General features: G+C 67.1%; 211 protein-coding genes, 13 tRNA genes and 1 pseudogene (2 of these 225 only partly in view). 88 read left to right on the top strand and 137 right to left on the bottom strand.

Annotation, left to right across the window (positions count from 1 at the left end; genetic code table 11):
* A protein-coding gene (locus ACVCL3_RS01730) for a DUF885 domain-containing protein (protein ID WP_447100291.1) crosses the window boundary here: on the top strand, positions 1-662 show its 3' end. Its footprint begins 1,150 nt before the window's first position; 662 of the gene's 1,812 nt are visible here — the last part of the coding sequence; the start codon falls outside the window, past its left edge; its stop codon occupies positions 660-662.
* Between the two features lie 13 nt (positions 663-675).
* On the top strand, positions 676-879 hold the full coding sequence (locus ACVCL3_RS01725) for a hypothetical protein (RefSeq protein WP_395118700.1): 204 nt from the start codon (positions 676-678) through the stop codon (positions 877-879).
* On the opposite strand, the gene ACVCL3_RS01720 is transcribed toward ACVCL3_RS01725, so the two are convergent.
* From ACVCL3_RS01720 to ACVCL3_RS01710, 3 genes are all read right to left on the bottom strand, one after another.
* Positions 855-2,222, bottom strand: coding sequence for an amidohydrolase family protein (locus tag ACVCL3_RS01720; protein WP_447100290.1), 1,368 nt, complete (start codon positions 2,220-2,222; stop codon positions 855-857). The two genes, ACVCL3_RS01725 and ACVCL3_RS01720, sit on opposite strands and share 25 nt — an antisense overlap.
* Positions 2,219-3,658, bottom strand: a complete 1,440-nt coding sequence (locus ACVCL3_RS01715) for an amidohydrolase (RefSeq protein WP_447100289.1) — start codon at positions 3,656-3,658, stop codon at positions 2,219-2,221. Before ACVCL3_RS01715 ends, ACVCL3_RS01720 begins: the two co-directional genes overlap by 4 nt.
* A gap of 227 nt (positions 3,659-3,885) precedes the next feature.
* Positions 3,886-6,549, bottom strand: a complete 2,664-nt coding sequence (locus ACVCL3_RS01710; protein ID WP_447100288.1) for a TonB-dependent receptor plug domain-containing protein — start codon at positions 6,547-6,549, stop codon at positions 3,886-3,888.
* Between the two features lie 378 nt (positions 6,550-6,927).
* Here ACVCL3_RS01710 and ACVCL3_RS01705 point away from each other — a divergent pair, with 378 nt between their 5' ends.
* A complete protein-coding gene (locus tag ACVCL3_RS01705) occupies positions 6,928-7,275 on the top strand; it encodes a hypothetical protein (RefSeq protein WP_447100287.1) in 348 nt (115 codons plus the stop codon).
* Positions 7,276-7,334: 59 nt separating this feature from the next.
* On the opposite strand, the gene ACVCL3_RS01700 is transcribed toward ACVCL3_RS01705, so the two are convergent.
* The 3 genes from ACVCL3_RS01700 to ACVCL3_RS01690 form a co-directional block, all read right to left on the bottom strand.
* On the bottom strand, positions 7,335-7,829 hold the full coding sequence (locus ACVCL3_RS01700) for a hypothetical protein (protein ID WP_447100286.1): 495 nt from the start codon (positions 7,827-7,829) through the stop codon (positions 7,335-7,337).
* 133 nt (positions 7,830-7,962) lie between these two features.
* Complete coding sequence (locus ACVCL3_RS01695) at positions 7,963-8,832, bottom strand: nucleotidyl transferase AbiEii/AbiGii toxin family protein (RefSeq protein WP_447100285.1); 870 nt, start codon at positions 8,830-8,832, stop codon at positions 7,963-7,965.
* Complete coding sequence (locus ACVCL3_RS01690; protein ID WP_447100284.1) at positions 8,804-9,826, bottom strand: type IV toxin-antitoxin system AbiEi family antitoxin; 1,023 nt, start codon at positions 9,824-9,826, stop codon at positions 8,804-8,806. The genes ACVCL3_RS01695 and ACVCL3_RS01690 overlap by 29 nt, the downstream gene beginning before the upstream one ends.
* Positions 9,827-9,841: 15 nt before the next feature.
* On the opposite strand from ACVCL3_RS01690, the gene ACVCL3_RS01685 reads away from it, so the two are divergent.
* Positions 9,842-10,108: a hypothetical protein gene (locus ACVCL3_RS01685; RefSeq protein ID WP_447107242.1), complete on the top strand. Its 267-nt coding sequence runs from the start codon at positions 9,842-9,844 to the stop codon at positions 10,106-10,108.
* A gap of 138 nt (positions 10,109-10,246) precedes the next feature.
* Here ACVCL3_RS01685 and ACVCL3_RS01680 read toward each other — a convergent pair whose 3' ends face one another.
* The 3 genes and pseudogenes from ACVCL3_RS01680 to ACVCL3_RS01670 all read right to left on the bottom strand — a co-directional run bounded on the left by ACVCL3_RS01680 (position 10,247) and on the right by ACVCL3_RS01670 (position 11,484).
* Positions 10,247-10,501 (bottom strand): Txe/YoeB family addiction module toxin, encoded by a 255-nt coding sequence (locus ACVCL3_RS01680; protein WP_447100283.1) that lies wholly within the window; start codon positions 10,499-10,501, stop codon positions 10,247-10,249.
* Positions 10,502-10,526: 25 nt separating this feature from the next.
* A pseudogene (locus tag ACVCL3_RS01675) lies at positions 10,527-10,771 on the bottom strand (type II toxin-antitoxin system Phd/YefM family antitoxin).
* An 86-nt stretch (positions 10,772-10,857) separates the two neighbouring features.
* The gene (locus tag ACVCL3_RS01670) at positions 10,858-11,484 is read right to left on the bottom strand and encodes an HD domain-containing protein (RefSeq protein ID WP_447099453.1); all 627 of its coding nucleotides are present in this window, start codon (positions 11,482-11,484) and stop codon (positions 10,858-10,860) included.
* 708 nt (positions 11,485-12,192) lie between these two features.
* Between ACVCL3_RS01670 and ACVCL3_RS01665 the strand changes: the two genes are divergently transcribed.
* The 11 genes from ACVCL3_RS01665 to ACVCL3_RS01615 all read left to right on the top strand — a co-directional run bounded on the left by ACVCL3_RS01665 (position 12,193) and on the right by ACVCL3_RS01615 (position 20,473).
* Positions 12,193-13,368 (top strand): tyrosine-type recombinase/integrase, encoded by a 1,176-nt coding sequence (locus tag ACVCL3_RS01665; protein ID WP_447100282.1) that lies wholly within the window; start codon positions 12,193-12,195, stop codon positions 13,366-13,368.
* Complete coding sequence (locus ACVCL3_RS01660; protein ID WP_447100281.1) at positions 13,365-13,751, top strand: hypothetical protein; 387 nt, start codon at positions 13,365-13,367, stop codon at positions 13,749-13,751. Before ACVCL3_RS01665 ends, ACVCL3_RS01660 begins: the two co-directional genes overlap by 4 nt.
* 78 nt (positions 13,752-13,829) lie before the next feature.
* Positions 13,830-14,039 (top strand): helix-turn-helix transcriptional regulator, encoded by a 210-nt coding sequence (locus ACVCL3_RS01655; protein ID WP_447100280.1) that lies wholly within the window; start codon positions 13,830-13,832, stop codon positions 14,037-14,039.
* The gene (locus ACVCL3_RS01650) at positions 14,036-14,302 is read left to right on the top strand and encodes a hypothetical protein (RefSeq protein WP_447100279.1); all 267 of its coding nucleotides are present in this window, start codon (positions 14,036-14,038) and stop codon (positions 14,300-14,302) included. Before ACVCL3_RS01655 ends, ACVCL3_RS01650 begins: the two co-directional genes overlap by 4 nt.
* Positions 14,303-14,575, top strand: coding sequence for a hypothetical protein (locus ACVCL3_RS01645; protein ID WP_447100278.1), 273 nt, complete (start codon positions 14,303-14,305; stop codon positions 14,573-14,575).
* Between the two features lie 7 nt (positions 14,576-14,582).
* Complete coding sequence (locus ACVCL3_RS01640; RefSeq protein WP_447100277.1) at positions 14,583-14,831, top strand: hypothetical protein; 249 nt, start codon at positions 14,583-14,585, stop codon at positions 14,829-14,831.
* A gap of 11 nt (positions 14,832-14,842) precedes the next feature.
* Positions 14,843-16,729 (top strand): phage NrS-1 polymerase family protein, encoded by a 1,887-nt coding sequence (locus tag ACVCL3_RS01635; protein WP_447100276.1) that lies wholly within the window; start codon positions 14,843-14,845, stop codon positions 16,727-16,729.
* A gap of 247 nt (positions 16,730-16,976) precedes the next feature.
* Positions 16,977-18,215 carry a phage major capsid protein gene (locus tag ACVCL3_RS01630; protein ID WP_447100275.1) on the top strand — a complete coding sequence of 413 codons (1,239 nt, stop codon included), beginning with the start codon at positions 16,977-16,979 and terminating at the stop codon, positions 18,213-18,215.
* A 58-nt stretch (positions 18,216-18,273) separates the two neighbouring features.
* A complete protein-coding gene (locus ACVCL3_RS01625; protein ID WP_447100274.1) occupies positions 18,274-18,792 on the top strand; it encodes an HK97 family phage prohead protease in 519 nt (172 codons plus the stop codon).
* Positions 18,793-18,797: 5 nt separating this feature from the next.
* Positions 18,798-19,964, top strand: a complete 1,167-nt coding sequence (locus ACVCL3_RS01620) for a phage portal protein (RefSeq protein WP_447100273.1) — start codon at positions 18,798-18,800, stop codon at positions 19,962-19,964.
* Between the two features lie 62 nt (positions 19,965-20,026).
* The gene (locus tag ACVCL3_RS01615; RefSeq protein ID WP_447100272.1) at positions 20,027-20,473 is read left to right on the top strand and encodes a terminase small subunit; all 447 of its coding nucleotides are present in this window, start codon (positions 20,027-20,029) and stop codon (positions 20,471-20,473) included.
* 110 nt (positions 20,474-20,583) lie between these two features.
* On the opposite strand, the gene ACVCL3_RS01610 is transcribed toward ACVCL3_RS01615, so the two are convergent.
* From ACVCL3_RS01610 to ACVCL3_RS01585, 6 genes are all read right to left on the bottom strand, one after another.
* Positions 20,584-21,735 carry a hypothetical protein gene (locus ACVCL3_RS01610; RefSeq protein WP_447100271.1) on the bottom strand — a complete coding sequence of 384 codons (1,152 nt, stop codon included), beginning with the start codon at positions 21,733-21,735 and terminating at the stop codon, positions 20,584-20,586.
* Between the two features lie 208 nt (positions 21,736-21,943).
* A tRNA-Ser gene (locus tag ACVCL3_RS01605) sits at positions 21,944-22,033 on the bottom strand.
* Positions 22,034-22,250: 217 nt separating this feature from the next.
* The gene (locus ACVCL3_RS01600; RefSeq protein ID WP_447098803.1) at positions 22,251-22,619 is read right to left on the bottom strand and encodes an LrgA; all 369 of its coding nucleotides are present in this window, start codon (positions 22,617-22,619) and stop codon (positions 22,251-22,253) included.
* A complete protein-coding gene (gene serS, locus ACVCL3_RS01595; RefSeq protein WP_395118714.1) occupies positions 22,616-23,896 on the bottom strand; it encodes a serine--tRNA ligase in 1,281 nt (426 codons plus the stop codon). Before serS ends, ACVCL3_RS01600 begins: the two co-directional genes overlap by 4 nt.
* Before the next feature lie 91 nt (positions 23,897-23,987).
* Complete coding sequence (locus ACVCL3_RS01590) at positions 23,988-24,572, bottom strand: hypothetical protein (protein WP_447100270.1); 585 nt, start codon at positions 24,570-24,572, stop codon at positions 23,988-23,990.
* 156 nt (positions 24,573-24,728) lie between these two features.
* Positions 24,729-26,066 carry a replication-associated recombination protein A gene (locus ACVCL3_RS01585; protein WP_447098800.1) on the bottom strand — a complete coding sequence of 446 codons (1,338 nt, stop codon included), beginning with the start codon at positions 26,064-26,066 and terminating at the stop codon, positions 24,729-24,731.
* Between the two features lie 211 nt (positions 26,067-26,277).
* Here ACVCL3_RS01585 and ACVCL3_RS01580 point away from each other — a divergent pair, with 211 nt between their 5' ends.
* Positions 26,278-29,319, top strand: a complete 3,042-nt coding sequence (locus ACVCL3_RS01580; protein WP_447100269.1) for a ligand-binding sensor domain-containing diguanylate cyclase — start codon at positions 26,278-26,280, stop codon at positions 29,317-29,319.
* Positions 29,320-29,328: 9 nt separating this feature from the next.
* Here ACVCL3_RS01580 and ACVCL3_RS01575 read toward each other — a convergent pair whose 3' ends face one another.
* The 5 genes from ACVCL3_RS01575 to ald form a co-directional block, all read right to left on the bottom strand.
* Positions 29,329-30,018 carry a YoaK family protein gene (locus ACVCL3_RS01575; RefSeq protein WP_447098798.1) on the bottom strand — a complete coding sequence of 230 codons (690 nt, stop codon included), beginning with the start codon at positions 30,016-30,018 and terminating at the stop codon, positions 29,329-29,331.
* A gap of 7 nt (positions 30,019-30,025) precedes the next feature.
* Complete coding sequence (gene lolA / locus ACVCL3_RS01570) at positions 30,026-30,694, bottom strand: outer membrane lipoprotein chaperone LolA (protein WP_447100268.1); 669 nt, start codon at positions 30,692-30,694, stop codon at positions 30,026-30,028.
* A gap of 62 nt (positions 30,695-30,756) precedes the next feature.
* Positions 30,757-32,295, bottom strand: a complete 1,539-nt coding sequence (locus tag ACVCL3_RS01565) for a 2OG-Fe(II) oxygenase family protein (protein WP_447100267.1) — start codon at positions 32,293-32,295, stop codon at positions 30,757-30,759.
* 116 nt (positions 32,296-32,411) lie between these two features.
* Positions 32,412-34,736: a DNA translocase FtsK gene (locus ACVCL3_RS01560; RefSeq protein WP_447100266.1), complete on the bottom strand. Its 2,325-nt coding sequence runs from the start codon at positions 34,734-34,736 to the stop codon at positions 32,412-32,414.
* A 29-nt stretch (positions 34,737-34,765) separates the two neighbouring features.
* Entirely contained in the window at positions 34,766-35,830 is a 1,065-nt protein-coding gene (gene ald / locus ACVCL3_RS01555; RefSeq protein WP_447098794.1) for an alanine dehydrogenase, read from the bottom strand.
* Between the two features lie 219 nt (positions 35,831-36,049).
* On the opposite strand from ald, the gene trxB reads away from it, so the two are divergent.
* From trxB to aat, 3 genes are all read left to right on the top strand, one after another.
* On the top strand, positions 36,050-37,012 hold the full coding sequence (gene trxB / locus ACVCL3_RS01550; protein WP_395118732.1) for a thioredoxin-disulfide reductase: 963 nt from the start codon (positions 36,050-36,052) through the stop codon (positions 37,010-37,012).
* Between the two features lie 99 nt (positions 37,013-37,111).
* Positions 37,112-38,242: a GNAT family N-acetyltransferase gene (locus ACVCL3_RS01545; RefSeq protein ID WP_447100265.1), complete on the top strand. Its 1,131-nt coding sequence runs from the start codon at positions 37,112-37,114 to the stop codon at positions 38,240-38,242.
* On the top strand, positions 38,239-38,970 hold the full coding sequence (gene aat, locus ACVCL3_RS01540; RefSeq protein WP_447100264.1) for a leucyl/phenylalanyl-tRNA--protein transferase: 732 nt from the start codon (positions 38,239-38,241) through the stop codon (positions 38,968-38,970). The genes ACVCL3_RS01545 and aat overlap by 4 nt, the downstream gene beginning before the upstream one ends.
* Here the strand turns inward: aat and ispG are convergent.
* Entirely contained in the window at positions 38,963-40,222 is a 1,260-nt protein-coding gene (gene ispG, locus ACVCL3_RS01535; RefSeq protein ID WP_447100263.1) for a flavodoxin-dependent (E)-4-hydroxy-3-methylbut-2-enyl-diphosphate synthase, read from the bottom strand. The genes aat and ispG overlap by 8 nt on opposite strands.
* A gap of 183 nt (positions 40,223-40,405) precedes the next feature.
* Here ispG and ccoN point away from each other — a divergent pair, with 183 nt between their 5' ends.
* From ccoN to ccoS, 7 genes are all read left to right on the top strand, one after another.
* Complete coding sequence (gene ccoN / locus ACVCL3_RS01530) at positions 40,406-41,875, top strand: cytochrome-c oxidase, cbb3-type subunit I (RefSeq protein ID WP_395118740.1); 1,470 nt, start codon at positions 40,406-40,408, stop codon at positions 41,873-41,875.
* 13 nt (positions 41,876-41,888) lie between these two features.
* Complete coding sequence (gene ccoO, locus ACVCL3_RS01525; protein ID WP_447100262.1) at positions 41,889-42,554, top strand: cytochrome-c oxidase, cbb3-type subunit II; 666 nt, start codon at positions 41,889-41,891, stop codon at positions 42,552-42,554.
* Positions 42,551-42,745, top strand: a complete 195-nt coding sequence (locus ACVCL3_RS01520) for a cbb3-type cytochrome oxidase subunit 3 (protein WP_447100261.1) — start codon at positions 42,551-42,553, stop codon at positions 42,743-42,745. Before ccoO ends, ACVCL3_RS01520 begins: the two co-directional genes overlap by 4 nt.
* Positions 42,742-43,650: a cytochrome-c oxidase, cbb3-type subunit III gene (ccoP, locus tag ACVCL3_RS01515; RefSeq protein ID WP_447100260.1), complete on the top strand. Its 909-nt coding sequence runs from the start codon at positions 42,742-42,744 to the stop codon at positions 43,648-43,650. The genes ACVCL3_RS01520 and ccoP overlap by 4 nt, the downstream gene beginning before the upstream one ends.
* Entirely contained in the window at positions 43,634-43,873 is a 240-nt protein-coding gene (locus tag ACVCL3_RS01510; protein ID WP_447100259.1) for a hypothetical protein, read from the top strand. Before ccoP ends, ACVCL3_RS01510 begins: the two co-directional genes overlap by 17 nt.
* A 65-nt stretch (positions 43,874-43,938) precedes the next feature.
* Positions 43,939-46,122 carry a heavy metal translocating P-type ATPase gene (locus tag ACVCL3_RS01505; protein ID WP_447100258.1) on the top strand — a complete coding sequence of 728 codons (2,184 nt, stop codon included), beginning with the start codon at positions 43,939-43,941 and terminating at the stop codon, positions 46,120-46,122.
* Positions 46,119-46,301, top strand: a complete 183-nt coding sequence (ccoS, locus tag ACVCL3_RS01500) for a cbb3-type cytochrome oxidase assembly protein CcoS (protein WP_447100257.1) — start codon at positions 46,119-46,121, stop codon at positions 46,299-46,301. Before ACVCL3_RS01505 ends, ccoS begins: the two co-directional genes overlap by 4 nt.
* Before the next feature lie 126 nt (positions 46,302-46,427).
* On the opposite strand, the gene ACVCL3_RS01495 is transcribed toward ccoS, so the two are convergent.
* Positions 46,428-48,374 carry an acetyl-CoA hydrolase/transferase C-terminal domain-containing protein gene (locus ACVCL3_RS01495; RefSeq protein ID WP_447100256.1) on the bottom strand — a complete coding sequence of 649 codons (1,947 nt, stop codon included), beginning with the start codon at positions 48,372-48,374 and terminating at the stop codon, positions 46,428-46,430.
* 64 nt (positions 48,375-48,438) lie between these two features.
* Here ACVCL3_RS01495 and ACVCL3_RS01490 point away from each other — a divergent pair, with 64 nt between their 5' ends.
* Positions 48,439-49,914 carry a phospholipase D-like domain-containing protein gene (locus ACVCL3_RS01490; RefSeq protein WP_447098783.1) on the top strand — a complete coding sequence of 492 codons (1,476 nt, stop codon included), beginning with the start codon at positions 48,439-48,441 and terminating at the stop codon, positions 49,912-49,914.
* Between the two features lie 78 nt (positions 49,915-49,992).
* Entirely contained in the window at positions 49,993-51,354 is a 1,362-nt protein-coding gene (gene xseA, locus ACVCL3_RS01485) for an exodeoxyribonuclease VII large subunit (protein ID WP_447100255.1), read from the top strand.
* A gap of 30 nt (positions 51,355-51,384) precedes the next feature.
* Here xseA and ACVCL3_RS01480 read toward each other — a convergent pair whose 3' ends face one another.
* The 3 genes from ACVCL3_RS01480 to ACVCL3_RS01470 form a co-directional block, all read right to left on the bottom strand.
* Positions 51,385-52,305 carry a histone deacetylase family protein gene (locus ACVCL3_RS01480; RefSeq protein WP_447098781.1) on the bottom strand — a complete coding sequence of 307 codons (921 nt, stop codon included), beginning with the start codon at positions 52,303-52,305 and terminating at the stop codon, positions 51,385-51,387.
* A complete protein-coding gene (locus ACVCL3_RS01475) occupies positions 52,302-52,793 on the bottom strand; it encodes a hypothetical protein (RefSeq protein ID WP_447100254.1) in 492 nt (163 codons plus the stop codon). Before ACVCL3_RS01475 ends, ACVCL3_RS01480 begins: the two co-directional genes overlap by 4 nt.
* Positions 52,794-52,911: 118 nt before the next feature.
* Positions 52,912-54,123 carry a glycosyltransferase gene (locus ACVCL3_RS01470; protein WP_447100253.1) on the bottom strand — a complete coding sequence of 404 codons (1,212 nt, stop codon included), beginning with the start codon at positions 54,121-54,123 and terminating at the stop codon, positions 52,912-52,914.
* Positions 54,124-54,239: 116 nt separating this feature from the next.
* On the opposite strand from ACVCL3_RS01470, the gene ACVCL3_RS01465 reads away from it, so the two are divergent.
* Together ACVCL3_RS01465 and ACVCL3_RS01460 are read left to right on the top strand one after the other, a co-directional pair.
* On the top strand, positions 54,240-54,791 hold the full coding sequence (locus ACVCL3_RS01465; protein ID WP_447100252.1) for a TetR/AcrR family transcriptional regulator: 552 nt from the start codon (positions 54,240-54,242) through the stop codon (positions 54,789-54,791).
* A 186-nt stretch (positions 54,792-54,977) separates the two neighbouring features.
* Positions 54,978-56,408, top strand: a complete 1,431-nt coding sequence (locus ACVCL3_RS01460; protein ID WP_447100251.1) for an aldehyde dehydrogenase family protein — start codon at positions 54,978-54,980, stop codon at positions 56,406-56,408.
* A 78-nt stretch (positions 56,409-56,486) separates the two neighbouring features.
* Here the strand turns inward: ACVCL3_RS01460 and ACVCL3_RS01455 are convergent, their stop codons facing one another.
* Positions 56,487-57,242, bottom strand: a complete 756-nt coding sequence (locus ACVCL3_RS01455; protein ID WP_447100250.1) for a YdcF family protein — start codon at positions 57,240-57,242, stop codon at positions 56,487-56,489.
* 132 nt (positions 57,243-57,374) lie between these two features.
* Between ACVCL3_RS01455 and ACVCL3_RS01450 the strand changes: the two genes are divergently transcribed.
* Positions 57,375-58,817, top strand: coding sequence for a phospholipase (locus ACVCL3_RS01450; RefSeq protein ID WP_447098775.1), 1,443 nt, complete (start codon positions 57,375-57,377; stop codon positions 58,815-58,817).
* 180 nt (positions 58,818-58,997) lie between these two features.
* On the top strand, positions 58,998-59,495 hold the full coding sequence (locus ACVCL3_RS01445) for a hypothetical protein (protein WP_447098774.1): 498 nt from the start codon (positions 58,998-59,000) through the stop codon (positions 59,493-59,495).
* On the opposite strand, the gene ACVCL3_RS01440 is transcribed toward ACVCL3_RS01445, so the two are convergent.
* The 4 genes from ACVCL3_RS01440 to ACVCL3_RS01425 form a co-directional block, all read right to left on the bottom strand.
* The gene (locus ACVCL3_RS01440; protein ID WP_447100249.1) at positions 59,455-60,048 is read right to left on the bottom strand and encodes a GNAT family N-acetyltransferase; all 594 of its coding nucleotides are present in this window, start codon (positions 60,046-60,048) and stop codon (positions 59,455-59,457) included. The two genes, ACVCL3_RS01445 and ACVCL3_RS01440, sit on opposite strands and share 41 nt — an antisense overlap.
* Positions 60,049-60,130: 82 nt before the next feature.
* Complete coding sequence (locus tag ACVCL3_RS01435) at positions 60,131-60,937, bottom strand: AraC family transcriptional regulator (RefSeq protein WP_395118771.1); 807 nt, start codon at positions 60,935-60,937, stop codon at positions 60,131-60,133.
* A gap of 67 nt (positions 60,938-61,004) precedes the next feature.
* Positions 61,005-61,478, bottom strand: a complete 474-nt coding sequence (locus ACVCL3_RS01430; protein ID WP_395118773.1) for a YehS family protein — start codon at positions 61,476-61,478, stop codon at positions 61,005-61,007.
* Complete coding sequence (locus tag ACVCL3_RS01425) at positions 61,475-61,972, bottom strand: hypothetical protein (RefSeq protein ID WP_395118775.1); 498 nt, start codon at positions 61,970-61,972, stop codon at positions 61,475-61,477. The genes ACVCL3_RS01430 and ACVCL3_RS01425 overlap by 4 nt, the downstream gene beginning before the upstream one ends.
* Between ACVCL3_RS01425 and ACVCL3_RS01420 the strand changes: the two genes are divergently transcribed.
* The 6 genes from ACVCL3_RS01420 to ACVCL3_RS01395 all read left to right on the top strand — a co-directional run bounded on the left by ACVCL3_RS01420 (position 61,971) and on the right by ACVCL3_RS01395 (position 68,355).
* Positions 61,971-63,437 carry a vWA domain-containing protein gene (locus ACVCL3_RS01420; RefSeq protein ID WP_447100248.1) on the top strand — a complete coding sequence of 489 codons (1,467 nt, stop codon included), beginning with the start codon at positions 61,971-61,973 and terminating at the stop codon, positions 63,435-63,437. The two genes, ACVCL3_RS01425 and ACVCL3_RS01420, sit on opposite strands and share 2 nt — an antisense overlap.
* 160 nt (positions 63,438-63,597) lie before the next feature.
* On the top strand, positions 63,598-64,152 hold the full coding sequence (locus ACVCL3_RS01415; RefSeq protein ID WP_447100247.1) for an RNA polymerase sigma factor: 555 nt from the start codon (positions 63,598-63,600) through the stop codon (positions 64,150-64,152).
* Entirely contained in the window at positions 64,149-65,042 is an 894-nt protein-coding gene (locus tag ACVCL3_RS01410; RefSeq protein ID WP_447100246.1) for a hypothetical protein, read from the top strand. Before ACVCL3_RS01415 ends, ACVCL3_RS01410 begins: the two co-directional genes overlap by 4 nt.
* A complete protein-coding gene (locus ACVCL3_RS01405; RefSeq protein WP_447100245.1) occupies positions 65,039-65,635 on the top strand; it encodes an IMPACT family protein in 597 nt (198 codons plus the stop codon). The genes ACVCL3_RS01410 and ACVCL3_RS01405 overlap by 4 nt, the downstream gene beginning before the upstream one ends.
* A gap of 359 nt (positions 65,636-65,994) precedes the next feature.
* Positions 65,995-67,767, top strand: a complete 1,773-nt coding sequence (locus tag ACVCL3_RS01400) for an ABC transporter transmembrane domain-containing protein (RefSeq protein ID WP_447100244.1) — start codon at positions 65,995-65,997, stop codon at positions 67,765-67,767.
* Between the two features lie 33 nt (positions 67,768-67,800).
* Positions 67,801-68,355, top strand: a complete 555-nt coding sequence (locus tag ACVCL3_RS01395) for a DUF3228 family protein (protein WP_395118787.1) — start codon at positions 67,801-67,803, stop codon at positions 68,353-68,355.
* A gap of 72 nt (positions 68,356-68,427) precedes the next feature.
* Here ACVCL3_RS01395 and ACVCL3_RS01390 read toward each other — a convergent pair whose 3' ends face one another.
* A complete protein-coding gene (locus ACVCL3_RS01390; protein WP_447098765.1) occupies positions 68,428-69,480 on the bottom strand; it encodes an NAD(P)-dependent alcohol dehydrogenase in 1,053 nt (350 codons plus the stop codon).
* A 215-nt stretch (positions 69,481-69,695) separates the two neighbouring features.
* Here ACVCL3_RS01390 and ACVCL3_RS01385 point away from each other — a divergent pair, with 215 nt between their 5' ends.
* From ACVCL3_RS01385 to ACVCL3_RS01375, 3 genes are all read left to right on the top strand, one after another.
* Positions 69,696-71,195: a catalase gene (locus ACVCL3_RS01385; RefSeq protein ID WP_447100243.1), complete on the top strand. Its 1,500-nt coding sequence runs from the start codon at positions 69,696-69,698 to the stop codon at positions 71,193-71,195.
* A gap of 277 nt (positions 71,196-71,472) precedes the next feature.
* Positions 71,473-71,973: a PepSY domain-containing protein gene (locus ACVCL3_RS01380; protein ID WP_447100242.1), complete on the top strand. Its 501-nt coding sequence runs from the start codon at positions 71,473-71,475 to the stop codon at positions 71,971-71,973.
* 210 nt (positions 71,974-72,183) lie between these two features.
* Positions 72,184-72,372: a hypothetical protein gene (locus ACVCL3_RS01375; protein ID WP_447100241.1), complete on the top strand. Its 189-nt coding sequence runs from the start codon at positions 72,184-72,186 to the stop codon at positions 72,370-72,372.
* 6 nt (positions 72,373-72,378) lie between these two features.
* On the opposite strand, the gene ACVCL3_RS01370 is transcribed toward ACVCL3_RS01375, so the two are convergent.
* The 10 genes from ACVCL3_RS01370 to ACVCL3_RS01325 form a co-directional block, all read right to left on the bottom strand.
* The gene (locus ACVCL3_RS01370; RefSeq protein ID WP_447100240.1) at positions 72,379-72,996 is read right to left on the bottom strand and encodes a Fic/DOC family protein; all 618 of its coding nucleotides are present in this window, start codon (positions 72,994-72,996) and stop codon (positions 72,379-72,381) included.
* A 26-nt stretch (positions 72,997-73,022) separates the two neighbouring features.
* Complete coding sequence (fabV, locus tag ACVCL3_RS01365; RefSeq protein ID WP_447100239.1) at positions 73,023-74,225, bottom strand: enoyl-ACP reductase FabV; 1,203 nt, start codon at positions 74,223-74,225, stop codon at positions 73,023-73,025.
* 222 nt (positions 74,226-74,447) lie between these two features.
* The gene (locus tag ACVCL3_RS01360) at positions 74,448-74,651 is read right to left on the bottom strand and encodes a cold-shock protein (RefSeq protein WP_136259031.1); all 204 of its coding nucleotides are present in this window, start codon (positions 74,649-74,651) and stop codon (positions 74,448-74,450) included.
* Positions 74,652-74,802: 151 nt separating this feature from the next.
* A complete protein-coding gene (locus ACVCL3_RS01355) occupies positions 74,803-75,564 on the bottom strand; it encodes an S-methyl-5'-thioinosine phosphorylase (protein WP_447100238.1) in 762 nt (253 codons plus the stop codon).
* 143 nt (positions 75,565-75,707) lie between these two features.
* Positions 75,708-76,271: a hypoxanthine-guanine phosphoribosyltransferase gene (locus tag ACVCL3_RS01350; RefSeq protein ID WP_447100237.1), complete on the bottom strand. Its 564-nt coding sequence runs from the start codon at positions 76,269-76,271 to the stop codon at positions 75,708-75,710.
* The gene (gene nagZ, locus ACVCL3_RS01345) at positions 76,268-77,281 is read right to left on the bottom strand and encodes a beta-N-acetylhexosaminidase (protein ID WP_447098760.1); all 1,014 of its coding nucleotides are present in this window, start codon (positions 77,279-77,281) and stop codon (positions 76,268-76,270) included. Before nagZ ends, ACVCL3_RS01350 begins: the two co-directional genes overlap by 4 nt.
* Positions 77,275-77,796 carry a CYTH domain-containing protein gene (locus ACVCL3_RS01340; RefSeq protein ID WP_447098759.1) on the bottom strand — a complete coding sequence of 174 codons (522 nt, stop codon included), beginning with the start codon at positions 77,794-77,796 and terminating at the stop codon, positions 77,275-77,277. Before ACVCL3_RS01340 ends, nagZ begins: the two co-directional genes overlap by 7 nt.
* Before the next feature lie 114 nt (positions 77,797-77,910).
* Positions 77,911-79,248: a 23S rRNA (uracil(1939)-C(5))-methyltransferase RlmD gene (gene rlmD / locus ACVCL3_RS01335; protein WP_395118811.1), complete on the bottom strand. Its 1,338-nt coding sequence runs from the start codon at positions 79,246-79,248 to the stop codon at positions 77,911-77,913.
* A gap of 148 nt (positions 79,249-79,396) precedes the next feature.
* Positions 79,397-80,005 carry a YdbL family protein gene (locus ACVCL3_RS01330; RefSeq protein WP_395118813.1) on the bottom strand — a complete coding sequence of 203 codons (609 nt, stop codon included), beginning with the start codon at positions 80,003-80,005 and terminating at the stop codon, positions 79,397-79,399.
* Positions 80,006-80,102: 97 nt separating this feature from the next.
* Entirely contained in the window at positions 80,103-82,136 is a 2,034-nt protein-coding gene (locus ACVCL3_RS01325) for a hypothetical protein (RefSeq protein ID WP_447100236.1), read from the bottom strand.
* 24 nt (positions 82,137-82,160) lie between these two features.
* Here ACVCL3_RS01325 and ACVCL3_RS01320 point away from each other — a divergent pair, with 24 nt between their 5' ends.
* On the top strand, positions 82,161-82,913 hold the full coding sequence (locus tag ACVCL3_RS01320; protein ID WP_447100235.1) for a response regulator: 753 nt from the start codon (positions 82,161-82,163) through the stop codon (positions 82,911-82,913).
* Between the two features lie 170 nt (positions 82,914-83,083).
* Here the strand turns inward: ACVCL3_RS01320 and recO are convergent, their stop codons facing one another.
* The 11 genes from recO to ACVCL3_RS01265 all read right to left on the bottom strand — a co-directional run bounded on the left by recO (position 83,084) and on the right by ACVCL3_RS01265 (position 95,310).
* The gene (recO, locus tag ACVCL3_RS01315) at positions 83,084-83,833 is read right to left on the bottom strand and encodes a DNA repair protein RecO (RefSeq protein WP_447100234.1); all 750 of its coding nucleotides are present in this window, start codon (positions 83,831-83,833) and stop codon (positions 83,084-83,086) included.
* Positions 83,834-84,009: 176 nt separating this feature from the next.
* Complete coding sequence (era, locus tag ACVCL3_RS01310) at positions 84,010-84,942, bottom strand: GTPase Era (RefSeq protein ID WP_395118821.1); 933 nt, start codon at positions 84,940-84,942, stop codon at positions 84,010-84,012.
* Between the two features lie 78 nt (positions 84,943-85,020).
* On the bottom strand, positions 85,021-85,680 hold the full coding sequence (gene rnc, locus ACVCL3_RS01305; protein WP_447100233.1) for a ribonuclease III: 660 nt from the start codon (positions 85,678-85,680) through the stop codon (positions 85,021-85,023).
* Positions 85,681-85,683: 3 nt separating this feature from the next.
* Entirely contained in the window at positions 85,684-86,067 is a 384-nt protein-coding gene (locus ACVCL3_RS01300) for a DUF4845 domain-containing protein (RefSeq protein WP_395118825.1), read from the bottom strand.
* Positions 86,068-86,255: 188 nt separating this feature from the next.
* Positions 86,256-87,146 carry a signal peptidase I gene (lepB, locus tag ACVCL3_RS01295; RefSeq protein ID WP_395118827.1) on the bottom strand — a complete coding sequence of 297 codons (891 nt, stop codon included), beginning with the start codon at positions 87,144-87,146 and terminating at the stop codon, positions 86,256-86,258.
* 101 nt (positions 87,147-87,247) lie between these two features.
* Positions 87,248-89,041: a translation elongation factor 4 gene (lepA, locus tag ACVCL3_RS01290; protein WP_395118829.1), complete on the bottom strand. Its 1,794-nt coding sequence runs from the start codon at positions 89,039-89,041 to the stop codon at positions 87,248-87,250.
* A gap of 176 nt (positions 89,042-89,217) precedes the next feature.
* Positions 89,218-90,687 carry a Do family serine endopeptidase gene (locus ACVCL3_RS01285; protein ID WP_395118831.1) on the bottom strand — a complete coding sequence of 490 codons (1,470 nt, stop codon included), beginning with the start codon at positions 90,685-90,687 and terminating at the stop codon, positions 89,218-89,220.
* Positions 90,688-90,854: 167 nt separating this feature from the next.
* Positions 90,855-91,514, bottom strand: a complete 660-nt coding sequence (locus tag ACVCL3_RS01280) for a sigma-E factor negative regulatory protein (RefSeq protein WP_395118833.1) — start codon at positions 91,512-91,514, stop codon at positions 90,855-90,857.
* The gene (rpoE, locus tag ACVCL3_RS01275) at positions 91,511-92,104 is read right to left on the bottom strand and encodes an RNA polymerase sigma factor RpoE (RefSeq protein ID WP_395121396.1); all 594 of its coding nucleotides are present in this window, start codon (positions 92,102-92,104) and stop codon (positions 91,511-91,513) included. Before rpoE ends, ACVCL3_RS01280 begins: the two co-directional genes overlap by 4 nt.
* Before the next feature lie 145 nt (positions 92,105-92,249).
* On the bottom strand, positions 92,250-94,805 hold the full coding sequence (locus ACVCL3_RS01270) for a putative bifunctional diguanylate cyclase/phosphodiesterase (RefSeq protein WP_447100232.1): 2,556 nt from the start codon (positions 94,803-94,805) through the stop codon (positions 92,250-92,252).
* 10 nt (positions 94,806-94,815) lie between these two features.
* Positions 94,816-95,310 (bottom strand): hypothetical protein, encoded by a 495-nt coding sequence (locus ACVCL3_RS01265; RefSeq protein ID WP_395118837.1) that lies wholly within the window; start codon positions 95,308-95,310, stop codon positions 94,816-94,818.
* Positions 95,311-95,595: 285 nt separating this feature from the next.
* Between ACVCL3_RS01265 and ACVCL3_RS01260 the strand changes: the two genes are divergently transcribed.
* Complete coding sequence (locus ACVCL3_RS01260) at positions 95,596-97,653, top strand: 3-hydroxyacyl-CoA dehydrogenase NAD-binding domain-containing protein (RefSeq protein ID WP_447100231.1); 2,058 nt, start codon at positions 95,596-95,598, stop codon at positions 97,651-97,653.
* 66 nt (positions 97,654-97,719) lie between these two features.
* Here ACVCL3_RS01260 and ACVCL3_RS01255 read toward each other — a convergent pair whose 3' ends face one another.
* From ACVCL3_RS01255 to ACVCL3_RS01235, 5 genes are all read right to left on the bottom strand, one after another.
* Complete coding sequence (locus tag ACVCL3_RS01255) at positions 97,720-98,289, bottom strand: DUF2058 domain-containing protein (RefSeq protein ID WP_395118841.1); 570 nt, start codon at positions 98,287-98,289, stop codon at positions 97,720-97,722.
* A 38-nt stretch (positions 98,290-98,327) separates the two neighbouring features.
* Positions 98,328-98,552 carry a SlyX family protein gene (locus ACVCL3_RS01250; RefSeq protein ID WP_395118843.1) on the bottom strand — a complete coding sequence of 75 codons (225 nt, stop codon included), beginning with the start codon at positions 98,550-98,552 and terminating at the stop codon, positions 98,328-98,330.
* A complete protein-coding gene (locus tag ACVCL3_RS01245) occupies positions 98,552-99,892 on the bottom strand; it encodes a UDP-glucose dehydrogenase family protein (protein ID WP_447101553.1) in 1,341 nt (446 codons plus the stop codon). Before ACVCL3_RS01245 ends, ACVCL3_RS01250 begins: the two co-directional genes overlap by 1 nt.
* A 131-nt stretch (positions 99,893-100,023) precedes the next feature.
* Entirely contained in the window at positions 100,024-100,782 is a 759-nt protein-coding gene (locus ACVCL3_RS01240; RefSeq protein WP_395118845.1) for an FKBP-type peptidyl-prolyl cis-trans isomerase, read from the bottom strand.
* Positions 100,783-100,977: 195 nt separating this feature from the next.
* Positions 100,978-102,744 carry a cation:proton antiporter gene (locus ACVCL3_RS01235; protein ID WP_447100230.1) on the bottom strand — a complete coding sequence of 589 codons (1,767 nt, stop codon included), beginning with the start codon at positions 102,742-102,744 and terminating at the stop codon, positions 100,978-100,980.
* A 170-nt stretch (positions 102,745-102,914) separates the two neighbouring features.
* On the opposite strand from ACVCL3_RS01235, the gene ACVCL3_RS01230 reads away from it, so the two are divergent.
* The 3 genes from ACVCL3_RS01230 (at position 102,915) to ACVCL3_RS01220 (ending at position 103,248) form a co-directional block, all read left to right on the top strand.
* Positions 102,915-102,990 (top strand) — tRNA-Ala (locus ACVCL3_RS01230).
* A gap of 69 nt (positions 102,991-103,059) precedes the next feature.
* Positions 103,060-103,135, top strand: a tRNA-Glu gene (locus ACVCL3_RS01225).
* Positions 103,136-103,171: 36 nt separating this feature from the next.
* Positions 103,172-103,248 (top strand) — tRNA-Asp (locus ACVCL3_RS01220).
* 111 nt (positions 103,249-103,359) lie between these two features.
* Here the strand turns inward: ACVCL3_RS01220 and ACVCL3_RS01215 are convergent.
* Positions 103,360-103,788, bottom strand: coding sequence for a DUF1249 domain-containing protein (locus ACVCL3_RS01215; RefSeq protein WP_395121398.1), 429 nt, complete (start codon positions 103,786-103,788; stop codon positions 103,360-103,362).
* An 84-nt stretch (positions 103,789-103,872) separates the two neighbouring features.
* Entirely contained in the window at positions 103,873-104,688 is an 816-nt protein-coding gene (gene ppsR, locus ACVCL3_RS01210; RefSeq protein ID WP_395118849.1) for a posphoenolpyruvate synthetase regulatory kinase/phosphorylase PpsR, read from the bottom strand.
* Positions 104,689-104,912: 224 nt separating this feature from the next.
* Here ppsR and ppsA point away from each other — a divergent pair, with 224 nt between their 5' ends.
* Positions 104,913-107,285 (top strand): phosphoenolpyruvate synthase, encoded by a 2,373-nt coding sequence (gene ppsA, locus ACVCL3_RS01205; protein ID WP_447100229.1) that lies wholly within the window; start codon positions 104,913-104,915, stop codon positions 107,283-107,285.
* A 256-nt stretch (positions 107,286-107,541) separates the two neighbouring features.
* Here ppsA and ACVCL3_RS01200 read toward each other — a convergent pair.
* Positions 107,542-107,631 (bottom strand) — tRNA-Ser (locus ACVCL3_RS01200).
* A gap of 108 nt (positions 107,632-107,739) precedes the next feature.
* Here ACVCL3_RS01200 and ACVCL3_RS01195 point away from each other — a divergent pair.
* Positions 107,740-108,441, top strand: a complete 702-nt coding sequence (locus tag ACVCL3_RS01195) for a PP2C family protein-serine/threonine phosphatase (RefSeq protein WP_395118853.1) — start codon at positions 107,740-107,742, stop codon at positions 108,439-108,441.
* Between the two features lie 18 nt (positions 108,442-108,459).
* On the opposite strand, the gene dnaQ is transcribed toward ACVCL3_RS01195, so the two are convergent.
* Genes dnaQ through ACVCL3_RS01180 form a run of 3 tightly spaced genes read right to left on the bottom strand, consistent with a single transcriptional unit; the run spans position 108,460 to position 110,312 of the window.
* Positions 108,460-109,164 carry a DNA polymerase III subunit epsilon gene (gene dnaQ / locus ACVCL3_RS01190; protein ID WP_447100228.1) on the bottom strand — a complete coding sequence of 235 codons (705 nt, stop codon included), beginning with the start codon at positions 109,162-109,164 and terminating at the stop codon, positions 108,460-108,462.
* Entirely contained in the window at positions 109,161-109,604 is a 444-nt protein-coding gene (rnhA, locus tag ACVCL3_RS01185) for a ribonuclease HI (protein ID WP_395118857.1), read from the bottom strand. The genes dnaQ and rnhA overlap by 4 nt, the downstream gene beginning before the upstream one ends.
* A gap of 6 nt (positions 109,605-109,610) precedes the next feature.
* Positions 109,611-110,312, bottom strand: a complete 702-nt coding sequence (locus tag ACVCL3_RS01180; protein ID WP_395118859.1) for a class I SAM-dependent methyltransferase — start codon at positions 110,310-110,312, stop codon at positions 109,611-109,613.
* 238 nt (positions 110,313-110,550) lie between these two features.
* Between ACVCL3_RS01180 and gloB the strand changes: the two genes are divergently transcribed.
* Together gloB and ACVCL3_RS01170 are read left to right on the top strand one after the other, a co-directional pair.
* A complete protein-coding gene (gloB, locus tag ACVCL3_RS01175; RefSeq protein ID WP_447101552.1) occupies positions 110,551-111,315 on the top strand; it encodes a hydroxyacylglutathione hydrolase in 765 nt (254 codons plus the stop codon).
* Positions 111,312-112,481: a transglycosylase SLT domain-containing protein gene (locus ACVCL3_RS01170; protein ID WP_447100227.1), complete on the top strand. Its 1,170-nt coding sequence runs from the start codon at positions 111,312-111,314 to the stop codon at positions 112,479-112,481. Before gloB ends, ACVCL3_RS01170 begins: the two co-directional genes overlap by 4 nt.
* Before the next feature lie 112 nt (positions 112,482-112,593).
* Here ACVCL3_RS01170 and ACVCL3_RS01165 read toward each other — a convergent pair whose 3' ends face one another.
* The 16 genes from ACVCL3_RS01165 to rlmE form a co-directional block, all read right to left on the bottom strand.
* Complete coding sequence (locus tag ACVCL3_RS01165; protein ID WP_447098748.1) at positions 112,594-114,504, bottom strand: SurA N-terminal domain-containing protein; 1,911 nt, start codon at positions 114,502-114,504, stop codon at positions 112,594-112,596.
* A gap of 155 nt (positions 114,505-114,659) precedes the next feature.
* Positions 114,660-114,736, bottom strand: a tRNA-Asp gene (locus ACVCL3_RS01160).
* Between the two features lie 8 nt (positions 114,737-114,744).
* Positions 114,745-114,819 (bottom strand) — tRNA-Val (locus ACVCL3_RS01155).
* 20 nt (positions 114,820-114,839) lie between these two features.
* Complete coding sequence (locus ACVCL3_RS01150) at positions 114,840-115,112, bottom strand: HU family DNA-binding protein (protein ID WP_136258998.1); 273 nt, start codon at positions 115,110-115,112, stop codon at positions 114,840-114,842.
* Between the two features lie 333 nt (positions 115,113-115,445).
* On the bottom strand, positions 115,446-117,926 hold the full coding sequence (gene lon / locus ACVCL3_RS01145) for an endopeptidase La (RefSeq protein ID WP_447098747.1): 2,481 nt from the start codon (positions 117,924-117,926) through the stop codon (positions 115,446-115,448).
* A 169-nt stretch (positions 117,927-118,095) separates the two neighbouring features.
* The gene (gene clpX / locus ACVCL3_RS01140; RefSeq protein WP_136258996.1) at positions 118,096-119,391 is read right to left on the bottom strand and encodes an ATP-dependent Clp protease ATP-binding subunit ClpX; all 1,296 of its coding nucleotides are present in this window, start codon (positions 119,389-119,391) and stop codon (positions 118,096-118,098) included.
* Between the two features lie 109 nt (positions 119,392-119,500).
* A complete protein-coding gene (clpP, locus tag ACVCL3_RS01135) occupies positions 119,501-120,130 on the bottom strand; it encodes an ATP-dependent Clp endopeptidase proteolytic subunit ClpP (RefSeq protein WP_395118867.1) in 630 nt (209 codons plus the stop codon).
* 35 nt (positions 120,131-120,165) lie between these two features.
* Entirely contained in the window at positions 120,166-121,458 is a 1,293-nt protein-coding gene (tig, locus tag ACVCL3_RS01130) for a trigger factor (protein ID WP_447100226.1), read from the bottom strand.
* A gap of 85 nt (positions 121,459-121,543) precedes the next feature.
* Positions 121,544-121,629: transfer RNA gene (locus ACVCL3_RS01125), tRNA-Leu, on the bottom strand.
* Positions 121,630-121,856: 227 nt separating this feature from the next.
* Positions 121,857-121,932, bottom strand: a tRNA-Lys gene (locus tag ACVCL3_RS01120).
* Between the two features lie 35 nt (positions 121,933-121,967).
* A tRNA-His gene (locus tag ACVCL3_RS01115) sits at positions 121,968-122,044 on the bottom strand.
* Between the two features lie 13 nt (positions 122,045-122,057).
* A tRNA-Arg gene (locus ACVCL3_RS01110) sits at positions 122,058-122,134 on the bottom strand.
* A 25-nt stretch (positions 122,135-122,159) separates the two neighbouring features.
* Positions 122,160-122,236, bottom strand: a tRNA-Pro gene (locus tag ACVCL3_RS01105).
* Positions 122,237-122,413: 177 nt separating this feature from the next.
* A tRNA-Arg gene (locus tag ACVCL3_RS01100) sits at positions 122,414-122,490 on the bottom strand.
* Between the two features lie 198 nt (positions 122,491-122,688).
* Positions 122,689-124,647, bottom strand: coding sequence for an ATP-dependent zinc metalloprotease FtsH (gene ftsH / locus ACVCL3_RS01095; RefSeq protein ID WP_395118869.1), 1,959 nt, complete (start codon positions 124,645-124,647; stop codon positions 122,689-122,691).
* The gene (gene rlmE / locus ACVCL3_RS01090; protein WP_447100225.1) at positions 124,640-125,293 is read right to left on the bottom strand and encodes a 23S rRNA (uridine(2552)-2'-O)-methyltransferase RlmE; all 654 of its coding nucleotides are present in this window, start codon (positions 125,291-125,293) and stop codon (positions 124,640-124,642) included. Before rlmE ends, ftsH begins: the two co-directional genes overlap by 8 nt.
* Positions 125,294-125,374: 81 nt before the next feature.
* On the opposite strand from rlmE, the gene yhbY reads away from it, so the two are divergent.
* Positions 125,375-125,671 carry a ribosome assembly RNA-binding protein YhbY gene (gene yhbY / locus ACVCL3_RS01085; RefSeq protein ID WP_447100224.1) on the top strand — a complete coding sequence of 99 codons (297 nt, stop codon included), beginning with the start codon at positions 125,375-125,377 and terminating at the stop codon, positions 125,669-125,671.
* Positions 125,671-126,048, top strand: a complete 378-nt coding sequence (locus ACVCL3_RS01080; protein WP_447098744.1) for an Mth938-like domain-containing protein — start codon at positions 125,671-125,673, stop codon at positions 126,046-126,048. The genes yhbY and ACVCL3_RS01080 overlap by 1 nt, the downstream gene beginning before the upstream one ends.
* 25 nt (positions 126,049-126,073) lie before the next feature.
* Here the strand turns inward: ACVCL3_RS01080 and ACVCL3_RS01075 are convergent, their stop codons facing one another.
* The 4 genes from ACVCL3_RS01075 to surE are packed head-to-tail and all read right to left on the bottom strand — an operon-like array spanning position 126,074 to position 129,188.
* A complete protein-coding gene (locus tag ACVCL3_RS01075) occupies positions 126,074-127,048 on the bottom strand; it encodes a peptidoglycan DD-metalloendopeptidase family protein (RefSeq protein ID WP_447101551.1) in 975 nt (324 codons plus the stop codon).
* 41 nt (positions 127,049-127,089) lie between these two features.
* On the bottom strand, positions 127,090-127,695 hold the full coding sequence (locus ACVCL3_RS01070; RefSeq protein WP_395118875.1) for a YqaA family protein: 606 nt from the start codon (positions 127,693-127,695) through the stop codon (positions 127,090-127,092).
* Positions 127,695-128,390: a protein-L-isoaspartate(D-aspartate) O-methyltransferase gene (locus ACVCL3_RS01065; protein WP_395118877.1), complete on the bottom strand. Its 696-nt coding sequence runs from the start codon at positions 128,388-128,390 to the stop codon at positions 127,695-127,697. Before ACVCL3_RS01065 ends, ACVCL3_RS01070 begins: the two co-directional genes overlap by 1 nt.
* 3 nt (positions 128,391-128,393) lie before the next feature.
* Entirely contained in the window at positions 128,394-129,188 is a 795-nt protein-coding gene (surE, locus tag ACVCL3_RS01060; RefSeq protein ID WP_447100223.1) for a 5'/3'-nucleotidase SurE, read from the bottom strand.
* 141 nt (positions 129,189-129,329) lie between these two features.
* Between surE and ACVCL3_RS01055 the strand changes: the two genes are divergently transcribed.
* Entirely contained in the window at positions 129,330-129,881 is a 552-nt protein-coding gene (locus ACVCL3_RS01055) for a Smr/MutS family protein (protein ID WP_395118881.1), read from the top strand.
* A 78-nt stretch (positions 129,882-129,959) separates the two neighbouring features.
* On the opposite strand, the gene truD is transcribed toward ACVCL3_RS01055, so the two are convergent.
* From truD to ACVCL3_RS01015, 8 genes are all read right to left on the bottom strand, one after another.
* The gene (gene truD, locus ACVCL3_RS01050; protein WP_447100222.1) at positions 129,960-130,970 is read right to left on the bottom strand and encodes a tRNA pseudouridine(13) synthase TruD; all 1,011 of its coding nucleotides are present in this window, start codon (positions 130,968-130,970) and stop codon (positions 129,960-129,962) included.
* Between the two features lie 161 nt (positions 130,971-131,131).
* Positions 131,132-132,526 carry a magnesium transporter gene (gene mgtE / locus ACVCL3_RS01045; RefSeq protein ID WP_447100221.1) on the bottom strand — a complete coding sequence of 465 codons (1,395 nt, stop codon included), beginning with the start codon at positions 132,524-132,526 and terminating at the stop codon, positions 131,132-131,134.
* Positions 132,523-132,996: a 2-C-methyl-D-erythritol 2,4-cyclodiphosphate synthase gene (gene ispF / locus ACVCL3_RS01040; RefSeq protein WP_447098743.1), complete on the bottom strand. Its 474-nt coding sequence runs from the start codon at positions 132,994-132,996 to the stop codon at positions 132,523-132,525. The genes mgtE and ispF overlap by 4 nt, the downstream gene beginning before the upstream one ends.
* On the bottom strand, positions 132,993-133,691 hold the full coding sequence (gene ispD, locus ACVCL3_RS01035) for a 2-C-methyl-D-erythritol 4-phosphate cytidylyltransferase (RefSeq protein WP_447100220.1): 699 nt from the start codon (positions 133,689-133,691) through the stop codon (positions 132,993-132,995). Before ispD ends, ispF begins: the two co-directional genes overlap by 4 nt.
* Positions 133,688-134,017 carry a cell division protein FtsB gene (gene ftsB, locus ACVCL3_RS01030; protein WP_395118890.1) on the bottom strand — a complete coding sequence of 110 codons (330 nt, stop codon included), beginning with the start codon at positions 134,015-134,017 and terminating at the stop codon, positions 133,688-133,690. Before ftsB ends, ispD begins: the two co-directional genes overlap by 4 nt.
* Before the next feature lie 15 nt (positions 134,018-134,032).
* The gene (gene eno, locus ACVCL3_RS01025) at positions 134,033-135,331 is read right to left on the bottom strand and encodes a phosphopyruvate hydratase (RefSeq protein ID WP_447100219.1); all 1,299 of its coding nucleotides are present in this window, start codon (positions 135,329-135,331) and stop codon (positions 134,033-134,035) included.
* Positions 135,332-135,474: 143 nt separating this feature from the next.
* Complete coding sequence (gene kdsA / locus ACVCL3_RS01020; protein ID WP_395118894.1) at positions 135,475-136,308, bottom strand: 3-deoxy-8-phosphooctulonate synthase; 834 nt, start codon at positions 136,306-136,308, stop codon at positions 135,475-135,477.
* A gap of 84 nt (positions 136,309-136,392) precedes the next feature.
* Positions 136,393-138,066, bottom strand: a complete 1,674-nt coding sequence (locus ACVCL3_RS01015) for a CTP synthase (RefSeq protein ID WP_395118896.1) — start codon at positions 138,064-138,066, stop codon at positions 136,393-136,395.
* A 143-nt stretch (positions 138,067-138,209) separates the two neighbouring features.
* Between ACVCL3_RS01015 and ACVCL3_RS01010 the strand changes: the two genes are divergently transcribed.
* On the top strand, positions 138,210-140,009 hold the full coding sequence (locus ACVCL3_RS01010) for a M24 family metallopeptidase (protein WP_447098739.1): 1,800 nt from the start codon (positions 138,210-138,212) through the stop codon (positions 140,007-140,009).
* A gap of 46 nt (positions 140,010-140,055) precedes the next feature.
* Here ACVCL3_RS01010 and lipA read toward each other — a convergent pair whose 3' ends face one another.
* The 4 genes from lipA to ACVCL3_RS00990 all read right to left on the bottom strand — a co-directional run bounded on the left by lipA (position 140,056) and on the right by ACVCL3_RS00990 (position 147,756).
* On the bottom strand, positions 140,056-141,033 hold the full coding sequence (lipA, locus tag ACVCL3_RS01005) for a lipoyl synthase (RefSeq protein ID WP_447098738.1): 978 nt from the start codon (positions 141,031-141,033) through the stop codon (positions 140,056-140,058).
* 104 nt (positions 141,034-141,137) lie between these two features.
* Complete coding sequence (locus tag ACVCL3_RS01000) at positions 141,138-143,894, bottom strand: putative bifunctional diguanylate cyclase/phosphodiesterase (RefSeq protein ID WP_447100218.1); 2,757 nt, start codon at positions 143,892-143,894, stop codon at positions 141,138-141,140.
* A 70-nt stretch (positions 143,895-143,964) separates the two neighbouring features.
* Positions 143,965-144,741 carry a TenA family transcriptional regulator gene (locus ACVCL3_RS00995; RefSeq protein WP_395118904.1) on the bottom strand — a complete coding sequence of 259 codons (777 nt, stop codon included), beginning with the start codon at positions 144,739-144,741 and terminating at the stop codon, positions 143,965-143,967.
* A gap of 264 nt (positions 144,742-145,005) precedes the next feature.
* Entirely contained in the window at positions 145,006-147,756 is a 2,751-nt protein-coding gene (locus tag ACVCL3_RS00990; RefSeq protein WP_447100217.1) for a protein kinase domain-containing protein, read from the bottom strand.
* Positions 147,757-147,908: 152 nt separating this feature from the next.
* Between ACVCL3_RS00990 and ACVCL3_RS00985 the strand changes: the two genes are divergently transcribed.
* From ACVCL3_RS00985 to ACVCL3_RS00965, 5 genes are read left to right on the top strand one after another with little or no spacing between them, the layout of a single operon-like run.
* Positions 147,909-148,160 carry a hypothetical protein gene (locus tag ACVCL3_RS00985; protein WP_447100216.1) on the top strand — a complete coding sequence of 84 codons (252 nt, stop codon included), beginning with the start codon at positions 147,909-147,911 and terminating at the stop codon, positions 148,158-148,160.
* 46 nt (positions 148,161-148,206) lie between these two features.
* Positions 148,207-149,262, top strand: coding sequence for a hypothetical protein (locus tag ACVCL3_RS00980; protein ID WP_447100215.1), 1,056 nt, complete (start codon positions 148,207-148,209; stop codon positions 149,260-149,262).
* A gap of 56 nt (positions 149,263-149,318) precedes the next feature.
* Positions 149,319-150,296, top strand: a complete 978-nt coding sequence (locus ACVCL3_RS00975; protein WP_447100214.1) for a hypothetical protein — start codon at positions 149,319-149,321, stop codon at positions 150,294-150,296.
* A gap of 11 nt (positions 150,297-150,307) precedes the next feature.
* A complete protein-coding gene (locus ACVCL3_RS00970; protein ID WP_447100213.1) occupies positions 150,308-151,057 on the top strand; it encodes a hypothetical protein in 750 nt (249 codons plus the stop codon).
* Positions 151,058-151,099: 42 nt separating this feature from the next.
* Positions 151,100-151,753: a hypothetical protein gene (locus ACVCL3_RS00965; protein ID WP_447100212.1), complete on the top strand. Its 654-nt coding sequence runs from the start codon at positions 151,100-151,102 to the stop codon at positions 151,751-151,753.
* A gap of 19 nt (positions 151,754-151,772) precedes the next feature.
* On the opposite strand, the gene ACVCL3_RS00960 is transcribed toward ACVCL3_RS00965, so the two are convergent.
* From ACVCL3_RS00960 to pdxR, 4 genes are all read right to left on the bottom strand, one after another.
* Positions 151,773-152,531 (bottom strand): hypothetical protein, encoded by a 759-nt coding sequence (locus ACVCL3_RS00960; protein WP_447100211.1) that lies wholly within the window; start codon positions 152,529-152,531, stop codon positions 151,773-151,775.
* Between the two features lie 76 nt (positions 152,532-152,607).
* Positions 152,608-153,060 (bottom strand): hypothetical protein, encoded by a 453-nt coding sequence (locus ACVCL3_RS00955; protein ID WP_447100210.1) that lies wholly within the window; start codon positions 153,058-153,060, stop codon positions 152,608-152,610.
* Positions 153,057-153,470: a CC0125/CC1285 family lipoprotein gene (locus ACVCL3_RS00950; RefSeq protein WP_447100209.1), complete on the bottom strand. Its 414-nt coding sequence runs from the start codon at positions 153,468-153,470 to the stop codon at positions 153,057-153,059. Before ACVCL3_RS00950 ends, ACVCL3_RS00955 begins: the two co-directional genes overlap by 4 nt.
* A 132-nt stretch (positions 153,471-153,602) precedes the next feature.
* Positions 153,603-155,036 (bottom strand): MocR-like pyridoxine biosynthesis transcription factor PdxR, encoded by a 1,434-nt coding sequence (gene pdxR, locus ACVCL3_RS00945; protein ID WP_447098735.1) that lies wholly within the window; start codon positions 155,034-155,036, stop codon positions 153,603-153,605.
* A 129-nt stretch (positions 155,037-155,165) separates the two neighbouring features.
* On the opposite strand from pdxR, the gene ACVCL3_RS00940 reads away from it, so the two are divergent.
* The 7 genes from ACVCL3_RS00940 to ACVCL3_RS00910 all read left to right on the top strand — a co-directional run bounded on the left by ACVCL3_RS00940 (position 155,166) and on the right by ACVCL3_RS00910 (position 164,720).
* A complete protein-coding gene (locus ACVCL3_RS00940; RefSeq protein WP_447098734.1) occupies positions 155,166-155,963 on the top strand; it encodes an MBL fold metallo-hydrolase in 798 nt (265 codons plus the stop codon).
* A gap of 9 nt (positions 155,964-155,972) precedes the next feature.
* Positions 155,973-156,443, top strand: a complete 471-nt coding sequence (locus ACVCL3_RS00935) for a cupin domain-containing protein (protein WP_395118927.1) — start codon at positions 155,973-155,975, stop codon at positions 156,441-156,443.
* A 136-nt stretch (positions 156,444-156,579) separates the two neighbouring features.
* Positions 156,580-156,987 carry a VOC family protein gene (locus ACVCL3_RS00930; RefSeq protein ID WP_447100208.1) on the top strand — a complete coding sequence of 136 codons (408 nt, stop codon included), beginning with the start codon at positions 156,580-156,582 and terminating at the stop codon, positions 156,985-156,987.
* Between the two features lie 196 nt (positions 156,988-157,183).
* Positions 157,184-159,961: a type I restriction endonuclease subunit R gene (locus ACVCL3_RS00925; protein ID WP_447100207.1), complete on the top strand. Its 2,778-nt coding sequence runs from the start codon at positions 157,184-157,186 to the stop codon at positions 159,959-159,961.
* Positions 159,958-161,574, top strand: a complete 1,617-nt coding sequence (locus ACVCL3_RS00920; RefSeq protein ID WP_447100206.1) for a hypothetical protein — start codon at positions 159,958-159,960, stop codon at positions 161,572-161,574. The genes ACVCL3_RS00925 and ACVCL3_RS00920 overlap by 4 nt, the downstream gene beginning before the upstream one ends.
* A gap of 12 nt (positions 161,575-161,586) precedes the next feature.
* Positions 161,587-163,095, top strand: coding sequence for an ATP-binding protein (locus tag ACVCL3_RS00915; RefSeq protein ID WP_447100205.1), 1,509 nt, complete (start codon positions 161,587-161,589; stop codon positions 163,093-163,095).
* A 158-nt stretch (positions 163,096-163,253) separates the two neighbouring features.
* Positions 163,254-164,720, top strand: coding sequence for an N-6 DNA methylase (locus tag ACVCL3_RS00910; protein ID WP_447100204.1), 1,467 nt, complete (start codon positions 163,254-163,256; stop codon positions 164,718-164,720).
* A gap of 124 nt (positions 164,721-164,844) precedes the next feature.
* Here ACVCL3_RS00910 and ACVCL3_RS00905 read toward each other — a convergent pair whose 3' ends face one another.
* From ACVCL3_RS00905 to ACVCL3_RS00895, 3 genes are read right to left on the bottom strand one after another with little or no spacing between them, the layout of a single operon-like run.
* Entirely contained in the window at positions 164,845-165,216 is a 372-nt protein-coding gene (locus ACVCL3_RS00905; RefSeq protein WP_447100203.1) for an ArsR/SmtB family transcription factor, read from the bottom strand.
* 4 nt (positions 165,217-165,220) lie between these two features.
* On the bottom strand, positions 165,221-166,306 hold the full coding sequence (gene arsB / locus ACVCL3_RS00900; protein WP_447100202.1) for an ACR3 family arsenite efflux transporter: 1,086 nt from the start codon (positions 166,304-166,306) through the stop codon (positions 165,221-165,223).
* Entirely contained in the window at positions 166,303-166,806 is a 504-nt protein-coding gene (locus ACVCL3_RS00895; RefSeq protein WP_447100201.1) for an arsenate reductase ArsC, read from the bottom strand. The genes arsB and ACVCL3_RS00895 overlap by 4 nt, the downstream gene beginning before the upstream one ends.
* A 73-nt stretch (positions 166,807-166,879) precedes the next feature.
* On the opposite strand from ACVCL3_RS00895, the gene arsH reads away from it, so the two are divergent.
* Positions 166,880-167,641, top strand: a complete 762-nt coding sequence (arsH, locus tag ACVCL3_RS00890; RefSeq protein ID WP_447100200.1) for an arsenical resistance protein ArsH — start codon at positions 166,880-166,882, stop codon at positions 167,639-167,641.
* A gap of 31 nt (positions 167,642-167,672) precedes the next feature.
* Here the strand turns inward: arsH and ACVCL3_RS00885 are convergent, their stop codons facing one another.
* Complete coding sequence (locus tag ACVCL3_RS00885) at positions 167,673-169,511, bottom strand: ABC transporter ATP-binding protein (protein ID WP_447101550.1); 1,839 nt, start codon at positions 169,509-169,511, stop codon at positions 167,673-167,675.
* A 214-nt stretch (positions 169,512-169,725) separates the two neighbouring features.
* Between ACVCL3_RS00885 and ACVCL3_RS00880 the strand changes: the two genes are divergently transcribed.
* From ACVCL3_RS00880 to ACVCL3_RS00870, 3 genes are all read left to right on the top strand, one after another.
* A complete protein-coding gene (locus ACVCL3_RS00880; RefSeq protein ID WP_447100199.1) occupies positions 169,726-172,125 on the top strand; it encodes a DUF3772 domain-containing protein in 2,400 nt (799 codons plus the stop codon).
* Positions 172,126-172,166: 41 nt separating this feature from the next.
* Positions 172,167-172,982 (top strand): helix-turn-helix domain-containing protein, encoded by an 816-nt coding sequence (locus ACVCL3_RS00875; protein WP_447100198.1) that lies wholly within the window; start codon positions 172,167-172,169, stop codon positions 172,980-172,982.
* Between the two features lie 134 nt (positions 172,983-173,116).
* On the top strand, positions 173,117-173,539 hold the full coding sequence (locus ACVCL3_RS00870) for a VOC family protein (RefSeq protein WP_447098727.1): 423 nt from the start codon (positions 173,117-173,119) through the stop codon (positions 173,537-173,539).
* A gap of 51 nt (positions 173,540-173,590) precedes the next feature.
* Here the strand turns inward: ACVCL3_RS00870 and ACVCL3_RS00865 are convergent, their stop codons facing one another.
* Together ACVCL3_RS00865 and ACVCL3_RS00860 are read right to left on the bottom strand one after the other, a co-directional pair.
* Positions 173,591-175,237: an alpha/beta hydrolase gene (locus tag ACVCL3_RS00865; protein ID WP_447100197.1), complete on the bottom strand. Its 1,647-nt coding sequence runs from the start codon at positions 175,235-175,237 to the stop codon at positions 173,591-173,593.
* 46 nt (positions 175,238-175,283) lie between these two features.
* Positions 175,284-176,984, bottom strand: coding sequence for a serine hydrolase (locus ACVCL3_RS00860; protein WP_447100196.1), 1,701 nt, complete (start codon positions 176,982-176,984; stop codon positions 175,284-175,286).
* Between the two features lie 134 nt (positions 176,985-177,118).
* On the opposite strand from ACVCL3_RS00860, the gene ACVCL3_RS00855 reads away from it, so the two are divergent.
* Both ACVCL3_RS00855 and ACVCL3_RS00850 read left to right on the top strand, forming a co-directional pair.
* A complete protein-coding gene (locus ACVCL3_RS00855) occupies positions 177,119-177,910 on the top strand; it encodes a phosphatase PAP2 family protein (protein ID WP_447100195.1) in 792 nt (263 codons plus the stop codon).
* On the top strand, positions 177,907-178,716 hold the full coding sequence (locus ACVCL3_RS00850) for a DUF72 domain-containing protein (protein WP_447098723.1): 810 nt from the start codon (positions 177,907-177,909) through the stop codon (positions 178,714-178,716). Before ACVCL3_RS00855 ends, ACVCL3_RS00850 begins: the two co-directional genes overlap by 4 nt.
* A gap of 58 nt (positions 178,717-178,774) precedes the next feature.
* Here the strand turns inward: ACVCL3_RS00850 and ACVCL3_RS00845 are convergent, their stop codons facing one another.
* Positions 178,775-180,328 carry a POT-type proton-dependent oligopeptide transporter gene (locus ACVCL3_RS00845; RefSeq protein ID WP_447100194.1) on the bottom strand — a complete coding sequence of 518 codons (1,554 nt, stop codon included), beginning with the start codon at positions 180,326-180,328 and terminating at the stop codon, positions 178,775-178,777.
* Positions 180,329-180,632: 304 nt separating this feature from the next.
* On the opposite strand from ACVCL3_RS00845, the gene ACVCL3_RS00840 reads away from it, so the two are divergent.
* The 3 genes from ACVCL3_RS00840 to ACVCL3_RS00830 are packed head-to-tail and all read left to right on the top strand — an operon-like array spanning position 180,633 to position 181,783.
* Complete coding sequence (locus ACVCL3_RS00840; protein WP_447100193.1) at positions 180,633-181,049, top strand: ribonuclease domain-containing protein; 417 nt, start codon at positions 180,633-180,635, stop codon at positions 181,047-181,049.
* On the top strand, positions 181,046-181,489 hold the full coding sequence (locus ACVCL3_RS00835; protein WP_395118961.1) for a barstar family protein: 444 nt from the start codon (positions 181,046-181,048) through the stop codon (positions 181,487-181,489). The genes ACVCL3_RS00840 and ACVCL3_RS00835 overlap by 4 nt, the downstream gene beginning before the upstream one ends.
* Before the next feature lie 30 nt (positions 181,490-181,519).
* Positions 181,520-181,783 (top strand): RNA-binding S4 domain-containing protein, encoded by a 264-nt coding sequence (locus ACVCL3_RS00830; RefSeq protein ID WP_447098720.1) that lies wholly within the window; start codon positions 181,520-181,522, stop codon positions 181,781-181,783.
* Between the two features lies 1 nt (position 181,784).
* Here ACVCL3_RS00830 and ACVCL3_RS00825 read toward each other — a convergent pair whose 3' ends face one another.
* A complete protein-coding gene (locus tag ACVCL3_RS00825) occupies positions 181,785-182,603 on the bottom strand; it encodes an arylamine N-acetyltransferase family protein (RefSeq protein WP_447100192.1) in 819 nt (272 codons plus the stop codon).
* A 97-nt stretch (positions 182,604-182,700) separates the two neighbouring features.
* On the opposite strand from ACVCL3_RS00825, the gene msrA reads away from it, so the two are divergent.
* Entirely contained in the window at positions 182,701-183,405 is a 705-nt protein-coding gene (msrA, locus tag ACVCL3_RS00820; protein WP_447100191.1) for a peptide-methionine (S)-S-oxide reductase MsrA, read from the top strand.
* Positions 183,406-183,555: 150 nt separating this feature from the next.
* A complete protein-coding gene (locus tag ACVCL3_RS00815) occupies positions 183,556-185,400 on the top strand; it encodes an ABC transporter ATP-binding protein (RefSeq protein WP_447100190.1) in 1,845 nt (614 codons plus the stop codon).
* 24 nt (positions 185,401-185,424) lie between these two features.
* On the opposite strand, the gene ACVCL3_RS00810 is transcribed toward ACVCL3_RS00815, so the two are convergent.
* Both ACVCL3_RS00810 and ACVCL3_RS00805 read right to left on the bottom strand, forming a co-directional pair.
* Positions 185,425-185,847 carry a hypothetical protein gene (locus ACVCL3_RS00810; RefSeq protein WP_447098716.1) on the bottom strand — a complete coding sequence of 141 codons (423 nt, stop codon included), beginning with the start codon at positions 185,845-185,847 and terminating at the stop codon, positions 185,425-185,427.
* Between the two features lies 1 nt (position 185,848).
* Positions 185,849-187,033 (bottom strand): DUF6861 domain-containing protein, encoded by a 1,185-nt coding sequence (locus ACVCL3_RS00805; protein ID WP_447100189.1) that lies wholly within the window; start codon positions 187,031-187,033, stop codon positions 185,849-185,851.
* A 267-nt stretch (positions 187,034-187,300) separates the two neighbouring features.
* On the opposite strand from ACVCL3_RS00805, the gene parE reads away from it, so the two are divergent.
* From parE to ACVCL3_RS00790, 3 genes are all read left to right on the top strand, one after another.
* Positions 187,301-189,190 carry a DNA topoisomerase IV subunit B gene (parE, locus tag ACVCL3_RS00800; RefSeq protein WP_447100188.1) on the top strand — a complete coding sequence of 630 codons (1,890 nt, stop codon included), beginning with the start codon at positions 187,301-187,303 and terminating at the stop codon, positions 189,188-189,190.
* A 142-nt stretch (positions 189,191-189,332) separates the two neighbouring features.
* Positions 189,333-189,926: a fasciclin domain-containing protein gene (locus ACVCL3_RS00795; RefSeq protein ID WP_447098713.1), complete on the top strand. Its 594-nt coding sequence runs from the start codon at positions 189,333-189,335 to the stop codon at positions 189,924-189,926.
* Positions 189,927-190,035: 109 nt separating this feature from the next.
* Positions 190,036-190,557, top strand: a complete 522-nt coding sequence (locus ACVCL3_RS00790) for a 3-hydroxyanthranilate 3,4-dioxygenase (protein WP_447098712.1) — start codon at positions 190,036-190,038, stop codon at positions 190,555-190,557.
* Positions 190,558-190,617: 60 nt separating this feature from the next.
* Here the strand turns inward: ACVCL3_RS00790 and ACVCL3_RS00785 are convergent, their stop codons facing one another.
* The gene (locus ACVCL3_RS00785) at positions 190,618-191,160 is read right to left on the bottom strand and encodes an NUDIX hydrolase (protein ID WP_447098711.1); all 543 of its coding nucleotides are present in this window, start codon (positions 191,158-191,160) and stop codon (positions 190,618-190,620) included.
* A 168-nt stretch (positions 191,161-191,328) separates the two neighbouring features.
* On the opposite strand from ACVCL3_RS00785, the gene ACVCL3_RS00780 reads away from it, so the two are divergent.
* Together ACVCL3_RS00780 and ACVCL3_RS00775 are read left to right on the top strand one after the other, a co-directional pair.
* On the top strand, positions 191,329-192,858 hold the full coding sequence (locus tag ACVCL3_RS00780) for an amino acid permease (protein WP_395118979.1): 1,530 nt from the start codon (positions 191,329-191,331) through the stop codon (positions 192,856-192,858).
* Positions 192,859-192,934: 76 nt separating this feature from the next.
* Positions 192,935-194,401, top strand: a complete 1,467-nt coding sequence (locus tag ACVCL3_RS00775; protein WP_395118981.1) for an amino acid permease — start codon at positions 192,935-192,937, stop codon at positions 194,399-194,401.
* 398 nt (positions 194,402-194,799) lie between these two features.
* On the opposite strand, the gene ACVCL3_RS00770 is transcribed toward ACVCL3_RS00775, so the two are convergent.
* A complete protein-coding gene (locus ACVCL3_RS00770; RefSeq protein ID WP_395118983.1) occupies positions 194,800-195,132 on the bottom strand; it encodes a high-potential iron-sulfur protein in 333 nt (110 codons plus the stop codon).
* Between the two features lie 167 nt (positions 195,133-195,299).
* Here ACVCL3_RS00770 and ACVCL3_RS00765 point away from each other — a divergent pair, with 167 nt between their 5' ends.
* The 5 genes from ACVCL3_RS00765 (at position 195,300) to ACVCL3_RS00745 (ending at position 199,277) form a co-directional block, all read left to right on the top strand.
* Positions 195,300-195,950 (top strand): methylthioribulose 1-phosphate dehydratase, encoded by a 651-nt coding sequence (locus tag ACVCL3_RS00765; protein ID WP_447100187.1) that lies wholly within the window; start codon positions 195,300-195,302, stop codon positions 195,948-195,950.
* Positions 195,947-196,498 carry a 1,2-dihydroxy-3-keto-5-methylthiopentene dioxygenase gene (locus ACVCL3_RS00760; protein ID WP_447100186.1) on the top strand — a complete coding sequence of 184 codons (552 nt, stop codon included), beginning with the start codon at positions 195,947-195,949 and terminating at the stop codon, positions 196,496-196,498. The genes ACVCL3_RS00765 and ACVCL3_RS00760 overlap by 4 nt, the downstream gene beginning before the upstream one ends.
* 79 nt (positions 196,499-196,577) lie before the next feature.
* Positions 196,578-197,270, top strand: a complete 693-nt coding sequence (gene mtnC, locus ACVCL3_RS00755; protein WP_447100185.1) for an acireductone synthase — start codon at positions 196,578-196,580, stop codon at positions 197,268-197,270.
* 13 nt (positions 197,271-197,283) lie between these two features.
* The gene (locus tag ACVCL3_RS00750; protein ID WP_447098708.1) at positions 197,284-198,279 is read left to right on the top strand and encodes a C13 family peptidase; all 996 of its coding nucleotides are present in this window, start codon (positions 197,284-197,286) and stop codon (positions 198,277-198,279) included.
* A gap of 149 nt (positions 198,280-198,428) precedes the next feature.
* A complete protein-coding gene (locus ACVCL3_RS00745; RefSeq protein WP_447100184.1) occupies positions 198,429-199,277 on the top strand; it encodes an MliC family protein in 849 nt (282 codons plus the stop codon).
* Between the two features lie 22 nt (positions 199,278-199,299).
* On the opposite strand, the gene hisIE is transcribed toward ACVCL3_RS00745, so the two are convergent.
* From hisIE to gltX, 14 genes are all read right to left on the bottom strand, one after another.
* The gene (gene hisIE, locus ACVCL3_RS00740; RefSeq protein ID WP_395118995.1) at positions 199,300-199,932 is read right to left on the bottom strand and encodes a bifunctional phosphoribosyl-AMP cyclohydrolase/phosphoribosyl-ATP diphosphatase HisIE; all 633 of its coding nucleotides are present in this window, start codon (positions 199,930-199,932) and stop codon (positions 199,300-199,302) included.
* 111 nt (positions 199,933-200,043) lie between these two features.
* Positions 200,044-200,817: an imidazole glycerol phosphate synthase subunit HisF gene (gene hisF / locus ACVCL3_RS00735; protein ID WP_395118997.1), complete on the bottom strand. Its 774-nt coding sequence runs from the start codon at positions 200,815-200,817 to the stop codon at positions 200,044-200,046.
* Positions 200,811-201,539 (bottom strand): 1-(5-phosphoribosyl)-5-[(5-phosphoribosylamino)methylideneamino]imidazole-4-carboxamide isomerase, encoded by a 729-nt coding sequence (hisA, locus tag ACVCL3_RS00730; protein WP_447100183.1) that lies wholly within the window; start codon positions 201,537-201,539, stop codon positions 200,811-200,813. Before hisA ends, hisF begins: the two co-directional genes overlap by 7 nt.
* On the bottom strand, positions 201,536-202,126 hold the full coding sequence (gene hisH, locus ACVCL3_RS00725; protein WP_447100182.1) for an imidazole glycerol phosphate synthase subunit HisH: 591 nt from the start codon (positions 202,124-202,126) through the stop codon (positions 201,536-201,538). Before hisH ends, hisA begins: the two co-directional genes overlap by 4 nt.
* Positions 202,126-203,193, bottom strand: coding sequence for a bifunctional histidinol-phosphatase/imidazoleglycerol-phosphate dehydratase HisB (gene hisB / locus ACVCL3_RS00720; RefSeq protein ID WP_447100181.1), 1,068 nt, complete (start codon positions 203,191-203,193; stop codon positions 202,126-202,128). Before hisB ends, hisH begins: the two co-directional genes overlap by 1 nt.
* Complete coding sequence (gene hisC / locus ACVCL3_RS00715; RefSeq protein WP_447100180.1) at positions 203,190-204,257, bottom strand: histidinol-phosphate transaminase; 1,068 nt, start codon at positions 204,255-204,257, stop codon at positions 203,190-203,192. Before hisC ends, hisB begins: the two co-directional genes overlap by 4 nt.
* Positions 204,254-205,552, bottom strand: a complete 1,299-nt coding sequence (gene hisD / locus ACVCL3_RS00710; RefSeq protein ID WP_447100179.1) for a histidinol dehydrogenase — start codon at positions 205,550-205,552, stop codon at positions 204,254-204,256. The genes hisC and hisD overlap by 4 nt, the downstream gene beginning before the upstream one ends.
* Before the next feature lie 28 nt (positions 205,553-205,580).
* Positions 205,581-206,474 (bottom strand): ATP phosphoribosyltransferase, encoded by an 894-nt coding sequence (hisG, locus tag ACVCL3_RS00705; RefSeq protein WP_395119009.1) that lies wholly within the window; start codon positions 206,472-206,474, stop codon positions 205,581-205,583.
* Entirely contained in the window at positions 206,471-206,806 is a 336-nt protein-coding gene (locus tag ACVCL3_RS00700) for a YerC/YecD family TrpR-related protein (protein ID WP_395119011.1), read from the bottom strand. Before ACVCL3_RS00700 ends, hisG begins: the two co-directional genes overlap by 4 nt.
* A gap of 218 nt (positions 206,807-207,024) precedes the next feature.
* A complete protein-coding gene (locus ACVCL3_RS00695; RefSeq protein WP_395119013.1) occupies positions 207,025-207,186 on the bottom strand; it encodes a 30S ribosomal protein THX in 162 nt (53 codons plus the stop codon).
* A 93-nt stretch (positions 207,187-207,279) separates the two neighbouring features.
* Entirely contained in the window at positions 207,280-207,711 is a 432-nt protein-coding gene (locus ACVCL3_RS00690) for a MerC domain-containing protein (protein WP_395119015.1), read from the bottom strand.
* A gap of 95 nt (positions 207,712-207,806) precedes the next feature.
* Positions 207,807-208,322, bottom strand: coding sequence for a transcriptional repressor (locus ACVCL3_RS00685; protein ID WP_395119017.1), 516 nt, complete (start codon positions 208,320-208,322; stop codon positions 207,807-207,809).
* A gap of 15 nt (positions 208,323-208,337) precedes the next feature.
* Complete coding sequence (locus tag ACVCL3_RS00680; protein ID WP_447098700.1) at positions 208,338-208,616, bottom strand: hypothetical protein; 279 nt, start codon at positions 208,614-208,616, stop codon at positions 208,338-208,340.
* A gap of 35 nt (positions 208,617-208,651) precedes the next feature.
* A complete protein-coding gene (gene gltX, locus ACVCL3_RS00675; protein WP_447100178.1) occupies positions 208,652-210,052 on the bottom strand; it encodes a glutamate--tRNA ligase in 1,401 nt (466 codons plus the stop codon).
* 26 nt (positions 210,053-210,078) lie between these two features.
* Here gltX and ACVCL3_RS00670 point away from each other — a divergent pair, with 26 nt between their 5' ends.
* Positions 210,079-210,882 carry a transporter gene (locus ACVCL3_RS00670; protein ID WP_447100177.1) on the top strand — a complete coding sequence of 268 codons (804 nt, stop codon included), beginning with the start codon at positions 210,079-210,081 and terminating at the stop codon, positions 210,880-210,882.
* A 21-nt stretch (positions 210,883-210,903) separates the two neighbouring features.
* Here the strand turns inward: ACVCL3_RS00670 and ACVCL3_RS00665 are convergent, their stop codons facing one another.
* The 12 genes from ACVCL3_RS00665 to aroC all read right to left on the bottom strand — a co-directional run.
* Positions 210,904-211,338 (bottom strand): DUF4399 domain-containing protein, encoded by a 435-nt coding sequence (locus tag ACVCL3_RS00665; protein ID WP_447100176.1) that lies wholly within the window; start codon positions 211,336-211,338, stop codon positions 210,904-210,906.
* A 341-nt stretch (positions 211,339-211,679) separates the two neighbouring features.
* Complete coding sequence (accD, locus tag ACVCL3_RS00660) at positions 211,680-212,549, bottom strand: acetyl-CoA carboxylase, carboxyltransferase subunit beta (protein ID WP_395119027.1); 870 nt, start codon at positions 212,547-212,549, stop codon at positions 211,680-211,682.
* A gap of 40 nt (positions 212,550-212,589) precedes the next feature.
* Entirely contained in the window at positions 212,590-213,390 is an 801-nt protein-coding gene (gene trpA, locus ACVCL3_RS00655) for a tryptophan synthase subunit alpha (protein WP_447100175.1), read from the bottom strand.
* A gap of 113 nt (positions 213,391-213,503) precedes the next feature.
* Entirely contained in the window at positions 213,504-214,715 is a 1,212-nt protein-coding gene (trpB, locus tag ACVCL3_RS00650; protein ID WP_395119031.1) for a tryptophan synthase subunit beta, read from the bottom strand.
* Positions 214,716-214,773: 58 nt separating this feature from the next.
* Positions 214,774-215,778, bottom strand: a complete 1,005-nt coding sequence (locus ACVCL3_RS00645) for a cupin-like domain-containing protein (protein WP_447098694.1) — start codon at positions 215,776-215,778, stop codon at positions 214,774-214,776.
* Complete coding sequence (locus tag ACVCL3_RS00640; protein WP_447098693.1) at positions 215,766-216,407, bottom strand: phosphoribosylanthranilate isomerase; 642 nt, start codon at positions 216,405-216,407, stop codon at positions 215,766-215,768. Before ACVCL3_RS00640 ends, ACVCL3_RS00645 begins: the two co-directional genes overlap by 13 nt.
* Positions 216,404-217,186: a tRNA pseudouridine(38-40) synthase TruA gene (gene truA, locus ACVCL3_RS00635; protein WP_447098692.1), complete on the bottom strand. Its 783-nt coding sequence runs from the start codon at positions 217,184-217,186 to the stop codon at positions 216,404-216,406. The genes ACVCL3_RS00640 and truA overlap by 4 nt, the downstream gene beginning before the upstream one ends.
* Positions 217,187-217,306: 120 nt before the next feature.
* The gene (locus ACVCL3_RS00630; RefSeq protein ID WP_447100174.1) at positions 217,307-219,616 is read right to left on the bottom strand and encodes a FimV/HubP family polar landmark protein; all 2,310 of its coding nucleotides are present in this window, start codon (positions 219,614-219,616) and stop codon (positions 217,307-217,309) included.
* A 170-nt stretch (positions 219,617-219,786) separates the two neighbouring features.
* Positions 219,787-220,083, bottom strand: a complete 297-nt coding sequence (locus ACVCL3_RS00625; protein ID WP_447098690.1) for a hypothetical protein — start codon at positions 220,081-220,083, stop codon at positions 219,787-219,789.
* Between the two features lie 2 nt (positions 220,084-220,085).
* Entirely contained in the window at positions 220,086-221,117 is a 1,032-nt protein-coding gene (locus tag ACVCL3_RS00620) for an aspartate-semialdehyde dehydrogenase (RefSeq protein ID WP_395119043.1), read from the bottom strand.
* A gap of 34 nt (positions 221,118-221,151) precedes the next feature.
* Positions 221,152-222,141, bottom strand: a complete 990-nt coding sequence (locus tag ACVCL3_RS00615) for a 2-hydroxyacid dehydrogenase (RefSeq protein ID WP_447100173.1) — start codon at positions 222,139-222,141, stop codon at positions 221,152-221,154.
* 30 nt (positions 222,142-222,171) lie between these two features.
* On the bottom strand, positions 222,172-222,741 hold the 3' portion of the coding sequence (gene aroC, locus ACVCL3_RS00610; protein WP_395119047.1) for a chorismate synthase. 519 nt of this gene lie beyond the right edge of the window; 570 of the gene's 1,089 nt are visible here — the last part of the coding sequence; the start codon falls outside the window, past its right edge — the gene reads right to left on this strand; it ends in the stop codon at positions 222,172-222,174.

Below are 222,741 nucleotides of genomic sequence, written 5' to 3'. Positions count from 1 at the left end.
CGTCGGTGTACTACATCGCCCCGCCGGACCCGACCTGGAGCAAGGCTGACCAGGCCGCCTATGTGCCGGGCAAGGCCGCGCTGCTGTTCGTCTCCGCCCACGAAGTGTGGCCGGGCCACTTCCTGCAGTTCCTGCACGCCAATCGCGCGCACTGGAAGTTCGGCCAGTTGTTCGTCGGCTACGCCTTCGCCGAAGGCTGGGCGCACTACGCCGAGGAAATGATGTTCGACGCCGGCCTCGACGGCGCCACGCCGGAAGTCCACATCGGCCAGCTCACCAACGCCCTGCTGCGTGACGTGCGCTATCTCTCGGCAATCGGCCTGCACACCGGCGGCATGAGCATGGCCCAGTCCGAGCAGATGTTCCGCGACAAGGCCTTCCAGGACCCCGGCAACGCCCGCCAGCAGGCCGCCCGCGGCACCTACGACCCGGCCTATCTCAACTACACCATGGGCAAGCTGATGATCATGCAGCTGCGCAAGGACTGGATCGCGGCGCACCCCGGCCCGAATGCGCTGAAAGCCTTCCACGACCAGTTCCTCAGCTACGGCGGCCCGCCGATTCCGCTGGTGCGCCAGCAGATGCTGGGCGGCAAGGTGGAGGCGAAGCTGTGGACGGTGGATGAGGTGACGGACGCCAAGGCGACTGCGGCGGCCGAGTAGCCTGGAACACGGCATGTCGAAGGAGTCGACCCGTGCCACCGGCTACTGGAACAGCACCGCCATCCAGGTTGCCGGAGCAGCGGCAGATGCACTCGCCACGCGCATGGCGATATGGGGAAGAGCCGGCGGACAGTGCCTGGCCTGCGACGACCGGCTCCTTCGCCTGCAGGCGAAGGAGCACGCGGCACATGCCTACGGCGCCGTCGGCATGATGTAACCCGGCGGCAAGGCGTGCTTCTCCCGCATCGCCTGCATGTAGCGGTCGCGCAGCATCGTCTGGCGGCTGACCATGGGAATCTTGCGGCCGGCGATGAATACCTGGTCGGCGAAGCTGGACAGTTCCAGCGGGTCGCCGCTCCAGATCACCACGTCGGCCAGCTTGCCCTGCTCCAGCGTGCCCACATCCTGGTCCATGCCGTAGATCCGCGCCGGGTTCAGCATCAGCGCCTTCAACGCGTCGAGCCACGGCAGGCCGTTGGCCACCGCATTGCCGGCAGCCTGGGTGACATTGCGCGCGTTGTGGGTGTCGCCGGTGGCGAAGGCGATCATCACGCCGGCTTTCTGCAGGCGCGCGGCGTTTTCCAGGGTCGAGCCCAGCGTCTCGAAATGTGCCGGCAGGTCTTCCAGCGGATTGAGCAGCACCGGCACGTGGGCGGCGGCGAGTTCGTCGGCGACCATCCAGGCTTCGGCGCCGCCGGAGACGATCAGCTTCAGCTTGAAGTCGCCGGCCAGCCGCAACGCCGCCTCGATGTCGCTGGCACGCTCGACGTGGAGCACCAGCGGCTCCTTGCCCGCCAGCACCGGGCCCAGCGCCTCCAGGTCCAGCCGCGTCAGCGCGTACGTGCGGCGCTGGTTGCTGGCATAGGCGCTGGTGTTGTCGGCGTAGTCCTTCGCATCCTGCAGCGCCTCGCGCAGGGCCAGCATGGCGGCCGCGCGCGAGCCGCCGGCCTGGGCGGCACCGGTCTCGCCCAGCGCGGCGAACATCGCTGCCGCATCGCGATGGATGAAGCCTTCGGTGGAACCCAGGTCGATGATGGCGCCACGGCCGGCGATGATGTGCTTGTCGCCGTTGGTGGGCGACACCATCGCGCGGGTGACGCCGGCGATCCGGTTGACCGGGATCAGCATCGAGCGCGGGTTGATCGCGTCGGCCACGTCGAACGCGGCGCTGAAACGCGAGTCGCCGGCCGAGGCGTCGCGGGTTTCCTTCACCGCGCCCACCTCGACGATGCCGAACTGGCTTTGCGGGTCGAAGATGCCGGGCGTGACGATCTTGCCGGTGGCGTCGATGCGCTCGGCATCGGCGGGAATCTCGACGTTGGCGCCCACCGCGGCGATCCTGCCGTTCTTGACCAGCACCGTGCCGTGCTCGATCTTGCCGGCGGCGCCCAGCGTGTACACGGTGCCGCCGGTGATGGCGTAGGTCTTGCCATCGCCGGCAGCGTTGCCATTCGCAGGCGCCGCGGAACTGGCCGCCGCGGTATCGGCATGGCCGTCCGAATGGTCGGCCGGGCTGCAGGCGACGCAGAGCATCGCCAGGATCATGGCCAGGTATTTCATCGTGCGCCCTCCCCTGCGGCGGCATCGGTGGCATGCGGGTCGATGAAGCTGCCCAGCATGAAATCGGAGGTCGATTGCCGCTGCGGTTCGTCGCGCTCGTAGACCACGGCGCCGTCGAGGAACACCTTCTCGGTGCGCGCGTAGACGCTGAACGGGTCGGCGCTCCAGATCACCACGTCGGCATCCTTGCCCGGTTCCAGCGAGCCGATGCGGTCGGCCAGGCCCAGCGCCTTGGCCGGGTTGAGCGTCATCCACATCACCGCGTGCTCCTTGCTGATGTCGAGCCCGGCACGCCGCCCTGCGGCCAGCGCCTTGGCTACTTCCTGGTTGAGGCGCTGGATGCCGTTCTCGTCGTCCGAGTGGATCATCGCGCAGGCACCGCCGGCATCGACCATCGCGATGTTGGCGCGGATGCCGTCCCACGCTTCCATCTTGAAGCCCCACCAGTCGGCCCACATCGCCGCGCAGGTGTCCGTCTTCGCCAGCAGGTGCGGAATCTTGTACGCCTCGACGGCATGGTGAAACGCCGCGATCTTGAAGCCGAACTCGTTTGCCACGTCGAGCAAGGCGGCCATCTCGTCGGCGCGGTAGCAATGCATCTGTACGCGGATCTTGCCGCCGAGCACTTCGGCCAGAGTCTCCTTGCCCAGATCGCGCTTGGGCGGCGGGCCGGCCTCCGTGGCGCCCTTGGCCTTGACCTTCGCCTCCCACGCCTTCCACTCGCGGTCGTAGGCCTGCGCGTCGGCGAACGCCTGCCGGTAGCCGGCGACGTCGCCCATCAGCGTCGACGGAAACTGGTGACGGCTTCCGTAGACCCGCATCGGATTCTCGCCGCAGGCCATCTTCAGGCCATACGGCGCATCCGGAAACTTCATCGCCTGCACGGTGGTGGCCGGCACGTTCTTCAACACCACGCTGCGCCCGCCGATCAGGTTGCCGGAACCGGGCAGGATCTCCAGCGTGGTCACGCCACCGGCGCGCGCGGTGTTGAAGCCCGGGTCCTGCGGCCACACCGAATGCTCGGCCATCACCTGCGGCGTGGTCGGGTTGGTCATCTCGTTGCCGTTGGCGGTGGCATCCACCGATGGCGACGGATAGACGCCCAGATGCGAATGCACGTCGATCAGTCCGGGCGTGACGAACTTGCCCTTGGCATCGATCACCACCGCACCGGCCGGCGCCTCGACCTGCTTGCCGATCGCCGCGACCTTGCCGTCACGCAACAGCACCGACCCATCGTCAATGCGCTCGCCGGTACCGGTGTAGATCGTCGCGTGCTCGATCAGCGTGACTTGCGAAGGCAGCGGCTGGTAGGTGGACGGGAAGGCGTCCGGCGGAAATTCGGTGGGCTGCGGCGTTGCAGCCTGGGCGACCACCCCGGCGGACACCACCAGCAAAACCGCGAGCACCGCCGCGCGCAAGTGTGACGATTTCATCTTCGCTCCCAAGTTGGCCCCAATGCCACGCCAGCCCTGGCTGCGATGTGCGGCGCATCCGTTGCCGCCGTCCGCAAACCGTACATGGAAGTGGCGGCAAAGTCTTGCTTGCAATGGCGCGGGGCGGCGTGAGGCTACTGGGTCAGCGGAGAGCGCGCTCGTCGGCTGAGCCATCAACTATCGTCCCCCCGGGCACACCCGGGGAGACGGTCCATGGCGACGACCGGTCAGAAGCTTGCTGTCACGCGCGCGTACCAGAACGCACCGTTGAAACCGAACGGCGAGGTCAGCGCGTACTTGACGCCAAGGAACTGCAGCGTGGCGTTCTGCTCCTTGCCGGGGTAGGTATCGAAGACGTTGTTGCCGCCGATGGCCACCGTGAAGGTGTCGTTGAACTTGTAGCTGGCCTCCAGATCGAGCAGCGTCTTGCCGCTGTAGTGATTGACGTCGTCCGGCGGGTTGTTGCTGCCGAACAGGCCGACCGTGGTGCTCCAGCTGCCGTATTGGTTGATCCGCGCGATGGCATCGAACCCGTGCAGCGCGTAGTCGAAGCTGAGCACCGACCGGCTCCTGGGCACCTGGTGCTCGAGGTCGTACACGAAATCGTCGTTGAGCGTGTCCGGCTGCACCTTGACCACGTTCTGCTTGTTGCGGTTGTAGCGGAAGTCGATGTTGAGCCTGCCATTGCCCAGCTGATGCCGCGTATCGAGCACGAAGTCGATGCCGCGGATGTCAGACCCGAACGCATTGCCGAAATAACTGGCGTCGCTGCCGAGCAGCAGCTGCGCGTTCGGATAGCCGCCGGCGGCGAGCTGGTCGACGGTGGCCTGGCTCACGCGGTTGCTGACCAGGCCAATGCGGTCGTCGATCCTGATCCGGTAGTAGTCCAGGGTGGTCGTGACGCTATCGAGCGGCGTCCACACGGCGCCGACGGACAGGCTCCTGGAGGTTTCGGTCTTCAGCGGTTTGGAACCGAGCGCGCGCGCCACCGGGTTGTCGACCGGATAGGTGCCGGCGGGTATCAGGCCACCCTGGGCGTTAGCCGTGGTGGTGACATTGAGTGTGTTCGCCTGGCCCGGGGTCGGTGTGCGGAAGCCGGTGTTGTACGTACCGCGCAGCGCGAACGCGTCGGTGAACGCGTAACGGCTGGAAAGCTTGTACACGACCTTGGAGCCGTAGTTTTCCGCACGCTCGTAACGCACCGCCGCCGCGCCGGACCACTGGTCGGTGAAGTTCGTCTCGGCGTCGACGTAGGCGGCCTCGCTGTTCTGCGTGAAGCGCCCGGCCGCGTTGGCCGGAAAGCCCTGGAAGGCATCCGAGCCCACCCCGAACACCGACGCGGTCGGCCCCACCTCGATCGAACCGGCGTCGCCCTGGTGGATGATGTAGGTCTCCTGGCGCCAGTTCGCGCCGAAGGCGAGCGTGAGCGGCGAATCGTCGAACGAACGGACGAAATCCGCACCGGCGCCCTGCTCGCGCTGGGTCAGCTTGCCGGGATGGAAGTTGGTGGGCGACAGGCTGCCCAGGCTCGGGTTGATCGAGCCCTTCAACTGGTAGTCGACCTCGTTGCTGCCGGTGCGGTAGTGCAGGTCCCACTGCAGGTTGCTCTGCCCGCCGCCACGCACGCCGCCGACCAGCTGGTGATCGCTGATGTCCGCACCGAACAGCGGGCTGTAGCCGCCCGGGAACTTCGTGTAGATCGGGTTCAGCAGCACCCAGCCGCTCGGACTCGCCGCGTTGGCCGTCAGGTAATTCGCCGGGTCGCCACCACCGGCCACGATGTTGTCCACCAGCGACTGCGGCGCGTTCGCCGGGGTCAGGGTGCCATCGGCGTAGCTGACCAGGGTGGAGCGGCCGCCGATGCCGTACTGGGCCGGCAAGACCGGGTTGCGGTAGAAGAAGCTGGACAGGACCTTCTTGTCCATGAAGCTGCCCGTGGCGTAGAGCTGCACGTCGCCGGACAGCGGCAGGCCGGCGTTGACGAACAGCTTGTTGGTCTTGGTCTGCGGGTCGCCCCAGCGCTGGCCGAAGCCGTCATACGGCACCTGGTCCGCACCGACCACGGCCGCGACGGCCGCCGCGTCCGCTTGCGGCATCCCGCGCGAGGTGGGGTCGGTGGTTTCGCGCTCGGCACTCACATGCACGAAGCCATCGGCACCGAGCGGGAATCCCGCATCGACGTCGTAGCGCCGCAGGTTGCCATCGCCCTTGCCGTACTGGCCCACCTGCGCGCTGACCGTCACGCCCGAGGAAGCCTTCTTCAGGATGACGTTGACCACGCCGGCGATCGCGTCCGATCCATACAGCACCGAGGCGCCATCGCGCAGCACTTCGACGCGCTCGATGGCGTTGGACGGAAACACCGAGAAATCCACCGCCTGCGCGCCCTGGTTGAAGGTGCCCAGCGGATCGAGCTGCAAGTTGACCAGCGCCGAACGATGGAAGCGCACGCCGTCGACCAGAACCAGGGTCTGATCGGGCGACAGGTTGCGCAGCGACACCGGCCGCACGAACGACGTGCCGTCAGCGATGGGAAAACGCTGGGTAGTCAGCGACGGCACGATGTTGGTCAGCGCGTCGGTGAGGTCCGCCGAAGACTGCTTCGCGATCTGGCTGCCGCTGAACGCGTCGATCGGCGAAATGGATTCGGTCGGCGACAGGCCGGCCCGGTGCGTACCGGTCACCACCACTTCCTGCAGGGTGGTGGTCGACTTGGCCTTCGCCGCATCGTTGCTTCCTTGTGCCGCGATCGCCTGGCTGGCCTGGGCCTGTCCGCTGTCCGACGCGCCCGTGTCCTGCGCCTGCACCGAGCACGCGACCAGCGCCGCAGCGGCAAGCGCCGCGCGAATGGCGCGCAAAAGAACCACGTTGATCCCTGCATGGTTATGCATGTTGTCTCCCTCCCGATGGCCGCTGCATTCCCCCCTCAACGCAAACTACTCCGACCCCTGGCGTCCCAAAAGGCCTCCATTGGTAGTACGTGCGCGAGATCACTTTCGTGGCGACAGCCTTGCCGATGGGTGCACTCATCAAGCGACTCGCCGGCATTTGTCCACCGGGGCAACAGAAATGATTGGGCGGCGGGAGCGGCGTAGCGAAACCGCTCGAAACGAGGCAGGTTCGGGAAAGTGGACCTGACCCCGTTGGTGCCGTTGGTGACGCCGTCAACCGGTGACCCCGAGCGGCGTTCTCCTTCCGGCATGCCGCCATTCGTCCGGCACGACATGGCAGTACCCAACCGCCGGCCTCCCACACTGAAGGACACCGTCATGAACCACGCTTCGATGATCCGTCTCGGTCTGCTCAGCCTGATCGCCTGCACCGCGTTCGCCAGCGCCAGCGCGATGGCCGCCGACACCACCGTCCCCGGTCACCCCCGCGTCAACGAGGTCAACCAGCGCATCGACAACCAGCAGGCGCGCATCGCGAAAGGCGTCGCCAACGGCACCATCACGCCGAAGCAGGCAGCCAACGACCAGCGCCGCGCCGCCAACATCGCCCAGCGCGAAAGCGCCGCCGAAGCAAAGCACAACGGCCACCTGACCAAGGGCGAAACCCGCCGCCTCAACCGCGCGGAAAACCGCAACAGCCGCCACATCCACCGCCAGCGCCACTGAGCGCCAGAAAAAAAAGAGGCCCCGCTTGCGGGGCCTCTTCCACTTCAGGAAATGACGAATCAGGCCGGCAGCGGCTCGCTCGGCGCCGGCTCACTGGCCGGTGCGGGATTGCGCGGACCGCGGGCAAAGCGGGCGGCCAGCGCCTTGCGCGCCTCGTCCAGCCCCTGCCCCTTGCCCGCCACCTTCAGCACCGCGTAACCCTCCAGCGCATTGGTCATCAGGTCGCTGCCCACCGCCATCTCGGTATCGACGCCGCGCTGGTGCAGCTTGCCCAACCGCACCAGGCGCGGGCGCAACGCATCCAGCGTGGCGATGTCGCGCTGGCAACCCGCCAGGTCGAAATTGCGCGGCAGCACCCCGGGGTTGTCGCTGAACACGTGACCGGCCTGCCGGCAGAACGCCTCGGACTTGTCGCCCATCTTGGTCAGCCCGTGGCGCTGCTCGAGCGTCAGCGCGATCAGCGAGGCAAAGCCCGTCTCCAGTGCAGCCAGGGCATCGTCAATGGCCGCCAGCACTTCGGCATTCAGGTCGATATCGATCAGGTTCTGAGGCATGTTCACTGCATTGATTGAGTTGCAGACAAGCCGGTCCGTTGGCCGACGCCGCAGCGTAGCGCGCCACCTGCCCGCTACCAGCCAATCAGCCGGAACCAAGATTGTCCCCGACACATTTTCTGGACTGATTCGCTCAAGGGGTCGCGGCGCCCCGCAATCCCGCATGAAAGGCGCCCAGCAGGTCGAGGTCGATCTGCACGTCGCCGGACCGCATGTCGCCTATCAGCAGCAGCCGGCCATCCGGGTCGATCTCCGTCGCCAGCAGATCCAGCACCGCGTCCAATGCGACTGTGACACCGGCGTTCGCCAACGGGTGCAGCAACTTTCTGGCGTCGTGGCCCAGCAACCATGCGCCGGCACGGGCATGGTCGTAATCGCTCGCTTCGAGCAGTTGGCTCGCGTCCGCATACAGGCGTTCCATGTTGCCCGCCTCTAGATAACTGCGCAGCAGCAGGCGCAGGTCACCGGCATCGACGCCCGGCCGTTCGTGGCGTCGGTCACGCCAGGCGAGCAGCTTCAGGACGGCTTGCGCCGGCAAGGAGGCGAGAGCCACCACCACGTCATCCGGCAGCCGTACCGCGACTGCCTGCGCCGCCGCCTCGCGGTAGCCGAGCATGGTCATCTCGACGACATGCGGCGACGGCCAGGCGATGCTGCGATCGGCCCGCTCCACGCCGCCTAAGGGAAGCAGATCCACCCGATGGCACTGCTCGAACACCAACCGATGCAGCACGCCGGGCACTTCGGCGAAAGATCCGTCGGCGAGCAGGGCGTTCCTCAAACCGGCGAAGCTGTTCCATCCATCCAACCCAAACGCGAAATCCATGTCGGTCGTGGCGCGCGCCACGCGTATGCCATGCGCGAACGACAGCAGCACGTCGCGCGCCATCGCGCCCACCAGCAAGGGCTTGGCATCCGGCCAGGCCCGGTGCATCGTCGCCACCAGCCTGGCCAACACCGCCAGCCCGGGCTGCTCACGCAAATCCAGCGGCGATCCCTGCATGCATTTCCCCTGCGATTTCCACACAGCGCGTATCGCCGATCGCCAGCAGGTCCGCGTACACCAGCAAGTGCGGCACCATGCCGGGGGTCTCGCCCTCGAAATTCCAAAAGCGTCGCAGCACTTCCACGTTGCCGTTACGATCCGGCTGCAGACGCTGATCGGTCAGCAGATTCGGTTCGACCTTGTTGCCGTAGAAGGTGGCTGTGCCGGGCCGCAGGTGTTGCGTCAGACGCGCCGCTGCCGGCTCGCCGCCCAGCAGCAAGCCGTAGCGCGTTGCGTCGATGGCCTCGACCCAGTCGAGCTTGCGCGTGTCGTAGCGGCCCAGCAGCAGCTTGGGCCGCAGCCGCTGCGGATACGCATCCACCCAGCGCTTGAGCAGCCGTTCCGCATCGATCAGCCGGCGCCGCTTGCGCAACGTGGCGACGAAGCCGAGCTGCGGCAGTTCGGCCATCACCCAGCCCACCGTGCCGTGCGCCACGCCCGCCAGGGCGGCGATCTCCCGATACGGCAGGTCCACCGCCGCCGGCCGGCACAACAGGGCGAACAGCACCTGCAGCCCGGTGGCCTGAAACGCACGGCCGCCCTGCGTCGGCGGCGCGAGGGCTTCCCTCGGCCGCTCACCCTTCACCCAGACATGCAGCGGCGGCTGCGTCAGCCAGGCGTTGCCCGCGGCATCAATGAACTGCACGCCGCGCCGGCGCAGCTCGTCGGCCATCGGCGGCGTAACGTAGTCGGCCACCAGCAGCCCCTGCTCGCCGTGGTTCGCCAGCTGATGCAGCGCCGCGCCGAGCGTGGCACGGCGCAGGCCGCGCTTCAGCTCGGCGACGTAGCGCAGCTCGCGGCCATCGAAACGCAGGCACAGCACGGCATCGCCGCGCGTCGCCTGGCCGCCAGGCTCCCGTTCGACGACTTCCCATTGCAGGCCTGGCAGCTGCACCGCGGTCAAGGCAGCCTGCAGCAGATCCGGTTCGTGTTGACGGCGGTGTTTGTCCATGATTGGGATTTGTCCATGTTTTGTGGACAGAAGTCAATTGTGGACAAGATGCGGCCTCGAACCCGTGCGAGCATCGCGATGCAAGATCAGGTAGTCGGCGCGGCGGATGCTGGACTTGTCGCGCGCGGCACGATGGCCCCGCACCACCATGCGGCCGGCCTTGAGCGTGAACTCCTGAAACACCTGCTCATTCACGTTTCAACCGCTGGCGACCAGGGCGGGTGTGATGAACTTCAGGCAGATGTCCGCTTCGGACAGTTTTCTCTTATCCATGAAGCATGACTCTGGCGACTCCCCCGACTCGAACACGCCAGAGCATAGGGCGTTGGATCGACCCCGACCAGTCGACGGCGCATGTCGATGTCTTTACACCGCCGCGTGGGTGGTTTTTCAAAGCCAGCCGCGACCGTTGCCTGTTGCTCAATAGTGATACCGCAACTGCGCAATCAGCAGCGCGTCGGCAACGGGCTTGTACACCATGCGGTGCTCGCCGTTGATGCGGCGCGACCAATAATCGGCCAGCCCGTGTCGCAAGGGTTCGGGTTTGCCGATGCCTTCGAGGGGGTGGCGCATGGTGGCGTCGGTCAGCTTGTTGATGCGCGCCACCAGCTTGCGGTCGTGGGCCTGCCAGTGGAGGTAATCCTCCCAGGCCGCGTCAGAGAAGATCAGCTGCATGCCGGCCAAGCTCAGCGAGTTAGGTTCAGCGGGCCAGCCTGAGTGGTTTGCCGCCACCGGATTCCAGTTGCGCCATCGATTCCAGCAGGCGGCGCGCGTTCCTGGGGCTACGCAGCAGGTACGCGGTCTCATCCAACGACTGGCAATCGGCCAGCGACATCATCACCACTCGTCCTTCTTGGTAATGATCACCGGCGCATGATCCTCGCAGACGCGCTCCATCGTCTCGGCGAGACTGGAACGGGCCTTGGTGTAGGTGATGGTGTCCATGGGCTATCGCGATATGTACATTATTCTGTACATGATCTAGCCGACGGCCCGCAGCCGGTCAAATGCCGCGGGTCCAAGCCGGCGAATCAGCCAGCAAGCGCCTTGCGTTCCCCCGCGCCTGCCAGCGCATGCATCAGGTCCACCGTGCTGTCGAGCACCCTGGCGACCTTCGTGCCACGACTCGAGAAGATTTCTACCAGCGCCTGGTAGTAGCCCAAGGTCCCGTCGCGTCCGCCGGTGAACCGATCGAATACGCGCGTGGCAACTTCGGGATCTTCCAGGTCCTGGACGATGGCGCGGGCGTTATGCAGCTTGTCGCAGGCGGAGACAAGCAGCGTGGCGTCCGGGGCTTGTTTCAGGTGTGCGAGGTAGGCGAGTTTGCGCTCGATCCAGTCGCGGCGTCTGGCTTCCGGATCGGTGTGGCTGGCCTTGCCTTCGGCGGTGCCATCGGTGCAGTCCACCACGATGTTGGCGACGGCATCACCGAATTGCTTGCGGATCGCCGCCTCATGCCCGGTACCGCAATCCTCGATGGTGTCGTGCAGCAGGCCGGCGATGGCCTGGTCTTCGTTACCGCCGAACTCGATCACCAGGCTGGCCACGCCGAGCAGGTGATAGAGGTACGGGATGTTCGAGCCCTTGCGCACCTGCGCGGCGTGGGCGATGCGGGCGTAGTCAACGGCCTGGCTGAAGCGATCGGATAGCGTGGTCATGCTGCCCCCTGTGACGGTTTCATCGTAGCCAATGATGATGGCGGCGCGGCGCAAGGGCTGAGAGCGTAGCGGACGCCGTTCAACGCTTGATCTCTTCTTCCATCACTTGGCTCATCGTGCTCTCCGTAAAAAGTTGGCACCTGAGCAGAAAATCACTGGGTCATTACATTGCGCTGTTGCGTGCCGTCCGCGGGGATTGTTGGGCCCATCCATGGGCCAAACCCCTTCGCGCTGCGCACTGCGGGGCCTGCCTGCGGCTGCCCGAATTCGCTCCCGGCGAATTCGCCGACTGCGGAGGCAGGATGCCAGAGCGAACGTCGGCGAAGCCGACGGACCGAAGGGTGAGGTGCAGGATGCGCCGAATAACCAGTGGGTTCTCATTCCTGCCATCACCGCCAGAAAAGGAAAACGCCCCACTCGGGGCGTTTTGCTTTTCTGGCGGAGAGAGTGCCTGCATCCGCCATGTTTCATGCCGTTTCATGCCGCATCGCACGCAACATAAACGACTGAATTTTCGCTATTTGCTTGTCTCATCTAGTCGCCTTCGATACCATCCAATCGCACCCTTTAGTGTTGGCTTGGATGTTGGGAAAGATGAGTTCGGCGGAGGATTTAAACGGTACTCCGCCGAATTCGAAATCTTCCCATCATCCCGCCCGACATCCCGCCCAACATCGGGGCGAAATTTGGCGAAGTGGGATTCGAACTGTGGCGAAGCAAACCAAGGAACTGGCGGCGGTGCAATTGCCGCGTTTACCTGTTGGCCTGCATGCGGCTGGCGGTGCAACAGGTCTTTATCTACGCGTTGCACCGACCGGCGCGCGCAACTGGATTCTGCGCGTGGTCATCGGTGCACGTCGCAGAGATATGGGCCTGGGCGGTTGGCCGGATGTGCCGCTGGGCGAAGCACGCGACCGTGCAAGGCAGGCGCGCCGGAAGATCGAGGAAGGCATAGACCCCATTGAATCGCGCAAGGCGAACATGACCACGCTGCGCGAAACGCCATCATTCGCTGAGTGTGCCAAGCGCACCATTGAAGCGAAACGGCCGGAATGGAAATCAGCGAAACACGCCGACCAATGGACTAGTACGCTCGACACTTACGCCAAGCCCGCCATTGGAAAAATGCCGGTGGATCAAATCGAGTTGTCGCACGTGGTGGACATACTGGCTCCGCTCTGGACAACCAAAACCGAAACCGCGTCACGGCTGCGCATGCGTATTGAAGCGGTGCTCGCATGGGCGACGGCGAGCGGCTTCCGCAAAGGTGATAACCCTGCCCGCTGGCGTGGCAATCTGGACGCGGTACTGGCAAAGCCTGGCAAGGTTGCCAAGGTCAAGCACCATCGGGCGCTAAGCATAGACGCCTTGCCCGGCTTCATGACGGCATTGCGCGGCCGCGAAGGCATCACACCACGTGCGCTGGAATTCCTCGTCCTGACCGCTGCGCGCAGCGGCGAAGTACGCGGTGCAACGTGGGAAGAAATAGACGGCAACGTGTGGACCATCCCCGCCGAGCGCATGAAGGCCGGCAAAGAACACCGCGTGCCACTGTCACCGCGTGCCGTGAAGCTACTGGAAGGATTGCCACGCATGGCTGGCACCGATCTTGTGTTCCCCGCTGCGCGTGGCGATCAATTGTCAGATATGGCGCTGTCTGCAGTCATGCGGCGCATGGAAGTGGACGCGGTGCCGCACGGCTTTCGCAGCACGTTCCGCGATTGGGCGAGCGAACGCACCAACTATCCGCGCGACGTTGCGGAAATGGCCTTGGCGCACACCATCGGCGACAAGGTAGAAGCAGCGTACCGGCGCGGCGACCTGTTCGCCAAGCGAACTAAAATGATGAGCGATTGGGCGAAGTTCGCAGGAAGTGCGAAGTGAACAACTATCACCTTTCATTCAAGCTCACCGACAAAGAACGGCGTGAGCATGTCGAACGCCTGCAGGCTTTCGCGCGACAAATTTCGGGCAAGGTTGCAAACGGTGAACCGTTGACAGAACCGGAGCGCGACTTTACTGCCGTGGCGTTGCGTGAATGGGCGGACGCATACAACCCAAAGCGTCCGCGTGGTCAATCGCCAGAATTTTCCCATGCGGATGCCGCATTGTCTTACGTGCTACTTCGTGATCGGAAAAAGTCACACGCGCAAGCTTTGGGCGAAGTGTCGGACGATCTGGATAAGTCAGAAGCTGCGGTTTGGAAGGCAATCAAACCGTTGTTACCGGACGCCTACGCGCATCTTGGAATCAATCCAATAACCTAATCCCGAATAGGTTTTCGACGCAGCGGAGAGCTGCCCATACCGTGTCACCTCGCCACTACACGACGAGGTAAGACGGCAATGAGTAACACCACAAAAATCGACTATGCCGGCCTGCCCGATGCGGCAAGGCTGCGCGAGAAACATGTTATCCCTCTGATCGGCCGCAGCCGCGCGACGCTCTGGCGTGGTGTTCGGAAAGGCACCTTTCCCAAGCCAAAGAAAGACGGCGCTATCACGTCATGGCGTTATGGCGACGTGCGCAAGTGGTTGGAGGGTCAAGAAGCATGAGCATTTGGCCCGCTGAAATCGCCGCCTGGCGCAATGAACACCTGCGCAGCAGTGAACACATTGCAATCCTGCGTATAGCCGCAACGGAAGCGTTCGTCTTGGAGCATTTCTGCATTGAACCGGACGCCCGCGACGTGCCCGCTGAAATCCGCGCGTTTGCATTTTTGTCCCTGATAAGACCAGACGCCACTCCCGCACAAGCCGCCAAGATCGACGCAGAGATAGAACGTCAACTGGCCGCGCTTCGGAAAGGAGCGCACTAGATGACGTTCATCACTGACCATGAATTGAAGTGGTTTCGCGCCCGCTATCGCCATGTCAACCCGGAAGCCACCCTGCAATACGCGTTGAATTGTGCGGACGAGTACGCCGAACGCTACGCGTCCCATGCGCCGCCGACCATCAAGAGCGCCGTTGCACAGCTGCACTTCCGGTATACGTTGCAGAGTGATCCCGGCGATAAACAACTGATCCGTATTGCCATTGATCGGTTGATAGAAATGGGAGAAGCGATCAATGCGAACGCTAAGCCCTGACTTGGGGATGTACTTCCTTGAACGTTTCCCCGGCGTGCGGCGCGAAGGGTTGTCGGTCATGTGGGCGATGGCGTGCGCCTGGGTCGAAGATCAAGTGAAGCCGCAGCACCTGACCCCCGGCAACATCCCCGCAGCTTTTGAGTCTGCCGCACTGTTGCGCGTTCAAGCCATCTGCACGGTAGACAACCCGCAAGCGAAGCAAGCGCTGATGTTCGCCGCCGTGGAATTGCTGTCGCCTTACGCGGCGGCGAATTAAGGAGTATCCCCATGCCCAATGCAATGCTTCCTGCTATGGGCAGGATGGGTGAGTGTTGCCGGTTCTTTGTGTACTTGTTGACTTGGAATGCTACGCGCGGCAAATACGATAAGAAGCCGGTCGGGTCACCTGCCACCGCAAGCATGACCTACGCGCAGGCGCATGCGGAAACGATGCGCCTGCGCGAAACTGGTCAGCTGTCAACTGTGGGGATGTGGATTACTCCCGATAGCGGGCTGTTCTTTTTGGACATTGACGCTTTGCCAGCGGACTACACGCCGGACGCACGCGCGCAGCAGTTGTTGGTGATGTTTCCCGGTGCATTTGTGGAATGGTCAACCGGAAAGCGCGGCCTGCACATCGTGGGAAAGATGACCACGCCAGTGGCGCACAGCCGCCGCAATGATCCGTTGCACCTTGAGTTCTACACAGCCGAGCGTGGCATTGCGCTAAACATCGACGCCACCCCTACGGGCAGCATGGACAGCGTGCACGATGTAAGCGCACTGGTGGCGCAATACTTCCCGCCGCGTGATGTTCCTACCGGTAGTGGCGAGCGCCGGCCGGAGTGGCGCGGCCCTGCCGATGATGACGCACTGATTGAACGGATGCTGGCCGCGCGTGTGAGTGCCGCGGCGGCATTTGGTGGCAAGGCTTCACTGCCGCAGTTATGGCGTGGTGAGGCCGAATGTAACAGCGAATCAGACATGGCCCTGGCATCGCACCTGGCGTTCTGGACGGGCTGCGATGGCGAGCGCATGAGGCGGCTGATGCTGCGTAGTGGACTGGTGCGCGACAAGTGGCGCACCCATCGCACCTATCTGCAGACAACCATCAATGCCGCGTGTGTAGCGTGTACGAACGTGTATGTTGAGCGGGAACCGTTGCCGTTGCCATTGCCGGCCGTAGAACCGAACGTGCGCAGCGGCGCGGCACTGATGCAACAGAAATTTGCACCAGTCCAATGGGCGCTGCGCGGTCTAATCCCGCAAGGAACTGAAATTCTGTCGGCGCCACCGAAGGCCGGCAAAAGCTGGCTTGTGTTGCAGGCGTGCATCGCTGTTGCTGCCGGCGTTCCGTTGTGGCCCGGACGCGAGCCGGAGGCGCAAGGCGACACGCTCTATCTTGACCTTGAGGGCAATGACCGCCGATTGCAGGAGCGCATTGCAGGCCTGCTTAAATCCTTTCCACGCGGCATATCGTTGGACCAATTTTTTTACGAGACCGAATGGCCGCGTGCCGAAGCTGGCGCAGCAAAGTTGCGCGAATGGCTGGCGGAACACCCCAAGGCGCGTCTTGTCATTATTGACACGCTGGCGAGTTGGCGCGATCCCGATCCCGGCCGCATGTCCGCCTATCAAAATGATTATCGCGTTGGCGAAATGCTCAAGCCGTTGACGCGTGAATTTCCGGTGGCAATTGTCATTGTTACGCACACGCGCAAGATGGGCGCCACCGATGTAATGGATAAAATTAGCGGAACGCAGGGACTTGTCGGCGGCGTGGACAATTACATGATCCTGTCCCGCGCCGCTGGGAACATGGACGCCGAGCTGGTTGTTAACGGCCGCGACATCCGCGAACCGCAGGAATTGGCGCTGCGCACGTTGAAAGATGGCGGCTGGGTGTGCGTGGGAAATATCGCCGACGTTAAACGCACCGATGAGCGCGGAGACGTTCTGAGGGCGTTGGCGAGCCTGGGCGGCGTTGGCACGTCAAGGGAGATACATGGCGAACTTGAGAACCCCGTGACGCACCCAACGCTTTACAAGCGGTTACAGCGCATGGCGAAAGCTGGGGAGATCATGAAGTCTGGAAAAATGTTCACGCTGCTGTCAATTAAGGAAAACAACCTTAAACTTCCGCCGTTACCTAGCAGCGTGAAATTGCCCCTGTGATACACACACGATTGTCCTGTCCAAGCTGTCCAAGTTGTCCAACTTTTAAATTAACGGTGGACAGGTTGGACAGGTTGGACAGCTTGGACAGGGTATAAGAGGAAACACACGTTCGATGTCTGTAACTTCATGATTTAAAGAGTGGCGTTTGTCTCATTTTGAATCATGCCGTTTAAGGATTTACTTCACATCCCGCAACCGTAATTGTTCGAACCGGGAACGTTCCCCAACACCCGGAGAAAGCACTATGACGTTGCAGGAAATCCGCGAACGCCGCGCGGCAAAAACGGCCGAAGCACGCGCCATCATCAACAAGGCTGAGAGCGAGAAACGTTCGTTGACCACCGACGAAACGGCCAAGTTCGACACGCTCAAGGCTGAAATTACCGGACTGGAAACGCAGGAAGCGCGCCAGCAGTTTTTGGATGACGCCGAACGCCGGCAGGCTGGCACTGTCATTTCCGGCAGCGGTGAGCATGGTTTAGGCGAACTGGAAAGCCGCGTGTCATTGCTGCGCGTTCTGCAGGCCGGCGTGGAAGGCCGCAGCCTGGACGGCGCGGAAGCCGAGTACAACGCCGAAATGGAGCGCCGCAATGGCCGCAAGGCGCAGGGCGTGTTCATGCCGCTGCGCACGATTGAACAACGTGTCAACACGGCCGCCAACTCCGGCGCGATCATCCCGACTGACCACCGCGCGGACCAGTACATTGGAGCGCTGCGTAACAGCCTGCTGACGCGTCGCCTTGGCGTGCGCGTGCTGTCGGGCCTGAGCGGCAATGTGTCGATTCCGAAATACGGTTCCGGCGTCACCACGGGATGGGTTGCCGACAATTCCAGCTTGAACGCCAGCGACATGACGCACGGGAGCGTGACGCTTTCGCCGAAGCACGCCGGTTCGCTGTCGGAAATGTCGCGTTCGCTCATCATGCAAAGCAGCCCTGACATCGAACAGCTTTTGCGCGATGACATGGCTGCCGGACTTGCGACCGCGCTGGACCGCGTGACTATCGGCGGCGGCGGCGCGAATGAACCGAGCGGCATCATTGCCACCCTTGGCGTCGCTAACGCCACGTTGGCAACGCCGACATGGGCGCAGGTGCTGGAAATCGTCAAAGACGTGGAGGTTGCCAATGCATTGGGCGTGCATTCGTGGCTGTTGAATCCGGCTGCAAAAGCGAAGCTTGCCGGCACGTTGAAGGTAACTGGCGATGCTGGCGCAGGCTTTCTGTTGGAAGGCGGCAAGATCGGCGACCACGCGGCTTATTCGACCAATCAAGTCCCTGCCGCAACTGCAGCCGGTGCCATCTTCGGCGATTGGTCGCAGGTGCTACTTGGCATCTGGTCGGAACTGGATGTTCTGGTGAACCCGTACGAGTCCACGGCGTACGCACGCGGCGGCGTGATGGTGCGGGCAATGGCAACGTGTGACATCGCCATGCGCCATATCGAAGCGTTCCAGTATGCGGATGATGTTCCGCTCGTCTGATCGTCCGCAACAGCACACCCCGCATAAGTGGCGGGGTGTGTCTTTTGGAGTAATCGCCATGATCGAAAAACGCGCAACTGCCGGCGTGACCGCCAACGGCCGCAAGCTGACCGGCTACATCGCCAAATATGACAACGCCACGCGCATCGGTGGATTCTCCGAAGTGATCCGGCGCGGTGCATTTGCCGCGTCGCTGGCATCGGGCCGCGACGTTCTGGCGCTGGCTGACCATGATCCATCGCGCGTTCTAGGCCGCACACGTAGCGGCACGCTGGAACTGCACGAGGATACCGAAGGCTTGGCGTTCACCCTGCAGATGCCCGACACGCAAGCCGGCCGCGACCTGGTTGCCCTGGCCGAGCGTGGCGACCTTGGCGGCTGTTCGTTTGCGTTCACGGTGCCGGAAGGTGGCGACCAGTGGAGCGGCGACACGCGAGAACTGCGCAGCGTGGAATTGCAAGAAGTGTCAATCGTCCAAAGCTGGCCGGCGTATTCCGACACTGAAGTTCATTTGCGCTCATTGCAGCCACAAAGTCAGTTGACCGTTTTGCGGTACTGGCTTGATACCGTGAGGTAATCCCAATGAAAATTTTTGACATGCTGCGCGGACGTACCGAACGGCGCGACGCTGATCCGTCATGGTCAGCACTGGCCGGTAGCTCGCTGAGTAAGGCAGGTGCTTACGTTGACGCCAAATCGGCCGAGTCCATTTCGGCCGTGTATGCCTGCGTGCAAGCCCTGAGCGAATCGACGGCATGCCTTCCGTTGCATGTCTACCGGCGCACCGACACGGGCGACCGCGAACGGGCTGATGGTCATTGGCTGTCCCGCCTGCTGGATCGGCCGAACGCTTGGCAGTCCGGGATGGAGTTCCGCGAGTCGCAGACCGCCGCCATCCTGTTGCACGGCAATGCGTATGCCCGCAAGGAGTTCAACAGCGCCGGCGAAGTTATCGCGTTGCATCCGCTGCACCCGCTGCGCGTGGCTATCGTGCGCCTGGACGGTGGACGCTACCGCTACGATCACACGAACGACGATGGGCAGATGGTGCGCCTGTTGCCGCATGAAGTCCTGCATCTGCGCGACCGCACCGAACCCGGCAACATTGTCGGCAAGTCCCGCATTGCCATTGCGCGCGAAACGCTGGGCCTTAGCCTGTCACTACGCGCGCACGGCGCTGGCGTGTTTGGCCGTGGCGCGCGTCCGGCATCCGTTATCACCAATGAGGGAACGCGCGACCTAAACACTGAGCAGATGAACGCGATGCGTGACCGCTTGGAGCAATACGCGACGCCGCAGAATGCAGGCAAGACGCTCATCATGCCGCGCGGCATGAAGTATCAGACCGTTGGCCTGTCCAATGAGGACGCCGAGTGGTTGCAGGCCATGCAGTTCGGCGTGACAGAAATTTGCAGGTTGTTCCGTGTTCCGCCAACGCTTGTTGCGGAGCTTACGCACGCGACGTTTAGCAACATCACCGAGCTGGGTTTGCAGTTCGCACGTTTCAGTCTGCAACGTTGGCTGACCTGTTGGGAGGAAGCTGTCACTCACCAGCTGCTAGGCCCGATCGCGCGCGGACGTTACTACGCGGAGCACAGCTTGGAAGGGCTGCTGCGTGCGCAGCCGAACGAACGCGCCGAGTTCTACAAATCCGGCATTGACGCTGGCTGGCTTGACGTTGCCGAAGTGCGCCGGCTTGAGAACTTGCCGCAACGTGAGGTTGACGGGAAATCGCTGGGAACTGGTTGACACCTAGACCGCCCATTCCCTCATCGAGCGATTATTTTCACCTGTGAAGGCTACTTACCGCCATGACAAAATTCACTGAAAAACAGCAAGCGTTCATTGACAACAAAGCCGCAGGCGTGACGAATCGTGAGGCCGCGACGGCTGCCGGTTATTCGATGGCGTCCGCTGATGTTCGCGCCGCCGAACTGATGCGCCGCCCTGAAATTAAAGCAGCAATCAAGGCCGCAGCAAAGCCCGGCAGCGTGACCATCACGCCGGACAAGCACGCGATGCCGAAAAAGCATTACGCCGACTCGCTGCAATTCATGGTTGACACCATGAACCATCCGCAACTTCCGGTGGCGATGCGATTTGAAGCGGCTAAGGCATTGCTTCCGTATCAGCACGCGCGCCTGGGCGAGCAAGGCAAAAAGGAATCGGCGAAAGAGCGTGCGCGTTCTGCCATCAATGGTCGGCGCGGCAAGTTCACGCCGAAGGCTGCGCCGCCACAATTGCGGATCGTCGATTAGCGAGGGCGGATTAGGTGTGAGTGCCGCCGAAGGAAAAACCGCACCAGCAGAGGCGGCGTTGCGAGCTGCGAAACTGCACCAAGCCCCTGGCAGTCGTCGGGGGCTTTTTTCTATCCCATGTTTTGAATAAACCTAAGAAATTGCCCAAGTTCTGTATTCATGAAATCATCGTCCTGCCACCACGCCCACTGATGGTCATTCAAGAATTCGCCTAGGGCAACCGCAATACCCATTTTTTTAGCATTAAGATCAACTCCAAAGTTCTCCTGTAAAACTCTTATGATAGACCTTGGCTTTTCAGCAAGTGATTTCTTGAGCAAATCGCGATCAAAGTTTATTTGCACTCCAATCCGATCAATAATTTCAATAAAAATATCTAAAGGTATGGATGTTTCGAAATCATGGGCGAAAATAAATGTATTTTCACGCTTTAATTTACCGGCATCTACCAGACCTTTGAATATCTCCTCGGGCTTCCCGTCGGCATCTCCTTGAATAAATATCGTGTAGCCAAGATCAATGTATTTACCTAACAACATTGCAATGCGTTTAGACCTACGATTACCGCTGCCGTCATAGCATTCGACCATAAGATCTGAAAACCAGGTTGAATGTGATTCACGCAGCTTGTCAAGGAATGCCTTTTCAGCCCAACCCTCCACGAGAAATAGGCTTCTTTCGCTGCTTAATTCCGGCACGCCTTTGAGATTCTGTGCAACGCTATTCAGCGTATCGCGAATTTCAGTTAGATTTCCAAACAGCCTAGGTGCGTAAGCCCCCCACCAATCCAATACATCTGGATTCATTACCATCCCTATCCGCTGTTCGGCCTCTTGAGTGAACTTTGTTAGATAATACGCGCCATCAAGATAAGCTTGCAAAGCGTTGGGCTCAAGGCCTTGCGCAATGGACTCCGTTTGTTTGAGAAAATTTCTGATTACTGCCTCTGCGACCCCGCATCTGATTTCCAACTTCTTCAGTGGATTGACGGGATGCGGCTGAGCAAATTTACAGTAGTCTGATCTTCCACATTTATGGCACTCCAAGTATGGAATCCAGTTTTCCACCATCATTTGGGCCAAATCGTTGATAGAAATATTTCCGGAAAGTTCAATACCCTTGTTACCGTAGATATCGAGAAGAGTTTTATTGTCAACGTTCAGCATTTTTTGCGACGCTCTTTGATTGACTGCTGGTCCGATGTGAACAATAGCAGCGAAATTGAGGTGTGCGCCTACACACCAGTACGGCGTTCGCTTCATGACTACAGACCGCGCTTAGGGCACCCTGTCCATGCCCGCGAGTCTGGCGTGATCCGATGGCTGTCAGGCATATGCCGACAACGGAAGTCAGGTGGAACCGATGACCGGGTGCTTTTTCCGACCCCTGAAACAGAACATCCCGCCACTGTGGGCGGGATGTTGGGAAAATCAGATTTACTTTCGTAAGTTACTGATTTTATTACTACATTGGCGGAGAGAGTGGGATTCGAACCCACGGTAGTGTTGCCACTACGGCAGTTTTCAAGACTGCTGCCTTAAACCGCTCGGCCATCTCTCCGAAAAATTTTCCCGCCAACTGTCGCTCTGGGAACTCTGGCCCTTCGACTTCGCTTCGCTACGCTCAGGGTGAACGGTGGGAAGTTGTGCGGGGTGCACATGCTATCAGGAACGTTGCAATGGATGCCGCGGAAGGCGCGCCGGGACTTTGTAGCAGCGCACTCTGCGCGCGATGTTTTTCGGTGGCGTGACGAAGGGCATCGCGCACGAGTACGCTCCTACAGCGGCTTGGGCTTTTTTCTCGACAGCGCCACCAGGCAGCCGACCAGGATCGCCACCGGGATCAGGGCGCCGAGCAGCGGCAGCAGCAGCACTGGTTCGCGCACGACCATCGGCACCAGTTGGGTGGCGCTGGCGAAGGCGATGATGGCGAGGCGCCGGCGGCGGCTGTGGCGGGCGAACCAGAAGCTGGCGAGGACGAGCGCCAGCGCGACCATCGAGAGATCGAGGTCCACGGTGGGCAGGTGCCAGACGCCGTCGAAGCCGAGGCGGGTGGCGATCACGCCGGCCAGCACCAGCAGCAGGAAGAAGCTGGTGTAGAACTCCACCCTGCCCCAGTTGCCGCGTGCGGGCGCCGGCGTGTTCATGCGATGCGGTCGAGCCCAGCCATGTACGGGCGCAGTGCTTCGGGGATGGTGATCGAGCCGTCGTCGTTCTGGTTGTTTTCCATCACGGCGATCAGGGTGCGGCCGATGGCGAGGCCGGAACCGTTGAGCGTGTGCACCAGTTCGGGCTTGCCGGTTTCGGGGTTGCGCACGCGGGCCTGCAGGCGGCGGGCCTGGAAGTCCACGCAGTTGGAGCAGCTGGAGATTTCGCGGTAGGTCTGCTGGCTGGGCAGCCACACTTCCAGGTCGTAGGTCTTGGCCGCGCCGAAGCCCATGTCGCCGGTGCACAACAGCATCTTGCGGTATGGCAGGCCGAGCTTCTGCAGCACGGTCTCGGCGTGGCCGACCATCTCCTCCAGCTGCGCGCGGGACTGGTCGGCGCGGGCGATGTGCACCATTTCCACTTTCTCGAACTGGTGCTGGCGGATCATGCCGCGGGTGTCGCGGCCGTAGCTGCCGGCTTCGGCGCGGAAGCACAGCGTGTGCGCGGTCATGCGCAGCGGCAGCGCGTCGGCGTCCTGGATGGTGTCGCGCACCAGGTTGGTCAGCGAGACCTCGGCGGTGGGGATCAGGTAACGCTTGGTCTCGCCGACTTCGGTGGCGAACAGGTCTTCCTCGAACTTCGGCAGTTGGCCGGTGCCCTGCATGGTGTCGGCGTTGACGATCACCGGCACGTTGCATTCCAGATAGCCGTGCTCGCCGGTGTGCAGGTCGAGCATGAACTGGCCGAGCGCGCGGTGCAGATGCGCGAGCTGGCCGCGCAGCACGGTGAAGCGCGCGCCGGAGAGCTTGGCGCCGGCGTCACCGTCGAGCCAGCCGTGGCGCTCGCCCAGTTCGACGTGGTCCTTCACCGCGAACGCGAACTCGCGTGGCGTGCCCCAGCGGCTGACTTCGACGTTGTCCTTTTCGTCCTTGCCCAGCGGTACTGAGGCATCCGGAATGTTGGGGATGCCCAGCGCGATCTCGGCAAGTTTCGCCTGCACGTCGCCGAGGGCCTGCTCGTTGGCCTTGAGCTTGTCGCCGATGCCGGCGACCTCGGCCATCAGCGGTGCCACGTCCTCGCCTTTCGCCTTGGCCTGGCCGATCGCCCTGGAGCGGGTGTTGCGCAGGTTCTGCAGCTCCTGCGTCTCCATCGCCAACTGCTTGCGCGAACTCTCCAGCGCCTCGACGGCGGCCACGTCCAGCATGTAGCCGCGGGTTTCGGCGAGGCGTGCGGCGGTTTCGGCCAGATGCGAACGCAGCAGGGCGGGATCGAGCATGAGCGAGGTCCAGGTAACGGCTTGAACCGCGAATTATCGCTGCGCGTGGCCGGTGGCCGCAATGAAGCGGCCATCCGGCATGCCCGTCGACTTACTCGGCGGCGACGCGCGGGTGCTCGCCGCGACCCAGCCACCACGCCATCGCGGCACCGGCGAGCAGCCAGCCGATCAGTTGCTCGGCCAGGGCGGCGAGCGTGAAATCGAGCGGGAAGCGGTACCAGTTCCAGTACGGGAGCATGCTGCTGAGCCAGGCAAACACGGCCGCCGCAGCGGCAATCGCCACGCGCCGGCGGAAGCCCACCACGGCCAGCCCCATGACGAAGGCCAGCGCCAGCGACGCCAGCGTGTCGGATGCCCACTGCCGCCCGATCTGCGGGCCCATCTGCATCATGTCGGTGCCGCGCGGCTGGTACACCACCCAGGCGTACGGCGAGCGCACAGCCTTGATCGAATAGGCGCGCACCACGGCCGCGTCGCCCATCTGCTTGGGATCGAGCGAGGGCAGCAGGTATACGCCCGGCTGATCGCCCAGCCCTTCCTGCAGCCCGCTCAGCGCCGCGTTCTCGTTGAGCGGCTGGTGGATGCCGACGCTGCCCAGCCCCAGCGCCATGTGCGCGACCACGCCCCAGATGAACATCACGATGCCGCCGATCAAACCCGCCACCAGTACGCGCATGGTTCATCCCTCCCCGGTTGGTTGAGCCAATCTAGGTCGGGAAAGCGCGTGCGGCAAGGGCGTACGCGGCAGGAGCCCGCTCGCGGGCGATGCTCTTGCGAATCCCGTATCCCGTATCCCGAACCCGAAAGAAAAGCATCGCCCGCGAGCGGGCTCCTACGGATTGCGGGCCTTTTCGCGGGCGGCACGCAGGGCCAGCAGTTTTTCGCGCAGTTGCAGTTCCAGGCCGCGTTCGACCGGTTCGTAGAACACCGTGCCGACGAGCGCGTCGGGCAGGCACTGCTGGTCCAGCGCGATGCCGCCTTCGGCGTCGTGGTCGTACTGGTAGCCCTTGCCGTAGCCGAGGCCCTTCATCAGTTTGGTGGGCGCGTTGCGCAAGTGCATCGGCACTTCCAGCGTGCCGCCCTTGCGTACCGCGTCGCGGGCCTTGTTGTAGGCCATGTAGGCGGCGTTGCTCTTGGGCGAGATGGCCAGCCAGATCGCCAGCTGGGCCAGGCCCAGTTCGCCTTCGGGGCTGCCCAGGCGCTCGTAGGTGTCCCACGCGTCCAGCGCCATGCGCCAGGCGCGCGGCTCGGCCAGGCCGACATCCTCCACCGCCATGCGGGTCATGCGGCGGGCGAGATACAGCGGATCGACGCCGCCATCGAGCATGCGGCACAGCCAGTACACGGCGGCGTCGGGGTCGGACGAGCGCACGGATTTGTGCAGCGCCGAGATCTGGTCGTAGAACTGCTCGCCCTGCTTGTCGAAGCGACGGGTGCGGTCGGCCAGCACCTGGCTCAGCGTGGCCTCGTCGATGGTGCGCTCGTGCGCCAGTTCGGCGGCGATTTCCAGCAGGGTCAGCGCGCGGCGCACGTCGCCATCGGCGGCCTGGGCGATCGAATCGAGCGATTCGTCGGACACCTGCAATTGCAGTTCGCCGAGGCCGCGCTCGCTGTCGGCCAGCGCGCGTTTCAGCGCGGCGATGATGTCGGCGGTGGAAACCGGCTCCAGCACATGCACGCGGCAGCGCGACAGCAGCGCGGAGTTAAGTTCGAACGAGGGGTTCTCGGTGGTGGCACCGATGAAGATGATCACGCCACGCTCGATGTGCGGCAGGAACGCATCCTGCTGGGTCTTGTTGAAGCGGTGCACCTCGTCCACGAACAACACGGTGCGGCGGCCCTGCGCGAAGTTCACCTCGGCCTCGGCCAGCGCCTTGCGCACGTCAGGCAGGCCGGACAGCACGGCGGAGATCGCACGGAAATCCGCCTCGGCGTAACGCGCCACCAGCAGCGCCAGCGTGGTCTTGCCGCAGCCGGGCGGGCCCCACAGCACCATCGAATGGATCTTGCCGGCCTCCAGCGCGCGGCGCAGCGCCTGGTCCGGGCCGACCAGACGCTGCTGGCCGACGATTTCGTCGAGGCTGCGCGGGCGCATGCGCTCGGCCAGGGGCTTGAGCGCGTCGGGCTCGGCGAACAGGCCGGAGCCGGCCGGGGCAACGGGAGGATTCATGCGCCGATGATAAAGCATGCACTCGCGGCACCCGCCTGCCGAAACGCAGTGCATGCCGGTATCATGGCGTCGCCCGCGTTGTCTAGCCGATTCGACCGGGCGTGGCGGGGGACAACCAGAACGTGATCGTGCACGGAATCATTGACCACACCACGAAAACCGGACGCGCGCAGCGGCCCGGCGCCTTGCCGTGCCGGCATGGATGGCCGGGGTGAAGCGGCAGCCCTTGCGCTGCCCGTTGCTGGGCCTGCTGGGAGCGCTGCTGCTGTTGCTCCGGGCTGGCGCGGGCATGGCTGCTCCGGCTTCTCCGGTCGATCCGTGGGCGCCGTTCGAGTCGCCGTGGTTCGACAAGGTATCCAGTGCGGAAGGATTCCCGCCGGCCATCGTCACCGCGCTGGCGCAGGATCGCGAAGGCCTGCTGTGGGTGGGCACGATGGTCGGGCTGGCCCGCTACGACGGCTACCGCACCCAGCTGTTCGACGTCCGCGGCGAACCTGTCAAGGGCCTGCCCGACGCCTACGTGCGCTGCCTGCTGGCCCTGCCCGACGGCGGCATGCTGATCGGCACCAACGCCGGCGGCCTGGTGCGCTTCGATCCGGCGACCAACACCTTCCGCGTCTATCCCGGCGGCCCGGACGGCATCTCCGACCGCAAGATTTTCGCCCTCGCCGACGACCACGCCGGCGGCGTGTGGGTGGCCACCGAACAGGGCCTGGACCATCTCGACCTGCGCAGCAACGCGATCCGCCACGTCGACACCGGCAGCGACACCGCGCCGCGCAACTTCAGCGTGATGCAGGACCGTGCGGGCAACCTGTGGCTGGGCAACAACGAGGGCCTGTTCGTGCGGCACGCAGGCAGCGATCGCTTCGAGCGCCCCGCGCCGCCCGGCGACGCCGTGGTGGCCACCGTGCTGGAGAACCAGATCTGGGCCATCGACGAGGACAGCGCCGGGCGCCTGTGGATCGGCAGCGGCCAGGCCGGCGCGGTGTACCGCGGCCCGCACGGAAACTGGCATCCGGTGCCGCAGTTCAGCGGCTATCGCAAGGGCGCCCAGCACGCCACCGTGCGCGACTTCCAGGAGGCCGCGCCGGGCACCATGTGGATCGCCACCGACGGCAGCGGCGTGCTGGCCTACCGCCCCGGCGACGCCTCGCTGCAGCGGATCGAGCACGATCCGGCGGTGCCCTCCTCGCTGCCCGGCGACGCCGTGCGCGCATTGCTGCACGACCGCGCCGGCAACCTGTGGGCGGCCACCGACCTGGGCCTGGCCCGCGCCTATCTGGGCGACCGCGGCGCGTTCTCGGTGCTGCCATCGCCGCTGGAATCGAACATGCTCAGCGACACCAGCGTGCGCGGCGTCTACGTGGACAGTCGCGGGCTGGTCTGGATCGGCCTGAGCGCCGGCCGCATCGACGTGATCGATCTGCGCGCCGGGCAGATGCGCCACCTGCGGCTCGGCGGCACGCAGACGCTGCGCGACGTGCAGTCCTTTGCCGAGGCGGCAGACGGCTCGATCTGGGTCGGCACCCAGGGCCTGGCGAAGGTGGACCCGCACACGTTCGAGATCAGCTCGTCGGTGCTGCCCGCACTGGAGAATACGCCGGTGCTGTGCCTGCGCATGGATGGCAACCGCCTGCTGATCGGCACCTACGACGGACTGTTCCGCTACGACACCGGCACCGGCGTGCTGGACCACATCCGGCACGACCCGGACGACCCGACCAGCCTGGTCAGCAACACGGTGCGGCAGATCCTCAAGGTCGGCGACGAATGGTGGTACAGCACCTCGCGCGGCATCAGCATCGCCCCCGACAGCGGCGCCAGCCGCGGCTTCCGCACGCTCACCCATCGCGAGGGCGATCCGGCCAGCCTGCCCGGCGATTCGGTGAGCGCGGCAACGCCCGGCCCGCGAGGGCACCTGTGGGTGAGCACCTCCGGCGGGCTGGCCGAAAGCATCGGCAAGAACCCCTGGCGCTTTTCCAGCATCGGCGTCGCCGAAGGCCTGCTCAGCGACAAGGTCACCAGCGCGCTCAGCGATGGCCTGGGCCACATCTGGGCCAGCACCTCCAGCGGCGTCGCGCGCGTCGATGCCGGCAGCCACGCGGTGCGCAACCTGAGCTCGCGCGACGGCCTGCACATCCGCAGCTACCACTATGCCGACGCCGCCGCCCACGCGCCCGACGGTTCGCTGCTGTTCGGTGGCCTGGGTGGCCTGACGGTGATCCGCCCGGCCATCCAGATCGACGACAACGACGACGCCCCGCTGGCGATCACCCACGCGGTGCTCGGCGCGGTGGCACTGCCGTTCGGCAAGCTGCCGCATGACGGCGACACGATCACGCTGGACCAGCGCAACCGCAACCTGCGCGTGGACTTTTCCCTGCTGGATTACCGCTCCCCCGGCGAAACCTCGTACAGCTATCGCATGACCGGCCTGGACGACGGCTGGGTCGACATCCCGGCCGGCGCCAAACCCGGCGCGAACTACACCAACCTCGCGCACGGCGACTACGTGCTGTATCTGCGCGCCAGCACGCAGGGCATGTACCCGCGCACGGTCGAAAGCCGCCTGCTCGTGAAGGTCGCCCCCCGCTGGTACGAGACCTGGTACAGCAAGCTGGCAGCGGTCGCGCTGCTGATCGGCCTGGTGGTGCTGCTGGTGCATCTGCGCACGCTCTACCTGCGCCGACAGGCGCTGCAGCTGCAGCGACAGATCAACGAGCACACGCGCGACCTGCGCGCCGCCAACCGGCGCCTGGACGAGCTGGCCAGCACCGACGGGCTCACCGGCATCTACAACCGGCGCCGCTTCCTGGAGCTGGCCCAGGCGGAATGCGAACGGTCGCGCGAGCAATCCATCTGCATCGCGCTGTTCGACCTGGACCGCTTCAAGCAGGTCAACGACATCCACGGCCACCTCGCCGGCGACGCCGTGATCCGCGGCGCGGTGGCGGTGATCCAGCGCCATTGCCGGCAGGGTGACCTGCTCGGACGCTACGGCGGCGAGGAGTTCGTGCTGTGCCTGCCCGACACCAGCGTGGCGCAGGCCAGCGAGATCGCCGAGCGCATCTGCGCGGCCATGGCCGGCACGGCCGTCAGCTATCAGGATCGGCCGATCCAGGTCACGGTGAGCATCGGCGTCACCGCGCTGCGTCAGGGTGAATCCATCGAGCAGTGGCTGTCGCGCGCGGACAAGGCGCTGTACGAGGCCAAGCGCAACGGCCGCAACCGCTACGCGGTAGCCAGCTGACATGCCCGCTCAATCGGCGCCCGCGGTGCCCCGACTCAAGGTGTATTGCCGGTAGATGCCGTAGCCCATACCGCACAGGCCGGTCAGCGCGGCCGGCACCAGCAGCGCGCGCTCGCCCATGGCGCGGAACAACAGCGCGCCGGCCGTGCCGCCCAGGGTGAAACAGGTCACCACCAGCAGGCACACGCCCACGCGCAGCGCATCCACCGGCAGGCCGCGCATCCGCTGGCCGATGTAGATTCCCAGGTCGGTGAACATGCCGGAGACGTGGGTGGTGCGGAACACCATGCCGCTGTACGTGCTGGCCATCCCGTTCTGCAAACCGATGCCGATCGAGGCCAGGTAGATGCCGGCCGAATCATTGGCATGCAGCAGCGGCACTGCCGCAAACAGCAGCAGCGACTCCAGCACCAGCGCCACGCCGTAGCGGCGGCCGAGTTTCAGCGTCTGCTGCTGCACGATCAATCCGCTGAGCAGCGCACCGAACACGAACGCCGCCACCGACAGGCCCCAATGCACCGCTTCGGGCCCGTCCGCCAGGCCCAGCGATGCACCGAGCAAGGTGGTCGATCCGGTCAGGTTGGTGATTGCCTGGTGGCGAAAGCCCAGGTAACCGGCCGCGTTGACGATGCCGGCGATGAACGCCAGCACGCCGCCACCGATCCACGCCCAGCGCGGCAACTGCCGCAGTACGGCCATCGCCGGCTCAGTCCCGGATCGGCTGGATGCTGATCTGCGGCACGTCGCCCATCACGTCGGCGCCCTCCGGCGGCACGAAGTTGAACGTGCCCGGCGGCAGCACCGGGTTGCGCTGCCACTGCGAGAAGCGGATCTCGGTGGTCGCGCCGAGCTGGTCGCGGAAGGTCATCCGGGCCAGGCCGTTCGCGTCGAAGCCGAGGTCGACCCAGGCGAACTGCGCGTCCTTGCTGGTGGAGGTCAGTCGCAACCAGACGAGCCCGTCCTTTTCGCCGCGTTCGCTGGCGTTGAACTCCTTGTCCAGCTGCTTGAGGTCCGTCAGCACGGTCAAGGGACTGTGCGCCTCCTCGGTGCTCTGCCTGCGCACGGTGACCTGCTCCAGCTCCGGGTCGTACATCCAGACCCGGCCGCCGTCGGCGACGATGGTCTGCTTGTACGGCGTGGTGGTGTCCCAGCGGAACTCCCGCGGCGCCTCCAGGGCCAGCGTGCCGGAACTGGTCTTGCTGCCCTGGCCGTTGACGTTGGTCAGCGTCTGGCTGAAATGCCCGGTCAGCGAATGCAGGCCGGTGGCGAATGCATCCAGCCGCGCCCGCGCCGGGCCGGTGGCCGCCTGCGCGAGGCCAGCCACGCCCAGGGCAGACAGGGCGACGATGCAGAGAATGATGCGATTGCGGGTCATGGCCATTTCCGAATGGGTAAAGACAAGTGTGTCATCCACTGGCTTAATCAAAGGCTTCCGCGTCAATCGGGAACCACGTCGAAGGCGACCGACAGGCGGTAGTCGCCGGGAGCGGCCACGAATGGCACCGTGCCATGCCACATCCACGAAGGGAACAGGGTAAGCACGCCCGGCACCGGCTTGACGCAGTGCCCGGGGGGCGATCCGGACGGCAGTTCGTGGCCGAACTTCAACCATCCGCCGCGGTCGTCATCGGACAGCGACGCCGGCACCTCGATGTGACAGGCCGAGGATATCCAGCCCTTGCCGTGGAAATGGCTCGCATGGTGCCCCTGTGACTTCAGCCGCACCGACCACATGCCGCTGAAACGATAGCGGCCGGTGCCGCGCCGCGAAAAGGCGTCGGCACCCGTGGCCATCACCGTCTCCATGTAGCGGCGGATGGCGCCATCGACCGCCGTCGGAAACGCCCGCACCGCCCGATCCGCCGAGGGGCTGCCGGGCCGCAACTCGACCTGCGTGCCGGTGCGCGCCGACTGCGTGGGCGGGTGCGCCTGCAACGGGTCGTGCCGTGCGTGCAGGCTGGCCGCGAGGTCGTGCAGATAATGGTCGAGACTGGCCCAGCCCGGTGGCACGTCGATGCGACAGGAGCGCACCAGCCGCGGGTAGTCGTACAACGCCGGATAGCGCGGATCGCCCAGCGCATGCCACGCCGCGGCCTGCAGTGCGAAGGCGGACACGTCGTTGCGGTCCAGCGCCAGCAGTCGCCCGGCCAGGCTGGCCGCCGCTTCCGGCAGCCCGGCCGCGAGCAGGATGTCGCCGTGCAAGCGGTGCGCCTCCCGGCTGCGCGGCTCCAGTTGCAGCGCGTGGGTGATGAGCGCCAGCGCCCGGGGCGGGTCCAGTTGCAGCGCGCATTCCGCCGCCAGTACGTGCAGCGCGGCGTGCTGCGGGTGCGCTTCGAGCAGCGGCGCAAGCTCGGCGTACGCCCGTTCGGCCGCGCCGGTCTGACGCCACAGCCGGGCCTTGATCATGCGCAGCTCGACGCGCGAGCGGGCGTCGCTGCCCGCATCGAGCGCGATGGCGACCGCATCCATGTCGCCGCTGCGCATCCACACCAGTTCGGCCAGCGTGGTATGCGCCGCAAGGTGCTGCGGCGCCGTCGCCACGACCTGACGAAGCTCCGCTTCGGCCTCGACGAACCGATCCTGTTCGAACAGGGCGCGAGCCAGCACGTAATGCACGTGCGGATGGTCGAGCGACTGCGCGAGTGCGCCGCGCGCCGCCACCTCGGCTGCCTCGGGCTGGCCGCTTTCGCCGTGCGCCACGGCAAGCCCCAGCAGCATGCGCCCGTCCCCGGGCGCGGCGGCCATCGCGACTTCGAACGCCGGCACGGCCTGCCGCGGACGCCCCAGCGCCAGCAACAGCTGCGCGCGCAACCGCAGCGGCTCGACGACCCGGCAATCCGGCGTCGAGCCGAGGAATCGCTCGACGATCGCCAGCGCGTCCTGCGCGCGGTTTTGCTGGACCAGGCGATGGACGTCGCCGGCCAGCGACGCCCACGCGGCATCGTTCCCATCGTGTTGCGGCAAGTTCGACACCATGACCGACGTACGCGTCCAAGAGCAATCATGAAGGCCGTCGCGCGTCCGATCCACGGACCCGGCGCGCGCGGCAGGAGCGCATCATGCCGGTTTTGTGCCGGCAGCGGGATACCGGATCAATCCTTGGGCGGCGGCGGCGCCAGCACCTCGCGGTTGCCGTTGTGCTGCGGCGCGCTGACCACGCCGTCGGCCTCCATCTGCTCGACCAGTCGCGCGGCGCGGTTGTAGCCGATGCGCAGATGCCTTTGCACGCCCGAGATCGAGGCGCGGCGCGTCTGCGTGACCACCGCCACGGCCTTGTCGTAGAGCTGGGTGTCGGCGTCGCCGCCTTCCTCGCCGTCCTGCGGCAGGCCGGAGTCGTTGATGAACTTGCCGTCGCCGGTGGCCTGCACTTCCTCCAGCACGCCTTCGATGTAGTCGGGCCCGCCCTGCGACTTCAGCCAGGCGACCACGCCGTGCACCTCGTGGTCGTCGACGAAGGCGCCGTGCACGCGCTCGGGCGTGGCGGTGCCCGGCGGCAGGTAGAGCATGTCGCCGTGACCCAGCAGCGCCTCGGCGCCGGACTGGTCCAGGATCGTGCGCGAGTCGATCTTGGAGGACACCTGGAACGCGATGCGGGTGGGGATGTTGGCCTTGATCAGGCCGGTGATCACGTCCACCGACGGGCGCTGGGTGGCCAGGATCAGGTGCACGCCGGCGGCACGCGCCTTCTGCGCCAGGCGCGCGATCAGCTCCTCGACCTTCTTGCCGACGATCATCATCATGTCGGCGAATTCGTCGATGAACACCACGATGTTCGGCAGCGGCTCCAGCGGGTCGGCCGCCAGGCCCGGCATGTCCGGGTTGGGCCGGAACAGCGGGTCGAGCAACGGCTGGCCGGCGTTCTCGGCGTCCTTCACCTTCTTGTTGAAACCGGACAGGTTGCGCACGCCCACGGCGGCCATCAGCTTGTAGCGGCGCTCCATCTCGGCCACGCACCAGCGCAGCGCGTTGGCGGCCTCCTTCATGTCGGTGACCACCGGCGCCAGCAGGTGCGGGATGCCCTCATACACCGAGAGCTCCAGCATCTTCGGGTCGATCATGATCATGCGCACGTCTTTGGGACTGGCCTTGTACAGCAGGCTCAGCACCATCGCGTTGACCGCCACCGACTTGCCCGAACCGGTGGTGCCGGCCACCAGCAGGTGCGGCATCTTGGCCAGGTCCACCACCACCGGCTTGCCGCCGATGTCCTTGCCCAGCGCGAGCGCCAGCGGCGAGCGCGCCTGGTCGTACTTGTCCGAACGCAGGATCTCGGACAGGTAGACGATCTGCTTGCGCGTATTGGGGATCTCCAGCCCGATCACGTTCTTGCCGGGGATCACGTCGACCACGCGCACGCTCACCACCGACAGGCCGCGGGCGATGTCCTTGTCCAGGCTCGACACCTGCGAACCGCGCACGCCGGGCGCCGGCTCCATCTCGAAACGGGTGATCACCGGCCCCGGATAGGCGCCGACCACCTTCACGTCGATCTTGAAATCCTTCAGCTTGAATTCGACCTGGCGCGAGAGGACTTCCAGCGTTTCCTCGGTATAGCCAGGCCCCTGCTCCGGCGCCTCGTCGAGCAGCGACAGCGGCGGCAGTTCACCCGGCGCGGCGGCGCCGGCGAACAGCGGGATCTGCGTCTCCAGCCGCGCGCGCTCGCTCTTGGTCACCGGCGCGGGCGCCGCCTCGATGCGCACCGGTTCGCGCCGGGCCTGCTTCACCGCGTCGGCCTTCTTGATCACCTCGCGCTCGCTGCGCGCCTGGCGCGCGGCCAGCAGTTGCGGTGCCTCGCGCAGCTTGCCGCGCAGCCAGCCGGCCAGCTGCAGCACGGCCTGGCCGGTCCAGTCCATCACGCCGAACCAGGACAGCCCGGTGGCCAGCGTCACCGCAATCAGGAACAGCGCCAGCAGCAGCAACGGCGCGCCGGTGGACCCGAACGCCGACAGCACCGCATGGCCCACCCACACGCCGATGATGCCGCCCACGCCCTGCGGCTGCACCGGCTCCTGCGCGAAGTTCAGATACAGCAGCGCCGGCCCGGTGATGAAGAAGAACACGAAGCCGACCAGCCGCAATGCCGGTTCCCACGGATGCTGCGGTTGCTGTCCGCGCTGGCGCAACACCTGCACGCCGAGCAGCAACAGCAGCAACGGGAAGCAGTACGCCACCAGGCCGAAGATCCAGCGCAGCAGATCGGCCACGTAGGCACCGACGGTGCCGCCGAAGTTGCGCGCATGCTCCAGCTGGCCGGCATTGGTCCAGCTGGGGTCATGCGGGTCGTAGCTGAACAGGCATACCAGGAGGTACACCGCCAGCGGCAGCAGCAGCAGGGCGCCGGCTTCGCGCAGCCGGCGTTTCAACTCATCGCTGAGGCCTGCCTTGGGTTGTTGCCTTGCGTTCGCGCCGCGCGCCACCCGGGGTGCCCCTTTCTTCGTGACCAGGGTCAGAGCATACCTTGCAGCGCCGGATGTACCAGCTTGCCGCCGTCGATGTTGATGCCGACCTTGAGCGGCTCGAACTCGCGCCACGCGTTGCCGCCGGCCAGGCGCTGCACGTACGGCAGGATCGCCGCGGAGATCGCCACCGACGAGGTCTGCGGCACCGCGCCGGGCATGTTGGTGACGCAGAAGTGGGTAACGCCGTGCACGTCGTAGGTGGGGTGCTCCCAGGTGGTCGGCCGGGAAGTCTCGAAGCAGCCGCCCTGATCGATCGCGATGTCCACCAGCACGCTGCCCGGCTCCATCGACTTGACCATCGCCTCGGTCACCACGTGCGGCGCCTTGGCGCTGGGGATCAGCACGGCGCCGACGACCAGGTCGGCGTCGCGCACTTCCTCGGCCACCGAGGATTCATAGGCGTACAGCGCGGTGACGTTCGGGCCCAGCGCCATCATCTCGGCCAGGCGATCCTGACGCTTGTCGAACACCACCACGTTGGCGCCGGCCTGCGCCGCCAGCGCCGCGGCATTGCCGCCGGCCGCGCCGGCACCGAGCACCACCACCTTGCCGCGCGGGGTCGAGGCCATGCCGCCGAGCAGCTTGCCCTTGCCGCCCTGCGGACGATGCAGCAGCGTGGTGCCGCACTGGGTGGCGATACGCCCGGCGATCACCGACATCGGGTGCAGCAGCGGCAGGCCGCCGTGATCTTCCACCGACTCGAACGCCACGCCGGTCAGGCCGATGTCGAGCAGGCTGCGGGTCAGCGCCGGCTCCGCCGCCAGGTGCAGATAGCAGAACAGCAGGTGGTGCTTCTTCAGCAGGGCCAGGTCGCCGGCGATCGGCTCCTTCACCTTGACGATCAGTTCGCCCGCCTCGTACAGCGCGGCGGCATCGGCCACGATCTTGATGCCGGCGTTGACGTACGCCTCGTCCGAAAAACCGCTCTTCAGGCCGGCCCCGGCCTGGATGAACACCTCATGGCCGCGACGCACCAGGTCGGCAGCAGCGGCGGGAACAAGGGCGACACGACCTTCGAGGGTCTTGGTTTCGGAGGGGATACCGATACGCATGGCAAAAGAATCCTGTGGGAACACGTGGAAAGTCCATCGCGCAACTGCCGCGGTGGTGTCGTTGATCTGCCGGCGACTTGAATCAGCCACGCGGATTCCCCATTCTCCGGGGGTCGCATTCGTTGTTGCCACCTGCAGGCCCGGTTTCGGTGAAACCCCGGCTGCAGCTGCAGCGAATAGCCGCTCAAGCCACCAGCAAACCCAAGGATTATACCTGCCATGCCCACCCCCAAGCACAGCCGCCTGCTGATCCTCGGCTCCGGTCCTGCCGGCTACACCGCCGCGGTGTACGCTGCCCGCGCCAATCTCAAGCCGACCATGATCACCGGCCTGCAGCAGGGCGGCCAGCTGATGACCACCACCGACGTGGACAACTGGCCGGGCGACGTCGAGGGGCTGCAGGGTCCGGCGCTGATGCAGCGCATGGCCGAGCACGCCGAGCGCTTCCACACCGAGATGATCTTCGACCACATCCACACCGCCGACCTCAAGCAGCGCCCGTTCCGGCTGGTCGGCGACTCCGGCGAGTACACCGCCGATGCGCTGATCATCAGCACCGGCGCCACCGCGAAGTACCTGGGCATCGCCAGCGAGGAGAAGTTCAAGGGCAAGGGCGTGTCGGCCTGCGCGACCTGCGACGGCTTCTTCTTCCGCGACCAGGACGTGGTGGTGATCGGCGGCGGCAACACCGCGGTGGAGGAAGCGCTGTACCTGGCCAACATCGGCCGCAAGGTGTACCTGGTGCACCGCCGCGACAAGTTGCGCGCGGAGAAGATCATGCAGGACAAGCTGTTCGAGAAGGAGGCCGCGGGCAAGATCGAGCTGGTCTGGAACCACACCATCGACGAGGTGCTCGGCGACGACACCGGCGTCACCGGCGTGCGCGTGAAGGACGTCAACTCCGGCGCCACCCGCGACATCGCGGCCACCGGCTTCTTCGTGGCGATCGGCCACACCCCGAACACCGGCATCTTTGCCGGCCAGCTGGACATGCACGACGGCTACATCCGCATCCACAGCGGCCAGAACGGCATGGCCACGATGACCTCGATCCCCGGCGTGTTTGCCGCCGGCGACGTCGCCGACCACGTCTATCGCCAGGCGATCACCTCCGCCGGCTTCGGCTGCATGGCCGCGCTGGACGCCGAACGCTGGCTCGACCAGCAGACGCCGGCGGGCTGACCTGCCCGCAGGAGCCCGCTCGCGGGCGATGCTTCTGGCCGGGATTGAAAAAAACAGAAGCATCGCCCGCAAGCGGGCTCCTGCGGCACCTGCCGAGTCATGCACATCCGCTTCCACGACGCGATCGCCGAACTGCCTGCCGCGGCGTGGGACGATTTGCGCGGCGGGGCGAATCCGTTCGTGTCGCACGCGTTCCTGCATGCGCTGGAAGACACCGGCTGCATCCGTCCCGACTGGGGCTGGCAGGCACACCACCTGGGCCTGTACGACCACGATCGCCTGGTGGCCGCCGCGCCGCTGTACCTGAAAGGCAACTCGCACGGCGAGTTCGTGTTCGACTGGAGCTGGGCCAGCGCGTGGGAGCGCGCCGGCGGCGAGTACTACCCGAAGCTGCTCTGCGGCGTGCCCTACTCGCCGGTGCCCGGCCCGCGCCTGCTGGCCGACACGCCAGCGCTGCGGCAGGCGCTGGTCGAGGCGATGCGCGCCGAGGCGAAGCGGCTGGGGCTGTCCTCGGTGCACGCGAATTTCCTGCTCGCCACGGAGGCGCCGGCGTTCGGCGACGACTGGCTGGCCCGCTCGGACGTGCAGTTCCACTGGCACAACCGCGACTACCGCCACTTCCCGGATTTCCTCGCCGCGCTGACCCACAAGAAGCGCAAGAACATCCTGCGCGAACGCACCCAGGTCGCCGCCAGCGGGTTGGCGGTCGAATGGCGCAGCGGCGACACGCTCGACGAGCACGAGTGGGAGCGCGTGCACGCGCTGTACGAAGCCACCTTCGACGACAAGGGCAACCACGCGGTGCTGACCGTCGCCTTCTTCCGGCAGCTCGGCGAACTCGGTCCGCTGGCACAGCTCGCGCTGGCCCGCGCGGGCGGCGAGATCGTGGCGATGGCGTTGTTCGTGCAGGGCGACGGCGTGCTCTACGGTCGTTACTGGGGCAGCATGGTCGACGTGCCCGGGCTGCATTTCGAACTCTGCTATTACCGCGGCATCGAGTACGCCATTGCGCAACGACTGCACCGCTTCGAGCCCGGGGCGCAGGGCGAGCACAAGCTGGCACGCGGCTTCCTGCCCGCGCGCACGCAGTCGCGCCACTGGCTCGCCCACCCGGGCTTCCGCGCGGCGGTGGCCAGCGCGCTGGCGCGCGAGGCACCGGCGGTGGATGCCTACGCGGAAGAATTGCGGCAACACAGCCCGTACGCGCAGCACGACGAGGCTGCGCCATGATCCGCCTGCCCCTGCTCGATGCCGACGCGCCGGAGCGCTTTCCCGATCCGTCCCGCGCACTGGCCGAACCGAACGGCCTGCTTGCCTTCGGCGGCGACCTGTCGCCAGGCCGGCTGCTGGCCGCCTACCGGCAAGGCATCTTCCCCTGGTTCGGCGATGGCGAACCGATCCTGTGGTGGTCGCCGGACCCGCGCTGCGTGTTTCGCACCGACGCGTTGCGGCCGAACCGCAGCCTGCGTCGCCAGCTCGCCGGCAAGCGCTGGCGGGTGACGATCGACCGGGCGTTCGAGGCGGTGATCCGCGGTTGCGCGGCGCCGCGCGACAACAGCTCGGGCAGTTGGATCGTACCGGCCATGATCGACGCCTACCTCCACCTGCACCAGCTCGGTTACGCGCACAGCGTGGAGACCTGGGACGGCGAGCGCCTGGTCGGCGGCGTCTACGGCCTGTCTGTCGGCAAGCTGTTTTGCGGCGAGTCGATGTTCAGCGCCGAGAGCGGTGGTTCGCGGGTGGCACTGATCGCGCTGGCGCGGCTGCTGCACGAACAGGGCTGCCCGCTGCTCGATGCGCAGGTAGCCAACGCCCACACGCTGAGCCTGGGTGCGTTCGAGATGGCGCGCGCGGACTACCTGGCGCAGGCCGGCACGCTGGCCGCGCAGCCTGGGCGGGTCGGCAGCTGGACCGATCTCGGCCCGCGGCTGTGGCAGCCCGGCACGACTTTCAGCTAGCGCGCGCGGCGTACTTGCGCGCCACGTAGTCGTCGAGGATGTCGACGAACTCGTTGGCGATGTTGTCGCCGCGCAGCGTCATCGCCTTCTCGCCGTCGATGAACACCGGCGCGGCCGGCGCCTCGCCGTTGCCCGGCAACGAGATGCCGATGTTGGCGTGCTTGGATTCGCCCGGCCCGTTGACGATGCAGCCCATCACCGCCAGGGTGAGGTTCTCCACGCCGTCGTATTTCACCCGCCACAGCGGCATCTGCTCGCGCACGTGTTCCTGCACGGTCTTGGCCAGTTCCTGGAAGAACTCGCTGGTGGTGCGCCCGCAACCCGGGCAGGCGGTGACCAGCGGCGTGAACGAGCGCAGACCCATCGTCTGCAACAGCTCCTGCGCCACGATCACCTCGCCGGTGCGCGAGGCACCGGGTTCGGGCGTGAGCGAGATGCGGATGGTGTCGCCGATGCCCTCCTGCAGCAGCACCGCCAGCGCAGCGGCCGAGGCGGTGATGCCCTTGGAACCCATGCCGGCCTCGGTCAGGCCCAGGTGCAGCGCGTAGTCGCCGCGCGCGGCGATGTCGCGGTACACGGCGATCAGCTCCTGCACGCCGGAAACCTTGCATGAAAGGATGATGCGCTCGCGCGGCAGGCCGAGCTCCTCGGCACGCGCGGCCGAATCCAGGGCGGAACGGATCAAGGCTTCGCGCGCCACGTGCGCGGCATCCCACGGCTCGGCGCGCCGCGCGTTCTCGTCCATCAGCGCGGCCACCATGGACTGGTCCAGCGAACCCCAGTTGGCGCCGATGCGCACCGGCTTGCCGTAGCGCAGCGCCTTCTCGATGATCGAGGCGAACTGGCTTTCGTGCTTCTTGCCGAAACCGACGTTGCCGGGGTTGATGCGGTACTTCGCCAGCACCTCGGCGCAGGCCGGTTCGCGCTCCAGCAACTGGTGGCCGTTGTAGTGGAAGTCGCCGATGATGGGCACGTCCACGCCCATCATCGCCAGCCGCTCGGCGATGCGCGGCACCGCGGCCGCGGCGGCCGGCGTGTTCACCGTGATGCGCACCAGCTCGGAGCCGGCGCGGGCCAGCTCGGCGATCTGTTTCGCGGTGCTGGCCGGGTCCTCGGTGTCGGTATTGGTCATCGACTGCACCACGATCGGGGCGCCGCCGCCTACCTTGACCTTGCCGACCTGCACGCCCACGCTGGCGCGGCGCGGCGCGGGCGCCGCCGGACGGGGTTGTTGCGAAACGATCTCACTCATGGATTCAACCGGAATGTCTGGTCGCGGCAGGCCGCGACTGAAGATGCCAAGGATACTCGCCCGACCGGTAGCGCCGGCCTCCACCGCGATGACGTGGACGGAATGCCGCAGTTGCTTGATCGAGGTCAGCACTTCGCCGCATGCTTGCCGCCAAAATGCCCCGCTGTCCAGCCGGAAAAGCCGATGCCGAACACCGAATACTACAACGACAAGGTCGTCCGCCAGTTCCTGCTCGCGGCCGCCGTATGGGGCATCATCGGCATGTCCGTCGGCGTCTATGCCGCCGCCGAACTGATGTGGCCGGTGCTCAATTTCAACGTGCCGTGGCTGACCTTCAGCCGCATCCGGCCCGACCACACCTTCGGCGTGATCTTCGCGTTCGGCGGCTCGGCGCTGATGGGCACCTGCTATTACGTGGTGCAGCGCACCGGCCACGCGCGGCTGGCTTTCAGGAAGCTCGCCGCATTCACCTTCTGGGGCTGGCAACTGGTCTGCGTGCTGGCGATGACCACGATGCCGCTGGGGCTGACCCAGAGCAAGGAATACGCCGAGCCTGAATGGTTCATCGACATCCTGATCGCGGTGGTCTGGGTGAGCTTCGGCGTGGTGTTCTTCGGCTCGCTGGCGCGCCGGCGGATCAAGCACATCTACGTGGCGAACTGGTACTACGGCGCCTTCATCATCGCGGTGGGCCTGCTGCACATCGTCAACAACCTGGCCATCCCGGTCTCGCTGACCAAGTCGTACTCGATCTACTCCGGCGTGGTCGATGCGATGGTGCAGTGGTGGTACGGCCACAACGCGGTGGCGTTCTTCCTCACCGCCGGCTTCCTCGGCATGATGTACTACTTCGTGCCGCGGCAGGCCAAGCAGCCGCTGTGGAGCTACCGCTTCTCGATCGTCAATTTCTGGGCGCTGATCTCGGTCTACATGTGGGCCGGCGCGCACCACCTGATGTATACCGCCCTGCCCGACTGGGTGCAGTCGGTGGGCATGGCGTTCTCGCTGGTGCTGCTGATGCCGAGCCTGGGCTCGGCGGCGAACGGCCTGCTCACCTTCAACGGCGTGTGGCATCGCCTGCGCACCGATCCGGCGGCCAAGTTCATGGTGCTGTCGCTGGTGTTCTACGGCGCCTCCACCTTCGAAGGCTCGATGATGGCGATCAAGACGGTGAACTCGCTGTCGCACTACACCGACTGGACCATCGCCCACGTGCACTCCGGCTCGCTGGGCTGGGTGGCGATGATCACCATCGGTTCGCTCTACGCGATGGCGCCGCGTGCGCTGGGCCGGCCGGAGATGCACTCGCGCCAGGGCATGGAGCTGCACTTCTGGCTGCACATCATCGGCACCCTGCTGTACGTGGGCTCGATGTGGACCGCCGGCGTCACCGAGGGCCTGATGTGGCGCGCCACCAACCCGGACGGCGCGCTGACCTACGGCTTCCTCGACAGCCTGCTCGCGATCAAGCCGATGTACCTGATCCGCTGGGCCGGCGGCGTGTTCATCCTGTCCGGCATGTGGGTGATGGCGTGGAACCTGTGGCACACCGCCGCCGATGCCCGCGCGCGCCTGATCAAGCCGATCCCGGTGCCGATTCCCGAGCCGGCGCCCCACCAGGTGCCCGCTCCCCTGCCGGCAAGTGCCGGCTGAGGAAGAGATCAACATGGCCTACAAACATTTCGAAGCGATCGAGAAGCACGCCGGCCTGCTCGGCATCGGCATCGCGATCATGGTCTCGCTGGGCGGACTGGCGGAGATCACCCCGCTGTTCATGGAGGCGCACTCGGTGAAGGCGCCGCCGGGCGTGCATCCGTACGAGCCGCTGCGCCTGATCGGCAAGGACGTCTACGTGCGCGAAGGCTGCTACCTGTGCCACTCGCAGATGATCCGCGCGCTGCGTTTCGAGACCGAGCGCTACGGCCACTTCTCCACCGCGGCCGAGTCGGTCTACGACCGTCCGTTCCAGTGGGGCTCCAAGCGCACCGGCCCGGACCTGGCGCGCGTGGGCGGCAAGTATTCCGATGCATGGCAGCGCCTGCACCTGATGGACCCGCGCCAGGTGGTGCCGCAGTCGAACATGCCCGGTTATCCGTGGCTGGCGCACAACACGATCAGCGCCGAGGACGTGCAGGCACGCATGCGCACGCTGCGCAAGCTGGGCGACCCGTATACCGACGCGCAGATCGCCGCCGCGCCCGAGGCCGTCAAGGGCAAGACCGAGATGGACGCGCTGATCGCCTACCTGCAGGGCCTGGGCATCGCCAATGAGCCGGCCCCGCCGGCAGCCAAGCCGGCGACCACCGACGGCGTCGCGGGAGCCACGCCATGACGCCGATGAGCCCGGTCTGGGGCCACGTTGCAGGGGTATTCATCATCCTGATGCTGGTGACCTTCATCGGTATATGGATCTGGGCCTGGCGCAAGCGCCACCAGGCCACGTTCGACCGCATGGCACGCCTGCCGCTCGAACAAGACGAACTACCCGACAGCGATGTCGACGCCAAGGAGGATCGCCCATGAGCAGCGGCTGGTCGTTGTGGGTCATGTTCCTGGTGGTGCTCAACCTGGGCATCACCTTCGGGCTGTTCCTGTGGGCGCCGCGGGCCAAGATCCCGACCCGCCCCGATGGCACCACCGGGCACGTGTGGGCGCACGGCACCATCCTGGAAGGCCTCAAGAACCTGCCCACGTGGTGGATCGTGTTCTCCGGCTCGATGTTCGCCGCGGCGTTCATCTACCTGTTCCTGTTCCCCGGCTTCGGCAACCACAAGGGTGCGCTGGGTTGGACCTCGCACGGCCAGCTGGCGCGTGAAGTGGCTGCCAACGAGGCCAGGCTGGACCCGCTGCTGGACCGCTTCCGCCTGTACACGGTGGAGCAGCTGGCCGGCGACCCGCAGGCGCAGCAGATGGGCAAGGTGCTGTTCGAGGACAACTGCGCCGCCTGCCACCAGCGCAGCGGCAAGGGCAACATCCTGGTCGGCGCACCCAACCTCACCGACGGCGACTGGCTGTACGGCGGCACCGGCAAGGACATCACCACCTCGATCCACGACGGTCGCAGCGGCGTGATGCCGCCATGGGCGAGCCTGGGCGCGGACAACGTGAAAAACCTCGCCCAGTACGTGCTGAGCCTGTCCGGCGCCCCGCACGACGCGGCCAAGGCGGCAGCCGCCAAGCCGCTGTTCTCCACCTGCGCCGCCTGCCACGGCGCCGAGGGCAAGGGCAACCCGGCGCTGGGTGCGCCGAACCTCACCGACGACATCTGGCTCTACGGCGGCACGCCGGCCGAGATCGAGCACACCATCGCCAACGGTCGCCAGGGTCACATGCCGCCGTGGAGCACGCGCCTTTCCGAGGACCAGATCCACGTGATCGCGGCCTACGTCTACCACCTCTCGCACCAGGCCGATGAAAGCCCGCAATGACAACGGCAACCGCGCGGCATCGGCCTGGTATCGCCAGCCGGTGCTGTGGCTGGGAGCGTTGGTTTTCGTAGCCTCGCTGGCCGGTTGCGTGTGGCTCATCGTGGTCAGCGTGCAATACGCCGACACGCCGCTGCGCCCCGGCTCGCACGCGGTACTCGGCGTGCCGGTGACGGCACACAGCACGCCGCCTCCCCCTGCTGATCCCCCCGCGCCGCGGCCATGAGCGGCGCGGCGACATGGGCCGATCCCCGGCTCGCCGCCCAGGTATTGCGCGGGCGACGTGACGGCTTGAGCGAGATCGCGTTGCACGTCGAGGCGCTGGACGATCCGCGCCAGTTGCTCTGGCTGGAACAGCGCATCAACGCGCTGGCCGGCGTGCGCCGGGTCAGCGTCGACCGCGCCGCGCGTCGCATGCGGGTGGTCTGGGATACCCGGCGCACCACCCTGCCCACCCTGCTGGAGAACTTCGCCGCCGCCGGCTGTCCGGCACGCCCGCTGCGCCTGGACGAGGTGGAGGATGCCCGCGCCGCCGAGATGCACGATGCGCTCAAACGCATCCTGGTGGCCGGCATGTGCGCGATGCAGGTGATGAGCTACGCCCTGGTGATCTACCTCGGCGTGGTCGACTTCGTCGATTTCAGCACGCGCAACCTGTTCCGCTGGCTGGGCCTGCTCACCACCCTTCCGCTGGTGTTCTACTCGGCGCGGACCTTCTTCCGCGGTGCCGCCGACGAGCTGCGCGGCCGGCGCCTGGGCATCAACCTGCCGGTGGCGCTGGCGGTGTCGCTGGTGTTCGCCGCCAGCGTGATCAACACCCTGCGCGGCAGCGGCGAGGTGTATTTCGATTCGGTCAGCATGTTCGTGTTCCTGCTGCTGGTCGGGCGCTACGTCGAACTGCGCACGCGCCACCGCGGCGACGCGCGCGGCGATGCCCTGCTCGACGCGACGCCGCTGCTGGCGCAGCGCCGCCGTGCCGATGGCGAACTGGAAACCGTGCCGGCGATGACGCTGGCCAGCGGCGACTGCGTGCACATCGACGACGGCGGCACGGTGCCCGCCGACGGCGTGCTGGAAAGCGCCTCGGTGGAGGTGGACGAAGCGCTGCTGTCCGGCGAGTCGCGCCCGCAGCGGCGCCAGCGCGGCGAGCGGCTGGTGGCCGGCAGCGTGCTGCTGACCGGGCCGGCGCAGCTGCGCGTGGAGCATGGCGGCGCGGATACCAGCGTGGCCCGGCTGGGCGCGCTGGCCACGCGTGCGCGCCAGGCCCGCACGCGCATCGCCGGCAGCGATCGCGAGGTCACCCGCTTCGTGCGCCGGGTACTGGTGCTCACCGTGCTGACCGCGCTGGGCTGGTTGCTGATTGACCCTTCGCGCGCGTTCGACGCGGCCATCGCGGTGCTGGTGGTGGCCTGTCCGTGCGCTTTCGCGCTGACCGTGCCGGTCACGCTGACCCGGGCGCTGGGCCGGCTCGCCCGCCGCCACGTGCTGGTCACCGACGGCAGCGCCCTGCTCGCGCTGGCCGGCGTGGACCGCGCCCTGTTCGACAAGACCGGGACACTGTCCACCCCGAGCCTGGACGACGCCGCGGTCGAACCGCTGCGCGGCGACAGCCGCGAGCAGGTACTGGCCTGGGCCTCGGCGCTGGCCGGCACCAGCTCCCATCCGCTGGCCCGCGCGCTGAGCGCCGCGGGCCGGCAGCGCATCGCCGCGCCAGCCGCGCAGGACGTGCGGGTGCAGCTGGCCGCAGGCATCGAAGGCCGCGTCGGCGACCGCGCGCTGCGGCTGGGCCGCGCGCGCTACGCGCTGGGCGAGGCGCATTACGATCCGCGGCTGGCCAGCGCGGCCCTGGTGCTGGCCGACCAGCATGGCGCCCTGGCGCGGTTAGGCTTCCACGAGCGTCCGCGTGAAGACGCGGCGGCCACGCTGGCGCATCTGCGCAGCGACGGCATCGACGCATGCATGGCCAGCGGCGACAGCGCCGACCGCGTCGCCGCGCTGGCCGCGCGCCTCGGCATCGACGACTGGCATGCGCGCCAGTTGCCGGCCGACAAGCTGGCCCTGCTGCGGTCGCTGCAGGCCAATGGCCACCGCGTGCTGGCGGTGGGCGACGGCAGCAACGACGCGCCGCTGCTGGCCGCCGCCGACGTCTCGGCCGCGCTGGCCAGCGGCACCGACCTGGCCCAGGCGCAGGCCGACCTGCTGCTGCTCGACGGCCGCCTGCAAGGCCTGCTGCACGCGCGCACGATCGCCTTGCAGATGCAGCAGGTGATCGCGCAAAGCCGTCGCTGGGCCCTGGGCTACAACCTTTGCGCCGTTCCGTTCGCGGCATTCGGGCTGGTGTCGCCGTGGCTGGCCGCCATCGGCATGTCGCTGAGTTCGCTGATGGTGGTGCTCAACGCGATGCGCGTCGGCCGCGAACCCGCGCGCGACGGCGACACCGGACACGCCGGCCGCGCCGCCGAGGCGGCGGCATGAACATCCTGCTGGTGCTGATCCCGGTCACCCTGGTGGTGGTCGGCGTGGCCGTGGCGCTGTTCTTCTGGGCAGTGAACCACCAGCAGTTCGACGACCTCGACAGCCCCGGCGTGCTGCCGCTGATGGACGATTCGCCCGAGCCGTCCGAAGACCCCGAAGACCCTTCGACGCCCCTGTAGGAGCCCGGGATTCGCAGAGGCAGGAGCGTCGCTCGCGGATGCGACGCGTCCAGCCGTAGGGCGGGCACCGCCCGCCGCTTGTCGTCACGCCCTCGCGAAAGCAAAAGCCGGCGGGCCGTGCCCGCCCTACGTCGATCGCCGGCGCAGCGCGGCTTGCAGCAGACGGCGCTGGATGCGCTCGGGCAGGCCCTTGGGCGCATCCAGGCCCATGCGCGCCAAGGCTGCGCCTTCATCCTCCATCGCCTCGCCGGGACGCACCGCGGCGCGCAGCACTTGCCAGCGGCCGCGCCAGCGACTGCTGCGCGACTGCAGCCATTCCAGCGCCGGCAACAGGCGCTGTTCGACCTCGTCGAAATCGCTGCCGAAGGGGAACACCGGCAGTTGGCCCTTGCGCCGGAATGGCATCAGCGATTCGTGCAGTGCATCGGGCTGGTGCCGGCGCCAGGCATCGGGTATGGCGAAATCCGCCGCCAGCTTGCCGCGCGATTTCGCCTCCGCGCACAGCGCGTCCAGAAAGCGCGCATCGCAGATCGACAGCATCGCCTCGATGCATTCGCTGTCGCTCTTGCCGCGCAAGTCGGCGACGCCGTATTCGGTGACCACGATGTCGCGCAGGTGGCGCGGGATCGTGGTCTGGCCGTAGCTCCAGCGGATCGTGCTCTCGATGCCGCCGCGATGGCGGCGGGTGGCGCGCAGCAGCAGCACCGAGCGCGCGCCCGGCAGCTCGTGCGCCATCGCCACGAAGTTGTACTGGCCGCCGACGCCGCTGACCACCGCGCCGTCCTCCAGCGTATCGGACACCGCCGCACCGAGCAGGGTCGCCATCATGCAGGTGTTGAAGAAACGCGCGTCGCGTCGCTGCAGCGTGGCCAATGCCTGTTGGTCGCCGTACAGCTGGTTGACGTTGGACACCGCGCACATGTCGATCGCGTCCGGGTCGCTCGCCTCGGTGGCGGCCAGCCATTCGTACAGGTCGCGCGAACCGAGGAAGAATGCGCCGCGCAGGTAATGGCCGCCGGGCGTGCCCGGATTCAGCCGGCCGGACAGCGAGGCGCGCTCCAGCGCAAGGTTGTCCCAGCTGCGCCGCTTCAGGATGCCGCCGCGCTGCAGGTGCATGAAGCCGTCCATCACCATCTCGCTGGCGCCGTACAAGCCGGTCCCCAATGGTGCAAGGCCACCGAGCGCGCCTGCCTGCGCATGGGTGCTGCCGGCCGGGTCCAGCGCCACCAGCATGCAGCGCCAGGCGGTGTTCTGCTGCTGGCGCAGCAGCAAGGCCTTGACCAGGGCGTCGGACAACGCGCCGATGCCGATCTGCAGGCAGCCGCCGTCGCGCACCAGGCTGCTGGCGTGCAGGCCGATCGCATATTCGGCCAGGTCGATCGGCAACCGCGGCAGCGCGAACAGGCGCGGCGAGGATTCCGGCTGCAGCTCCACGTCGAAGTAATCCGCCGGCACCTCGGCATCACCGCCCAGCCACGGCAGGTCGGGATGCACCACCGCCACGCACAGCGGCCGGCGTGCACCTGCCAGCTGCAACTGGCGCAGGAAATCCAGGGTCAGGTCGGGGTTGCACGAGAGGCTGTAGCGCACACCCTCGGCGGTTTCGCGGCGTGCGACCAGTTGCACCAGCAGGTTGATGTCCTGCAACGCCAGGTCGCGCGCCACATGGGTGTAGTTCTGGCTGATGTAGTTGCGCTGCGCACTGCCCGAATGCAGCAGCGCGCCACTCTGCAGGTAGAACTCGTGCACCACGACGTTTGGCGGCAAGGCATCGCGCGCCTCGTCCAGGGCGTACTGCGGGTCGACCGCGTCGGCGCCGAAATGGCGATCGAGGAACGGCAGCAGGAAGCGCCGCTGCAGCCCCGCCTTCGGCTGCGGCCGGGTCAGCGACAGCGCGGTGTACAGGCGCATCGAACGCGTCGGGTCGCCGGCGGTGAGCCGGTACAACGCGTTGAGCAGGCCGTGCGGCTTGCCCAGGCCCAGCGGCGCGGCGATGCGCAGATCCGGCCCCAGCGCATCGGCGAGGTCGTGGGCGCAAGCGTCGGTGTCGCTGTAGCGCGGCTTGGCGGGCATCCTCCGATCATGCCAGAAGCCGCCGCCACGGCGCATCGACATCCCCATCGCCTACACTCGATGCATGCCCGACCCCTTGTCGCCGTCGTCGTCCTCGTCCAGTCGCCTGCTGGCGCAGCAAGCGCTGAGCCGCGCTGCCGGGGCACCGTTGCTCAGCGGCAACGCGGTGGACCTGCTGATCGATGCGGCAGCCAACTATGCCGCGTGGCTGGAAGCGATCCGCGGCGCGCGCCAGCGGGTGCTGCTGGAAAACTACATGGTGCGCGACGACGTGGTGGGCCGCGAATTCCGCGATGCGCTGGTCGAGCGCGCGCAGGCCGGCGTGTTCGTGGCCGTAGTGGTCGACTGGGTCGGCTGCCTGGGCCAGTCGCGCAGCGGCTTCTGGGCACCGCTGCGCGCGGCCGGTGGCGAAGTGCGCGTGTACAACCCGCTGCAGCTGGGGCAGACCTTCGGCTGGCTCAGTCGCGACCACCGCAAGTCGCTGGTGGTCGATGGCGTGACCGGTTTCCTTTCCGGCGTGTGCATCAGCGCCAGATGGCTGGGCAACCCCGCGCGCGACGTGCCGCCGTGGCGCGATACCGGCGTCGCCTTGCGCGGCCCGGTGGTGACCGAGCTGGAAGCGGCATTCGCGCAAAGCTGGAGCGCCACCGGCACGCCGCTGCGCGAATTCCCGAGCGCGGCCGAGCCGACCACACCCGCCGGTGACGTCGCACTGCGCCTGATCGCCACCCAGCCCTCCACCGCCGGCATGTATCGGCTCGACCAGCTGATCGCCTCGCTGGCCACCCGCACGCTGTGGCTCACCGACGCCTATTTCGTGGGCATCGCACCCTACGTGCAGGCACTGGTGGCGGCCGCCCGCGATGGCGTCGACGTGCGCCTGCTGGTACCCGGCAGCAGTGACATCCCGGCCGTGGCCAACATGTCCCGCGCGGGCTACAGGCCACTGCTGAAGGCCGGCATCCGCGTGTTCGAATGGAACGGCTCGATGCTGCACGCCAAGACCGCGGTGGCCGACGGGCAATGGGCGCGGGTGGGCTCATCCAACCTCAACCTCGCCAGTTGGCTGGGCAACCAGGAGCTGGACGTGGCGATCGAGGACGCCACGTTCGCCGGCAAGCTCGCCGCCCAGTACGAGCACGACCTGGAAAACGCCACCGAAATCGTGCTGGCGCCGCACCATCGCCGCGGCCATGCCGAGAAAGTACGCACCAGCCAGGCGCGACCGCGCGTGCGCCATGGCGGCGGCAGCTCCGGGCGTGCCGCGGCGGGTGCGTTGCGCCTGGCCAACAGCGTCGGTGCCGCGCTTGGCCATCGCCGCGTGCTCGGTGCGACCTCGGCCAGGCCGTTGTTCCTGGCCACCGCGGCGCTGCTGGTGCTGGGCGTGATCGCGGCACTGTGGCCGGCCTGGATCGGCTGGCCGGTCGCCGTGCTGTGCGCCTGGTTCGCGCTGAACCTGGGCATCCGCGGCTGGCGCCTGCGCCGCCGCCAGCGCACGGCGCGCGAAGCCGACGCCCGCGGGGCCGGCCACGACACATGAGACATTTGTTCTGATTCACCTCCCAAGCGGATGTTTTTTCACGACTTCACCGTAGCGGCATGCTAGGCTCTTCGCCCCATGTCCGTCCCCGACACCCCCCGCCACGTGCTGACCCCCAGCTCGCTCAACCGGCTGGTTCGCGACCTGCTGGGCGACGCGCTGCCGCAGGTGTGGATCGAAGGCGAGCTGTCCAACGTGGCGAAGCCGGCCTCGGGCCACCTGTACTTCACCTTGAAGGACAGCGGCGCGCAGGTGCGCTGCGCGATGTTCAAGATGAAAGCCTCCGTGCTGCGCTTTCGCCCGATCGACGGCATGCAGGTGCTGCTGCGCGCCAAGGTCGGCCTGTACGAACCGCGCGGCGAGTTCCAACTGGTCGCCGAATACATGGAGCCGGCCGGCGAAGGCGCGCTGCAGCGCGAGTTCGAGCAGCTCAAGGCCCGGCTCGATGCCGAAGGCCTGTTCGACCCGGCGCGCAAGCGTGCCCTGCCCCGTTACGCACGGCGCATCGGCGTGGTCACCTCGGCCACCGGCGCGGCGATCCGCGACGTGCTGAGCGTGCTGGCGCGGCGCTGGCCATTGGCTGATGTCGAGATCTTGCCGGTGCCGGTACAGGGCCGCGAGGCGCCGCCGGCGATCGTGGCGATGCTGCGCAAGGCATCGGCCAGCGCACGCTACGACGTGCTGCTGCTGACCCGCGGCGGCGGCTCCCTGGAAGACCTGTGGGCATTCAACGACGAAGCGGTGGCACGGGCGATCCACGCCAGCGCGGTGCCGGTGGTTTCCGCGGTGGGCCACGAGATCGATTTCAGCATCGCCGACTTCGTCGCCGACCTGCGCGCGCCCACGCCCTCGGCCGCCGCCGAACTGCTGGTGCCCGACGCGGTGGCGGTCGATCGCCACCTGCGGCAGCTGCAGCAGCGCCTGGCTACCCTGCAGCAACGACGCATGCAGGGGAACGCGCAACGCGTCGACCATCTGCTGGCGCGATTGCAGGCGCAGCGGCCGCAGGCGCGGCTGCAACGCGATCGCGAGCGGCTGGTCCATCTCCACCGTCGCCTCCTCGGGGCAATGCGCGAACAGCAGCAACGCCGCCAGTCGCAGCTCGACCGCGCGCGGTCCCGCTTGCTCGGGCAACACCCGCAGCAGCGGTTACCCCTGCTGCGCCATCGCCTCGGCGAACTCACCCAGCGCCTGCGCCACGCCATCGAGCGTCGTCTGGAACGCGACCGCCTCACCCTGCAGCAAGCCGCGCGCGCTCTGCATACGGTCAGCCCATTGGCCACGCTGGAACGCGGCTACGCCATTCTGTTCGACGAGGCCGGCAAGGTGCTGCGCTCGACGCAGGGCGTCGAGGCTGGCACGGCGCTGCGCGCACGACTGGCGGATGGTGAGTTGGGGTTGCGGGTGGAGGAGTGTGATGCCACGAAACCTCGCGGATGAGCAAACCTGATTCTGCGTTTGCTGCTCTTGCTACCGCCGAACAAGATTGCTGATGCTCGCAGCCATGGCCGCGGCACTCTCCTTGCCGTAGCCGCCGCCACCGACGAACACTGCCGAGGTGCCAAGCGACGAGAGTCGATCCAGCACGAGCGCGTCGCGTTCGACGCAATCGGCCACGGAAAGACGCATGCCGCCGAGTGGATCGCTAGCCAGCACATCGGTTCCGGCCACCACGAAAGCCAACGCGTGCCCACCGATCACCTCGCCCAGCCCGCTGCGCAACCGGGCCAGATATTCGTCACCGGACACGGCGTTGCGCAGAGGAAGGTCGATGTCGACCCGCTGTCGAGTGAAGCCGTCGCGTGGATAGATGGTGTCGTTGTAAATATCCAGAATATCCACTCGCTTGTCGTCCATGAACACATGCGCGTTGCCGTTGCCGTGATGGGCGTCGATATCGACGATCAGAATCCGGTCTTCGGTGCCCAGCGTGTTGTCGCCTCGCAACTGCTCCACCGTGATGCCGATGTCGTTGTAGACACAGAAGCCCTCGGCTGCGTTGCGGCTGGCGTGGTGATAGCCACCGGACAGGTTCCAGACATGCCCGCCTTCGCGTAGCGCCGCGCGTGCCGCTGTGAGCGTGCCGCTCACCGCCCAGCGCATCGGCGTCAGGATACGCCGATCGATCATCGAGAACGGCAGCAAGGGAATCCATGGAAGCTCGAGTGCCTGCAGAATGTAGCGTTTGCTCGACAGCAGGTTTCCGAAGATCGAACCGACGAAGGTTTGGACTGTCGCTTCATCGACAGGCGCCAGCGGTTCTGCCATCTCGACACCGGTCAGTGCGTGGAGGCTCTCGGCAACCTTGGCGTACTTCCTGCCATCGAACGGATGCAGCCGATTGAGCAGACCGAAGTCGATGTTGTACGCAGGGGTGTAGATGATCTTCAAGATTGCTGCAGCTCTCTGGCGAATTTGAGCACTTGGGCCGGCGTCCAGATACCCCAACCCAACACGCGACCGAATCGGTTGTACTCGCCTGCGTGCGGGGTGAACGAAGGGCCTCGCTTCGCACCTTCGATCAAAGCGAGCGCGACGACGTGTGAGCAGTTGTTCCGCGCGATCTGATAGCGCGGTGTGTCCTTCTGAAGGTTGATGATGAATCGGAGCACGGCAGCCTCGTCCAGCAGGGGAAGTTCCACGGTCACCGGCTGCCGGTTGCCCTCGTTGTAAATATCCTGCTGAAGGCTTTGCATCAGCATGCCGGGCTGACTCCGTTTGGTCTTCAAATCCTTTTTTTCCGCGCCTCCGTCAGGCCAGAAACTGACGTATTCGCTTCCGATGGTCAGGGCTGCGTGTCCGATGTGCTCGTTGTCCGCTCTCGCCGCGGGCTTTGCGCTGCAGCGGGAGCTGGATATCGGGGCCGGCATCTCGATCATCGAGGCAGCCGCGGTCTGAAACGCGGCCAAGATGGCGAAAACAGAAGGCATTGAAGCTGTGCAAACGCGTGGGTCGGAGCCGACGCAGGGATCGCGTAGCAACCGACATCCGCGCCGCCTACCTCCCAAGCACCCCTTCGATAGCGGCGACCGCCGCGGCGAGGCCGTCTTCGCTGGCCATGCCTCGGCCAAGCTCGGCCGCACGCGCGACGACGGTTTCCCGCGCGACAAAATCGAGGGCTGCAGCAAGCGCCGCAGTGTCCGGGCTTGCCGCCGGGAGTGCCGCCGGCGCCACGCCCAGCCGACGAAGGCGATCCGCCCAGAACGCCTGATCCCCGGCGAACGGCATGACGATGGAGGGTTTGCCTGCCCGCAGGGCCGAGTGGGTGGTTCCCGATCCGCCGTGGTGGATCACCGCAGCCATCCGTGGAAACAGCCAATCGTGCGGGGTGGCGTCGATGCACAGGACATTGTCCGGCAGACGCACGTCGCCCATCCCGTTCCACCCCGGCCAGAACACGGCACGTCGCCCGTCCAGCGCCGCGATCACCGCACCGAGCATGGCAGCCATGTCGATGCCGGTCATGCTGCCAAAGCCTACATAGACCGGCGCGGTGCCGGCGGCAAGGAACGCCGCCAGAGCCGGAGGTGGCGTGTAGCTTTCACCCATGGGCGGCAGCCACTGGCCACACAGCGTGGCATTCGCCGGCCAGTCCTTGGGCGATGGCAGCAGCGTCGGCGAGATGCCGTAGAGCATGGGCAGATCCTTCCACACGGTTTTCCGCGGCGGCAGGGCCAGCACCTCCGCCCGTGCACGGTTGAGCGCCTGCTTGAAAGCCAGCCAGAACAGCTTGTTGGTGAACGCGAGGCTGGCCCGGTTCAACCAGGCGGGGACCCAGGCCGGCGGCAAGAAGGGCGAAGCAAACTCGCGCGACGGCGTAAGCGGGATCATCCCCGCGATGGCGGCGGGAACCTCGAGGCGCTCGGCCACCGAAAGCCCGACGAAGCCGGCCAGGCCCGACGTCACGATGGCGTCGCAACCTTCCGCCGCGGCCAGCGTCTCCCGCATCCACGCAGCCGTGTGCTTGTTGGTCAATGCCACCATGGCCTTGGCCGTGCCGCGCGGCCCTTGTTGTCCCCAGTCGGCAAACAGCTCGCGGATGTCGCCGGAGAGCGGCGTGGCTGGAATCCCGAGCGCATGCGCCGTGCCCAGGGTTCGCGCGTCGCCCAGCAGAACCACCTCATGGCCCGCTTTGCGCAGGGCATGACCCAGCGCGGCCAGCGGACGCGTATCGCCCTCGGTGCCGCAGGTCAGAAGTACGAGCTTCATGTCACGCTCCCATGTAAAGTAAACGGCGTATACTTTACATGCCACCGAGTGTCTGAGCCATGCCATCTTCCCGTCCGCGTCCCCGGCCATCAAGCCGGGCCGAGTTGCCCGAACACATGGGCCTCGTTGCGCGCCAATTGTTCGCATCGCACGGCTATGCCCAGGTGACCATGGAGCAGGTCGCCGCCCGGGCCGGCGTATCCAAGCGCACCCTGTACAAATACTTTCCGGCCAAAGAAGCTCTGCTGGAACACACGCTGGAAGCTTCCCTCTCGAAAGACCTCGCAACACGCGACTTCAGCCTGCACGAACGTGCCGGCTTCCGCGCCGGCGCCACGGCACTGCTGCACGAATCGGCGCACTGGTGCGAACAGCACGCCGATATCCTGTTGCCCTACATCCGCTACAAGTTCGCCAATTTCGACCCGGGCGCCAGGCCGAAGGAAGATCGCGGCCTGCTTCCGCTCTGGGTGATGCTGATCGAAGCCGCCCAGGATCGCGGCGAACTGGCGCCGCAGCATCGCTCCGAACAACTGGGCATCTATTTCCACTACCTCTACCTGGGTGCCCTGATGCGCTGGCTCAGCGAGCCGGGCCTCGACCTGCGGCAAGAGTTCGACATGGTGATCGGGCTGTTCATGGACGGGGCGGCGGCCGGCGTGAATTGATGTTCGGCAAGCTGGCGCATGGCCATGCAGCCTTGTGTCGCCGCCGGGAGAGCCTCGACATCATGCCCGTGTGGCCGTCGCGGCCAGCGCGAAACCAGGTTCACCCACTGGCAGACGACAGCAGCTCACGACCCCTGAACAACACCACGCCCTATCCTTGCCGGATCGCAACCGCAGGCAAGCGCCATGTTGAACAAGACCTACCCGTACTACCTTGCCAACCGGCCGCAGACGTCGAAGGCCATGCTCGACGTGCGCGACAAGTACAACGGCAAGCTCGCCACCCGCGTCGCGGTACCGGACGCGAAGGCCACCGAGCAGGCGATCGCCGCCGCGGTGAAGGCGGCCAAACCGATGCGCGAGTTCAAGCCGTGGGCGCGCCAGGCCGTGCTGCAGCATTGCGCGCAGCGCTTCGCCGAGCGCCGCGACGAACTGGCCGAGGCGCTGTGCATCGAGGCCGGCAAGCCGATCAAGGATGCAGCCGGCGAGGTGACCCGGCTGATCGAGACCTTCCGCATCGCTGCCGAAGAAGCCGTGCGCATCAACGGCGAGACGATCAACCTGGAACTGGCCAGCCGTCTGGACGGCTATCACGGCTACACCAAGCGCGTGCCGCTGGGGCCGGTGTCATTCATCACGCCGTTCAACTTTCCGCTGAACCTGGTGGCGCACAAGGTGGCGCCGACGATCGCCGCCGGCTGCCCGTTCGTGCTGAAACCGTCGGAGAAGACCCCGATCGGCGCGCTGATCATCGGCGAGGTGCTGGCCGAGACCGATCTGCCGAAGGGCGCGTTCTCGATCCTGCCGCTGGACGGCGACCATGCCGCACCGCTGGTCGAGGACGAGCGCTTCAAGCTGCTCTCGTTCACCGGCGGCCAGATCGGCTGGGCACTGAAGGCACGCGCCGGACGCAAGAAGGTAGTGCTGGAACTGGGCGGCAATGCCGCCTGCATCGTCGACGCCGACCAGGGCGCGCAGCTCGATCGCGTGGTGCAGCGGCTGGTGTTTGGCGCGTTCTACCAGTCCGGACAGAGCTGCATCGGCGTGCAGCGCATCTACGCCCACGCAGATGTCTACGACGCGCTGAAGCGCAAGCTGGTCGCCGCCACGAAGAAGCTCAAGGCCGGCGACCCGCGCGACAAGGAGGTATTCCTCGGCCCGATGATCGACGAGGCGGCCGCCGAACGCCTGCACGGCTGGATTCTGGAAGCGAAACAGGCCGGCGGCAGGATCCTCTGTGGTGGCAAGCGCGAGGGCAACATGCTCGACGCCACGCTGATGGAGAACGTGCCCGCCGATGCCAAGGCGAACCGCATGGAAGCGTTCGGCCCGTTCGCGCTGCTCGCTCCGTTCGACAAGTTCGACCAGGCGATCGGCATGGTCAACGACTCGGACTACGGCCTGCAGGCCGGAATCTTCACCAACGATCTGGACCACGCCATGCGTGCCTGGAACGAGCTTGAGCAAGGCGGCGTCATCATCAACGACATCCCCAGCTTCCGCGTCGACAACATGCCCTACGGCGGCGTCAAGCTGTCCGGCCTGGGTCGCGAAGGCCTGCGCTACGCGATCGAGGACATGACCGAGATCCGCCTGATGGTGATGCGCGAAGGCTGATCCATGCCGGACCCTGCGCCACACGAAAGTCGCCGCCCGCTGCACGGCCGCGACGGAAGCCGGCGGGCATTGCCCGCCCTACCGCAAGGGTTTCATGACCGGTGCGTTCCAGTCCATCGCGTTGTAGACGCGGTACCGCAGCACGCCCAGGTACTCATGCAGGGCCACGTCGGTCAGCACCAGGTTCTGCGCCGAGGGCCACAGGCCCAGGTTGGCGTGCAGGTAATCCGCGCGCACCGGGGTGGCTGCGATACCGAAATGGTCGAAGTACAGCACGCTGCGACGCAAGTGCCAGGCGGAGCTGACCAGCCACACCTTCGGTGCGTCGAGCCTGGCCAGCAGCGGACGCGAGAACTGCGCGTTCTGCCAGGTGTTGTTGCTGCGGGATTCCAGGATGAGATCCTCGTCCGGCACACCGAGCCCGCGCAGCACGCGGGCGTAGGAGACGGCCAGCGGCGTTTCCATGCGTTCCGGGTCGCCGCCGCTGACCAGCAATTTGCAATCGGTCCCGGCCGCGTGGCAGGCGTGGTACAGCACGGCCGCTTCGGTGATCCGTCCGTACGCGCCGATGCTCGGTTCGACCTTGTCCTGCGGCACATGGATCGAACCGCCGGTCAGCAACACGATCGCGTTGTGCGGTGCCCATGCCAGCGTCGGACGCAGCGCATACGGCGCCTGCAGGCGTTGCAGCAACAGCCGGGGCAACACGCCACATCCGGCCAGCAGCAACAGCAGCACCGCCAGTAGCGCGGCGCCGCCGCCCAGCCGACGCCAGCGACGCCAGAGCGCCAGCCAGGCGAGCAGGATCAACGCAGCGATGAGCGAAAGCAGCATGGTCGGGCCGGCAGCACGAAGGCTCGCAGGTTAACCGATGCGAGGCCGCACGCAAGGCGCGCTTTCGTGACGGCGATAACTGCGCGAGGATGATCGACACGCGCGATCGGCGCGTGCCGAGCAGGCGTCGCCATGACCACCCTCGTCTTCGTCCACGGCTGGAGCGTCACCAGCACCGCCACCTACGGACAGATGCCGCAACGCCTCCAGCAACGTGCGGCCGCCAGCGGCCTGGCGATGACCCTGGCCGACATCTGGCTATCCGAATACGTGAGCTTCGACGACGCGGTAACCATGGCCGACCTGGTGCGCGCCTTCGACCACGCCCTGCGCGACCTGCACCTGCAGGACGCAAGCTTCGCCTGCGTGACGCACTCCTTTGGCGGCCCGGTGGTGCGCGAGTGGTTGCGCGCGCAGCGCATGCAACCCGGACGCCACAGCACCATCCGCCTGACCCACTTGGTGATGCTGGCGCCGGCGAACTTCGGTTCCGCATTGGCACAGTTGGGCAAGGGCGTGCTCGGCAAGCTGAAGGCGTGGTGGCACGGCGTGGAACCGGGCCAGCGCCTGCTCGACTGGCTGACGCTGGGCAGCCCGGCCTCGCTCGCCCTCAACCTGGACACCATCCACGGCGCGGACCCCGCGACCACCGGCCTGTATCAGTTCGTGCTGACCGGCGATCGCCCCGACCGCGCGCTGTACGACTACCTGGTGCCCTATACCGGCGAGGACGGCTCCGACGGCGTGGTGCGCATTGCCGCGGCCAATCTCAATGCGCGCCACGCGGTGCTGAGCCGGGATGGCAAAAGCGATGTCGGCGGCATCGACGAGCTGGCGTTGAGGGTGACCCGCGGCCCGCGCTTCGCCTTCAAGATCGTGGCCGACGCCGCCCACTCGGGCAGCGAACACGGCATCCTGCGCGAGGCAGCGCCGACCACCGTGGCCGACATCCTGCGTTGCCTGCAGGTGCGCAGCGGCGGCGACTACGCCACCCTGGCCGACGCCTTTGACGCCGAGAACGCCGCACGCGACGCGCACCGGGTGGAACTGGAACCGGCCGACCCGTTCCCCGCCCGCGTGCACATCCACGACCCGCGCAGCCAGCTGATCGTGCGCATCAGCGACGACAGCGGCGAGGCGCTGGCCGGCGCCGGCTTCCTGCTCACCGCCGGGCCGCAGGCCAGCCCCGACCGGATGCCGCCGGGCTTCATGCTCGATCGCCAGGTCAACCCGCGCCATCGCGCCACCACCACGCTGTATCTCGACCACACGCTGCTCGCGGGCGCCGATCGCGTGAGTCATCCGGACAACTCGCGCAAGACACTGCGCCCCGCCATGCCCAGCCACCGGCCCTACGGTGCCAGCGTCACGCCGCAGGATCTCGGCGGCCTGGTGCATCACGCGCTGGCGCGCAGCATTGCCGCCGATGACCTGTTCGCCATCCTCGGCCCGCACCAGACCACCGTGCTGGACGTGGTGCTCTCGCGCAAAATCCACGCCGGCGTGTTCCGCCTCATCCGCGACCTGGAGCCGCAGGACTTCCGCCAGCCGTCGCCCGGCCCGGTGATCGGCTAGCGCAACTGGCCCTGTCGCGCGCAGGAAGTTACGATGCGCGACAGGGCGGCGACGCGGTTCCGCGCGCCAAGGGGATCAACCGGTGTGTCACCAGACTTTCGTCAGCCCCGCCTGACGGGCAGCAGGTCAGTTGGCGCCCAAACGCTGCAGCTCAATCCATCAGGTCAGGGAGGACATCGCATGAAGAAAATCGTGTTCGCGATCATCGTGATCGCCGCGGCGATCTGGTATTTCGACCTCAGCCGCAGGATGACCGAAACCGCGATCCGCGAGAGCTACCAGGCGCAGATCGCGGCGCTGCAGCGATTCGACGCCAGGCCGCTGTGCGACGCGCTGGACGACAGCTACCAGGCCACCGTGACAGCCCGCGGTTCGGCCCGCGCGCCGAGCGCCAAGGACAAGGCCGGCGCCTGCGCGGACCTCACCCGTACCCTGCGCCGGATGAAGACCCTGAGCGAACGCACCGGCGGCCTGCTGGAGCCGGATTACGACTTCGAGATCAAGTCGATCAAACTCTCCGACGACCGCAAGACCGCCACCGTGGAGATCACCAGCGCCATGCGCATCGGCGACATGACCCTCGCCCGCTCCCGTTCGGTGGAACACCTCATCCGCCGCCTGGGCCGCATCCGCAGCGTCAGCAGCGAAGAAACCGTGTGGGCGTACCAGCCGGAATAGGCCGAACGTCGGCGAGTACCACCGATGCCTCGATCTGTCGTTCCGATATGTTCCAGTAGGCCCGCAGCAGCTTCGGCGCCTGCGCCGTCGGCACCGGTTCGAAACCGTGCCGCTGATAGAAGCGGATCGCCCAGTCGGCCGCGGACCATGTGCCCACCAGCATGCGCCGCGCACTCTTGCGGCGCAGGTGCGTGATCAGCTCCCCGCCGATGCCGCAGCCCTGCTGGCCAGGCAGGACGTAGGCGTGGCGGATCAGGTCGACGTCTCGCACCGCCTGGACACCCATCACGCCGACCAGCGCGCCATCCATTTCATAACCCCGGAATTCGACCCCGGCGGCGATCTCGCCGTCGAGCTCCCGCAACGTCATGTATGGCTCGTGCCAGCAATCGTCGGGAATCACGCCCCGGTACGCCTCGGCAGCGGCCTGGATGATCGCAAGTATCGTCGCGCGCTCGTCGTCGCGACAGCGCCGGATGATCGCCGGCGCGACGCCTTCGGTGGTTGTCGGGGAAACTTCGCCTTGGTTGGGGTCGATGATGGCGTTCTGCATGTGCCGCACTCCTGTCGGTTGGACGGGTGCAAGCCTGACGACACCGACGCGGGCGGTCTTGGACAAAAGTGCGGGCGCGGAATCAACCGGCGGCGGCGTAGCGGCTCGGCGTAACGCCGAACTGCCGGGTGAAACAGCGGGTCAGGTGGCTCTGGTCGAAAAAGCCGGCAATCGCCGCCGCCTCGGCCAGCGCATGGCCGTTGCGAATGAGCCGGCGCGCCAGAGCGACCCGCCGCTGCAAGATGTAAGCATGCGGCGGCAGCCCCAGCTCGCGCGCAAAGCCGCGAAGCAACTGGTAGCGACTGAGCCCGGCCTCGTCGGCCAGGCTTGCCAGCATCAGCGGCGCGGCCGGGTCGTCATCGATCCTGTCGCGGACCTGGCGGATGGAAGCCACCGGCCCCGGCGACGCCATTCGGCCGCCCGCCGCATTGGCCTGCATGCCCGCAGCCAGGCGCAGGAGCGCCGTCTCGCAGGCCATCGCATTGCTCGATCCGCCCGCAGGCACATGGGTGAAGATGTCATCGAAAAGCCGGCGCAATCGCTCGTCCTTGAATACCGGTGCGGCGAATGCCAGCGATATGTGGGCGCCGTCGTGGATATCGTCCAGGACGTTGCCCAGCAGCTCGGGATCGACATACAACATCCGCCACGACCGCGGCTGTCCATGGATTGCGCGGCCGTCATGGACTTCGCCCGGGTTCACGAAAATCAGGCTGCCCGGCCCGGCTTCGACCTGACCCCGGCCGCTCGACGATGCATGTCCGCCGGTGTCGAGGACACCAATGCCGTACTGGTCGTGCGTGTGGCGCGGATAGCTGCGCGCCGTGGATGCCGTCATCGCGTCGATGCCGGCCAGAGGGAAACGGTGGTAGAGGATACGCTCGCTCATCCGCACTCCAGAGGGCTGCGGTGCCTCGGGCCCTGGGAGCCAGCCCGGCGCCGGCTGGCAACGGTGCTCAGCCGTTGCCGCGCACCCGCACTGTCAACCCTTTCAGGAAATTGCGCAGCAACTGGTCGCCGCACAGCTTGAAGTTCTTGTGGTCGCTCTGGCGAAACAGCGCGCTGAGTTCCGGCTTGGAGACGGGGAAACCGGCGGACTCGAGGATCTGGTGCATGTCCACATCCTTGAGTTCGAACGCCACGCGCAGCTTCTTCAGTACCACGTTGTTGGTGACGCGCTTCTCCGGCGGGCGCGGCGGGCGGCTTTCGTCCTTGCCGCGGCGGTGGAACACCAGTCCGTCGAGAAAAAGCGCCAGCAGCTTGGTGCTGCATTCGACGTAGCCGGGCTCGTCGTCCTTCTTCAGCATCGCCTGCACTTCTTCCTTCGTCACCGGCGCGGCGGCGTCGGCCAGGTGGATCAGCTCCACCACCTTGCCGTCGCTCAAGTCGAGCATGTAGCGGATGGAGCGCAGTACGTCGTTGTTGATCATGTCGTTCCGAAGGGGCGTGCGTAAGGCCGCCATGCTACCGCGACGGTCCGGCGAGTTTCAGTCGGCACAGGCTCAACCCCCTTTCCGTTCGCGCTGCGTTTCATCTTCCACACCCGGAGGAGAACCGACGCGATGAAAACGAATACCCTGTGGCGCAGCGTGTTGATGGCCTTGCTGGTGATGCTTGCCGGCTGCGGCCACCGGCCAACCGCCGAGCCGGTCAAGACCGGCCATGCCGCCAGCGCCGCGGCAACGCAGAATGACCAGTCGGCCCGGACCACGCCGGCACCTTCCACCCGCCCGTTGCAGGAAACCGCACCCAGGGCGGCGAACGACACCACACTGCCCTCGCCGCCACGACTGCCACCGCCGCCGTATGTGCAACGCCGGGCAACCCCGCCTTCGCCTCCCGCACCGCCACCGATGGTCGCGGCGCCATTGGCAGCAGGCAAACGCATGGCCCCCGCCATGCCGACGATGGCGTCGATCATCATGCCCCCGAACCAACCATTGCCCGGCGACATCAACACCGAAAACTACACCCACCGCGACGCCAATCCGGTGCGGCTGGTGAGCGAACACCCGGTGTCCACCTTCAGCATCGACGTCGACACCGGCGCGTACACCAACGTGCGGCGCATGTTGAATGCCGGCCGCCTGCCGCCAGCCGACGCGGTGCGCGCGGAGGAGTTCATCAACTATTTCGATTACCACTACGCGCCGCCGGCGAATCGCGCGCAGCCGTTCAGCGTCATCACCGAACTGGCGCCGGCGCCGTGGAATGCACAGCGGCAACTGTTGCTGGTCGGCATCCAGGGTTATCGCGTGCCGAAGGCGCAGATCCCCGCCGCCAACCTGGTGTTCCTGATCGATACCTCCGGCTCGATGAACGAGCCGGACAAGCTGCCGCTGCTCAAGGCTTCGCTGAAACAGCTGGTGCGCGAACTGCGCAAGCAGGACCGGGTGGCGATCGTCACCTATGCCGGTTCCGCCGGCGTCGCCCTGCCTTCCACTGCCGGCGACCAGCACGCCACCATCGATGCCGCCATCGACAGCCTCGGCGCCGGCGGTTCCACCAATGGCGGGGCCGGCATCAAGTTGGCCTATGCGCAGGCCGGACAAGGCTTCATCAAGGACGGTGTAAACCGGGTAATCCTGTGCACCGACGGTGATTTCAACGTGGGCACGGTCGACGAGGAAGCCCTGAAAACCACCATCGAGGACCATCGCAAGAGCGGCGTGGCGCTGACCACGCTGGGCTTCGGCGAAGGCAACTACAACGATGCGATGGCGGTGATGCTGGCCGACGTGGGCAATGGCAGCCACCACTACATCGACAACCTCGCCGAAGGCCGTCGCGTGCTGGTGGACGAGATGTCCGCGACACTGCTGACCATCGCCAGGGACGTGAAGATCCAGCTGGAGTTCAACCCCGCCCAGGTGCAGGAGTACCGCCTGATCGGCTACGAGAAGCGCCTGCTCAAGCGCGAGGATTTCAACAACGACCAGGTCGACGCCGGCGAGATCGGCGCCGGTGCCAACGTCACCGCGATCTACGAGATCACCCCGGCCGGCTCTGCCGGCGCGCGGATCGATCCACTGCGCTACGGCGGCCGCGCCGAGCCGCAAGGCCACGGCAATGAACTCGGCTTCCTGCGCCTGCGCTACAAGTTGCCGGGTCAGTCGGCGAGCCGCCTGATCGAACAGCCGATCGCCGCGCAGGCCGAGGCTGAAGCCAGCGAGCGGCTGCGCTGGGCCGCCGCGGTGGCCGCGTTCGCCGATGCCTTGCGCGGCGGCAAGTACCTGGACGGCTACGGCTACCGCCAGATCGCGCAGCTCGCCAACGGTGCCCGCGGCCAGGATGCCGACGGCTACCGCGCCGGCTTCGTGCAGTTGGTGAAGCTGGCCGAGGGCTTGGCCACGCCCGCCCCCGCCAACCCTGAAACTTTCCTGCGCTGAGCCATTCGGCCCCGCCGCGTCGACCGCCGTGACGACCGCAGCCTGCTCCCCCGCTGCCGCCTTCCCCCACGACGAGCGCGCGGCGGGGCCGATACCCGTCGCGCCGGCGCCCCTGCACGGGTCGCCCGGACACCGCCGATTTGTCTTACCCTCGCACTCCATGGATGCCCTGGTCGACCCCGATGCGATGCTGATGCTGGCCTACGCGCGCGGCGATCTTGCCGCGTTCGAGGCGCTGTACGCGAAGCATCGCGGCGTGCTGTATCGGTTCCTGCTGCGCAGCCTGCGCGATCCCCAGCGCACCGACGAGCTGTTCCAGGAAACCTGGAGCCGGGTGATCGCCGCCCGCGCGCGCTACCAGCCGCAAGCAAAGTTCAGCACCTGGCTGCTGCAGATCGCGCACAACCTTCTGGTCGATGCGCTGCGCCGCCAGCGCCCCACCGCCGACGGCGAGGAAGCCGAACTGGCGCTGTCCCGCGTCGCCATCCCCGAACACGAGCAACCCGAGCACGCCTGGTCCGATTTCGAGCGCCGCCGCCATCTGCAGCGCGCGATCGAGCAGTTGCCCGACGAGCAACGCACCGCCATCCTGTTGCGGCTGGAGCAGGAGCTGAGCCTGGAGGAGATCGCCGAAGTGACCGGCAGCGGCCGCGAGACCGTGAAGTCGCGCCTGCGCTATGCCATGACCCGCCTACGTGAAGCGCTGTCCGAATGAGCACGCCCCTGCCACCGAACGATCCCGCCACCCCGGACGAGAAGCTGCCCGGCGAAGCCGAAGTGGCCGCGCTGTACCGGCATCTGCCGCGGCGCGAGCCCGGTCCGGAGCTGGACGCGGCCGTGCTGCATGCCGCGGCGCATGCGCTCGGCGTCGACCGGGCGCCGTTGCACGTCGAACGCCGCAAGAACCCGCGCGAGTCCGGCGACTGGGTACACCCCAAGCCGTTGTCGGCGATCAAGGCTCGCGCGATCCCGTCGGTCGACCCGGCCGCGCGCGCACGCCGTCGCCCCATGCCGCACTGGCTGGTGGCGCTGGGCAGCGCGGCCAGCCTGGTGCTGGTTGCCGGCCTGGCCTGGCACATGCGCTCGACGTCGCCGGCTTCGCCGCTGCCGACCGAAACGGCCGCGCCGGCGCAGGCCGTCACGCTGCCCACTGCCGGGCAAGCTGCCGATCGCGCCGTTACCGCCGCGGCGCCGTCACCGCGCACGCAGGCAACAGAAGTGGCCGAGCGCCAGTCGACGGCTGCCAGGAAACAAGCCGCCGCCCCTGCCGTCGTCGCGGCAAGGATGGCCCCACCGCCGCCGCCGGTGACGCCGATGGCCAAGGCGTCATTGCAACCGCAGATGGCCGCAGCCCCACCGGCACCGCCGCCACCGCCGCTGCCGGCAATGCTCCAGGTGCCCGCGCCGCCAGCGGACACCGTCGCGAAGGAAGCCGCACCAGCGACGGCTGGCGTCATCACTCCGGCCGAGGAGCTGGCGCGGATCGAGCAGCTGTTCGCGCAAGGCGAGCAGCACGAGGCACGCCAGCGCCTGCTCGATTTCCACCACGCCCACCCGCAATGGCCGCTCCCGCCGGAGCTGCAGGCGAAACTGCCCAAACCGTGAGCGAGCCGCTGTCCACCGTCGCCGCGCGTTGCCGCCACCAGCAGGACATCCGCAAGAGCCGCTTCCTCGCCATCGCCGAGCCGGTGACCTCGCCCGCCCAGGCGCTGGCCTTCCTGCGCGAGGTCGCCGACCCGGCCGCCACGCACAATTGCTGGGCCTGGCGCATGGGCCAGGACTACCGCTTCAACGACGACGGCGAACCCGGCGGCACCGCGGGCCGACCGATCCTGCAGGCGATCGAGGGCCAGCAGATGGACGGCGTGATGGTGGTGGTCACGCGCTGGTACGGCGGCATCAAGCTCGGCGCCGGCGGCCTCGCCCGCGCCTATGGCGGCACCGCCGCCGAGTGCCTGCGCCTGGCCGACCGGGTGCCGATCGTGGCGATGGCGCGGCTGGGCCTGCACGTGGAATTCGCCGTGCTTGGGGTGCTCAAGGCGCGGCTGAAGGAACTGCAGGCCGAGACCGAACACGAGGCCTTCGGCGCCGACGGCGTCGAGCTGCAACTGCAACTGCCGCAGAGCCGCGCGGACGACCTGGCGCTGCTGGTGCGCGACCTCACCCGCGGCCGCAGCAGGGCGAAACGCCTGGATTGACCGCGCCCCGGGTAGGGCGGACTCCGTCCGCCGGCTCTTCGCGTGCACCGCAGCCAGACGCGATGGCGGGCCGTGCCCGCCCTACTCGCTGGATCGACCGCCCCGGGTAGGGCGGACTCCGTCCGCCGGCTCTTCGTATGCATCGCAGCCAGACGCGATGGCGGGCAGTGCCCGCCCTACTCGCGCCCGCCCGGGTAGGAGCCCGCTCGCGGGCGATGCTTTCAGGCCGGGAAGGGAATAGGGAATCGCAAGAGCAAGAACATGGCGTGTGGTTCGCCGATTGAATCGGCGGCCTTCTGCCCCACTTCAGTGGCTGCGTGCCGCCGTGCGCATCCCTTACGGACATCCTGCGAGCCTCCATGAGCGACACCGCCCACGACACGCCCCGCCCGTCCCGCCGCCTCGGCGCGCTGCGCGGACTGTGGCCGTTCCTGAAACCGCACCGCGCGCTCGCCGTCGGCTGGCTGGTGTTCCTGGGGTTGTCCTCGGGCGCGTCGCTGACCTTGCCGCTGGCGTTCCGCCACATCATCGACAAGGGCTTCGGCCACGCCAGCCAGACGGCGATCAACGAGACCTTCATCGCCCTGTTCGGCGTGGCGCTGGTCCTCGCCGTGGCCACGGCGGCGCGCTATTTCTGCATCACCCTGCTGGGCGAACGCGCGCTGGCTTCCTTGCGGCAGACCCTGTACGCGCAGGTGATCCGGCTGGACGTGGCGTTCTTCGAACGCAGCCGTGTCGGCGAACTGCTGTCGCGCCTCAGCGCCGATACCGAAGTGGTGCAGACGCTGATCGGCTCGGGCGTGTCGGTGGCATTGCGCAGCGTGGTGATGCTGGTCGGCGCCAGCGCCATGATGGTATGGACTGCGCCCTCGCTGGCCGGACTCACCGCGCTGGTGATCCCCGCGGTGATGCTGCCGATTCTCGTCTTCGGCCGCCGCGTGCAGAAACTCTCGCGCGCCAGCCAGGATCGCCTCGCCGACGCCGCGGCGATCGCCAACGAAACCCTCAACGCCTCCACCGCGGTGAAAGCGTACGCGCGCGAGAACATCGAAAGCACCCGCTACAGCCACGCGATCCTGCGTGCGCTGGCCACCGCGCGCCGACGCATCGGCATGCGCGCGCTGCTGACCATGGCGGTGATCGTGCTGGTGTTCGGCGCAATCACCCTGGTGCTGTGGGCCGGCGCGCGCCATGTGCTGACCGGCACGCTGGACCCCGGCGTGCTCGGCCAGTTCGTGCTCTACGCCGTGTTCGCCGCCGGCTCGGTCGCCGGCCTCTCCGAGGTCTGGGGCGACGTGCTGCGCGCGGCCGGCGCGATGGAGCGCCTGGGCGAGCTGCTCGACGAGCGTCCCGAAATCGTCGCACCGGCGCAGCCGCTCGCCCTGCCCAAGCCGCTCCGCGGCGCGCTGCGCTTCGACGGCGTCAGCTTCCACTACCCGAGCCGCCCCGACGCGCCCGCGCTGCACGACTTCACGCTGGACGTGCGCCCCGGGGAAACCGTCGCCCTGGTCGGTCCCTCCGGCGCCGGTAAAAGCACGGTGTTCTCGCTGCTGCTGCGCTTCTACGATCCGCAGTCCGGCCGCATCTGCATCGACGGCATCGACCTGCGCGCGGTGACGCTGGACGACCTGCGCGGCGCGATCGCGCTGGTGCCGCAGGAGACCGTGATCTTCAGCGGCAGCGCCGCCGACAACATCCGCTTCGGCCGCGACGGCGCCAGCGACGAGGAAGTGCACGAGGCCGCCCGCGCCGCCGAAGCGCACGACTTCATCAGCGCGCTGAACGACGGCTACCAGGCCGAGATGGGCGAACGCGGCGTGCGCCTCTCCGGCGGCCAGCGCCAGCGCATCGCGATCGCCCGCGCGATCCTGCGCGACGCCCCGCTGCTGCTGCTCGACGAAGCCACCTCGGCGCTGGATGCGCAATCCGAAGCAGCGATCCAGCAAGCACTGGAACGCCTCGAAAAAGGCCGCACCACCCTCGTCATCGCCCACCGCCTCGCCACCGTGCAACGTGCCGACCGCATCGTGGTGCTCGACGGCGGCCGCATCGTGGCGCAAGGCACGCACGACAGTTTGCTGGCCGAAGGTGGCCTGTATGCCGAATTGGCACGGTTGCAGTTCGTGGCCTGATCCGTATCCCCCAATCCCGAATCCCGGCCTTCCATGCCTATCGTCCTCACTCCCTTCGCCCGCACCCGACTGTTCCCTCGCGATCGCCGCCGCAGCGCGATCCAGGATTGCACCGCCGAGGAGTTCGAGCAGCGCCTCAACATCGAAGCACCGCTGAAAGTGCTCGACGGCTACGCGCCGTTCTGCAAGCTGCACGTGCACCGCAACTGGACCTCCACGCGCTGCACCGCCACGCCGATCACCGAGGCCAACCGCCACCTGTTGCGCTCGGCCTACGAGGCGCGCAGCACCGACGAATTGCCGGTGCTGGTGCGCTGGTTCGAAGGCATCGACCCGCCGGTCGCCAACTATCTGCTGCCGATCCTCTACAGCCGCGAACAGCTGGCGAAGGAAGGTTCGCCGATCGACGCCGACTGGGGCGTGGTCGGCTGCCTCTACACGGCCGAGCCCGAAGAGATCCCGATGGTGCCGATCACCATGCTGCGCAATGCGCTGGGCGTGGAAGAAGGCGGCTCGGGCGTGCCACTGGATCGCGCGGCCTATCGGCGCGCCGTGGCGTTCTGGGAACGGCACGCGAACTGGCGCTGAGCAGGGCAAGCCGCGAAGAGCAACCTCGCCCCGGCCCTCCCCTGCCATCGCAGGGGAGGGAGCACATCCAGATCAACTGGCCAGCGAGCTGTTGTCGATCACGAAGCGGTACTTCACGTCGCCCTTGACCATGCGATCGTAGGCCTCGTCGATCTGCTGCGCGCGGATCATCTCGATGTCGGAGACGATGCCCTTGTCGGCGCAGAAGTCCAGCATCTCCTGCGTCTCGGCGATGCCACCGATCAGCGAGCCGGCAATCGCACGACGCTTGAAGATCAGGTTGCCGATGTTCGGCGTCGGATGCGGGTGCTCCGGCACCCCGACCAGCACCATGGTGCCGTCGCGCTTGAGCAGGCTGGTGTAGGCATCCAGCGAGTGGCTGGCGGCGACGGTGTTGAGGATGAAATCGAAGCTGCCCGCGTGCGCCTTCATCTCGCCGGCGTTGCGCGATACCACCACCTCGTTCGCGCCCAGGTCCAGCGCCGCCTGGCGCTTGCCGTCCGACGTGGTGAAGGCCACCACGTGTGCGCCCATCGCGTGGGCAAGCTTCACGCCCATGTGGCCCAGCCCGCCGATGCCGACCACGCCGACCTTGCTGCCGGGGCCGACCTTCCAGTGCCGCAGCGGCGAGTAGGTGGTGATGCCGGCGCACAGCAGCGGCGCGACGGCAGCCAGTTGCGATTCGGGGTGGCGGACCTTCAGCACGAACTTCTTGTCGACCACGATGCGCTGCGAGTAGCCGCCCAGCGTGTGCCCGGGCGCGTCCGCGGTCGGGCCGTTGTAGGTGCCGACGAAGCCGTTCTCGCAATACTGCTCCAGCCCTTCGTCGCAGGCTGCGCAATGCTGGCAACTGCCTACAAGGCAACCCACGCCCACCGTATCGCCGACCTTGAAGCCGGTCACCTCGCCGCCTACGGCGCTCACATGGCCGACGATCTCGTGACCCGGCACGCAGGGATACAAGGTGCCGCCCCATTCGGAGCGCACGGTATGCAGGTCGGAATGGCACACGCCGCAATAGGCGATCTCGATCTGCACGTCCTGCGGACCGGGCGCGCGGCGCTCGATGTCGAGGGCTTGCAGGGGCTTGTCGGCGGCATGTGCGCCGTAGGCTTTGGTGGTCATGGCGGTTCCTTGGCTCGGGGATGGGGAGAAAATGCAGAGTTCGACCTCGCACGATATTCCTGATCGCGCCGATTCTCCATCCCGTGGCCGGTTTCGCACGCGCTGCAGCGCGGCCTATCGTCCCGATTGGAAATACCGAATGGCGTGCCCGCGCGGTTGGAGGCAGACTGGGTCCGGTCACCTCGACCAACCTGCATCGAAGGAGGCAAGTCCCCATGTCCCACGACAAGAACAAGTCCGCCAGCGGTTCCACTACCGGCGCCGGCGCCCCTGCCGTCAGCGATCGCAACTCGCTGAGCATCGGCCCGAACGGCCCGCTGCTGCTGCACGACGTGCACTTCCTCGAACAGATGGCGCACTTCAACCGCGAGAAGGTGCCCGAGCGCCAGCCGCACGCCAAGGGTGCCGGCGCGTTCGGCGTGCTGCAGGTTACCGAGGATGTGTCCCGTTACACGCGCGCGGCGCTGTTCCGGAAGGGCGCGAAGACCGACATGCTGGCGCGCTTCTCCACCGTCGCCGGCGAATCGGGCAGCCCGGATACCTGGCGCGACGTGCGCGGCTTCTCGCTGAAGTTCTACACCGACGAAGGCAACTACGACCTGGTCGGCAACAACACGCCGGTGTTCTTCCTGCGCGATCCGATGAAGTTCCCGCACTTCATCCGCAGCCAGAAGCGCCTGCCGGATTCGGGCCTGCGCGACAACCACATGCAATGGGACTTCTGGACGTCCAATCCGGAAACCGCTCACCAGGTGACTTACGTGATGGGCGAGCGCGGCCTGCCGCGCACCTGGCGGCACATGAACGGGTACGGCTCGCACACCTACATGTGGATCAATGCCGCCGGCGAGAAGTTCTGGGTGAAATACCATTTCCACACCCGCCAGGGCATGGCGTTCTTCAACAACGCCGAAGCGGCCGCGATGGCCGGCGAGAACGCCGACTTCCACCGCGCCGACCTGTTCAACGCGATCAAGCGCGGCGAATTTCCCGTGTGGGACCTGTCGGTGCAGGTGATGCCGTATGCGGAGGCGAAGAACTACCGCTTCAATCCGTTCGACCTGACCAAGGTGTGGCCGCACAAGGACTACCCGCTGATCAAGGTCGGCACGATGACCTTGAACCGCAACCCGGAAAACTTCTTCGCGCAGATCGAGCAGGCCGCGTTCTCGCCGGGCAACACGGTGCCGGGCATCGGCCTGTCGCCGGACAAGATGCTGCTCGGCCGCGCGTTCGCCTACGCCGACGCCCAGCGCAACCGCATCGGCACCAACTTCCACCAGCTGCCGGTGAACCAACCCAAGGTGCCGGTGAACACGTACATGTTCGACGGCCAGATGGCCTACCACCACAGCAGCAACGCCCCGGTGCATGCACCCAACAGCGGCGGGCGCCCGTGGTCGGACGACACCGGCCCGGTCGAGAACGGCTGGGAAGCCGACGGCGAGATGGTACGCAGCGCATACACGCTGCACGCGGAGGACGACGACTTCGGCCAGGCCGGCACCCTGGTGCGCGAGGTGTGGAACGACGCCCAGCGCGCGCAGTTCGTCGACCAGGTCGCCGGCAGCCTGCTCGGCGGCGTGCGCAGCCCGGTGCTGGAACGCGCCTTTGCTTACTGGAAAAGCGTGGACGCGAAAGTCGGCCAGCAGATCGAGGACAAGGTCCGCGCCGGCAGCGCATCGGAACCGGCCGAGGGCATGGGCGAAGGTTGATCGCCCTCACACCCTGTCGACTCCCGTCACACCCGTAGGAGCCCGCTCGCGGGCGATGCTCTTGTCGGGTGTCGGGGTTCGACAGCCGCAAACCAAAACAGCATCGCCCGCGAGCGGGCTCCTACTGGCGACGGCTTCCCGGTGGCACTGTCTGCTGAACCAGCATTCATCACGTTCACGCAGCCATTTCACCGGCACTGCTTCCATCGGACTCCCCATGAGTCGGCGCCCGGCCAGTCCTGGCCGGCTGGCGACATCACCGAAGAAGGAGTCACTGATGACCAAGCACACACTTCCGCTGTTGATCGGCCTGTCCGTGTGCACGGCAGCCATGGCGCAGCAGGCGCCCGCCCCCGCGCAATCCGGCACCACCACGCAGATCGTCACCACGACCACTCACTGGGGCACGCAGCCGCCGGAAGGCGCGCTGACCGAGGACGCCATCAAGACCGCGATCGCCAATGCCGGCTACAAGGAGGTCAAGGGACTCAAGTTCGAGGACGGCGTGTGGCGCAGCCAGGCACGCGGCGGCAACGACCAGTGGGCGAAAATCACCGTGGGACCGGTCAGCGGCAAGGTCTACGTCACCGACGCCCCGTCCAGGCTCAACAAGGACGAAATCGAGGCCAAGCTCACCGCCGCCGGCTACGAGAAGATCCGCGACGTGGAATACGAGCACGGCCTGTGGAGCGCCGAAGCCGACACCGCCCGCGGCACCGATGTCGAACTGCTGGTCGACCCCGACGACGGCAGCGTGGTGGCCAAGTCGCGCGACTGACATGGCGTTTGCCGACACTGAAAACCCGATGCCTTGATGGCATCGGGTTTTTCATTTCAGGGGCGGCTCAATCGAAATGCTCCATGTCTTCCGGCAAGCCCAGCCAGGAATGCTGACGCCCTTCGTAGACCGATACCTGCGGCGGCGGAAAACTCGGGTCGGCGCCACTCAGCCAATTGCGCACAGGCCTATTAAGGTACAATGGACGCCGTGAAGTCCGCCACGCCGACCATCGCCAACAAGAAGCCGCTCCGCGCCGCCAAAGCGCCCAGCCAGCGGGCCATCGTCCGTGCAGTGGCCAGTTCCACCGCTATCGAAACCGGCAAGAGCATCCGCCAGGTCGAAGAGTCCTTGCTCGGCAAGAACCCCAAGCTTCGCGGAATCGCACTGGCAAGCTGACTCCTCTCAGTTCACCAGGGCCGCTTCAACCAATCGCTGCATCGGCCGGTAGTCGTTCGCCATGCCGGCTCGAATGGCGCCGAAATACGCTGCCTTGTCTGCCTCCCACGCGCTGTAGTCGAGTGGCCCGCGCCCCGCCTGTACCACCATGACGTCGGCCAATAGGCGCGACAGCCGCCCATTCCCCTCGCGAAATGGGTGAATCAGGATGAGTTCTACGTGGGTCATGGCGATCGCTTCGATCAATGAAGCATCATCAATGTCATGGCAAGGCGTGAAACGTGCAAGACAATCGTGTTCAAACACCGTCAACAGACGGGGAATCTGCGTTGCCGCGGCAAAATGGAAATCGCCATTGCCCATGTTGACCGAGCGCTCCATGCCAGCCCATTCATATACATTGCCGAGCCACCGACGATGCCAGGTTTTCAAGTCCGCCACGTACAGGCGCCGATCAGGCAATGCCTCCAACAGCACCGCCCGGTAGATCTGCCCCAATAACTGCAGTTCGACTTCGTCCATCTCGTCTGGATCGGTCACGCCCAGCTTGTTCCGCAAGACCCGGTCGTCCGAGCCAGGCTCGTGGCTGCCTTGGGCCTCACCGGCTTCGTAACGGTTACTCATGCAGACGCGTCCCCCATCTCCTGCCCTCACATCTCCACACAATCAAACCGCCGATCCGCCTCCACCTCGGCGTCGTAGTCCACGTCGTCGCGGTCGAAGCCGAACAGCTGCAGGAACTCGTGCTTGTAGCCGGCATAGTCGGTGATCTGCTTGAGGTTCTCGGTGGTGACGGTGGGCCAGACCGTCTTGCAGGGTTCCTGCACGTCGTCGCGCAGTTCCCAGTCGTCCAGCCGCAGGCGGCCTTCGTCGTCAGTGGGCGCGGCCTTGCCATCAGCACGGTAGAGGCGGTCATGGAACAGGCGGTTGGCCTGCTCGATCGGGTTTTCGTGGATGCCCTTCTCCTTCATGATCTTGAAGGCAATGGAGACGTACAGCGGGATCACCGGGATGGCGGCGCTGGCCTGGGTGACGACGGACTTCATCACGCCCACGTAGGCGTCGAGGCCGGGGTGGCGGCTGCGCAGTTCACGGGCCGTGTTGTCCAGGTGCTGCTTGGCCTGGCCCAGGGTGCCGTGCCAGTACATCGGCCAGGTGATCTCGGTGCCGATGTAGCTGTAGGCGATGGTCTTGGCGTGTTCGGCCAGCACGCCGGCGGCGCTCAGCGCGTCGATCCACAGCGCCCAGTCCTCGCCGCCCATCACGGTGACGGTGTCCTTGATCTCCTGCTCGGTGGCCGGCTCGACGGTGGCCTCGATCACGGTGTCCTTGTTGGTGTCGACCGAGGTGTTGTGGAACGGCTCGCCGATGGTCTTCAGCGCCGAGCGCACCACTTCGCCGGTGTCGGGCAGCTTGCGCACGGGCGAGGCCAGCGAATAGACCACCAGGTCGATCGGGCCGCCCATCTCGTTCTTGATGATCTCGATCGCCTTGGCGCGGGTTTCGTTGGCGAAGGCGTCACCGTTGATCGACTTCGCATAGAGACCGGCGGCCTTGGCCGCCTTGTCGAACGCGGCGGCGTTATACCAACCGGCGGTGCCGGTCTTCTCGTGGCTGCTGGGCTTCTCGAAGAACACGCCCAGCGTGGCCGCGCCGTAGCCGAACGCGGCGGTGATGCGCGAGGCCAGACCGTAGCCGGTGGAGGCGCCGATCACCAGCACGCGCTTGGGGCCTTTGCTCTTGTCGTGGCCGGCGGCCTGGGTGATCGCGATCTGGTCGAGCACGTTGCGCTCGCAGCCGACCGGGTGGGCGGTGACGCAGATGAAACCGCGGACTTTGGGCTTGATGATCACGAGGAGCTCCTGGGGTGTTCGGCAATTCCCCATATTAACCAAGCGACGCGGCCATGCGCTGCCGTAGGGGTCTCGACTCGTGGTGTGGCCCTTCGACTTCGCCGCTGCGCGGCTACGCTCAGGGTGAACGGATGGGGCTTCCGGTTGGGGGCTCGCGCAAAAAAGGAAACCCCGCAGCGAGTGCGGGGTTTCCTTTGCATCATGCGACGCGGGGTCGGCCGATCAGGCGGCTTCGACCGCCGAGGCCTGGGCGCCCTTGGGACCTTGGGTGACTTCGAACTTCACCCGCTGACCTTCCTGCAGGCTGCGAAAGCCCTTGCTGGCGATCGCCGAAAAATGGACGAACACGTCCGCTCCCCCGTCCTCAGGTGCGATGAAACCGAAACCCTTGGCGTCGTTGAACCATTTGACCGTACCGAAAGTCATTGCGTGAACCTCTGGATCCATGGAATGGTGCGCCAGAACTGGTGCGGCTGTTCCCCCCGGCTCGCCGCGCTGGCCGGGGAAAAGTAGCAAGAGGTGAAGCCGCATTGCAATACGAAGAAGTCCGGTCCGTGCACAAATTCACCGGATGCCCTCAGACCCGCAGCAACTCGGCCAGGATGCGCGGCACGTCGGCGGTGGCGGCGGCGAGGTGGGCGAAGATCTCCTCGATGCTGATTTCCGCCTCGTCGCCGCAGCCGGCGGCAAAGTTCGCCACCAGTGCCAGGCAGGCATAGTCCAACTCCAGTTCGCGCGCCAGTACGGCCTCGGGCATGCCGGTCATGCCGACCAGGTCGCAACCGTCGCGCTTCATGCGGGCGATCTCGGCACGGGTTTCCAGCCGCGGCCCCTGGGTGGCCCCGTAGCAGCCGCCGTCGATGGCCGCCACGCCGGCCGCACGCGCCGCATCAAGCAATTGCCGTCGCAACGATCCGGCATACGGCTCGCTGAAGTCGATGTGTTTCACCTCGGCGCCTTCGACGTCGCAGTAGCTGGTGAGGCGGCCGTGGGTGTAGTCGATCAGCTGGTCGGGTACCACGATTACCCGCGGACCCATGTCGTCGCGGATGCCGCCGACGGCATTGACGCCGACCACCCGCCGCGCGCCCAGGCTGTGCAACGCCCACACGTTGGCGCGGTAGTTGACCCGGTGCGGCGGCAGCGTGTGGCTCTCGCCGTGGCGGGCGAGGAAGGCGATGCGCTTGCCGGCGAAGTCGCCGACCACGATGTCGCCGGAGGCCGGGCCGTAGGGCGTGTCCACCGTGTGCCGCTCGGCATTTTCCAGGCCCGGGAAGTTGTACAGGCCGCTGCCGCCGATGACGGCGAGGTCGAGGGGGGTAGTTTCGTGATGGGGCATCGTAATGATCCGTTTTCAGGTTGCAGCCAGAAATTCACCACCGTTCACCTTGAGCGCAGCGCAGCGAAGTCGAAGGGTGATCGGCTGGGGTAGCGCAAGCGCAAATTCGAAGCGCCACACTTGTGCGCCCTGGTCCCGAATCCCTATTCCCCATTCCCGGCCTTCAATGCGTAGATGCCCGGCAGGTTGCGCCCCTGCTCGTAGTAGTCCATGCCGTAGCCGAACACGAAGCGGTCGGGCAGTTCCACGCCGTTGAAATCGGAGGCGATGCCGTCGACCAGGCGATCGTGCCGCTTGGTGCACAGGCTGGCGATCAGCACTTTTTTCGCACCGCGCCTGTAGCAGTCTTCGCGCACTTCCTTCAGCGTGTGGCCTTCGTCGAGGATGTCGTCGACCAGCAGCACGACGCGACCGGCCAGCGACACGGCGGGTGCACGCAGCCAGTGCAGCGTGCTGCCGGTGGTTTCGCCGCGGTAGCGGGTGGCGTGCACGTAGTCGAACTCCAGGTCGGTGCGGATCGCCAGGGCCAGCTGGCCGGCGAAGATCAACGCACCGTTCATCACGGTGAGGAACACCGCGCGCTCGCCGCCGAGCACGGCATCGATGCGTGCGCCCATGTCGGCGATCACCGGCTCCAGCGCCTCGCGGGCATACAGCAGGTCGGCCTGCGCCAGCGCATCGGCCAGGGAGGGATGTGCAGTGTTCATGCGTTTCCTTCGGCGTGCAACGCCGTGATGCGGGCGACGAAACGGTCGCGCTGTGGATTGTCCGCGAGGCCGGCCCAGGTGGCGCCAATGGCGCCGCGCAGCGTGGCGATCGACGCGGGCATGGCGCCGGTATCGGCAGGCAGCGCGGCCAGTGCCTCCTCGACCACCTCGGGGAAGCAGGCAAGCACCAGGTCGCAGCCGGCGTCGAGGTGCGCCCTCACTCGCCCGCCCACGCTGCCGGCCGCGCCGGCGGCGGCCATGCTGATGTCGTCGCTGATCACCGCGCCGGTGAAGCCCAGTTCGCCGCGCAGGACCTGCTCGATCCAGACTTTCGAATAGCCGGCTGGACGGCTGTCCACGGCCGGGTAAATGACGTGCGCCATCATCACCGCTTCGACGCGTGCCTCGATGCATTCGGCGAACGGGCGCAGATCGTCGCGGCGGATCTCGTCCAGGCCGCGCGGGTCGACCGCCGCCACCTTGTGGGTGTCGCCGATGACCGAGCCATGCCCCGGGAAGTGCTTGAGCACTGCGGCCATGCCGCCCAGGTGCATGCCGCGCACGTAGGCCTGGCCCAGTTCGCCGGCCACCGCGGGATCGGCGTGGAAAGCACGCAGGCCGATAGCCGCGTTGCCACGGGCGAGATCGACCACCGGCGCGAAACTGAAATCGACGCCGCTGGCGCGCAGTTCGCTGGCCATCACCCAGGCGTGCTCCTCGGCCAGGCGGATCGCATCAAAGGGGTCGCGGTCGTAAACGGCACCGATCGCTGCCAGCGGCGGCAGCCGGGTGAAGCCGTCGCGGAAGCGTTGCACCGGGCCACCCTCCTGGTCCACCGCGATCAGCAGGTGCTCGCCGCCGGCATCGCGGATCGCCTCGCACAAGGCCATCAACTGCTCGCGCGAACGGTAGTTGCGCGCAAACAGCAGCACGCCGGCGACGCCGGGCGCGCGCAGCCAGCGTTTCTCGGATTCGGCCAGTTCCGGCGCGGCCACGCCGATCATCAGCATGCGGCATCCTCGGCGGCGCGCTCGGCCGGCGACCATTGCCGGTACGGATGCGCGATCAGGTTGACGTTGTAGTAGCGCGTCAGCGCGCTCACCTCGCGGCCCAGCCACGCCGGCCGCGGAAATGAGGCATCGACTGCAGGCAATTCGACCTCGGCGACGACCAGGCCGGCGTTGTCGCCGCCGAATTCGTCGACCTCGAACAGTACGCCGTCGACGCGGACATGATGGCGGACCTTCTCCAGCACGCCGTCGCAGAGGCTGGCCAGCATGACGCGCGCATCGGCCAGCGGTATCGGGTAATCGAATTCGGCCCGCGCGATGCCGGAAGTGGCGGCCTTGATGTTGAGCCACGCCTGCTCACCGGCCAGCCGCGCGCGCACCGAGGCGCGCGCGTGGCCCTCGCGCAAGGCCTGCGCACCGACCAGGTAGCCCTGCGCGATCGGCTCGCTGCGCTCGATCGCGGCGCGCCACTCGTCGGTGGCCAACAGGAATTTGCGTTCGATCTCGATGGGCATAAAAGTCAGGAGTGAACGGAGAGAAGTGAGAAGTGAGAGAGAGCAAGAACAAGAGCGTCAAGCATGCACTGGATTTCTCTCACTTCTCACTCATCTTCATTCACTCCTCGCTCCTCAGCGCTCGAACAGCGCAATCGATTCGACATGGGAGGTATGCGGGAACATGTCCATCACGCCGGCCGAGGCCAGCCGGAAACCGTGCCGGTTGACCAGGATGCCGGCGTCGCGCGCCAGCGAGGCGGGATGGCAGGAGACGTAGACGATGCGTCGGGTCGCCTTGTGCGGCAGGTAGTCGAGCACCTTGTCGGCGCCCGCACGCGGCGGATCGAGCAGCAGCTTGTCCCACGGCTGGCGCGCCCACTCGGTGGCGCGCTGGTCCTCGAACAGGTTGGCGACGTGGAAGCGCGCGTTGGCGATGCCGTTGCGCGCGGCGTTCTGCGCGGCGCGCTCGACCAGGCCGTGCTCGCCTTCCACGCCGACGACCTCGGCCACCCGCCGCGCGATCGGCAGGGTGAAGTTGCCGAGGCCGCAGAACAGGTCGAGCACGCGATCGGCCGGCTGCGGATCGAGCAGCTCCATCGCGCGCGCCATCATCAACTGATTCATGCCGGCGTTGACCTGCACGAAATCGAGCGGCTGGAACTCCAGCTCGACGTCGGCGAAGCGCGCGTCCCCACTGGCGATCGTGAAGGCCAGCCGCGGGTTTTCCGGCCACAACGGATGCACGCTGCTGATGCCGCCCGGCTGCAGGTAGATCGCGAAACCGTGCTGCCGGCCGAACGCGACCAGCGCGGCCTGGTCGTGTTCGCTGAGCGGCTGCATGTGGCGGAACACCAGCGCCATCAGCTCGTCGCCGGCGGCGAATTCGATCTGCGGGATGTCCTCGGCCGCATCCATGGTGCCCAGCAGCTCGGCCAGCAAACCGACCTTGGGGCCGAGCGCCGGATGCATCACTTCGCATTGCCGGATCTCGGTGACGAAGCGCGGGTTCTGCTCCTCGCGGAAGCCGACCAGCACGCGGCCCTTCTTCGCCACGTTGCGTACCGACAGCCGACCCTTGCGCCGATAGCCCCATGGTTCGGCGGTGAGCGGCGGCAACCAGGCTTGTGGCGTGACCTTGCCGATGCGCTCGAAGTTTTCGGCCAGCACGCGTTGCTTGGCGGCGATCTGCGAGGGCGCATCGAGATGCTGCAGCGAGCAGCCGCTGCACTGCGCGAAATGGCGGCATTTCGGTTCGACCCGATGCGGCGAGGCGGTGATCACCTCGACCGTTTCCGCCTCGTCGAAATGCCGGTGCCGCTTGCGCAGCTTCGCCATCACCCGCTCGCCGAGCAAGGCGCCGCTGACGAACACCGTCTTGCCGTCGATCCGCGCCACGCCGCGGCCATCGTGGCCGAGGTCGGTGATGTGTGCTTCAAAGGGTGTGGGCGAGACCGAGTTGGAACGTGACATGGGGCGCAGACAGAAGGGCTGGCCGCCAATTATCACAGATCGGGCCGGACCGCGCCCCCGTAGGGCGGGCACTGCCCGCCGCTCCAGCTTCCGGAGAGCCGGCGGGCAGTGCCCGCCCTACGCGGTAGGGATCACTTTGCGGCGGAAGCTATTTCTTCTGCCAGGCGCCGGCGGCGTTCTGGTAGTACCAGCCGGCGTGCGCCTTCTCGATCCATGTCTTGGCGAAGGCGGTGCGGATCTGCGCCTCCCATTCCGGGTGGTTGTTGGCGACGGCGATCTCGCGGTACAGCGCGGCGCGGTCGCGGTTCTCCTCGGCCACGGCGGCATTGGCCTGGGCGCGCTGGCTCAGCGGCACCTTCGCCGCGTCGCGCATGGCCACCATGCCGTCGTGGGTGAAGCCGACCGCGCCGCTGTCCAGCAGCTGGCCGAGGATGCCGCCGATGCGCTGGTTCATGCGCGCATGAATGGCGTCGGTGGCGCTGGTGTGGACGCGGAAGTCCGGCGTCTCGGCCGCCTGCGCGGCGGGGATCAGCAGGTCGAGCAGCATGGCCGAGGGGTGCCCGGCGTCGCTCTTCGGCGCCGGCGGCGGCTCCTTCGCGGCCGGCTTGCCGGCGGCGTCGGCCTTGTCCAGCACGCTGCCGATGAACTGGTCGGCGGCCTTCTGCGCCGCGGCTTCGGGGAAGTACACGTTGATCGTGACACAGCCGACCAGCGCCACGGCCATGGTGGTCAGGATGACGTAGACGAGCTTGCGCATGACGTGACTCCGGTGCTGAAAAGTAAGTATGTGCAGAAAACCCGTTCTCGTGACTTTCGATCGCCAGTCCGGGCTTGGAGGTCGAATCGGCAACCGCTCAGTGAATCTCGGGCCCGCTGCCGCTGATGGCGTCCTGCAGCCGCTTGACCAGGGTGGGCCAGTCGACCTCGGTCTGGTGGCCGATCACCTGCAGGCGCGGCAGGCCGCTGCCTTCGACGATAGTGTAGCCACCGTCGGTCGGTTCCAGACCGCTCATCTTGCACACGGTGCCCTGCAAGGTGCAATTGAGGCCGATGCGCTGGTAGCCGAACGTCTTGAACAGTTTCAGCATCGCGCCCTGCAGGCCGGCAGCCACGCCGCCGCCACCGACCGAGGTGAGGTTGTTCACCGCGCGCTGGCTGATCCGTCCGCCGTCGCCGGCGAGCAGGCTGGCCTTGAACGCCACCGGGCTCCAGTCGACCAGGCGCAGGCCCTGGATGCTGCCGTCCAGCCGCCCGGTGATGCTGCCGAAGTCGAACACGCTGGTGATCGCACCGAGATCGAGCTGCTTCAGGTCGATATCCGCGCTGAGCACCGGACTGGTCCCGAACGGTTGCTGCAGGGACAGCCGGGTGATGTCGACGAAGCCGTCGAACACGTGTGCGCTGAGCCCGCCGCCGAGTTCCAGCCGGTCGTCGACCCAGCGCAGCGAGGGCACCGCGCCGGCCAGCGTGCCGGGGAACGCGGGCCAGCCCATCGCCTGGCTGAACGCCTTCATGTCCACGCCGGTCAGCACCAGCGAGGTCGCCAGCCGCTGGCCGGCAGCCGCGGCGGGGGACCAATCGAACTGGCCGATCTGCAGCTGGCCACCCAGCACCGGCAGCGTCAGCGGCTGCTGCAGGCTCAGCATGCCGTCATGGCTGCGCCAGGTCGATTGGGCCGCGCCGTTCTCGATCCGGTAGAAACCCAGCCCGCGCCAGCCCAGCGTGGTGACGGGCCGGTCGCCCTTGGCCGACCAGTCCAGCGCGCCGTGCAGGCCGTCGATCGCCAGGCGCCCGGCAGCGTCGGTCAGGTCGAACCCATCGGTCTTGAACGCGAAGCTGCGCAGGGAATCCTCACGCCAGTCGACACTGGCGTCGATGTCGCCGGCCACCGTGAGGTCCTGCAGGCCCATCGTGTCGAGCCAGGAGCGCCCGTAACGTTCGTACGCCGCCGGGAAGCTGGCGTGCAGGCGGTCCAGCCGCAAGGCGCTCGGCGCGCCTTTGGCATCGAACGCCAGCGCGCCGGAGAGCTGCAGCGCATCGGCATCGGTGAAACGCAGGCGGCTCAGCTCCACCGCCCCGTCCGCAGCGTTGGCATGCAGATTCAACTGCACGGGATGATCGGGCAGCTTGGCGTAGAGCGGACCCAGCAGCAGCTCGCCGCCGCGCAGGCCTGCATCGAGGTCGATCTGTGCCGGGCCATCGCCGTAGTCGAGGTTGAAGCGGCCATTGCCGCTGACGCCCCGCCCGGCAAGCGTGCCGCTGGGCGTGTCGAAACCCACCTCGTGCAGACTGAACTGGCCGGAGGAACGCAGGCCCGGGTCACGCAGGTCCAGTGCCAGCTCGGCATCCACCCGGCCGGCGGTGGTGCGGCCGGACCAGACGGTGCCGAGCAGGCCTTGCAGCCAGCCTGCCGGCAGGTTTGTCACACGGATCTGCGCATGCGTGGGCTGATCCAGCGGCAAGGCGCCGCTGAGCGTGGCCTGGCCCTGCAACACGTCGATCTGCAAGGTGTTGGCCGCCGGGCTCACCTGCACCTGCACCTGCGCATCGGCGAGCGCGCCGCCGGGCGCGCGGGCCAGCTTGAGGTTGCCGTCCAGCACCCAGCCCATGTGCTCGTTGCGGCGCAGGCTGCCGGCAAGATCCAGCGGCAGGCGGCGCCAGCCCATGGCCGGCAGGTCGGCCTTGTCCGCATGCAGCGACACGGTGAGCGTGCCGGCGCCGTCCTCGCCCAGGCGCAGTGTCACCGCCTGCAGTTGAAGTCCCGGCATGCTGATCGACCTGGCCGACAGCAGCACGTCGGCCCGCGCCGGCGCGAACCAGAGCAGACCCAGCAGGAGGCCGCAACACAGCGCGAAGCGGCTCGAAATGTGGCTTGAAGTCGGGCGCATCTCGGGCCATTCTGCCAAATCCAGATGAACGACAAGGATTTCGTCTTGAGCGAGCGCCCGGAATCTTGCAGTTCGTCCCTCCGCCAGGCACCCCGCCCCTATGTTCTGGTCGCCGATGACGACCCCGGCAGTTGCCGCTTCCTCAGCGACGGGCTGCGCTCGCTGGGCGCCACGGTGGAGACCGCCGGCAGCGGCCGGGAAGCGCTGGAGCGCGCCGGTGCGGGCAAGTTCGACCTGTTGCTGCTCGACTGCCGCATGCCCGGCGGCGGCGCCCTGCACGTGCTGGAGCAACTGCGCGCCGATGTCCGCTCCGCCTCCGTCGACAGCACCGCCGTGGCCACCAGCGCGGACATCGCGCCGGCCGACCGCAACGACCTGCTGGCGGCAGGCTTCAGCGACATCCTGCTCAAACCCTGCACCCTGACCGACCTGCGCCGCGTGCTGGCGCTGATCCAGGCCGAGTCGTCGTCCGTGCTGGACGATGGCGCGGCGCTCTGCAGCAGCGGCGACGCCACCACGATGCGTGCGTTGCGCCTGTTGCTGCGCGAGGAACTCGCGCTGCTGCAAGGCGAACTGGACCAGCTCAGCGCCGACCGCGTCGCATTCGCCGAACGGCTGCACCGGCTGCGTTCCTCATGCGGATTTTGCGGTGCCACGGCGCTGGCCGAACAGGCGGTGCGACTGCAGCGGCAACTCCTGCCCGACGGCTCCGCGCCCGCCGCCTTGGCCAGCTTCCGCCGCGTGCTGGCCGCGACGCTGCAGGCGCTGGACAGCTAGGAGCGTGGGCGGTAGAAACTTTCGAGGCGAAAAAGTGGCTGCGTGAGGACAGATTTTCGACGATTCGCCGGCCCATAGTGGTTCTACGGGCAGGAAGCGGCGGAAATATGGACCGCGCAGACGCTTTTGCAGCCCGGGAGATTTCTACCGCCCACGCTCCCGGCGCGGACTCACGCCGGCGGCTTGGCGCGGTCGCTGCCCGCGGCGGGAGTGCGGCGCGAGACCGCCATCGACAGCACCCGCCACGCGCGCAACTCGCCGCCGCCGAGGTGGAAGCGGATGATTTCGCGCATCAGGTCGCGCAATGCTTTCAGGCCGTGCGGGTCGGGCATGCGGTCGTGCGCCAGTGCCAGCAGGTCGGCGCCGCGCATCGCGCGGGGCGCGTCGGCGGCGCAACGCCGCGCGCCTTCCTCGACCTGGTAGCGATACCACGCGTCCGGCTCGATCACCTCGCCGGTATCTGCCTCGTGCAGCAACGGCAGGCCGTAACCGGTGGCCTGCAGCAGGTCGCGTTCGAAGCGGCGCAGGCTCCAGCTGATCGATTCGCCCGTGGCCAGCCGCGCCAGCGCTGCGGCATAGGCATCGAACAGCGGCCCCAGCGGGTCCTGCCGCCCGGTCAGGCGCACCACCAACTCGTTGAGATACAGCCCGGCCAGCGCCGCGTCGCCTTCCAGCCGCTGCGGCGTGCCGACCGCCTCGACGGCGGTGAGCGTGGCCATCTCGCCGCGCAGCAGCAGACCCAGCGCCAGCGGCTGGAACGGTTCGAGCTGCGCACGCCGCAACCGTGCACGCTCACCGCGCACGCCCCGCGCCACCACACCCAACCGCCCATGCTCGCGGGTCAGGCACTCCAGCAACAGCGACGTCTCGCGATACGGCCGCGCGTGCAGGACATAGGCGGGTTGCTGGTCGATGCGCATGGCTTGGGGGCTGGGAATAGGGAATGGAGAATAGGGAACAGGAGAGCAGTGGTCGCCTTGGCGATTCCCTACTTCCTGTTCCATAACTCGCAGAAAGCCAAAATGGGAAAACGGGATGGGAGAGCGGCGGATTCGGCTTTGACGATTCCCTATTCCCTATTCCCCATTCCCTGCTCTCAATCCGTATACCCGAATTTCTTCAGCATGTTTTCGTCGTCGGCCCAGCCTTCGCGGACCTTGACCCACAGGCGCAGGAACACTTTGCGCTCGAACATGCGCTCCATGTGGCGGCGGGCGCCGGAGCCGATCGCCTTGAGCTGGGCGCCGCCCTGGCCGATCACGATGGCTTTCTGGCCGGCGCGCTCGACCCAGATCACGGCGTGGATTTCGGCGACGCCGTCCGGCCGATCCTCGAACTGCTCGATCTCCACCGTGGTGGCGTACGGCAGCTCCTGGTCCAGCCGCAGCATCAACTGTTCGCGCACCATCTCGGCGGCGAGGAACCGTTCGCTGCGGTCGGTGACCTCGTCGACGCCGTAGATCGGCGCGCGTACCGGCAGGCGCTTGATGATGGCCTGCTCCAGCGCCTGCAGGCCCTGTTCCTTCAACGCGCTGACGTAATGGATCTCGTCGTACTGATGGTGCTGCGCCAGTTCGGCCACGAACGGCAGCATCACGGTCTTGTCCTTGTTCAGATCGACCTTGTTGATCACCAGCAGGCGCGGCGCGGACTGCTCGACCAGGGCGGTGTACAGCGCCTCGTCCTCGTCGGTGAAGCGACCGGCCTCGATCACCTGCACCACCAGGTCCACGTCGCCGATCGCCGAGCGGGCGGCGCGGTTGAGACTGCGGTTCATCGCCCGCTTGGCGCCCCGGTGCAGGCCCGGGGTGTCCACGTAGAGGATCTGCCCGGCCTCGTTGGTGTGGATGCCGAGAATGCGATGGCGCGTGGTCTGCGGTCGCGGGCTGATGATGGACAGGCGAAAGCCGATCAGCGCGTTGAGCAGGGTCGACTTGCCCACGTTCGGGCGTCCGGCCAGGGCCACGGTGCCGCAGCGGAAATCCTCATGCGGCAGGCTGCCGTCGGCGATGTCGAGGGGGTCGTTCATGGTGGCAGGCTCGGCGAGTCGGAGGGCAAGTGTAGTGCGTGGAAGGCGCGCGCACGGTGAACCCGCGGCGCCGGCGGCTCAGGAGTCGCGCGCCAGTTCCAGCAACTGGCCGAGCACGCTCTCGGCGGCATCCTGTTCGGCGGCGCGGCGGCTGCCGGCCGTGGCAGCGGCGACGATCTGCAGCGGTTCAGTGATGCGGCAGGTCACGTCGAAGGTCTTGGCGTGGTCCTCGCCGTGGCTGTCGACCAGCTCGTACTGCGGCAGCGGCCAGCCCCCGGATTGCAGGTGTTCCTGCAGCCGGGTCTTGGCGTCCTTGGACGAGCGTCGCAGCGCGGCGACGCGCTCGCCGAACAGATCGCGCACCAGGCTGCGGCAGGTGTCGAAACCGCCATCCTCGTACACCGCCGCCACCAGTGCCTCGAACGCATCGGCGAGGATCGAGTCGCGACGGAAGCCGCCGCTCTTGAGCTCGCCGGGGCCGAGCTTCAGCTCGTCGCCCAACTCCAGCTCGCGCGCCACCACGGCCAGCGCGTTGCCGTTGACCAGTTGCGCACGCAGCCGCGACAGCTCGCCTTCGCTGGCCTTGGGATGCACCTCGTAAAGCAGCTCGGCGATGATCGCGCCCAGCAGCGCATCGCCGAGGAACTCCAGCCGTTCGTTGTTGGGCTTGCCGGCGCTGCGGTGGGTCAGCGCCAACTGCGCCCAGGCCGGATCACTGAATCGGTGACGGAGCTTCAACGTCTACTCGCCGACATTGCCCTGCAGCGGCACGCTCTTGTTGAAGTGCAGCAGGAAGTCGATGTTGTACATGAACGGGATCTGCTTGTCGTAGGCCACGGTCAGCACGCTGGTGCCGCCGGCGTCGCGCTTGATGGTGATGTTGGCCGGCTTGACGGTGGCATCGTCGACGTACTGGAAGCCGAGCTTGAACATCAAATCGCGGCGGATCGAGTCCAGCGACTTGCCATTGGTGCCTTCGGTGGCGATCTGGTTCATCGCCTTGGTCACGCCCATGTACTCGGAATACGACGGCGCCAGTTTCATCGCCATGTAGGCAAAGAAGCCCACTACCACGATGATGAGCAGGAAGCCGATCAGGGTGATGCCCGACTGTTTCGATTTCATAGTCCCCTCGCTATGCCGCCTGGGCGGCCGTTCGATCTGTGGATGTCCCGGTGTCGCCCGCACCCGCCGCACCGGCCCGGCCGGGGCCGATGGCGCCTGCGGATTCTCGCACTTGTTGGCCGCAGGCGGGGAGCGGGCGGCACGATCGCATCACGTTTTCGCGGTCGCGCGCCTGGCCGGAGGATGCGTCAGTGGATGACCGTGCCGATGCGCGAGAAATCCACGCCGCCGGTGCCCCAGCCCTTCCAGCTCATCCAGATCAGGAATGCCTTGCCGGCCAGGTTCTGCTCCGGCATGCAGCCCCACCAGCGGCTGTCTTCACTGTTTTCGCGGTCGTCGCCCATCACCAGATAGCAGTTGTCGGGCACCACCGCAGGCATGTTCGCGTTGGGCACCGGCGGCGTGGGCATGCGGTCGGGCATGCGCGCGATCAGGTGGGTCACCTTGCCCAGGTGCTCTTTCCAGATGGTGGCGCCGTAGGCGAGCAGTTCCTCGTCCGCCGGGCGCGCGTGGTTGCCCTTGAACGGGCCGATCTTCTCGGCCGGCACCGGCTTGCCGTTGATCACGATCTCGCTGTCGCGGATCTGGATGGTGTCGCCGGGCAGGCCGATCACGCGCTTGATCCAGTTCTGGTTCGGCACCGGAACGCTGCAGTCCGCATTGCCGCCGTGCACTACCGTGCCGTCGTCGCGATGGCAGGTGAAGCCGGGCCAGCGGAACACCACCACGTCGCCGCGCTCGGGTTCGCCCAGGTCGAGGATCTTGTTGTTGAACGCCGGCAGGCGCAGGCCATAGGCGAACTTGTTGACCAGGATGAAATCGCCCACGTCCAGCGTCGGCATCATCGAGCCGGACGGGATGCGGAACGGCTCGGCCACGAACGACCGCAGCAGCAGCACCACCAGCACCACCGGGAACAGCGAGCGCGCCCAGTCCACCGGCATCGGGTCGCGATACTCCTCGCCCGCCGCGTCCAGCCGCGCCTTGCGCTTCTTGTACAGGAACAGCCGATCCAGCCCCCACACCACGCCGAACAGCACGGTGAGGCCAAGCAGAATCGCCGCAAAATCAAATTCCATGAGGGGCTCCCTTTGGAGCCAGGAATGGGAAATCGGGAATGGGGAATAGTGAAGCCGCTCTTCCTATTCCCGATTCCCGATTCCCTATTCCCGGCCTTTGGCTATTTATCCACTTTCAACACGGCGAGGAAGGCTTCCTGGGGGATCTCGACCCGCCCGACCTGCTTCATCCGTTTTTTGCCTTCCTTCTGTTTCTCCAGCAGCTTCTTCTTGCGGCTGACGTCGCCGCCGTAGCACTTGGCCAGCACGTTCTTGCGCAATGCCTTCACCGTCGAGCGGGCGATGATCTGCGCGCCGATCGCGGCCTGGATCGCCACGTCGAATTGCTGGCGCGGAATCAGCTCCTTCATGCGCTCGACCAGTTCGCGGCCGCGGCGGTCGGCGTGGCTGCGGTGCACGATCAGGCTCAGCGCGTCGACGCGCTCGCCGTTGATCAGCACATCGGTGCGCACGAACGGACCGGCCTCGAAACGGTCGAAGTGGTAATCCATCGAGGCGTAGCCGCGCGAAACGGACTTCAGCCGGTCGAAGAAATCCATCACCACCTCGGCCAGCGGCATCTCGTAGCTGATCTGCACCTGGGTGGCCAGGTACTGGATCGAACGCTGCACGCCGCGCTTTTCCTCGCACAGCTTGATCACGCTGCCGATGTAGTCCGGCGGGGTGAGGATGTTGGCCACGATGATCGGTTCGCGGATTTCCTGGATCAGGCTGGAGTTGGTCGGCAGCTTGGCCGGGTTGTCCAGTTGCAGGATCGAGCCGTCGCTGAGCAGCACCTCGTAAACCACCGTGGGTGCGGTGGTGATCAGGTTGAGGTCGTATTCGCGCTCCAGCCGCTCCTGCACGATTTCCATGTGCAGCATGCCGAGGAAGCCGCAGCGGAAGCCGAAGCCCATCGCCTCGGAGGACTCCGGCTCGAAGAACAGCGCGGCGTCGTTCAAGCGCAGCTTGTCCAGCGCCTCGCGCATCGCCGGGAAGTCGTCCGACGACACCGGGAACAGGCCGGCGAACACGCGCGGCTGCATGGTCTGGAAGCCCGGCAGCGGTGCCGCGGCCGGCTTGCCGGCGTGGGTCAGCGTGTCGCCCACCGGCGCGCCGTGCACGTCCTTGATCGAGGCGTTGATCCAGCCCACTTCGCCCGCCGACAGCTTGTCCAGCTTCTTGCGCTTGGGCGTGAACACGCCGACGTCGTCGACCTCGTGGCTGCGCCCGGTGGACATCACCAGCAACTTGTCGCCGGGCTTGATCTCGCCCTGCATGACGCGCACCAGCGAGATCACGCCGAGGTAGTTGTCGAACCACGAGTCGATGATCAGCGCCTGCAGGCGATCGGTGTCGCGCGGCTTGGGCGGCGGGATGCGCGCCACGATTGCCTCCAGCACCTCGACCACGTTGAGCCCGGTCTTGGCGCTGATCGCCACCGCGTCGGTGGCGTCGATGCCGATCACCGCCTCGATCTCGCCCTTGACCTTCTCGACGTCGGCGGTGGGCAGGTCGATCTTGTTGAGCACCGGCACCACTTCCAGGCCCATCTCCACCGCGGTGTAGCAGTTGGCCACGGATTGGGCCTCGACGCCCTGTGCCGCGTCGACCACCAGCAGCGCACCCTCGCACGCGGCCAGCGAACGGCTCACCTCGTAGGAGAAATCCACGTGGCCGGGGGTGTCGATGAAGTTGAGCTGGTAGGTCTTGCCGTCGCGCGCGGTGTAGGGCAGCGACACCGACTGTGCCTTGATGGTGATGCCGCGCTCGCGCTCGATCGGATTGTTGTCCAGCACCTGTGCTTCCATCTCGCGGTCAGCCAGACCGCCGCAGATCTGGATGATGCGGTCGGCCAGCGTGGACTTGCCGTGATCGATGTGGGCAATGATGGAGAAGTTGCGGATCAATTCCATGGAGCGCGAGCGGCCTTTCGGTCGTGGGGTCCGCCGCCACGCACCATGCATGACGACGCGCCGCCCCGAGGCGACGCCAACCCCGCATTATCGCATGGAACACCCGTCCGGCAGGCATCCGCGAGGGGATCGGTGCCGCCCCGCGACGGGCGGCACCCTTGCCGGGCGAGGTCCGGCTACTTCCCGTCCGGCACGGTCAGGCCGATGAACTGGCTCTGGTCGCCGCGGCGCACCAGCAGCAGGACCGTGCTGCCCGCCTTGACGTCCTTCGTGGCCGCCTCGAACTCCGCCACGCTGCCGATCTTGCGCTGGTTGACCATCAGGATCACGTCGCCGGCGCGCAGCCCCGACTGCGCCGCCACCGGACCGGTGATGGCGTCGATCACCACGCCCTGCCCGTCCTTCAGCCCGAGTTGCTTGCGGGTATCGTTGTCGAGCGACTGCACGCTCAACCCCAGCGCGGCCGAACCGCTGCGCGCGGAGGGCGAGCCGGCGCTGCGGTTGTCCACGGCATTGCCGTCGCGCTTGGCCTCGCCGATGGTCACCTGCACGGTCTGCTTCTTGCCGTTGCGCAGGATCTCCACCGGCACCTTGCTGCCCGGCTTGGTCATGCCCACCAGCGGCGGCAGGTCGGCGGCCTGCTGCAGGTCGTGGTTGTCGTAGGCCAGGATGATGTCGCCGGCCTGGAGGCCGGCCTTGCCGGCACCGCTGTCCGGGTCCACGTCGACCACGGCCGCGCCGACGCCGTTGTCGAGCTTGAACGCCTTGACGATGTCGTCGCTGACCGGCTGCACAGTCACGCCGAGCAGGCCGCGCGAGACGTAGCCCTTGGTCTTGAGCTGCTGCACCGCGTTCATTGCCACGTCGATCGGGATCGAGAACGACACGCCGAGATAGTCGCCGGTGTTGGAATAGATCTGCGAATTGATGCCGACCACCTGGCCCTGCAGGTTGAACAGCGGGCCGCCGGAGTTGCCGCGGTTGATCGGCACGTCGGTCTGGATGAAGGAGGTATATGGCTGGTCGCGCTGGCCCAGGTTGCGGCCCACCGCGCTGACGATGCCCTGGGTCACGGTGTAGTCGAAGCCGAACGGCGAGCCGATCGCGAGCACCCACTGGCCCGGTTTCAGGCTGCGCGAATTGCCGATGGTCACCGTCGGCAGCGCACCGCCGGCATCGACCTTGAGCAGGGCGATGTCATAGGTCGGGTCGGTGCCGACCACCTTGGCGGTCAGCGTGCGGCGATCCTGCAGGCGCACGGTGACTTTGTCCGCATGGTCGACCACGTGGTTGTTGGTGAGGATGTAACCGTCGCTGGAGATGATGAAACCCGAACCCAGCGAGGTATGCCGCTGCTCCTCGGGCGAGGGCATCATCGGCATGCCGAAGAAGCGCCGCAGGATCTCGGCGCCCGGGTCGTTGGGCATGCCCTGCCCCGGTCCCATCTGGCCCTGCACGCGCATCGAGCGATTCGGTTCGCCGGTGTACCGGGCCTCCACGTGCACTACCGCAGGGGCGTTCTGCTGCACGATGCCAGTGAAATCCGGCAGCGCCGCGGCGGCCGCCGGCTGGGCCTGCACGCCGCCGACCCCGGCCAGGCCCAGCAGGGCGCAACAGGCCAGCGTACGCAAGATGGAATGACTCATGACTCCTCCTTGGGTTTGAACTGCAGCCGGCGCGAACCGGCGATCAATGACGACGCGGCAAGCGGGCCGCGGCACAGTCGAGCGGCCGCACAACACCTTCGGCGCAGGCACCGAGGGGACATCCGCATCAACAGGATTTGCCGCGAACCATCACTCGCCCGACAATCTCAGCGCCGGCCGGCAGCGGCCTGGTGCGAGGCATCCGGTGCCGGGTCGAGCAGCAGCAGATAGCTGCCGTCGTTGTTGTCCAGGGTGCGATAACGATGCATCGCCGGGTAGGTCGACATCCGCCGCGCATCACGCGACTGGCCGTCGTCCAGCGGCGCGCCCAGGGTAGCCGAAGCCTGCTGGCTGAGCAGGCCGGCGGCGTTGCCGCTGAGCCATGGCGGCACCGAAGGCGGTGCTGCCGGCGTGCTCGCCGGCGTCGACAAGGTCACCTGGCTGGTCCCCGCCACTACGGCGGAGTCCACGCGGCCGGCATCGCCCGCCGGCTGGCTGATCATCAACGCCGCGGCGGCCACGCTGGCGGCGATCACGCCACCACCGGACCAGCGCAACCAGGCGTGCCGTCGCGACGGCGCCGCGGCGGCCACCGTCTCCTGCTCGATCGCCAGCATCACCCGCGCGGCGAAGCCGCCGGAGGCGCGCAGGGTGATCTCGCGGCGCAGGCCGTCGCGGGCAAAGTGGTAGCCCGACCATGCCTGGCGCAAGGCTTCATCGTGATCGAGTCGGCGCAACAGGAAACGCAACTGCTCGACAGGCAATTCGCCGTCCATGCTGGCCGAGAGATTCTCGAGGGCGTCCTGGTGGGTCTGTGCCTGGTTCATGTCGGATCCTCGCGGCCAGACAGCAGCGGCCGCAGCTTTTCGTCGATCGCCTCACGCGCCCGGAAGATGCGCGAACGCACCGTACCGATCGGACAGCCCATCGCTTCGGCGATTTCATCGTAACTGAGGCCATCCACTTCACGCAGGGTGATGGCGGTCCGCAGTTCCTCGGGCAGGGCTTGGACAGTGGAAAACACCGATTGTTCAATTTCCTGGCGCATCAATTCGTGCTCGGGGGTGGCGCTGTCGTGCATGCGCTCGGCCCCGGCCATGAACTCGGCTTCGTCCGCGTCGACGTCGCCGGAGGGCGGCCGTCGCCCCATCGCCACCAGGTGGTTCTTGGCGGTGTTGACCGCGATCTTGTACAGCCAGGTATAGAACGCGCTGTCGCCACGGAACGACCCGATCGCGCGCCAGGCGCGGATGAAGGATTCCTGCGCGATGTCCTCGCACTCGGCATGGCTGCGCACGTAACGCGAAATCAGCCCGATCAGCTTGTGCTGGTACTTGCGCACCAGCAGGTCGAAGGCGCGCTTGTCCCCCTGCTGGACCCGCTCGACCAGCGCGCGGTCCAGTTCGTTTTCGCCCATGCGGGCCGTGTCCATCGTCAATGCCGTCATCCGCTGAGGGTGCCTGGGGTGAGCTGAACCCGGCGCTCAGACCACGAGCGGCCCACCGAGTTCAGTTTAGCCAATCGTCGCGCCAGCTCCCGTTATGGGGCCGCCTGCGGACCGCTCAAGCCGGTTCGGCCTGCCGCACGCCCAGCAGGCGCTGGCGCTCGGCCAGCATCTTCTCGAAGCTGATCGGCTGCAACGGCCGGCAGAACAGGTAGCCCTGCAGCTCGTCGCAATGGTGGTCGCGCAGGAATTGCAGGTGCTGCTCGGTCTCCACGCCCTCGGCCACCACCGCACGGTTCAGCCGGTGGGCCATCTCGATGGTGGCCCGCACGATCGCCTCGTCGTCCGGGTCCACGCCGATATTGCGCACGAAGCTCTGGTCCACCTTGATGCGGTCGGCGGGCAGCCGGCGCAGGTAGTCCAGCGAGGCGGCGCCGGTGCCGAAATCGTCGATCGCGATGTGACAGCCGAGCCGGTGCAGCGCATTGAGGTTCTCCACCAGGTTCGGCGCCGCCTTGATGCTGATGCTCTCGGTGATCTCCATTTCCAGCAGGGTGGGATCGAGCCCGGTCTCGCGCAGCGCGCGCGCCACCATCTCCAGCAACTGCGGCTCCATCAACTGCACGGCCGACAGGTTGACGCCCAGGCGCAGGCGCAAGCCGTAGCGCTGCTCCCACTCGCGCGCCTGGCGGCAAGCGGTGTGCATCACCCATTCGCCGATCGACACGATCAGCCCGGTCTCCTCGGCCAGCGGAATGAACACGGCGGGGCTGATCATGCCCAGCTCGGGGTGCTCCCAGCGCACCAGCGCCTCCATGCCCACGATGTCCTCGGTCTCGGCATTGACCTGGGGCTGATAGACCACGCGCAACTCGCCGTTGCCTTCGGCGTGGCGCAGGCGCGTCTTCAGCGCCATGCCGTGCTGGCGCGCGTACTCCGGACTGACCTCGTAGATCTGGAAGTTGTTGCGGCCCTTGTGCTTGGCCGAATACATCGCCTCGTCCGCATGCTTGAGCAGGGTATCGGCGTCGTTGGCGTCGTCGGGAAAAAAGCTCACGCCCATCGACACGGTGACCTGCAGCTCCACGCCGTCTTCCAGGAAGATCGGCGACTCCATCATCTGCACGATCTTCTCGGCCACGCGCAGCACGTCGTCGTTCTTGACGATGTGGCGCAGCACGATGGTGAACTCGTCGCCGGCATAACGCGCCACGGTGTCGGAGGCGCGGATGCTGCCGCGCAACCGCTGGGTGACAGTGCGCAACACCCGGTCGCCGGTGGCGTGGCCGTAGGTATCGTTGATGGCCTTGAACCGGTCCAGGTCGACGAACAGCAGGGCAAAGCACTCGCCGTTGCGGATCGCCTCGCGCAGGATCGCCTCCAGCCGGTCGTTGAACAGCAACCGGTTGGGCAACCCGGTCAAGGCATCGACCAGGCCCTCGGCGCGACCCTGTTCGCGGGTGCGCTGCAACTCCAGCGTGCGGGCGAAACGCGCCGCCGCGCAACGCAGCACCGGCTCGACCACCGCCATCTCGGCGAAACCGCGGCGGCTGCCGGCGAGCACGGCGCCGAGCACGCTGTGCCGCTCGTCGTACATCGGCAAGCCGACGAAGCCGGCCAGATCCAGCTGCTGCAGCAGCGGGTCGACCGCCGCCAGCTTGCCGGCATCGCTCTGGTACCGCATCGCCTGCCCGCCCAGCACCAGTTGCAGCGAACTCTGCAGGTAGCCCGGCGGCCACTGCGCGTGTTCCTCGCGGCTCAGTTGCAGGACCTGGGCGGGGGCGTCGGCCGTTTCCGGACGGACCGACCACACGGCCAGATAGTCCAGCGCCAGCTCGTCGAACAGCAGTTGCGCGCAGGCGGACTGCGCGTCGACGCCGCTGCTTGAGGCGAACAGGCGCGACAACAGCGACAACGCCGCCTCCGGCCGCAGGTCGGCGCGATCGCTGCGAAACTGCAGCGCCAGAGCCGCGCTGCCGCCCTGCTCGACCCGCCGCACGTTCACCTGACCGGTGTCGTAACCCAGCGACGACTTGCGCCGGGCCGGATGCCAGCGGCGATCCGCGTCGTTGAAAATGGTGGCCGACGTGTCGCCCTCGAGCTGTACCGCCTCGGCCAGCGCCAGCCCGGCCCACTCGCTGGCAGGCAGGCGACTGTGCCGGATCACGCCGGGACTGACTTCGAGCAGGCACTGGCTCTGCAGGTCGACCATCAACCATTCGCTGCCGCTTTCCTCGAAGGCCCATCGCCAATCGCCGGCCGCACCCCAAACCGTCGGGACCGGGCCACCGGCGGCGCTGACCGGCAGGCGCTGCCAGCGCGCGACCAGTTCGGTGGCAATCTGTCCGGCGCAAAGCCAGTCGGCGATCCCCGGCGGCAGGTCGGCCGGGCTGCACGGCGCGCCATCGGCCAGCACCACGATCAGCGGCGCATCGGCGGCGCCCGGCAGCCGGCGCAATTGCTCGCAAGCGGCGCAGGCCTGGGTTTCGTCGCCATCCAGCACCAGCACCATCAACTGCAGCGGTTCCTGCGCGGCATTGCCCTCCAGCAGGATCGCCGCGTGGGAAATGTCGCGCGCCGAATGCAGCCGCGCGTAGCCGGCACGATCGAGCGCGTCGAACAGCGCCCGGCGCAGGTCGCGCTGGGCGGCTACCAGCAGGATGCCGGCATTCATGTGCGCGGCCTCATGTCAGCCAGCGACCATCGCGCAGGCGCAGCTGGCGCGGCTTGCCGTCTTCGGTACTGACCTGGGCGGCGAGGTCGCCCAGGTGGGCCACCAGCGCCTGCGGCGCATCGACCAGCACCACGCGGCGCAGGTGGCCCTTGGGCGCCCGCGCCAACTGGCGCAGCATGGCTGCATCCACCGCCGACAAGGGCAGCTCCACCCCGCGCAGGAAATAGACGCCGAAATGCATGCTCTGCTGCATGTAACGCAACGCATTGCCGAGCCGCTCGCAGTCCGGCACCCGGGCATGGGCCTCGCGCAGGCTGCCCAGCCCGGTGTCCGGCTGCCACAGGTATACCGCCTGGCCGCTGTGCCTGGCCAGCACGCGCACCTGTTCGATCAGCGCTTCGGCGTCCTTGCTTTGCAACACGACCAGGCCACTGGGCGCGGTCAGGATGCGTTCGAATATCTCGGCGCCAGCCTGGGGTACGGCGGAGGCCATGGCGATGGTCATCTGGTTTCGTCCTGCGGCAGGTGCTGAATCCGGACCCGCGGCGAGCGCGGATGCCTTCGAATGGCCGGGAACCGATCGACCCTCGTCGACCCGGTTCAGTTAGCCAATCGCACCTGCGGGAATCGCTCGGGAGCACCCGCGCGTGCGACTGGTTTCGGCGGATACCGTCCGCAACGGTCCGATTTCACACCGCTGTCACCAGCGGGTCAAGCGCACGCGTCACATCTCGCAATCGCGACCACGGAACGGTATGGTTCAGGCCTCCTCCACCATGTGCCGACCCCCATGTTCGAAGGATTGCGATTCAACCACTGGCGGACCCACGAGGACGATGGCCTGGTGACGCTGACGCTCGACCGCGCCGGCAGCAGCGTCAATGCGATCAATCGTGCCGTGCTGGACGAGCTGGATCAGATCGTCGAGCGGCTGGCGATCGACATGCCCGCCGGCGTCATCATCCATTCGGGCAAGTCCGCGGGCTTTGCGGTGGGCGCGGACATCCGCGAGTTCGTGGAATACGCGCGCCAGGACACCGTGCGCGAGAACATCGAGCACGGCCAGCGCGTGTACGAAGCACTGGCCCGGCTCGCCTGCCCCACCGTGGCCGCGGTGCACGGTCCCTGCATGGGCGGCGGCACCGAATTGATCCTGGCGTGCCGTCTGCGCGTGGCGGCCGACGAGGACAGTACCCGCATCGCCCTGCCCGAGGTGATGCTCGGCATCCACCCCGGCTGGGGCGGCACGGCCCGCCTGCCACGCCTGATCGGCGCGGCCGAGGCGATGCCGGTGATGCTCACCGGCAAGCCGCTCTCGGCGCGGCGCGCACTCGCGCTGGGCGTGGTCGATCACCTCGCACGCCCGCAGGAGCTGCTGGCCGAGGCGCGCCTTCTGCTGCGACGCGCGCCGTCGCGACCGTTCGCGCGTCGGGCCAAGGCGTGGGCCAGCAACAGCTGGCTGGGGCGACAGATCCTGGCGCCGATCATGGTCAGGCAGACGGCGGCCAAGGTCCGTCGCGAGCACTATCCGGCGCCGTTCGCCCTGATCGACGTGTGGAAGCGCGGCGGCAGCGACATCGGCCAGCGCTTGAAGATCGAAGCCGACTCGGTGGCGCGGCTGGCGCAGACACCCACCGCGCAGAACCTGATCCGCATCTTCTTCCTGCAGGAGCGGCTGAAGGGCCAGGGCGGCGGCGTCGATGCGGCCATCAACCGCGTGCACGTCGTGGGTGCCGGCGTGATGGGCGGCGACATCGCCGCCTGGGTGGCACTGAAAGGCATGGACGTGACCCTGCAGGACCGCGAGATGAAGTACATCCAGCCGGCGCTGGATCGCGCACGCGCGCTGTACGAGAAAAAGCTCAAGACCCCGGAGAAGATCGACGCGGCAGTGCAGCGGCTGCGCGCCGACGTCGACGGCAAGGGCGTCGCCCAGGCGGATCTGGCGATCGAGGCGATCTACGAGAATGCCGAGGCGAAAGAGGCGCTGTACGCCACCATCGAGCCGCAGCTCAAGGACGGGGCAATCCTGGCCAGCAACACCTCCAGCATTCCGCTGGACGAACTGCGCGGCAAGCTCGCTCGTCCGGCAGACTTCCTCGGCCTGCATTTCTTCAACCCGGTGGCGCAGATGCCGCTGGTGGAGGTCGTGCGCCACGACCGGCTCGACCCGGCCATCGAGAAACGCGCGCTGGCGTTCTGCAAGGCGATCGGCAAGCTGCCGGTCGCGGTCAAGGGCACGCCGGGCTTCCTGGTCAACCGCATCCTGGTCCCGTACCTGCTCGAAGCCATGCGGCTGTACAGCGAGGGCGTGCCCGGCGCGGTGCTCGATCGCGAGGCGAAGAAGTTCGGCATGCCGATGGGGCCGATCGAACTGGCCGACACGATCGGTCTGGACGTCTGCGCCTCGGTGGGCAAGGAGTTGGCGCCTTTCCTCGGCCTGGAGCTGCCGCCCGGCATGGACGAACGGCTCGCCGCCGGCAAGCGCGGCAAGAAGGACGGCCAGGGACTGTACGTGTGGCAGGACGGCAAGCCGCAGAAGCCCGAAGTGGACAACGACTACGTGACACCGCCGGACCTGCAGGATCGAATGATCCTGTCGATGGTCAACGAGGCGGTGGCCTGCCTGGCCGACGGCGTGGTCGACGACGCCGATCTGCTGGATGCAGGTGTGATCTTCGGCACCGGATTCGCACCCTTCCGTGGCGGCCCGATCCAGTACGTGCGCAGCGAAGGCGCCGACACGCTGAAGGCGAAGCTGGAGCAGCTGGCCCGCCGCCATGGCGACCGCTTCAAGCCCAAGCATGGCTGGGACCATCCGGCGTTGACGCAAGCGCCGGACCGCTGAATCGCGCGGCGGGCGGTGCCCGCCGCGCTTGCTTCGTGAGGCGGCGGTGCCCGCCCTACTTCGACCTCACCACATGAGATCGTCGGGTACGCCGTCGTCATCCGTGCCGGCGGTGCCCGGCGCCACCAGCAAGGCGACGTGGTTGGCGTCCAGTTCGCGCAGTTGCTCGGCCGTGTCGCGGCTGACCAGCAGGTAGCGACCGGCATGCTGCACCACGCCCAGTTCGCCGGCGTTGAGTGCCGCCAGCTGGGTTGCGTCGACATGGATGCGGCGGATCTTGCCGGCGTATTCGAAGTTGCGCACCTGGTCGGCATCGGCCTTGTTCAACGCCTGGCCATCCAGCAGTTGCTGGATGCGCAGCTTGCGCTCACGCCGCAGCCGGGCTTGCTCGGCCGCCTCGCGCTCGATCCGCTGGCGCTCGCGGGCTTCAGTCCGGGCACGCAGCGCGTATGCCTTGGCCAGGTCGATGTCCTGCTGGCTCTGTCCCGACGGCCGCGCCGCATGCGGCTTGCCGCCCTTGCGTGCGGGCTTGCCGGGCGACGCAGGCGTCGGGCGCTTCGGTTCGTGCGCGCGGTCCTGCTGCACTTGTTTGACGATGCCGCTCTTGAGCAGCTGATCGCGCAGGGAATCGGCCATGCGGGCATTCCGTGATCGGCAGGTGGGAGGGGTCCGGGTCAGTAATGCGGCGGCGGCGGTTCATCGTGCGGATCGTCGCCCTGCGCGATGCGCATCGACGCCACCTCGCCGCGCAGGTCGCGCAGGGCGCGTTCCAGCGCAGCGATCCGCTGCGACTGGTCGGCGTCCGCCGTGGTCAGCGCCTGCACCGCCTCGTCGATGAAGGTCAGCTTGATCTCCATCTCGTCGAGCCGGCGGGCGAGCACGTCGTTCGAACTGTTCATCACGACAACTGCAGGCTGCGGCCACGGCCGATGCCGTAATAGGCCAGACCCGCCTCCTCCACCACGGCCGGGTCGTACAGGTTGCGGCCGTCGAAGATCGCCGGGACCGCCAGCGCGGCACGGATCGCCGCAAAATCGGGGCTGCGGAAGGCCTTCCACTCGGTGACCACCGCCAGCACGTCGGCGCCCTGCAGGGCAGCCGCGGCGTGCTCGCAAAGCACCAGATCGGCACGTTCGCCGTACAGCCGCCGGGCTTCCTCGCGCGCTTCCGGGTCGAACGCGCGCACCTTCGCGCCGGCGCCCCACAGTTGTTCCATCAGGCGTCGGCTGGAAGCCTCGCGCATGTCGTCGGTATTCGGTTTGAACGCCAAGCCCCACAGAGCGATCGTGCGACCGCCCAGCTGGCCGTCGAAATGCCGCGAGATCAGCTCGAACAACTTGCCCTTCTGCTGCCGGTTGACCGCCTCGACCGCACCGAGCAGGCGCGCCTCGTAGCCATGCGCGTGCGCGGTGCGCTCCAGCGCCTGCACGTCCTTGGGAAAGCACGAGCCGCCGTAACCGGCGCCCGGGTAGATGAAGCTGTAGCCGATGCGCGGGTCCGAGCCGATGCCCTGGCGCACCAGTTCCACGTCGGCGCCCACCCGCTCGGCGATGTTCGCGATCTCGTTCATGAAACTGATCTTGGTCGCCAGCATCGCGTTGGCGGCGTACTTGGTCAGCTCAGCCGAGCGCTCGTCCATCACCACCATGCGGTCGTGATTCCGGTTGAACGGCGCGTACAGCTTGCGCAGCAGGGCAACCGCGCGCGTGCTGGAAGAACCCACGACGATGCGGTCGGGGCGCAGGCAGTCTTCCACCGCAGCGCCCTCCTTCAGGAACTCCGGGTTCGAGACCACGTCGAATTCCACCGTGGCCTGGCGCGCCGCCAGCTCGGCCGCGACGGCTTCGCGCACGCGATCGGCGGTACCCACCGGCACGGTCGACTTGTTCACCACCACGGCGTAACGCTGCAGGTGATGGCCGATCGTGCTGGCCACCTTCTGCACGTACTGCAGGTCGGCGCTGCCGTCCTCGTCCGGAGGCGTGCCGACGGCGATGAAGATCAGCTCGCCGTGGGCAATCGCCGGCGCCGCCTCGGTGGTGAAATCGAGCCGGCCACTGGCGTGGTTGCTCTGCACGATCGATTCCAGGCCCGGCTCGTAGATCGGGATCTCGCCGCGCTTCAGCCGCTCGACCTTGCCTGCGTCGATATCGACGCAGACCACGTGATTGCCCATCTCCGCCAGACAGGCACCGGTAACCAGTCCGACGTAGCCGGTACCAAAGATCGTTACCTTCATCATCGTTGAGGGTTTTCCTGGAAAGTGAACCGCCTATTCTAACCGCGCCGTCCGACAGCGACACACCGCGCAAAAAGAAGGGGCGCGAATTGCTTCGCGCCCCTTCGGCGAACCTGCCGGCGAACCGTCGGTTACTGCCCGTCGGAACCGCTGGGAGCTGCCGGCGTCGGGCCCGTCTTGACCAGGGTCACGTCGAAGATCAGCGTGGCATTGGGCGGCATCGGCGGCTGCGGCTCGGCACCATAGGCCAGCGAGGCGGGAATGAACAACTTGTAGTGTCCACCCACCTGCATCAGCTGCAGGCCTTCGCGGAAGCCCGGGATCACGTTGGCGACCGGGATCGAGGCCGGCTTCGGACCATGCTTGGCGGAGGCGTCGAACACCTGGCCGTCCAGGAACGAGCCGGTGTAGTTGATCTCCACGGTGTCGTTCGGGCCCGGGCGGGCGCCGGTACCGGCGGTGATCACCTTGTACTGCAGGCCGGAAGCCGTGGTCTTCACGCCAGGGGCGGTCTTGTTCTTGGCGAAGAAGGCGTCGCCTTCCGCCTTGTTCTTGGCTGCCTCCTGGGCGCGCTCGGCCTCGAACTTGGCCTGCACCTTGGTCATGAAGGCCTCGTAGACCTGCTTGGCCTCGGCCTCGCTGACGGTCGACTTCTGGCCCGACAGCGCGGCCTGCACACCACGCGCCACGGCGGCGGGGTCCATCTCGTCGCGCAGGATCGGCGGCACGCTCTCGCCCATCTTGTAATAACCGAATACGTAGCTGGCCTTGGCCTTGTCGACGGGGGCGGCGGCGCCAGTCTTGGCGGCCTGGGCAAATGCGCCCGCCGTCATGCCCAGCGCAACGGCCATTGCCACTGCCGTCAGCGTGGGACGCAGAAAGTGCTTCATTTGTAACTCCCTCATGAAAATGGAAATGCCGGCATCGCCGGCCGGACCCCGCGTTGGAGGCAGGCCACGCATTGTGCGGTGCCGGCCTGTTCTTGGCAACGATCGCGCCTTGTGACCGTCAGACGGCATAAAGGTTCAGCGTTGCACGGATGCCGGCCGCCGCCTCGCACCCGCCCCCCGCGTGGGACGTCGTTGTCAATCGGCCCCGTCCGCCGGCGGCTCCGGCTTGTCAAGGGTTTCCTTCAACGCCGCCTGCAACCGCGCATGCATGTGCACCAGGCCCCGCCACAGCACCACCGACAGCACCGCCCCCACCACCAGCAGGAAGATGGCGATGCCGCGCGGTGGCAGGATCGCCGAACCCAGCGCGCTCAGCAGGATGCCCAGCAGCAGCAGCGTGGCCAGCGGAATCACCCGCGCCAGCACACTGCGGATGGCGTGGGTGTAGGAGCGCGCAAAGCTCTCGCGTATGCCGATCTCGGCCAGCAACATGCCCAGCGCGCCGGCCTTGCGATACACCGCGATCAGCATCGGCAGCGACAGGAACAACGCGCAGGCCCAGATCACCGTGTGCCGCATCTCGCGCCCGATGCCCACCGTGGAGAACCAGGTCCAGCCATGCGCATTGACATAGGCTCCGACCATGAACAGGGTCACCACCAGCAGAATGTTCACCGCGATGTGCCACAGCAGGCGCCGCAGGATCGCCGCCAGCGTGGCGTTCTCGTTCACCGGCTTGAGATGTTCCAGCCAGCCGCTGTAGCTGGTGGCCAGCAATTGCACGGAACGTGGCGTGACCCGCCGCAACCCGCTGGCCACGCGGTCGCCGGAGCGCGACAGGTACGGCGACAACGCCATGCACACCACCGAGACCGCGACGGCCACCGGATAGATGAAGTCGCTGATCACGCCCAGTGAAAGGCCGAGCGTGGCGATCACGAACGAGAACTCGCCGATCTGCGCCATGCCGAGGCCCGCCCGCAGCGCGGTGCGCGGTTCGTGCCCGACCACCAGCACGCCGAGGCTGCAGGCCAGCGTCTTGCCGACGACGACCACCCCCGCGATCAACAGCGCCGGCACCGCGTACTGCCACAGCATCGCCGGGTCGATCTTCAGGCCGATCGCCACGAAGAACAGCGCGGCGAACATGTCGCGCAAAGGCTCGACCAGCTGGACCACCCGGCCGGCGCTGCGCGACTCGGCCACCACCGCCCCGGCCAGGAAGGCACCCAACGCCACGCTGAAGCCCATCCACACCGCGACCAGGCTGGCGCCGAAACAGATCCCCAGCACGCTGACCAGCAGGGTTTCGTCGCGACCGAAGCCGGCCACGTAGTCCACCAGCCGCGGCAGCAGCAGCAGGCCCAGGATCATGCCGACCACCACGAACAGGCCCAGGTGTCCGATCAGGGTGAACGCCGCCTCCGCCTGCACCGAGCCGCCGATGGCCACCGCGGTGAGCAGGGTCAGCATGATGATGGCGAGCATGTCTTCGGCCACCAGCAGGCCCACCACCAGTTGGGCGAACGGCTGCTGACGCTGGCCCAGCTCGGACAGGGTGCGCGTCGCCACCATGGTCGAGGACAGCGAAATGATCGCGCCGAGAAACAGCGCATCCATGCCCTTCCAGCCGAACAGGCTGCCGATGCCGTAGCCGATCCACAGCATCAGGCCGACCTCGCCCACCGCCACCAGCAACATGCCGACACCCACGTCGCGCAGCTTGCGCACGCTGAATTCCAGGCCCAGCGTGAACATCAGCAGCACCACGCCCAGGTTGGAGATGTCGTCGATGGCGCGCGCGTCGCCGACCAGCACGCCGGGCGTGTGCGGACCGATCAGCACGCCAGCCAGGATGTAGCCCAGCAGCACCGGCTGACGCAGGCGCTGAAACAGGATCGTGGTGGCGCCGGCCACCAGCATCACCACGGCAAGATCACGGATGAACCCGATTTCGTGCATCGCCTTCCTTCGCCGTTGCCCTCGTCGCTGCAGCATAAAGGAGCGTCGGCGAAGATCGCGTCCGCATCGCCGCAGCCGTGGCGCGATGTGATGATGCGCACGCGCAACGGCGTCGAAAAAAAGCTTGACGGGCAAGCAACCCCACCCTATTCTTCTCGGCTTCCAGCGGCGGGGCCATAGCTCAGCTGGGAGAGCGCCTGCATGGCATGCAGGAGGTCGGCGGTTCGATCCCGCCTGGCTCCACCAGGTTTTGATTCAGTGCAAGTCCTTTGCGAGAACCCGCGCATCCATGTGCGGACTTTTCGAAAAATCAACGTCCCCATCGTCTAGAGGCCTAGGACATCACCCTTTCACGGTGGCGACCGGGGTTCGAATCCCCGTGGGGACGCCAAGTTGGGCCGCGCAAGCTGGAAGCTGTTGCAACTGCGGAGTGGTAGTTCAGTTGGTTAGAATGCTGGCCTGTCACGCCGGAGGTCGCGGGTTCGAGTCCCGTCCACTCCGCCACCATTCAAAACGAAAACCCGCCTGGCGCGGGTTTTTTGTTGTGGTGATTTGTGCATCCATCCATGGGCGCAAAGATCAGGACGCAGCCATGGATGGCTTTGAATAGAACCGCTATTCCCCACCGCCTTCGTGCGACTCCGGCTGCGGCTCCAGGGTGCCGGTGGAATGCCCCTGCTCGGCGAGGTATTCCAGCCATCGGGCCAGGAATCGGTTCATGCGCAGGCGGTACTGGAACACCGAGTGCACCGGGGAAAACGGGCCCAGCACCTGCCACAGGTGCCGGCCCGGGTGGCAGTGCAGCGCCTCGGCGACATGCGCATCGGTGTACATGCGCAACTGCGCCGAGGGCGCGCGCTGGCCGGTGTGCGCATCGACGAATCCGTAGGTGAGCTCCAGCTCGACGGTGTACGGGTGGTGCTCCTGCACCTGCAGGTGCACGTCCAGGCCGTCGTCCACGCTCGACACGTAGCGGCCGGCGGGAAGCTCGTGCGGCGCGAACAGCCGCGCGAGGCGGTGATAGTTCTCCGCATACAGACCCATCAGGGTCTCGAACCGTCCCGGCAGCAGGCTGTTTCGATGGTCCAGTACGGCACTCGTGGGCAACGCACAAACTCCGGATGAAAATCAGAACATGGTCCGCTCGATGCCGAAGCGGTCGAAGATCTTGCTGGCGATCTCCTCGATCGACACGTGAGTGGTGTTGAGGCTGGGTATCCCGGCCTGGCGCATCAGCCGTTCGGCCTGTTCCAGCTCCCAGCGGCATTGCGCGATCGTGGCGTAACGGCTGCCGGAGCGGCGCTGCTCGCGAATCTGCGCCAGGCGTACCGCGTCGATGGTCAGCCCGTAGAGGCGGTCCTTGTAGGGCCGCAGCCGCGCGGGCAACTCCAGTTTCTCCAGGTCCTCGTCGGTCAACGGATAGTTGGCGGCGCTGACGCCGTAATGCAAGGCCATGTACAGGCAGGTGGGCGTCTTGCCCGAACGCGACACGCCGACGAGGATCAGGTCGGCATCGGCGTAATTCACGTCGATCCCGTCGTCATGCGACAACGCGTAGTTGGTGGCGTTGATGCGCGCCTCGTACTTGTCGAAATCGACCATGCCGTGCGAGCGATTCACCGCACCGGACCGGCGCGTCTGCAGCTCTTCCTCCAGCGGACCGATGAACGGCGCGAACACGTCCAGCATCAGCGCACCGCTCGAAGCCACGATGTCGCACAGGTTGCGGTCGGCCATGGTGTTGACCACCACCGGACGCTGCCCGGTCTGTGCGTAGTTGGTCTTGATCCGCAGTGCAGCCAACTCGGCCTTGTGCGGGTTGTCGGTGAACGGCAACCGGTGCTTGTCGAACCGGACACCCTCGAACTGCGCCAGGATGCTGTTGCCGATCGTCTCGGCGGTAATACCAGTGGAATCGGAAATGAAAAACACGGTTCGCTGCATGTGAAGCTTCCGCCGGGCCGAGTGCGCAGGCTCGCACCTTAGCGCAAGGGCAAAACGCTGTCCCGTGTTGAACGCGCGTTGACTGGTATCGGGTTGGAATGACATCGCGTGGCACTGGTCTTCTTGTGCTTCGCACCATCCGCGGCGGACAATACCAGTTTCCCGCAGCGCGCCCGCGACCGCTGGTTCCCTGCCCCCCGTTCCGCCATCCCGAGGAGACACCCTTGAACGACCTGGTGCTTTGGCTCGATCAACTGCGCATGACTGACCTTGGCAAGGTCGGCGGCAAGAATGCTTCGCTGGGCGAAATGATCGGCAACCTCGCCAAACTGGGTGTCTCGGTGCCCGGCGGCTTTGCCACCACCGCCAGTGCGTTCCAGCAGTATCTGGAAAAGAGCGGGCTGGCCCGGCGCATCCAGGATCGACTGGCCACGCTCGACGTCGACAACGTCGATGCCCTGGTCGCGGCCGGCAAGGAAATCCGCGGCTGGATCGTCGACACCGCCCTGCCCGCCGAACTCGAGCAGGCGATCCGCGCGGCCTACATCAAGCTGTGCAGGGACGCCGGTGCCGACGACATCGCGGTTGCGGTTCGTTCCTCTGCTACCGCCGAGGACCTGCCCGACGCCTCGTTCGCCGGCCAGCAGGAAACCTTCCTCAACGTGGTCGGCATCGACGACGTGCTGCACAAGGTGAAGGAGGTCTTCGCCTCGCTGTACAACGACCGGGCCATCGCCTACCGCGTGCATCAGGGCTACAAGCACGAGGACGTGTTCCTCTCCGCCGGCGTGCAGCTGATGGTGCGTTCGGACGTGGGCGCCTCCGGCGTGCTGTTCACGCTGGACACCGAGTCGGGCTTCCGCGACGTGGTGTTCGTCACCGGCTCCTATGGTCTGGGCGAGATGGTCGTGCAGGGCGCGGTGAATCCCGACGAGTTCTACGTGTTCAAGCCGACCCTGCGCGCAGGCAAGCCGGCCGTGCTTCGTCGCAACCTGGGCGCCAAGCAGTTGCGCATGGTCTATTCCAGCGCGCCGGGCGAGCGCGTGAGGACCGAGGACACTCCGGCCGAACTGCGCCACAAGTTCTGCATCAGCGACGACGACGTGCAGGAACTCGCCCGCCAGGCGCTGATCATCGAGAAACATTACGACCGCCCGATGGACATCGAGTGGGCGAAAGACGGCCACACCGGCAAGCTGTACATCGTGCAGGCCCGCCCGGAGACGGTGAAGTCGCGCTCGCATGCGACCCAGCTGGAGCGCTTCAGCCTCAGCGAGAAAGGCAAGGTGCTGGCCGAAGGCCGCTCGATCGGCCAGAAGATCGGCGCCGGCAAGGCCCGCGTGATCCGCTCCCTGAGCGACATGAACAAGGTGCAGGTCGGCGACGTGCTGATCGCCGACATGACCGACCCCGACTGGGAGCCGGTGATGAAGCGCGCCTCGGCCATCGTCACCAACCGCGGTGGTCGCACCTGCCACGCGGCGATCATCGCGCGCGAGCTGGGCGTGCCGGCGGTGGTCGGCACCGGCAATGCGCTGGAGCTGATTCCGGATGGCGCTGACGTCACCGTGTCCTGCGCCGAAGGCGACACCGGCACGATCTACGAAGGCATCCTGAAGTTCGAGCGGATCACCGCGGATCTCGGCGACATGCCCGAGGCGCCGTTGAAGATCATGATGAACGTGGCCAACCCGGAGCGTGCCTTCGACTTCGGCCAGCTGCCGAACGCCGGCATCGGCCTGGCCCGGCTGGAGATGATCATCGCCAGCCACATCGGCGTGCATCCCAAGGCGCTGCTGGAATACGCCAAGCAGGACGCCGAAACCAAGGCAAAGATAGACGAGCGCATCGCCGGCTATGCCGGCCCGGTCGAGTTCTACGTCGATCGCCTCGCCGAAGGCATCGCCACCATCGCCGCCTCGGTCTACCCGAAGCCGGTGATCGTGCGCCTGTCCGACTTCAAGTCGAACGAGTACGCCGGCCTGCTCGGCGGCTCGCGCTACGAGCCGCACGAAGAGAACCCGATGATCGGTTTCCGCGGCGCCAGCCGCTACGTCGACCCCAGCTTCGCCGAGGCGTTCGCGCTGGAATGCAAGGCAGTGAAGCGCGTGCGCGAGGTGATGGGTCTCTCCAACGTGTGGGTGATGATCCCGTTCGTGCGCACGCTCGGCGAAGGCCGCAAGGTGATCGAGGTGCTGGCGAAGAACGGCCTCAAGCAGGGCGAGCACGAGCTCAAGGTCATCATGATGTGCGAGGTCCCGTCGAACGCCCTGCTCGCCGACGAGTTCCTGGACATCTTCGACGGCTTCTCGATCGGCTCGAACGACCTCACCCAGCTCACCCTGGGCCTGGACCGCGACTCCAGCATCGTCGCCGGCCTGTTCGACGAGCGCGACCCGGCGGTGAAGAAGCTGCTGGCCATGGCGATCAAGACCGCCCGCGCCAAGGGCAAGTACATCGGCATCTGCGGCCAGGGCCCCAGCGACCACCCCGACCTCGCGGAGTGGCTGATGGAACAAGGCATCGAATCGGTCTCGCTGAACCCGGACACCGTGGTCGATACCTGGTTGCGGTTGGCAAAGAAGAAGGCTGGCTGAGGCCAGCGCGTCCGGTGCGGCAAACACGCCGCGTTGTTTGCAAGGGGGCCGGTCTCGACCGGCCCCTTTTTTCACGTGCGTGACTTGCAAAACGCCCTTTCGGCAAGGGGATTATTCGTCCCATCCGGGCCAGACCCTTCCGCGCCACGCGCTCCAGGGCCAGCCTGCGGCTGTCCATATTCGTTCCGGACGAATCCGTCGAACCGGACGGATCGTGCAATACGCAAAACGCCCCTTTCGGGGCGTTTTGCGTATCTGGCGGAGAGGGTGGGATTCGAACCCACGGTACGCTTGCACGTACGCCTGATTTCGAGTCAGGTACATTCGACCACTCTGCCACCTCTCCGGTCGGGTGCATGGGCGCATGCGAGCCGCGAATCATACGCGAGCAAGGGAACCGTGACAACAACCGTGGCTTGCGGCATGCTGCACAGCTTGCCCTGACACTAGCCCCATGATCGAGCTCGGACACGGAACCCATGTCGGCCTGCGCCGCACGCGCAACGAGGACACCTACCACGCCGATGTCTCGCTCGGCCTGTTCCTGGTCGCCGACGGCATGGGCGGCCACCAGCATGGCGAGGTAGCGTCGGCACTGGTGCGCGATGCGATGGTCGAGCTGGTCGGCGCCGGGTCGGGCCTGATCGAGGCCGTCAATGGTGCGGGCGAGCGATTGCTGGCGCACGCCCGGCCCAGCTTCGACCTGTTGCCGATGGGCACCACGATCGCAGCACTGCGGATCGTCGGCGACGCGTATGAAGTGGCCTGGGTCGGAGACAGCCGCATCTACCTGTGGCAACACACCCTGCGCCGCGTCAGCCACGACCATTCGCTGGTCCAGGCACTGGTGGAAGCCGGCCAGCTCGACCCGGCCCAGGCGGCGCAGCACCCGCAGCGCAACCTGCTCACCCAGGCACTCGGCGTCACCGCCACCGAGCAACTGCGCATCGGCATGGCCCGCGGCACGCTGGAACCCGGCATGAGCTTCCTGCTGTGCAGCGACGGCTTGACCGAGTGCGTCGACGATGCAGCGATCGCCCGTACTGTCGCGCGCAACGACCTCGCCGCGCAGGAATGCGCCGACCAATTGCTGTTGGACGCGCTCGACGGCGGTGGCGACGACAACATCACCGTCGTCCTCGTGCGCTGCAGCTGAAACATCGCGCCGCGCGGCTCAACCCAACCGGCGCCACACGCTCTGTCCGCCCGCGCTCTTGTCCAGCGCATCGAGCCGTCGCTCATGCTCCAGCAACTCGCTTGCCGACGCGCACAGTACACGTGGACGCACCCGCAGGGTTGCCGGCGGCAGTACCACCGCGTGTTGCGGGGTCGCTGCATCGAACTCCAGATCCAGCCCGACCTGACCCGAGGTCATGGCCAGATAGACATCGGCCAGCAGCTGCGCGTCGATCAGGCCACCGTGCAGGTCGCGACGCGAGTTGTCCACGCCCAGCCGCTTGCACAAGGCATCCAGGCTGTTGCGCTGGCCGGGATAGCGCTCGCGCGCCATCGCCAGCGTATCCAGCACGCTGCACCGATCGGCGATGCAGCCGCTGGCGGCACCGAGGCGCGCCAGTTCGGCGTCGAGAAAGCCCACATCGAACGCCGCGTTGTGGATGATCAGTTCGGCGCCGGCGATGAAGGCGAGGAACTCGTCGGCGACATCGGCAAAGCGCGGCTTGTCGAGCAGGAACTCGTCCTCGATGCCGGTGACCTGGCGGGCGCCTTCGTCGATCGCACGATCGGGGTTCAGATACGTCTGGTAGTAGCGACCGGTGAGCCTGCGTTCGACCATCTCGACGCAGGCGATTTCCACCAGGCGATGGCCCTGGCGTACTTCCAGGCCGGTCGTTTCGGTATCCAGGACGATCTGCCTCATGCTCCGCTCCTGATCGACTCGGCCTGCTCGCGCGCGGCGCGGTCGACACGCTCGTTTTCCGCGTGGCCGTTGTGGCCGCGCACCCACTGCCAGCGAACCTGGTGCGTACCCACCGCATCGGACAGGCGCTGCCACAGATCCTGGTTCTTGACCGGCTTGCGGTCGGCCGTGCGCCAGCCGTTGGCGCGCCACTTCGGCAACCACTGCTCGATGCCCTGCATGACATAGCGCGAATCGGTAGTGAGCGTGACCACGCAGGGGCGCTTGAGCGCCTCCAGCGCGCCGATCGCCGCCATCAGCTCCATGCGGTTGTTGGTGGTGGCGGGCTCCCGGCCGGCCAGCATCCGCTCGCCGCCAGGGGCCCGCAGCAAGGCGGCCCAGCCGCCCGGTCCGGGATTGCCGAGGCAGGCGCCGTCGGTAAATGCTTCCACTTCACTCATGGGTGTTCAGGTATCCCTTGTTGCCTGCAGGGCCGGGTTGGGCCGTGTCCCCGGCGACAGCCTGCCCGCTGCCGGCACCGGCAGTTTCACGGGCTTGATGCGCAGCGGTGTGGCCAGTCGCCGCTGCTTGCGCGCGAGCAACACATAGCCGCCACCCAGCACGCTGTCCATTGTCGTCGAAGTCGCCGGCAGGCCCGGCCAACCGCGTCCCACGCGGCGGGCCAGTTCGATCTCCATGCCTGCATGGCGCAGCACGCGTTCCAGCTGCAGCGGAAGCTGCAGCTTGAGCGTCCGGCCCCGCGCATGCCAGCGCAACCACGGCGACCACCCGCTGACCGGATGCACACCGGTCAACGCCAGCACCCCGCCCGGCGCCAGCACGCGCAGCACGTCTTCCAGCAGCGCCGATGACACCGGCGATACCTCCAGGGCGTGACGCAGCAGGACCAGATCGAACGCGTCGGCCACGAACGGCAGCGGCTGATCCACGGCGGCACGCAGATCGCCGCCATAGCGACCGCCGTCGAGATAAAGACGAACCCAACTCCCCAGCATCGGCAGCGCCGGCGGCGCCTCGTCCGCGGCGACGCCGAGCAACAACGCGTGCGTGCCGAAACAACGCTGCAACTCCGGCGCCAACACCCGCGCCTGGGCATCGCGCAACCGGCGCAGCGGTGCACTGGCGTAGATGTCGTCCTGTGGGTGCATGCAGCGGGGGTCCGGGGGCTGGCGCGAACCTCCAGTTTAGCTGCAGCGGCAACCGATCGCAGTCGCCTGACCTGGCGCACGGATCTGAATGACCGACCCACCTCTTAACACCATGCTAACGAGAAGCTGCCGATGCCCCTTTATAGTCGGGCGCTCCCATGCGGCCGGGCGGCCGCGTCTGCCGGTGACGCATCGGCATCGACGCGCCGTCGGTGTCGCCCGACCATCCGGAACCGCCTTGCACCTTCTCCCTCTACCGGCCCTCACCGACAACTACATCTGGCTGCTTCATGACGATGAAGGCCAGGCCGTGGTCGTCGATCCGGGCGATGCGGCGGTCGTCGAGCAGGCCTTGGCGCAGCACCGGTGGCGCCTGCGTGGCGTGTTGCTGACGCATCATCACAACGACCACATCGGCGGGGCGGCTGCACTGCGGCAACGCCATGACGTGCCGGTATACGGACCGCGTGATTCGCGCATCGAAGGCCTGACGCACGCCGTCGGCGATGGCGACACCGTGGAGTTCTCTGCGCCCGACCTGGTTTTCGAGGTGCTGTCGATTCCGGGACACACCCTCACCCACGTCGGCTACGTCGGCGCCGGCCTGCTGCTGTGTGGCGACACCTTGTTCAGTCTCGGCTGCGGGCGCCTGTTCGAGGGCACGCCGACCCAGATGCTCGCCTCGCTGGACCGTCTGGCGGCGCTGCCCGGTTCGACCCAGGTTTGCGCCGGGCACGAGTACACCCATGGCAACGGCCTCTTCGCCGACACGGTTGAGCCGGGCAACTCCGCGCTGCGGGAACGGCGGCGCGAAGTGGCGCAATTGCGTGCCGACGGCCAGGCCAGCCTGCCTGTCACGCTGGCCACGGAGCTGGCAACCAATCCATTCCTCCGGGTCGACGCCGACGCCGTGATCGACTGGTGCGCTGCACGCGGCGTCGACGGCAACCGCGTGTCCCGCTTCGCCGCACTGAGGGCGGCCAAGGACGTCTTTCGCGCATGAACCGGACGCCCCGACACCTGCTGCTGCCGCTGGCGCTGTCGACAGCGCTGGCCGCCTGCAGCAACATGCCTTCGCAACCGGCACGCGCACCTGTCGCCGTCGTCGCCCCCGCCAGCACGCCACCGGCGGTTGCCGCCAGTGTCGCGACTGCGGCACCTGTACCGGCGGCCGACCTGTGGGATCGACTGCGCAGCAGTTTTGTCATGCCGGATTGCAATGCCGACCCCGCGGTGCTGGCGTGGGCCGGGCGCTACACGCGCAGCCCGGCGCGGTTCGAGGACACCTTGCGCGAGGCGATGCCGCGCCTGGCCTATGTCCAGCAGGTCGCCGAGCAATACGACGTGCCCGGCGAGTTCGCACTGCTGCCGTGGGTGGAGAGCCGTTACCGCCCGGTGCAGGGACGCAGGCACCATGCTGCCGGCATGTGGCAGATCATGCCGGTGACCGCCCGCTCGATGGGCCTGCGCGTGGATCGCCATTACGACGGCCGGCTGGACATACCGGCCGCAGCGAACGCCGTGATGAAGTTGCTGCGGCAATACCACGACCGCTTCCACGACTGGCGCGTGGCCGACTATGCGTACAACGCCGGCGAGTTCAAGATACGCGGGTTGATCAGCCGCCACGGCATGCCGGCGGACAAGCCGGCGATCCCCGACCTGCCGGTACGCCGCGTCACTCGCGAGCACCTGACCCAGTTGCTGGCGATCGCATGCGTGATACGCGAGCCGTCGCGCTTCCAGGTCAGCCTGCCCAGCCTCCCGGAGTCCGAGCACCTGGTGCAGGCACCGGTGACGCATCCCGTCACGGTGGCGCGCGCCGCCGAAATGGCCGGCATGCCGGAATCGGCCCTGCGTCATCTCAATGCGGCATTCCGCGGCAACAAGCTGGATGGGCGAACGGTTTCGCACCTCATGCTGCCGGCCGGTCACGCCGGTCGGTTCGAGCTCGCCATGCTCGATGCCGCCGCGGCCTCCACCACCACCGCAGCAGACGACGAATCGTCCCGCGGTCCTGACACGCACGTGGTCAGCCCCGGTGAAAGCCTGTGGCAGATTGCGCGCGAGTATTCGACCAGCGTCGCGCATCTGCAGCAACTGAACGACCTGGCCCAGGGCCAGGCGATCCAGCCGGGACAGGTGCTGAAGCTGGGCGACGTCGACTGAAGGCTTGCGCCGCCACTGACCTGCTCCGTGGCGACATCGTGCTCTCGGGGTCAGCCTTCGCCGGTGCGCACGGCACGAGCCATGCGCACCGGCGCCAGCCGAGCGAACCCGGCTACAGCAGGTTCTTGTTGATCTTGATCTTGGTCTTGGCGCGCAGCGTCTGGAGCAGCTCGCGCGTCGCCTCGCCGGCATAAGCCTGGGCCATCTGGCGATGCAGCATGTCGCGCTCTTCCGGCGTGATCCTGGAGAGATCGCCGGGCTGCACCTTGTCCACGGCCACCAGCGCGAAGCCACCATCACCCATGTTCACTTCGGCGAAGCTGGGCTTGTCGGGCGCCGACGGATGTGGCAACAGGTAGGCCTCCTTCAGCACCGGCGCCGGCACCTGCAGCGACTGGCCGCGCACGGCTTCGGCCACGCTGACGATCCTGGCGCCGAGCGACTTGGCCACCGCTTCCATGTCCTCGCCCTTGCGCAGGCGCGCCAGCACGTCATCGGCCTGCTTGCGGGCCGCCGCCGTGATGCGCTCCTCCAGGATGCTCTGCTGCACCTTGGCGCGAACCTCGGCCAACGGCTTGACCGCAGCCGGCACGTGCTTGTCGACGTGGATCACGATGGAGTGGTTGTTGCCCAGATCGATCAGACTCGAATTGTTGCCCTGGACCAGCACGTCGTCGCTGAATGCGGCGGCGACCACCTTTGGGTTGGCCGCCAGGCCCTTGCCGTCGGTGCGCGAGAACAGCGGCAGGGTCTGGATCGGCAGATCAAGCGCGGCGGCCGCGGGCTCGAGCGAGCCCGGGTTCGAGTAGGTCTGGTCCGCCATCTTGCCGGCCAGTTCGTTGTACTCGCGATCGCGCTCGGCGGTGGTCGCCTCCTGCAGCAACTGGTCGCGCACTTCGGCAAACGGCTTGGACTCGCCACTGCGCACGTCGCGCAGCCAGATGATGTGGTAGCCGTCGGAGGACAGCACCGGCTTGGAGATCTGCCCCTTCTGCAGCGCAAACATCGCCGAATCGAAGGCGGCGTTGGTCACGCCCTTCTCGAGCCAGCCGAGGTCGCCGCCCTGGCGCCGCGAACCCAGATCCTGTGAATCCTTTTCGGCCAGCTGGGCAAAATTCGCCGGCGTGGCTTCGGCCGCGATCTTGTCCGCGGTGGCCAGCGCAGCCTTCTGCTGTTCGGGCGTGGCGTTGGGGGGCACGTTGACGAGGATGTGCGAAACCAGCCGCTGCTCGGGCTGCACGAAGCGCTGCTTTTCCTCTTCGTAGCGCGCCTTGAGTTCCTCGTCGCTGGGGGCCGCTTTCGGCTTGAGCTTGGCGCTGTCCACCTCGACGTACTTCACCGAAACCCGCTCGGGATTCATGTAATCGGCCTGGTGCGCCTTGTACCAGGATTCGATTTGCGCGTCGGTCACCTCTTTCTCGGCGGGCTCCGGCTTCTGCAGCACGAAGTAACGCAGGTCGCGCCGCTGAGTGGCCAGGCCGAGATAGTTGTCGACGCGCTCGTGGCTGATGATGGCGCTGTCGCTGATTGCCTGCGGCAGCAGTTGCGTGGCCAGCGAGGAGCGGATCTCGTCCTCGAACATGGCCGAAGTCTTGCCGCTGCTGGTGAGGTAAGCCCGGTAGCTGGTCGGGTCGAACTTGCCGTTGACCTGGAACGCCGGGATACCCGCGATGGCGTCGCGCAGCGCCTGATCGGAGACGCGCATGCCCCAGTCGGCATTGGCCTGCAGCAAGAGCTGCTCGTCGATCATCGCGTCCAGCACACGCAGCTTGGTTTCCGTCTTCTCGAACACGGTCGGGTCGAACTGCTCACCCTGCTGCTCGCTGACTTGCTGCCGCAACTGGTTCATGCGGTTCTGGAATGCGTTCTGGCTGATTTCCTGCTTGCCCACCTTGGCCACGAATGTGTCGTTCTGCGAGGTGAAATAGCTCTCCATGCCAAACAGCGACATCGCCAGCACGGCGAGGCCGAGAACGATGATGGACGGCCATCCGTGCATCTTGTTACGCATTGCCTGCAGCATAGAAATCTTCCCGCAACGTGATTTGGAAGCGCGCGAAGCGCATGATCCACACGAGGCACCGGATGCCTCATCGCTGCATGCCGGGGCGCCATGGCATCGCCGGAACACGCAGGTCTCAAACGACAAAGGCGCCCCACGGGCGCCCTTGCTAAACGTGGCGGAGTGGACGGGACTCGAACCCGCGACCTCCGGCGTGACAGGCCAGCATTCTAACCAACTGAACTACCACTCCGCACAATCTGGTGGGTGCTGTAGGGATCGAACCTACGACCACCGCCTTGTAAGGGCGACGCTCTACCGCTGAGCTAAGCACCCCGAAACCAAGCGCAAGCCGCTTAGTTTAGGGCATCCTTCAGGGTCTTGCCAGCCTTGAACGCGGGCACTTTCGACGCCTTGATCTTGATCGTTTCGTTGGTCCGCGGGTTGCGCCCGGTGCGCGCGGCACGCTTGCGCACGGTGAACGTGCCAAAGCCCACCACCGAGACATCCTCACCCTTCTTCAACGACTTCTGGATGGCTTCCAGGTAGGCCTCCAGCGCACGACCAGCGTCTGCCTTGGTCAGCTCGGCCTTCTCGGCAATGGCATTGATCAGATCGGTTTTGTTCATTGAAAACTCCCTCGTTCGGATTTCGCCCGCGCGATCCGTCGCGGGACGGATGACGCGGGCATGGATGGTTGGCTGGTGCCAGAGCCGTGGCGCAACTCCGCATCGCCTCGTCGTCAGCAAGCGCGGGGGCTGCGGCATCGCCTTTATACCAGTGCCCCGCCGCTATCCGCAACACAAGGCACAGCAACGTTTCCGCCGCTTCGGCATGGTCAAAAAGCGCATGCGCAAGCCGGCTCCCGACACAGCCCGGAACTTCGCCGATCAACGTCGACACGGCTGCATCACGAGCCTATCGCGCGGGTGCCTCCGGCCCGCACGCCCGCGATCGCGCGATCAATGCGTCAGTGAGTGTCCTTCCGCCGACTCCCCGGCGACGGCTGCCGGCGGCGTTTCGCTCGCCGGCTTGGGCTGCACCGGATGCTCCAGTGCGATGTCGAGCACCTCATCGATCCAGCGCACCGGGTGGATCTCCAGCGATTCGGTGATGTTCGCCGGCATGTCCACCAGATCCTTCTTGTTGTCCTCGGGAATGATTACCGTGGTGATGCCGCCGCGATGCGCCGCCAGCAGCTTTTCCTTGAGACCGCCGATGGGCAGCACGCGACCACGCAGGGTGATCTCGCCGGTCATGGCCACTTCCGAACGCACCGGCACCTTGGTCAGCACCGACACCAGCGCGGTGCACATGGCGATGCCGGCGCTGGGACCGTCCTTGGGGGTGGCACCCTCGGGAACGTGGATGTGCACGTCGAGCTTCTGGTGGAACTCCGGATCGATGCCAAGCCGGTCGGCGCGCGCGCGCACCACCGAAAGTGCAGCCTGGATCGACTCCTTCATCACGTCGCCCAACTGGCCGGTGTGCACAAGACGACCCTTGCCCGGCACCACCGAGCCCTCGATGCTGAGCAACTCGCCGCCGACCTGGGTCCACGCCAAGCCAGTGACCAGGCCCACTTCGTTCTGCTGCTCCTTGCGGCCGAAGTCGAAACGACGCACACCGAGGTAGTCGCCCAGGTTCGCCGCGTCCACCTTGACGCGGCCTGCCGCGACCTTCGACTTGCCTGCAGCCGCTTTCGCCCGCGGCGTCCCGGTCTTGGCCTTGGCCTTCTTCACCTGACCGAGAGTCAACTCCTTGACCACCTTGCGGCAGATCTTGGAAATCTCGCGCTCCAGATTGCGCACGCCGGATTCGCGCGTGTAGTAGCGCACGATGTCGCGCAACGCCTCTTCGGCGACGTCGAGTTCCTCCGGCTTGAGGCCGTTCGCCTTGAGCTGTTTCGGCAACAGATACTTGCGCGCGATGCCGAGCTTCTCGTCTTCGGTGTAACCCGGGATGCGGATGACCTCCATGCGGTCGAGCAGCGGGCCGGGGATGTTCAGCGAATTGGCGGTGGCAATCCACATCACCTCGGACAGATCCAGGTCGACCTCCAGATAGTGGTCGTTGAATGCGTGGTTCTGCTCCGGATCGAGCACCTCCAGCAACGCCGACGAGGGATCGCCGCGGAAGTCCATCGACATCTTGTCGATCTCGTCCAGCACGAACAGCGGATTCCGTGCGCCGGCCTTGTTGATGTTCTGCACGATGCGCCCGGGCATGGAGCCGATGTAGGTGCGTCGGTGGCCGCGAATCTCGGCCTCGTCGCGCACGCCACCCAGGCTCATGCGAACGAACTTGCGGTTGGTCGCCTTGGCAATCGACTGGCCCAGCGAGGTCTTGCCCACGCCGGGCGGGCCGACCAGGCACAGGATCGGCCCCTTCATCACCGACACGCGCTGCTGCACGGCGAGATATTCGAGGATGCGCTCCTTCACCTTCTCCAGGCCGAAATGATCAGCGTCGAGCACTTCCTGCGCCATCTGCAGGTCCTTGCGCACCTTGCTGCGCTTCTTCCACGGCACGCCGACCAGCCAGTCCAGGTAGTTGCGCACGACGGTGGCCTCGGCCGACATCGGCGACATCTGGCGCAGCTTGCCGAATTCCTGCCGTGCCTTGGCCAGCACCGGCTTGGGCATGCCGGCAGCTTCGATCTTCTTCTGCAGTTCCTCGACCTCGTTGGGACCGTCCTCGCCGTCGCCCAGCTCCTTCTGGATCGCCTTCATCTGTTCGTTGAGGTAGTACTCGCGCTGACTCTTTTCCATCTGCGACTTGACCCGACCGCGGATGCGCTTTTCGACCTGTTGCAGGTCCATCTCGCCATCGACCAGCCCGATCAGCAGTTCCAGCCGCTTGCCCACGTCGGCCGTCTCCAGCACCTTCTGCTTGTCGGCCATGCGCACGGAAAGATGCGCGGCGATGGAATCGGCCACGCGCGAGGGGTCGTCGATGCCGGACAGGCTGGCCAGCACTTCCGGCGGCAGCTTGCGGCTCTGCTTGACCAGTTGCTCGAACAGCGAGATCAGCGTGCGAGAAACGACGTCGAGCTCGCGTTCCTTCGCGTTGTACGCCGGCTCGATGACGCGCGAACGCGCAGTCAGCATGCCGTCGACTTCCTTGAAATCCTCGATCGCGACGCGCGACTGCCCTTCCACCAGCACCTTGACCGTGCCGTCCGGAAGTTTCAGCAGCTGCAGCACGCCGGCCAGCGTGCCGACCTGATGCAGGTCGGCCACCTCGGGGTCGTCGATGTCCGGGCTGGTCTGCGCCACCAGCAGGATCTGCCGTTCGCCTTCCATCGCGCGCTCCAGCGCCCGCATCGACTTGTCGCGGCCGACGAACAGCGGGATCACCATGTGCGGATAGACCACCACGTCGCGCAGGGGCAGTACCGGCAGGGTGTCCAGCGCGACAGGGGCGGGGGCTTGCTTGGCCATGGAAAAGCGATTCCTCGAATTCAAATGGGGTTTCGTCCCGACACTGCACCGGGCCCTTCAGCACGTCAAGTGGAGGCGATCCCGTGCCAGCGCAAGGCTTGCGATGGCCGCAAAACGACGCGGCCCCGGTGAAACCACCGGGGCCGCGCAACGGGCACAGCGGAGTCGATCAGGCCGCGGCGTCGCCGCCGTCGCCCGCCACGCGTTGCTGCAGGTTGCCGCGGTAGATCAGATAGGGCTCGGCCTGCCCCTCGATCACCGCATCGTCGACAACGACCTTGCTGACGTGCTCCAGCGACGGCAGCTCGTACATCGTGTCCAGCAGCACCTGCTCCAGGATCGTGCGCAGGCCGCGGGCGCCGGTCTTGCGCTTGAGCGCCTTCTGCGCGATCGCCTCCAGCGCCTCGGGACGGAACTCCAGCTCGACGTCCTCCATCTCGAACAGCTTCTTGAACTGTTTGGTGACGGCGTTCTTCGGTTCGGTGAGGATCTTCACCAGCGCGGCCTGGTCCAGCTCGTCCAGGGTGGCGACGACCGGCAGGCGCCCGACGAACTCGGGGATCAGGCCGAAGCGCACCAGGTCGGCCGGCTCCACGTCGGCCAGCACCTTGCCCAGGTTCTGCGTGCGCTCCTTGCTGCGCACCTCGGCACCGAAGCCGATACCGGTGCTCTCGGAGCGCTGCTGGATGACCTTTTCCAGGCCGGCGAACGCGCCGCCGCAGATGAACAGGATGTTCTTGGTGTCGACTTGCAGGAACTCCTGCTGCGGATGCTTGCGCCCGCCCTGCGGCGGCACCGAGGCCAGGGTGCCCTCGATCAGCTTCAGCAGCGCCTGCTGCACGCCTTCGCCGGAGACGTCGCGGGTGATCGACGGGTTCTCGCTCTTGCGCGAGATCTTGTCGATCTCGTCGATGTAGACGATGCCCGACTGCGCCTTCTCGACGTCGTAGTCGCACTTCTGCAGCAGCTTCTGGATGATGTTCTCGACATCCTCGCCCACGTAGCCCGCTTCGGTCAGCGTGGTGGCGTCGGCGATCGTGAACGGCACGTTGAGCAGGCGCGCCAGCGTTTCGGCCAGCAGCGTCTTGCCCGAGCCGGTCGGGCCGATCAGCAGGATGTTGGATTTGCCCAGCTCGATGTCGTCGCTCTTCTGGCGCGACTCCATCCGCTTGTAGTGGTTGTACACGGCGACCGCCAGCGCCTTCTTGGCGCGCGCCTGCCCCACCACGTACTGATCCAGCGATTCGCGGATCTCGCGCGGCTTGGGCAGCTGGGTATGGCCGGCGGCGGCCTTCTCTTCCAGCTCCTCACGGATGATGTCGTTGCACAGCTCCACGCACTCGTCGCAGATGAACACGGACGGGCCCGCGATCAGCTTGCGTACTTCATGCTGGCTCTTGCCACAGAACGAGCAATAGAGAATCTTGCCGCTGTCGCTGGAACGCCCCTGCCGGTCGTCACTCATAACTCTCGATCCTGCTGGTAAATCCGTGTGCGCCGCGAGAATACCACAGGCCTCCGCGTCTGCCTGCAGACGCAGAGCCCATGACGGGACACCGGGTAAAGTCGTCGAATCAGGCGGATTTCACGGAATCCACGGCGCGCTTGTCGAGCACTTCGTCGATCAGGCCGTAGGTCTTGGCATCCTGCGCGTTCATGAAGCGGTCGCGTTCCATGTCCGCCTCGATCTTCTGCAGCGGCTGGCCGGTATGCTCCACGTAGAGGTTGTTCAACCGCTCGCGGATATACAGGATCTCGCGCGCCTGGATCTCGATGTCGGTAGCCTGACCCTGGGCGCCGCCGGATGGCTGGTGGATCATGATGCGGGAGTTCGGCAAGGCGAAACGCTTGCCCTTGGCGCCCGCCATCAGCAGGAACGAGCCCATGCTGCAGGCTTGGCCGATGCACATGGTGCTCACCGCCGGCTTGATGAACTGCATCGTGTCGTAGATCGCCAGCCCGGCAGTAACCGCTCCGCCGGGGCTGTTGATGTAGAAGTTGATGTCCTTGTCCGGGTTCTCCGACTCCAGGAACAGCATCTGCGCCACGATCAGGTTGGCCACCTGGTCGTTGACCTCGCCCACCAGGAAAATCACCCGCTCCTTCAACAGACGCGAGTAGATGTCGTAGGAGCGCTCGCCGCGAGCCGTCTGCTCGACGACCATCGGTACCAGGTTGAGATTCTTGATGGGATCCATGGTCATGCTCGCGGCTTGGGAGTGGACGGGCCTGGCAGTTGTCAGGCGTTGGCTGGGCGCATCACGTCATCGAAGCTCATTTCCTGCACAGTGGTCCTGGCGTGCTCGGCAACCCACTCTGCCACCTGATCTTCCATCACGCGATTCTGCAGCCCCGACATCAACTGGGGGTCGCCGTTGTAGAGTTCAATGACCTTCTCAGGCTCTTCGTAGGTCGAGGCAATCGCGGCCAGCTGCTCGGCGACCCGCTTGCGGTCGATCTTGAGCGCCTGCTTGCGCGCGATCTCGCCCATCAGCAGGCCGGCGATCACCCGCTTGCGGGCAATCGGCAAGGCGGCGTCGATCAGCTGCTGCGGCGGCTGCTGGCCTTCGGGCATGTTGCCCGCCGCCAGGGTGCGTGCCTCCGTCTGCACCATCATCTTGGGCACGTCCAGATCGCCGTGCGCATCGGCCAGCTTGCTGGCCACTTCCGACTTCAGGCGCGCCATCAGCGCGGCCTTGAGTTCGCGTTCCAGGTTGGCGCGAACCTCCTTGCGGAAGGTCTCCAGGCTGCCATCCTCGATGCCGAACAGCTTGGCGAACTCCCCGTCGACCTCCGGCAGCTTCGACTCCTGCACCTTGATGACGTGGAAACTCACCTTGGCGCTCTTGCCGGCCAGTTGCTCGTTGCGAAAATCCGCCGGGAACTCGATCGCCGCCTCGAACTGGTCGCCGGCCACGTGCCCGGTCAGGGCCTCGTCCAGCGCCGCGAACAGGGTGCCCGAACCCAGCACGCTGCCGGCGCGCTCCTGGCCTTCGGCCGGGAAACGGTAGTCGTCGGCCGTGGCGGCATACTCGAACATCATGAAATCGCCGGCGGCCGAGGCACGCTCGACCTCCTCGAAACTGCGCCGCTGCAGGCGCAGGGTTTCCAGCATGCGGTCGATATCGGCGTCGGTGACCTCGGCCGCGGCGCGATGCACTTCCAGCGCGGAGACGTCGACTTCGGGAAACTCGGGCATGATCTCGAAGGTCGCCGTGTACGCGATCTCCCCGTTCTCGGGACGGCCGGTGGTGTTGATCGCCGGATTCGCGATGGGCTGCAGCTTCTCCTGCTCCACCGCCTCGCGCAGCGTGCTGCCGATCAGGTCGGAAAGCACTTCGCCCCGCACCTGCTCCCCGAAGCGCTGCTTGATCACCGTCACCGGTACCTTGCCCGGCCGGAATCCCTTCAGGCGAACGGTGCGCCCCATCTCCGCGATCCGCGCGCTGACCTGCGTCTCGAACCGCTCCGCGGGAAACTTCACCGTGAGCTTGCGCTCCAGCGAACCGACATTCTCAACCGAAACCTGCATGACGTCTCCTGGTACTACTCTTAAGTGTTGTGACCCTGTCACAGGCGCCATGGCGGGATTCCCCGCCTGCAAAAACGACCGACCATGGTGCGAAAGGGGGGACTCGAACCCCCACGGGGGTTACCCGCTGGAACCTAAATCCAGTGCGTCTACCAATTCCGCCACTTTCGCGATGCTGCCGCCATGGACCGTGCGTGCCGGACGGCCCGGACGACCACCAGCCGTTGCCGAACACCGCCACGGGAACCCTGCGGCAGGCTTGCCCGAGTCGCGGATTCCCTGGTACGAAAGCGGATCATTTTACGGTTGCGCGGCCTTGCAGCACAAGCAGCCCCGTTGACGACCGCAACCGCCCAAAAGCAGACAGGCGCCCGGTTTTGCCGAGCGCCTGTCGTTAGTGGTGGGCCGTGAAGGATTCGAACCTTCGACCAATTGATTAAGAGTCAACTGCTCTACCAACTGAGCTAACGGCCCAGAGACTGGGTCAACCCGGAAAACCGGGGTGGAACTGGGGTGGATGATGGGATTCGAACCCACGACAACCGGAATCACAATCCGGGACTCTAACCAGCTGAGCTACATCCACCATCGTTTGATACTGGTGCGCCCGACAGGATTCGAACCTGCAACCCTCGGCTTAGAAGGCCGATGCTCTATCCGGTTGAGCTACAAGCGCAGTCATCACCAGTAGAACATGTTGCTGGTCGGGGTAGAGGGATTCGAACCCCCGACTTTTGCGTCCCAAACGCAACGCTCTACCAGACTGAGCTATACCCCGGTTTCGAGCCCTCGACACAAGCACCATCGAAGCCTTGAAATGTTACGGGTGACGCTTGGCCCAGTCAATCCGTACAAGCCGCACCATCCACATGAAACTGTCGTTTCCGTCGCCGCGAAGCTCTCGTCGCGATGAAAACGAAACGGGGTGCAAGCACCCCGCTCCACCGAATAAAAATGGTGCGCCCGGAGAGATTCGAACTCCCGACCACCTAGTTCGTAGCCAGGTACTCTATCCAACTGAGCTACGGGCGCACTGAAAACTTGTCATGCCGTGCTTCGATGCCGGTGCATCGAAGCGCCGAAGCAAGAGGCGGAATTATTCAGACTCCGCGCGCATGCGTCAACCCTTTTCGCAAAATTTCTTCATCTCCGACTCGGGGACACCGCCAGTCAAGGCGGTGATTGCAGGAGACCGCAGGCAGGCGTTCGCACCGTGCCCGCGGGATCGCATCACTCGCCCAGCGACGCGCGATTCTGCGCGGCCGGATCACCAACCTTGCCCACCGGCGCTCCCGCGTCGCTTTTCGGCGGCGGTGGCGGCGGCGTCGAGCCACCCGGGGCGTTCTTGCTCCAGTCCGCCGGCGGGCCGGGCTGGCGCCCGGCCATGATGTCGTCGATCTGGTGGGCGTCGATGGTCTCGTACTGCAACAGCAGCTCAGCCATGGTGTGCAGCTTGTCGAGGTTCGCCGTGAGCAGCTCCTTGCTGCGCGCATATGCGCGATCGAGGATGCCACGCACGACTTCGTCGATCTTGCTTGCCGTCTCGTTGGAGATGCTCTTGTGCTGGGTCACCGAGCGGCCCAGGAAGACCTCGTCCTCGTCCTCGCCATAGGTGATCGGGCCGAGTTCGTCGGACAGGCCCCACTTGGTCGCCATGTTGCGGGCCATCTTGGTGGCGCGCTCGATGTCGTTGGAAGCGCCGGTGGTGACCTTGTCATTGCCGAAAATCAACTCTTCAGCCACGCGCCCGCCATACAACGAGCACAACTGCGATTCGATCGCCACCCGGTTGATGCTGTACTTGTCGCCCTCGGGCAGGTACATGGTCACACCCAGCGCGCGCCCGCGCGGGATGATGGTGACCTTGTAGACCGGGTCATGTTCCGGCACCAGGCGACCCACGATGGCATGGCCTGCCTCGTGGTAGGCGGTGAGCTTCTTCTCGTCTTCGCTCATCGCCATCGAGCGCCGCTCGCTGCCCATCAGGATCTTGTCGCGTGCCTTGTCGAGATGGCTCATGCGCACTTCGCGCGCGTTCTCGCGCGCGGCGAACAACGCCGCCTCGTTCACCAGGTTGGCCAGGTCCGCGCCGGAGAAGCCCGGCGTGCCGCGGGCGATCGTCATCGCGTTGACGTCGCTGGCGATCGGCACCTTGCGCATGTGTACCTTGAGGATCTGCTCTCGCCCACGCACGTCCGGCAGTCCGACCACCACCTGGCGATCGAAGCGGCCCGGCCGCAGCAAGGCCGGATCGAGCACGTCGGGGCGGTTGGTGGCGGCGATCACGATGACGCCCTCGGTGCCCTCGAAGCCATCCATCTCGACCAGCAACTGGTTCAGGGTCTGCTCGCGCTCGTCATGACCGCCGCCCAGGCCGGCACCACGATGCCGGCCGACCGCGTCGATCTCGTCGATGAAGATGATGCACGGCGCATGCTTCTTGGCCTGCTCGAACATGTCGCGCACGCGACTGGCGCCCACGCCGACGAACATCTCCACGAAGTCGGAACCGGAGATCGAGAAGAACGGCACCTTGGCCTCGCCGGCGATCGCCTTGGCCAGCAAGGTCTTGCCGGTGCCGGGCGGGCCCACCATCAGCACGCCGCGGGGGATCTTGCCGCCGAGTTTCTGGAACCGGCCGGGGTCGCGCAGGAACTCGACCAGCTCGCCGACCTCCTCCTTCGCCTCGTCACAACCGGCGACGTCGCCGAAGTTGACCTTGACCTGGTCCTCGCCCTGCAGCTTCGCGCGCGAACGGCCGAAGCTCATCGCGCCGCGCCCGCCGCCGCCGGACTGCATCTGGCGCATGAACCAGATGAACACACCGACGATCAGCAGCACCGGCAGCCAGCTGATCAGCAGGCCGATCAGCGAGAAGCCCTCGGAGGGGTCCTGGCGCACTTCCACGCCCTGGTCCTGCATCTGCTTGACCACTGCATTGGTGGAGAAGCCCAGCATCGGCGCGACAGTGCGGAAGGCACTGCCATCCTTCAGCTTGCCGCTGATCGTGGCGGGCTGGTCGGCGCTGATCGTGGCGCTGGAGACGTTGCCGCTGCTCACGTTCTGCACGAACGCGCTGTAGGCCAGGTCGGATGAACGGCTGCTGCGGGGGTTGAAGCTTTCAAACACGGTGAACAAGACCACCGCGATGATCACCCAGAGCAACACGTTTTTCGCCGTTTCATTCATGAACAGTACTCGCCAGTGGCACCGCGGCAGGTTTGCGCCCGGTCGCCAGTGCATACACCTCACGCGAACGCGCGCGCGAGGCCTTGGGTTTACGCATCGTCACGCGACTGAAGTCTGCGCGCAAGCAACGCAGATAATCGTCAAAACCGACTCCCTGGAACAACTTGATCAGGAACGAGCCGCCCGGCTTGAGCCACTGCCTGCTGAAATCCAGCGCCAACTCCGCCAGTGCCATCGCGCGAATCTGGTCGGCAAGCGCCACTCCACTCATGTTGGGGGCTATATCGCACAGTACAAGATCCAGCCGGTGCCCCTCCAGGCGGGCCTCCAGCTGGCGCAGCACCGACTCCTCGCGGAAGTCGCCCTGCAGGAAATCCACCCCGGCGATGCTCTGCATCGGCAGGATGTCCAGCGCGAACACCTTGCCGCTGTCGCCCAGCCGGTTGCGCACCAATTGCGACCAGCTGCCCGGCGCCGCGCCCAGATCCACCACGTTGATGCCCGGCTTGAGCAGCTTGTCGCGCTCGATCAGCTCCTCCAGCTTGTAGACGGCACGCGAACGCAGCCCTTCGGCCTGTGCCTTCTTGACGTATTCGTCGTTGAAATGTTCACGCAGCCAGACTGCGCTGCTTTTGCTGCGGGCCATGTCTTGAGGGAATATCTGATCGGGAGGAGGCCGTTGCATGATACCCTGTGCAGTCCCTTGATCGTGAACCTGGCCTGCCCCATGCCGCTTACACCCTCGCAGATCCGCTACCTGCGCGGCCTCGCCCACGACGTGAAACCCGTCGTGTTGCTGGGCAACAAGGGCGCCACCGAAGCTGTCGTGAAGGAGCTGGGACAGGCGCTGGACATCCACGAACTGGTGAAGGTGAAGCTCTCCGGCGGCGACAAGCAGGAGCGGCAGGCGCAGATCGACGTGCTCGCCAGCGGCACCGGCGCGGAGACGATCCACCAGATCGGCCATGTCGTGGTGCTGTTCCGCCGCAACGCCGACGAACCGGGCATCGCCCTGCCGCGCTGATGGACCTGTCACTGGAACAAGCCGATGGCTATCTGCTGGTGCGTCGGGTTGACGCACGCAGTGTCACCCTGCTCGACCGGGTCGTCGAACACAGCTTCCTGCTCACCCCCGCCGGCATCACCGAAGCATGGCCGGTCACGGCCGCAGGCAGCCTCGGCGTCGACGACGTCCCGGTGCTGCTGGCATTGAAGCCCGAGGTGGTGATCCTGGGCACCGGCGAGCGTCAGGTGTTCCCGGCCGCGGCGTTCATGGCCGGCTTCCTGCGCAAGGGCATCGGCATCGAGGTGATGGACAACGCGGCCGCCGCGCGTACCTACAACCTGCTGGCCGGCGAGGATCGCCAGGTCGTGGCCGGCTTCATCCTGCCTCCCGCCTGATCGGGAACGTTCCGCGCCGCCGCGATCAGCGTGGCGGCAGGTAGCTGAGCGGGTCCACCGGATTGCCATTCTTGCGAATCTGGAACTCGAGCTCGTTGCGGGTCGCGCCGGTGGAACCCATCTCGGCGATCTGCTGCCCGGCCGTCACCCGCTGGCCTTCCTTCACCAGGCGCCTGCGATTGTGCCCGTAGGCCGACAGGAAACTGTCGTTGTGCTTGATGATGACCAATTCGCCATAGCCGACCAGGCCGTTGCCGCTGTAGACCACCACGCCATCGGCGGCAGCCCGCACCGGGTCACCCGAATTGCCCGCGATCTCGATGCCGGGAATGGCATCGCTGCCGTTGAAGCGCCCGACCACCGACCCGCCTTCGACGGGCCAGCGCCAGCTCACCCCACCGACATCACGCGCCGGGCCGGCGACCACGGGCTTGGCCGCGGGTGGTACTTTCGCCGGCGGCGTGACGGAAACCCCGGCCACCGGCACGGCATCCACCGCCGGCGGCGCATGCGCCGCCGGTGTAGCGGAAGGAATGGCGGGCCGCGCTGCGGCCGTCGCCGCCGTGGCTGGCACGGCCTCGGTGACCGGTTCGAACACCGGAGCCGCGGCCGACGTGCCCGGCGCCCGAGCGGAACCGGCGGCCGTACCCGGCGTGCGCGCCACGGCCGGCTTCGTCGCCGCCGACGGCGACAGCGTCAAGCGCTGCCCCGGCCAGATCGTGTAGGGCGCCGCGATGGCATTCCACTGGGCGAGGTCGCGAAAATCCACGCCGTTGCGGAAGGCGATGGAATAGAGCGTGTCCCCTTTTGCCACCACGTAGCTGCCACCCGGAATCGGCGTGCGCGCCACGCGGGAGGACGGCGCGGCGGCAGGCGACGGGTAGCTGCCCGCGGCAGGCTCGATCACCACCGAACTGCGCATGGTGCCGCAGCCGGCCAGCAATGCCGCCGCGACAACCAGGCAGGGAAAGCGAACTGAATGATCCATGCGGTCCAGCATACCGAGGCGCGCCGCCATTTTCATGCGCACCGCGCCGCCAGTCAGCGCGGCCACAGCCACCACGCCAGCAGCACGACGAGCAATACCAGCGCGCCCCGGCCGATCCACTCGATGTTCTTGTGCAACATGCGCTCGGCGCGCTCGCCGAACAGGCGGATCAACAGCGCCAGCAGCCACACGCGCTTGCCGCGGCCGACCGCCATGCAAGCCAGGAACGGCAGGACCGGCACGCCCACGATGCCGGCCGCCCAGGTGACGAACTTCATGGGGATCACCGGCTGCAGCGCCGCCAGCATCAATGCGCCCAGCATGGTCAACCAATGCTCGTTCATGTCCACGCGCAGATTGTTCACCCAGGCGGTGATGACCTCCTGCATGTGCATGCTGAGCAGCGGCTTCACCGACTCGTAGGCCCAGTGGCCCAGTGCATAGCCGACCACCGAGCCGAGCAGGGAAAACAGCAGCGACATGTTGGCGTAGAAGAATGCCTTGAGTCGCTTGGCCAGCATCATCGGCGCAAGCATCACCTCCGGCATGATCGGGAAGATGAACGCCTCGAAGAAGCTCAACGCGCACAGGTAGTGCAGCGCGCGCGGTGCGCGAGCCCAGACCAGTGCGCGGGCGTAGAGCGGCTCGAACAGGCGCATCAGCCGATGCCGCCCAGCAGCGGCACGAAACTCACCGGGCCGAGTTCCTCCAGCGCGAAATCGCCCTTGCCGTCGCCGCGCATGCGGATCAGATTCTGCCGGCTCGGCGATCCCACCGGCGCCACCAGCACGCCGGCGGGATTGAGCTGTTCGAGGATGCGGGTCGGGATGGTGTCGCCTGCGGCGGTGAGGATGATCGCGTCGAACGGTGCCTCGTCCGGCCAGCCCAGCTTGCCGTCGTCGTAGCGCGAGCGCAGGTTGGTCAGGCCGAGCTGGCGGAAGCGGCGCCGCGCCTGGCGCAGCAGCGCCTCGATGCGCTCGACCGTGTACACCTCGCCGACCAGGGACGACAGCACCGCTGCCTGGTAACCCGACCCGGTGCCGATCTCCAGCACCCTGCGCGGCATCTCCTTCTGCCCCTCGAAGTGCTCCAGCAACGCTTCCGTCATGCGCGCCACCACCCACGGCTGGGAGATGGTCTGGCCGTGGCCGATCGGCAGCGCATCGTTCTCGTAGGCGTGCAGTTGCAGTGCCTGGTCGATGAAATGATGGCGCGGCACCGTGCGGATCACCTCGATCACGCGCGGGTCGCGGATGCCTGCATCCTGCAGGGAGGCGGCCAGCCGGTTGCGGGCGCGCTGCGAGGTCACTCCCTCGCCCTTGAGCTGGGCTGCAGGCAACGGATAGGTGATCATCGGTCAGGCCGCCTCGCCCTTGCTGCGGCGGCCGGCCATGCCGTCGCTCAGCGTCTTCATCCAGCTGCTGACCTTGTCCAGCGCCTGGAAACGGGTCAGGTCGACGTGGATCGGCGTGACCGAGACGAAGCCGCGACGCACCGCGTTGAAATCGGTGCCGGGGCCGGCGTCGTCCACCTCGCCGGCCGGTCCGATCCACCACATCGGTCGCCCGCGCGGATCAGTCTGCGCGATGCACGGCGCGGCACGGTGGCGCCTACCCAGCCGGGTGACCTCGAAGCCGGCGATCTCCGCCCAGGGCCGGTCCGGCACGTTGACGTTGAGGATGGTGTCTGCGGGCAGCGGATCGACCAGCAGACGTTGCATCAGCAGCAGCACCGCCTGCGCCGCGGCGTCGTAGTGCACGCCCTGGTGGTCTAAGCTGACCAGCGAGACGGCGATCGCCGGCAGACCGAGAAAGCGCCCTTCCATCGCCGCCGAGACCGTGCCGGAATAGATCACGTCGTCGCCCAGGTTGGCCGAGTTGTTGATGCCGGATACCACCATGTCGGGTTCTTCGTCGAGCAGGCCGGACAGCGCCAGGTGCACGCAGTCGGTGGGCGTGCCCGCCACACGGTAGTAGCCCTGGCCCATCGACAGTACGCGGATCGGCGCGTCCAGCGTCAGCGAATTGCTCGCCCCCGAGCGATCGCGATCCGGTGCCACCACGGTGACCTCTCCCACCGCCTGCAGGCGCTCGGCCAACACGCGGATGCCCGGCGCATCCACGCCATCGTCGTTGCTGACCAGAACTCGCATGATGCTCCGTCGAAAACTGCCTGCCGGCGCAGGAAGATCAAGCGCGGCGGTTTCGTGATGGTTGCAAGTCTACCGTAGCGCGCCCCCAAGTTTCACCGGGATTCAACGCATCGTGCCGCCGCTTCTGGCTAGGATGCGCAGATGAAGCGACCCAACCCGCCCCGGATCACCGACGACGATCGCCGCCTGTTCCGCGAGGCGATCGGCGAGGTGCAGCGACTCGCGCCGGTTTCCCCGCCGCCGGCGACCGCGAAACCCGCGCCACACCCGCGCATGTTCGAGGCCGACGAAGCTGCCGTGGCCAGCGAGTTGCTGGACATGGATTTCGACCCGGCCACGCTCGAAGTCGGCGAGGAACTCGGCTACCTGCGCGACGGCTATCCGCCCAGGTTGCTGCGGCAACTCAAGCGCGGCCAGTTCAGCGTGGGCGACGACCTGGACCTGCATCAGATGAACGCCGCCGCGGCCCAGGCCAGCATCGTCGCGTTCCTGGCCGAAGCGCGGCAAGCCGGCGTGCGTTGCGTGCGCATCATCCACGGCAAGGGGCTGCGTTCGAAGGCTGCCGGTCCGGTGCTGAAGGCGCTCACCGATCGCATGCTGCGCCGGCGCGACGACGTGATCGCGTTTGCCTCCGCGCGCCCGGCGCAGGGTGGCACCGGGGCGGTGATCGTCTTGCTGAAAGAGCAGAAGTGAGTGGAGAGGAGTGAGAACTGAGAGAGGGAACGGGTGCGCTGGTGCTTTCTCTTTCTCTCACTCTTCACTCATCTCCACTCACTCCTCGCCTTTAAGCTCGCGCACCACCACCGTGGCGTACGCGCCAGCGGGCAGCTCGAACGACAGTTCCAGCGCGTCCTCGCCAAGCCAGCGCCAGTGGAGATTGTGCGGAATCAGCCGCAGCGGGCGGCGCTCCTGATCCATGCGCGCGGCGGCCAGGCCGCTGGCCAGGTCGTCATTCGCCGCAGCGACTTCGCGCTCCAGCGCTCCTGCTTCGCCCTGGCTCGGCGGCTCGCCCTGCCCCCACAGCGGACCTGACGGATGGATGTCGGCGCGCGCCAATCGCGCGGCCAATTCGTCGTTGAACGGTTCCGGCCCGAACCACGAGCGCGAACCGGCCAGCGACCAGATTTCCCCTTCCAGCGGCCGGTCCCACGCATCGTGCTCGACCCGCGCCGCCAGTACGGCATTGAAGATGTGCGAACGCGCCGCGGACAGCAAAATCGAACGCTTGTCGCGATCCACCCGGCGCCCACCGAACATCGCGCGCGCCTGTGCCACGTTGCCGCCTTCGCGGCCGAAGCGCTGCTCGCCGTAATAGTTCGGCACGCCGCGCGCAGCGATCTGCCGCAGCACCGACTCCGCCCGCGCGCGATCGCCGCTCACCTCGCGCAACACCAGCACGAAGCGGTTGCCGCGCAGGGCGCCACGCTTGAGCTTGCGCGAATGCCGCGTCGCCGCCAGCACTTTCACCTCCGGGTGCGGGAACGTGGACCAGTCCGGATCGGGCCGGCCGGCCAGTTGCACCGAGAAGGTCTGCCGGGTCACGGCATGGCGATCCTTGAGGCCCGCATAACCGACCGCGACCTGCGGCACGCCGGCGAACTTCGCCAGCTCGCGCGCGACCCAGTCGGTGTTGGCGCCGCGCTTCTCCACCCACCGCAGCAGGTGCTCGCCGGCACCCTCGGCGTCGTAGCCGAGGATCTCCTCGACCAGGAAGTCCTCGGGACTGGCGCGCAGCCGGGCAGTCAGTGGCGGTTCGCCGAAAGCATGGGGCAGTTCTTGCATGGAGAAACGGCTTCTTTGGGCGAATTCGATCTGACGGGTGACTGAAGAGCAGGCTGGATTCCCGCTTGACCGGCCCTTCGGCCGTTGCATGGCGCCTCGCGGGAATGACGTCCTGCCACGCTCGGGTTCGACAACCTGAAACCGGGCCGGAAGGGTGACGATTACATCAGGAACACCGTCGCCAGTCCGAGAAAAATGAAAAAGCCGCCGCTGTCGGTCATGGCGGTGATCAGCACGCTGGAGCCCAGCGCCGGGTCGCGGCCGAAGCGGGTCATGCAGATCGGGATGCCGACGCCGGCGAAGGCCGCCAGCAACAGGTTCAGCGTCATCGCCGCGGTCATCACCAGGCCCAGCGAGGCACTGTCGTAAAGCAGCCACGCCACGATGCCGATGACGCCACCCCACACCAGCCCGTTCAGCAGCGCCACGGCCATCTCCTTGCGCCACAGGCGCCGCGCGCTGTCGGCGCTGATCTGGTTCAGCGCCAGCGCGCGCACGATCATGGTGATGGTCTGGTTGCCGGAGTTGCCGCCGATGCCGGCCACGATCGGCATCAATGCGGCCAGCGCCACCAGGCGCTCGATCGAGCCCTCGAACAAGCTGATCACGCGCGAGGCGATGAAGGCCGTCATCAGGTTGATCGCCAGCCACAGCCAGCGGTTGCGCAGGCTGGCCCAGACCGAGGCGAAGATGTCCTCCTCCTCACGCAGGCCGACCCGGCCCAGCGCCTCGCTTTCGCTCTCCTCGCGGATCACGTCCACCATGGCGTCGATGGTGATGCGGCCGATCAGGTGGCCGCGCTCGTCCACTACCGGCGCGGTCACCAGGTCGTAGCGCTCGAACGCTTGCGCCACGTCGTAGGCGTCGTCGGTGGGGTGGAAGGTGTTGACGTCCGGCGCCATCACCTCGCTGACCATGCGCTCGGGGGAATTGACCAGCAGCCAGTGCAGCGGCAGGACGCCAGTCAGCAGGTTGTCCTGGTTGATGACGAACAGCTTGTCGGTCTGTGGCGGCAGTTCTTCCCAGCGGCGCAGGTAACGCAGCACCACTTCGAGGCTCACGTCCTCGCGGATCGTGACCATCTCGAAGTCCATCAGCGCGCCGAGCTGGTCCTCCTCGTAGGACAGCGCCGACTGCACCTGCTCGCGTTGCTGCGAGTCGAGGCTGGCCATCAGCTCCGGCAGCACCGCCGTGGGCAGGTCTTCGACCAGGTCGGCCAGTTCGTCGGCGTCCAGCGTTTCGGCGGCGGCGAGGATCTCGTGGCGATCCATGTCCGCGATCAGCGATTCCCGCACCGCATCGGACACTTCCAGCAGGATCTCGCCGTCGCGGTCGGCCTTGACCAGTTGCCAGACCGCCAGGCGCTCGTCCAGCGGCAGCGATTCGAGGACGAAGGCGATGTCGGCCGGGTGCAGCTCGTCCAGTTGCTGGCGCAGGTCCGCCAGCACGTCCGCGGGCAGGCGACCGTCGCCTTCGTGACGATGCAGCAGCTCGACGATGGCGTCGAGCCGATCGTGCAGCCGGTTGGCGACGCTGCGGGCCTCGATCTCGGTCATGCGCGCTCCAGCAGCACGCACGCCTGCGCGGCGATGCCCTCGCCGCGGCCGCAGAAACCGAGCCTTTCGGTGGTGGTGGCCTTGATGCTGACGCAACCGATGTCGCAGGCCAGGTCGGCAGCGAGAATTTCGCGCATCGCCTGCGCATGCGGACCGACCTTCGGTGCCTCACCGATCACGGTGACATCGGCGTTGCCCAAGGCGTAGCCATGCTGCGCCATCAGCATTGCCGCATGGCGCAGGAACTGGCGGCTGTCGGCGCCGCGCCAGCGTGCGTCGGTGGGCGGGAAATGACGGCCGATGTCGCCCAGTGCCAGCGCGCCGAAGATGGCGTCGCACAGCGCGTGGATCACCACATCGCCGTCGGAGTGCGCCACCACGCCGCGATCGTGCGGCACGCGCACGCCACCGAGCACGAGGTGGTCACCCTCGCCGAACGCGTGCACGTCGAAACCGCTGCCTATCCTCATGAACTTGTCCTTGCGAGCAGGAACTGCGCCAGCGCGAAATCCGCTGCCGTGGTCACCTTGATGTTGTCCTCGGCGCCTTCGACCAGCAACGGCGAGAACCCGGCCAGCTCCATCGCCATCGCCTCGTCGCTGACGTCCACGCCACGCTGATGCGCATCGCGCAGCGCCGCCGTCAACGGGCCACGCCGGAACATCTGCGGCGTGAACGCGCGCCAGCGCGACTCGCGCGGTTCGGTGCGCGCGACGCATCCGTTCACGTCGGCGTGCTTGAGCGTATCGCGCAGCGGCGCGCCGAGCAGGCCGCCGTCGCCTCGCCCGCCCCGCTCGATCAGCTGGCCGATGTCATCCAGCCGCACGCAGGGACGCGCCGCATCGTGTACCAGCACGAACTCCTCATCGCCGACACCCGCAGGCAGCGCGTCGAGCCCGGCCAGCACCGATTCACTGCGCTGCGCGCCGCCGACAGCGGTCAGCACCGGCTTGCCGCACACGTCGCGCAGGCCCGGCCAGTGCCGGTCATCGGCCGCGAGCGTCACCAGCAGGCCGCCGATCCGCGGATGCGCGGCGAGGCGCGCCAGCGTGTGTTCGATCAGTGTCCGGCCAGCCAGCAACTGGTATTGCTTGGGCAAGTCGCCGCCGGCCCGCACGCCCCGCCCGGCCGCCGGCACCACGCACCACAACGTGGTGCCGGTCATGGCGAGCCGCGCGCAGCGGATGCGGCCGTGGCCGGCGAGCTGCCCGCGCGCGCGGGCTCGACCACCTGGTAGAACACCTCGCCGGGCTTGATCAGCCCCAACTCGGTACGCGCGCGCGCCTCGACCGCCTGGTCGCCATGCTTGAGGTCGTGCACGTCGGCGGCCAGCGCCTGGTTGCGCTTCTGCAGGCGCGCGTTGTCGCCGGTCTGCTTGTTCACCGCGATGCGCAAACTGTCCACCTCCTGCATGCTGCCGCTGCCGAACCACAGCTTCAGCTGCAAGCCGACCAACAGCAGCAACAACAGCAGGGCGATCCAACGCAGCATGGCGGCGTGTCCCGCTCAGCCCGGCAAACGGCCGAGGTTGGGGAACGCCTCGCGACCGGCGTAGCGCGCAGCCGAGCCCAGCGCCTCCTCGATGCGCAGCAACTGGTTGTACTTCGCCACGCGGTCGCTGCGGCACAGCGAGCCGGTCTTGATCTGGGTCGCCGTGGTGGCCACCGCGATGTCGGCGATGGTGGTGTCCTCGGTCTCGCCGGAGCGGTGCGAGATCACCGCCGCGTACTTCGCCGCGTCGGCCATGGCAATCGCCTCCAGCGTCTCGGACAGCGTGCCGATCTGGTTCACCTTGATGAGGATCGCGTTGGCGATGTTCTTCTCGATGCCCTCGCGGAAGATCGCCGGGTTGGTCACGAACAGGTCGTCGCCGACCACCTGCACGCGCTCGCCGATCGCGTCGGTGAGCAGCTTCCAGCCGTCCCAGTCGCCTTCGGCCATGCCGTCCTCGATGGTGACGATCGGATACTGCTTCGCCCAGCCGGCGAGCAGGTCGACGAACTCGGCCGAGCTGTACTGCTTGCCTTCGCCGGCGAGGTCGTACTTGCCGTTCTTGTAGAACTCCGAGCTGGCCGCGTCGAGGCCGAGCAGGATCTCGCTGCCGACCTTGTAGCCGGTCTTGTTGATCGCTTCGAGGATGGTGTCGATCGCCTCGACGTTGGAGCGCAGGTTCGGCGCAAAGCCGCCCTCGTCGCCCACCGCGGTGGCGAGGCCACGGCCGTGCAGCACGCTCTTCAACGCATGGAAGATCTCCGCGCCGGCGCGCAGCGCCTCGGCGAAGCTCGGCATGCCGACCGGCAGGATCATGAACTCCTGCACGTCGACGTTGTTGTCGGCGTGCGCGCCGCCGTTGATGATGTTCATCATCGGCACCGGCAACGCGCCGGGCTTGCCGTGCGACAGGTACTGCCACAGCGGCTCGCCGCGCGAAGCTGCCACCGCGTGCGCCGCAGCCATCGACACGCCGAGCAGCGCATTCGCACCCAGCCGGCCCTTGTTCGGCGTGCCGTCCAGCGCAACGAGCTTGGCGTCGAGGCCCTTCTGATCGGCCGCATCGAAACCCTTCAGCGCATCGGCGATGGTGCCATTGACGTTGGCTACCGCGTTCTTCACGCCCTTGCCGCCGTAGCGCGACTTGTCGCCGTCGCGCAGCTCGACCGCCTCGCGCGAACCGGTGGAGGCGCCGCTCGGCACCGCGGCGCGGCCGAAGCCGCCGCCGGCCAGGGTGACTTCGGCTTCCAGCGTGGGGTTGCCGCGCGAGTCGAGGATTTCACGGGCGTGGATGCGGGTGATCAGAGTGGTCATGGTTATCCGTCAGTGAAGTGTTGTCGTAGGGGCCCGCTCGCGGGCGATGCTTTTACAGATCCCGAATCCCCGCTCTCAGCAGACGAACGTCCGGTCATCCCGACCCAACAGCATCGCCCGCGAGCGGGCTCCTGCAGGCGTGGTCACACGTCCTGTTCGAGGAAGCGGTGGCGCTTGGTCACGGCGTCCAGTTCCAGCAGGGTTTCCAGCAGCGCCTCCATCTTGCCCAGCGGCCACGCATTCGGGCCGTCGGACAGCGCCTTGCTCGGATCGGGATGGGTCTCGGCGAACAGGCCGGCCACGCCGACCGCCACCGCCGCGCGCGCCAGCACCGGCACGAATTCGCGCTGGCCGCCGGAGCTGGCACCCTGCCCGCCCGGCAACTGCACCGAATGCGTCGCGTCGAACACCACCGGGCAACCGGTCTCGCGCATCACGCTGAGCGAGCGCATGTCCGAGACGAGGTTGTTGTAGCCGAAGCTGGCACCGCGTTCGCAGACCATGATGTGGTCGTTGCCGACGGCCCTGGCCTTGGCCACCACGTGCTTCATGTCCCACGGCGCCAGGAACTGGCCCTTCTTGATGTTTACCGGCTTGCCGGCACGCGCCACCTTCTGGATGAAGTCGGTCTGCCGGCACAGGAAGGCCGGCGTCTGCAGCACGTCGACCACCGATGCCACCTCGTCCATCGGCGTGTACTCGTGCACGTCGGTGAGCACCGGCACGCCGATCTGGCGCTTCACTTCGCCCAGGATGCGCAGGCCCTCTTCCAGGCCGGGCCCACGGAAGCTCTCGCCGGAGGAGCGGTTGGCCTTGTCGAAGCTGGATTTGAAGATGAAGGGGATGCTCAGCCGCGCGGTGATTTCCTTCAGCATGCCGGCGGTGTCCAGCTGCAGTTGCTCGGATTCCACCACGCAGGGGCCGGCGATCATGAACAGGGGTTGGTCGAGGCCGACCTCGAATCCGCAAAGCTTCATGACTCTTTCCCGTTCAAAGCGTTCTTGATTCCATCATGCCCGCATTCGCGGGAATGACAGCCACGAGGGTGTCGCGTTGCCGCGTCATGCCGTCGCCTGCACCGGCGCCAGCTTCTCGCCGGCGCGCACGGCCTTGTACTCGCGGGCCGCGCGCACGAAGCCGCTGAACAACGGGTGGCCGTCGCGCGGGGTCGAGGTGAACTCCGGGTGCGCCTGGCAGCCGAGGAACCACGGATGCTGCTGTTGCGGGAGTTCGACGATCTCCACCAGCAGGTCGTCCATCGACTTGCCGGAGATCACCAGGCCCAGGTCCTCGAACGTCTGCCGATAGCGGTTGTTGAACTCGTAGCGATGGCGATGGCGCTCGCGCATGACGTCCTGCCCGTACATCGCGCGCGCCAGCGTGCCGGCCTTGAGCCGGCATTCCTGCGAACCCAGGCGCATGGTGCCGCCCAGGTCGGAGCGGTCGTTGCGCTGCTCGACTTCACCGGTCGCGGTGGTCCACTCGGTGATCAACGCGATCACCGGGTTCGGCGTGTTGCGGTCGTTCTCGCTGGAATCGGCGTCGGTCAGGCCAGCCACGTGGCGGGCGAAATCCACCACCGCCGCATGCATGCCGTAGCAGATGCCGAAATAGGGCACGCCGTGCTCGCGGGCGTACTTCGCCGCCAGCACCTTGCCCTCGAAGCCGCGCTTGCCGAAGCCGCCGGGCACCAGGATGGCGTCGGCCTTGCCCAGCACCTTGGCGGCGCCTTCGGCCTCGACCTGCTCGGAGTCGATCCAGTCCAGGTTGACCCGTGTCTGCTGCTTGATGCCGCCGTGGCGCAGCGCCTCGCCGAGCGACTTGTAGGCGTCCTTGTGCTCGACATACTTGCCCACGATGGCGACGGTGACCTCGTCCTTCGGGTGCTCCACCGCGTCCACCGTGCGCTGCCACTCGGACAGGTCGGCCGGCTTGGCGGCCAGGCCGAGCTTCTTCACCACGATGTCGTCCAGGCCCTGCTGGTGCAGCCACAGCGGCTGCTTGTAGATCACGTCGACGTCGGCCGCGCTGATCACGGCGGATTCGGGCACGTTGGTGAACAGCGCGATCTTGCGCCGTTCGGCCTCGGGCAGCGGCTCCTCGCAGCGGCACAGCAGGATGTCCGGCTGGATGCCGATCGAGCGCAGCTCCTTCACCGAGTGCTGGGTCGGCTTGGTCTTGATCTCGCCGGCGGCCTTGATGTACGGCACCAGGGTCAGGTGCATGAACACCACCTTCTCCGGACCGTGCTCGATGCGCAACTGCCGGATCGCCTCCAGGAACGGCAGCGACTCGATGTCGCCCACGGTACCGCCGATCTCCACCAGCGCCACGTCGAAGCCGCGGGTGGCCTCGTGGATGCAGTGCTTGATCTCGTCGGTGATGTGCGGGATCACCTGCACGGTGGCGCCGAGGTAATCGCCGCGACGCTCCTTGCGGATCACCGCCTCGTAGATCTTGCCGGTGGTGATCGAGTTCTTGCCGGACAGGCGGGTGCGCACGAAGCGCTCGTAGTGGCCAAGATCGAGGTCGGTCTCGGCGCCGTCGTCGGTCACGTAGACCTCGCCGTGCTGGAACGGACTCATCGTGCCCGGGTCCACATTGATGTAGGGATCGAGCTTCATCATGGTGACCGAGAGGCCGCGCGCTTCGAGGATGGAGGCGAGCGACGCCGCCGCGATGCCCTTGCCAAGCGAGGACACCACACCGCCGGTGACGAAAATCAGGGGGGTCATGGAAAGCAGCCGTGCGGGAAATTGGCATTTTAGCTGCAGAACCGTCCGACGGCGAGATGGCGTGCGAAAAATCGACCCCATCGGTTCATTTCCGGGGCAGCGCGTGCATGAAAACGGCAGATGGCGCCTGCTAGCATGACAGGATGAACAATCCCGTCCCCGCCCGTCTCGCCGCCTTGCGCGCGGCCATGCAGCAGCACGGCGTCGCTGCCGTGCTCGTTCCCAGTGCCGATCCGCATCTGTCCGAGTACCTGCCGGCGCACTGGTCGGCACGGACATGGCTGTCCGGGTTCGACGGATCGGCCGGCACGCTCATTGTCGGTCGCGAGCAGGCCGGGCTGTGGACCGACTCGCGCTATTTCGCGCAGGCCGAGCAGCAGCTGGCCGGCAGCGGCGTCGCGCTGATGAAGCTGCGCGTACCGCACACGCCCGAGCATCTGGAATGGCTGCAGCAGCAACTGCACGACGGCGACGTGCTGGCGGTGGCCGGGGACAGCGTGGCGGTCGCCACCCGGCACCAGATCGAACACCGGCTGGCGGAGACCGGCGCCACCGTGCGCACCGACCTCGACCTGCCGGGCGAGATCTGGACGGATCGCCCCGCCCTGCCGGCGTCGCCGGTGGTCGAGCACGCGCTGGCCTGGGCCTGCATCCCCCGCGCGGAAAAGTTCGCGCGCCTGCGCAAGGCGATGCGCAAGCTCGGCGCCAGCCATCACCTGGTGTCAAGCCTCGACGACATCGCCTGGCTGACCAACCTGCGCGGCAGCGATGTCGAGTGCAACCCGGTGTTCCTCGCCCACCTGCTGGTACAGGCCAACGCCGGCGCCACCTTGTTCGTCGGCCGCGCCAAACTCGATGATGCGCTGGTCGCGGCACTGGCCGCCGACGGCATCGGCATCGCCGATTACGCTTCGATCACCTCGGCGTTGCCGGAGCTGGGCGCGGACGACCGCCTGCTGCTGGACAGCGGCCGCGTGGTCAGCTCGATCGCCGCGGCAATCGCGCCGGAGGTCACACGCATCGAGGCGCCCAACCCCAGCACGGCGTTCAAGGCGGTCAAGAGCGCCGCCGAACTCGACCATGTCCGCGACGTGATGCGCCGCGACGGCGCGGCGCTGGTGCGCGGTTTCCGCCGGCTGGAACAGCGGCTCGCCGCCGGCATGACGCTGACCGAGCTGGACGTGGACACGCTGCTGCACGAGGAACGCTCGGCCCAACCCGGCTGGGTCGGCGAGAGCTTCGCCACCATCGCCGGCTACCAGGCCAACGGCGCATTGCCGCACTACCGCGCCACGCCGCAGTCGCACAGCACGCTGCAGGCAAAGGGCCTGCTGCTGATCGACTCGGGCGGACAGTACCTCGGCGGCACCACCGACATCACCCGCGTGCTCGCCCTGGGCGAGACCACCGCCGAGCAGCGTCGCGATGCCACGCTGGTGCTGAAGGGCATGATCGGGCTGTCGCGCGCGCGTTTTCCCAAAGGCGCCAGCGGCCCGCAACTGGATGCGCTGGCGCGTGCGCCGCTGTGGGCGGCGGGCATGGATTACGGCCACGGCACCGGCCATGGCGTGGGTTATTTCCTCAACGTGCACGAAGGCCCGCACGGCATCCGCGCACCGGTGCCCGGCGGCGCGCTGGTGCCGCTGGAGCCGGGCATGATCAGCTCGATCGAGCCGGGCCTGTACAAGCCCGGCCGGCACGGCATCCGCCACGAAAACCTGGCCGTGGTGGTCGAGGCCGACCGCACCGAGTTCGGCGAATTCCTCGCCTTCGAGACACTCACGATGTGCCCGTTCGATCGCCGCGCGCTCGAACCGAACCTGCTCAACCCGGAAGAGCGCGCCTGGCTGGACGACTACCACGCCAACGTCCGCGCCGCGCTCAGCCCGCTGCTGGCCGACGCCGATCTGGAGTGGCTGAACCGCCACTGCGCGCCGCTGTAGGCCGCGCCCTGCGGCAGGCCCCATGGACCTGCCGTCGCGCCGCGGGTCACAGCCCCAGGTTGTTGTGCTCCAGCACGCGTTCGGCGCGATAACTCGAACGCACCAACGGCCCGGCGACCGCTTCCACGAAACCCTTGCCCAGCGCCAGTTCGCGGTAGGCACGGAATTCGTCCGGGGTGACGAAGCGCTCCACCGGCAGGTGGTGCGGGCTGGGCCGCATGTACTGGCCCAGGGTGACCACGTCCACGCAGGCGGCGCGCATGTCGTCCAGCGCCTGCTCGATCTCGGCGTCGGTTTCGCCCAGGCCCAGCATCAGGCTGGTCTTGGTGAGCGTCCTGGGCGCGTGGCGCTTGGCGAACGCCAGCACGTCCAGGGTCTGCTCGTAGCCGGCGCGCGGGTCGCGCACCGGATGGGTGAGGCGGCGCACGGTTTCCAGGTTCTGCGCGTAGGTGGCCAGGCCGGCGTCGAGCACGGTGGCGACGCTGGCATGGTTGCCGGCGAAATCGGGCGTAAGCGCCTCCACCGCGGTGTCGGGCGAACGCAGGTGGATGGCCTTCACGCAGGCGGCGTAGTGGGCGGCGCCGCCGTCCGCCAGGTCGTCGCGATCCACCGAGGTGAGCACCACGTACTTCAGCCCCATCAGCGCCACCGCGTCGGCCACCTTGGCCGGCTCCAGCGGGTCGAGCCAGCCGTTCGGGTTGCCGGTGGACACCGAGCAGAACTTGCACGCGCGCGTGCACACCGAGCCCATCAGCATCAGCGTGGCGGTGCCGCGGCCCCAACATTCGGCGATGTTGGGGCACTTGGATTCGGCGCACACGGTGTTGAGCTGGTGCGTGCGCACGATATCGGCCACTTCCTCGTAATGCGCGCCGCTGGGCAGCTTCACGCGCAGCCATGGCGGCTTGCGGCTGACGTCGGGCTCATGGCTGTGTGCGTTGGGCTTCTGGCCGCCCTTTACCGCACGCGTGCCCTGCGGACTGGTGAACTTGCTGCCGTCCGGGATGGAAGGGTTGCTGGACATGGGGATGCGGGCTGGCTGGACTGCCGCCAGTGTCGCGCGCCACGCCTGCGCCTGCCCTGATGCACGTCAAAGCAGCCGGGTCGATGCCACGCGCCGCATGCCGATCAACCGCGCCGTGGCGGCACCAATCGCAGACGGGGGGAGCCGCTCTGCTGGTTGGGGCTGAGCAACGCCTGGATTTCCTCGGCCTGCAACGGATACGAGTAGAGGTAGCCCTGCCCCTCGACGCAACCGGCGCGCAGCAGGAACTCGTGCTGCGCCTCGGTCTCGATGCCTTCGGCGATGGTGACCAGGCCCAGGCTGCGCGACATCGCCAGCATCGCCTCGGTAATCGCCGCGTCGTTGGCGTCGCCGGGCAGGCCGGTGACGAAAGAGCGGTCGATCTTCAGGTAAGTGACGGCCGGCAGCTTGAGGTATGCCATCGAGGAGTAGCCGGTGCCGAAATCGTCGATGGCCACGTCGATGTTCAGCATGTCCAGCGTCTGCATGGTGCGCTGGGTGTCGTCGCCCAGCCGCAGCATCGCGCTCTCGGTGATCTCCAGCAGCAGGCGGTGCGGCGACACGCGGCGCGACTGCAAGGTGCGGCTGACCCCGTCGACGAAGGATGGATGGCCGAACCAGCGCGCGGAGATGTTCACCGCCACGCGGATCGGCGGCACGCCGGCCAGGTCCCAGGCCTGGATCTGGGCGCAGGTGGCCTGCAGCACCCATTCGTCGATGCGCCGGATCAGGCCCAGACTCTCCGCCACCGGGATGAACTCGCCGGGCAGTACCTCGCCGCGCTCCGGATGCTGCCAGCGCAGCAGCGCCTCCACCGCAACGATGCGCCCGCTGCCCAGCTCGATGCTGGGCTGGAACACCAGGCGGAACTCGCCCCGGCTCAGTGCCTGGCGCAGTTCGGTCGCCAGCTGCAGGCGGCGCCGGTTGTCGGCATGCATCATCGGCGTGTAGAAGCGGAACGCGTTGCGCTCCTCGGTCTTGGCCGCATACATCGCCGCGTCGGCGTTGGCGATGAGGGTGGCCGCGTCGTTGCCGTCCAGCGGGTAGCCGGCCACGCCGATGCTGGCGGTGAGCACGACCTCGTAATCGTCCAGCACCAGCGGCTCGGACAGCGTCGCCAGCAACCGGTTGACGATCGCCCGCGCATCCTCGCGCAGGCTCAGTCGCGGCAGCAGCACGGTGAACTCGTCGCCGCCGATGCGTCCGGCCACGTCGCCGTCGGAGAGCTGCCGGCTGATGCGCTCGCCCACTTTCACCAGCAAGCGGTCGCCGATCGCGTGACTGTAACTGTCATTGACGATCTTGAATGCATCCAGGTCGATGAACAGCACCACCGCCGCCAGCCGCTCGCGCTCGGCCTGGGCGATCGCCTCGCTGCAGTAGCGTTCGAACTCGGCGCGATTGACCAGGCCGGTGAGCGGATCGTGCCGGGCCAGGTGTTCCAGCCGGCGCTGGTTGGCCTTGGCCTCGTGGATGTCGGTGCACACCGCCACGTAATACGTCACGTGGCCGTCGCCATTGCGGATCGCGCTGAGGCTCAAGTGTTCCGGATAGGTCGTGCCGTCGGCGCGGGTGCTCAGCACCTCGCCGATCCAGTTGCCGCCGGCGGCCACCTCGTCCCAGATCGCCTTCGGCAGCGCCCGGCCATCCGGCAGGCGGCGCGTATCGCCCAGCCGCCGGCCCTGCAGTGCCAGGCTGCTGAAGCCGGTCAGTTCGGTGTGCGCCGCATTGGTGGAGGTGATCCGCTGATGCGCGTCGGCGATGACCACACCCTCGGCGATGCTGGCCAGCGCCTCGGCTGCCACCCGGCGCTCCTGTTCCATCGCCACCCGCTCGGAGATGTCGCGGATGATCGCCTGGCAAACCGGCAGCTCGCCCCAGCGGGCGACGCTGGTCTGCGTTTCCACCGGGCGGGTGCTTCCGTCGGCGGCCAGCAGCGCATTGGTGGCGGCGCGCCCCGCCTGCTGGCCGGCCAGCGGCTGCAGGAACAGGTGCACGTAGCGGTCGCCGATCAGCTCCTTCGCGCTGCGCCCGGTCCATGCCGCCGCCGTGCGGTTCACGTCGAGAATGCGCCCGCTGCCCTCGTCGATCATCACGATCGCGTCGGCCGCGCTGTCGAACAGCAGCCGGTAGCGCTCCTCGCTGCCGCGGATGCTTTCCAGGATGCGCCGTGCCATGCCCAGCCACAGCAGCACGGCGACCAGGGTGACCGCGACCACGCCACCGAAGAGCAGCTTGCCGACCCACGAGGCGCCACGCGCCACCTCGACCGAGAAGACGTTGGTGCGCGGCTCGATGAAACGGTTCAATTCGTGGATGCGACTGCGTTGGCGGAGCTGTTCGGCCGGCTGCAGGCCACCGGCCGCGTAGGCGCGTTGCAACTCGCCGGCAATCTCGTCCAGCTCGGCAATGGCATCGTCAACCGAATACCAGGCGCGCAAAGCCTCGCTGATGTGCGGGGCCGACGAGAAATGCTGGAGGATGAAGATCATCCCGGGGATGGCATCGGGGATCACGCTGCCGCGGGCGAACGCCTGGACGACCTTGTCGTGGTCGAACTGGCCCGAGGCGATCGCGTCGCGGGCCCAGCGATCGGAGAGCACTACCGCGTAGTGGCGCCTGAAGCCGGCCAGGTCCGCGGCGTCGCCGCTGATCGCATAGGCTTCCAGGTCGATTACCGACTGCTTCTGCGCCTTGGACCACAGACTCTCGCCGTTGAGGAAACCGGCGAGAGTGATCTGGATCTGCAACGCGCCCCAGGTCAAGGCCAGCATCAGCCCCACCATCGCGATCAGCGCATACGCCAGCGGCATCAGTCGCCGCGACAATGGCTTTTGCAAGGTGGCTCGGGAAGTGCGCATCATGCCCCTTCTACCATGACTGGTGCCTTGTGACCCACTGCGTGCTCCTTGGTTGCTGCAGTTCGGTACGTCAGGCGGCGGCTTCCCTCAGGGCCTCCAACTCGTAACGCGTGCCGATGCAATGATCCATGCTGATGCGCATGCTTACATAGCTGCGCTTGATGCAACTGGCAATATGTTCCACGTCGTGCGCGGCCGGGGTCGTCCCCATCAACGTGCAGACGATCTCCAGCGCCTCCCACGGATGGGTATCGTCATAAGCGGCATGAAGTTGAAGCCAGCGCAAACTGCCGGCACGTTCCTTCGGCGCGAAGCTCTCGGCATAGGCCTTGCTTTCGTATACGCGCTGCGACCACTCGCCAGTGGCCCCCTCGACGGCGTAATTGGTGGCTGCGATGCTCGCCGCCAGCGAACCGCTGGCGCAAATCTCCTCGCACCAGTCCGCCAGGGTACCGGTGCCGTGCGGCGCCCGGCCGTTCAGCACGTCCTCGCGCTCAACGCCCGCGCCTTCGGCCCAGTTGAGCCAGTATTCGGCATGGTTCTGCTCCACGCGGATGTTGCGCACCAGCCAGCGCCGGGCCAGGTTGTCGCCGGGGCTGCGGCCGAAGCGGGTCTTGAGCAGGCTCAGCGCCATGTACGCCGGGAAACGCTCGATCACCGGCCAGATCCCGACCATGAAGTGACGCGTCGCCGTGTGGCTGAGCGAAGCCTCCCTCATCAGGTCCCACATCTCGTGCCGCACGACGCCTTGCTTGGCGGCTTCGCAATCGGCCACCATGTCCTGCGCCCATTGAGGGTAGCTGGTCAGTTCGGTGAGCGGGCCGGTACGTTCAAAACGGGTGTTCATCTTCCATCTCCTGTACAGGTGGGTGTTGCGGTGGTTCGCCTTGCCTGACCGCGCGCTGGATTGCTGCCGGTCCCGATCGCGTGCCGCCTCTGGCGACGCCGCGAAAACAGTTGCATCGACTGCACTGGCCGCGCGCACAGCGTGCGCCCGGCAGGGGTCGAGGTCTGGATACCATGTCGCACTCTGCCCATTCACTCCAGTCGGCGGTCTGGACGTCCGGGTGCCTGGCCGGCTTTCGCGGGTTCGCGAACAAGCCGTCGGCAATCACTGCGCGGCCACCGCGTTCTCGGGCAGATCCTTGCGGTAGCGGGCGATTTCCTCCTCCGCCACGCCGGCAGCGCTCATCTCGCGCAGCGCCTGCTGCATCCGTGCGGTGCCCTCGGCGCGCCGCCCCATGCGCAGCAGGATCTGCGCACGCAACGCGCCAAGCACGGAGGCGCGGCCTGGATCGGCAGTGCTGGCCTGGTAGGCCGCCGGATTGACGTGCTCGATCAGGGCCAGCGCTTCGGCGTGACGACCCAGCTGGCTGAGCACGTCGGCGCGCGCGACGCGGGCCGCCTGCACTGTGGGACTGTGCTCGCCGGAGACCTCCACCAGTCCATCCTCGGCCGCGCGCAGATCAGCCAGCGCAGCGGGCAAGTCACCGGCCTCCTGCTCCTGCGATCCAAGGTTGAGCTGCTCGACCAGGGTGTACTGGTGGCGAGGTCCCCAGCGCGCCAGCGCGCGCCGGTAGACGTCGCGCTGCACCACCAGCGCCCTGGCCTCGTCGCCGTTCAGCGAATACAGGTAGCCCAGCGAACTCAGCGCCGTGATCGTGCCCTGCCCGCCGGGACCTTGCGTCGCCTCGTAGTCCGCCAGCGCCTGCTGCGTGGCCACGATGGCCGCAGCGTAGTGCCCCTGGGCGCGCAGCGCGTCGCCCAGCCGCGAATGCGCCAGCGCCAGCACCGCCCGGCCCACGCGCTGCGCGGTGTAGGCCGGCCCGCCCAGCACTTCGCGGGCGATCCGTTCGGCCTCGGCGGCCCGGTCCAGGCGCAGCTGGCAGCCGGCGATGCCCAGCAGCAAGTGGGCGGACATCAGGGCGTCGTCCGGATGCAGGATCTTCTGCATGGTCAGCGCGGCACGGTAGTTGTCCAGCGCCACCTGCACTTGCAACTGCTGGTAGGCCAGGTCCCCGCGCGCCATGTGCGAGCGCAGGCTCACCTCTGACACCGTCTGGCGGCGCACGCCGGCGGCCGCATCGGCCTCGTCGAGGCGCGCCATGGCCTGCCTGAACTGCGACATGTGCGCCTGCATCACCACCAGCTCGTACTCGGCCAGCAGGCTGCGTTCATCGGCACGACCGAGCTTCTGGCGCAGCAAACCGGCCGCGGCCAGCAGGTGGGCCAGCGCCTTGCGGTAATCGCCCGTGCTGCGATACGCGCGGCCCAGGGTCTGGTGCAGGCCGGCCGCCAGCAGCGGTGCCTTGCCGAAGCGCTGGTCCACGCGCGTGGCCGCGGCATCGAGGATGTCGCTCAGGCGGGGGTTCTTCTCGTACCACGCCGGCGAGTCACCGCCGATGCCGGCACCCAGCAGGTCCTCGTTGAGGAATTGGTTGGTCGCGGTAGCCAACGCAGCCTGCCGCTGCGCTTCGTCGCGGGCCACGCGGGTGCGCTGGAATTGCCACAGGCTGGTGACCAGACCGACCAGCAGCAGCAGCACGGCGGCGACGATCCACGGCCGTCGCGCGCGGCTGCGCTGCAGGCGCCGCTCGGCACGATGCGCGCGCGCCTCGGCTTCGCGCAGCCGGCTGCGTTCGACCTGCCGCGCCTCGCGCCGGCGCAGTCGCGCGCACAGCTCGGCCACGCTGCGGAGCCGTCTTGCAGGCGCACCGTCGGTCGCCGCGGCGATGTCCTCGCGCAGCAGCTCGTCGTCGATGTCGGCCTCCCATCCGGGTGCCAGCGGCCGGCGCAGGTCGCCCACTGCCAGCTGGTACAGCATCAGGCCCAGGGCATAGACGTCGCTCTGCACCGTCGGCGGTTGCCCCGCCAGCAGCTCCGGCGCCAGGTACAGCGGGGTGGCGTTCGAGTCGCCGGCCGCTTGAGTCAGGGTCAGGCCCAGCGCGGTAATGCCCAGTTCCTGCAAGCGTTCGGGCTCGAGCAGTCGGCTGGCACCGAAATCCGCCAATCGGGGCTGCCAGCCCCCGCCCGCCGGACGCATCAGCACGTTGGCCGGCTTGATGTCCTTGTGCAGCACGCCGACTCCGTGCGCGGCGACGATGGCATCGGCGATCTGCAGGAACAGCTGCAACCGCTGCGGCAAGTCCAGCGCGGCCAGGCCGGGTGAGCCGGTGACCCATTGCGCCAGGTCTTCGCCGCCGTACTCGCACTCCAGATAGAACGGCGCGGTGGCGAAGTTCCAGTCGATCACGCGAACGAAATCGACGCGCTCGCCCAGGCTCTCGCGCAGCAGCCGGTAGATCGTGGCCTCGCGCTTGAGCGCCGCCAGGCGCTCACCATCGGCGCTGAACTTGTACACGCGCAATTCGCCGGTCTTGTCGTGGCGGGCCAGCCAGACCTCGCTGCCACGCGCCGGCCCGAGCTGCTCGCGCAGGCGGAAGTGTTCGCGCCCCGGTACGCTCTGCCCGGCTGCCAGCGCCAGCAGGCTGCGCAGGCGCCGACCGGAAACCGTGCGTTCGACCGGCCCCTGCAGGCGATAACCGATCCTCGGCAGATTGACGATGCGCCGGTGTCCGTCGGTACCGAATGCCTTGCGCAGCTTGGCGACCGCGTTGGCCAGCACGTTGTCCACGGTGGGCCGCGCGCCCCATACCGTGGCGAACAACTCTTCACGCGGCACCACCTCGTCGGCGCGGCGCAGCAGGCAGGCGAGCACCTGCTGCGGGCGCTGCTCCAGTTCCACCGGCTGGCCGTCGACGCGCAACTCGCCGCGCGCCTCGTCGAATTCGACGTTGCCGAAGGCGTACCGATAAAGCGGTTGTTCGTCGCCCTGTTCGACCGGCTGCATAGGCACCCCCATGGGCACTATGCCGCAGATGGCGATGCGGCGCGAGCCGCGCCCCGCGGGCGATTGCCGCCGCCGTTAGGGATCGGTTAGACCGCCGTGACGACCTGACGGCCGCCGACGTGCGCCAATCGGCCCTGCCCGCCGCCACTGCCGCAAAACCCGCCATGTCTTCCCTGCCGCATCCGTCCGCCGCATCGCTGTTGCTGATCCTGGCCTGTGCCGCGGGCTGCGACCAGCGGACCAGTTGGGTCGATGTCGATGCCAGCGGCTGCAACGAGGCGCGCATCAGCGCCATGAACCGCGATCGCGAGCTGGTGCACCAGATGGGTGCCGTGTGCGCGGTCAACGGCAAGGCGGCCACCGCCGACCGGCTGCGCTGCCACGGCAACACCCTGCAAGTGGCCTGCCGCGAATGACCACCGTCGTACCCGTTGAACGTCCATCCGCCACGAGGTGATCCCGATGTCCACGCCAACCACTGCAAGCGCTGCCGGACCCGGCAGCTTTCTCTCTGCCCTGGAAGCCTTGCGCAGCCCGGCCAACCTCGCCCTGGTCGCGCTGGCGGCGATCCTGGCGCTGGCGCTCGCGGCGCTGGCCACGGCCGGCTTCGCCGCCGGCAGCATCGGCTCGACCTTCGGCCTGTTGCTGATGGTGTTCGCCTGGCTGGTCGGTGAAGCCGGCTACTGCGCCGTGACGCTGCGTCAGTTGCAGGTCGCTCGCGGGCAGCGACCCGCCGGCATCGCGGTCGCGGCCATCAGCGGCTTCTTTGCCGCGATCAAGGTGCTGCTGGCGATGCTGCTGTTGTGCCTTGCGATGCTGCTGTTGCTGCTGGCGGCCGGTGCGCTGTTCCTGGTCACCCAGATCCCCGGCATCGGGCCACCGCTCAACTATGTGGTGTTTCCGGTGGTGGCCCTGGTGGTGGGCGTGGCGCTGTACGCATTGCTGTTCATCGCCGTGCCGCTGGCGGCGGTGGCTGCCTGCAACGGGCGCTCGGTGTTCGGCATCGTCGCCACCACGGTGCTGGTGATTCGCTCGCGGCTGTTCGACACCGCGCTGCGCGGCGTGCTGCTCAACCTGATGGCCGCGTTCGTGATCGTGCTTGCCGTGCTGATCGTCTCGCTCGGCGTGGCCACGTCCGGCGCGCTGCAGCAGATGGTCCACATCGGCCACGCCGGCTACGGCCCGCCGGGCGGCTACGGCAACCCCATGTTCGGTGCCATGGGCGGGATGGGCAGCGGCCTGCTCGGCGCGCTGCCCGGCTTGCGCGCGGCGGGTGCCTCCTCGCTGGTGCTGTACTTCCTCGCCTTCAGCATGGGCCTGGTGGTCTACGCCAGCGGCTGGGTGGTGATCTTCGACGACACCGCGCGCGACCTCGACCCGGCAGCCCTCGAAGCGCAGATGCGCACGCAGGCGGAGCGTGTGCAGCAGAGGGCGCGCGCGGCACAGGCCCGCGCCGCCCGGCTCGCCCGCGAGCACGGCAGCGGTACCGGCAACAACACGCCGCCGCCGGATGCATGAACGCGCCGGCCTGCGCAACCCCGGCACTTCCTTTCCCTTCCATGAGGACCAGCACCATGCACACCACACAGCTTGCAGGTCTCCTGCTGATCGCCGGCCTGCTCTGCGCCTGCAGCGCGGACAAGCCCGGCGCAGCCACCGCCGGAAGCGACAACCGCGCCGCTGCCACGGCGGCGACGCCGTCCGGTGACGCATCGGCCGAGGACGTCGCCGCCGCCGCACGAGGCGATGTCGACTGCCCGGCCGATGCCGCACCGAACGCTGCGAGGACGCCGGTGGACGACATCGTCGGCGTGCGCCCCGGCATGAGCTATGAGCAGGCCGCCAACGCCGTGATGTGCAGCGGCCCCCTGCTGGTGATCAAGCCCGAGAACAGTCGCGGCTTCGAGATCAGCACTTTCGGGCAGACCGTCCGCCAGGGCTTCAGCGCGCGCTTCGCCGAGCCGCGAGTGCACAAGAGCGGCCGTCAGATCATGCAGGAGATGCAGCGCGATGCGATGGCGCGGGGCATGAACGCGCGGCGCCAGGACATGCAGCCGGGCCAGTCGAAGTGGTTCGTCGCCACGATGGGCATGCCGGGCCATGAGAAGGCCATCAGCGTGGCCCGCGAGCAGTGGTTCGAGCAGGATCGCAACCCGACCGTGGATAGCGTCGAACAGGCCTTGCTGGCAAAGTACGGCGCCTCCACCGAGCGCAGCGACCAGGGCGACACCCACCAGCTGCGCTGGGCCTACGACCCGCGCGGGCGCCTGATCACCGAGACCTCGCCGCTGTTCAACCGGTGCCACGGCGCCGCCGACCCGGACAGCGGCGTGAGTCTGTCGGCGGATTGCGGCGTGGTGGTCGCTGCCAACGTGATTCCGCTGCGTAGCAATCCGGCGCTGGCGCAGTACCTGCAGGTCGGCGTGGTCGACCAGGCCGGCGGCTACCAGGCATTGACCGACACCCAGCAGGGGCTGCGGGCGATGGACGCCGAACGCCGCGCGCAACAGGTGCGCGACGCGGGCAAGAACGCCCAGGCGCCGGAACTGTGAGGTACGCGGCCATGCGCATGATTCAGACCCCGCGCACCGCGCTCTGCCTTGTGCTGGCGGCGCTGTTGCTGGCCGGTTGCGGCAAATCGCCCGCGGCGCCGAGTGCCACTGCGGCAGCGCGCGAACCGGCGGCGGCCGCGGCAACACCGGCGCAACCGGTCGGCGTCGGGGCGTCCGGCGCCGATGCCGGCGGCCTGACCGGCCGCAGCGGCACGCTGAACAACCCGGACAACGCCACCATGGTGTTCCTCTATTACGACCTGGCCGGCATCACCCCGCCGGTCGACCAGTGGGTGGAGGACGATCACCGCGTGCGCTACGCACCCGGTATCGACAAGGCAGCGCACCGCGCCGCCGTGCGGGCCGAGTTCGAGGCCGGCCTGGCGGCGGTGCGCGGCGTGGGTGTCCTGCAACTCACCCTCCAGGCAGGCCTCAGCAGCTACGACCCCACCTACGGCGAGTTCACCGTGGGCGCGCTGTCGCCCGGCGCGGTCTACACGTTCAAGGCACAGGGGCAGACCATAAACCTCAAGTTCGACAACGCGCTGACCGCACAGAGCTGGAGCGTGCCGAAAGACCAGGCGCAGGCAATCGTCGACCGGATCGGCAACGACTCGCTGCTGCTCGATGCCACCCTGCACATCCGCAAGGTGTTGCCGGGCCCCGGCGGTGGAACCGTGGTGGCGCACGTCGACTCGTGGAACCTTCGCGACAGCCGCAGCGGCAGCACCGTGGCGCGCGTCACGGCCATCAAGGACTGACCGCAGACCTCTCACCCCTCCACCAGCCCAGGAGCCATCATCATGATCCGAATCCGCGCCATCGCCACCCGCCTGCCCGCACTTGCGCTGGCCACGCTGTTCGCCGTGGCCATTCCGGACGTCCCCGCCCACGCGGCCGACTGTGCCGGCGTCTCCTGCTTCGATGCCGGTCCGTTCGTGGCTGAGGTGATCTCGCTCAACCCGTCCTGGGACCGTGCGCATCGCACCCACTTCGTGCGCCTCAACGTGCGCTTCCGCAACACCGGCAGCGAGCCCGTCTCGCTGGCCTTTCCATGGCGCGGCGCCGCGACCATGACCGACAACTACGGCAACACCTATTCCATCGACTGGCGTTATCCCGAGCGCATCGTCGGCATCGCGGTAATCAGCCGCAGCGGGGTCAAGGGCAACTTCACCATCGCGCCGGGATCAAGCCGCACGGCCAGCTGGATCTTCAGCCGCAGTGTCGCGTCGACACCGGTCGGCAACGTCTTCGCCGCCGACCTGCCGGTGGAGGATCTGCAGCCCATCCCCGGCCAGCAGAAGGTGCGCGTGGGCAACCAGTACTCGCTGGACTTCCAGCAGCTGCGCAGCAAGCCGGGCTTGCTCGGCACGGCCGACGGACACGATCGCAGCGGCCAGGTCGCCGACGGCGTCGGGCTGTTGCTGCACGCCCTGTCGAAGCACCGGAACTAGGGCAGTCGGCGGCGCGGGCTCAGCCGCCGGCGGCAGGCAGCGGAGTCAGCGTCGCCTCGGTCACGCTGCTACCGTCGTGGCCGAGCATCGAATGGTTCTCCTCGGTGCGCCGCGACACCGCCAGCAGGCGCGTGCCGACCTGCTGCAACGCGTAGTCGGTGGTGGTGCCGAACTCGATGCTGATGAGCAGCTTGCGGCCCTTGATCTCCAGCACGTTGCGCACCGCCACGGGCACGCCATCGGCGCCCAGCCAGACGCTGAGCTGGCCGGTGTACTTCTTGACCGACATCTCCTTGTTCGCCGAGGGCGGCATCGGCACGTCGAACACCAGCAGGCGCGCCGGCCTGCCCGCGTGCGTGTCATCGCGCTGGCTGGCCAGGGTGGCGCCGTCGAGCTGGCGCAGCAGCACCGGCGCGTAGTCGACCATCGGCTGCACGCTGACGGGGCTGAGCTGGGCGAGCAGGTCCCGGATCGGCGTGGGGGCGTCCTTGTCCTTCGCGTTCACCGCGGCCTCGGCGGCCGCGCGCTGGAGCAGCTCGGGGGAAAAGCGCAGCTCCAGCCCGTCAGCGCCACTGCGCACGCCCAGCTGCAACTGCGCGCGTTCGGTCTTGCCGTCTTCCTGCTTCACCGTGCTGTTGACGCGCGCCGTCGCCACCAGCGGTTGCGCGGGCCGCAGCTTGCCCAGCGTGGTGCGCAGATCCGACACGGCATCGGCTCGGGCCAGCGCCGGCAGGGTGAGCGCGGCAAGCAACGCGGCGAGGATCACGCGTGAGGTCATGGTGCGGTTCCAGTGGACAGGGGCAGCCAGTATCACCTGCCCGCGCGGCGCCTACACGGCCGCTGCCGCCGATGGCTCAGCCTGCGTACTTGTGCGGCACCGCGCGCACGGTCGGCTCGAACAGGATGCCCACGCGGCTGGCCGGCGCATCGCGATACAGGCCCAGCACGCAGTGCTCCGCGCGCAACGCAAAGTCCGCGTAATAGACCACGCCCGGATAGGGCACGAAGGTCAGGTCGGGCGAACACGAATACATCCGCTGGTAGCCGCTGGCCACCAGCACCTTGAACAGCATCAGGCGCTCGCCCGTCGGCACCTTCAGCTCGCCGTGGCTGCTCTTGAGGTCGTAGCACCGGCGACCATCGCAGAAACTCAGCGGCATCGCCTGGCTGGCCAGGTTCGGCGACAGCTTGATCGTGGCCAGCGGCTGGCCGGCCGCCGGCTGGTACATCGGCAGCCCCGCGCAGCCGCCAAGAACGGCAGCGGCCACGGCGGTCAGCAGCCGGCGGGTGACGTGATCGGCGCTCATCGGTGGCCTGCCTGTGCATGGACATAAGAGACGTAGCGCTTCTCGATCTCGCCCGCGTCGAGGTCGCCGGCGGAGTAGTCCTGGTCGAACAGCACGAACACCCAGTCGCCCATGTCGCCCGCCACCCGGCCAACGGTGAGGTCCATGGTGGGGCGGTCGCGGATGGCATCCGGCAGCGATTCGTACAGGCGGAAATACCGTTTGTGCCGCTGCAGCGCCAGCTCGGCGCAGCGGTACATCAGATAGGCGTGGGTGGTGTCGCGGTCGATGTAGCCGTTGCCGGAGAAACCCACCTTGAGCAGTTCACCCGGGCCGGGCTGCTCCCAGTAACCGCCGGTGTAACCGCGGATCACCCCCTTGTCGGAGTGATAGCCCGTGGCGCAGCCGCCAAGCAGCAGGGCGGCCACCATCGCCCACATCCTTCTTCCCATCCCCTTCCCCCGTTCCCTCGCCAGCCTGTCGCGGCGAAAAGCCGCCTCGATGCGTATCCGCCGACGCGTGCCGCGCGATGATGCACGGCCACCCCGGTGGCCGCAAGCGCTTCAGGCCAGGGCGCGGCGCAACTGGGCGAACGCCCTGGTGATGGCGTGCGGATCGATCACGCCGTAGCCGAACGTCACCGCCGGCTCGATCGTGCGCGTCATCGCGTAGCTGGCGGTGGATTCGGCGCCGACGGCGTGGCGCAGGATGATCGGCATGAGCCGGGCCGCCCGCGCGGGATCGCGGAATCGCGCGGCCAGATGCAGGCCGGCTTCGGAGGGAATCGGTTGCAACCAGCGGCCGAGTTCACCCTGCAGCGCGTCGAGCAGGGCCGCGCGACGCTCGGCGTAGATCGGCCGCATGTGGCGCACGTGCCGCGCGAGGTGGCCGTCGCGGATGAAGGCGGCAAGCGCGGCCTGGGTTATGCCGTCGCAATGCGAGTCGACGCAGTGCTTGACGGTGACCAGCCCGCTGCGCGCCCACGCCGGCGCCACCACGAAGCCCTTGCGCAGCGAGGGAAACATGCTCTTGGAGAAAGTGCCGACGTAGAACACCAGGCCGTCGCGGTCCAGCGTTTGCAGCGCATCGAGCGGACGGTCGCCGAAGCGGAACTCGCCGTCGTAGTCGTCCTCCACGATCACCGCATGGCGACGACGCGCGAAGTCGAGCAAGTCGGCACGCCGACGCAGCGACATCGCCACGCCGGTGGGCGACTGGTGCGACGGGGTGACGCTGATGATGCGCACGTCGTCGGGCAGGCGCTCGACGCACAGACCCTCGTCGTCCACCGGCAGCGGCACCAGTTGCGCGCCGGCGGCGGCGAACGCGGCGCGCACCGGCGGGTAGCCCGGTTCCTCCACCGCCACCTTCGTCTGCCCCGGCGTGACCAGCAGGCGGGCGATCAGGTCGAACGCCTGCTGCGCGCCGGAGGTGACGATCACATCGTCGGCGCCGCAGGCCACCGCGCGGGTGAACGCGACGTGCTGCGCGATCGCCTCGCGCAAGGCAGGGATGCCTTGCGACGGCGCATAGGCGAACGGTTCGCGGGCGCTCTGGCGCAGCGTCTGCGCCATCAGCCGGCGCCACACCTCGTGCGGAAAATGGCGGTGGTCGGGAATGCCCAGACGGAAATTTCGCTCGGGCAGGCTGCGCGCCGGCGACGGCTGCAGGAACGGCGTGCGCCATGCCGGCGCGAAACGCGATTCGTCCGCGCCCGTGTGCACCGGCCTGGATCGCCGCCGAACGAACTCGGCGACCCGCGGCCGGGCGCCCTGACGTGGGGCCAGGTAACCCTCCGCGATCAGCAGGTCGTAGGCGGCGACCACGGTATTTCGCGCCACGCCCAGGGCCTCGGCCACTTTCCGCGTGGCGGGCAACGCGGCGTGTGGTGGCAGGCGGCCGTCCAGGATCGCCGCGCGCAATTGCTGGTGCAGCGCCTGCGTGAGCGTGCCTGAGCCACGCGGCAGCAGCACGGGGAACGGAAAAACTGGTTCCATGGAATCTCTCGGGAATGGATCAATCACAGGTCCAGATTATGCCTAGAGTCGGCACCGTACGGCGGGCGCCGCCCGCCGTTCCCGAGTCGAAAAGCCGGCGGGCACCCCCGCCCCAAGCGAGGCCAGACCATGACAAACGCCATCTGCGAAACCTGCGGCACGCAATACCCGAACGTCCCCACGCACTGCGCCGTCTGCGAGGATGAGCGCCAATACGTCGGCGCGCGCGGCCAGACCTGGACGACGCACGACGCCCTGAAAGCCACCCACACGCTGCGCCTGCAGGACGAAGCCGGCGTGCTCGGCATCGGCCTGGCGCCGGATTTCGCCATCAACCAGCGCGCGCTGTACCTGCCCACCGACGCGGGCAACATCCTGTGGGAAGCCTTGAGCCTGGTGACCGACGAGGCGGTCGCCGCCCTGAAGGCGCGCGGCGGCGTGGACCTGATCGCGATCTCGCACCCGCATTTCTACGCTTCGATGCTGGAGTGGAGCGAGGCGTTCGGCAACGTGCCGATCCTGCTGCACGAGGCGGACCGCGACTGGGTGCGCCGGCCGTCGCCGAACGTGCAGTTCTGGCGCGGCGAGGTCTACCGCCTGTCCGACGCGGTGACCCTGATCAACAGCGGCGGCCACTTCCCCGGCAGCACCGTGCTGCACTGGAAGAACGGGCCGCGACCCGGCGGCGCGCTGTTCTCCGGCGACGCGCCGCACGTCGCCAGCGACCGCCGCCACGTCTCGTTCATGCACAGCTACCCCAACTTCATGCCAATGCCGGCGGCCGACGTGCACCGCATGCGCTCGCGCCTGGCCGGCTGCGACTTCGAGGACGTCTACGGCTTCACCTGGGGCCGCAACATCATCGGCGGCGGCCGCGCGGCGGTCGATGCCTCGTTCGCACGCTATCTCGCCGCCATCGCCGCCTGAGGACACGCCATGAATCGTTCCGCCCGCCTGCACGACTATTTGCCCGCCCGCTTCAGCACCGCCGCCGCGCGGCACTGGGTGCCCTCCTCCACGCCCGGCAAGTCGTCCAGCCCGTTGCGCTTCTTCGCCGACGACCGCGGTTTCGTCGAGCTGCTGCGCATGGAACCGGGCACGGTGATGCCGCTGCATCGGCATACCGGCGAGATCCACGCGTACAACCTCAGCGGCACGCGCAAGCTGTGCACCGGCGAGCTGATCGGCCCGGGCGACTACGTCTACGAGCCGCCGGGCAACACCGACTGGTGGAAGATCGTCGGCGACGAGCCGATGCTGGCGCTGGTGATCGTGATGGGCACGGTCGAGTTCCTCGGCCCGGGCGGTGCGGTGACCGCCCGCGCCTCGGCCAGCACGCAACTGGCGGAGTACGAACGCCATTGCCGCGAGCTGGGCGTGGCGATGCCAGATGTGCGGGACCGCTGAACGTGGCTCGGCGACGACGCAGCCCGGGCGGCGGCGGCAACCTTCGCCGGCCGTGTCGAAATCGCCGCGCGCCAATCGTCTTACGGGAGACGAGCAGCGCCGCTCTCCGTATCCCCCACCACCGGAAAACCCCGCCATGCCCAAGATGATCTTCGTGAACCTGCCGGTCGCCGACCTCAAGAAGTCGATGGCCTTCTACGCATCCCTCGGCTTTGCGAACAACCCCCACTTCAGCGACGACACCGCCGCGTGCATGGTGTGGAGCGAGGCCGTCCACGTCATGCTGCTCACCCACGCCAGGTGGCGCGGCTTCACCGAGCGGCCGCTGCCGAGCGCAGGCGCCAGCGAAGTGATGCTGGCGATCTCGCTCGACGACCGCGCCGCGGTCGATGCCATGAACGGCACGGCCGCGGCGAACGGCGGCACGGCCGACATCAACCCCGCGCAGGATCACGGCTTCATGTACAGCCGCAGCCTGGCCGATCCCGATGGCCACGTGTGGGAAGCATTCTGGATGGACCCGGCAGCCATCCCGCCGGGTTGATGATGTCCGCTGCCGTGGTGGCCGCTGACGCAGCGCGCCCGGTACCGTCGGCGCCGCGACAATCTGCCCGGCGTCGCTCGCGCCGTAGCCGAAGGCCGGCACCCATTCGGTGCTGTGGCTTGCGCGAGGTCAGTCCCTGCCCGAGGCGGTAGACTCTTCGGATGGCACGCCGGCAACGATTCAGGGGGAATCGCCAATGACGCCCGAAGCACGCGCGCGGGAGCTGATCGACCGAAAACTCGAAGCTGCCGGCTGGGTCGTACAGGACATGAAGGCGGCCAATCTCGGTGCCGCTTCCGGCGTCGCGGTGCGCGAATACCCCACCGACACCGGCCCGGCCGACTACCTGCTGTTCGTAGATCGCCAGCCGGTCGGCGTGATCGAGGCCAAGCGCGACGAGGCCGGCGAAAACCTCACCGCGCACGAAGCACAGACCGAACGCTACGCCAGCGCCAGGCTGAAGTGGCGCAAGGACAGCCCGCCGCTGCGCTTCCTGTACGAAAGCACCGGCCAGATCATCCACTTCACCGATGGCGGCGACCCGCGCCCACGCGCCCGCGAGCTGTTCCATTTCTTCCAGCCGCAGACGCTTGCCGCCTGTGCCGCACGACCCGATACCTTGCGCAGCCGGCTGGCCGACCAGATGCCGCCGCTTCCCGAACGCAACCTGCGCGAGTGCCAGATCAGCGCCGTCACCGGGCTGGAGAAATCGCTGGCGCTGGCTAAGCCGCGCGCGCTGGTGCACATGGCCACGGGCGCCGGCAAGACCTTCACCGCCATCACCTCGGTCTACCGGCTGCTGAAGTTCGGCGGCGCCAAACGCATCCTGTTCCTGGTCGACACCCGCAACCTCGGCAAGCAGGCGCACCAGGAGTTCATGGCCTACACGCCGCCGGACGACGGCCGCAAGTTCACCGAGCTGTACAACGTGCAGCGCCTCGCCTCCAGCCGCATCGACCCGCACGCGCAGGTGTGCATCAGCACCATCCAGCGCATGTACTCCATCCTCTCCGGCAACCCGATCGACGAGTCCGCCGAAGACATCTCGCTGGCCGAGCTGCCCGACGCCGGTCCGCACAAGCTGGTGCGCTACAACCCGGCGGTGCCGATCGAGCAGTTCGACTTCATCATCATCGACGAGTGCCACCGCAGCATCTACAACCTGTGGAAGCAGGTGCTGGATTACTTCGACGCGTTCCTGATCGGCCTCACCGCCACACCGGACAACCGCACCTATGGCTTCTTCAACCAGAACGTGGTGGCCGAGTACAGCTACGAGCAATCCGTGCTCGACGGCGTCAACGTCGGCTACGACGTGTACGAGATCGAAACCGAGATCACCCGCGCCGGCGCCGAGCTGAAGGCGAAGGAATGGGTCGATCACCGCGACCGCCAGACCCGCGCCAAACGCTGGGCACAGACCGAGGAGGACACCGCCTACGTCAATACCGACCTCGACCGCTCGGTGGTCAACCCCAACCAGATCCGCAAGGTGATCGAGGAAATGAAGGCGGCGGTGGAAACCCGCATCTACCCGCAGCGCAACGAAGTGCCCAAGACCCTGATCTTCGCCAAGACCGACAGCCACGCCGACGACATCATCCGGATCGTGCGCGAGGTCTATGGCGAGGGCAACGCGTTCTGCAAGAAAGTCACCTACAAGGCCGACGAAGACCCGGACACCATCCTGTCCAACTTCCGCAACGAGTATTACCCGCGCATCGCCGTCACCGTCGACATGATCGCCACCGGCACCGACGTGAAGCCGCTGGAAGTGCTGCTGTTCATGCGCGACGTGCGCAGCCGCGGCTACTACGAGCAGATGAAAGGCCGTGGCGTGCGCAGCCTCGACGGCGAATCACTGAAGAAGGTCAGCAACAGCGCGCACGGCGCCAAGACCCACTTCGTGCTGATCGACGCGGTCGGCGTGGAAAAGTCGCTGAAGACCGAAAGCCGCCCGCTGGAAAAGAAGCCTGGCGCCACGCTCGACCAGTTGCTGAAAAGCATTGCCGTCGGTGGTGCCGACGACGACACCGTGCTCAGCCTCGGCAACCGTCTGGTGCGTCTGGCCAAACAACTCGATGACAAGGCCCTGGCGCGGATCAAGCAGATCTCGGGGGGCGTGGCGCTCAACAACCTTGCCCGCGGACTGGTCAGCGCACTCGATCCGGATCTCGTCGTGGCCGACGCGCTGGACGCGGCCCAGGCCGCCGGCATCACCCGCAACGCCGACACGCTCACCGCCGACGAACTCGACGCCGCTCGCCACCAGCGCGTCTTGGCCGCCTGCCAGCCGTTCGACGACCCCAAACTGCGCGACCTGATCGAATCCGCGCGGCGCGAACGCGAGCAGCTGATCGACCACATCAACCCCGACCAGGTCACCTTCAGCGGCTTCAGCGCACAGGCCGAAGCGCACGCCACGGCCACCGTGCAGGCCTTCGTCGATTACCTGCGCGAACACAGGAACGAAATCGCCGCGCTGGATTTCTTCTACCAGCAGCCCTACCAGCGCCGCCAGCTCACCTTCGCCATGATCGAGGACCTGCACGACGCGCTGTCGCGCCCACCGCTGATGCTCACCACCGAACGGCTATGGAGCGCCTACGCCCGCGTGCAGGCCAGCAAGGTCAAGGGTGCCGACACGCGCCGCCAGCTCACCGATCTGGTAGCGCTGGTCCGCTTCGCACTCGGCCTGGACGACGAACTGCGTCCGTTTGCCGACAGCGTCGACAAACGCTTCCAGGAATGGATCTTCCGTCACAATGCACAGCGCGCGACGGCGTTCACCCCGGAACAGACCGAGTGGCTGCGCCTGATCAAGGACCACATCGCCTCCAGTTGCTCGATCAGCCGTGAGGATTTCGACTATGCGCAGCTGGCGGACAAGGGCGGGTTGCAGAAGGCGTGGGGCGTGTTTGGTGAGCAGTTGGATGGATTGTTGTTGGAAATGAATGAGGAACTTGTGGCTTGAAGCAAGTAGTAGAAAAAAAAGTCGCGGCATCGGAAGGTAGTGGTGTCGACACCGGCCGCTCATCCCAACATGTCGCGGATGGCGCAGGGTCTTACTTCGTCCAGCCGATCATCGAGCCAATCGAAGTAAGTATCGCGGACGTGGTGATGGACGAGATCGATTCGAGCGGACCCGTCGACGACTTCGTCTACCTCGACATTGGCAGCGTGGATCGCGAAAGGAAGGTTTTTGTCGAGCCTAAGGTTATTTCACTCACTGAGGCGCCAAGTCGCGCGAAGCAACATGTTCATGTCGGCGATGTGCTTGTTTCAATGACGCGACCTAACTTGAATGCGGTTGCGCAGGTTACACAAGAGCTGCATGGATCAATTGCTTCAACCGGCTTCCATGTGTTGCGTTCGCCTTGGCTTGAAGCTGGCTTTCTCTACTACCTCGTGCAAACGGATAGCTTTGTTGATGCGATGTGCGGCGTCGTGCAAGGCGCGCTGTATCCAGCAGTACGTCCAAGAGACATCGATGGCTTCAAGTTCCGCTTGCCGCCTCGAGTGGAGCAGACCCGTATCGTCCAAAAGCTCGAAGAACTGCTATCCGACCTCAATGCCAGTGTGGCCGAACTGAAGGCCGCGCAGCGCAAGCTGGTGCAATACCGCCAGTCGCTGCTGAAGGCGGCGGTGGAAGGCACGCTGACCGCCGACTGGCGCGCCGCCCGCGCGTCGTCCAACAAACCGCGGGAATCCGGCGCCGGCCTGCTGCAACGCACCCTCACCGAACGCCGCACCCGCTGGGAAACCAGACAACTTGTCAAGTTCGCCGAGCAAGGCAAGACCCCGCCCAAAGACTGGCAAGCCAAATACCTCGAACCCGTCGCCCCTGATACCACCGACCTGCCGACGCTGCCGGACGGATGGGTGTGGGCGAGCCTAGATGCGCTTGTGGCTGAATCGTCTTACGGGACGTCCGTCAAATGCAGCTATGAAAGTTGTGAAACACCCGTGCTGCGCATCCCGAACGTGAGCGCGGGCAAACTCGATCTGCGTGATATGAAGTGCTCGATCCAATCGCTGTCACTGGATGAAGACGACTATCTGTCCGTTGGCGACGTTCTAGTCATCCGGACAAACGGCAGCATTGGCCTAGTTGGTCGCGCAGCGGCAGTCATCGAGGCTCTGCCAGCTCCGCATTACTTTGCTTCGTACCTGCTTCGTTTGCGCTGCATAGATCGGGTTTGCTTGCACCGCTGGATTTCAAGCGTGCTCGCTGCCCACACGGGCCGTCGGTGGCTTGAAGCACGGGCAGCCTCGTCTGCAGGACAGCACAACATCAGCCTGTCCACTCTGCTGACCATGCCGGTGCCTTTGCCACCTATGACGGAACAGGCTCACGTGCTTGATCTACTCGCGAGCAGCATGGAACAGTGCGACGAACAAGAAGAAGCCGTAACGCGATCCCTCAAGCAATCCGCCGCCCAACGCAAAAACATCCTCAAAGCCGCCTTCGCCGGCCAACTGGTACCGCAAGACCCCAACGACGAGCCCGCCAGCGTGCTGCTGGAGCGCATCCGCGCCGAGCGGATCGTGAGTGATGCAAGCAGGAAGCCCGGCAGTAGAAGATAAGGGAGCAAAGCCATGATCCAGTTACGCAATGCTGATGAAGCATTGGTTCGGCAGGTACTGCGCTGGGCCTTGCCGCTGGCGGAAACCCAGAATCTCGAAACCAAGCGGGTGTCGGGAAAGATGGTGAGCAAGGCGCTGGAGACCATCTGCGCATTCGCCAATACCCAGGGCGGCTGGCTGTTGCTGGGCGTGGAAGATGCCGCAAGGGCCAGCGGATCGGACCGCCTGTTCGGCATCGGCGAAAACCCTGAAGCGGTCGATGAGCTGTTGCGCAAGCTGATGACCCATCACCTGCCGATGGTCGAGGGTGTGGTGGGCCTTCGCATGCACACGACGCTGCGCGAAGGCAACCAGGGCGAGATCGTGGCGTTGTACGTTCCGACCAGCGACAAGGTGCACTCCATTCTCGACGATGGCACCTGGACACGCGGACAGGCGAGCAATCGGGAAATGACCGCCACCGAGGTCACCGAGCTGTGTTACCGCCGCGGCGTACGCAGCGCGGAGTCGGAACTGGTGGAGGTCGATTTCGACCTGTTGGACACGGAAACGTGGCGCCTGTTCGTGCGTGGGCGCGGGCTGGCCGCAACCGGCATTGAAGATCAGTTGTACCGCATCGGCCTGGCCAGAAAGGTGGGCGGCGAACTGCGGCCGTTGCGGGCGGCGGTGCTCCTGTTCGCCGACCACCCCGGCGCCCTGTTGGCGGCCCGCGGAACCCGCGCGGATGTGCGGGTGTTTCATTACAAGGGGACGGTGGTGGAGGCCGGCGAAGTCCCCAACCTGAAGAAGACGCCCAAAACCCTATCCGCACCACTCTATCGCCTGATCGACCAGACCTATGCCTACGTCCTCAACGAACTGGCCGAAGGTTTGACACTGGCGAGGTCCGGCTTTCGTACGGTGCACCGCTATCCCGAGCGCGTCATCAAGGAGGCGATCACGAACGCCGTGATTCATCGCGACTACCGCATGAACAAGGATATCCACGTCCGCATCTTCGACAACCGCATCGAGGTGCTGAGTCCTGGCCTCTTCCCCGGACGCATCACGGCGGCGACGGTGAGCCGCATGGGCTCGTTTGCCCGCAATGGAGTCATTGCCAGCAACCTGCGCGAATTTCCCGACCCACCCAATGTGGACGCAGGCGAGGGAGTGCGGATGATGTTCAACGTCATGCGCGCCAGCAACTTGTATCCGCCGCAGTACCGCGAAGCAAAGGAGGAGGCGCAGGAGGCCATCATCGTCACCTTGCTGAACGAAGAGCGCCCGCCGATCTGGGAGCAGGTCAGCGACTGGATGGATCGCCACGGGCCTATCGCCAACGGCGACCTTTGCCGGATCGCCAATGTCGACACGCTGAAAGCATCGAAGATGTTCAAGCGATGGGTCGAACAGGGGTTGCTTGTAGCGGATACGTCCGGGGGCAAGCGGAATACAACCTATTCCAAACCAGCGTCCAAAGTGGAATCCACAGGGCCCGATTCATTAGCCTTGCCCCCGGATAATGAATCGCATACATGATATAACTTATTGATTTAGATGTATTTTTCTCGTATTCCATTATCTATTTCGAGGCGACTTGCCTACTGAGGCCAGTAGCCAGGTGTTCCTTGATCGTTCCCACTGAGGCGGGGCCAGCTTGCAAGCCTTCGGTGAAGATTGCCCCCTCGGAGAATCGCATGAACAGCAACACCCTCGTCCAGAAAATCTGGAACTTCTGCCACACCCTGCGCGACGACGGCGTGGGCTATGGCGACTATCTGGAGCAGCTGACCTACCTGCTGTTCCTGAAGCTGGCGCACGAATACTCCTTGCCGCCGCACAACCGCGACACCCGCGTACCGCGCAGCTGCGACTGGGCCAGTCTGCGTGACAAGACCGGCGAGCCGCTGGAGGCGCACTACATCAAGCTGCTGCACAAGCTCGGCGAGGAGCCGGGCATGCTCGGCGCGATCTTCTTCAAGGCACAGAACAAGATCCAGGACCCGGCCAAGCTGGCGCGGCTGGTGCAGATGATCGACGCAGAGAACTGGCTCAGCCTGGAAACCGACGTCAAGGGCGACCTCTACGAAGGCCTGCTGCAAAAGAACGCCGAGGACACCAAGAGCGGCGCCGGCCAGTACTTCACCCCGCGCCCGCTGATCCAGGCGATGGTGGAATGCGTGCAGCCGGAGCCCAAGAAGACCGTGGCGGACCCGGCCTGCGGTACCGGCGGTTTCTTTCTTGGCGTGCACGAGTGGCTGAACCAGCGCAAGTTGAACAAGGCCGAAGCGCACTTCCTGCGCCATGACACCTTCCACGGCAACGAGATCGTGCCGGGCACGCGGCGCATGTGCCTGATGAACCTGTTCCTGCACAACATCGGCGCGCTCGACGGCGCGCCGATGGTGGAGCGCTCCGACGCGCTGATCTCCGAGCCGATCAAGACATTCGACTACGTGCTGGCCAACCCGCCCTTCGGCAAGAAGAGCAGCATGACCATCACCAACGAGGACGGCGAGGAAGACCGCGACGCGCTGACCTACGAGCGCCAGGACTTCTGGCAGACCACCTCGAACAAGCAGCTCAACTTCCTGCAGCACATCGTGTCGATGCTCAAGACCACCGGCCAGGCCGCCGTGGTGCTGCCGGACAACGTACTGTTCGAAGGCGGCGCCGGTGAGAAGATCCGCAGGAAGCTGCTGGAAACCTGCGACGTGCACACCCTGCTGCGCCTGCCCACCGGCATCTTCTACGCGCAGGGCGTGAAGGCAAACGTGGTGTTCTTCGACGCCAAGCCCAAAGACGGCAAGGTGCACACCAAGGGCGTGTGGATTTACGACCTGCGCACCAACAAGCACTTCACCCTGAAAACCCGCCCGCTCAAGCGCGAGGACCTGCAGGACTTCATCGACTGCTACCGCCCGGCCAACCGCCACAAGCGCAAGGAATCGGAGCGGTTCAAATACTTCGACTACAAGACGCTGGTGGCGCGCGACAAGGCCAGCCTCGACATCTTCTGGCTGAAAGACGACAGCCTCGACAACCTCGACGACCTGCCACCGCCGGATGTGCTGGCGCAGGAGATCGTGGAGCATCTGGAGGCGGCGTTGGCGTCGTTCCGCGAGGTGGCTGCTGCGTTGCCGCGTTCAAGGGAAACCAGGTAGCCGGCGCTTCACGCAGGCTCAGAATCCCGTTTTCTGCAAGAGCGCCCCTTGCACACAGTGCTCTTCGGTCGCCGAGAGTTGGCAATGGGCATTGGCCCCCGACCGGAGCGGTATGGCGACCGCCTCAACTCGAACCCGACCGCCGCTTGCCGACCGCGGCCACGCGCTTGGCCGGCGCGCTCTTGCGCGTGGCCGGTGCGCAGGTGCCGCCGGACTGGCTGCAGCAGTGGTCAGTGAGGTAGCCGACCAGCTCGTCCATCGTCTCGATCACCGGCGCGTAGTAGATGAAGCGCCCGCTCTGCCGGCTGCTCACCAGGCCCGCGTGCGACAGCTCCTTCAGGTGGAAGGACAGCGTGGCGTTGGGCAGGCCGAGCTGCTCCGCGATCGCGCTGGCCGCCAGTCCTTCCGGCGCATGCTCGATCAGCAGCCGGTAGACCGCCAGCCGCGACTCCTGGGCGAGCGCGGCGAGGATGGTGATGGCTTGCCTGTTCTGCATGGCGCTACTCCCGGGCCGATTCATACCAGCGCTTGCTGCGGTTGACGATGCGCACCACCGACAGCATCACCGGCACCTCGATCAGCACGCCCACCACGGTCGCCAGCGCCGCGCCGGAATGCACGCCGAACAGGCCCACCGCGGTGGCCACGGCCAGTTCGAAGAAGTTGCTGGCGCCGATCAGCGCCGACGGGCCGGCCACGCAGTGCGGTACGCCGAAGCGGCGATTGAGCCAGTAGGCCAGCCCGGCGTTGAAATACACCTGGATCAGGATCGGCACCGCCAGCAGCGCGATGATCGCCGGTTGCGCAAGGATCTGCCGGCCCTGGAAACCGAACAGCAGCACCAGGGTGGCCAGCAGCGCGCCCAGCGACACCGGCCCCAGCCGCTGCAGCAGTGTCTGCAAGCGCGCCTCGCCGCCGTGCGCCAGCAGCTGGCGCCGCAGCAGCATGCTGAGCGCCACCGGCACCACGATGTACAGCAGCACCGACAGCAGCAGCGTGTTCCACGGCACCGTGATCGAGGAGATGCCCAGCAGCAGCGCCACGATCGGCGCGAACGCCACCACCATGATGGCGTCGTTCAGGGCGACCTGGCTCAGCGTGAACGCCGGCTCGCCGTTGCACAGGTTGCTCCACACGAACACCATCGCCGTGCACGGCGCGGCGGCCAGCAGGATCAGGCCGGCGATGTAGGAATCGAGCTGTGCAGCCGGCAGCTGGCCGGCGAACAGGTGGCGGATGAAGATCCAGCCCAGCAGCGCCATCGAGAACGGCTTTACCGCCCAATTGACGAACAGCGTGACGCCGATGCCCTTCCACTGGCGGCGCACGCCGCCGAGCGCACCGAAGTCGATCTTCAGCAGCATCGGGATGATCATCAGCCAGATCAGCACGGCGACCGGCAGGTTCACCTGGGCCACCTGCATGCTGCCCAGCGCCGCGAAGCTGCCCGGCAGCAGGTGGCCCAGCAGCGTGCCGGCGACGATGCACAGCAGCACCCAGAGCGTGAGCCAGCGCTCGAAGAAGCCGATGCGGGCACCGTCCGGAGAAACCGCGTCGGCGGCGAGTGCGGCGGATGGCTGGTTCATGCGTGGGCTTCCTCGCCGGTGAGGCTGCCGATGCGGTCGAGCGCCTCTTGCAGCTCGTCGCGGCCCATCGTTTCCACCGGCAGCTGCAGCAGCGCGGTGATCCGCCGCACGATCAGCGCGTACGCACGCCGGAATGCCGCGGCGGCGTCCGCGTCCCGAGCGGCCGCCGGATCGGGCAGGCCCCAATGGCTTTTCACGAAGTCGCCGAACAGCACCGGGCAGGTCTCGTTCGCGGCGTTGTCGCAAACCGTGATCACGATGTCCAGCGGCGGCGCACCCGCTTCGGTGAAGCGGTCCCACGACTTGCTGGCGAGTCCCTCGGTGGCGATGCCGTGGGCCTGGAGTTCCTCGATCGCATGCGGATTGACGCGCCCGGTCGGCTGGCTGCCGGCGCTGAACGCCGCGAAGCGCCCCGCGCCCAAATGATTGAGGGTGGCCTCGGACAGGATGCTGCGGGCCGAATTGCCGGTGCAGATGAACAAGACGCGACACGGGTGCATGAGGAATGATTCCGGGTTGGCTTCTATATTTCCATGATTATAGAATTGTCAAACCAACGCAACAGGAATCGCCGTGATCCCGGACCTGCCCCATGTCGCCGCCGACGTGCTGGACACCCCCAGCCTGGCCAAGCTGTCCTTGCCGGCCGACGCCGGCCACCCGCCGCGCATCCTGATCCTGTACGGCTCGCTGCGCCCGCAGTCGTTCAGCCGCAAGCTGGCGCTGGAAGCCGAGCGCATCCTGCGCCACTTCGGCGCCGAGACGCGGGTGTTCGACCCGCACGAACTGCCCCTCCTGGACAGCGTGCCGGCCAGCCACCCCAAGGTGCAGGAACTGCGCGCGCTGTCGCTGTGGTCCGAGGGCCAGGTGTGGGTCAGCCCCGAGCGGCACGGCACGATCACCGGCGTGTTCAAGAACCAGATCGACTGGCTGCCGCTGGAAGACGGCAGCGTGCGGCCCACGCAGGGGCGCACGCTCGCGGTGATGCAGGTCTGCGGCGGCTCGCAGTCGTTCAACGTGGTCAACACCCTGCGCGTGCTGGGCCGCTGGATGCGCATGCTGACCATCCCGAACCAGTCCTCGGTGGCCAAGGCCTGGCAGGAGTTCGACGACGACGGCCGGATGAAACCCTCGCCGTTCTACGACCGCGTGGTGGACGTGATGGAGGAGCTGTTCAAGTTCACCCTGCTGGTGCGCGGGCGCAGCGACTACCTGGTCAGCCGTTACAGCGAGCGCAAGGGTGCCGCCGCGGCGAAGGCGCTGACGGCGGCGGCCGAGGTGCTGGAAAGCGCGGCGACGGCGGGCAAACCCGCCTGCTGCAGCGGAACGTGTTGAGCCCGCGCCCCCCGCCTGCCGCAACCGCCGATTAGACCGGCGCATCCTCCGCCGCCACGAAGCCGCCGGTCTGCCGCTTCCACAGCCGCGCGTACAGGCCCTCGCGCGCGATCAGCTCGGCGTGCGTGCCGGTCTCGACGATCTGTCCCTTGTCCAGCACCACCAGCCGGTCCATCCGCGCGATGGTGGAGAGGCGGTGCGCGATCGCGATCACCGTCTTGCCCTGCATCAGGATGTCCAGGCTGTCCTGGATCGCCGCTTCCGCCTCGGAGTCGAGCGCCGAGGTCGCTTCGTCCAGCACCAGGATCGGCGCGTCCTTCAGCAGCACGCGGGCGATCGCGATGCGCTGGCGCTGGCCGCCGCTGAGTTTCACGCCGCGCTCGCCGACCAGCGCGTCGTAGCCGCGACGGCCCTCGCCATCGCTGAGCTGCGGGATGAACTCGTCGGCGCGCGCCTTGCGCACGGCTTCCATGATCTGCGCTTCGCTGGCGTCGGGACGGCCATAGAGCAGGTTGTCGCGGATCGAACGGTGCAGCAGCGAAGTGTCCTGGGTGACCACGCCAATCTGCGAGCGCAGGCTTTCCTGGGTGACGTGTGCGATGTCCTGGCCGTCGATCAGGATGCGCCCGGCCTCGAGGTCGTACAGCCGCAGCAGCACGTTGACCAGGGTGGACTTGCCGGCGCCGGACGGGCCGACCAGGCCGATCTTCTCGCCCGCGCGCACGTCCAGATCCAGCCCGGCGATGATGCCGCCACGCTTGCCGTAGTGGAAGTGGATGTGCTCGAAGCGCACCGCGCCGTTGGTCACCTCCAGCGGCATCGCGCCTTCGCGGTCCTGCACCGCGCGCGGCTGCGAGATGGTGGTGATGCCGTCCTGCACGGTGCCGACGTTCTCGAAGATGCCGTTGACCACCCACATGATCCAGCCGGACATGTTGTTGATGCGGATCACCAGCCCGATCGACAACGCAATCGCCCCGGTGGTCACCCGCCCCTCGCTCCATAGCCAGATCGCCAGCGCCGAGGTGCCGGTGATGAGGAAGCCGTTGAGCGCGGTGATGCTGACGTCCATGGCCGTCGTCAGGCGGGTCGTCAGGCGATGCTTGTCGATCAACTCGCCCATCGCCTCGGCCACGTACGCCTCCTCGCGGCGCGTGTGGGCGAACAGCTTCAGCGTCATCACGTTGCTGTAGCCGTCGACGACGCGGCCCATCAGCTTCGATTTCGCCTCCGAGGATTTCCACGAGCGCTGTTTCACCCGCGGAATGAAGAAGGCCAGCAAGCCGATGTAGCAGAAGATCCACGCCGTCAGCGGTACCGCCAGCCAGCCGTCGGCCTGCGCGAACAGCGCGATGGCGCTGCCGGTGTAGATCACGATGTACCAGATCGCGTCCACGATCTGCACGGCCGAATCGCGCAGCGAGGCGCCGGTCTGGATGATGCGGTTGGCGATGCGCCCGGCGAAATCGTTCTGGAAGAAGCCCAGGCTCTGGCGGATCACGTAGCGATGGTGCTGCCAGCGGATGCGGTTGGTGAGGCTGGGCAGGATCGCCTGGTTCACCAGCAAGTCGTGCAGGCCGCCGAGCAGCGGCCGCGCCACCAGTGCGACCAGCGCCATCCAGATCAGCGCCTGGCCGTGCAGGCGGAACAGGTCCGCCGGCGTGCCGCTGGCCATGTCCACGATGCGCCCGATGAAGCCGAACAGCGACACCTCCACCACCGCCACGCCAAAGCCGACCACCAGCGTGGCGGCGAACACCGGCCACACCTGGCGCAGATAGAACACGTAGAAACGCCACACCGGCCGCGGCGGCATGCCGTCGACCGGTTCCTTGAACGCGTCGATGAGGGATTCGAACCAGCGAAAGATCATGGGCGGCACGCAGCAGGCAGGTTCTCTAGCGTGGGTGCGCGGCTGGCTGCATGCAAGGACCCACGCGTGACCAGCGGCGGCGACTGCGGCAGGCCAGGCGCGCTTGCCCGCGCGTGCCACCGCGCAACCAAGCTGAACCGTCGCCGTGCCTTCCGCCGCGCAGGACGCCAACACGATTGACCGCCTGTCGCACCGCTCCGATCATGCGCGGATGCCCACACCATGCCGCCTCCTCCTGCTTGCCCTGCTCGCCTGCGGCAGCCTCGCCGTGCACGCCCAGCAAGGCGACGCCGCGCCGGCATCGGCGGCGAGCGCCGCCACGCCGGCGCAGTCGCTGGAGCAGTTGGACGATCGCCTCGATGCACTCAAGGCAGCACTGAAGGACAAGCAAGCCGCCAGCTCGCTCGGCGACCTGCGCAACGACGCGCTGGCGGTGCAGGACCAGGCGCGGCAACTGGCCAGCGACCTGGCGCCCCAGCTGGCCGCGCTGCAGGCGCAGCTCGACGTGCTGGGCCCGCCGCCGGCCAAGGGCGCGGCGCCGGAAGCGCCGCAGGTCGCGGCCCAGCGGCGGCAACTGGACAAGGCCGGCGCCGCGCTGGATGCACGGATCAAGCAGGCGCAGCTGCTGGGCCAGAACGCGCTGCAACTGGCCGCGCAGATCACCGGCATGCGCAACGACGCGTTCCAGGCGCGGCTGGCCTCGCGCACGGCATCGCCGTTCGGCCGCGCATTCTGGAGCGAGCCGGCGCGCAGTTTTCCCGATGACCTGGCACGGCTGGACCGCCTCGGCGGTCGCGTGGCCGATGCCTGGAGCGAGGCGTGGGAAACGCCGAACCGCACGCCGCTGCTGCTGTGCCTGATCGGCGCGTTGCTGTGGCTTGGCGTGGGCCGCTGGCTGCTCGACCGGCTGCTGCTGCGCCTGGCCACGCGCCACGTGCCGGACGGCCACCTGCGCCGCAGCGCGATGGCGGTGGCGGTCGCGCTCACCGCGCTGCTCACCACCGGCATCGCGGCCCAGCTGGCGTACCTGGGCCTGAACTGGAACGACATCCTCGCGCCGGATCTGGACGCGCTGGCGCGCTCGGCGGTACGGCTGGTGCTGTTTGCGGCGTTTGTCACCGGGCTGGGCCGCGCGCTGCTCTCCGTACGCCGGCCGAGCTGGCGCCTGCCGCCGCTGTCCGACCTGGCTGCGCAGCGCCTGCGCATGCTTCCCTGGCTGCTCGGCGCCGCCGCGTTGCTGTTCGGCCTGGTCGAGCGCATCAGCCGCACGATCGGCTCCAGCCTGCCGACCACGGTGGCCACGCGCGGCGCGGTGGCGCTGGTGGTCAGCGGTCTCATCGCGGCGGGCTGGTGGCGTTTGCGTGGGGCGCGGCGGCAGGCGGCGGCCGAGGGCGTGGTCGAACATCAGCCGTTGTGGGTCGGCGCGCTCGGTGCCGGCGCGGTGCTGGGCGTGCTGGTGAGCTGGCTCGGCGTGGCCACCGGTTACATCGCGCTGGCGTTCTTCGCCGCGGTGCAGATGCTGTGGGTCGGCGTGGTGGTGGCCAGCGCGTGGCTGCTCGGCCACCTGTTGAACGACCTGATCCACGTGGCGCTGTCGCCGCACGAACGCGGCGGCCAGCGGCTGCAGGCATCCTTCCAGCTGGCGCCGCATGCGCTGGACCAGGCCGCCACCCTGCTCGCCGGCATCGCCAAGGTGCTGCTGACCCTGCTGGCCATCGCCATCGTGCTGACCCCGTTCGGCGCCGGCCCGGGCGACCTGCTGGCCAGCGCCGTACGCACCTTCGGCAACCTGAAACTGGGCGATCTGCCGATCAATCCCGGCAACATTTTCCGGGCGGTGCTGGTGCTGGTGGGCGGCGGCGTGCTGCTGCACATGCTCAAGCGCTGGCTGCGCGAGCAGTTGCTGCCCAAGTCGACGATGGAACCGGGCATGCAGGATTCCATCGTCACCCTGCTCGGCTACCTCGGCGGCCTGCTGGTGCTGGTGCTGACCCTGGCCGCGCTGCACGTCAACCTGACCAGCATCACCTGGATCGTCAGCGCGCTGTCGGTGGGCATCGGCTTCGGCCTGCAGGCGATCGTGCAGAACTTCATCTCCGGCCTGATCCTGCTGGTGGAACGGCCGGTGAAGGTGGGCGACTGGGTCAGCCTCAACGAGGTCGAGGGCGACATCCGCCGGATCAACGTGCGCGCCACGGAGATCCAGTTGTGGGACCGATCCACCGTGATCGTGCCGAACTCGCAGCTGATCACCGAGAACGTGCGCAACGTGACCCAGGCCAACGCGCTGGGCCGCGTGCAGATCAAGCTGCCGATGCCGCTGGACACCGACGCCGACAAGGTACGGGCACTGGCGCTGGAGGTGCTCGGCGCACACCCGGGCACACTGGCCGCGCCGGCGCCCTACGTGCAACTGGAGGGCCTCGATGCCGGCTCGATGACCTTCAACTGCGTGGCCTACGTCGGCAGCCCGCGTGACACCGGCGGCGTCAAGAGCGACCTGCTGTTCGAACTGCTGCAGCGCCTGCGCCGCGCGCGACTGCCGCTGGTGCGCGCGCAACTGGTGCGCACCCTGCCACCGCTGGCCGAGGAAGACGAACAGACGGGCTGAGCCGGCACGCCAGACCGCCGCGTATCCACGGAGACGAGCCGATGGGATTCCAGTACTACCTGCCCGGGCCACCGCTGGACAAGCTGATCGCGAAAGTGTGGGACTGGGACATGCCGCCCGCGGCGCATCGCCACGAGCGCGTGCTGCCGCAACCCGGGGCGCAGCTCATCATCAACCTGCACGAGGACGAAACCCGTGTCTACACCGATGACGCGGCGCGGCGGTGTATCCGCTCGTCCGCCTGCGTGCTTGGCGGCCCCACCCTGCGCAGCGAGATCATCGACACCGCCGAACAGATCCGCGTGATGGGCGTGGTGTTCCGCCCGGGAGGCGCCCACGCGCTGACCGGCGAGGACGCCACCACGCTGATCGGACGGGACGTCGACCTGGGTGACTTGTTCGGGCCGGCCGCCGCGCTGCTGCGCGAGCAACTGCTGGAAACCCCCGCACCACGGGGCCGCCTGCGCCTGCTGACCCGGTGGCTGGTGCGACGCCTGCACAGCACCGCCTTGCATCCCGCCATCGCCTACGCGCTGGATCGGTTGGCCGACCCGCCGCAGGTGCAACGCATCGCGCCGCTGGTGCGCGAGGCAGGCTTGTCCGAGCGCCGCTTCGGCATGCTGTTCCAGCGCCAGGTGGGCATGCGTCCCAAGCACTACACGCGGCTGCTGCGCTTTCGCGCGGTGGTGGATCATGCGGCAGCGCAGTCGGCGGTGAACTGGAGCCAGGTGGCGGCCGATGGCGGCTATTTCGACCAGGCCCATTTGACCCACGAGTTCCGCCAGTTCGCCGGCGTCACGCCGACCGCATTCATGGCTGCGCGCGGTCCCTACTCCAACCACCTGCCGCTCGATTGAGCGACGGAAATCTACAAGACCGCCACGCCTCGCGGGGCTAATCTGGCCCGCGTCCCTGAGGACCGCGACGTCGTTTCGCGCCGGCGCAATGACGACACCACCCACCTTGCGAGAATCCACCACGGAGATAACCCATGGAACAGTCCGGCGGCAGCACCATCATCCCCTGCCTGCGCTACCGCGATCCCCACGCGGCCATCGACTGGCTCTGCCAGGCCTTCGGTTTCGAACGGCACGCGGTTTACGAAAACGACGCCGGCGAGGTCGAGCACGCGCAACTGGCCTACGGCCGCGGCATGGTCATGCTGGGCGGCGTGCGCGACAACGAGTTCGGCCGGCACATCGCGCAGCCCGACGAGATCGGCGGCCGCGAAACGCAGTGTGCCTGCGTGACCGTGACCGACTGCAAGGCCCACTACGAGCGGGCAAAGGCAGCCGGCGCGGTGATCGTCGACGACTACGCCGAAAAGGACTACGGCGGCGCCGGCTACAGCTGCCACGACCCGGAGGGCCACCTCTGGTACATCGGCAGCTACGACCCGTGGCAGCCGGAATGAACCGAAAACGCGCGGGTGGCGGGCGGTGCCCGCCCCACGGCGCGATGAGGATCAGGGCGTGACGACGGGCTTCAGCCTGGAATCCGGCCGCGCGATCGCATACATCGCCCAGCTGATCTGCTTGAGCAGGCCGTGGTGGTCCTCGCCGATCCAGTACAGGTTGCCGTGGGTGCGATCAGGCAGGAAGCGGAACTCCGTCTTCGCTCCCAGGCCATCGAGCACGGCCTTCAGCTTGTGCGCGGAACCGTCGAGATAGAACGTGTCGGCCGTGCCCACGTAAAGATGGATCTTGCCGTCCAGGTCGGGCTTCAGCTGCGGCCATTGCTGCTGCAGGCGGTGCGCGATGTCGTAGTGATCACGCCAGTACGCCACCACCGCCGGGTCGACGGCGCCGGTGTCGCGATCGAACATCGGCACGGGCCGGCCATCCTCACCGCGCGGCGAGAATACCCACTCGAACGACGCCAGCTGGCCGCCGTAGCTGCCCAGCACGCGTTCGAGTTTCGCGAACTGCTCGAAGGTGCCCAGCACCTTGTCGTGGTTGCGCACCAGCGGGTAGGCCGAGCCGTCGGGCCGGCGGTAGACGTTGGCGTGCGGCGCGTAAAGATCCACGCCGGTGAAATCGTGAAAGTCACTCGGGTCGGGCGAGGTCGACCAGGTGCCTCCGAACAGCTTCGGGTAGCGCGTCTGCAGCCACAGCGTGGCCCAGCCGCCGGAGGAGTGGCCGTTGAGGAAGCGGCCGTTGGCATCGCCATCCATGCGGTAGTGCGCTTCGAGATGCGGGATCAGCTCGGTGGTCAGCGCCAGTCCCCACGGGCCGTTGTTGACCGAGTCGGCAAACTCGTGGGTGCCGGTGGGGCTGGACTCGTCGAGGAACACCCAGATCATCGGCGGCATCTGCTGCTTCGCCATCGCGGTGTAGACGGTGACGACCGGGCCGATCACGCGCTCGTTGTTGCCGCCGAAACCCTGCGTGTAATAGACGGTCGGGTAACGCGCGGCAGCCGCGGCGTCGTAGCCGGGCGGGGTCAGCACCCAACCGCGCATGTGGATCGGCCGGCCCCAGAACGCACTCAGCGACGGGCTGGTAAAATCGACCAGGTGCGCGTGCGGGCGTACCGCCGCCACACGTTCGCGCAGGTCCGGTGGGGCCGAATCCGGCACGGCCCAGGGATCGCCGTCCGTCGGCAACGCTTTCGCCAGGACCAGTTCCGGCACGCCGGTCGCCGGCAGATGCAGCCTGACCACGTCGCTGACCAGATCGCCGGCACCACGCCCGGTGTAGTTGTAGTCATGGTTCACGTCGAGCACGGCCTGCACCAGGTAATCGCCCGGCGGCAGCTGCGACCACTCCGCGGGATACGCCATGCGGTTGGTGTCGATGTCGATGGCCTGCCCCGGCGCCCAGTGGTCCACCTCGCGCGCGGCCACGCTGGTCACCGTGCCGCTGAACGGATCGGCGTCGACCGACTCGACCACGCTGCTCTTGCCCTTGGACTCCGCTTCGGCCGCCGCCTGCGCCGCCTTGGCATCGACCGCGAACAGCAGCAGCCGGCCCGAAGTCGCTTGCGTGCTGGCCGCACCCAGTTCGACACGGATGTAGCGATGTTCCAGCGCCTTGTCGCTGCGTGCCTGGGCAACGCCGACCAGCAAGCCGAAAGCCAGCAGGATCGCCCCGGCGTGACGACGATGATTCATGTCCCTTCCCCTTCGGCGTGGACGCCGCGAACGGCGCCGTGATGGATCACTTGCCTGCTGATGCCCCGGTGGCGGCTTCCACCGGCACTAGCCGCAGATCCTGGAAATCGAAGCTGAAATCGGTCAACGGCGAGATCGGCTGCATGCGCACCTCGCGGATCTTGCCGTCCATGTCCAGCGCGAAATCGACGAAGGCATCGGCGTCCAGCGAGCGGTCATCCCAGCGCACGGTGAAGCTGTCGTGTTGCCACGGCGTCAGCGTGCCGACCAGCTGTTCGGTCTTGCCGAAGCGCATGCGCAGCTTGCCGCGCTCCTGGCTGATGATGACGTCGCCGTACCACGAGTCGCGATACGTGCCGGCGTAGTCGGCCAGCGGCAGCGAGGGCTTGCTGCGCTTGTCGCGCGCCTGCTCGTGCTTCGCCACGCTGTCGTCGGCCTTGGCCTGGGCGTGCTGCACGGCCTTCTGGTACACGGCCACCCAGTCGGTCTTGTGCGAGGGGTTGAGGTAGGCATCGAGCACGCGATACGTCACCGCGTTGAATGCGGCGCCGGACTGCTGGTTGGTCAGCACGACCACGCCCAGCTTGAGTGAAGGCACCATCGTCACCCGGGACACGAAGCCGGGCCAGCCACCGGTATGCCAGACCAGCTTGCGGCCCTGGTATTGGCCGAGGAACCAGCCTTCGCCATAGCCGTAGTAGTCCGGCGTCAGCGGCTCCAGCTCGGGGATCGACGCCTTCCTGATCGGTATCGGCGTCAGCATCGACCACATCTCGTGGTGGCTCTTCTCGGAGAACACCCGCCGCGGCTTGCCGTCGGCGCCCACGGTCGGCAAGGCGCCGCCGGCCAGTTGCACGTTCATCCACTTGGCCAGGTCATGCACGCTGGAGTAGATGCCGCCAGCACCCGGATCATTGAGCCAGGCCATCGGCGGCACCGGCTTGATGTCCTTGAACTCGTACGGGGCATGACCGGCAGCCACGTCCATGCCGGGCTTCAGGTAAGTCATGTCGATCAGCGACTCCTCCATGCCCACCGGCTTGAACAGGTGCTCGCGCACGTAGTCGGCATAGCTCTGGCCGGAAGTCTGTTCGATCACCAAGGTGGCCACCGCGAACAGGATGTTGTCGTAGGCGTAGTGGCTGCGGAAACCGTTCTTCAGCGGCACCTTGGCCAACCGCTCGACCACTTCCCTGGTGGTGTACGAGGACGGCGGCCAGTACAGCAGATCACCCGCGCCCAGACTCAGGCCACTGCGGTGCGCCAGCAGGTCGCGAATGCGCATCTCGTGCGTCACGTACGGATCGGACATGCGGAACCAGGGCAGGTGGTCGATCACGCGGTCGTCCATGTCCAGCTTGCCCGCGTCGGCCAGCTGCTGCAGCGCCGCGGCAGTGAAGGCCTTGGTGTTGGAGGCGATCGCGAACAGCGTGTGCGCGTCGACCGGGTCCGGCTTGCCCAGCTCCTTCACGCCGAAGCCGCGCTCCATCACCACCTTGCCGTTCTTGACGATGGCCACCGCGATGCCGGGCACCTCGAAGGTCTTCAGCGTATCCGCCATGTAGGCGTCGAAATCCTGCAGCTGCGCCGGCAGCAGCGGCTGCACGATGTCGCCGGTCGATACCGGCGGCGGCAGCTGCTGCGTGGCCGGAGCCTGCGCCAGCGCCGACGCGCCGAGCACCAGCAAGGCATGGCCGGCCAACAGCCGGAACGACAGCGCACGCACGGACCCGAATCGCTGGACCATCGAAGTTCTCCCCCAGGGCGACGACCCGCGCACTATCGCGAGAAATCGCCCGCAAGGCCAGCCCGGCATCCAACTCGACGCCGGCCGCGCAAGCCGCGATCATGCGCGGATCGGCAAGCGAAACGAGGATCGCAATGAACACGCTGGCGGAATGGATTGCGCTGCACTCCCTGCTGCTGTGGGCGCTGATGTTGCTGCTGGCCTTGCTGGCCGGCGACCTGGCCTGGCGGCGCAACGCGCGCTGGCAGCGGCGCGCTGCGCTGCTGGGCCAGGCGCCGACGATGCTGCGCTGGCGCACGGGCCTGCTGCTGTGCATGGTGCTGGGGTTGTTCTTCGGCGGCCTCGCGCTGGCGATTTCCGGCCAGCCGACGACCGGCCTGGACGGCTTCGACGCCAGCCTCGCCGCCAGCCTCCGTGCCCATGTGCCGGTGCCGGCGCTGCGCGTGATCGCCGCCATCACCCATCTGGGCGACACCTTGTGGGTTGCCAGCGCGGCGGCCGTGGTGTTGCTCATCCTGCTGCTGCGCCGCCAGTGGACGCTGGCGGCGAGCTGGAGCGTGGCCCTGCTCGGCATCCTGCCGATCAACGGCGGGCTGAAGGCGCTGTTCCGCCGTGCCCGCCCGCTGCACGACCACGGTTTCATCGTCGAGCCGGGCTGGAGTTTCCCCAGCGGGCACGCGTTCGGCGCGATGGTGTTCTACGGCATGCTGGCCTACGTGCTGCTGCGGCTGACGCCGCGCTTCCATCGCGCGGTCATCGCCGGCGCCGTGCTGATGGTCGGGGTGATCGGCGTCAGCCGGATCCTGCTGCAGGTGCATTACCTCAGTGACGTGATGGCCGGTTATGCCATCGGCGCGGCGTGGCTGGTGCTGTGCATGGGCACCTCCGAATGGCTGCGCCACCAGCCCGGCGGGGCCACGCCATGAACAAGCACGGCACGATCCGCGTCGGCATCGGCGGCTGGACCTACGCACCGTGGCGCAACAACTTCTACCCGACGAAACTCGTGCAACGGCGCGAGCTGGAATACGCCAGCCGCCAGCTGCGCGCGATCGAGATCAACGGCACCTTCTACGGCGCGCAGAAACCGGCCACGTACGCGAAGTGGGCGGCGGAAACGCCGGACGGTTTCGTCTTCTCGCTGAAGGCGCCGCGCTACATCACCGAAGGCAAGCGGCTGGCCGACACCGGCAAGGGCATCGGCGGATTCATCCACGGCGGCCTCGTCGAGATGGGCGACCGGCTGGGGCCGATCCTGTGGCAGCTGCCGCCGTCGCGACGGTTCGATGCCGACGACGTGGCGGCCTTCCTGGACGCCCTGCCGCGCGAGTTGAACGGGCACCCTCTGCGCCACGTGCTGGAAGTGCGCCACCCCAGCTTCGCCTGCGCACCGTACGTGGAACTGGCCCGCGCACGAGGCGTACCCACCGTGTTCACCGACTCGACCGAGTACCCGTCGCTGGCCGATCTCACCGGCGACTTCGCTTACGCGCGCTTGATGCGCAGCGTCGACGGCATCCCGACCGGCTACGCCCCCGACGCGCTCGACCTCTGGGCCACGCGTGCACAAGCCTGGGCTGCCGGCGAGGACATCGCCGACCTTCCGCACGCGGCCGCCGTGCAGCCACGAGGCAAGCCGCGCGACGTGTTCGTGTTCTTCATCAGCGCCGCCAAGCACCGCAACCCGGCCGCCGCGATGGCGCTGCAATCACGCGTGGATTCGACCTCGTAGGGCGGGCACTGCCCGCCGCTTTCCGTCACGGGCCAAGGGCCGGCGGGCAGTGCCCGCCCTACACCGGCCGGTAGTGATCCACTTCGCGATAGCGCCTCGCGTACAGCCCGAACGCCAGCGCAGCGAGCAAGGCGAAAGCGGCGAAGAAGAACATCTGGAACGCCGTGACGCTGAGCCCGCTGTGGGCGATCGAACCGATCACGCTTTCGTTGCGCACCGCCGCGTTGGCCAGCAGCACCCACAGGTTGCCGACCGTGGTGGTGAGGTTCCAGAAACTCATCACCACGCCCTTCATCGAGGCCGGCGCCTGGCTGTAGGCGAACTCCAGACCAGTCGCGGAGACCAGCACCTCGCCGAAGGTGAGCAGCGCGTACGGCAATACCTGCCACACGATGGACAGCGGATCGCCGCCGTCGATCACCACCTGCAGGCCGCCCACCACGATCCAGGCCAGGCCGCTGAACGCGATGCCGGCGGTCATCCGGCGCAGCGCGGTGGGCTCGTAGCCGAGCCGGCGCAACAGCGGGTACAGCACCAGGTTGTTGAACGGGATCAGCAGCATCACCAGCAACGGGTTCAGCGCCTGCATCTGCGCCGGCCGGAACCAGGACGGCATCGTCATCTCGCCACCCTGGATCACCCAGGTCGAGGCCTTCTGGTCGAACAGCGAGAAGAACGGCGTGGTCAGCGCGAAGATCACCAGCACGCGCAGCACGTTGCGTGCGCCATCGACCGCAGCGTCCGGATGCGCGCCCCGTGCGCGATCCATCTGCAGCCAGGCGCCGCCGCCCACGCCGCCGATCAGCACCACCAGCGCGATGCATGCGGCGATCACGAAGCCGAGCGACGGCACCAGCGCGAACGACGCCAGCGCCACCACCACCGCGACCACCGCCAGCCACAAGCCCGGCCGCGTCTGACCCGGCCGCTGCGTCAGCAGCGCGGTACGGACCACCCGCGAAAACGCGTGCTGGTCCGGCGGCCCCGGCGGCACCATCACGTACTGCTTGCGGCCCAGCCAGAACACCACGGTGGCGACGAACATCAAGCCCCCGGGAATGCCGAACGCCACCGCCGCGCCGAAGTGGTGCAGGAACAGCGGCATCAGCAGCGAGGCGAAGAACGAGCCGAAGTTGATGATCCAGTAGAACGCGTCGAACACCATCTTCGCCAGGTGCTTGTTCGACTGGTCGAACTGGTCGCCCACGAACGACGCCACCAGCGGCTTGATGCCGCCCGCGCCCAGCGCGATCAGGCCCAGTCCCGCGAAAAAGCCCAGCCGGTTGTCCTCGAAGATCGCCAGGCAGGCGTGACCGGCGCAATAGACGAGGCTCATCCACAACACGGTGTTGTACTTGCCGAAGAAACGGTCGCTGATCCAGCCGCCCAACAGCGGGAAGAAATACACGCCGATCACGAAGGTGTGGAACACGTCCTTCGCCGCCAGCATGCGCTGGCCCTCGGGCAGGTACAGCAGCAAGCTCGTGATCAGGAACGGAGTGAGGATGTTGCGCATCCCGTAGAACGAGAAACGCTCGCAACCCTCGTTGCCGATGATGTAGGCGATCTGGCGCGGCAAGCGGCCGCGGTCATGGTCGGAGGTGGTGCTCATCCGGGCTCCGGAAGTCGGGTGGGCAGCGCACGCGCTGTATCCGGGAGCCTGTCGGACTTTGGTGGTCGAGGCGAGAATTCGGCTGTGTGAGGACAGATTTTCGACGATTCGCCGGTCCATAGTGGTTCCATGGACCAAGGATCGGCGGAAATATGGACCACACAGGCGGATTCGCGGACCGGCCAGCAAAGTCCGACAGGCTCCCAGTGGAAGGCGGAGTGTGCGTAATTTCCTTCGATGAAGGAAGCCTGCAGCCCCGTTCGGCCCTGCTAAGCTCGCCTCGCCACCGCCTGCCGCGAGAACCATGCGCCGTCTTCGACCGCTGCTGTTGCTGCTGATCGCCATCGTCGCCGTGCTGCTGTGGCAGCGCCACGGCGAAGCGCCGGGCGCGCCTGCCGGCCCCGCCGGCAACCCTGTCGCCACGCGCGTGGCGCCGGCGGACGACGCGATGGCATCGCTGCCGCCGCAGGCGCGCGCGATGGTGCAGCGGATCGCCGCCGGCGGTCCGTTCGAGCACCGCCAGGACGGCGCCGTGTTCGGCAACTACGAAGGCTCGCTGCCCAAGGAGCCACGCGGCTACTACCACGAGTACACGGTCGAGACGCCCGGCGCGCGCAACCGCGGCGCGCGGCGCATCGTCACCGGCGGCACGCCGCCGGAAGTCTGGTACTACACCGACGATCACTACCGCAGCTTCCGTCGCTTCGAGGTGGCGCGATGAGCGCGGACCGTTTCGACCTGGACCTGACCCGGCCCGCGCTGAGCGGCGTGTATTTCGTCGGCGTCGACGATCTCGATCGGCTGGCCCGCATCGCGGCGCGTGACGATTTGCACGTGTGTCGCACCGACCTTGCCGGCTGCCACGACAAGGATGAACTGCTGCACCGCCTGGCGGTGTCGTTGCAGCTGCCGGCCAGCTTCGGTCACAACTGGGACGCGCTGGCCGACTGCTTGCGCGATCTCGGCTGGCTGCCGGCGTGGGGCCACGTGCTGTTGTTCGAGCACGTCGACGACTTGCGCGCGACGGCCAGCCGCGACTACGAGATCCTGCTCGGCGTGCTGGACGACGCCGCCACCTTCGGCGCAGAGCACGACCATCCCTGGTTCGCCTTCCTGGCGCTGCCCGACAGCGCGTTCGAGCACGCCCATCCTTCCGCCTGAGCGCGGACCATCCCTCCCCACGGCAAGACCATGCAGACCATCGAATTTGAACTGGAAGGCGGCTACGTCGAACTCAACATGCTGCTGAAGCTGGTCGGACTGTGCGACAGCGGCGGCGCCGGCAAGGCGATCGTGGCGAGCGGCGCGGTGAAGGTCGACGGCACCGTGGAACTGCGCAAGACCTGCAAGATCCGCGCAGGCCAGTTCGTCACCCTCGACGACGTGGAGATTCACGTGCTGGCCGACCCGCTGGGCGACGAAGACGGCCGCCCGCCGGCCGGCGGACACCGCTGAATCAGGCGCGCGGCAAGCCTTGCAGGCGATCGCCGAGCGCTTCTATCGCGGAAGCTGGCAGCAGGAATTCACCTTCCATCACCTCGCGCAGCTCGGCCACGTCGCGCAGTTGCCGGCGCTCCGGCTCCTGGCCATCGCGACGGATGGTGAACTCGTAATCGAGCAGGCCCAACCGTCGATCCGCGGTGGTGCGGCCGAGCAAGAGATGGCTGACGAAGCGCGAGGCCGGGTGGCTCGACACGTAATGGTTGGCCACCACGTAATCGACCATCGGCACCGCGCGCAGATCAAACCGGTACAGCGTGCGCCACTGGCCATGCGCCAGCGACTGCATGCGCCACTCGCCATCGCGTTCGAGCAGCCGGAAGGGCTCGTGCGCGGTGGCCTGCCGGATATCCGGCAGCAGCCGCAGCGCGCCGGTGAGCACGTGGCCGCCGAAGCCGACATCCGCCAGCCAGCTCTCGCCCTCCAGCTCGACGCGCAACAGCATATGGCTCTGCGGGGTTTGCGTATCCTCCGGATGACCCCACAGCACGCGGGCGATCAGGCCGCTCACCTCGAAGCCGATCTCGCGCAGCATCGCTTCGAACAGCAAGTTCTGCTCGAAGCAGTAGCCGCCACGGCCCTCGTCGACCAGCTTGCGCTGCAACGCCGCCAGATCGAGATCAACCGGCCGGGCCATCAGCGGATCGAGGTTGGCGAACGGGATCGTGGCCACGTGCGCGATGGCCAGCCCGCGCAGGGTCGGCAGATCCACCCTGACCGGGCCGGACCAGCCCACGCGGCGCAGGTAGGCGCCCAGATTGACGGCGTCAGGCATGCAACCCTCCAGCGAATTCGCCGCCCATGGTAGCGCCGCACCGTCGCGAGGTAACCGCCGCCCTCCCGTCGACGAATGATGGGTTGAGTGCGTCCGCATGCCATCGTCAGCGAGGTTGCCCGTGATCCGTCCACGCCGCCTGTTTCCGTTTGTCGCCGCGTTCCTGCTCGCCGGCCTCGCGGCCTGCCAGCCCGCGGCGGCTGCTCGTGAAGGCGTGCGCCTGCCCTCGCCCGTCGTCGATGCGGCGCCTTCCACCGCGCACGACGAGGTGGCCGTGCTCGCCGGCGGCTGCTTCTGGGGCATCGAGGCGGTATTCGAGCACGTGAAGGGCGTGCGCAAGGTCACCGCCGGCTATTCCGGCGGGACCGCCAGCACCGCCCACTACGATGAGGTCAGCGGCGGCGACACCGGCCACGCCGAGTCGGTGCAGGTCGAGTTCGACCCGTCCCGGGTCAGCTACGGCACGCTGCTGCAGGTGTTCTTCTCGGTCGCGCTGAACCCCACCGAGCTCAACCGGCAAGGACCGGATCGCGGCACCCAGTACCGCTCGGTGATTTTCTACGGCAACGACGAGCAGAAGAAGATCGCCACCGACTACATCGCCCAGCTGACGGCGGCCCATGCGTTCGCCGCGCCGATCGTCACCCAGGTGGTTCCGCTCACGGCGTTCTACCCGGCCGAGGCCTATCACCAGCATTATTACGACCTGCACCCGCGCAACCCGTACATCGTGATCAACGATGCGCCCAAGGTGGCTCACCTGCAGCGGCTGTTCCCCGAGCTCTACCAGGCCGCTTTGTAGGGGCGCGCTCGTGCGCGATGCTCTTCGTGACGCAACGAAAAGGCATCGCGCCCAAGGGCGCTCCTGCGACAGGGGTCGCCTTGCGTGTGACGGCACGACCCCCATGTCGGAAGCTTCGCGCACCGTCCGCGCCTTCCGGCGACCTCCCACGTGCCACCCCACGCCACTTCTCCCGAGCCACCGAAGGAACTCGCCCGCAGCTTCCTGGGTGTGTTCCGCTACAGCGGTCGTGCGCTGGAACTGGTCTGGAGCACCAGCCACGCGCTGACCGTCGCGCTGGCCGCGCTCACCCTGGTCGCCGGCCTGCTGCCGGCCGGCATCGCCTGGGTCGGTGCGCACATCGTGGACGCGGTGGTGGCCGCCAGCCGCCTCTGGGCCACAGACGGCCACGCGCCGCTGCGATCGGTCTTCGAATGGGTGGCGCTGGAAGGCATGCTGGTGGCGGCGCTGGCCGGCGCGCAACGCGGCCTGTCGCTGTGCCAGTCGCTGCTGCGCGCGCAGCTCGGCCAGCGCGTCAACGTGATGATCCTGGAAAAGGCGCTGACCCTGGAGCTGGCGCACTTCGAGGACTCGGAGTTCTACGACAAGCTCACCCGCGCCCGGCGCGAGGCATCGAGCCGGCCGTTGTCGCTGGTCACGCGCACGTTCGGGCTGGGCCAGAACGCGATCTCGCTGCTCAGCTACGGCAGCCTGCTGTTCCAGTTCTCGCCGTGGGCGGTGGCGGTGCTGCTGCTGGCCGGCCTGCCCTCATTCTTCGCCGAGACCAAGTTCTCCGGCGACGCGTTCCGCCTGTTCCGCTGGCGTTCGCCGGAAACGCGCATGCAGCTGTATCTGGAAACCGTGCTGGCGCGCGAGGACCACGCCAAGGAAGTGAAGCTGTTCGGCTTGGGCCCGCTGCTGCTGCAACGCTACCGCGACATCTTCCACACCCTGTACCGCGCCGACCGCGACCTTGCCGTGCGTCGCGACAGCTGGGGTTTCGTGCTGGGCCTGCTGGGCACGCTGGCGCTGTACGGCGCCTATGCGTGGATCGCCGCCAGCACCGTGATGGCGCGCATCACCCTGGGCCAGATGACGATGTACCTGGCGCTGTTCCGCCAGGGCCAGTCGGCGGTGTCGGCGATGCTGTCGGCGATCGGCGGCATGTACGAGGACAACCTCTACCTCTCCACCCTGTACGAATACCTGGAAACCCCGGTGCCGCCAGCCACCGGCATGGCGCAGCGCGGCGCGCAGCCCGAGGACGGCATCCGCTTCGAGCAGGTCAGCTTCACCTACCCCGGGGCCGGCGAGCCGGCGCTGCGCGACATCGACCTGCACATCCGCCCAGGCGAATCGCTGGCCCTGGTCGGCCAGAACGGCTCGGGCAAGACCACCCTGATCAAGCTGCTCACGCGTCTGTACACGCCCGACAGCGGCCGCATCCTGCTCGACGGCACCGACCTGCGCGAGTGGGACGAGAGCGTGCTGCTGCAGCGCATCGGCGTGATCTTCCAGGATTTCGCGCGCTACCAGATGCGCGTGGGCGAGAACGTCGGCGCCGGCGACGTCACCCACTTCGACGACGAGGCGCGCTGGCGCGAGGCCAGCGACAAGGGCATGGCCAGCGACTTCATCGACAGCCTGCCGGCCGGCTTCGATACGCAGCTGGGCAAGTGGTTCAACGACGGCCGCGAACTCTCCGGTGGCCAGTGGCAGAAGATCGCCCTGGCCCGCGCCTTCATGCGCTCACGCGCCGACATCCTGGTGCTGGACGAACCCACCGCCGCGATGGATGCGCAAGCCGAAGCCACCATCTTCGAACACTTCCGCGAACTTTCCGGCGGCCGCATCGCGATCCTGATCTCGCACCGCTTCTCCACCGTGCGCATGGCCGACCAGATCATCGTGATCCAGGACGGCCGCATCGTCGAACGCGGCAACCACGAGCAGCTGATGGCCGAGAACGGGCACTACGCGCATCTGTTCTCGCTGCAGGCGCAGGGGTATCGGTGAAGCCGTGATGACCACAGCAACAATTCAGTCGTAATAACCGGGCGCGAACACCAGCACGCTTTCCGGCGGCAGCTTCGGATCATTCACCGCGTGCGGTGCGTAAAGGCTTATCCCCAGCGCCAGGGAAATCGCCCCGTCGACCTCGCGCTCAAGCTGCGGATCCTTGGACTTGAGGTATTTCACAGCTTGCTCGAAACCCATGCCCAGCAAGTTGATCCCGTAGAGCTCCGGCGCTGCAGGCGAGGCCAGCTCGATCGCCTCCAGACGCCCGGTCTTGTCGTAGTTGGCGAACAGTCCCGCACCGGCGAAATAGTCACACGGATGCGCAGCGCCCGGGGTGCGCATGAACGACTTGAAGCCCGCGCCCAACGCCGCCCGTACCCCTGACACGCCTGTCCCGAACGGAATGCCTTTGATTCCCTTGCCTGGAGCGATGTCGTATTTCACTTCAAGGCCCCTTCTTGTCCGTGTACTTCAGCATCTGATCGATGGCCTCATTGTACTTGTCGCCAAACTTCGCGCGCACGTCGTCCACATCCATCTTCTGGGCCTCGCCGAACTTTCCCTGCTCGAGAAGTTCCGCCTGTCGCTTTCGATACGCGCGCGCTTCCCGAGAGTTGCCCCAACTCCCTGTCATGCGGTGATCGTCAATCTTCATCGCAATGGCAGGGCCTTGATTCGTGGGAAGAGGACTGACCGAATCGGCAGGCATGTGGTGCGACTCGTAACCCGGCAACCCCTTGACGTCGCCGTGCGCCCCACCCCTCTGGACAATCGGCTCCTTCTCCACGGCGGTGCTCTTCACGGCAGCCGTAGAAGGCTTTGCCGCGGGTGAACGCCTCGGTGCAGGCTTGCTGCTTCCGCCTTGAGGGGATTTGCTTGATTCGCCGAACCCAACGATTGGCTCTTCACTCGAACGCAGCCGCGGATCGGCTTTGAGCTTCGACTCATTTCGCAACAACCATTCGCCGAACTTGCGCCCCAAACGACCATGGCTGGCCTTTTCGGCGAGTTCCCGCATGCTGCCACGCCCCTTGCTGACGTAGGCGACAATCGCCATCAGCAACAGGACGAACATGGCCACGTGACCGCGGGCAAGCAGGCTGGCCGCGTGCCGGATGGCGAAGGCATTGATGTGCGGTTGCCCCTGGGGCACTGGTGGCGGAGCAGCGGCCAGCCACGCTTCGCGAATACCGCTCCAATAGGTGCGCCCGATGGCTGGCAGGCCTTCGACGACGAATTCGGCCAACGCCTTCAGACCCAGCGCGGCGAGTATCCATTCGCCGGCTTCCGCGCCCAGCGCTGCGCCCGCCGCCGCCCCCGGTACGGCACCAACCCCGAAGCCGCCGAAGAATCCCGCGACGCCACCGAGCAGCGCGCCGATGCCGGTGGTCGCGACCATGATCGCCAGGCACTCGGCCAGCACGCGCGCGATCTCCCGGGCAACCGCGGCGACGTCCAGATCATGAAAGTCGCGCTCGATCTGTTCGGCAGCCTGCTGGGCCGATTGCGTCAATGCCTCCTTGAGGCAGCGACTGCGCGCCGCCAGCAGGATGGCATCGCCTTTTGCCGCAGAAACGCGGCGGGCAGCCCAGCGTTCCAGCTCGATCCATGCACCCTGCAGTCCCGTCATCTTCCCTGATCCCCGGTCGACAAATCTCCATCGAAGCCACAGGATAACGTGCACCCACGCCTGTCAGCGTGACACACATCATCCTTGTGCGATGCCGCGAACGACTGGCCCGCGAACTCGGCGCTCGGATCCAGGCGCTGTTCGGCCTGGTGCCGTCAAAGGGGCCGTCCAGATGCCTTCCGTGCCGCCAGCCCGAGCCTGTCCGGCTTGACCGTCGCCACCCGCGCGCCCCATGCTTTGCCGTCTTTTCTCCATCGAAACACCCACATGAGCAGTCGCTACAACGCCGCCGACATCGAAGTCCTCTCCGGCCTGGACCCGGTCAAGCGCCGGCCGGGCATGTACACCGACACCACCCGGCCGAACCATCTGGTGCAGGAGGTGGTGGACAACTCGGTGGACGAGGCGCTGGCCGGCCACGCCAGTGCGATTGAGGTGGTCTTGCACGGCGACGGTTCGGTGTCGGTGAGCGACGACGGCCGCGGCATGCCGGTGGACATCCATCCCGAGGAAGGCGTGTCGGGCGTCGAGCTGATCATGACGCGACTGCATGCGGGCGGTAAGTTCAGCGGCAAGAACTACAGCTTTTCCGGCGGCCTGCACGGCGTGGGCGTGTCGGTGGTCAACGCCTTGTCCGATCGCGTCGAGGTGACGATCCGCCGCGACGGCTCGGAATACGCGATGGCGTTCGAGCATGGCGACAAGGTCAGCCCGCTGGAAGTGATCGGCAGCGTGCCGAAGAAGCGCAGCGGCACGACGCTGCATTTCTGGCCGGAGGCGAAGTATTTCGATTCGCCGAAGATCTCGCTGGGCAAGCTCAAGCATTTGCTGCGCGCCAAGGCGGTGTTGTGCGCCGGCCTCAACATGAAGCTGACCGACGAGGCCAGCGGCGAAGTCATCGAGTGGCGTTACGAGGACGGCCTGCGCGACTACCTGCGCGGAGAACTGAACGGCAACGAGCTGCTGCCGACCGAGCTGTTCGTGCACCAGATGGCGCGCGACGCCGAAGGCATGGAGGTCGCGCTGGCCTGGCTGCCCGAGGGCGAACTGGTCCAGGAAAGCTACGTCAACCTGATCCCCACCATGCAGGGCGGCACCCACGTCAACGGCCTGCGCAGTGGCCTGACCACCGCGATCCGCGAGTTCTGCGACATCCGCAACCTGCTGCCGCGCGGCGTGAAGCTGGCGCCGGAGGATGTGTGGGAGCGCATCGCGTTCGTGCTGTCCGCGCGCCTGCAGGACCCGCAGTTCGCCGGCCAGACGAAGGAGCGCCTTTCGTCGCGCCACGCCGCCGGGTTGATCGAGAACGTCATCCACGACGCCTTCAGCCTGTGGCTGAACCAGAACGTGGACATGGGCGAGCGCATCGCCCAGTTGGCGATCGAGCGCGCCAGCGCACGGCTGAAGGCGGCCAAGCAGATCGTGCGCAAGAAGATCACCCAGGGCCCGCAACTGCCCGGCAAGCTGGCCGACTGTACCGCCACCGACCTCACCCGCACGGAGCTGTTCCTGGTCGAGGGCGATTCGGCCGGCGGCAGCGCCAAGCAGGCACGCGACAAGGAGTTCCAGGCAATCCTGCCGCTGCGCGGCAAGATCCTCAACACGTGGGAGGTCGAATCCACCTCGGTGCTGGCCTCCGAAGAAGTGCACAACCTCGCCGTGGCGATCGGCTGCGATCCGGGCAAGGACGACTTGAGCGGCCTGCGCTACGGCAAGGTGATCATCCTCGCCGACGCCGACTCCGACGGCCTGCACATCGCCACCCTGCTCTCGGCCTTGTTCCTGCGACATTTCCCGCGACTGGTCAGCGAAGGCCACGTGTTCGTGGCGATGCCGCCGCTGTTCCGCGTCGACGTGGGCAAGCAGGTGTTCTATTGCCTCGACGAGGGCGAGAAGGAAGCGATGCTGCAGCGGATCGAGCGCGAGAAGATCAAGGGCGCAGTCAGCACCACCCGCTTCAAGGGCCTGGGCGAGATGAATCCGCCGCAGTTGCGCGAATCCACCATCCACCCGGACACCCGCCGCCTGGTGCAGCTGACCGTCGACGACGATGCCGGCACGGCGAAGCTGATGGACATGCTGCTGGCCAAGAAGCGTGCCGGCGACCGCAAGGCGTGGCTCGAAGAGAAAGGCGACCTGGCCACGCTCGAGGTGTAATCGTCCGCATCCTGACGAGCCCGTGCTTCGCATGGATTTCACTTCACTGAATCGCACGCCGACACCTTGCATCCACTGGAGCGCATGTCGCGTATCTACAGGTGCTTCCAACCCGCGAAGCGGAAACCCCTGGAGAACTTTCATGAAGACCCATTCCCGCGTGCGCGCCCTCACTCTTGGTCTTTCGATGGCACTGGCCACCGCTGCCTTCGCCCCGATGGCGATGGCCGGCCAGATGGATTCGATGAGCATGCAGAAGACCGTGATGGTCGGCGGTGCCGCGATGTACCCGACGAAAAACATCGTCGAGAACGCGATCAACTCGAAAGATCACACCACCCTGGTCGCCGCGGTGAAAGCCGCCGGCCTCGTCGACACGCTCGAAGGCCCCGGACCGTTCACCGTTTTTGCGCCCACCAACGAGGCATTCGCCGCACTGCCCGCGGGTACGGTCGACAACCTGCTCAAGCCGGAGAACAAGGCCACGCTGACCAAGATCCTCACCTACCATGTGGTGCCGGGCAAATATACCGCGCACGACCTTGCCAAGCTGGCGAAGGCGCATGGTGGCAAGGCGGTGCTGAAGACGGTCGAGGGCGATTCGATCACCGTGGCGAAGCACGACGGCAAGTGGACGGTGACCGATGACAAGGGCAATGTCGCCCACATCACGATTGCCGACGTGACCCAGTCCAACGGCGAGATCTTCGTGATCGACAAGGTCCTGATGCCGTAACGGCAAAACCTTCAACCGCTCGCAGCAGCTGCCCGGGAATGCCCGGGCGGCTTTTTTTGTGGGAATGGCGGCGCTATCGTGCGAACTGGCTTTTCCCGAGCAAATGCACATGGCCCTGCTGCCGCCACTGAATCTCGAGCACTGGATCGACGAGCACCGCCACCTGCTGAAGCCACCGGTGGGCAACAAGTGCATCGTCGACGGCGACTTCATCATCATGATCGTCGGCGGCCCGAACGCGCGCACCGATTATCACTACGACGAAGGCCCCGAGTTCTTCTACCAGCTCGAGGGCGAGATCACGCTGAAGGTGCAGGACGACGGCGTGGCCCGCGACATCCCGCTGCGCGCCGGCGAGATCTTCTACCTGCCCGCGCGCGTGCCGCACTCGCCCAACCGCGCCGCCGGCTCGATCGGACTGGTGATCGAGCGCCGCCGCCTGCCCGGCGAAAAAGACGGCCTGATGTGGTTCTGCGAGCAATGCAACCACAAGCTCTACGAGGAGTATTTCACCCTCGCCAGCATCGAGCAGGACTTCCCGCCGGTATTCGAGCGCTTCTACCGCTCGACCGACGCACGCACCTGCAGCGAATGCGGCCACGTCCATCCCGCACCAGGAAAATACGCGTAGGGCGGGCACCGCCCGCCGCTCTGCGCAAGGTACATCGAAAACCGGCGGGCAGTGCCCGCCCTACGCCAGCCACTTGCGCGCCATCCGCCGCAACGACGTGTCGAGTGTCTCGTCAGCGGCCACCTCGTTCACCGGTCGCCATGCCAGCGCGTGCGATTCGGCGTTGACCACGAACGACTCGTCGGCACTCGCGCGCACCACGTAGCGCAAGTCGTAGTGCCAGTGCTCCGGCTCGTCCGCGCGGGCGGGAATGCGATGTCGGTCGACATCGAAAATGCCGCCATCGACATGAAGGCCGGCCAGGCCGGTTTCCTCTTCCGCCTCGCGCAGGGCGACACGCGCAAGATCCGTATCGCCATCGGCATGCCCGCCCGGCTGCAGCCAGCGATCGAGCTTGCGGTGATGCATCAGCAGCACGCGCTCGCCATCGGCGCTAACCAGCCAGGCCGAGCCGGTGAAATGGGCCACCGGGTTGCCGCGCTCGAAAGCATCCGCGTGTGTCTGCGCGAAATCCTCGAACTGCGCGACGACGTCGGCGTCACCCTGCCATTGGTCACGGTAGCGACGAAGGGCCTGGATGAGACTGCTTGCGGACTCGCCCATGGGCACCTGCACGCGTGAAAGAAAGTGGGCGCGGCATGTTTCGCCGCAACATGGACGAAGCTTGTACAACCTTCGTCGCATGGGATATGTTGGCCCGCCATTGTCCAGCCTGTCCACGCACGCCGCCATCGCGCGGAAAGGACAGGAAATCCATCCGAGGGGAACCCGATGACAAAAGGTCTTTTTGCCACCCACGGCATCGAGGCGATGCCTCATGTCGACGCCGGCGAGCCTGTCGAGGGCAGCGGTACCGGCGAGGTGACACTGAAACGCGCACTGACCGCGCGTCACCTGGTGATGCTCGGTATCGGCGCGGTCATCGGCGCCGGCATCTTCGTGCTCACCGGCACGGCGGCGGCGCAGTTCGCCGGTCCGGCGCTGGTGATCAGCTTCCTGATGGCCGGTTTCGCCTGCGCACTGGCCGGCCTCTGCTACGCGGAGTTCGCCGCGATGCTGCCGGTATCGGGCAGCGCCTACTCCTATTCCTACGCCACGCTGGGCGAGGTGGTCGCCTGGTTCGTCGGCTGGAACCTGGTGCTGGAATACCTGTTCGCCGCCTCGACCGTCGCGGTGGGCTGGTCGGGCTACTTCAATGAAATGCTGCGCATGATCAGCGCCTGGATCGGCGTGGATGTCTCGCTGCCCGCCGCACTGGCCTCGGCACCACTGACCTTCGACGCCAGCGGCCACCACATCATCGCCACCGGCACCCTGATCAACCTGCCGGCGGTGGCCATCGTGGCGGCGATCAGCTGGCTCTGCTACCGCGGCATCACCCAATCGGCCACGGTCAACGCGATCATCGTGGCGATCAAGGTCATCGTGATCCTGCTGTTCCTGGCCGTGACGTTCCATTACCTCAACCCGGATCTCTGGCACCCGTTCATCCCGGAGAACGAGGGCGGCGCCAAGTACGGCTGGAGCGGCGTGATCCGCGCGGCGACGCTGGTGTTCTTCGCCTATATCGGCTTCGATGCCGTATCGACCGCCGCGGGCGAGGCGAAGAATCCGCAGCGCGACATGCCGATCGGCATCCTCGGCTCGCTGGCGATCTGCACCCTGCTCTACATCGCGATGTCCGCGGCGCTGACCGGCCTGGCCCCCTACACCGAACTCAACACGCCCGAGCCGGTGGCCACCGCGCTCAACTACGTGCTGGGCAACGTGCCGGCCGGCAGCAGCGCCAGCCATATCCTCGGCACGCTGAAGATCCTGGTGGTGTTTGCCGCGCTGGCGGGTCTCAGCTCGGTGGTGCTGGTGATGCTGATGGGCCAGCCGCGCATCTTCTATTCGATGTCGCGCGACGGCCTGCTGCCGCCGCTGCTGGGCAAGGTGCACAAGAAGCACCGCACCCCGTACGTGGGCACGGTCATCGTGGGCGTGATCGCCTCGGTGCTGGCCGGCCTGTTCCCGGTCGACGTGCTCGGCGACCTGGTTTCGATGGGCACGCTGCTGGCGTTCACCACCGTATGCATCGGCGTGCTGGTGCTTCGCCACACGCGCCCGGATCTGCCGCGCGCATTCCGCGTGCCATTCGTGTGGGTCGTCTGCCCGCTCGGCGCGGCAGCCTGCCTGTTCCTGTTCTGGCAGGCGTTCGTGGTGCGCTGGTGGCTGATCCTCGGCTGGACCGCGATCGGCTTCCTGATCTACGGCTTCTACGGTTACCGCAACAGCAAGTTGCGCCAGAACGCCCACTGACCAACCCGCGGCCGGCGCCTCCAACGCCGGCCGCGACGCTTTTGCTGCTCTCCGCCCCGGCCACGAAGACTTTCCCATGCTCAGCCAGTTGCTCGCCCGCAAGACCGATTTCAGCAACGATGACCACGCCCACGGTCCGGGCCTGCGCCGCACGCTGGGGCCGTGGGGCATCACGGCGCTGGGCATCGGCGCGGTGATCGGCACCGGCATCTTCGTGGTCACCGGCACGGCCGCGGCCGAACATGCCGGCCCGGCGGTGCTGATCTCCTTCATCATCGCGGCGATCTGCAGCGGCTTTGCGGCCTTGTGCTACGCCGAGTTCGCCACCTTGATCCCGATCTCCGGCAGCTCCTATTCGTACGCCTATGCGTCGCTGGGCGAACTGGCGGCCTGGTTCATCGGCTGGAACATGGTGGCGGAATACGGCATCTCCGCCTCCGCCGTGGCGGCGAGCTGGACCGGCTACTTCACCAGCCTGCTCGATCATATGGGACTGCACCTGCCGGTGGCGCTGACCGAAGCACCGCTGGCCTTCACCAAGGGCGAACTCGTGGTCACGGGCCACCTGTTCAACCTGCCCGCGGTGGCAATCGTGATGGCGCTGACCTGGCTGTGCTACATCGGCATCCGCGAATCGTCCAGCCTCAACGCGCTGATGGTGCTGGTCAAGGTCGGTCTGATCATCATCGTGGTGGTGGCCGGCTACCGCTACGTGAACCCCGAGAACTGGCATCCGTTCATCCCCGAGCCGCAGGGCGACGGCAAGTACGGCTGGTCCGGCATCATGCGCGGCGCGGCCATGGTGTTCTTCGCCTACATCGGCTTCGAGGCCACCTCCACGGCGGCGCAGGAATGCAAGACACCGCAACGCGACCTGCCCTTCGGCATCCTGGTGTCGCTGGTGATCTGCACCGTGCTCTATCTGGCGATGGCCGCGGTGCTCACCGGGCTGGTGCCGTACACCCTGCTGGACACCGCCGAGCCGGTGGTCACCGCGGTGGCCGCGCATCCCGAGCTGGACTGGCTGCGCCTGATCGTCGAGATCGGCGCCATGATCGGCCTGTCGTCGGTGATCCTGGTAATGATCATCGCGCAGCCGCGCATCTTCATGATCATGGCGCGTGACGGCATGCTGCCGAAAGTGTTCGCCAAGGTGCATCCGCGTCACCGCACGCCGCACATCAACACGTTGATCACCGGCAGCATGATCGCCTTGCTGGCGGCCGTGTTCCCGCTCGACCTGCTGGCCAACCTCACCTCGATGGGCACGCTGATCGCGTTCTCGGCGGTGTGCGCCGGCGTACTTATCCTGCGCTACACCTTGCCAGACCTGCCGCGCACCTTCCGCGTGCCGTGGGTCTGGTTTACCTGCCTTGCCGGCGTGGCGTGCTGCTTCGCCCTGCTGTTCAGTCTCGACTGGTTCAACTGGGCGATCCTGGGCGGCTGGACCCTGCTGGGTTTCGCCATCTACTTCCTCTACAGCCGCAAGCACAGCGTGCTGCATCAGGCGGCCAATCAACCGTCCGTGACGAAATTTCAGTAATCTTCGCTTAAGATCGCTGAAAATACTCCATAAGCACACAAGTTACGCAAACGTCGCGATTCCACCATTCTCGTCAGAACATGCGAACTTGAATGTAAAATGCGTGTTATATGATTGATTTTAAATAGCTTGTCGGTGCGCCATCGCGGCGAGTTGCATCCGGGGTCGCCCATTCGCCGAACGCGGGAGTATGATCCCCAGTCCGAGGGTAAATCACTTGGCAGTGGGCCCCGGATCGCGGCCCGGCCCGTCAGGCAAAGCAGCTCCTCAGCCTGACGTCGCCGGGCCGCACTTTGTCCAGCATCCGCGCATCCATCACCGGCTCGTCCGCGGAATCCGCCCCATGAAATGAAAAGGCCGGCGAGATCGCCGGCCTTGCAGAGCTTGCCGCGTGGCGGTCAGGCTTTCTTGGGGGTGTGCGACACGCACCAACCTTTCGCGTTCACCGACTTGCCCGGGAACAGCTGGCACGGGCCGCGGCCAGTGGGGCCACCGGAGTAGAACTGACAGTTCGCGCAATCGTCGCCGGCCTTGTGCTTGGGGTTGGTGGATTTGGTGGTGTCCTCCACGTAGTCCAGGGCCTTGGCGGTCGGATCGTCAGGGCCCAACGCCGGCAGGTCGGCGGCACGCGCGAACCGCGGCAGGCCCCCCATCACCACGGCTGCCGCCGTGGTCCCTGCGGCCACCTTGAGGAACCGGCGACGCGATTCGATATCTTTGTCGTTCGACATGGCACATGTCTCCATTGGGTTGCAGCCGACGCACCCTGCCCCGGCCCCTCGGCGATGGTACGCCCGGTCACGCAATCTTTCCTGACTCGCGAGAATGGCTCTCATTCCGGCAAGAGCCGCTGGCGCGGCGTGTTATCATCGATCACTCATTTGGACGTCCAAATCACATGAGCCAGTCCCTGCCCGACGCGATCGCGGCCAGCCACTTCGACGCCTGCGCCGACCGCGTGGCCGAGACCGCGCGCGCGCTCGCAGGCAAGGGCTGGACTCCGGCGACCAGCAGCAATTTCTCGATGCGCGTCGATACGGGCCACGCCGCCATCACGATCTCCGGGCGCGACAAGGGCAAGCTGGGCCGCGACGACATCATGCTGATCGACCTCGAGGGTCGACCGGTGGGCACCGGGGCGCGCCCCAGCGCCGAGACTGCGCTGCACACCCAGGTCTACCGGCGCTGGCCCGACATGAATGCGGTGTTGCACACCCACTCGCGCACGCAAAGCGTGGCGTCGCGACTGTTTGCCCGCGAGGGCGTGGTCCGGCTGCAGGGCTGGGAGTTGCAGAAGGCGATCAGCGGCTACCACAGCCATGACAGCGTGCTGGAGATCCCGGTGTTTCCCAACACCCAGCACATGCCCGAACTGGTCGCCCATGTGGATGCCTGGCTCGACGCCGGCAAACCGCTGCACGCCTACCTGATCGACGGCCACGGCATCTATACCTGGGGCCGCGACATGGCCGAGAGCGAGCGCCACCTGGAAGCGCTGGAGTTCCTGCTCGGCTGCGAACTGGATCTGCGAACACTGAGGTCATCATGAGCCGCCTGCGCATTTTCGACGAGAACGAACCGCACACCGCCCGCGCCACGCTCGACCGCCACGAAGCCATCGCGGAAGAACTGGCCAAGGTCGGCGTGCGCTTCGAACGATGGGAAGCGAACCAGCCGATCGCCCCGGGCGCCAGCCAGGAGGAAGTGATCGCGGCCTACCGCAGCGACATCGACCGCCTGATGGACGAAGCCGGCTACCAGGCCGTCGACGTGATCAGCCTCGCTCCCGACCATCCCGACCGCGCCGCCCTGCGCCAGAAGTTCCTCAGCGAACACACCCACAGCGAGGACGAGGTGCGATTCTTCGTCGCCGGCTCCGGCCAGTTCACCCTGCACCTGGATGGCAGGGTCTACGACGTGCTGTGCGAGCAAGGCGACCTGATCGGCGTGCCCGACGGCACGCGGCACTGGTTCGACATGAGCGAGGCGCCGTACTTCGTGGCCATCCGCCTGTTCACCAACAAGGAAGGCTGGGTGGCCAACTTCACCGGCGACGACATCGCCACCCGCTTCCCCCGCATGCAGCCGAACCCGTAGGAGCCCGCTCGCGGGCGATGCCTTTTCCAACCCCCGCATCCATCGTCCTGAATCTGTCGAAGGCCCGAGTCCCGTCCCCATGACCGAAATCCGCGCCATCGTCACCGACATCGAGGGCACCACCAGCTCGATCGACTTCGTCCGCGACGTCCTGTTCCCGTTCGCCCGCAAGCGCCTGCCCGCGTTCGTGGAAACCCATGGCGATCGTCCCGACGTGCAGCACTGGCTGCACGAGGCCGCGCGCGAAGCCGGCATGATCGAGGCCGAACGACAGGAGGTGGTGGAATTGCTGCTGCAATGGATCGCGCAGGATCGCAAGTCCACCGGGCTCAAGGCGCTGCAGGGCATGATCTGGAAGGAAGGCTACGAAAGCGGCGCCTACCGCGCCCACGTCTACCCCGAAGTGGCTGCCCGCCTGCGCGCCTGGCGCGCCGACGGGCTTCGCCTGTATGTGTACTCCTCCGGTTCGGTACCGGCGCAGCAGCTGTTCTTCCGCTACTCGGAAGCCGGCGACCTGACGCCCTTGTTCGCCGGCTATTTCGATACGGAAACCGGGCCCAAGCGCGAGGCGCAGTCCTATCGCCGCATCGCCGAAGCCGTGGGCGAGGAGCCCCGCCACCTGCTGTTCCTGTCCGATATCGTCGAGGAGCTGGACGCCGCGCGCGCCGCCGGTTTCCAAACCGCCTGGCTGGTGCGTGAGCCGCAACCGCTGCCGGAGGCGGCAGGCCATCGGGTCTATCGCGACTTCGACGCCATCGACCCGGCCAGCTGAGATGCGTCGGGGCGTGCGTACTCTGCTGACCATCGCGGCGGCATTCAGCGCCGGCGTGGCGCTGGCCGCGTGGTTGCCGGTCAACGCTCTCCCCGACTCGGCCAACACGCCGCCCGCCATGCCGCTTCAAGCCGAAACACCGGCCGAATCGACAGCGGCGCCCGATGCCTGGCCGGCATCCGCGCCCAGCCCCGAGCAGGTGCTCTACGCCCAGCCGCAGATGGTACGCGACGCCCTCGCCCGACTGACGCCGCGGGTGGCGGGCAAGCCCAATCTCTACCTGCTCGCTTTCGCCGGCGACGGCAGCGAGGACGTGTTCCGCAATGAGGCCGAATACGCCGCGCAACTGTTCGGTTCGCGCTTCGGCCCCACCGTCCACAGCCTGGTGCTGGAGAACAACCCGGCCTCGCTGACCACCCACCCGCTGGCCAGCTGGAGCAATCTCGAAGCGGCGCTCGACGGCTTGCAGCAGGTGATGCGAACGGACGAGGACATCCTGCTGCTCTACGTCACCAGCCACGGCGACGAGGACCATACCTTGCTGGTCGACATGGACCCGTTGCCGCTGGATCAGATCGGCGCGCAGGATCTCGCCGACATTTTGGCGGCGCGCCACTTCCGGTGGAAAGTGGTGGTGGTCAACGCCTGCTACTCCGGCGGCTTCGTGCCGCCGCTGCGCGGTTCCGGCACCCTGGTGCTCACCGCTGCACGCAGCGACCGCAGCTCGTTCGGCTGCGGCAGCGATTCGGACATCACCTACTTCGGCAAGGCCTGGCTGGTCGATGCGCTGAACCACACCGACAACTTCGTCGACGCGTTCAAGCGGGCACGCAGCGATATCGCCCACTGGGAAAGGCAGGACGAGCTCACCCCCTCCGAACCGCAGATCGACGTCGGCAGCGGCATCGCGGCACAGCTGGCAGCGTGGCGCAAGCACGTCGTGCCCGGCCCGGCGGTGTCGTTCAAGCCAGCAGCGCCCGGCGCAGCCGACACGACGCCGACGCCCTGACCGCAGCTCAAACCCCTGGCCAGGTCCGCGCCGGGCGTCGCTGCCATGAATCCCGGATATAACGCGCCACGCAGGTCGCCGCGAGGCTTCACGAATTTCACCTGCAGCGGCTGCTAGCGTGGCGCTCCCTTCCTGAGCGGGAGACCCGCATGAGCGCACGCAGCCACCTGACCAGGCCCGCCATGTCGAGCCACCTGCGCCGGACGTTCTCGTCGCCATGGCGGCCAGCCATGATTCCCCTGCTGGTGCTGTCGGCTTGTTCGTCAGCGCCGCCCGCGACACGCCAGACGCAAGCCGCCGCCCCCGCCGCATGCGTGCCCGCGCAGCTCAAGCTGTCGCTGGACGACGGCAACGGCCGCTTCAACGGGATGTCGCATGCCGGCACCATGCTGGTCGTGCACAACGCAAGCGAAGTCGCCTGTTCGATCGCCGCCATGCCCGCGCCGGGCTTGCGGGGCGCGCAACGGCAAACACTGGCCATCGCCGCGCAAGTCCCGCCAATACCCGCCGCCCAACCACCACGGCTCACGCTGGCTCCCGGCGCCAGTGTGGAGAGCGACATGCGCTGGGTTTCAGGCAACGTCTACGACGACGGCCATTGCGAGTCGCCGGCCGTCATCACGCTGGCCATCGGCGCGGGAACCGTGAGCGCACCCTTCCACGGCCAACTCTGCGGCGCCGGCGGCAAGCCATCCACGTACTCGATCGCCCCGTTCCGCGTGGCCGGCGCAACCGGGACCATCGGCGCGGCCAGCATTCGCTACCGCTGCGACGATGGCCGCACCGTGCTGGCCGCCTATCCCGACACGCAGACCGCCATGCTGGACTTCGACTCGCAGACGCATCGGCTGCACGCGGCGGTTTCGGCCGATGGCGCGCGCTACGTGGACGAGCATTGGCAATGGTGGAGCAAGGGCATGCATGACGCCTGGCTCGCCGAGCTCAAACCCGGCGAACAGATCGCGTCGGCAGCCGGCGTGGCTTGCCGCGCCCCCTGATCTGCACCGACCGGTCTCCTCGCTAGCGCACCCGGTGCCGGTCGGCGAGCACCGCAATCGCGTCCGCCAGCGACAATCCGCGCGCCCGCAACACGACCACGAGATGGAACAGCAGGTCCGCTGCTTCACCCAGCAGCGCCTCGTCGTCCTGCACTACCGCGGCCAGCGCCGTTTCCACGCCCTCCTCGCCCACCTTCTGCGCGATGCGGCGGATGCCGTCGTCAAACAGCTTCGTCGTGTAGCTGCCGGTCGGCCGCTCGACGTGGCGTTGCGCGACCAGCGCGTCGAGTTCGGCGAGGAAACCCAGCGGCGGGCGCACGTCGGCGCTGTCGCCAAAGCAGCTGGAAGTGCCGGTGTGGCAGGTGGGGCCGTGCGGTTCGGCCTGGATCAGCAAGGTGTCGGCGTCACAGTCGAGGCGGATCGACTTCAGCGCGAGCACGTTGCCGGAGCTCTCGCCCTTCATCCACAAGCGCTGCTTGCTGCGGCTGTAGAAGGTGACGCGGCCATCGGCCTGCGTCTGCACCAGCGCATCGGCATTCATGTAGCCGAGCATCAGCACCTCGCCGCTCAGCCAGTGCTGCACGATCGCCGGCAGCAGGCCATTGCCCTTGGCCCAGTCAGGAACATCGGGGTTGATTGCGGGGGTGGTGGTCATGGGTTGATCTCCTTGGAGCGAGAAGTGAGTGGAGAGAAGTGAGAAGTGACAGAAAGCATCCGATCCACCATTGCGGTGAGGTTTCTGCTGTCTCTCACTTCTCACTCCTCCTCACTCACTCCTCACCCGTACGCCTTCAGCTTGCAGGTAGCGCTTCAACGCGGGAATCGAAATGGCGCCCGAATGGAACACGCTGGCCGCCAGCGCGCCATCCACGTCGGCCTCGACGAAGGCATCGCGGAAATGTTCGGGAGCGCCGGCACCGCCGGAGGCCACCAACGGCACCTGGCAGATCGCGCGGGCGGCCCGCAATTGGTCCAGGTCGTAGCCGCGGCGTACCCCGTCGCTGTCCATGCAATTGAGCACGATCTCGCCGGCACCCCGCCGCTGTGCCTCGACTATCCAGTCCAGCGTGCGGCGCGGCAGCGCCTGCATTTTCGCGGGATCGCCGGTGTACTGGCGCACGCGCCATTCGCCGTCGCCGTCGCGCAACGAGTCGATGCCGACCACCACGCACTGCACGCCGAACGCGGCGGCCAGTTCGTCGATCAGCGCGGGCCGCGCCAACGCGGGCGAGTTCACCGAAATCTTGTCGGCACCCGCATGCAGCACCGCGCGTGCCTCGTCGACCGAGCGGATGCCGCCGGCGACGCAGAACGGAATATCGATCACCCGGGCGACTTTCTCCACCCAGCTGCGATCCACGCTGCGTCCCTCGGGGCTGGCGGTGATGTCGTAGAACACCAGCTCGTCGGCGCCTTCGTCGCGGTAGCGCAGCGCGAGGTCGACGATTTCGCCCATGACCACGTGGTCGCGGAAGCGCACGCCCTTGACCACCTGGCCGTTGCGCACGTCGAGGCAGGGAATGATGCGGCGGCTCAGCACGCCAGCGCCTCCGCCACGGTGAAACTCCCTTCCAGCAGGGCGCGACCGAGGATCACCGCATTCGCGCCGGCATCGCGCGCGGCACGGATATCGTCCAGCGAACGCACCCCGCCGGACGCCTGCAGCGCCAGTTGCGGCACGCTGGTCGCGAGGTGGCGATACAGGTCGAGATTGAAGCCGGCCAACATGCCGTCGCGATCGATGTCGGTGCACAACAGGTGACGGGCGCCGCGTGCTGCGTACCACGGTGCCAGCTCGTCCAGCGTGCGCGCCTCCACTTCGGTCCAGCCGGCGCTGGGCAGGACCCAGCGTCCCTCCGCGTGGCGGGTGTCCAGCGCGAGGGTCAGCCGCTCTGCGCCGTACTTCGCCAGCCAGGCGGCGACACGCGCCGGATCGCGCACCGCCACGCTGCCAACCACCACGCGCTGCACGCCGGCATCGAACAACCGCTGCAGATCTGCCTCTTCGCGCACGCCGCCACCGGCCTGGATCGCCATGCCATCGGTGGCGATCGCAGCGATCACCGCGAGATTGTCCAGCCGGCCCGAACGTGCGCCATCCAGGTCGACCAGGTGCAGCCAGCGCGCACCGGCGTCGGCGTAGCGCCTGGCCAGCTCGCGCGGGTCCGCCGCGTAGGTCGTCTGCTGCGCGTAGTCGCCCTGCTTCAGGCGCACCACCTGGCCGCCGCGCAAGTCGATCGCGGGAATCACGTCGAAGTTCATAGTTCGAGAAAGTTCTTCAGCAGTCGGGCGCCGACACCCGCGGAGCGTTCGGGATGGAACTGCATGCCGTGGAAGTTGCGGTGCGCGACCATCGCCGAGAACGCGCCGCCGTAGTCGGCGGTGGCCAGAGTCCAGTCGCCGACCGGTACCGCGTAGCTGTGCACGAAATAGGCCTGCTCGCCCTCGCCCAGCCCGGCCAGCAGCGGATGTTCCCGCCGGATCGACACCTCATTCCAGCCCATGTGCGGCACACGCAGACCGGGAGCCTCGGCGAAGCGTCGCACCGACGCGGGAATCAGGCAGAGGCATGCGGTGTCGCCCTCTTCCGAATGCGTGCACAGCAGCTGCATGCCCAGGCATACGCCGAGCACGGGCTGGCGCAGCGAACGCAAGACCTCGACCAGACCCAGCTCGCGCAGCCGCGTCATGCCCGGTCCGGCCGCACCCACGCCGGGCAGGATCACCTTGTCGGCGGCGCGGATCGCGGCAGCCTCCGAGGTCAATTCGGCATCTGCGCCAAGTCGCTGCAAGGCGTAGCGCACCGAGCCGATATTGGTGCCGCCTGCATCGACCAGTACCACGCTCATCACAGCGCGCCCTTGGTACTCGGCAGTTCGCTGCCGGAGCGCGCGATCGCCTGGCGAAGGGCGCGCGCCACGACCTTGAAGCAGGCTTCCACCATGTGGTGCGCGTTGTCGCCGCGCACGGCGAGGTGCAGGTTCGCACCCAGCGTCTCGCACAGCGAGCGGAAGAAATGCGGCACCAGTTCGGTCGGCACCTCGCCCACGCGCTCGCGCGGGAAGCTGCCCTCGAACACGAAGTACGGTCGGCCGGACAGGTCCAGCGCGGCGCTGGCCTGCGCCTCGTCCATCGGCAGGGTGAAGCCGTAGCGACCGATGCCGCGCTTGTCGCCGAGCGCCTGCTTCAGGGCCTGGCCGAGTGCCAGCGCGCAATCCTCGATGGTGTGGTGCTCGTCGATGTGGGTGTCGCCGTCGCAATCGAGTTCCAGCGCAAGGCCGCCGTGCTTGCCGATCTGTTCCAGCATGTGGTCGAAGAAGCCCAGCCCGGTGCGCACCTGCGGGTCGGTTGCGCGATCCAGGTCGACCTTGACGGTGATGCGGGTCTCTTTCGTGTGGCGCACCACGGTGGCGGTGCGCGGCGCATCCAGCAGCCGGTGCGCCACCTCCTCCCAGCCGATACCTTGCAGGCCCACGCGAAAACCGCGCACGCCGAGGTTCGCGGCAAGCTGCAGGTCGGTTTCACGATCACCGACCATCGCTGAGGCGGCGCGGCTCCAGCCGTCGTCGGCCAGGTAGTGGCGCAGCATGCCGACGCCGGGCTTGCGCGTGTCGAGGCCTTCGTGCGGAAGGCTGCGGTCGATCAACACCTCGCGGAAGCGAATGCCCTGCGAGTCGAGGATGCGCAGCAGAAGTTCGTGGGGGCCACGGAAGTCGGATTCGGGAAAACTGTCGGTGCCCAGCCCATCCTGGTTGCTCACCATCACCAGCGCGTAGCCGGCGGCGACGAAGCGCTGCAACGCGGCGATCACTCCGGGCAGCAGGGCCAGCTTCTCCCAGCTGTCGACCTGCTCGTCTGCCGGCTCCTCGATCAGGCAGCCGTCCCGATCGACGAAAAGAATCTTGCGGATGGTCATGCGATGCCTCGATCCGAAGCCAGCACGGCCAGTAACCGCTCGTTCTCCGCCGGCGTGCCGATGGTGATGCGCAGCGCGTCGGCGAGGTTCGGGTAGCGGCGCACGTCGCGCACCAAGATGCCGGCGGCGAGCAGGCGCCGGTAGACGTCGGCGGCATCGTCGAAGCGGACGGCAAGGAAGTTCGCCTGCGAAGGCAACACCTCGCGCACGCCGGGCAACCGGCGCAACGCCTCGCACATGCGCGTGCGCTCCGCACGCACGACGGCGAGGTGTTCGCGCGCATTCGCCTGGCCCCAGCCGGACAGCGCCAGCAGCGCCGCGTCCACGCACGGCAACGGCAACGGGTACGGCGCCATGATCTTCCGCAGCAAGGCGACCACGCCGGCGTTCGCCAGCAGGCTGCCGATGCGTGCGCCGGCCAGCGCCCAGGCCTTGGACAGAGTGCGCAGCACGGCGAGGTTGTCGTAGCGGTCGATCAGGTCGGCCACGCTGTCTTCGTCGGCGAACTCCACATAGGCCTCGTCCACTACCAGCAGCGCGCGGCCGGCCAGCGCCTGCACCAGCCGCTCGACCTCGGTGCGCGGCACCGGCTGGCCGGTGGGATTGTTCGGCGTGCAGACAAAGACCAGCTTCACCGCCGGGGTCAGCGCGGCCAACACCGCGTCCACGTTCAGCGCGGCATCCGCCGCCAGCGGCACCTCGACGATGCCCGCGTCCTGCACCCGCGCGCACACCGCGTACATGCCGAACGTCGGCGGCTGGATCAGGATCGCATCGCGGCCGGCGCGACAGAACGCGCGCAGCAGCAGGTCGATCGCCTCGTCGCTGCCGCGGCCGACCAGCAACTGTTCGCGCCGCACGCCATACAGTGCTGCCAGCGCAGCGACCAATGCGACGGGCTGCGGTTCGGGATAGCGGTTGCAGCCGAGTCCGTCGTCACCCACCGGTGCCCACGCCGACTCGTTCGCGTTGAGGAAGACCTCGCCGCCGCTGGCCTCCATCCGCGCCGAGGAATACGGCTGCATCGCGCGGATCTCCGGCCGCGCCAGGTCGAGCACGCTCATGCCAATGCCTCCAGCCGCAGGGTCACTGCGCGGCGGTGCGCTTCCAGCTGCTCGGCTGCCGCCAGCGTCGCGGTACACGGGCCGATGCGGCGCAGGCCGTCGGCGCTGACTTCCTGCACGCTGATCTGCTTCTGGTAGCTGGCCACCGACACGCCGCTGTAGCTGCGCGCGTAGCCGTAGGTCGGCAGCACGTGATTGCTGCCGCTGCAGTAATCGCCCACCGATTCGGGCGTCCACGGACCGAGGAAGATCGAGCCGGCACTGTCGACGCCGTCGAGCAGCGCGCGCGGCTCAGCCACCTGCAGGATCAGGTGCTCGGGCGCGTAGCGGTTGCTCACCTCGACCGCCTGCGCCAGCGAGTCGACCGCGATCAACCGGCTCTGCGCCAGCGCCTGGCGCGCGATGTCAGCGCGCGGCAGGCCGTCACACTGACGTTCGACCTCACGCTCCACGCGCTCGATCAGCTCCACTGAATCGCTGAGCAGGATCACCTGCGAATCCGGTCCGTGCTCGGCCTGCGACAGCAGGTCGGCGGCGACGAACACCGGATTCGCGGCGGCATCGGCGATCACCAGTACTTCCGAGGGCCCGGCCGGCATGTCGATCGCCGCACCGTCCGGGTCGGACGACACCTGCAGCTTCGCCTCGGTCACCCAGGCATTGCCGGGGCCGAACAGCTTGTCGCACTTCGGCACCGACTCCGTACCGTAGGCCATCGCGGCGATCGCCTGCGCGCCACCGAGCTTGAACACCTTGTGCACGCCGGTGAGGCGCGCGGCGTACAGCACCGCCTCGTCGCAGCACCCGTCAGCGCGCGCGGGCGAGCACAGCACCACCTCGCGACAGCCGGCGATGTGCGCCGGCACGCCCAGCATCAGCGCGGTGGAAGGCAGCGGCGCACTGCCAGCCGGCACATACAGGCCCACCCGGTTGACCGGCCGCAACATGCGCTCGACCCGCACGCCGGGCGCGGTGTCGACCGCCACCGGCCGCAGCGCCGCGGCACGATGGAACAACTCGATGCGTGCGGCGGCTTCGCGGATCGCCGCTTTCAATTCGGGATCGAGCGCCGCCTCGGCCGCGACGAACTCGGCCTCGTCGACCTCGAGTGCATCCAGTGTGCAGCGATCGTACCGGGCGCTGAGCGCGCGCAACGCCGTGTCGCCGTCCTTGCGCACGGCCGCGACGATCCGTTCGACACCATGACGCACGTCGTCTGCGCGCGACTGCGCCGGTCGCGCCAGCGCCTCGCGCCGGGCCGTTTCGTCCAGGGCGTTCCAGTCCAGACGTTTCATGCAAGCGAACTCCTCGTGCTGCCCTGCTTCATGCCAGCATCTTCTCCACCGGCAGCACGAACATCTCGCGTGCGCCGGCCTTCTTGATTTCCTCCAGTTGCCGCCAGCTCACCTCACCGGCGCACAACGCCTGCAGCATCAACTGGTCGGCCTGGCCAGCCACCGCCAGCAGCGTCGGCTGCGGACCGCCGGGGAGCAACCGGGTGACTGCCTCCAGCGAGTGACGCGAGGTCTGCAACAGCAGCAGCCGCGATTCGCGCACCTGGATCACGCCATCGAGCCGCTTCAGCAACAACTCCAGCATGTCGCCGCGCTCGTCCGCCGGCAGGGTCACCGGCCCGGCCAGCACCGCCTCGCTCTCCAGCAGCACCTCGGTCTCGCGCAACTGGTTGGCCACCAGGGTGCCGCCGCTCTGCACCAGGTCGCAGATCGCGTCGGCCGTGCCCAGCTTCGGCGCAATCTCGACCGAGCCGGCCAGGGTCACCACGCCGGCGTCGATGTGTTGCGCGCGCAGCCATTCACCAAGCAGGCCGGGGTATGACGTGGCGATGCGCCGTCCCGCGAGATCGCCGGGCGCGGAATAGTCGAGCTCCTGCGGCACGGCGATCGACAACCGGCACCGTCCGAAGCCGAGTGGCCGCAGTTCGGCCAGCGGCTCGCCATCGCGCCCGGCAGTGAGCTGGAACTCGCCCAGCACGTTGCGGCCGACGATGCCGACGTCGCATACGCCTTGCGCGATCAGGCCGGGGATGTCGTCGTCGCGCACCAGCAGCAGGTCGACCGGCTCGCCTTCGCCGAAGCAGAACAGCTTGTCGCGGCTTTGCCGGAAGGTCAGGCCGCATCGCTTGAGCAGGTCCAGCGCCGGCTCGGTCAGCCGTCCGGATTTCTGCATCGCGATGCGCAGGCGGTCGCGCGGCTTCATGCCCTCTTCCTTGCCGCCTGCGCCTGCCGCCGCGCCGCGCGGGCCGCGGCCGCGAGATAGCCGCCGCTGCCCTGGTTGAGATAGCGCGCGACCCGCCCGATCGTGGTGATGCTGACCGCAGTGCGTTCGTGGATCTCCCGGTACGACACGCCTTCGAGCAGGAACGGCACCACCCGCCAGCGGTCCACCAGCACTTCAAGTTCCGCCGGCGTGCACAGGTCGCTGAGGAACGCGCCAACTTCCTCGACGTTCTTCAGCGACAGCAACGCCTCGTACAGGCTCAGCTCGGCGGACTCGACGGGTGTTTCGGGATCAAGCGATCGACGCTTCATAATGTACTAACGCATTAACACAGTGGCGCGCATCATACACCCATGCGGCGCTGCCGCAATCCCCTCGTTCCTCGCCGCTCGCCCCCCCCATCCTGGAGCCCGCATCCCGGAGCCCGCATCCCGGCTCTCGACAGACGAATGCGCGGTCATCCCGGCCCCAAAAACAGGAACCCCCGCCGAGGCGGGGGTTCCTGGCAACACGGGAAAGCCGTGTCGACTCAGGCGGACTTCTTGCGCGGGGCCGCCTTGCGGGTCGCCGGCGCCTTGGTCACCGTCGGCTTGGTGCCGGCCACGGCCGGGGCCAGCGCGTGCGCGCGCGTATTGCCGTAGCTGCTGCGGTAGATCTTGCCGCGGCGGGTCTTGCGATCGCCCTTGCCCATGGGGAACTCCTTGATTCGATGGATGTACGGCCGTCCATCATAGCAGTGCGGCGGGCAACGCCATAGGCCACCCACGCCCAGCGCCAACCAGCCTCAATGCGCGCATTGCGGGCCGTGCACGTGGACCTGGACACGGCGGTCGCGACGCAGGTTGACGAAGTGTGCGGCGGCCAACAGCAGGCCGCCCGACGTGACCAGTGCACTGTGCACCAGGGTCAGTCCACCCTCGGCCCAGGTGACGCCGGAAATCAGCAGGAGCAACCCCGGGATGGCCAGCAGCAACGGCAAGGGCTGCTGGTGGCGCCGAAAGCCCCGCACCAGGGCGATCACCGCCAGCACGCAGGCAAACGCCACGAAACCCCGCTCGAAGCGATGGTCGGCCAGGAACTCCAGCCCGACCAGTGGCAGCGCGGCCAGGACGAAGGGCAGCAAGGCACAGTGGATCGCGCACAGGAACGAGGCGATCGCGCCGATGCGATCGGCGCTCTGCCATCCACGCGATGTGCCTGCCTGCCCGGAATGCATCTGCCTGCCTGCCGTCGCCGCGCGAGGCGGCCGGGGAATCTGGCCGGCATGTTACATTATAACAATAGGTCGCGCTACCGGGCGATGGTCGCCGTTCAGGCTTTGCGGCAGGCCCGGCACAGACCGTGGACTTCCAGCGTCTGCGCCTGCGGCCGGAAACCCAGCGCGCGGGCCTGCGCCTCGATCAATTCGGCGACCCGTTCGTCGCAGACCTCCTGCGCGCTGGAACAGTTGTCGCAGATCAGAAATGGGACCTGATGCGCCTCGGTCGGATGGTGGCAGGAGACGAAGGCGTTGATCGACTCCAGCTTGTGGATGAAGCCGTTCTCGAGCAGGAAATCCAGCGCGCGATAAACCGTGGGCGGAGCGGCATTGCCGTGCTGTTCGCGCAGCTGGTCGAGCAGTTCGTACGCCTTGACCGGTATGCGAGATGCCGCGATCAGTTCCAGCACCTCCTTGCGCAGGGGGGTCAGACGCAGGCCCCGCTCCTCGCTGGCGTGTTCCACCGCACGCACGAAACCCTTCGCGTCATGATGGTGGTGCGGGTGGTGCGCGTGCGCGTTGTCGGCAACATCGTGGTTCAAAGCATTCACCTCGCCTCGATCATACATCCGCCACCGCCCGCCTCAGCGCGGCACCGGCGGCGGTTTCACGGCCGGCTGGCCGCGCGGCCTGCACAGGATCACGATCCAGCCGATCGGGCCGAGCACCCAGGACCACAAGACCGCTTCCAGCACCCGGCCGCGCCACCAGCCGAGCAGCAGGCCCACGGCGACGAACAGCAGATTCCACCAGAACATGGCTGCCCAGGGCACCATATTCAACAGATTGAAGAAGACGTGCCGGAACGCGCCGGGGGCGTCGAGATCGACGCCCTGGGTGGCGCGGGCCAGCAGCTCATCCACGGGGAGACTGGCGCCAGCTGCGCCGCGCCGCCAACTCAGGCATGGGTCATGGCCATCGCGGCGTCGATGCGGCGGATCGCCTCCTCGCGCCCCGTGAGATAGATCGTGTCCTCGATCGAGGGCGAGACCTGGGTACCGGTCATTGCCACCCGCAGCGGCTGCGCCACCTTGCCCATGCCCAACTCCAGCTGCGCCGCCACCTGCTCGATGACCAGGTGGACCGCCGCCGGCTTCCACTCGCACGCGCTCAGCAGCGTCTTCGCCGCCGCCAGCACGCCCGGGGCGCTGGCGTTGCCGAGATGTTTCGCCACCGCCTTGTCGTCCCAGGCAGTGATCGGGCCGTACCAGATCTTCGCCCGCTCGGCCATTTCCTTCAGCGTGTGCACGCGCTCGCGCAGCGCCACGATGACCTCGATCGGCGCGGGGCCTTGCGCGACGTCCACGCCGGCGCGCTGCAGGTGCCATTCGAACTCGGCCAGGAACGACTGCGGCTCGTCGGTCTTCAGGTAATGCTGGTTCAGCCACGCCAGCTTCTCGGTGTCGAAGCGCGAGGCCGCCTTGTTGACGTCGGCGATGTCGAACAGCGCGATCATCTCCTCGCGCGAGAAGATCTCCTGATCGCCATGCGACCAGCCCAGCCGCACCAGGTAGTTGAGGATCGCGTGGGGCAGGAAACCCTGCTCGCGATAATCCATCACGCTGACCGCGTTGGTGCGCTTGGACAGCTTCTTGCCTTCCTTGTCCAGGATCATCGGCAGGTGCGCGAACTCCGGCACCGGCGCGCCGAGCGCGTGATAGATGTTGATCTGCCGCGGCGTGTTGTTGACGTGGTCGTCGCCGCGGATCACCTCGGTGACGCCCATGTCGATGTCGTCGACCACCACGGCGAAGTTGTAGGTCGGCCAGCCATCGGAGCGAAAGATCACCAGGTCGTCCAGCTCGCTGTTGGCGATCTCGATGCGGCCCTTGACCTTGTCCTCGAATACCACCGAGCCTTCGATCGGGTTGCGGAAGCGGATCACCCGGTTGGGGTCGTCGCGGCACGCCTCGTTGCGATCGCGGTAGTAACCGTTGTAGCGCGGTTTCTCGCCGGCCTGCATGGCCGCCTCGCGCATCGTCTCGATCTCGTCCTTGCTCTCGTAGGCGTAGTAGGCCTTGCCGGCGGCGACCAGTTGGTCGGCGACCTGCCTGTATCGGTCGAGTCGCCGGGTCTGGTAGAACGGGCCCTCGTCGGCATCGAGGCCGAGCCAGTGCATGGCGTCGAGGATCGCCTGCACCGCCGCGTCGGTGGAACGTTCGCGATCGGTATCCTCGATGCGCAGAATGAACTGTCCGCCGCGACGACGCGCCTCCAGCCAGCAGTACAGCGCGGTGCGCGCGCCGCCGATGTGCAGGAAGCCGGTGGGGCTGGGAGCGAAACGGGTACGGACGGCCATGATGTTCCGGACAACAAGGAGAAACGATGGATTTTAACCGATACCGCGGGCAGCGCCGGCCTCGCATGCGCGCCCTGCCCACCTCCATGCTCGCGCTGGCGCTGCTTGTCGCCGCCGCACCCGCAAGGGCGGAGAACCCCGGTTTCGACCGCCCCGGCTACGGCTTCACGCCGGGCGTGCTGGCCGCTGGCGAGGCAATCCTCGAACAAGGCCTGCCGGACTGGAGCCGCGACCGGCAGGATGGCGTCACCGTGTCGCAGTACACCGCCGACAGCTTGCTGCGCATCGGGCTCGGCGGGCCGTTGGAAATGCAATTGGGCAGCGACTCCTGGAACGTGCTGCGGCAAGCCAGCCCGGGCGGCAGCGTGCACAGGGAAGGCCGCGGCGACAGCCAGCTGGGGCTGAAGCTGGCGCTGCCGTCGAGCCATGCGGGCTTCAGCTGGGGCCTGCTGGGCAGCGTCACCTTCACCGACGGCGAGCGGGAGTTCCGCGGAGACCATCGCCAGTACCTGCTCGGCGCGCAGTTCAACCTGGATGTCGGCGAGCGCCACTCGCTGGGCCTTTACCTGGAGAACGTGCGCCGCGGCGGCGCCGACAACCCCACCGTGGCGCTGGACGACAGCCATGCGCTGTCGTCGGCGCTGACCCTGTACACCGAACTCGCCTGGCAGCACCTGCCCGGCGAGGGCAGCGGCAGCCTCGCCGGTGCCGGCGTGCAGTGGATGGTCACGCCCCGCGTGCAACTGGACGCGGGCTTCGACCATCGCCTGCACGGCTCGGCAAACCAGTGGCAGGGCAATCTGGGCGTGTCGATCTACTTCGGCGACTGATTGCGTCGCACGCCCCCGCGATTACTTGACGTGGACGGTGATCTTCTTCGACACCACCGCCGGCACGAACGGCACATGATTCGCGTCCCCCAGCTCCAGTTGCAGAGTATGCGTACCCGGGGCCAGCTTCAGCGTGGTCTGGGTCTGTCCGCCGCCGAAATGGATGTGGTTGGCGTCGGCCGGAATCGGCTGGCCGGCGGCGGGCAAGGTCTTCACGTCGACCAGCAGGTGATGATGGCCGGTGTGCTCCCTGGTCACGCCCGCTGGCGCCACGCCCATGCCCTCGAGGCCGAAGCGCACGGTGAATTCCTGGCCGACGGTGGCGCCGTCCGCGGGCGAGATGATGTAGACCCTGGCGGCGGCCGGCGCCGACGTGCCCGGCAGCGCAGGTGCTTCGGCTGCCATCGCGACAGTGGCCAGACCGGTGAGGGCGAGAATGAGCAGGATGCGATTCATCGAGGGAACCTCCAGCAAAGGGGAACTCCCAGTGTAAGCGCTGCACCGCGCCGCCGCCCACTGTGCGCAATATGCTCACGCCGTCGTGGCTGCCTTTGCGCTCAAGCAGATAGCGAATTTGTCCACAGGCTTTGCCGAACGTGCTCCACAGTCGCTGTGGAAAACTCTCGCGCCGTTGCTCAGAAAATCATCAAGGCGTGGCAAGTCATTGCCGGCAAAGGACGAAGCGCGGTTGTCCACAGGCTTGTACAGCGACGGCGCACAGAAGCTGTGGAAAACCCGGCCCGCGATACGACGATGCCGCCCGTGGGCGGCATCGCTCCGCGACGCGCGACGCACGCTCAGGCCGCGCGATCGGCCCGGGTCAGGATGCCGAACAGGTCGGCAAGCTTGTCGCGCATCTCGCGGCGGTCGACGATCAGGTCGATCGCACCGTGGTCAAGCAGGAACTCCGAACGCTGGAAGCCTTCCGGCAGCGTCTCGCGCACGGTCTGCTCGATCACGCGCGGACCGGCAAAGCCGATCAGCGCCTTGGGCTCGCCGATGTTGATGTCGCCCAGCATCGCCAGGCTGGCCGAGACACCACCGGTGGTCGGGTTGGTCAGCACGCTGATGTACGGCACGCCGGCATCGCGCAGACGCGCCAGCGCGGCCGAGGTCTTGGCCATCTGCATCAGCGAGAACAGCGCCTCCTGCATGCGCGCACCGCCAGTGGCGGAGAAACACACCAGCGCGCTCTTGTCGGCCAGCGCACGTTCGGCGGCGCGGGCGAACTTCTCGCCCACCACCGACCCCATCGAACCGCCCATGTAGGCAAACTCGAACGCCACCGCCATCAACGGACGTCCCTTCAAGCGGCCGCTCATCGCGACCATGGCGTCCTTCTCGCCCAGTTTCTTCTGGGTGGCGATGATGCGGTCGCGATACTTTTTCGAATCGCGGAACTTCAGCGGGTCGGCCGGTTCCATGCTGGCCCACAGTTCCTGGCCGGAACCTTCGTCCAGCAGCGCGCCCAGGCGCGCCCGTGCGCTGATGTAGTGATGGTGGCCGCACTTGGGACACACCATCAGGTTGCGTTCCAGTTCGGGCCGGTACAGCACGGTGCCGCAGCCCGCGCATTTCTCCCACACGCCCTCGGGCACCGAGCCCTTGCCGCCGCCCGAAGGGAGCGTGCGGGTACGCGGGTTCATGATCTTCTGCAGCCAGTTCATCGCAATACCTCAAACTTTCGAGACGGCCGGGTCGACCGCCTCAGCGTGCATCCAGCGCCGCGCGGATCGGCTGCAGGAAACTGCGCACACGACCCGTGATATCCGCCGCGTCCGTGGCCGCCGCCAGGCTTTCGACCAGCGCGCTGCCGATGACGACCGCGTCAGCGAAGCCGCCGATCGCTGCGGCGCTGGCCGCATCGCGAATGCCGAACCCCACCGCCACCGGCGTACCGGCGAGGCTCCTGACTTCGGCAACGCGCTCGGCAATCTCGCTGACGCTCAACTGCGCCGCTCCGGTGACGCCAGCGAACGATACATAATACAGGAAGCCTTCCGCCGAGCTGCACAACTGCGCCATACGCGCAGGTGCGGTGGTGGGCGCGGCGAGCAGGATCTGCTGCAACCCCGCCCCGCGCAGCGACTGCAGCACGGTCGACTCCTCCAGCGGACAATCGACCAGCAGCACGCCATCGACGCCGGCCGCCACGGCCTCCTGTGCGAAGCGCGCGTAGCCGTGGATCTCCAGCGGGTTCAGATAGCCCATCAGCACGACCGGGGTTTCCGCATCGCGTTCGCGAAATGCATGCACCCAGCCCAGCACCTGCGCGAGACCGACGCCCTTGGCGATCGCCCGCTCACTGGCGTGCTGGATCACCGGGCCGTCTGCCATCGGATCGGAAAACGGCACGCCCAGCTCGATAAGGTCCGCCCCCGATTCCACCAGCGCATGCATCATCGCCACCATGTGCTGCGGCGAGGGATCGCCCGCGGTGACGAACGGGATCAGGCCGGTGCGGCCGGTGGCCTTGAGTTGGGCGAAGCGGGTGTCGATGCGGCTCATAAGACAGGAGTGAGTAATGAGAAGTGAGAAGTGAAAGAGAGCTCGGGCGGGTCTGAGCGGTTCTGGAGTGCGAGACTTCCTCTCACTTCTCACTCCTCTCCACTCACTCCTCGCTACACGCTCACTCCCTCGCGCGCCGCGATCGTGTGCACGTCCTTGTCGCCGCGGCCGGACAGGTTGCACAGCACGATGCCGTCTTTGGGCAACTCGCGCGCCAGCTTGATCGCCTGCGCCACCGCGTGGCTGGATTCCAGGGCGGCCAGGATGCCTTCGGTGCGCGCCAGCAGGTGGAACGCCTCCAGCGCCTCGTCGTCGGTGATGCCGACGTACTCGGCGCGACCGGCATCCTTCAGGAAGGCATGCTCCGGCCCCACACCGGGATAGTCGAGGCCGGCGGAGACCGAATGCGTCTCGGTGATCTGGCCGTTGTCGTCGCACAGCACGTAGGTGCGGTTGCCATGCAGCACGCCGGGACGGCCGGCCGCCAGCGAGGCGGCATGATGACCGGTGGCGATCCCCTCGCCTGCCGCCTCGGCGCCGACGATGCGCACGTCGGCGTCGTTGAGGAAGGCATGGAACAGGCCGATGGCATTGGAGCCGCCGCCGACGCAGGCGGTCAGCACGTCGGGCAGGCGGCCGTATTGCGCCAGCATCTGCGCGCGTGCCTCGCGCCCCACGACGGCATTGAAGTCGCGCACCATCTTCGGATACGGATGCGGACCGGCCACGGTGCCGATGATGTAGAAGGTGTCGGCCACGTTGGTGACCCAGTCGCGCATCGCCTCGTTCAACGCATCCTTCAACGTCTTCGAACCGGAAGTCACCGGCACCACCTCGGCGCCGAGCAGCTTCATGCGGTAGACGTTGATCTTCTGCCGCTCGATGTCGACCGCACCCATGTACACCACGCAGCGCATGCCGAAGCGCGCCGCTACCGTGGCCGTGGCTACGCCATGTTGACCGGCGCCGGTTTCCGCGATGACGCGCTGCTTGCCCATGTGCCGCGCCACCAGCGCCTGGCCGATGGTGTTGTTGATCTTGTGCGCGCCGGTGTGGTTGAGGTCCTCGCGCTTGAACAGAATGCGCGCGCCGCCAACCTGCCGCGACAGCCGTTCGGCGTGGTAGATCGGGCTGGGCCGGCCGACGTAGTGCTGCAGGTCGCGATCCAGTTCCGCGAGGAAAGCCGGATCGGTGCTCAGCCGTTCGTAAGCCTCGCTCAACTCGGCCAACGGCGCCATCAGCGTCTCGGCGACATAGCTGCCGCCATACTCGCCGAAGCGGCCATGGGCGTCGGGGTAGAGGTTGAAGTCCGCAATCTTGCTCATGGGGTCACTCGGGGATGGGCATGCCGCACTGCGGCAAGCGACCATCTTAGCGGATAGTTCACAGATAACGCCGGATGGTTTCCCGGAACTCGGCCAGTTGCCCCGGCGTGAGCGCGCCGAGTATCCCGCGCCGCTCGGCGGGGATGTGCGCGGCGGGGTCGTCGTCGCCGAAGACGTAGTGATCCAGCAGGCCTTTCCACGCCGCCCGCTCCGCCGGCGGCAACGCGCGGAACACGAGGATGCAGTGCATCAGGCAGCCCAGCGCCGTGGCCGGTGCGTCGCCCCCGGCCGGCACCGGTTTCCACCAGTAGTTCACCAGCGCATTGATCTGCTCCAGCGACTCGACGTGGTGCCACCACATCGGCGGGATGTAGATCGCGTCGCCAGGATGCAGTTCGGCCACCTGAGCCGCGGCCAGCGCATCTTTCAAGCGCGGATAACGCGGATCGTCGGGACGATCCAGCCGCGCCATGCCGATCGCCGCGCCGGTCGGCGCGAAATCCAGCGGACCGACATAGAGATTGCGCACCTGCTCCGGGGCGAACAGGGTGAAGCGCCGCACCCCGCACGCCACACAGGCGACGTTGTGGTACTCGTCGAAATGCGCCGGCGTGGTGACCTTGTTGCCGATCCAGATGCGCGGCTGGATCGCCTTGTCGATGAAGGGAACCGCATGATCCTCCAGCAGTCCGGGCAGGCAGTCGGCGATCAGCGCGCTCTGCATCGCCAGCCCCGGCGGATTGTCCTGGCGGCTGTAGGCCGCCAGCCGCTGCAGGCCCCGGGTGATCGAGACGCGGTGATGCGCGTAGTTGAAACCGTCGACATTCGCGTTGTAGCCGATCACGCCGCCCTCGCCTGCCGGCATCAGCAGCGCGTCGACCTCGCGGCCGTTGTCCAGCTTCGCCAGGCCTTGCGCAAAGGCGGTGTCCGACCGCCGCGACCACGCCACCATCGGCCAGTCGCGGCAGAGGCCGCGGATCACCAGCGGGCGGGCACGATCCACCAGGCCCGCGAGTTCGAGTGCCTGCCCGGCGCCGCGATATTCCTCGATCACTCCCGGCATGCCGCCTGCTCCGCGTCGGCCGCGCGCACCGCGCGGATGAAGGCTTCGAGCCGCGCCGCGTCCTTGATCCCCGGTGCCGATTCCACTCCGCTGGCCACATCCACCGCCCACGGACGTGCCGCGCGCACCGCATCGCCCACGTTGCCGGCGTGCAGGCCACCGGCCAGGATCAGCGGCTGCGCCAGATTGCCGGGCAGCAACGACCAGTCGAACGCCTTGCCGCTGCCGCCCGCCTCGCCGGGTGCATGGCCGTCCAGCAACAGGCCGGCGGCGCGCGGGTAATCGCGCAGGCGCGGAAGCGCGGCAGCGCCATCGCCCATCGCGATCGCCTTGACGAAGGGGCGGTCGAACCGTGCGCACCAGTCGTCGCCCTCATCGCCATGGAACTGCAGCAGCGCGGGATCGACTTCATCGACCACCTGCCGCACCAGCGCCGCCGCGTCGTCCATGAACAGGGCCACCGTGGCGATGAACGGCGGCAGCGCCGCGACGATCTCGCGCGCACGCGCCAGCGTCACCTGCCGCTTGCTGCGCGCGGTGAACACCAGGCCGATCGCATCGGCGCCGAGCCGCGCGGCGAGCAGCGCATCCTCGACGCGGGTCATGCCACAGCATTTGATGCGGGTCACGGGCCGGCTCCCGTCAGGCAGACTTCGGTGGGCAGGCCCCAGTGTGCCTCGTAGCGCGGGCCGATGAAGGTCAGCCCCGAGGCCGGTGCAGTCGGTCCGGCCACCTGGCGGTCGCGGCCGGCGAGCAGTTCGGCCATCCATTCCACCGGCTGCTCGCCGCGACCGACCAGCAGCAGCGAACCCGCGATGTTGCGCACCATGTGGTGCAGGAAGGCATTGGCCTCGATCTCCAGCATGACGTGCTCGCCCTCGCGGCGAACGCTGATCTCGAGCACCGAGCGCCGCGGGTGCGGCGCCTGGCACGACAGCGCCCGGAATGCGCTGAAGTCGTGCTCGCCCAGCAAGGATTGCGCGGCTTCGTGCATGCGCTGCGCGTCCAGCGGCAGGCGCTCCCAGGTGACGTAGCGCGCGTCCAGCGCGGCGCGCACCGGCCGGTTGAGGATGTGATAGCGATAACGGCGGCTGCGCGCGGAGAAGCGCGCGTGGAAGCTGTCCGGCACCGGTTGCGCCCACAACACGGCCACGCTGGCCGGCAGGTTCGAGCACGCGCCCAGCACCCAGCCGCGCAATTCGCGGCGTGCATCGGTATCGAAATGCACCACCTGGCAGCGGCCGTGGACGCCGGCGTCGGTGCGTCCTGCGCAACTGACCAGCACCGGATGGGCCGCCACTTTCGACAAGGCCTCCTCCACTGCGCCCTGCACGCTCGGCCCTTCGGTCAGGCGTTGCCAGCCGAAGAAATCGGTGCCGTCATACTCGATGCCGAGGGCGATGCGCATGGATGCCGCAGATCCGGAAGGAAGCGTCGAAGATTAGCAGGCAGGCACCGACGTCATGCCCGCCGAAAAGAAATCGGGCCGGCAAGGCCGGCCCGGTTCCGTCCCGTTCGCGATGCGATCTCAGCCCAGACCGTCGAGCAGCTTGCGCGCCACGTCGCGCTGCATCTGGCTGCCTTCCTTGAGCACTTCGCCCAGCATCGCGCGGGCGCCATCGGCATCGCCCATGTCGAGATAGGCGCGCGCCAGGTCGAGTTTGGTATCGACCGGATCGTCGCTGAACTCAGCCGACTCCGCGGCGGACGCGCCGGTTTCCGGCGCATCCCAGGAAGCCTTCGGCTCGGCGTGCGGCTTGACCACGGTAATGTCGTCCGCGGCCGCCGGCGGCGTCGTGCGCGAACCACCGGCTGCGGGCTGGGTCAGGTCGAAATCGAAGCTGTACTCGGTGACTTTCTTCGTGCCGGTCGGCAGCGCCGGCGGCAGCGGGGAAACCACGGTGGGTGCGTCGCTGTCGTCGGCGTAGTCGTCGATGTCGAACGCCTGCGTCGCCTCGGACTCGACGTCGGCAGGCTCCGCATGATGGTCGAACAACGGATGCCCCGGCGCGAGATCCTCGCCCATGTGCACCACGTCCTGCCACTCGTCCTGTTCCGGGTCGGTGATGTGGGCGTGCATCGCTTCGGCCGCGGCCTCGAAACGCTCCACGTCGCGGCGCGAGTAGTACAGCGTGACCAGTTCCAGATGCAGGTAGATGTCGTCCGGATGCTCGGCCAGCTGGTCGAGCAGTTGCTCCTGGTCGGTATCGCCATCGGCCAGCAGATCGTCGTCGCCCTCGCCTGCCGGCGGCGTGGCGCCGAAACGATCGGCCAGCGAGGCTCCCCCCGTCTTGGCGGCGGCCGCAGGCTTGCGGCGGCGACCGAGAACGGCAAGCAGAATCAACACGATGACCGCGCCGGCCGCTGCGGCCCAGGCCCAAGTCTGCATGTACCAGGGTTGCTCGACCACGCGTGCCGGGGCGGGCGCGGGCGCGGGTGCGGACGCAGGTTCGGCCGCAACCGTGGCCGCAGCAGCCGGTGTCGCACTGGCAGTAGCCAGCGAGGCCGAACCGGCCGGCGCGAACGCGGTGCCTGCCGCTGCCACCGATGCCGAGGTCGCCGCGCCGGAGGAGGCCGAGGCCACCGGGCTCTCGCTGGCCTCGGCGCTGCTGCCGGCGCTGGCCACCGCCGGCGCGAGCGCTGCGGGTTCCGCTACCGTGCTCGCAGCCACGGGAGCGGTTGCCGGCGCGCCGGTGCCCTTGCGTGCAGCGGCCAGCTTGGCCTGCAACTCGGCGATCTCGCTGTCCTTCAGCGACAGCAGGTGTTCGTTCTTGGCGTTGATGTCGGTGAGGTCTTTCAGCCGCGCCTTCAGGTCGCCGCTCTGCTGCTTCAGGCTGGCCACGCTTTCGCGGGAGCGCAGCAATTCCTCGCGCAGGCTGGCAGAGGACTGGTCGGTCTTGCCGGATGACTGCCCGCCGCCGGCGGTGCCGGCCTGCGGAGGCACCAGCGCCAGCCGGTCCTCGTTGTCGGCCGCGCCGGTGGTGGGCGAGCCGGAGGAGGAAGCGCGCGTTGCCGCATCGGCCACCACCGCGGGCTTGCCCGGCGTGCCGGCGCGCCAGTCGCTGTTCTGCCGGCTCACCTCGGCGGCCGCCGCGGCCAGGCTCATGGCCTGCGCCTCGGAGGCGCTGGGCACGCGCAATACCGCGCCGCTCTTGAGCGCGTTGATGTTGTCGCGATAGAAGGCGTCCGGATTGGCCTGCTGCAGGGCCAGCATCATCTGGCGCACGTCGACGCCGGTCGGCGTCACGCTGCGGGCGATGCCCGACAGTGTCTGGCCGCTCTGCACCGGACCGAGACGGCCGTTCTCGACGGCAGCGGGAGCCGGAGTGCGGGTAGCCGCCGCCGCTTGCGGCGCCGGGGCGGGAGCGCGCTGCGCAGGGCGCGGCGCCGGGCTGGCCGGGCGCGGCGCCGCCACTGGCGCCGGCGCGGGGGTTGCCGCGACCGGGTGCGAGCCGGGTGGATCGAGCAGGATCGCGTACTCGCGCACGCTGGGGCCGTCCTTGCCGTCCACTTCAATGAGGAGGTCGAGATAGGGATCGTTCACCGGTTCGCTGCTGGTGATGCGGATCACCGGGTGCGCGCCGGTGGCAACGCTGAAGTGCAGCGGAATGTCGGTGCGCCCGCCGACGATGCCGGCCCGGGCAAACTGCTCGCTGGAGGCCAGTTTCACCTTGAGACCCTGCAACTCGGCCGGACTGGCCGGGTGCAGCGGAATCTCGGCCAGCAGCGGCTGTCCCAATGCCGATTTGACCTGGACCTGGCCCATGTCCACGGCCAGGAGCTGGCTGCTCCCCAGCGCCAGCGCCACCAGCATCGACAATTTCAACGAACGATTCATGCATGTTCCCCCGAGCGATCCCTGACGCTTTCTTGTTGAAAAGATGCCGCCACCAGGGCGGCGGCCGCGTCACCGTGCCGCCACTTTAGTTACAAGAAGCGCAATCAACAATAGCCGCGGCGAATACTTGCGACACATTGCTGCTGCCGGTTCTTGCCCCGGACACCCCGTCATGGGTGGTCATCAGGCACCGCGGCCTGCACCTGCAACAACTGGCGGCGCAACTCGGCGATCTGCGCGTCCTGCTGCTCCAGGCGCCGGCTGGCGCGCTGGCTGGCTGATTCCTGACGCGCCACCTCCTGCTGCAGGCGCTTCACCTCGACCTGATTGCGTTGCATCCGCTGCCGTACGGCCGGCAGCGCCGGGACGGCCGTCGAGCCGGCGCGGGCCGGTCCGGCCGGCGGCGCGGCCCAGGCCGACGCGGTGAGCAGGATGCCGATGGCGGCAAGAGACGGCAGGACACGCATGGTCAGAGATAATCCTCGATCAGCAACTCGGCAATCTGCACCGCATTCAAGGCCGCACCCTTGCGGATGTTGTCCGAGACGACCCACAGGTCCAGCCCGCGCTCATGCGAGATGTCCTCGCGGATGCGCCCGACGAACACGCCATCGGTCCCGGCCGCCTGCGCCACCGGGGTCGGGTAGCCGGCCGGCTTGCGCTCGTCCATCAGCACCACGCCCGGCGCCTGGCGCAGCAGTTCGCGCGCCTCCTCGGCGGTGATCTTGTCGCTGGTCTCGATGTGCACCGCCTCGGAATGGCCATAGAACACCGGCACGCGCACCGCGGTCGGGTTCACCTGGATCGACTCGTCCTCCAGGATCTTGCGGGTCTCCCACACCAGCTTCATCTCCTCCTTGGTGTAGCCGTTGGGCTGGAAGTCGTCGATCTGCGGGATCACATTGAACGCGATCTGGACCGGGAATTTCTTGCCCGGTTCCACGCTTTGGAAATTCAGCAGGGCCGCGGTCTGTCGGCCCAGCTCCTCCATGCCGCTGCGGCCGGCACCGGAGACGGACTGGTAGGTGGCCACGTTGATCCGCTCGATCTGCGCCGCGCGGTGGATCGGCGCCAGCGCGACCAGCATCTGCATGGTCGAGCAATTCGGGTTGGCGATGATGCCGCGGTTGGTGTACTGGGCGATCGCGTGCGGGTTGACCTCGCTGATCACCAGCGGGATGTCGTCCTGATAGCGGAACTCCGAAGTGTTGTCGATCACCACCGCGCCGGCCGCTGCCGCGCGCGGCGCGTGTTCGCGGCTGACCGAGCCGCCGGCGGAGAAGAACGCGATGTCGACGCCGGCGAAGTCGTAGGTGTCCAGCAACTGCACGGTGACCTGCTTGCCGCCGAAGCTGACCTTGCCACCGGCTGATCGCTCGCTGGCCAGCGGCACCAGCTCGCTGACCGGAAACTCGCGCTCGGCGAGGATGGCCAGCAGGGCTTCGCCGACGGCACCGGTGGCGCCGACCATGGCGACCTTGTAACTGCTCTTGTGACTCATGGAATGGGTTGCTCTGGAAGTGGAGGCGTGCCGGTCACAGCACGTTCGGGTTGAGGAGGTTGGGTGGTCGTCCTGCGTGCGGACCATGGCCGAACAACGCGAGCACATTGTCCACCGCCACCGATGTCATCGCGCGGCGGGTATCGGTCGTGGCGCTGGCGATATGGGGGCTGAGCACCACGTTGTCGAGCGTGAGCAGCGCCGGATGCAGCTTCGGTTCGCCCTCGAACACGTCCAGCGCCGCGCCGGCCAGGCGCCGGTCGCGCAACGCCGCGGCCAGCGCGGCGTCGTCGACAATGCCGCCGCGGGCGACGTTGACCAGCATCGCGGTCGGCTTCATCAGGGCCAGCTCGGCCGCGCCGATGGCGTGTCGGGTGCGCGGCGTCAGCGGCAAGGCCAGCACCAGGAAATCGGACTCGCCCAGCAACTGCGCCTTGTCCACGTGGCGTGCGTTGCAGGCGCGCTCGACCGCCTCGGGCAGCGGCGAGCGGTTGTGGTAGATCACCGGCATGCCGAAGCCGACCGCGCGATGGGCGATGGCCTGGCCGATGCGACCCATGCCGAGGATGCCCAGGGTGCGACCGCGCACGTCGCTGCCCAGCCACGCCTTGAACTCGGTGGCATGCCAGTGGCCGGCACGCAGCCAGCGCTCGGCCGCAGTCATGCGCCGGGCCGCGCCCAGCAGCAGCGCCCAGGCGAAGTCGGCCACGCTCTCGTTGAGCACGTCGGCGGTGTTGGACACCGCGATGCCGGCAGCGCTCATCGCGTCGACGTCGATGTTGTCGTAGCCCACTGCAAGGTTGGCCACGATACGCAGGCGCTCGGCCGCACCGATTTCGGCCGCGCCGATGCGGTCCTTGAGGCCGACGATCACCGCATCCTGCCCCGCCAGCCGGGCAGCCAGTTCGGCAGGACTGAACTTGCGTTCGGTCTCCTCCACGGTCACCTGGAAATGCGGCTCCAGCCGGGCGATGACACCGGGGAAAGTGGGGCGGGACACCCAGACGCGCGGCTTGTCGGTCATCGAACGGGTTCCGGTGGCGGTGGCTCGGCCTCAGGCGATGCGTGGCGCGACCGGCCCCACGTCGCCGCATTGCGCCCGATGGCGCAAGGCGTGATCCATCAGCACCAGCGCCATCATCGCCTCGGCGATGGGCGTGGCACGGATGCCGACGCAGGGGTCGTGACGCCCCTTGGTGACCACGTCCACCGGCTCGCCGGCCAGGTTCACGCTGCGGCCGGGGATCAGGATGCTGGAGGTGGGCTTCAACGCGATCGAGGCGGTCACCGCCTGTCCCGTGCTGATGCCACCGAGAATGCCACCGGCGTGATTGGACGTAAAGCCGTCCAAACGCATTTCATCGCGATGTACGCTCCCGCGTTGGGCGACGGCGGCGAAACCATCGCCGACCTCCACGCCCTTGACTGCGTTGATCGACATCAGCGCACTGGCCAGGTCGCCGTCCAGCTTGCCGTAGACCGGCTCGCCCCAGCCAGGAGGCACGCCCTCGGCGACCACGTTGACGCGCGCGCCGACCGAATCGCCGGACTTGCGCAGCTTGTTGATGTAGTCCTCCAGCGCCGGCACCTGCGATGCATCGGGCCAGAAGAACGGGTTCTGCTC

This window comes from Rhodanobacter sp. UC4437_H4 (assembly GCF_052978425.1).
Note: the sequence above shows the minus strand (reverse complement) of the source record. Positions and strands in the feature narration are given on the sequence as shown.

What these genes read in the sequence shown, in the direction of transcription:
- ACVCL3_RS01725 (WP_395118700.1), top strand. Translation starts at nt 676, where the DNA reads ATGTCGAAGGAGTCGACCCGTGCCACCGGCTACTGGAACAGCACCGCC.
- ACVCL3_RS01720 (WP_447100290.1), bottom strand. Translation starts at nt 2,222, where the DNA reads ATGAAATACCTGGCCATGATCCTGGCGATGCTCTGCGTCGCCTGCAGC.
- ACVCL3_RS01715 (WP_447100289.1), bottom strand. Translation starts at nt 3,658, where the DNA reads ATGAAATCGTCACACTTGCGCGCGGCGGTGCTCGCGGTTTTGCTGGTG.
- ACVCL3_RS01710 (WP_447100288.1), bottom strand. Translation starts at nt 6,549, where the DNA reads ATGCATAACCATGCAGGGATCAACGTGGTTCTTTTGCGCGCCATTCGC.
- ACVCL3_RS01705 (WP_447100287.1), top strand. Translation starts at nt 6,928, where the DNA reads ATGAACCACGCTTCGATGATCCGTCTCGGTCTGCTCAGCCTGATCGCC.
- ACVCL3_RS01700 (WP_447100286.1), bottom strand. Translation starts at nt 7,829, where the DNA reads ATGCCTCAGAACCTGATCGATATCGACCTGAATGCCGAAGTGCTGGCG.
- ACVCL3_RS01695 (WP_447100285.1), bottom strand. Translation starts at nt 8,832, where the DNA reads ATGCAGGGATCGCCGCTGGATTTGCGTGAGCAGCCCGGGCTGGCGGTG.
- ACVCL3_RS01690 (WP_447100284.1), bottom strand. Translation starts at nt 9,826, where the DNA reads ATGGACAAACACCGCCGTCAACACGAACCGGATCTGCTGCAGGCTGCC.
- ACVCL3_RS01685 (WP_447107242.1), top strand. Translation starts at nt 9,842, where the DNA reads ATGTTTTGTGGACAGAAGTCAATTGTGGACAAGATGCGGCCTCGAACC.
- ACVCL3_RS01680 (WP_447100283.1), bottom strand. Translation starts at nt 10,501, where the DNA reads ATGCAGCTGATCTTCTCTGACGCGGCCTGGGAGGATTACCTCCACTGG.
- ACVCL3_RS01670 (WP_447099453.1), bottom strand. Translation starts at nt 11,484, where the DNA reads ATGACCACGCTATCCGATCGCTTCAGCCAGGCCGTTGACTACGCCCGC.
- ACVCL3_RS01655 (WP_447100280.1), top strand. Translation starts at nt 13,830, where the DNA reads ATGAGTAACACCACAAAAATCGACTATGCCGGCCTGCCCGATGCGGCA.
- ACVCL3_RS01650 (WP_447100279.1), top strand. Translation starts at nt 14,036, where the DNA reads ATGAGCATTTGGCCCGCTGAAATCGCCGCCTGGCGCAATGAACACCTG.
- ACVCL3_RS01645 (WP_447100278.1), top strand. Translation starts at nt 14,303, where the DNA reads ATGACGTTCATCACTGACCATGAATTGAAGTGGTTTCGCGCCCGCTAT.
- ACVCL3_RS01640 (WP_447100277.1), top strand. Translation starts at nt 14,583, where the DNA reads ATGTACTTCCTTGAACGTTTCCCCGGCGTGCGGCGCGAAGGGTTGTCG.
- ACVCL3_RS01635 (WP_447100276.1), top strand. Translation starts at nt 14,843, where the DNA reads ATGCCCAATGCAATGCTTCCTGCTATGGGCAGGATGGGTGAGTGTTGC.
- ACVCL3_RS01630 (WP_447100275.1), top strand. Translation starts at nt 16,977, where the DNA reads ATGACGTTGCAGGAAATCCGCGAACGCCGCGCGGCAAAAACGGCCGAA.
- ACVCL3_RS01625 (WP_447100274.1), top strand. Translation starts at nt 18,274, where the DNA reads ATGATCGAAAAACGCGCAACTGCCGGCGTGACCGCCAACGGCCGCAAG.
- ACVCL3_RS01620 (WP_447100273.1), top strand. Translation starts at nt 18,798, where the DNA reads ATGAAAATTTTTGACATGCTGCGCGGACGTACCGAACGGCGCGACGCT.
- ACVCL3_RS01615 (WP_447100272.1), top strand. Translation starts at nt 20,027, where the DNA reads ATGACAAAATTCACTGAAAAACAGCAAGCGTTCATTGACAACAAAGCC.
- ACVCL3_RS01610 (WP_447100271.1), bottom strand. Translation starts at nt 21,735, where the DNA reads ATGAAGCGAACGCCGTACTGGTGTGTAGGCGCACACCTCAATTTCGCT.
- ACVCL3_RS01600 (WP_447098803.1), bottom strand. Translation starts at nt 22,619, where the DNA reads ATGAACACGCCGGCGCCCGCACGCGGCAACTGGGGCAGGGTGGAGTTC.
- serS (WP_395118714.1), bottom strand. Translation starts at nt 23,896, where the DNA reads ATGCTCGATCCCGCCCTGCTGCGTTCGCATCTGGCCGAAACCGCCGCA.
- ACVCL3_RS01590 (WP_447100270.1), bottom strand. Translation starts at nt 24,572, where the DNA reads ATGCGCGTACTGGTGGCGGGTTTGATCGGCGGCATCGTGATGTTCATC.
- ACVCL3_RS01585 (WP_447098800.1), bottom strand. Translation starts at nt 26,066, where the DNA reads ATGAATCCTCCCGTTGCCCCGGCCGGCTCCGGCCTGTTCGCCGAGCCC.
- ACVCL3_RS01575 (WP_447098798.1), bottom strand. Translation starts at nt 30,018, where the DNA reads ATGGCCGTACTGCGGCAGTTGCCGCGCTGGGCGTGGATCGGTGGCGGC.
- lolA (WP_447100268.1), bottom strand. Translation starts at nt 30,694, where the DNA reads ATGACCCGCAATCGCATCATTCTCTGCATCGTCGCCCTGTCTGCCCTG.
- ACVCL3_RS01565 (WP_447100267.1), bottom strand. Translation starts at nt 32,295, where the DNA reads ATGGTGTCGAACTTGCCGCAACACGATGGGAACGATGCCGCGTGGGCG.
- ald (WP_447098794.1), bottom strand. Translation starts at nt 35,830, where the DNA reads ATGCGTATCGGTATCCCCTCCGAAACCAAGACCCTCGAAGGTCGTGTC.
- trxB (WP_395118732.1), top strand. Translation starts at nt 36,050, where the DNA reads ATGCCCACCCCCAAGCACAGCCGCCTGCTGATCCTCGGCTCCGGTCCT.
- ACVCL3_RS01545 (WP_447100265.1), top strand. Translation starts at nt 37,112, where the DNA reads ATGCACATCCGCTTCCACGACGCGATCGCCGAACTGCCTGCCGCGGCG.
- aat (WP_447100264.1), top strand. Translation starts at nt 38,239, where the DNA reads ATGATCCGCCTGCCCCTGCTCGATGCCGACGCGCCGGAGCGCTTTCCC.
- ispG (WP_447100263.1), bottom strand. Translation starts at nt 40,222, where the DNA reads ATGAGTGAGATCGTTTCGCAACAACCCCGTCCGGCGGCGCCCGCGCCG.
- ccoN (WP_395118740.1), top strand. Translation starts at nt 40,406, where the DNA reads ATGCCGAACACCGAATACTACAACGACAAGGTCGTCCGCCAGTTCCTG.
- ccoO (WP_447100262.1), top strand. Translation starts at nt 41,889, where the DNA reads ATGGCCTACAAACATTTCGAAGCGATCGAGAAGCACGCCGGCCTGCTC.
- ACVCL3_RS01520 (WP_447100261.1), top strand. Translation starts at nt 42,551, where the DNA reads ATGACGCCGATGAGCCCGGTCTGGGGCCACGTTGCAGGGGTATTCATC.
- ccoP (WP_447100260.1), top strand. Translation starts at nt 42,742, where the DNA reads ATGAGCAGCGGCTGGTCGTTGTGGGTCATGTTCCTGGTGGTGCTCAAC.
- ACVCL3_RS01510 (WP_447100259.1), top strand. Translation starts at nt 43,634, where the DNA reads ATGAAAGCCCGCAATGACAACGGCAACCGCGCGGCATCGGCCTGGTAT.
- ccoS (WP_447100257.1), top strand. Translation starts at nt 46,119, where the DNA reads ATGAACATCCTGCTGGTGCTGATCCCGGTCACCCTGGTGGTGGTCGGC.
- ACVCL3_RS01495 (WP_447100256.1), bottom strand. Translation starts at nt 48,374, where the DNA reads ATGCCCGCCAAGCCGCGCTACAGCGACACCGACGCTTGCGCCCACGAC.
- ACVCL3_RS01490 (WP_447098783.1), top strand. Translation starts at nt 48,439, where the DNA reads ATGCCCGACCCCTTGTCGCCGTCGTCGTCCTCGTCCAGTCGCCTGCTG.
- xseA (WP_447100255.1), top strand. Translation starts at nt 49,993, where the DNA reads ATGTCCGTCCCCGACACCCCCCGCCACGTGCTGACCCCCAGCTCGCTC.
- ACVCL3_RS01475 (WP_447100254.1), bottom strand. Translation starts at nt 52,793, where the DNA reads ATGATCGAGATGCCGGCCCCGATATCCAGCTCCCGCTGCAGCGCAAAG.
- ACVCL3_RS01470 (WP_447100253.1), bottom strand. Translation starts at nt 54,123, where the DNA reads ATGAAGCTCGTACTTCTGACCTGCGGCACCGAGGGCGATACGCGTCCG.
- ACVCL3_RS01465 (WP_447100252.1), top strand. Translation starts at nt 54,240, where the DNA reads ATGGGCCTCGTTGCGCGCCAATTGTTCGCATCGCACGGCTATGCCCAG.
- ACVCL3_RS01460 (WP_447100251.1), top strand. Translation starts at nt 54,978, where the DNA reads ATGTTGAACAAGACCTACCCGTACTACCTTGCCAACCGGCCGCAGACG.
- ACVCL3_RS01455 (WP_447100250.1), bottom strand. Translation starts at nt 57,242, where the DNA reads ATGCTGCTTTCGCTCATCGCTGCGTTGATCCTGCTCGCCTGGCTGGCG.
- ACVCL3_RS01450 (WP_447098775.1), top strand. Translation starts at nt 57,375, where the DNA reads ATGACCACCCTCGTCTTCGTCCACGGCTGGAGCGTCACCAGCACCGCC.
- ACVCL3_RS01445 (WP_447098774.1), top strand. Translation starts at nt 58,998, where the DNA reads ATGAAGAAAATCGTGTTCGCGATCATCGTGATCGCCGCGGCGATCTGG.
- ACVCL3_RS01440 (WP_447100249.1), bottom strand. Translation starts at nt 60,048, where the DNA reads ATGCAGAACGCCATCATCGACCCCAACCAAGGCGAAGTTTCCCCGACA.
- ACVCL3_RS01435 (WP_395118771.1), bottom strand. Translation starts at nt 60,937, where the DNA reads ATGAGCGAGCGTATCCTCTACCACCGTTTCCCTCTGGCCGGCATCGAC.
- ACVCL3_RS01430 (WP_395118773.1), bottom strand. Translation starts at nt 61,478, where the DNA reads ATGATCAACAACGACGTACTGCGCTCCATCCGCTACATGCTCGACTTG.
- ACVCL3_RS01420 (WP_447100248.1), top strand. Translation starts at nt 61,971, where the DNA reads ATGCCCCCGAACCAACCATTGCCCGGCGACATCAACACCGAAAACTAC.
- ACVCL3_RS01425 (WP_395118775.1), bottom strand. Translation starts at nt 61,972, where the DNA reads ATGATGATCGACGCCATCGTCGGCATGGCGGGGGCCATGCGTTTGCCT.
- ACVCL3_RS01415 (WP_447100247.1), top strand. Translation starts at nt 63,598, where the DNA reads ATGGATGCCCTGGTCGACCCCGATGCGATGCTGATGCTGGCCTACGCG.
- ACVCL3_RS01410 (WP_447100246.1), top strand. Translation starts at nt 64,149, where the DNA reads ATGAGCACGCCCCTGCCACCGAACGATCCCGCCACCCCGGACGAGAAG.
- ACVCL3_RS01400 (WP_447100244.1), top strand. Translation starts at nt 65,995, where the DNA reads ATGAGCGACACCGCCCACGACACGCCCCGCCCGTCCCGCCGCCTCGGC.
- ACVCL3_RS01395 (WP_395118787.1), top strand. Translation starts at nt 67,801, where the DNA reads ATGCCTATCGTCCTCACTCCCTTCGCCCGCACCCGACTGTTCCCTCGC.
- ACVCL3_RS01390 (WP_447098765.1), bottom strand. Translation starts at nt 69,480, where the DNA reads ATGACCACCAAAGCCTACGGCGCACATGCCGCCGACAAGCCCCTGCAA.
- ACVCL3_RS01385 (WP_447100243.1), top strand. Translation starts at nt 69,696, where the DNA reads ATGTCCCACGACAAGAACAAGTCCGCCAGCGGTTCCACTACCGGCGCC.
- ACVCL3_RS01380 (WP_447100242.1), top strand. Translation starts at nt 71,473, where the DNA reads ATGACCAAGCACACACTTCCGCTGTTGATCGGCCTGTCCGTGTGCACG.
- ACVCL3_RS01370 (WP_447100240.1), bottom strand. Translation starts at nt 72,996, where the DNA reads ATGAGTAACCGTTACGAAGCCGGTGAGGCCCAAGGCAGCCACGAGCCT.
- ACVCL3_RS01360 (WP_136259031.1), bottom strand. Translation starts at nt 74,651, where the DNA reads ATGACTTTCGGTACGGTCAAATGGTTCAACGACGCCAAGGGTTTCGGT.
- ACVCL3_RS01355 (WP_447100238.1), bottom strand. Translation starts at nt 75,564, where the DNA reads ATGCCCCATCACGAAACTACCCCCCTCGACCTCGCCGTCATCGGCGGC.
- ACVCL3_RS01350 (WP_447100237.1), bottom strand. Translation starts at nt 76,271, where the DNA reads ATGAACACTGCACATCCCTCCCTGGCCGATGCGCTGGCGCAGGCCGAC.
- nagZ (WP_447098760.1), bottom strand. Translation starts at nt 77,281, where the DNA reads ATGCTGATGATCGGCGTGGCCGCGCCGGAACTGGCCGAATCCGAGAAA.
- ACVCL3_RS01340 (WP_447098759.1), bottom strand. Translation starts at nt 77,796, where the DNA reads ATGCCCATCGAGATCGAACGCAAATTCCTGTTGGCCACCGACGAGTGG.
- rlmD (WP_395118811.1), bottom strand. Translation starts at nt 79,248, where the DNA reads ATGTCACGTTCCAACTCGGTCTCGCCCACACCCTTTGAAGCACACATC.
- ACVCL3_RS01330 (WP_395118813.1), bottom strand. Translation starts at nt 80,005, where the DNA reads ATGCGCAAGCTCGTCTACGTCATCCTGACCACCATGGCCGTGGCGCTG.
- ACVCL3_RS01325 (WP_447100236.1), bottom strand. Translation starts at nt 82,136, where the DNA reads ATGCGCCCGACTTCAAGCCACATTTCGAGCCGCTTCGCGCTGTGTTGC.
- ACVCL3_RS01320 (WP_447100235.1), top strand. Translation starts at nt 82,161, where the DNA reads ATGAACGACAAGGATTTCGTCTTGAGCGAGCGCCCGGAATCTTGCAGT.
- recO (WP_447100234.1), bottom strand. Translation starts at nt 83,833, where the DNA reads ATGCGCATCGACCAGCAACCCGCCTATGTCCTGCACGCGCGGCCGTAT.
- era (WP_395118821.1), bottom strand. Translation starts at nt 84,942, where the DNA reads ATGAACGACCCCCTCGACATCGCCGACGGCAGCCTGCCGCATGAGGAT.
- ACVCL3_RS01300 (WP_395118825.1), bottom strand. Translation starts at nt 86,067, where the DNA reads ATGAAATCGAAACAGTCGGGCATCACCCTGATCGGCTTCCTGCTCATC.
- lepB (WP_395118827.1), bottom strand. Translation starts at nt 87,146, where the DNA reads ATGGAATTTGATTTTGCGGCGATTCTGCTTGGCCTCACCGTGCTGTTC.
- lepA (WP_395118829.1), bottom strand. Translation starts at nt 89,041, where the DNA reads ATGGAATTGATCCGCAACTTCTCCATCATTGCCCACATCGATCACGGC.
- ACVCL3_RS01285 (WP_395118831.1), bottom strand. Translation starts at nt 90,687, where the DNA reads ATGAGTCATTCCATCTTGCGTACGCTGGCCTGTTGCGCCCTGCTGGGC.
- ACVCL3_RS01280 (WP_395118833.1), bottom strand. Translation starts at nt 91,514, where the DNA reads ATGAACCAGGCACAGACCCACCAGGACGCCCTCGAGAATCTCTCGGCC.
- rpoE (WP_395121396.1), bottom strand. Translation starts at nt 92,104, where the DNA reads ATGGGCGAAAACGAACTGGACCGCGCGCTGGTCGAGCGGGTCCAGCAG.
- ACVCL3_RS01270 (WP_447100232.1), bottom strand. Translation starts at nt 94,805, where the DNA reads ATGAATGCCGGCATCCTGCTGGTAGCCGCCCAGCGCGACCTGCGCCGG.
- ACVCL3_RS01265 (WP_395118837.1), bottom strand. Translation starts at nt 95,310, where the DNA reads ATGACCATCGCCATGGCCTCCGCCGTACCCCAGGCTGGCGCCGAGATA.
- ACVCL3_RS01260 (WP_447100231.1), top strand. Translation starts at nt 95,596, where the DNA reads ATGTTCGAAGGATTGCGATTCAACCACTGGCGGACCCACGAGGACGAT.
- ACVCL3_RS01255 (WP_395118841.1), bottom strand. Translation starts at nt 98,289, where the DNA reads ATGGCCGATTCCCTGCGCGATCAGCTGCTCAAGAGCGGCATCGTCAAA.
- ACVCL3_RS01250 (WP_395118843.1), bottom strand. Translation starts at nt 98,552, where the DNA reads ATGAACAGTTCGAACGACGTGCTCGCCCGCCGGCTCGACGAGATGGAG.
- ACVCL3_RS01245 (WP_447101553.1), bottom strand. Translation starts at nt 99,892, where the DNA reads ATGAAGGTAACGATCTTTGGTACCGGCTACGTCGGACTGGTTACCGGT.
- ACVCL3_RS01240 (WP_395118845.1), bottom strand. Translation starts at nt 100,782, where the DNA reads ATGAAGCACTTTCTGCGTCCCACGCTGACGGCAGTGGCAATGGCCGTT.
- ACVCL3_RS01235 (WP_447100230.1), bottom strand. Translation starts at nt 102,744, where the DNA reads ATGCACGAAATCGGGTTCATCCGTGATCTTGCCGTGGTGATGCTGGTG.
- ACVCL3_RS01215 (WP_395121398.1), bottom strand. Translation starts at nt 103,788, where the DNA reads ATGGGTCTGTATGCGGAGAACTATCACCGCCTCGCGCGGCTGTTCGCG.
- ppsR (WP_395118849.1), bottom strand. Translation starts at nt 104,688, where the DNA reads ATGCAGCGAACCGTGTTTTTCATTTCCGATTCCACTGGTATTACCGCC.
- ACVCL3_RS01195 (WP_395118853.1), top strand. Translation starts at nt 107,740, where the DNA reads ATGATCGAGCTCGGACACGGAACCCATGTCGGCCTGCGCCGCACGCGC.
- dnaQ (WP_447100228.1), bottom strand. Translation starts at nt 109,164, where the DNA reads ATGAGGCAGATCGTCCTGGATACCGAAACGACCGGCCTGGAAGTACGC.
- rnhA (WP_395118857.1), bottom strand. Translation starts at nt 109,604, where the DNA reads ATGAGTGAAGTGGAAGCATTTACCGACGGCGCCTGCCTCGGCAATCCC.
- ACVCL3_RS01180 (WP_395118859.1), bottom strand. Translation starts at nt 110,312, where the DNA reads ATGCACCCACAGGACGACATCTACGCCAGTGCACCGCTGCGCCGGTTG.
- ACVCL3_RS01170 (WP_447100227.1), top strand. Translation starts at nt 111,312, where the DNA reads ATGAACCGGACGCCCCGACACCTGCTGCTGCCGCTGGCGCTGTCGACA.
- ACVCL3_RS01165 (WP_447098748.1), bottom strand. Translation starts at nt 114,504, where the DNA reads ATGCTGCAGGCAATGCGTAACAAGATGCACGGATGGCCGTCCATCATC.
- ACVCL3_RS01150 (WP_136258998.1), bottom strand. Translation starts at nt 115,112, where the DNA reads ATGAACAAAACCGATCTGATCAATGCCATTGCCGAGAAGGCCGAGCTG.
- lon (WP_447098747.1), bottom strand. Translation starts at nt 117,926, where the DNA reads ATGGCCAAGCAAGCCCCCGCCCCTGTCGCGCTGGACACCCTGCCGGTA.
- clpX (WP_136258996.1), bottom strand. Translation starts at nt 119,391, where the DNA reads ATGAGTGACGACCGGCAGGGGCGTTCCAGCGACAGCGGCAAGATTCTC.
- clpP (WP_395118867.1), bottom strand. Translation starts at nt 120,130, where the DNA reads ATGACCATGGATCCCATCAAGAATCTCAACCTGGTACCGATGGTCGTC.
- tig (WP_447100226.1), bottom strand. Translation starts at nt 121,458, where the DNA reads ATGCAGGTTTCGGTTGAGAATGTCGGTTCGCTGGAGCGCAAGCTCACG.
- ftsH (WP_395118869.1), bottom strand. Translation starts at nt 124,647, where the DNA reads ATGAATGAAACGGCGAAAAACGTGTTGCTCTGGGTGATCATCGCGGTG.
- rlmE (WP_447100225.1), bottom strand. Translation starts at nt 125,293, where the DNA reads ATGGCCCGCAGCAAAAGCAGCGCAGTCTGGCTGCGTGAACATTTCAAC.
- yhbY (WP_447100224.1), top strand. Translation starts at nt 125,375, where the DNA reads ATGCCGCTTACACCCTCGCAGATCCGCTACCTGCGCGGCCTCGCCCAC.
- ACVCL3_RS01080 (WP_447098744.1), top strand. Translation starts at nt 125,671, where the DNA reads ATGGACCTGTCACTGGAACAAGCCGATGGCTATCTGCTGGTGCGTCGG.
- ACVCL3_RS01075 (WP_447101551.1), bottom strand. Translation starts at nt 127,048, where the DNA reads ATGCTGGACCGCATGGATCATTCAGTTCGCTTTCCCTGCCTGGTTGTC.
- ACVCL3_RS01070 (WP_395118875.1), bottom strand. Translation starts at nt 127,695, where the DNA reads ATGCGCCTGTTCGAGCCGCTCTACGCCCGCGCACTGGTCTGGGCTCGC.
- ACVCL3_RS01065 (WP_395118877.1), bottom strand. Translation starts at nt 128,390, where the DNA reads ATGATCACCTATCCGTTGCCTGCAGCCCAGCTCAAGGGCGAGGGAGTG.
- surE (WP_447100223.1), bottom strand. Translation starts at nt 129,188, where the DNA reads ATGCGAGTTCTGGTCAGCAACGACGATGGCGTGGATGCGCCGGGCATC.
- ACVCL3_RS01055 (WP_395118881.1), top strand. Translation starts at nt 129,330, where the DNA reads ATGAAGCGACCCAACCCGCCCCGGATCACCGACGACGATCGCCGCCTG.
- truD (WP_447100222.1), bottom strand. Translation starts at nt 130,970, where the DNA reads ATGCAAGAACTGCCCCATGCTTTCGGCGAACCGCCACTGACTGCCCGG.
- mgtE (WP_447100221.1), bottom strand. Translation starts at nt 132,526, where the DNA reads ATGACCGAGATCGAGGCCCGCAGCGTCGCCAACCGGCTGCACGATCGG.
- ispF (WP_447098743.1), bottom strand. Translation starts at nt 132,996, where the DNA reads ATGAGGATAGGCAGCGGTTTCGACGTGCACGCGTTCGGCGAGGGTGAC.
- ispD (WP_447100220.1), bottom strand. Translation starts at nt 133,691, where the DNA reads ATGACCGGCACCACGTTGTGGTGCGTGGTGCCGGCGGCCGGGCGGGGC.
- ftsB (WP_395118890.1), bottom strand. Translation starts at nt 134,017, where the DNA reads ATGCTGCGTTGGATCGCCCTGCTGTTGTTGCTGCTGTTGGTCGGCTTG.
- eno (WP_447100219.1), bottom strand. Translation starts at nt 135,331, where the DNA reads ATGACCACTCTGATCACCCGCATCCACGCCCGTGAAATCCTCGACTCG.
- kdsA (WP_395118894.1), bottom strand. Translation starts at nt 136,308, where the DNA reads ATGAAGCTTTGCGGATTCGAGGTCGGCCTCGACCAACCCCTGTTCATG.
- ACVCL3_RS01015 (WP_395118896.1), bottom strand. Translation starts at nt 138,066, where the DNA reads ATGACCCCCCTGATTTTCGTCACCGGCGGTGTGGTGTCCTCGCTTGGC.
- ACVCL3_RS01010 (WP_447098739.1), top strand. Translation starts at nt 138,210, where the DNA reads ATGAACAATCCCGTCCCCGCCCGTCTCGCCGCCTTGCGCGCGGCCATG.
- lipA (WP_447098738.1), bottom strand. Translation starts at nt 141,033, where the DNA reads ATGTCCAGCAACCCTTCCATCCCGGACGGCAGCAAGTTCACCAGTCCG.
- ACVCL3_RS01000 (WP_447100218.1), bottom strand. Translation starts at nt 143,894, where the DNA reads ATGCGCACTTCCCGAGCCACCTTGCAAAAGCCATTGTCGCGGCGACTG.
- ACVCL3_RS00995 (WP_395118904.1), bottom strand. Translation starts at nt 144,741, where the DNA reads ATGAACACCCGTTTTGAACGTACCGGCCCGCTCACCGAACTGACCAGC.
- ACVCL3_RS00990 (WP_447100217.1), bottom strand. Translation starts at nt 147,756, where the DNA reads ATGGGGGTGCCTATGCAGCCGGTCGAACAGGGCGACGAACAACCGCTT.
- ACVCL3_RS00985 (WP_447100216.1), top strand. Translation starts at nt 147,909, where the DNA reads ATGTCTTCCCTGCCGCATCCGTCCGCCGCATCGCTGTTGCTGATCCTG.
- ACVCL3_RS00980 (WP_447100215.1), top strand. Translation starts at nt 148,207, where the DNA reads ATGTCCACGCCAACCACTGCAAGCGCTGCCGGACCCGGCAGCTTTCTC.
- ACVCL3_RS00975 (WP_447100214.1), top strand. Translation starts at nt 149,319, where the DNA reads ATGCACACCACACAGCTTGCAGGTCTCCTGCTGATCGCCGGCCTGCTC.
- ACVCL3_RS00970 (WP_447100213.1), top strand. Translation starts at nt 150,308, where the DNA reads ATGCGCATGATTCAGACCCCGCGCACCGCGCTCTGCCTTGTGCTGGCG.
- ACVCL3_RS00965 (WP_447100212.1), top strand. Translation starts at nt 151,100, where the DNA reads ATGATCCGAATCCGCGCCATCGCCACCCGCCTGCCCGCACTTGCGCTG.
- ACVCL3_RS00960 (WP_447100211.1), bottom strand. Translation starts at nt 152,531, where the DNA reads ATGACCTCACGCGTGATCCTCGCCGCGTTGCTTGCCGCGCTCACCCTG.
- ACVCL3_RS00955 (WP_447100210.1), bottom strand. Translation starts at nt 153,060, where the DNA reads ATGAGCGCCGATCACGTCACCCGCCGGCTGCTGACCGCCGTGGCCGCT.
- ACVCL3_RS00950 (WP_447100209.1), bottom strand. Translation starts at nt 153,470, where the DNA reads ATGGTGGCCGCCCTGCTGCTTGGCGGCTGCGCCACGGGCTATCACTCC.
- pdxR (WP_447098735.1), bottom strand. Translation starts at nt 155,036, where the DNA reads ATGGAACCAGTTTTTCCGTTCCCCGTGCTGCTGCCGCGTGGCTCAGGC.
- ACVCL3_RS00940 (WP_447098734.1), top strand. Translation starts at nt 155,166, where the DNA reads ATGACAAACGCCATCTGCGAAACCTGCGGCACGCAATACCCGAACGTC.
- ACVCL3_RS00935 (WP_395118927.1), top strand. Translation starts at nt 155,973, where the DNA reads ATGAATCGTTCCGCCCGCCTGCACGACTATTTGCCCGCCCGCTTCAGC.
- ACVCL3_RS00930 (WP_447100208.1), top strand. Translation starts at nt 156,580, where the DNA reads ATGCCCAAGATGATCTTCGTGAACCTGCCGGTCGCCGACCTCAAGAAG.
- ACVCL3_RS00925 (WP_447100207.1), top strand. Translation starts at nt 157,184, where the DNA reads ATGACGCCCGAAGCACGCGCGCGGGAGCTGATCGACCGAAAACTCGAA.
- ACVCL3_RS00915 (WP_447100205.1), top strand. Translation starts at nt 161,587, where the DNA reads ATGATCCAGTTACGCAATGCTGATGAAGCATTGGTTCGGCAGGTACTG.
- ACVCL3_RS00910 (WP_447100204.1), top strand. Translation starts at nt 163,254, where the DNA reads ATGAACAGCAACACCCTCGTCCAGAAAATCTGGAACTTCTGCCACACC.
- ACVCL3_RS00905 (WP_447100203.1), bottom strand. Translation starts at nt 165,216, where the DNA reads ATGCAGAACAGGCAAGCCATCACCATCCTCGCCGCGCTCGCCCAGGAG.
- arsB (WP_447100202.1), bottom strand. Translation starts at nt 166,306, where the DNA reads ATGAACCAGCCATCCGCCGCACTCGCCGCCGACGCGGTTTCTCCGGAC.
- ACVCL3_RS00895 (WP_447100201.1), bottom strand. Translation starts at nt 166,806, where the DNA reads ATGCACCCGTGTCGCGTCTTGTTCATCTGCACCGGCAATTCGGCCCGC.
- ACVCL3_RS00880 (WP_447100199.1), top strand. Translation starts at nt 169,726, where the DNA reads ATGCCCACACCATGCCGCCTCCTCCTGCTTGCCCTGCTCGCCTGCGGC.
- ACVCL3_RS00875 (WP_447100198.1), top strand. Translation starts at nt 172,167, where the DNA reads ATGGGATTCCAGTACTACCTGCCCGGGCCACCGCTGGACAAGCTGATC.
- ACVCL3_RS00870 (WP_447098727.1), top strand. Translation starts at nt 173,117, where the DNA reads ATGGAACAGTCCGGCGGCAGCACCATCATCCCCTGCCTGCGCTACCGC.
- ACVCL3_RS00865 (WP_447100197.1), bottom strand. Translation starts at nt 175,237, where the DNA reads ATGAATCATCGTCGTCACGCCGGGGCGATCCTGCTGGCTTTCGGCTTG.
- ACVCL3_RS00860 (WP_447100196.1), bottom strand. Translation starts at nt 176,984, where the DNA reads ATGGTCCAGCGATTCGGGTCCGTGCGTGCGCTGTCGTTCCGGCTGTTG.
- ACVCL3_RS00855 (WP_447100195.1), top strand. Translation starts at nt 177,119, where the DNA reads ATGAACACGCTGGCGGAATGGATTGCGCTGCACTCCCTGCTGCTGTGG.
- ACVCL3_RS00850 (WP_447098723.1), top strand. Translation starts at nt 177,907, where the DNA reads ATGAACAAGCACGGCACGATCCGCGTCGGCATCGGCGGCTGGACCTAC.
- ACVCL3_RS00845 (WP_447100194.1), bottom strand. Translation starts at nt 180,328, where the DNA reads ATGAGCACCACCTCCGACCATGACCGCGGCCGCTTGCCGCGCCAGATC.
- ACVCL3_RS00840 (WP_447100193.1), top strand. Translation starts at nt 180,633, where the DNA reads ATGCGCCGTCTTCGACCGCTGCTGTTGCTGCTGATCGCCATCGTCGCC.
- ACVCL3_RS00835 (WP_395118961.1), top strand. Translation starts at nt 181,046, where the DNA reads ATGAGCGCGGACCGTTTCGACCTGGACCTGACCCGGCCCGCGCTGAGC.
- ACVCL3_RS00830 (WP_447098720.1), top strand. Translation starts at nt 181,520, where the DNA reads ATGCAGACCATCGAATTTGAACTGGAAGGCGGCTACGTCGAACTCAAC.
- ACVCL3_RS00825 (WP_447100192.1), bottom strand. Translation starts at nt 182,603, where the DNA reads ATGCCTGACGCCGTCAATCTGGGCGCCTACCTGCGCCGCGTGGGCTGG.
- msrA (WP_447100191.1), top strand. Translation starts at nt 182,701, where the DNA reads ATGCCATCGTCAGCGAGGTTGCCCGTGATCCGTCCACGCCGCCTGTTT.
- ACVCL3_RS00805 (WP_447100189.1), bottom strand. Translation starts at nt 187,033, where the DNA reads ATGACGGGACTGCAGGGTGCATGGATCGAGCTGGAACGCTGGGCTGCC.
- parE (WP_447100188.1), top strand. Translation starts at nt 187,301, where the DNA reads ATGAGCAGTCGCTACAACGCCGCCGACATCGAAGTCCTCTCCGGCCTG.
- ACVCL3_RS00795 (WP_447098713.1), top strand. Translation starts at nt 189,333, where the DNA reads ATGAAGACCCATTCCCGCGTGCGCGCCCTCACTCTTGGTCTTTCGATG.
- ACVCL3_RS00790 (WP_447098712.1), top strand. Translation starts at nt 190,036, where the DNA reads ATGGCCCTGCTGCCGCCACTGAATCTCGAGCACTGGATCGACGAGCAC.
- ACVCL3_RS00785 (WP_447098711.1), bottom strand. Translation starts at nt 191,160, where the DNA reads ATGGGCGAGTCCGCAAGCAGTCTCATCCAGGCCCTTCGTCGCTACCGT.
- ACVCL3_RS00780 (WP_395118979.1), top strand. Translation starts at nt 191,329, where the DNA reads ATGACAAAAGGTCTTTTTGCCACCCACGGCATCGAGGCGATGCCTCAT.
- ACVCL3_RS00775 (WP_395118981.1), top strand. Translation starts at nt 192,935, where the DNA reads ATGCTCAGCCAGTTGCTCGCCCGCAAGACCGATTTCAGCAACGATGAC.
- ACVCL3_RS00770 (WP_395118983.1), bottom strand. Translation starts at nt 195,132, where the DNA reads ATGTCGAACGACAAAGATATCGAATCGCGTCGCCGGTTCCTCAAGGTG.
- ACVCL3_RS00765 (WP_447100187.1), top strand. Translation starts at nt 195,300, where the DNA reads ATGAGCCAGTCCCTGCCCGACGCGATCGCGGCCAGCCACTTCGACGCC.
- ACVCL3_RS00760 (WP_447100186.1), top strand. Translation starts at nt 195,947, where the DNA reads ATGAGCCGCCTGCGCATTTTCGACGAGAACGAACCGCACACCGCCCGC.
- mtnC (WP_447100185.1), top strand. Translation starts at nt 196,578, where the DNA reads ATGACCGAAATCCGCGCCATCGTCACCGACATCGAGGGCACCACCAGC.
- ACVCL3_RS00745 (WP_447100184.1), top strand. Translation starts at nt 198,429, where the DNA reads ATGAGCGCACGCAGCCACCTGACCAGGCCCGCCATGTCGAGCCACCTG.
- hisIE (WP_395118995.1), bottom strand. Translation starts at nt 199,932, where the DNA reads ATGACCACCACCCCCGCAATCAACCCCGATGTTCCTGACTGGGCCAAG.
- hisA (WP_447100183.1), bottom strand. Translation starts at nt 201,539, where the DNA reads ATGAACTTCGACGTGATTCCCGCGATCGACTTGCGCGGCGGCCAGGTG.
- hisH (WP_447100182.1), bottom strand. Translation starts at nt 202,126, where the DNA reads ATGAGCGTGGTACTGGTCGATGCAGGCGGCACCAATATCGGCTCGGTG.
- hisB (WP_447100181.1), bottom strand. Translation starts at nt 203,193, where the DNA reads ATGACCATCCGCAAGATTCTTTTCGTCGATCGGGACGGCTGCCTGATC.
- hisC (WP_447100180.1), bottom strand. Translation starts at nt 204,257, where the DNA reads ATGAGCGTGCTCGACCTGGCGCGGCCGGAGATCCGCGCGATGCAGCCG.
- hisD (WP_447100179.1), bottom strand. Translation starts at nt 205,552, where the DNA reads ATGAAACGTCTGGACTGGAACGCCCTGGACGAAACGGCCCGGCGCGAG.
- hisG (WP_395119009.1), bottom strand. Translation starts at nt 206,474, where the DNA reads ATGAAGCCGCGCGACCGCCTGCGCATCGCGATGCAGAAATCCGGACGG.
- ACVCL3_RS00700 (WP_395119011.1), bottom strand. Translation starts at nt 206,806, where the DNA reads ATGAAGCGTCGATCGCTTGATCCCGAAACACCCGTCGAGTCCGCCGAG.
- ACVCL3_RS00695 (WP_395119013.1), bottom strand. Translation starts at nt 207,186, where the DNA reads ATGGGCAAGGGCGATCGCAAGACCCGCCGCGGCAAGATCTACCGCAGC.
- ACVCL3_RS00690 (WP_395119015.1), bottom strand. Translation starts at nt 207,711, where the DNA reads ATGCATTCCGGGCAGGCAGGCACATCGCGTGGATGGCAGAGCGCCGAT.
- ACVCL3_RS00685 (WP_395119017.1), bottom strand. Translation starts at nt 208,322, where the DNA reads ATGTATGATCGAGGCGAGGTGAATGCTTTGAACCACGATGTTGCCGAC.
- gltX (WP_447100178.1), bottom strand. Translation starts at nt 210,052, where the DNA reads ATGGCCGTCCGTACCCGTTTCGCTCCCAGCCCCACCGGCTTCCTGCAC.
- ACVCL3_RS00670 (WP_447100177.1), top strand. Translation starts at nt 210,079, where the DNA reads ATGGATTTTAACCGATACCGCGGGCAGCGCCGGCCTCGCATGCGCGCC.
- ACVCL3_RS00665 (WP_447100176.1), bottom strand. Translation starts at nt 211,338, where the DNA reads ATGAATCGCATCCTGCTCATTCTCGCCCTCACCGGTCTGGCCACTGTC.
- accD (WP_395119027.1), bottom strand. Translation starts at nt 212,549, where the DNA reads ATGAACTGGCTGCAGAAGATCATGAACCCGCGTACCCGCACGCTCCCT.
- trpA (WP_447100175.1), bottom strand. Translation starts at nt 213,390, where the DNA reads ATGAGCCGCATCGACACCCGCTTCGCCCAACTCAAGGCCACCGGCCGC.
- trpB (WP_395119031.1), bottom strand. Translation starts at nt 214,715, where the DNA reads ATGAGCAAGATTGCGGACTTCAACCTCTACCCCGACGCCCATGGCCGC.
- ACVCL3_RS00645 (WP_447098694.1), bottom strand. Translation starts at nt 215,778, where the DNA reads ATGCCGGGAGTGATCGAGGAATATCGCGGCGCCGGGCAGGCACTCGAA.
- truA (WP_447098692.1), bottom strand. Translation starts at nt 217,186, where the DNA reads ATGCGCATCGCCCTCGGCATCGAGTATGACGGCACCGATTTCTTCGGC.
- ACVCL3_RS00630 (WP_447100174.1), bottom strand. Translation starts at nt 219,616, where the DNA reads ATGAATCGTTCGTTGAAATTGTCGATGCTGGTGGCGCTGGCGCTGGGG.
- ACVCL3_RS00625 (WP_447098690.1), bottom strand. Translation starts at nt 220,083, where the DNA reads ATGCGTGTCCTGCCGTCTCTTGCCGCCATCGGCATCCTGCTCACCGCG.
- ACVCL3_RS00620 (WP_395119043.1), bottom strand. Translation starts at nt 221,117, where the DNA reads ATGAGTCACAAGAGCAGTTACAAGGTCGCCATGGTCGGCGCCACCGGT.
- ACVCL3_RS00615 (WP_447100173.1), bottom strand. Translation starts at nt 222,141, where the DNA reads ATGACCGACAAGCCGCGCGTCTGGGTGTCCCGCCCCACTTTCCCCGGT.